This is a genomic window from Buchnera aphidicola (Kurisakia onigurumii) (assembly GCF_039394605.1).
Classification (GTDB): domain Bacteria; phylum Pseudomonadota; class Gammaproteobacteria; order Enterobacterales; family Enterobacteriaceae; genus Buchnera_I; species Buchnera_I aphidicola_B.
Genome location: NZ_CP135033.1, coordinates 57,672 through 288,357, shown reverse-complemented (window position 1 = coordinate 288,357; position 230,686 = coordinate 57,672). Strand labels below are relative to the sequence as shown.

General features: G+C 20.9%; 186 protein-coding genes, 10 tRNA genes, 1 rRNA gene, 2 other RNA genes and 4 pseudogenes (2 of these 203 only partly in view). 80 read left to right on the top strand and 123 right to left on the bottom strand.

Going from position 1 to position 230,686, the window contains the following annotated elements:
• On the top strand, positions 1–366 hold the 3' end of the coding sequence (murJ, locus tag RJU59_RS01260; protein ID WP_343155010.1) for a murein biosynthesis integral membrane protein MurJ. Its footprint begins 1,170 nt before the window's first position; the window shows 366 of its 1,536 coding nt (coding positions 1,171–1,536); the start codon falls outside the window, past its left edge; the stop codon is at positions 364–366.
• A 49-nt stretch (positions 367–415) separates the two neighbouring features.
• Here murJ and RJU59_RS01255 read toward each other — a convergent pair.
• Positions 416–501: transfer RNA gene (locus tag RJU59_RS01255), tRNA-Ser, on the bottom strand.
• Between the two features lie 132 nt (positions 502–633).
• Between RJU59_RS01255 and RJU59_RS01250 the strand changes: the two genes are divergently transcribed.
• Both RJU59_RS01250 and RJU59_RS01245 read left to right on the top strand, forming a co-directional pair.
• Positions 634–704: transfer RNA gene (locus tag RJU59_RS01250), tRNA-Cys, on the top strand.
• A gap of 21 nt (positions 705–725) precedes the next feature.
• Positions 726–809, top strand: a tRNA-Leu gene (locus RJU59_RS01245).
• An 8-nt stretch (positions 810–817) separates the two neighbouring features.
• Here the strand turns inward: RJU59_RS01245 and RJU59_RS01240 are convergent.
• Positions 818–1,813, bottom strand: coding sequence for a methyltransferase (locus RJU59_RS01240; RefSeq protein ID WP_343155009.1), 996 nt, complete (start codon positions 1,811–1,813; stop codon positions 818–820).
• A 319-nt stretch (positions 1,814–2,132) separates the two neighbouring features.
• On the opposite strand from RJU59_RS01240, the gene minC reads away from it, so the two are divergent.
• Genes minC through minE form a run of 3 tightly spaced genes read left to right on the top strand, consistent with a single transcriptional unit; the run spans position 2,133 to position 3,887 of the window.
• Positions 2,133–2,801, top strand: a complete 669-nt coding sequence (gene minC / locus RJU59_RS01235; RefSeq protein ID WP_343155008.1) for a septum site-determining protein MinC — start codon at positions 2,133–2,135, stop codon at positions 2,799–2,801.
• A gap of 17 nt (positions 2,802–2,818) precedes the next feature.
• Positions 2,819–3,631: a septum site-determining protein MinD gene (minD, locus tag RJU59_RS01230; RefSeq protein ID WP_343128404.1), complete on the top strand. Its 813-nt coding sequence runs from the start codon at positions 2,819–2,821 to the stop codon at positions 3,629–3,631.
• A 1-nt stretch (position 3,632) separates the two neighbouring features.
• Complete coding sequence (gene minE / locus RJU59_RS01225; RefSeq protein WP_343128403.1) at positions 3,633–3,887, top strand: cell division topological specificity factor MinE; 255 nt, start codon at positions 3,633–3,635, stop codon at positions 3,885–3,887.
• 51 nt (positions 3,888–3,938) lie between these two features.
• On the opposite strand, the gene tsaB is transcribed toward minE, so the two are convergent.
• The 3 genes from tsaB to zwf form a co-directional block, all read right to left on the bottom strand.
• Positions 3,939–4,610, bottom strand: a complete 672-nt coding sequence (tsaB, locus tag RJU59_RS01220; RefSeq protein WP_343155007.1) for a tRNA (adenosine(37)-N6)-threonylcarbamoyltransferase complex dimerization subunit type 1 TsaB — start codon at positions 4,608–4,610, stop codon at positions 3,939–3,941.
• Between the two features lie 56 nt (positions 4,611–4,666).
• Positions 4,667–6,226: a TerC family protein gene (locus tag RJU59_RS01215; protein WP_343128401.1), complete on the bottom strand. Its 1,560-nt coding sequence runs from the start codon at positions 6,224–6,226 to the stop codon at positions 4,667–4,669.
• Positions 6,227–7,194: 968 nt separating this feature from the next.
• Positions 7,195–8,655 (bottom strand): glucose-6-phosphate dehydrogenase, encoded by a 1,461-nt coding sequence (gene zwf, locus RJU59_RS01210; protein WP_343155006.1) that lies wholly within the window; start codon positions 8,653–8,655, stop codon positions 7,195–7,197.
• A 281-nt stretch (positions 8,656–8,936) separates the two neighbouring features.
• Between zwf and pyk the strand changes: the two genes are divergently transcribed.
• Positions 8,937–10,379 (top strand): pyruvate kinase, encoded by a 1,443-nt coding sequence (gene pyk / locus RJU59_RS01205; protein ID WP_343155005.1) that lies wholly within the window; start codon positions 8,937–8,939, stop codon positions 10,377–10,379.
• Between the two features lie 173 nt (positions 10,380–10,552).
• Here the strand turns inward: pyk and aspS are convergent, their stop codons facing one another.
• The 3 genes from aspS to trxB form a co-directional block, all read right to left on the bottom strand.
• On the bottom strand, positions 10,553–12,268 hold the full coding sequence (gene aspS, locus RJU59_RS01200) for an aspartate--tRNA ligase (RefSeq protein WP_343155004.1): 1,716 nt from the start codon (positions 12,266–12,268) through the stop codon (positions 10,553–10,555).
• A 173-nt stretch (positions 12,269–12,441) separates the two neighbouring features.
• A complete protein-coding gene (infA, locus tag RJU59_RS01195; RefSeq protein ID WP_343128397.1) occupies positions 12,442–12,660 on the bottom strand; it encodes a translation initiation factor IF-1 in 219 nt (72 codons plus the stop codon).
• A gap of 47 nt (positions 12,661–12,707) precedes the next feature.
• Positions 12,708–13,667 (bottom strand): thioredoxin-disulfide reductase, encoded by a 960-nt coding sequence (gene trxB, locus RJU59_RS01190; RefSeq protein WP_343155003.1) that lies wholly within the window; start codon positions 13,665–13,667, stop codon positions 12,708–12,710.
• Between the two features lie 237 nt (positions 13,668–13,904).
• Between trxB and serS the strand changes: the two genes are divergently transcribed.
• The 5 genes from serS (at position 13,905) to tpiA (ending at position 21,384) form a co-directional block, all read left to right on the top strand.
• Positions 13,905–15,203: a serine--tRNA ligase gene (serS, locus tag RJU59_RS01185; protein ID WP_343128395.1), complete on the top strand. Its 1,299-nt coding sequence runs from the start codon at positions 13,905–13,907 to the stop codon at positions 15,201–15,203.
• Between the two features lie 121 nt (positions 15,204–15,324).
• Entirely contained in the window at positions 15,325–16,413 is a 1,089-nt protein-coding gene (gene serC, locus RJU59_RS01180) for a 3-phosphoserine/phosphohydroxythreonine transaminase (RefSeq protein WP_343155002.1), read from the top strand.
• A 69-nt stretch (positions 16,414–16,482) separates the two neighbouring features.
• Positions 16,483–17,763, top strand: a complete 1,281-nt coding sequence (gene aroA, locus RJU59_RS01175) for a 3-phosphoshikimate 1-carboxyvinyltransferase (RefSeq protein WP_343155001.1) — start codon at positions 16,483–16,485, stop codon at positions 17,761–17,763.
• Positions 17,764–18,594: 831 nt separating this feature from the next.
• Positions 18,595–20,298 (top strand): 30S ribosomal protein S1, encoded by a 1,704-nt coding sequence (gene rpsA / locus RJU59_RS01170; protein WP_343155000.1) that lies wholly within the window; start codon positions 18,595–18,597, stop codon positions 20,296–20,298.
• Positions 20,299–20,613: 315 nt separating this feature from the next.
• Positions 20,614–21,384, top strand: coding sequence for a triose-phosphate isomerase (tpiA, locus tag RJU59_RS01165; RefSeq protein ID WP_343154999.1), 771 nt, complete (start codon positions 20,614–20,616; stop codon positions 21,382–21,384).
• Positions 21,385–21,548: 164 nt separating this feature from the next.
• Here tpiA and pfkA read toward each other — a convergent pair whose 3' ends face one another.
• Together pfkA and gpmA are read right to left on the bottom strand one after the other, a co-directional pair.
• Positions 21,549–22,511 carry a 6-phosphofructokinase gene (gene pfkA, locus RJU59_RS01160; protein WP_343154998.1) on the bottom strand — a complete coding sequence of 321 codons (963 nt, stop codon included), beginning with the start codon at positions 22,509–22,511 and terminating at the stop codon, positions 21,549–21,551.
• Positions 22,512–22,548: 37 nt separating this feature from the next.
• Positions 22,549–23,244, bottom strand: coding sequence for a 2,3-diphosphoglycerate-dependent phosphoglycerate mutase (gene gpmA / locus RJU59_RS01155; protein WP_343128389.1), 696 nt, complete (start codon positions 23,242–23,244; stop codon positions 22,549–22,551).
• A 348-nt stretch (positions 23,245–23,592) separates the two neighbouring features.
• On the opposite strand from gpmA, the gene RJU59_RS01150 reads away from it, so the two are divergent.
• A complete protein-coding gene (locus RJU59_RS01150) occupies positions 23,593–24,096 on the top strand; it encodes a hypothetical protein (RefSeq protein WP_343154997.1) in 504 nt (167 codons plus the stop codon).
• Between the two features lie 170 nt (positions 24,097–24,266).
• Here RJU59_RS01150 and sucB read toward each other — a convergent pair whose 3' ends face one another.
• From sucB to RJU59_RS01130, 4 genes are all read right to left on the bottom strand, one after another.
• On the bottom strand, positions 24,267–25,463 hold the full coding sequence (gene sucB, locus RJU59_RS01145) for a dihydrolipoyllysine-residue succinyltransferase (RefSeq protein WP_343154996.1): 1,197 nt from the start codon (positions 25,461–25,463) through the stop codon (positions 24,267–24,269).
• Positions 25,464–25,486: 23 nt separating this feature from the next.
• Complete coding sequence (locus RJU59_RS01140; RefSeq protein ID WP_343154995.1) at positions 25,487–28,273, bottom strand: 2-oxoglutarate dehydrogenase E1 component; 2,787 nt, start codon at positions 28,271–28,273, stop codon at positions 25,487–25,489.
• A gap of 61 nt (positions 28,274–28,334) precedes the next feature.
• Complete coding sequence (locus RJU59_RS01135) at positions 28,335–29,075, bottom strand: Nif3-like dinuclear metal center hexameric protein (RefSeq protein WP_343128385.1); 741 nt, start codon at positions 29,073–29,075, stop codon at positions 28,335–28,337.
• A 4-nt stretch (positions 29,076–29,079) separates the two neighbouring features.
• A complete protein-coding gene (locus RJU59_RS01130; RefSeq protein ID WP_343154994.1) occupies positions 29,080–30,504 on the bottom strand; it encodes a cryptochrome/photolyase family protein in 1,425 nt (474 codons plus the stop codon).
• 162 nt (positions 30,505–30,666) lie between these two features.
• Here RJU59_RS01130 and fldA point away from each other — a divergent pair, with 162 nt between their 5' ends.
• Entirely contained in the window at positions 30,667–31,188 is a 522-nt protein-coding gene (fldA, locus tag RJU59_RS01125) for a flavodoxin FldA (RefSeq protein WP_343154993.1), read from the top strand.
• 105 nt (positions 31,189–31,293) lie between these two features.
• Here fldA and gap read toward each other — a convergent pair whose 3' ends face one another.
• The 4 genes from gap to RJU59_RS01105 are packed head-to-tail and all read right to left on the bottom strand — an operon-like array spanning position 31,294 to position 35,485.
• The gene (gap, locus tag RJU59_RS01120; RefSeq protein WP_343128382.1) at positions 31,294–32,295 is read right to left on the bottom strand and encodes a type I glyceraldehyde-3-phosphate dehydrogenase; all 1,002 of its coding nucleotides are present in this window, start codon (positions 32,293–32,295) and stop codon (positions 31,294–31,296) included.
• Between the two features lie 60 nt (positions 32,296–32,355).
• The gene (locus RJU59_RS01115; protein WP_343154992.1) at positions 32,356–33,585 is read right to left on the bottom strand and encodes an ABC transporter permease; all 1,230 of its coding nucleotides are present in this window, start codon (positions 33,583–33,585) and stop codon (positions 32,356–32,358) included.
• An 18-nt stretch (positions 33,586–33,603) separates the two neighbouring features.
• A complete protein-coding gene (locus tag RJU59_RS01110; RefSeq protein ID WP_343155310.1) occupies positions 33,604–34,290 on the bottom strand; it encodes an ABC transporter ATP-binding protein in 687 nt (228 codons plus the stop codon).
• Positions 34,283–35,485: an FtsX-like permease family protein gene (locus tag RJU59_RS01105; RefSeq protein WP_343155308.1), complete on the bottom strand. Its 1,203-nt coding sequence runs from the start codon at positions 35,483–35,485 to the stop codon at positions 34,283–34,285. The genes RJU59_RS01110 and RJU59_RS01105 overlap by 8 nt, the downstream gene beginning before the upstream one ends.
• 254 nt (positions 35,486–35,739) lie before the next feature.
• Here RJU59_RS01105 and RJU59_RS01100 point away from each other — a divergent pair, with 254 nt between their 5' ends.
• A complete protein-coding gene (locus tag RJU59_RS01100; RefSeq protein ID WP_343155323.1) occupies positions 35,740–37,785 on the top strand; it encodes a DEAD/DEAH box helicase in 2,046 nt (681 codons plus the stop codon).
• An 84-nt stretch (positions 37,786–37,869) separates the two neighbouring features.
• Positions 37,870–38,853 (top strand): beta-propeller fold lactonase family protein, encoded by a 984-nt coding sequence (locus tag RJU59_RS01095; protein WP_343155306.1) that lies wholly within the window; start codon positions 37,870–37,872, stop codon positions 38,851–38,853.
• Between the two features lie 205 nt (positions 38,854–39,058).
• On the opposite strand, the gene glyA is transcribed toward RJU59_RS01095, so the two are convergent.
• From glyA to rlmN, 3 genes are all read right to left on the bottom strand, one after another.
• Complete coding sequence (glyA, locus tag RJU59_RS01090) at positions 39,059–40,312, bottom strand: serine hydroxymethyltransferase (RefSeq protein WP_428994331.1); 1,254 nt, start codon at positions 40,310–40,312, stop codon at positions 39,059–39,061.
• Positions 40,313–40,361: 49 nt separating this feature from the next.
• A complete protein-coding gene (hisS, locus tag RJU59_RS01085) occupies positions 40,362–41,651 on the bottom strand; it encodes a histidine--tRNA ligase (RefSeq protein WP_343155304.1) in 1,290 nt (429 codons plus the stop codon).
• A gap of 103 nt (positions 41,652–41,754) precedes the next feature.
• Entirely contained in the window at positions 41,755–42,858 is a 1,104-nt protein-coding gene (gene rlmN, locus RJU59_RS01080; protein ID WP_343128795.1) for a 23S rRNA (adenine(2503)-C(2))-methyltransferase RlmN, read from the bottom strand.
• A 126-nt stretch (positions 42,859–42,984) separates the two neighbouring features.
• Between rlmN and RJU59_RS01075 the strand changes: the two genes are divergently transcribed.
• On the top strand, positions 42,985–43,800 hold the full coding sequence (locus tag RJU59_RS01075; RefSeq protein ID WP_343128794.1) for an inositol monophosphatase family protein: 816 nt from the start codon (positions 42,985–42,987) through the stop codon (positions 43,798–43,800).
• A 461-nt stretch (positions 43,801–44,261) separates the two neighbouring features.
• Here RJU59_RS01075 and sohB read toward each other — a convergent pair whose 3' ends face one another.
• Both sohB and RJU59_RS01065 read right to left on the bottom strand, forming a co-directional pair.
• Complete coding sequence (sohB, locus tag RJU59_RS01070; protein ID WP_343155303.1) at positions 44,262–45,299, bottom strand: protease SohB; 1,038 nt, start codon at positions 45,297–45,299, stop codon at positions 44,262–44,264.
• Between the two features lie 183 nt (positions 45,300–45,482).
• On the bottom strand, positions 45,483–46,229 hold the full coding sequence (locus tag RJU59_RS01065) for a pseudouridine synthase (protein ID WP_343155301.1): 747 nt from the start codon (positions 46,227–46,229) through the stop codon (positions 45,483–45,485).
• Between the two features lie 337 nt (positions 46,230–46,566).
• Here RJU59_RS01065 and trpD point away from each other — a divergent pair, with 337 nt between their 5' ends.
• From trpD to RJU59_RS02460, 8 genes and pseudogenes are all read left to right on the top strand, one after another.
• Positions 46,567–47,574: an anthranilate phosphoribosyltransferase gene (gene trpD / locus RJU59_RS01060; RefSeq protein WP_343155299.1), complete on the top strand. Its 1,008-nt coding sequence runs from the start codon at positions 46,567–46,569 to the stop codon at positions 47,572–47,574.
• Positions 47,562–48,922, top strand: a pseudogene (gene trpCF, locus RJU59_RS01055) (bifunctional indole-3-glycerol-phosphate synthase TrpC/phosphoribosylanthranilate isomerase TrpF). Before trpD ends, trpCF begins: the two are co-directional and overlap by 13 nt.
• A gap of 43 nt (positions 48,923–48,965) precedes the next feature.
• A complete protein-coding gene (gene trpB / locus RJU59_RS01050; protein ID WP_343155298.1) occupies positions 48,966–50,159 on the top strand; it encodes a tryptophan synthase subunit beta in 1,194 nt (397 codons plus the stop codon).
• Complete coding sequence (gene trpA / locus RJU59_RS01045) at positions 50,156–50,971, top strand: tryptophan synthase subunit alpha (RefSeq protein ID WP_343155296.1); 816 nt, start codon at positions 50,156–50,158, stop codon at positions 50,969–50,971. The genes trpB and trpA overlap by 4 nt, the downstream gene beginning before the upstream one ends.
• 279 nt (positions 50,972–51,250) lie before the next feature.
• A complete protein-coding gene (locus RJU59_RS02465; RefSeq protein ID WP_428994330.1) occupies positions 51,251–51,757 on the top strand; it encodes a YciC family protein in 507 nt (168 codons plus the stop codon).
• Positions 51,758–51,821: 64 nt separating this feature from the next.
• Positions 51,822–52,235 (top strand): hotdog domain-containing protein, encoded by a 414-nt coding sequence (locus RJU59_RS01035; protein ID WP_343128788.1) that lies wholly within the window; start codon positions 51,822–51,824, stop codon positions 52,233–52,235.
• A gap of 287 nt (positions 52,236–52,522) precedes the next feature.
• On the top strand, positions 52,523–54,406 hold the full coding sequence (gene sppA, locus RJU59_RS01030; protein WP_343155293.1) for a signal peptide peptidase SppA: 1,884 nt from the start codon (positions 52,523–52,525) through the stop codon (positions 54,404–54,406).
• Positions 54,407–54,710: 304 nt separating this feature from the next.
• Entirely contained in the window at positions 54,711–54,974 is a 264-nt protein-coding gene (locus tag RJU59_RS02460) for a lipopolysaccharide assembly protein LapA domain-containing protein (protein WP_428994329.1), read from the top strand.
• A 176-nt stretch (positions 54,975–55,150) separates the two neighbouring features.
• On the opposite strand, the gene lipA is transcribed toward RJU59_RS02460, so the two are convergent.
• The 8 genes from lipA to mnmA all read right to left on the bottom strand — a co-directional run bounded on the left by lipA (position 55,151) and on the right by mnmA (position 64,351).
• A complete protein-coding gene (gene lipA / locus RJU59_RS01025) occupies positions 55,151–56,062 on the bottom strand; it encodes a lipoyl synthase (protein ID WP_343155292.1) in 912 nt (303 codons plus the stop codon).
• A 57-nt stretch (positions 56,063–56,119) separates the two neighbouring features.
• Positions 56,120–56,770, bottom strand: a complete 651-nt coding sequence (gene lipB / locus RJU59_RS01020) for a lipoyl(octanoyl) transferase LipB (RefSeq protein WP_343155290.1) — start codon at positions 56,768–56,770, stop codon at positions 56,120–56,122.
• An 87-nt stretch (positions 56,771–56,857) separates the two neighbouring features.
• Positions 56,858–57,508 carry a YchE family NAAT transporter gene (locus tag RJU59_RS01015; RefSeq protein WP_343155289.1) on the bottom strand — a complete coding sequence of 217 codons (651 nt, stop codon included), beginning with the start codon at positions 57,506–57,508 and terminating at the stop codon, positions 56,858–56,860.
• Between the two features lie 385 nt (positions 57,509–57,893).
• Positions 57,894–59,852, bottom strand: a complete 1,959-nt coding sequence (locus tag RJU59_RS01010) for an exoribonuclease II (protein WP_343155287.1) — start codon at positions 59,850–59,852, stop codon at positions 57,894–57,896.
• 239 nt (positions 59,853–60,091) lie between these two features.
• On the bottom strand, positions 60,092–60,850 hold the full coding sequence (locus tag RJU59_RS01005) for an enoyl-ACP reductase FabI (RefSeq protein WP_343155286.1): 759 nt from the start codon (positions 60,848–60,850) through the stop codon (positions 60,092–60,094).
• 118 nt (positions 60,851–60,968) lie between these two features.
• On the bottom strand, positions 60,969–61,598 hold the full coding sequence (locus RJU59_RS01000) for a transglycosylase SLT domain-containing protein (RefSeq protein ID WP_343155285.1): 630 nt from the start codon (positions 61,596–61,598) through the stop codon (positions 60,969–60,971).
• Positions 61,599–61,640: 42 nt separating this feature from the next.
• Positions 61,641–63,020 (bottom strand): adenylosuccinate lyase, encoded by a 1,380-nt coding sequence (gene purB, locus RJU59_RS00995; protein WP_343155284.1) that lies wholly within the window; start codon positions 63,018–63,020, stop codon positions 61,641–61,643.
• A 230-nt stretch (positions 63,021–63,250) separates the two neighbouring features.
• Positions 63,251–64,351: a tRNA 2-thiouridine(34) synthase MnmA gene (gene mnmA / locus RJU59_RS00990; protein ID WP_343155283.1), complete on the bottom strand. Its 1,101-nt coding sequence runs from the start codon at positions 64,349–64,351 to the stop codon at positions 63,251–63,253.
• A 297-nt stretch (positions 64,352–64,648) separates the two neighbouring features.
• Here mnmA and lepA point away from each other — a divergent pair, with 297 nt between their 5' ends.
• The 5 genes from lepA to acpS all read left to right on the top strand — a co-directional run bounded on the left by lepA (position 64,649) and on the right by acpS (position 69,476).
• Positions 64,649–66,439, top strand: coding sequence for a translation elongation factor 4 (gene lepA / locus RJU59_RS00985; RefSeq protein ID WP_343155281.1), 1,791 nt, complete (start codon positions 64,649–64,651; stop codon positions 66,437–66,439).
• 60 nt (positions 66,440–66,499) lie between these two features.
• Positions 66,500–67,405: a signal peptidase I gene (gene lepB, locus RJU59_RS00980; RefSeq protein WP_343155279.1), complete on the top strand. Its 906-nt coding sequence runs from the start codon at positions 66,500–66,502 to the stop codon at positions 67,403–67,405.
• Between the two features lie 102 nt (positions 67,406–67,507).
• A complete protein-coding gene (gene rnc / locus RJU59_RS00975) occupies positions 67,508–68,188 on the top strand; it encodes a ribonuclease III (RefSeq protein ID WP_343155277.1) in 681 nt (226 codons plus the stop codon).
• A gap of 7 nt (positions 68,189–68,195) precedes the next feature.
• Positions 68,196–69,020, top strand: a complete 825-nt coding sequence (era, locus tag RJU59_RS00970) for a GTPase Era (RefSeq protein ID WP_343155276.1) — start codon at positions 68,196–68,198, stop codon at positions 69,018–69,020.
• A 75-nt stretch (positions 69,021–69,095) separates the two neighbouring features.
• Positions 69,096–69,476, top strand: coding sequence for a holo-ACP synthase (acpS, locus tag RJU59_RS00965; protein WP_343128774.1), 381 nt, complete (start codon positions 69,096–69,098; stop codon positions 69,474–69,476).
• A 412-nt stretch (positions 69,477–69,888) separates the two neighbouring features.
• Here acpS and smpB read toward each other — a convergent pair whose 3' ends face one another.
• The 5 genes from smpB to dnaQ all read right to left on the bottom strand — a co-directional run bounded on the left by smpB (position 69,889) and on the right by dnaQ (position 72,551).
• The gene (smpB, locus tag RJU59_RS00960) at positions 69,889–70,377 is read right to left on the bottom strand and encodes an SsrA-binding protein SmpB (protein WP_343155275.1); all 489 of its coding nucleotides are present in this window, start codon (positions 70,375–70,377) and stop codon (positions 69,889–69,891) included.
• A 31-nt stretch (positions 70,378–70,408) separates the two neighbouring features.
• Positions 70,409–70,933 (bottom strand): nucleotide exchange factor GrpE, encoded by a 525-nt coding sequence (gene grpE, locus RJU59_RS00955; RefSeq protein WP_343155274.1) that lies wholly within the window; start codon positions 70,931–70,933, stop codon positions 70,409–70,411.
• Between the two features lie 83 nt (positions 70,934–71,016).
• Positions 71,017–71,478 (bottom strand): xanthine phosphoribosyltransferase, encoded by a 462-nt coding sequence (gpt, locus tag RJU59_RS00950; protein ID WP_343128771.1) that lies wholly within the window; start codon positions 71,476–71,478, stop codon positions 71,017–71,019.
• Positions 71,479–71,690: 212 nt separating this feature from the next.
• Positions 71,691–71,764, bottom strand: a tRNA-Asp gene (locus RJU59_RS00945).
• Positions 71,765–71,816: 52 nt separating this feature from the next.
• Positions 71,817–72,551, bottom strand: a complete 735-nt coding sequence (gene dnaQ, locus RJU59_RS00940; protein WP_343155273.1) for a DNA polymerase III subunit epsilon — start codon at positions 72,549–72,551, stop codon at positions 71,817–71,819.
• Positions 72,552–72,609: 58 nt separating this feature from the next.
• Here dnaQ and rnhA point away from each other — a divergent pair, with 58 nt between their 5' ends.
• Both rnhA and RJU59_RS00930 read left to right on the top strand, forming a co-directional pair.
• On the top strand, positions 72,610–73,101 hold the full coding sequence (gene rnhA, locus RJU59_RS00935) for a ribonuclease HI (protein WP_343128769.1): 492 nt from the start codon (positions 72,610–72,612) through the stop codon (positions 73,099–73,101).
• An 85-nt stretch (positions 73,102–73,186) separates the two neighbouring features.
• Positions 73,187–73,873 (top strand): MBL fold metallo-hydrolase, encoded by a 687-nt coding sequence (locus tag RJU59_RS00930; RefSeq protein WP_343155319.1) that lies wholly within the window; start codon positions 73,187–73,189, stop codon positions 73,871–73,873.
• 5 nt (positions 73,874–73,878) lie between these two features.
• Here RJU59_RS00930 and RJU59_RS00925 read toward each other — a convergent pair.
• The 3 genes from RJU59_RS00925 to RJU59_RS00915 form a co-directional block, all read right to left on the bottom strand.
• Positions 73,879–73,951, bottom strand: a tRNA-Ala gene (locus RJU59_RS00925).
• Positions 73,952–73,984: 33 nt separating this feature from the next.
• Positions 73,985–74,059 (bottom strand) — tRNA-Ile (locus tag RJU59_RS00920).
• 77 nt (positions 74,060–74,136) lie between these two features.
• Positions 74,137–75,728, bottom strand: a 16S ribosomal RNA gene (locus RJU59_RS00915).
• 402 nt (positions 75,729–76,130) lie between these two features.
• Here RJU59_RS00915 and argS point away from each other — a divergent pair.
• On the top strand, positions 76,131–77,864 hold the full coding sequence (argS, locus tag RJU59_RS00910) for an arginine--tRNA ligase (protein WP_343155272.1): 1,734 nt from the start codon (positions 76,131–76,133) through the stop codon (positions 77,862–77,864).
• Positions 77,865–77,920: 56 nt separating this feature from the next.
• Here the strand turns inward: argS and flhA are convergent, their stop codons facing one another.
• Both flhA and RJU59_RS00900 read right to left on the bottom strand, forming a co-directional pair.
• Entirely contained in the window at positions 77,921–80,026 is a 2,106-nt protein-coding gene (gene flhA, locus RJU59_RS00905) for a flagellar biosynthesis protein FlhA (RefSeq protein WP_343155271.1), read from the bottom strand.
• Positions 80,023–81,174, bottom strand: coding sequence for an EscU/YscU/HrcU family type III secretion system export apparatus switch protein (locus tag RJU59_RS00900; protein WP_343155270.1), 1,152 nt, complete (start codon positions 81,172–81,174; stop codon positions 80,023–80,025). Before RJU59_RS00900 ends, flhA begins: the two co-directional genes overlap by 4 nt.
• Before the next feature lie 299 nt (positions 81,175–81,473).
• Here RJU59_RS00900 and proS point away from each other — a divergent pair, with 299 nt between their 5' ends.
• Positions 81,474–82,682, top strand: coding sequence for a proline--tRNA ligase (proS, locus tag RJU59_RS00895; protein ID WP_343155269.1), 1,209 nt, complete (start codon positions 81,474–81,476; stop codon positions 82,680–82,682).
• Between the two features lie 3 nt (positions 82,683–82,685).
• On the opposite strand, the gene dnaE is transcribed toward proS, so the two are convergent.
• The 5 genes from dnaE to rpsB all read right to left on the bottom strand — a co-directional run bounded on the left by dnaE (position 82,686) and on the right by rpsB (position 90,081).
• Complete coding sequence (dnaE, locus tag RJU59_RS00890; protein ID WP_343155268.1) at positions 82,686–86,198, bottom strand: DNA polymerase III subunit alpha; 3,513 nt, start codon at positions 86,196–86,198, stop codon at positions 82,686–82,688.
• 132 nt (positions 86,199–86,330) lie between these two features.
• Complete coding sequence (gene fabZ, locus RJU59_RS00885; RefSeq protein WP_343128763.1) at positions 86,331–86,786, bottom strand: 3-hydroxyacyl-ACP dehydratase FabZ; 456 nt, start codon at positions 86,784–86,786, stop codon at positions 86,331–86,333.
• A gap of 321 nt (positions 86,787–87,107) precedes the next feature.
• Positions 87,108–87,662, bottom strand: coding sequence for a ribosome recycling factor (frr, locus tag RJU59_RS00880; RefSeq protein WP_343155267.1), 555 nt, complete (start codon positions 87,660–87,662; stop codon positions 87,108–87,110).
• Positions 87,663–88,478: 816 nt separating this feature from the next.
• Positions 88,479–89,288 (bottom strand): translation elongation factor Ts, encoded by an 810-nt coding sequence (gene tsf, locus RJU59_RS00875; RefSeq protein WP_343155266.1) that lies wholly within the window; start codon positions 89,286–89,288, stop codon positions 88,479–88,481.
• Between the two features lie 76 nt (positions 89,289–89,364).
• A complete protein-coding gene (gene rpsB, locus RJU59_RS00870) occupies positions 89,365–90,081 on the bottom strand; it encodes a 30S ribosomal protein S2 (RefSeq protein WP_343155264.1) in 717 nt (238 codons plus the stop codon).
• A gap of 310 nt (positions 90,082–90,391) precedes the next feature.
• On the opposite strand from rpsB, the gene map reads away from it, so the two are divergent.
• From map to RJU59_RS00825, 9 genes and pseudogenes are all read left to right on the top strand, one after another.
• A complete protein-coding gene (map, locus tag RJU59_RS00865; RefSeq protein ID WP_343155263.1) occupies positions 90,392–91,189 on the top strand; it encodes a type I methionyl aminopeptidase in 798 nt (265 codons plus the stop codon).
• 92 nt (positions 91,190–91,281) lie between these two features.
• The gene (gene dapD, locus RJU59_RS00860; RefSeq protein WP_343155262.1) at positions 91,282–92,115 is read left to right on the top strand and encodes a 2,3,4,5-tetrahydropyridine-2,6-dicarboxylate N-succinyltransferase; all 834 of its coding nucleotides are present in this window, start codon (positions 91,282–91,284) and stop codon (positions 92,113–92,115) included.
• A 323-nt stretch (positions 92,116–92,438) separates the two neighbouring features.
• Positions 92,439–94,178, top strand: a complete 1,740-nt coding sequence (ilvB, locus tag RJU59_RS00855; protein ID WP_343155261.1) for a biosynthetic-type acetolactate synthase large subunit — start codon at positions 92,439–92,441, stop codon at positions 94,176–94,178.
• Between the two features lie 2 nt (positions 94,179–94,180).
• Complete coding sequence (gene ilvN / locus RJU59_RS00850) at positions 94,181–94,663, top strand: acetolactate synthase small subunit (protein WP_343128756.1); 483 nt, start codon at positions 94,181–94,183, stop codon at positions 94,661–94,663.
• A gap of 47 nt (positions 94,664–94,710) precedes the next feature.
• The gene (gene rsmH / locus RJU59_RS00845) at positions 94,711–95,631 is read left to right on the top strand and encodes a 16S rRNA (cytosine(1402)-N(4))-methyltransferase RsmH (RefSeq protein ID WP_343155260.1); all 921 of its coding nucleotides are present in this window, start codon (positions 94,711–94,713) and stop codon (positions 95,629–95,631) included.
• A gap of 677 nt (positions 95,632–96,308) precedes the next feature.
• Positions 96,309–97,562 carry a cell division protein FtsA gene (gene ftsA, locus RJU59_RS00840; RefSeq protein ID WP_343155259.1) on the top strand — a complete coding sequence of 418 codons (1,254 nt, stop codon included), beginning with the start codon at positions 96,309–96,311 and terminating at the stop codon, positions 97,560–97,562.
• 55 nt (positions 97,563–97,617) lie between these two features.
• A pseudogene (ftsZ, locus tag RJU59_RS00835) lies at positions 97,618–98,575 on the top strand (cell division protein FtsZ); the annotation flags it as partial.
• A 244-nt stretch (positions 98,576–98,819) separates the two neighbouring features.
• On the top strand, positions 98,820–99,167 hold the full coding sequence (gene erpA, locus RJU59_RS00830) for an iron-sulfur cluster insertion protein ErpA (protein ID WP_343128752.1): 348 nt from the start codon (positions 98,820–98,822) through the stop codon (positions 99,165–99,167).
• A gap of 50 nt (positions 99,168–99,217) precedes the next feature.
• Positions 99,218–99,910, top strand: coding sequence for a 5'-methylthioadenosine/adenosylhomocysteine nucleosidase (locus tag RJU59_RS00825; protein WP_343155258.1), 693 nt, complete (start codon positions 99,218–99,220; stop codon positions 99,908–99,910).
• A 5-nt stretch (positions 99,911–99,915) separates the two neighbouring features.
• Here RJU59_RS00825 and lpdA read toward each other — a convergent pair whose 3' ends face one another.
• The 5 genes from lpdA to truA all read right to left on the bottom strand — a co-directional run bounded on the left by lpdA (position 99,916) and on the right by truA (position 109,241).
• Positions 99,916–101,325: a dihydrolipoyl dehydrogenase gene (gene lpdA / locus RJU59_RS00820; RefSeq protein ID WP_343155257.1), complete on the bottom strand. Its 1,410-nt coding sequence runs from the start codon at positions 101,323–101,325 to the stop codon at positions 99,916–99,918.
• A 93-nt stretch (positions 101,326–101,418) separates the two neighbouring features.
• On the bottom strand, positions 101,419–102,636 hold the full coding sequence (locus RJU59_RS00815) for a 2-oxo acid dehydrogenase subunit E2 (RefSeq protein ID WP_343155256.1): 1,218 nt from the start codon (positions 102,634–102,636) through the stop codon (positions 101,419–101,421).
• A 12-nt stretch (positions 102,637–102,648) separates the two neighbouring features.
• Positions 102,649–105,315: a pyruvate dehydrogenase (acetyl-transferring), homodimeric type gene (aceE, locus tag RJU59_RS00810; protein ID WP_343155255.1), complete on the bottom strand. Its 2,667-nt coding sequence runs from the start codon at positions 105,313–105,315 to the stop codon at positions 102,649–102,651.
• A gap of 375 nt (positions 105,316–105,690) precedes the next feature.
• Complete coding sequence (gene secA, locus RJU59_RS00805; protein ID WP_343155254.1) at positions 105,691–108,195, bottom strand: preprotein translocase subunit SecA; 2,505 nt, start codon at positions 108,193–108,195, stop codon at positions 105,691–105,693.
• 254 nt (positions 108,196–108,449) lie between these two features.
• Entirely contained in the window at positions 108,450–109,241 is a 792-nt protein-coding gene (truA, locus tag RJU59_RS00800; RefSeq protein WP_343155253.1) for a tRNA pseudouridine(38-40) synthase TruA, read from the bottom strand.
• A 1,207-nt stretch (positions 109,242–110,448) separates the two neighbouring features.
• Here truA and thrA point away from each other — a divergent pair.
• Genes thrA through thrC form a run of 3 tightly spaced genes read left to right on the top strand, consistent with a single transcriptional unit; the run spans position 110,449 to position 115,155 of the window.
• Positions 110,449–112,905, top strand: a complete 2,457-nt coding sequence (gene thrA, locus RJU59_RS00795; protein ID WP_343155252.1) for a bifunctional aspartate kinase/homoserine dehydrogenase I — start codon at positions 110,449–110,451, stop codon at positions 112,903–112,905.
• A 21-nt stretch (positions 112,906–112,926) separates the two neighbouring features.
• The gene (gene thrB / locus RJU59_RS00790; protein WP_343155251.1) at positions 112,927–113,859 is read left to right on the top strand and encodes a homoserine kinase; all 933 of its coding nucleotides are present in this window, start codon (positions 112,927–112,929) and stop codon (positions 113,857–113,859) included.
• Positions 113,860–113,862: 3 nt separating this feature from the next.
• On the top strand, positions 113,863–115,155 hold the full coding sequence (gene thrC, locus RJU59_RS00785; RefSeq protein WP_343155250.1) for a threonine synthase: 1,293 nt from the start codon (positions 113,863–113,865) through the stop codon (positions 115,153–115,155).
• 132 nt (positions 115,156–115,287) lie between these two features.
• On the opposite strand, the gene ychF is transcribed toward thrC, so the two are convergent.
• From ychF to RJU59_RS00765, 4 genes are all read right to left on the bottom strand, one after another.
• Positions 115,288–116,382: a redox-regulated ATPase YchF gene (gene ychF, locus RJU59_RS00780; RefSeq protein ID WP_343155249.1), complete on the bottom strand. Its 1,095-nt coding sequence runs from the start codon at positions 116,380–116,382 to the stop codon at positions 115,288–115,290.
• A gap of 53 nt (positions 116,383–116,435) precedes the next feature.
• A complete protein-coding gene (pth, locus tag RJU59_RS00775; RefSeq protein ID WP_343128805.1) occupies positions 116,436–116,798 on the bottom strand; it encodes an aminoacyl-tRNA hydrolase in 363 nt (120 codons plus the stop codon).
• A gap of 44 nt (positions 116,799–116,842) precedes the next feature.
• The gene (locus tag RJU59_RS00770; protein ID WP_343128741.1) at positions 116,843–116,983 is read right to left on the bottom strand and encodes a hypothetical protein; all 141 of its coding nucleotides are present in this window, start codon (positions 116,981–116,983) and stop codon (positions 116,843–116,845) included.
• Positions 116,984–117,066: 83 nt separating this feature from the next.
• Positions 117,067–117,702 carry a Fe-Mn family superoxide dismutase gene (locus RJU59_RS00765; RefSeq protein WP_343155248.1) on the bottom strand — a complete coding sequence of 212 codons (636 nt, stop codon included), beginning with the start codon at positions 117,700–117,702 and terminating at the stop codon, positions 117,067–117,069.
• Between the two features lie 221 nt (positions 117,703–117,923).
• Between RJU59_RS00765 and rnt the strand changes: the two genes are divergently transcribed.
• A complete protein-coding gene (rnt, locus tag RJU59_RS00760) occupies positions 117,924–118,553 on the top strand; it encodes a ribonuclease T (protein WP_343128739.1) in 630 nt (209 codons plus the stop codon).
• Positions 118,554–118,616: 63 nt separating this feature from the next.
• On the opposite strand, the gene grxD is transcribed toward rnt, so the two are convergent.
• Complete coding sequence (grxD, locus tag RJU59_RS00755; RefSeq protein ID WP_343155247.1) at positions 118,617–118,940, bottom strand: Grx4 family monothiol glutaredoxin; 324 nt, start codon at positions 118,938–118,940, stop codon at positions 118,617–118,619.
• Between the two features lie 107 nt (positions 118,941–119,047).
• On the opposite strand from grxD, the gene ssrA reads away from it, so the two are divergent.
• Positions 119,048–119,432, top strand: a transfer-messenger RNA (tmRNA) gene (ssrA, locus tag RJU59_RS00750).
• Between the two features lie 69 nt (positions 119,433–119,501).
• Here ssrA and nadK read toward each other — a convergent pair.
• Entirely contained in the window at positions 119,502–120,383 is an 882-nt protein-coding gene (nadK, locus tag RJU59_RS00745; RefSeq protein ID WP_343155246.1) for an NAD(+) kinase, read from the bottom strand.
• Between the two features lie 127 nt (positions 120,384–120,510).
• On the opposite strand from nadK, the gene RJU59_RS00740 reads away from it, so the two are divergent.
• Positions 120,511–121,104, top strand: a complete 594-nt coding sequence (locus RJU59_RS00740) for a nucleotide exchange factor GrpE (protein WP_343155245.1) — start codon at positions 120,511–120,513, stop codon at positions 121,102–121,104.
• Here the strand turns inward: RJU59_RS00740 and ung are convergent.
• Positions 121,091–121,750, bottom strand: a complete 660-nt coding sequence (gene ung, locus RJU59_RS00735; RefSeq protein ID WP_343155244.1) for a uracil-DNA glycosylase — start codon at positions 121,748–121,750, stop codon at positions 121,091–121,093. The genes RJU59_RS00740 and ung overlap by 14 nt on opposite strands.
• Before the next feature lie 120 nt (positions 121,751–121,870).
• Here ung and RJU59_RS00730 point away from each other — a divergent pair, with 120 nt between their 5' ends.
• Entirely contained in the window at positions 121,871–122,461 is a 591-nt protein-coding gene (locus RJU59_RS00730; RefSeq protein ID WP_343128734.1) for a redoxin domain-containing protein, read from the top strand.
• A 196-nt stretch (positions 122,462–122,657) separates the two neighbouring features.
• Here RJU59_RS00730 and RJU59_RS00725 read toward each other — a convergent pair whose 3' ends face one another.
• Complete coding sequence (locus tag RJU59_RS00725; protein WP_343155243.1) at positions 122,658–123,398, bottom strand: DUF2076 domain-containing protein; 741 nt, start codon at positions 123,396–123,398, stop codon at positions 122,658–122,660.
• Between the two features lie 347 nt (positions 123,399–123,745).
• Here RJU59_RS00725 and gyrA point away from each other — a divergent pair, with 347 nt between their 5' ends.
• From gyrA to nrdB, 3 genes are all read left to right on the top strand, one after another.
• On the top strand, positions 123,746–126,280 hold the full coding sequence (gene gyrA, locus RJU59_RS00720; protein ID WP_343155242.1) for a DNA topoisomerase (ATP-hydrolyzing) subunit A: 2,535 nt from the start codon (positions 123,746–123,748) through the stop codon (positions 126,278–126,280).
• Positions 126,281–126,508: 228 nt separating this feature from the next.
• On the top strand, positions 126,509–128,812 hold the full coding sequence (gene nrdA / locus RJU59_RS00715; protein ID WP_343155241.1) for a class 1a ribonucleoside-diphosphate reductase subunit alpha: 2,304 nt from the start codon (positions 126,509–126,511) through the stop codon (positions 128,810–128,812).
• 58 nt (positions 128,813–128,870) lie between these two features.
• Complete coding sequence (gene nrdB / locus RJU59_RS00710) at positions 128,871–129,998, top strand: class Ia ribonucleoside-diphosphate reductase subunit beta (RefSeq protein ID WP_343155240.1); 1,128 nt, start codon at positions 128,871–128,873, stop codon at positions 129,996–129,998.
• Positions 129,999–130,045: 47 nt separating this feature from the next.
• On the opposite strand, the gene pta is transcribed toward nrdB, so the two are convergent.
• The 5 genes from pta to prfA all read right to left on the bottom strand — a co-directional run bounded on the left by pta (position 130,046) and on the right by prfA (position 136,444).
• Positions 130,046–132,172: a phosphate acetyltransferase gene (gene pta / locus RJU59_RS00705; RefSeq protein WP_343155239.1), complete on the bottom strand. Its 2,127-nt coding sequence runs from the start codon at positions 132,170–132,172 to the stop codon at positions 130,046–130,048.
• Between the two features lie 44 nt (positions 132,173–132,216).
• Complete coding sequence (locus RJU59_RS00700) at positions 132,217–133,437, bottom strand: acetate/propionate family kinase (RefSeq protein WP_428994328.1); 1,221 nt, start codon at positions 133,435–133,437, stop codon at positions 132,217–132,219.
• Positions 133,438–133,599: 162 nt separating this feature from the next.
• A complete protein-coding gene (locus RJU59_RS00695) occupies positions 133,600–134,415 on the bottom strand; it encodes a tetratricopeptide repeat protein (RefSeq protein ID WP_343128728.1) in 816 nt (271 codons plus the stop codon).
• Between the two features lie 104 nt (positions 134,416–134,519).
• The gene (gene prmC, locus RJU59_RS00690; protein ID WP_343155238.1) at positions 134,520–135,359 is read right to left on the bottom strand and encodes a peptide chain release factor N(5)-glutamine methyltransferase; all 840 of its coding nucleotides are present in this window, start codon (positions 135,357–135,359) and stop codon (positions 134,520–134,522) included.
• Entirely contained in the window at positions 135,356–136,444 is a 1,089-nt protein-coding gene (prfA, locus tag RJU59_RS00685) for a peptide chain release factor 1 (protein ID WP_343128726.1), read from the bottom strand. Before prfA ends, prmC begins: the two co-directional genes overlap by 4 nt.
• A 437-nt stretch (positions 136,445–136,881) precedes the next feature.
• On the opposite strand from prfA, the gene RJU59_RS00680 reads away from it, so the two are divergent.
• Complete coding sequence (locus RJU59_RS00680; RefSeq protein WP_343155237.1) at positions 136,882–137,829, top strand: ribose-phosphate pyrophosphokinase; 948 nt, start codon at positions 136,882–136,884, stop codon at positions 137,827–137,829.
• Positions 137,830–137,990: 161 nt separating this feature from the next.
• On the opposite strand, the gene RJU59_RS00675 is transcribed toward RJU59_RS00680, so the two are convergent.
• From RJU59_RS00675 to ndhC, 13 genes are all read right to left on the bottom strand, one after another.
• Entirely contained in the window at positions 137,991–139,445 is a 1,455-nt protein-coding gene (locus RJU59_RS00675; RefSeq protein WP_343155236.1) for an NADH-quinone oxidoreductase subunit N, read from the bottom strand.
• Positions 139,446–139,500: 55 nt separating this feature from the next.
• A complete protein-coding gene (locus RJU59_RS00670; RefSeq protein WP_343155235.1) occupies positions 139,501–140,973 on the bottom strand; it encodes a complex I subunit 4 family protein in 1,473 nt (490 codons plus the stop codon).
• Between the two features lie 111 nt (positions 140,974–141,084).
• Positions 141,085–142,956: an NADH-quinone oxidoreductase subunit L gene (nuoL, locus tag RJU59_RS00665; RefSeq protein ID WP_343155234.1), complete on the bottom strand. Its 1,872-nt coding sequence runs from the start codon at positions 142,954–142,956 to the stop codon at positions 141,085–141,087.
• Complete coding sequence (gene nuoK, locus RJU59_RS00660) at positions 142,953–143,255, bottom strand: NADH-quinone oxidoreductase subunit NuoK (protein WP_343128721.1); 303 nt, start codon at positions 143,253–143,255, stop codon at positions 142,953–142,955. Before nuoK ends, nuoL begins: the two co-directional genes overlap by 4 nt.
• A 49-nt stretch (positions 143,256–143,304) precedes the next feature.
• Positions 143,305–143,811: an NADH-quinone oxidoreductase subunit J family protein gene (locus RJU59_RS00655; RefSeq protein ID WP_343128720.1), complete on the bottom strand. Its 507-nt coding sequence runs from the start codon at positions 143,809–143,811 to the stop codon at positions 143,305–143,307.
• Positions 143,812–143,829: 18 nt separating this feature from the next.
• Complete coding sequence (gene nuoI, locus RJU59_RS00650; RefSeq protein ID WP_343155316.1) at positions 143,830–144,372, bottom strand: NADH-quinone oxidoreductase subunit NuoI; 543 nt, start codon at positions 144,370–144,372, stop codon at positions 143,830–143,832.
• A gap of 27 nt (positions 144,373–144,399) precedes the next feature.
• The gene (nuoH, locus tag RJU59_RS00645; protein ID WP_343128719.1) at positions 144,400–145,386 is read right to left on the bottom strand and encodes an NADH-quinone oxidoreductase subunit NuoH; all 987 of its coding nucleotides are present in this window, start codon (positions 145,384–145,386) and stop codon (positions 144,400–144,402) included.
• Positions 145,361–148,105 carry an NADH-quinone oxidoreductase subunit NuoG gene (gene nuoG / locus RJU59_RS00640; protein WP_343155233.1) on the bottom strand — a complete coding sequence of 915 codons (2,745 nt, stop codon included), beginning with the start codon at positions 148,103–148,105 and terminating at the stop codon, positions 145,361–145,363. Before nuoG ends, nuoH begins: the two co-directional genes overlap by 26 nt.
• A 109-nt stretch (positions 148,106–148,214) precedes the next feature.
• Complete coding sequence (gene nuoF / locus RJU59_RS00635) at positions 148,215–149,501, bottom strand: NADH-quinone oxidoreductase subunit NuoF (protein WP_343155232.1); 1,287 nt, start codon at positions 149,499–149,501, stop codon at positions 148,215–148,217.
• Entirely contained in the window at positions 149,498–149,971 is a 474-nt protein-coding gene (gene nuoE, locus RJU59_RS00630; protein WP_343155231.1) for an NADH-quinone oxidoreductase subunit NuoE, read from the bottom strand. The genes nuoF and nuoE overlap by 4 nt, the downstream gene beginning before the upstream one ends.
• Before the next feature lie 48 nt (positions 149,972–150,019).
• Positions 150,020–151,822, bottom strand: coding sequence for an NADH-quinone oxidoreductase subunit C/D (nuoC, locus tag RJU59_RS00625; RefSeq protein ID WP_343155229.1), 1,803 nt, complete (start codon positions 151,820–151,822; stop codon positions 150,020–150,022).
• A 167-nt stretch (positions 151,823–151,989) separates the two neighbouring features.
• Positions 151,990–152,664 carry a NuoB/complex I 20 kDa subunit family protein gene (locus RJU59_RS00620; protein ID WP_343155228.1) on the bottom strand — a complete coding sequence of 225 codons (675 nt, stop codon included), beginning with the start codon at positions 152,662–152,664 and terminating at the stop codon, positions 151,990–151,992.
• Positions 152,665–152,727: 63 nt separating this feature from the next.
• Complete coding sequence (ndhC, locus tag RJU59_RS00615) at positions 152,728–153,105, bottom strand: NADH-quinone oxidoreductase subunit A (protein WP_343128713.1); 378 nt, start codon at positions 153,103–153,105, stop codon at positions 152,728–152,730.
• 436 nt (positions 153,106–153,541) lie between these two features.
• On the opposite strand from ndhC, the gene dnaK reads away from it, so the two are divergent.
• Positions 153,542–155,458: a molecular chaperone DnaK gene (gene dnaK / locus RJU59_RS00610; protein ID WP_343155227.1), complete on the top strand. Its 1,917-nt coding sequence runs from the start codon at positions 153,542–153,544 to the stop codon at positions 155,456–155,458.
• A gap of 143 nt (positions 155,459–155,601) precedes the next feature.
• Positions 155,602–156,744, top strand: coding sequence for a molecular chaperone DnaJ (gene dnaJ / locus RJU59_RS00605; protein ID WP_343128711.1), 1,143 nt, complete (start codon positions 155,602–155,604; stop codon positions 156,742–156,744).
• Positions 156,745–156,908: 164 nt separating this feature from the next.
• Here the strand turns inward: dnaJ and rpsT are convergent, their stop codons facing one another.
• On the bottom strand, positions 156,909–157,169 hold the full coding sequence (gene rpsT, locus RJU59_RS00600) for a 30S ribosomal protein S20 (protein ID WP_343128710.1): 261 nt from the start codon (positions 157,167–157,169) through the stop codon (positions 156,909–156,911).
• 530 nt (positions 157,170–157,699) lie between these two features.
• Between rpsT and ileS the strand changes: the two genes are divergently transcribed.
• From ileS to carB, 5 genes are all read left to right on the top strand, one after another.
• Entirely contained in the window at positions 157,700–160,531 is a 2,832-nt protein-coding gene (gene ileS, locus RJU59_RS00595) for an isoleucine--tRNA ligase (RefSeq protein WP_343155226.1), read from the top strand.
• Positions 160,524–161,024, top strand: a complete 501-nt coding sequence (gene lspA / locus RJU59_RS00590) for a signal peptidase II (RefSeq protein ID WP_343155225.1) — start codon at positions 160,524–160,526, stop codon at positions 161,022–161,024. Before ileS ends, lspA begins: the two co-directional genes overlap by 8 nt.
• Before the next feature lie 186 nt (positions 161,025–161,210).
• Positions 161,211–162,020, top strand: coding sequence for a 4-hydroxy-tetrahydrodipicolinate reductase (gene dapB / locus RJU59_RS00585; RefSeq protein WP_343155224.1), 810 nt, complete (start codon positions 161,211–161,213; stop codon positions 162,018–162,020).
• Between the two features lie 63 nt (positions 162,021–162,083).
• Positions 162,084–163,217, top strand: a complete 1,134-nt coding sequence (gene carA, locus RJU59_RS00580) for a glutamine-hydrolyzing carbamoyl-phosphate synthase small subunit (protein ID WP_343155223.1) — start codon at positions 162,084–162,086, stop codon at positions 163,215–163,217.
• A gap of 35 nt (positions 163,218–163,252) precedes the next feature.
• Positions 163,253–166,489: a carbamoyl-phosphate synthase large subunit gene (gene carB, locus RJU59_RS00575; protein WP_343155222.1), complete on the top strand. Its 3,237-nt coding sequence runs from the start codon at positions 163,253–163,255 to the stop codon at positions 166,487–166,489.
• A 156-nt stretch (positions 166,490–166,645) separates the two neighbouring features.
• Here the strand turns inward: carB and RJU59_RS00570 are convergent, their stop codons facing one another.
• Both RJU59_RS00570 and rsmA read right to left on the bottom strand, forming a co-directional pair.
• Positions 166,646–167,470 carry a symmetrical bis(5'-nucleosyl)-tetraphosphatase gene (locus tag RJU59_RS00570; RefSeq protein ID WP_343155221.1) on the bottom strand — a complete coding sequence of 275 codons (825 nt, stop codon included), beginning with the start codon at positions 167,468–167,470 and terminating at the stop codon, positions 166,646–166,648.
• Positions 167,471–167,527: 57 nt separating this feature from the next.
• Positions 167,528–168,310 carry a 16S rRNA (adenine(1518)-N(6)/adenine(1519)-N(6))-dimethyltransferase RsmA gene (gene rsmA / locus RJU59_RS00565; RefSeq protein WP_343155220.1) on the bottom strand — a complete coding sequence of 261 codons (783 nt, stop codon included), beginning with the start codon at positions 168,308–168,310 and terminating at the stop codon, positions 167,528–167,530.
• Between the two features lie 341 nt (positions 168,311–168,651).
• On the opposite strand from rsmA, the gene RJU59_RS00560 reads away from it, so the two are divergent.
• Positions 168,652–169,419: a DedA family protein gene (locus RJU59_RS00560; RefSeq protein ID WP_343128702.1), complete on the top strand. Its 768-nt coding sequence runs from the start codon at positions 168,652–168,654 to the stop codon at positions 169,417–169,419.
• Between the two features lie 66 nt (positions 169,420–169,485).
• Here the strand turns inward: RJU59_RS00560 and RJU59_RS00555 are convergent.
• From RJU59_RS00555 to nfo, 3 genes are all read right to left on the bottom strand, one after another.
• Positions 169,486–169,559, bottom strand: a tRNA-Pro gene (locus RJU59_RS00555).
• A gap of 46 nt (positions 169,560–169,605) precedes the next feature.
• Entirely contained in the window at positions 169,606–169,896 is a 291-nt protein-coding gene (gene rplY / locus RJU59_RS00550; RefSeq protein WP_343155219.1) for a 50S ribosomal protein L25, read from the bottom strand.
• Positions 169,897–170,023: 127 nt separating this feature from the next.
• A complete protein-coding gene (nfo, locus tag RJU59_RS00545) occupies positions 170,024–170,869 on the bottom strand; it encodes a deoxyribonuclease IV (RefSeq protein WP_343155218.1) in 846 nt (281 codons plus the stop codon).
• Positions 170,870–171,077: 208 nt separating this feature from the next.
• Here nfo and glyQ point away from each other — a divergent pair, with 208 nt between their 5' ends.
• Both glyQ and glyS read left to right on the top strand, forming a co-directional pair.
• Positions 171,078–171,959: a glycine--tRNA ligase subunit alpha gene (gene glyQ / locus RJU59_RS00540; RefSeq protein WP_343155217.1), complete on the top strand. Its 882-nt coding sequence runs from the start codon at positions 171,078–171,080 to the stop codon at positions 171,957–171,959.
• Between the two features lie 19 nt (positions 171,960–171,978).
• Positions 171,979–173,883: a glycine--tRNA ligase subunit beta gene (gene glyS / locus RJU59_RS00535; RefSeq protein ID WP_343155216.1), complete on the top strand. Its 1,905-nt coding sequence runs from the start codon at positions 171,979–171,981 to the stop codon at positions 173,881–173,883.
• Positions 173,884–174,041: 158 nt separating this feature from the next.
• Here glyS and pheT read toward each other — a convergent pair whose 3' ends face one another.
• From pheT to ydiK, 8 genes and pseudogenes are all read right to left on the bottom strand, one after another.
• On the bottom strand, positions 174,042–176,477 hold the full coding sequence (pheT, locus tag RJU59_RS00530; protein ID WP_343155215.1) for a phenylalanine--tRNA ligase subunit beta: 2,436 nt from the start codon (positions 176,475–176,477) through the stop codon (positions 174,042–174,044).
• Between the two features lie 18 nt (positions 176,478–176,495).
• Entirely contained in the window at positions 176,496–177,494 is a 999-nt protein-coding gene (gene pheS, locus RJU59_RS00525) for a phenylalanine--tRNA ligase subunit alpha (RefSeq protein ID WP_428994332.1), read from the bottom strand.
• Positions 177,495–177,628: 134 nt separating this feature from the next.
• Positions 177,629–177,994: a 50S ribosomal protein L20 gene (gene rplT / locus RJU59_RS00520; RefSeq protein ID WP_343128696.1), complete on the bottom strand. Its 366-nt coding sequence runs from the start codon at positions 177,992–177,994 to the stop codon at positions 177,629–177,631.
• A 42-nt stretch (positions 177,995–178,036) separates the two neighbouring features.
• Positions 178,037–178,234 carry a 50S ribosomal protein L35 gene (gene rpmI / locus RJU59_RS00515; protein WP_343128695.1) on the bottom strand — a complete coding sequence of 66 codons (198 nt, stop codon included), beginning with the start codon at positions 178,232–178,234 and terminating at the stop codon, positions 178,037–178,039.
• Between the two features lie 74 nt (positions 178,235–178,308).
• Positions 178,309–178,848, bottom strand: a complete 540-nt coding sequence (gene infC / locus RJU59_RS00510; protein ID WP_343128801.1) for a translation initiation factor IF-3 — start codon at positions 178,846–178,848, stop codon at positions 178,309–178,311.
• Positions 178,849–178,851: 3 nt separating this feature from the next.
• Positions 178,852–180,784, bottom strand: a pseudogene (gene thrS / locus RJU59_RS00505) (threonine--tRNA ligase).
• Positions 180,785–181,012: 228 nt separating this feature from the next.
• A complete protein-coding gene (locus RJU59_RS00500; RefSeq protein WP_343128693.1) occupies positions 181,013–182,059 on the bottom strand; it encodes a 3-deoxy-7-phosphoheptulonate synthase in 1,047 nt (348 codons plus the stop codon).
• A gap of 190 nt (positions 182,060–182,249) precedes the next feature.
• Positions 182,250–183,302 (bottom strand): AI-2E family transporter YdiK, encoded by a 1,053-nt coding sequence (gene ydiK, locus RJU59_RS00495; RefSeq protein ID WP_343155312.1) that lies wholly within the window; start codon positions 183,300–183,302, stop codon positions 182,250–182,252.
• A 250-nt stretch (positions 183,303–183,552) separates the two neighbouring features.
• Here ydiK and RJU59_RS00490 point away from each other — a divergent pair, with 250 nt between their 5' ends.
• Positions 183,553–183,909, top strand: coding sequence for a HesB/IscA family protein (locus RJU59_RS00490; protein ID WP_343155214.1), 357 nt, complete (start codon positions 183,553–183,555; stop codon positions 183,907–183,909).
• 14 nt (positions 183,910–183,923) lie between these two features.
• Here the strand turns inward: RJU59_RS00490 and tyrS are convergent, their stop codons facing one another.
• The 4 genes from tyrS to nth all read right to left on the bottom strand — a co-directional run bounded on the left by tyrS (position 183,924) and on the right by nth (position 188,181).
• The gene (gene tyrS, locus RJU59_RS00485) at positions 183,924–185,201 is read right to left on the bottom strand and encodes a tyrosine--tRNA ligase (protein WP_343155213.1); all 1,278 of its coding nucleotides are present in this window, start codon (positions 185,199–185,201) and stop codon (positions 183,924–183,926) included.
• 34 nt (positions 185,202–185,235) lie between these two features.
• Positions 185,236–186,966, bottom strand: a complete 1,731-nt coding sequence (locus RJU59_RS00480) for a hypothetical protein (RefSeq protein WP_343155212.1) — start codon at positions 186,964–186,966, stop codon at positions 185,236–185,238.
• A gap of 37 nt (positions 186,967–187,003) precedes the next feature.
• Positions 187,004–187,468, bottom strand: a complete 465-nt coding sequence (locus RJU59_RS00475; protein WP_343155211.1) for a hypothetical protein — start codon at positions 187,466–187,468, stop codon at positions 187,004–187,006.
• Between the two features lie 80 nt (positions 187,469–187,548).
• The gene (gene nth / locus RJU59_RS00470; protein WP_343155210.1) at positions 187,549–188,181 is read right to left on the bottom strand and encodes an endonuclease III; all 633 of its coding nucleotides are present in this window, start codon (positions 188,179–188,181) and stop codon (positions 187,549–187,551) included.
• 175 nt (positions 188,182–188,356) lie between these two features.
• Here nth and RJU59_RS00465 point away from each other — a divergent pair.
• Both RJU59_RS00465 and tilS read left to right on the top strand, forming a co-directional pair.
• Positions 188,357–188,429, top strand: a tRNA-Val gene (locus tag RJU59_RS00465).
• Positions 188,430–188,478: 49 nt separating this feature from the next.
• Entirely contained in the window at positions 188,479–189,804 is a 1,326-nt protein-coding gene (tilS, locus tag RJU59_RS00460; RefSeq protein ID WP_343155209.1) for a tRNA lysidine(34) synthetase TilS, read from the top strand.
• Here tilS and metG read toward each other — a convergent pair.
• The 11 genes from metG to smrB all read right to left on the bottom strand — a co-directional run bounded on the left by metG (position 189,801) and on the right by smrB (position 201,093).
• Positions 189,801–191,456, bottom strand: coding sequence for a methionine--tRNA ligase (metG, locus tag RJU59_RS00455; protein ID WP_343155208.1), 1,656 nt, complete (start codon positions 191,454–191,456; stop codon positions 189,801–189,803). The two genes, tilS and metG, sit on opposite strands and share 4 nt — an antisense overlap.
• Positions 191,457–191,762: 306 nt before the next feature.
• Positions 191,763–193,166, bottom strand: coding sequence for a decarboxylating NADP(+)-dependent phosphogluconate dehydrogenase (gene gnd / locus RJU59_RS00450; protein WP_343155207.1), 1,404 nt, complete (start codon positions 193,164–193,166; stop codon positions 191,763–191,765).
• A gap of 140 nt (positions 193,167–193,306) precedes the next feature.
• Complete coding sequence (gene hisIE / locus RJU59_RS00445; RefSeq protein ID WP_343155206.1) at positions 193,307–193,945, bottom strand: bifunctional phosphoribosyl-AMP cyclohydrolase/phosphoribosyl-ATP diphosphatase HisIE; 639 nt, start codon at positions 193,943–193,945, stop codon at positions 193,307–193,309.
• Entirely contained in the window at positions 193,942–194,715 is a 774-nt protein-coding gene (hisF, locus tag RJU59_RS00440; protein ID WP_343155205.1) for an imidazole glycerol phosphate synthase subunit HisF, read from the bottom strand. Before hisF ends, hisIE begins: the two co-directional genes overlap by 4 nt.
• Complete coding sequence (hisA, locus tag RJU59_RS00435) at positions 194,697–195,434, bottom strand: 1-(5-phosphoribosyl)-5-[(5-phosphoribosylamino)methylideneamino]imidazole-4-carboxamide isomerase (protein WP_343155204.1); 738 nt, start codon at positions 195,432–195,434, stop codon at positions 194,697–194,699. Before hisA ends, hisF begins: the two co-directional genes overlap by 19 nt.
• Positions 195,435–195,436: 2 nt before the next feature.
• Positions 195,437–196,030 (bottom strand): imidazole glycerol phosphate synthase subunit HisH, encoded by a 594-nt coding sequence (gene hisH, locus RJU59_RS00430; protein ID WP_343155203.1) that lies wholly within the window; start codon positions 196,028–196,030, stop codon positions 195,437–195,439.
• Complete coding sequence (hisB, locus tag RJU59_RS00425; protein WP_343155202.1) at positions 196,031–197,113, bottom strand: bifunctional histidinol-phosphatase/imidazoleglycerol-phosphate dehydratase HisB; 1,083 nt, start codon at positions 197,111–197,113, stop codon at positions 196,031–196,033. It lies immediately after the preceding gene.
• Between the two features lie 15 nt (positions 197,114–197,128).
• Positions 197,129–198,202, bottom strand: a complete 1,074-nt coding sequence (gene hisC, locus RJU59_RS00420; protein ID WP_343155201.1) for a histidinol-phosphate transaminase — start codon at positions 198,200–198,202, stop codon at positions 197,129–197,131.
• Positions 198,202–199,512, bottom strand: a complete 1,311-nt coding sequence (hisD, locus tag RJU59_RS00415) for a histidinol dehydrogenase (RefSeq protein WP_343155200.1) — start codon at positions 199,510–199,512, stop codon at positions 198,202–198,204. The genes hisC and hisD overlap by 1 nt, the downstream gene beginning before the upstream one ends.
• Positions 199,513–199,516: 4 nt before the next feature.
• Complete coding sequence (gene hisG, locus RJU59_RS00410) at positions 199,517–200,416, bottom strand: ATP phosphoribosyltransferase (RefSeq protein ID WP_343128678.1); 900 nt, start codon at positions 200,414–200,416, stop codon at positions 199,517–199,519.
• A gap of 137 nt (positions 200,417–200,553) precedes the next feature.
• A complete protein-coding gene (gene smrB / locus RJU59_RS00405) occupies positions 200,554–201,093 on the bottom strand; it encodes an endonuclease SmrB (protein WP_343128677.1) in 540 nt (179 codons plus the stop codon).
• 185 nt (positions 201,094–201,278) lie between these two features.
• On the opposite strand from smrB, the gene aroC reads away from it, so the two are divergent.
• Together aroC and dapA are read left to right on the top strand one after the other, a co-directional pair.
• The gene (aroC, locus tag RJU59_RS00400) at positions 201,279–202,364 is read left to right on the top strand and encodes a chorismate synthase (RefSeq protein WP_343155199.1); all 1,086 of its coding nucleotides are present in this window, start codon (positions 201,279–201,281) and stop codon (positions 202,362–202,364) included.
• 266 nt (positions 202,365–202,630) lie between these two features.
• A complete protein-coding gene (gene dapA, locus RJU59_RS00395; protein WP_343155198.1) occupies positions 202,631–203,521 on the top strand; it encodes a 4-hydroxy-tetrahydrodipicolinate synthase in 891 nt (296 codons plus the stop codon).
• A gap of 268 nt (positions 203,522–203,789) precedes the next feature.
• On the opposite strand, the gene dapE is transcribed toward dapA, so the two are convergent.
• The 4 genes and pseudogenes from dapE to RJU59_RS00375 form a co-directional block, all read right to left on the bottom strand.
• Positions 203,790–204,920 carry a succinyl-diaminopimelate desuccinylase gene (dapE, locus tag RJU59_RS00390; RefSeq protein ID WP_343155197.1) on the bottom strand — a complete coding sequence of 377 codons (1,131 nt, stop codon included), beginning with the start codon at positions 204,918–204,920 and terminating at the stop codon, positions 203,790–203,792.
• A 111-nt stretch (positions 204,921–205,031) separates the two neighbouring features.
• Positions 205,032–207,053, bottom strand: coding sequence for a transketolase (gene tkt, locus RJU59_RS00385; RefSeq protein ID WP_343155196.1), 2,022 nt, complete (start codon positions 207,051–207,053; stop codon positions 205,032–205,034).
• 88 nt (positions 207,054–207,141) lie between these two features.
• A complete protein-coding gene (tal, locus tag RJU59_RS00380) occupies positions 207,142–208,095 on the bottom strand; it encodes a transaldolase (protein WP_343155195.1) in 954 nt (317 codons plus the stop codon).
• A gap of 185 nt (positions 208,096–208,280) precedes the next feature.
• A pseudogene (locus RJU59_RS00375) lies at positions 208,281–209,497 on the bottom strand (beta-ketoacyl synthase N-terminal-like domain-containing protein).
• 63 nt (positions 209,498–209,560) lie between these two features.
• Here RJU59_RS00375 and rsmI point away from each other — a divergent pair.
• Together rsmI and rnpB are read left to right on the top strand one after the other, a co-directional pair.
• Positions 209,561–210,436 carry a 16S rRNA (cytidine(1402)-2'-O)-methyltransferase gene (gene rsmI, locus RJU59_RS00370; RefSeq protein ID WP_343155194.1) on the top strand — a complete coding sequence of 292 codons (876 nt, stop codon included), beginning with the start codon at positions 209,561–209,563 and terminating at the stop codon, positions 210,434–210,436.
• Positions 210,437–210,615: 179 nt separating this feature from the next.
• Positions 210,616–211,049, top strand: an RNA gene (gene rnpB, locus RJU59_RS00365) — RNase P RNA component class A.
• Between the two features lie 19 nt (positions 211,050–211,068).
• Here the strand turns inward: rnpB and RJU59_RS00360 are convergent.
• Complete coding sequence (locus tag RJU59_RS00360; RefSeq protein WP_343155193.1) at positions 211,069–212,415, bottom strand: metallopeptidase TldD-related protein; 1,347 nt, start codon at positions 212,413–212,415, stop codon at positions 211,069–211,071.
• Between the two features lie 136 nt (positions 212,416–212,551).
• Between RJU59_RS00360 and ppa the strand changes: the two genes are divergently transcribed.
• The 3 genes from ppa to rpmG all read left to right on the top strand — a co-directional run bounded on the left by ppa (position 212,552) and on the right by rpmG (position 213,644).
• Positions 212,552–213,079, top strand: a complete 528-nt coding sequence (gene ppa / locus RJU59_RS00355) for an inorganic diphosphatase (RefSeq protein ID WP_343155192.1) — start codon at positions 212,552–212,554, stop codon at positions 213,077–213,079.
• A 143-nt stretch (positions 213,080–213,222) separates the two neighbouring features.
• Entirely contained in the window at positions 213,223–213,477 is a 255-nt protein-coding gene (gene rpmB / locus RJU59_RS00350) for a 50S ribosomal protein L28 (protein ID WP_343128668.1), read from the top strand.
• On the top strand, positions 213,477–213,644 hold the full coding sequence (gene rpmG / locus RJU59_RS00345; RefSeq protein WP_343128667.1) for a 50S ribosomal protein L33: 168 nt from the start codon (positions 213,477–213,479) through the stop codon (positions 213,642–213,644). The genes rpmB and rpmG overlap by 1 nt, the downstream gene beginning before the upstream one ends.
• 26 nt (positions 213,645–213,670) lie before the next feature.
• Here rpmG and fliR read toward each other — a convergent pair whose 3' ends face one another.
• From fliR to fliF, 10 genes are all read right to left on the bottom strand, one after another.
• The gene (gene fliR, locus RJU59_RS00340) at positions 213,671–214,441 is read right to left on the bottom strand and encodes a flagellar biosynthetic protein FliR (RefSeq protein WP_343155191.1); all 771 of its coding nucleotides are present in this window, start codon (positions 214,439–214,441) and stop codon (positions 213,671–213,673) included.
• 2 nt (positions 214,442–214,443) lie between these two features.
• Positions 214,444–214,713 carry a flagellar biosynthesis protein FliQ gene (gene fliQ, locus RJU59_RS00335; RefSeq protein ID WP_343155190.1) on the bottom strand — a complete coding sequence of 90 codons (270 nt, stop codon included), beginning with the start codon at positions 214,711–214,713 and terminating at the stop codon, positions 214,444–214,446.
• Positions 214,714–214,754: 41 nt separating this feature from the next.
• The gene (fliP, locus tag RJU59_RS00330; protein ID WP_343128664.1) at positions 214,755–215,495 is read right to left on the bottom strand and encodes a flagellar type III secretion system pore protein FliP; all 741 of its coding nucleotides are present in this window, start codon (positions 215,493–215,495) and stop codon (positions 214,755–214,757) included.
• Between the two features lie 116 nt (positions 215,496–215,611).
• Entirely contained in the window at positions 215,612–216,076 is a 465-nt protein-coding gene (fliN, locus tag RJU59_RS00325; protein ID WP_343155189.1) for a flagellar motor switch protein FliN, read from the bottom strand.
• Between the two features lie 25 nt (positions 216,077–216,101).
• A complete protein-coding gene (locus tag RJU59_RS00320; RefSeq protein WP_343155188.1) occupies positions 216,102–217,061 on the bottom strand; it encodes a FliM/FliN family flagellar motor switch protein in 960 nt (319 codons plus the stop codon).
• Positions 217,062–217,139: 78 nt separating this feature from the next.
• Complete coding sequence (locus RJU59_RS00315) at positions 217,140–218,084, bottom strand: hypothetical protein (protein ID WP_343155187.1); 945 nt, start codon at positions 218,082–218,084, stop codon at positions 217,140–217,142.
• Positions 218,085–218,634: 550 nt separating this feature from the next.
• On the bottom strand, positions 218,635–220,002 hold the full coding sequence (locus RJU59_RS00310) for a FliI/YscN family ATPase (RefSeq protein WP_343155186.1): 1,368 nt from the start codon (positions 220,000–220,002) through the stop codon (positions 218,635–218,637).
• Positions 219,999–220,667, bottom strand: coding sequence for a FliH/SctL family protein (locus RJU59_RS00305; protein ID WP_343128659.1), 669 nt, complete (start codon positions 220,665–220,667; stop codon positions 219,999–220,001). Before RJU59_RS00305 ends, RJU59_RS00310 begins: the two co-directional genes overlap by 4 nt.
• Before the next feature lies 1 nt (position 220,668).
• The gene (locus RJU59_RS00300; protein WP_343155185.1) at positions 220,669–221,652 is read right to left on the bottom strand and encodes a FliG C-terminal domain-containing protein; all 984 of its coding nucleotides are present in this window, start codon (positions 221,650–221,652) and stop codon (positions 220,669–220,671) included.
• Positions 221,642–223,306 (bottom strand): flagellar basal-body MS-ring/collar protein FliF, encoded by a 1,665-nt coding sequence (gene fliF, locus RJU59_RS00295; protein WP_343155184.1) that lies wholly within the window; start codon positions 223,304–223,306, stop codon positions 221,642–221,644. The genes RJU59_RS00300 and fliF overlap by 11 nt, the downstream gene beginning before the upstream one ends.
• Before the next feature lie 224 nt (positions 223,307–223,530).
• Here fliF and RJU59_RS00290 point away from each other — a divergent pair, with 224 nt between their 5' ends.
• Positions 223,531–223,911, top strand: coding sequence for a flagellar hook-basal body complex protein FliE (locus RJU59_RS00290; RefSeq protein WP_343155183.1), 381 nt, complete (start codon positions 223,531–223,533; stop codon positions 223,909–223,911).
• Positions 223,912–224,026: 115 nt separating this feature from the next.
• On the opposite strand, the gene gltX is transcribed toward RJU59_RS00290, so the two are convergent.
• Positions 224,027–225,427, bottom strand: coding sequence for a glutamate--tRNA ligase (gene gltX, locus RJU59_RS00285; RefSeq protein ID WP_343155182.1), 1,401 nt, complete (start codon positions 225,425–225,427; stop codon positions 224,027–224,029).
• 119 nt (positions 225,428–225,546) lie between these two features.
• Between gltX and RJU59_RS00280 the strand changes: the two genes are divergently transcribed.
• Both RJU59_RS00280 and RJU59_RS00275 read left to right on the top strand, forming a co-directional pair.
• Positions 225,547–225,619, top strand: a tRNA-Val gene (locus RJU59_RS00280).
• Between the two features lie 27 nt (positions 225,620–225,646).
• Positions 225,647–225,719: transfer RNA gene (locus RJU59_RS00275), tRNA-Lys, on the top strand.
• Between the two features lie 10 nt (positions 225,720–225,729).
• On the opposite strand, the gene ligA is transcribed toward RJU59_RS00275, so the two are convergent.
• Positions 225,730–227,760, bottom strand: a complete 2,031-nt coding sequence (gene ligA / locus RJU59_RS00270) for an NAD-dependent DNA ligase LigA (RefSeq protein WP_343155181.1) — start codon at positions 227,758–227,760, stop codon at positions 225,730–225,732.
• Between the two features lie 287 nt (positions 227,761–228,047).
• On the opposite strand from ligA, the gene cysK reads away from it, so the two are divergent.
• The 3 genes from cysK to ptsI form a co-directional block, all read left to right on the top strand.
• Positions 228,048–229,007 (top strand): cysteine synthase A, encoded by a 960-nt coding sequence (gene cysK, locus RJU59_RS00265; RefSeq protein ID WP_343128653.1) that lies wholly within the window; start codon positions 228,048–228,050, stop codon positions 229,005–229,007.
• A gap of 65 nt (positions 229,008–229,072) precedes the next feature.
• Positions 229,073–229,330 (top strand): HPr family phosphocarrier protein, encoded by a 258-nt coding sequence (locus tag RJU59_RS00260; protein WP_343155180.1) that lies wholly within the window; start codon positions 229,073–229,075, stop codon positions 229,328–229,330.
• A gap of 146 nt (positions 229,331–229,476) precedes the next feature.
• Positions 229,477–230,686, top strand: partial view of a phosphoenolpyruvate-protein phosphotransferase PtsI gene (gene ptsI / locus RJU59_RS00255; protein WP_343155179.1) — the 5' portion only. 500 nt of this gene lie beyond the right edge of the window; only the first 1,210 of its 1,710 coding nucleotides appear in the window; it begins with the start codon at positions 229,477–229,479; its stop codon lies off the right edge, out of view.

The following is a 230,686-nucleotide window of genomic DNA, read 5'->3' as shown; positions in this document are numbered from 1 at the left end:
TCTATAATTTTAACACAATGCATGAATTTTTTACTGGTAGTAAAATACCGTCATGTTGGTTTAATTTTTTCTTCTGTTATCGGATCATGGATTCATTTTGTAATATTAATATATTATTTATTTAAAAAAAAATTTTTTATACCTTGTAATAAATGGAAAAAATTTTTTTATAGAATATTAATTTCATCTATATCTATGATATTTTTTTTAATATTATTTTTGAAATTAATAAATGTTTGGAATGAAGGTTCAAATATTTTTAGAATAACAAGATTATTTATTATTTTATTTATTTCTATATTTATTTATACAATGACATTATTTTTTTTAGGTTATAATATAAAATATAATAAAAAATTATATTAATGTAAATTTTCTAAAATAAAAAATTATTTTCTTTAAATTTTATTTTTTATGGAGGAGGAGGGATTCGAACTCTCGGATGATATTATCATCGGCGGTTTTCAAGACCGCTGCCTTAAACCACTCGGCCACTCCTCCTAAAGATTTTTTTATAATATTATAAAAAATAAAAAAAAACAAGATAATTATTTTTAATATTTAATATTAAAATTATTAAAGTATTGATAAAAATTAAAAATTAAGTTACAATTTATTTTTAAAATAATTATTGGCGCGTTGGCAGATCGGTTATGCAGCGGATTGCAAATCCGTTTAGCTCGGTTCAATTCCGGGATGCGCCTGATAAAATTTTTTAATAAAAAGCCCGGATGGTGAAATCGGTAAACACAAGGGACTTAAAATCCCTCGGCTTAACAGCTTTGCGGGTTCAAGTCCCGCTCTGGGTAATAAAACTTTAATTTTTTATTTCATAAACTGTAAATTTATTATTTTTTTTTATTATTTTAAAAAAAGGAATTATATTTTTTATAGATAAAAAATTATTTAATACGATTCTTAATATTCCTTTTTTGAATAAATATTTTTTAGAATTAAAAATAATTTTTTTAATATAAATAGTACTAATAGATAAATTTTCATGATAAGGAGGATTAGAAAATATTAAATTAAATTTTTCATGAATATCTTCATATAAATTACTAGGAATAATTTTAACTTGTGTATTATTATACATACATGTTTTTTTACTAGAATTTAATGCATATTTACTATTATCTGATAAAGTTACAGAACATGTAGAAAAATTTTTTTTTATATAAATACCTATAATTCCTACACCACAACATAAATCTAAAACTTTTTTATTTTTAATATTTTTTATAGTAGAAATTAATAATTTTGTTCCTGCATCTATTTTTTTATATCCAAATACACCAGGTAAAACATAAATCTTAATATCATTCCATATATATCTATGATAGAAATTTTTAATTGAAAAATATGTATTTTTTAAAATTATTCCATGGAATAAAGAACATTTTTTTTTATATTTTTTTTTTTTTAAAAAAATCCATTTTTGAAACAATTTCATACAACTATTTATTCCGCTTTTATTTCTTCCTACTATAAAAATTTCAGTTTTTTTAGAACATACAGATAAAATGTTTAATATCTGAAATATTGCTTCTTTTTTATCTTTAGGCCAAAAATAAATTACTACATTAATTTTTTTAACAATTTTTTTATTAATTACTGTATTGAAATATGTATTTTTATAATTTTTATATATTAATTTCCATTGGTCATATTTTTCAATGTAAAATATAGAATTTTTTTTAAAAAAAAAATAAAAATCATTTATTTTAATTGATCCACATAATAAAAAATTTTTTTTTAAAAAAAATTTTTTATATTCAATAAAAATTGAATTTAATTCATTAAAATTTAACATTTTTAAAAAATCCTATTTTTATTATTATAAATTTAATATATTATTTCTTATAAAAATAAATAGTATACTATGAATATATTTATTTATATTAAATATTTTTATTGAATAATCTATATAAAGTATATTTTAAAAATATTTTTTGTTTAAAAAAATAAATATTTTTATTATTTAAAAAATTTTTATTAAATTTATGTTTAAAAAATTTCTATTTTTAAAATTTATTTTATTATTAAACATAATATTTTTTAAAAAAAATATATAATATTTAAATAAATTTAAAAAAATATATATATAATTTTTTTTTGAGTGAATAGTAAGTATGAAAAAAATATTTGAATTAAAAGAAAAAAATTTTAACTGTATAGTAATTTATTTAAAAAGTGATAATTCAGAAATAATCAAAAAATATTTAGAAAATAAAATAAAAATTTTCCCAAAATTTTTTAATAATTCTCCAGTTGTTATCAATATATCTTCATTATCTCCTAATATAAATTGGATAAAAATAAAAAAAATTATTACTTCAATGAATTTATCTATTATGGGATTTACGGGATGTAATAATGAAATTTTAAAAAAAAAAATTATAAAATCCGGAACACCTTTTCTTACAACAAAAAATAAAAAATTTTTAAAATATCAAAACAATAAAATAATAAAAAAAAATTATATCATCAATACTCCTGTTCGTTCCGGTCAAAAAATTTATTCTCGTAACGCAGATTTAATTATTATTAATAATGTAAGTTCTGGTGCAGAAGTTATTTCTAACGGAAATATACATATTTACGGTTCATTATATGGAAGAGCATTAGCTGGAGCTGATGGAAATCAGGAAAGTCAAATATTTTGTACTAAAAATTTTTCTGAATTAATATCTATATCTGGAGAATATTGGCTCATTGATCAAATACCAAAAAAATTAATTGGAAAAAGTGTAAATTTTTATTTAAAAAATGGTTTTCTAGATGCTTTAAAATTAAATTAAAAAAATAAGGAAAATATATGTCCGCAAAAATTATTGTAGTAACTTCTGGAAAAGGAGGGGTAGGAAAAACAACTTCTAGTGCATCTATATCTGCTGGATTAGCTTTACAAGGTAAAAAAACTGTTGTAATAGACTTTGATATAGGTTTAAGAAATTTGGATTTAATAATGGGTTGTGAGCGTAGAGTAGTATATGATTTTATCAATGTAATTCAAAAAGAAGCTAATTTAAATCAAGCTTTGATAAAAGATAAAAGAATAGAAAACTTATTTATTTTACCTGCGTCACAAACAAAAAATAAAGAATATTTAAGTAAATCCGGAGTTCATGCTGTTATACAAGAATTATCTGAAATGGGGTTTCAATTTATTATTTGTGATTCTCCTGCAGGAATTGAAAATGGAGCTATTTCTGCATTATATTTTGCTGATGAAGCTATAATTACTACTAATCCAGAAATTTCTTCTGTTAGAGATTCAGATAGAATTTTAGGAATATTATCTTCTAAATCTCAAAGATCTGAAAAAAACAAAGACCCTATTAAAGAACATATTTTATTAACTAGATATAATCCAACAAGAGTTGAACAAGGAGATATGTTGAGTATAGAAGATGTATTAGAAATTTTACAAATACCTATTTTAGGTGTTATACCTGAAGATTATTCAGTTTTAAATGCATCTAATAAAGGAATTCCAATTATTTTAAATAAAAATTCTAATGCAGGAAAAGCTTATAATGACACTGTAAAAAGAATTTTAGGAGAAAAATTACCTTTTCGTTTTATTAAAAGAAAAAAAAGTTTTTTAAGAAGATTATTCGGGAGATAAAATGTCTTTAATAAATTTTTTTGTATCAAAAAAAAAAAATGATACTGCTAATATTGCAAAAAAAAGATTAAAAATTATCATTGAAAAAAAAAATAAATACTATAAAAAACCTAATTATTTTCCTAACTTAAAAAAAGAAATTATACAAGTAATATGTAAATATACAAATATTAATGCAAATATGATTACCATACAATATAATAAAAAAGAAAAAGATTATTTCATATTAGAATTAAATATTATTTTACCTGAATAGATTTATAATTAAAAAATGTACTATTAATAATTTAAAATTATTAATTAATTCTTAAAAAGAATTTATATAATTCGGAAAAGAATTTTCTGGATGTAATGTATTTTTTTTTATAAAATTAGATAATGCAAAAGGTATAATATCTCTTGCATTAGGACTTTCTATATATATAATTTTATTATGTATAAATATATCTTTATCTAAAATGAATTTCTTACTCCATATATCTCCGATTAATACAATTTTTTTATCTATATTTTTTAATTTTTGATATAAATCTAAATTTGTAATATTTTTTTCTTTTTCACAAACTTCCCATTTTTGTTTTTTATTATAATGAAATAATCCCCAATAAACTGATTTTGTATCTGCTTTCATACAAACACATATTTTCTCTTTTATAAAATAAAATTTTCTAACAAATTCAGAAATTACAATTAATGTTGAAACATGTATTAAAGGAATTTTGTGTACTAAAGATAATCCTTGTGCAATATTATTTGACATTCTAATACCGGAAAATCGACCAGGACCATTTGTAAATGCAATAGCATCTATTTCTTGTAATTTAGTTTTTTTTATTTCCAGTATTTTTTTTATTAATGGTAATATTTCTTCAGAATTACTGCTTTGATTTTTCAAAACTATGTCAGTAATAATACTATTTTTTAGCAATGCTACAGAAATATTTTTAAAAGAAGTATCTAAAGATAGTATAGTAGTCATGATATTTACCTAATTTTAATTAATAAAAAATTTTTATTTTTAAAAAAAATAAAATGTTACAATGAACATTTAGTAATTCTTACTAAATCAATATGATAATCTGTAGAAGAAACAATATAAAAACAAAAAGGAAAAATTTTAATTATTTCTCCAGATTGAGGTAATTTTCCTTGTTGAGATATTAATAAACCTGATAAAGAAGCATAATTTTTTTTATTATTTATTAAAGAATGTGTATCCAACACTCTTTCTAGAGAATGTAAATCTGTACCTCCTTTTACTAACCAACTACCATTTTTTTCCATAATTATATCTGGAGTTTCATCAGAATCAGGAAATTCTCCAGCAATTGCTTCCAATACATCTAAAGGAGTAATTAACCCTTGAACAACTCCAAATTCATTATTTACAATTACAAAATTTCCTTTTGATTTTCTTAAAACGTTTAACAAATTTATTGGATCTAAAGTTTCTGGTATAACAATAGGAATATTTTTTTTTGCAAAAACTAATAAATTTTCTTTATTATCAATTGATACTAATAATTCTTTAGCTCTTACAATTCCAATAATTTCATCTAATTCTCCTTTACAAACAGGAAATAAACTATGTGGACTAGATAAAAGCTTTTTTCTTATTCTATTATTTGTATCTTCTACATTGATCCAAGAAATCTCTCTTCTTGGAGTCATAATACTTCTAATAGATCTACCAGATAAAGTTAATACACCTTGTAACATAAATCTTTCTTCATCTTTAAAAAAATCAAATTCATTATTTTTTTGAGGTAATAAATATGGATTGTTACTTTTTTTGATTTCTAATTGATATTTTTGTTGATTTCCTTTAATTATTCTAGAAATAACTTTTGCTGCCCTTTGTCTGATAGGTATTTTAGATTGATGTTTAATAAAATTCATTCGAGATATTTGATTAAAAAATTCAATAAAAACAGAAAATATTAACGCTCCGTATAAATAACCTTTTGGAATACAAAATCCTAATGATTCTGATACTAAGCTTAAACCGACTATTAATAAAAAACTTAAACATAATACGACTACAGTTTTATGTAATGTAATAAATTTAGTTAAGGCTTTAGATGAAAAAAACATAATTATCATAGATATAAAAATAGCTATTATCATCATGAATAATTGATTTACTATTCCTATAGCAGTTACGATAGAATCCAAGGAAAATATCGCATCTAAGAAAATTATTTGTAAAACTATTACCCATACTTTTGAATAAGTTTTGTTTTTTAAAACAACTTTTCGACTATTTTCTAATCGATCATGTAATTCTATTGTAGCTTTGAATAATAAAAATAAACCTCCTATTAATAATATAAGATTTCGACCTGATAAAGAAAAATACTGATTATTTATAATTGGATAAGTTAAAGTTGTAATCCAAGACATTATCGAAAGTAATCCAATTCGCATAAAAAATGCTAAAATTAATCCTAGTATACGTGCTTTATCTCTTTTTATAGGATGTAGTTTTGAAACTAAAATAGTAATAAATAATAAATTATCCAATCCTAAAATTATTTCTAAAACAACTAATGCAAAAAGACCAGCCCAAACCGACGGTTCTAAAAGAACTATCATTAATACTCCGTTAAAAAAAATAGGAAATAATAGTATTATTATGATATATAATTTAAAAAAAATTATATTTTAATGCATAATTTATTTTTATTAATATTAAAAATTATTTTTTTATTTACCAAAATAAAATAAATATTTTACTTAATTTTTTACTGAAAATAAATTATTTTGTTTTTTATAAAATATAACACTAAAATAATATAAAAAAATAAAAAATTTTTGAATAAATATAAACAAATATTCTAAAATTTTATTTTTTCATATTATTATTTTTTAAATTTTTTAAAATAAGAAAATTATTTTTATTACATTAACAGATTCTATATATAATATATAATCTTTTTTTTTAAAAATATATTCGTATATTATTTTTTTTTATTAATATTTCAAAAATTAATTATTAAAAATTCAAAAAATAAAAAATTTATTAAAATTAATATTTTTATTTTATTATTTATTCATATTTAAAACAAAATATTAATAATAAAAATATTATATATACTAAATTTTTTATCTTATATTTGTAATAAATAACATTTGTTATTTATTAAAATAAATGAAGTAATTGATATTTTTTTTAAATTCAATAAAATATATTTTAAAAAATATAAATTGATACTATCTGAACAAAATAATAAAAAATTATTTATTCGTTATTATTTTTTATAAATTAATATTATTTCAATTTGATAAATTAATTTATTGAATAAATCATTATCAACATTATTTTTTATTTTTTTTAAAATATCGATTAAAAATAAATATTTAAGTATAAAACAATATGCATAAATTATAATTTATTGATATTTTTTAAAAATAATATTAATAATTAAAATTTTATTTTAATATTTCAAAAAAAAATGTTTTCATATTAAAATTTTTATACTAAAAAATTACTTTTTATAATATATAATTTTAATAAAAATTAATTTTTTTAATATATTTATTTATAAAAAAATAAAAAATTTTTAATACCACTCACGATTATCTTTATTAATTAATTGTATTGACTCAATCGGTCCGTATGTACCAGATTTATAAATTTTAGGTATATTATACTCTGATTTACATGATTTTATTAATACATCAATCCATTTCCATGATGCTTCTACTTCATTTTTATGAACAAACAAAGTTTGTTCTCCTCTAATACTTTCTAAAATTAAACGTTCATACGCTTCAATTAAATTAAAATTTTTAAAAGATTTCTTATAATAAAAATTCATATTTGTATTTTTTAAAATATATTCAGTTTCTAATCCTGGATTTTTATTTAAAAAATCTATTTTTATTCCTTCATTAGGTTCTAATCTAATAATAATTTTATTATTTTTTTTAAAATTATCATACCGTGTAAAAATATTTTTTTTAATAGGTTTAAAAAAAATTACAATTTCAGAAAATTTTTTATGTAATCTTTTTCCTGTTCTTAAATAAAAAGGTACTCCTTTCCAATTCTTATTATCAATATGTACTTTTATTGCAGCATAAGTTTCTGTCAAACTATTTTTATCATTTCCTTCTGTTAAATAAGAAGGAACTTTTATTCCATCTATTATACCAGATGAATATTGTCCTAATACTACATTATCCATTACATCCTTATTTGTAATCATTCTAAGAGATTGTAAAATTTTTACTTTTTCACACCGAATACTTTCTGATTTAAGATTTATCGGTTTTTTCATTGATATAAGTGTTAAAATTTGTAATAAATGATTTTGTATCATATCTCGAATCTGACCAGAATTATTAAAATAATTCCACCTGCCTTCAATTCCTATTTTTTCTGATACAGTAATCTGTATATGATCAATAAATTGATTATTCCAAATATTCATAAAAATAGGATTAGCAAATCTGAATGATAATAAATTCAATATTGATTCTTTACCTAAATAATGATCTATTCTAAATATTTGAGATTCTAAAAAATATTTACTTACTTGTTTATTAATATCTAAAGATGTTTTTAGTGATGATCCAATTGGTTTTTCTAAAATAATTCGTGAATTTTTTAAATTTAATTGTATAGAGGCTAAACCTTTACAAATAATTGAAAAAGTATTAGGAGGCATAGCTAAATAATTTATTAATAATTTATTTTTACTTGTTAACATTTTTTTTAAATAAACAAAATGTTCAATATAATTAACATCTAAATTACAAAAATTAATTCTTTTTCTTAATTTGATCCAAACTGTATTATTTATTTTTTCTTTCGAAAATTTTTCTAAAGATGTTTTTATAATATTTAAATATTCATTAATATTCCATGTAGCTCTACCTACTCCAATAATACGAGTATTAGTGTGTAACTTACAATATTTTTCTAATTTATAAATTGCAGGAAATAATTTTCGTTGAGCTAAATCACCTTTTGTTCCAAAAATGATAATGTCGCAATCTATATTTTTTGATTTATTCATTTTATTATTCTTCCATTAAATAAGATAAAAATAAAAACTATAAAAATAATTTTTTTAATAAAAATAAAAAATTTTTAAAAAAAAATTAAACAAATTTGAATAAAAAATATACTATACGTATAGTTAAAAAAATAATATGGATATTTTAAATAAAAAAAAATATATTTTTTATATATAATATCTATTATAAATAAATATTTTTAATAAAATATATGGATAGATATTTTATAATATATATATACAAATTTATATACTTTATTTTTTAAGGAATAATAATTAAAATGAATCAAAGAATGAGAAGAACAAAAATTGTTGCTACATTAGGACCATCGACAGATAAAGATGATATTTTAAAAAAAATAATTCAATACGGAGTAAATGTATTACGATTAAATTTTTCCCATGGAATGGTTAAAGATCATTTTAAAAGAGTTAAAAAAATTCAAGAAATAAGAAAAAATACAGGATGTCATGTTGCTCTTTTAGGTGATTTACAAGGCCCAAAAATTAGAATTTCGAAATTTCAAAATTCTAAAATATATTTAAAAGTTAACAATATTTTTATATTGGATGTAAATTACAAAAATAAGTTAGGAAATGAAAAAATTGTAGGTGTAGACTATGAAAAATTGCCTTTAGATCTTATTATAGGAGATAATCTATTATTAGATGATGGAAAAATTCAATTAGAAGTAATAAAAATAGATAGTTTAAAAATTTTTACCAAAGTAATATTAGGAGGATTTTTATCTAATAATAAAGGAATAAACAAAATTGGAGGAGGTTTATCTGCTAATTCCATTACAGAAAAAGATAAACAAGATATTGTTACTGCTGCTAAAATGAATATAGATTATTTAGCTATCTCATTTCCTCGATCATCTAAAGATTTAGCATTAGCTCGAAAATTACTTATTCAAGAAGGTAGTCAGGCAAAAATAATTGCAAAAATAGAACGAGCAGAAGTAGTTTCTAACGATGCAATTATGAAAGAAATGATTTTATCTTCAGATGGAATAATGGTAGCAAGAGGAGATTTAGGAGTAGAAATAGGATATCCAGAATTAGTAGGCATACAAAAAAAACTAATCAGAATGGCTAGAAAACTGAATAAGTTTGTAATTACAGCTACACAAATGATGGAAACAATGATAGATAATCCTTATCCTACAAGAGCAGAGGTTATGGATGTTGCGAATGCAGTTTTAGATGGTACAGATGCAGTAATGTTATCTTCTGAAACAGCAACAGGAAAATTTCCAATAGAAACAATACAATGTATGGATAAAGTTTGTAAAGGTGCAGAAAAAATGCCTAGTATTAATGTTTCTAGACATAGAATAGATCTACAATTTCGAACTATTGAAGAAGCAATATCTATGTCTGCAATGTATTCTGCTAATCATTTAAAAGGAGTAGTAGCAATTATTACTATGACAGAATCAGGTAAAACAGCATTGCTAACTTCACGTATTACTTCAGGATTACCAATTTTTGCATTATCTAAGAATATAAAAACTTTATATTTTTCATCTTTATACAGAGGTGTTACTCCTGTATATTTTGATACCAAAAAAAAAGGATTGAAGGCGACTCAAGAAGCAATAACTAAATTAGTAGAAAAAAAATTTTTATTCATTGGTAATTTAGTTATCGTTACTCAAGGAGATATTATGGGTTCTAAAGGAAAAACTAATTCTAGCAGAATACTACAAGTACAATAAAAAAATATATATAAAGTTATAAAATTTGATAAAAATATCATTAATATTTTATTATTTTTAATTTTTTTATAAAATATTTATAACTTTAACAATTTAAAAAAAATAAGTTAATTTATTTTTTAATATAATTTTTTATATAATACTATTATCTAAAAAATTATATATACAACCAGTTATATCATATCAATGTTACTAGGTGCATTAGTTAATAAACACATTGCTTGGTTAGTTTTTGGAAAAGCAATTACATCTCTAATATTTTTACTATTTGTTAATAACATAATAATGCGATCTAAACCAAAAGCTAATCCAGCATGAGGAGGAGGAGAATAATCCAAAGCTTCTAAAAAAAATCCAAACTTATTTTTTTGTATTTTTTTACTCATATTAATTAAATTAAAAACAGTTTGTTGCAATTTTTTACTATGAATTCTAACAGATCCACCTCCAATTTCATATCCATTAATAACTAAATCATATGCTTGACTAATCGATTTTTCTGGTTTAGATAATAATTTATGTATACTATTATTTTTTGGAGCGGTAAATGGATGATGCATACTGGATAATGTATTGTCTTCTATATTTTTAATAAACATAGGAAATTCTTTTATCCATAAAGGTTTAAAATCTGAATAATTAATTAATTCAAAATCTTTTCCTAGTTGTATTCTTAATTTTCCCATTTTTTCATAAATTATTTTTTTTTCATCATAGGAAAAAAATACTATATCTGTTTTTAACGATTTATTTTTTAAAAAAATTTTTTCAATATCTTTTCTACTTATTTTATTTATAAAATTACTTATTATTTTTGTTTTATTTTCTAAATTTTTTTTAATTTTTATGAAAAAAAAATTTTTTAAAAAAAATTTTTTGGTATATTTTTTAATATATTCTGAATTTTTTTCTATAAAAATATTTTTTTTATCAGGAACTGTTATAGATATAAATACATTTTTTGATTTATTTTTTTTTATATCAATATAATTATATAAAATATTCGTTATATTTGCTAATTTTAGAGGATTACGCAAATCTGGTTTATCAGTACCATATAAGTTTTGTGATTTTTTAAAAGTTAATATAGGAAATTTTTTTAATTTTATTTTCTTTATATTTTTCCATATATTCTTAATCATTTTTTCTGCTATTTTACGAACTTGGAAAGCATGCATAAAAGATACTTCTATATCAATTTGTGTAAATTCAGGTTGTCTATCTGATCTTAAATCTTCATCTCTAAAACATTTTACTATTTGGTAATATCGATCAAACCCTGAAATCATTAACAATTGTTTAAACAATTGAGGTGATTGAGGTAAAGCATAAAATTTTTTTTTATGTAATCTACTAGGAACAATATAATTTCTTGCTCCTTCTGGTGTTGATTGAGTTAAAATAGGAGTTTCAATTTGAATGAAACCATTCTTATCCATAAATTGATTTATATATGCAACTACTTTACTTCTTATTTTAAAATTATGCATTAAAGATAATCTTCTTAAATCCAAATATCTATATTTTAAATAAATGTTTTCTTTATTTATAACATTAAAATTGATCGGTAAAGGTTTCGATTTACTTAATATATTGACTGAATTTGCTATAACTTCTATCTCCCCTGTTATTAAATTAATGTTTTTTTTTCCTTTACGCAAAACAACTTTTCCTGTCACTTGAATACAAAAATTACTTCTTAAAATACTAGCTGTTTCAAAACATTTTTTATTTTTAGATTGAAAAACTATTTGTATAATACCTTCTCTATCTTTCATATCTATGAAAATAAAATTACCGCAATTTCTATATTTATCAACCCAGCCACATAAAATAACAGTTTGATTAATATGTTTAAATCGAAGATTTCCACAATATTCTGTACGCATTATCTATTAAATACCTTTTTATAATTTTCATATTTTTTTATATATATACTATTATTAATTATTTAAATATTAATTTTTTATCATATTTTATTTAAAATACATAACATATATTTGTATAAAATTATTTTATATAAAAATATTTTATTATTATGTATTTTTTTCTAATATATAATTTATCTACTTCTAAAAATTATTCTTCCTTTACTCAAATCATAAGGTGTCAATTCAATTGTTACTTTATCTCCTGTTAATATTCTAATATAATTTTTTCTCATTTTACCAGAAATATGTGCTATGATCGTATGATCATTCTCAAGCTTTACTCTAAACATAGTATTAGGTAAAGTATCTATTACTGTTCCTTGCATTTCAATATTATCTTCTTTTGACATAAAATTAACCTTATAATAGTAAATTTAAATTTTTTAGTTTAAAAAAATTATTGATTTAAATATCTATCTACATCTAAAGCTGCCATACAACCACTTGCTGCAGCAGTAATTGCTTGTTTATATACATGATCTATTACATCACCTGCAGCAAATATGCCTGGTGTACTAGTTTGTGTAAAAAATTCATGTTTTCCTCTTTTTATTTCTATATACTGATTATTCATATTTATTTGATCTTTAAACATACTGGTGTTCGGAGTATGTCCAATGGCAACAAAAACACCTTTTACTTTTAAATTAATTATTTTTGCAATAAATATATTATTTTTTGATAACAATTTTTTTATTATAATTCCTTTTACTCCTAATTTATTTCCTAATATTTCTTGAACAACACAATTTTTATACAAAATAATTTTTTTTTCATATACTTTTTTTAACATTCTTTCTACTAAAATTTTTTCTGCTGTAAAATAATTTCTTCTATGAATTAGATATACTTTTTGTGCAATTTTTGATAAATATAATGCTTCTTCAATCGCTGTATTTCCTCCTCCTATAACAGCAACAATTTCGTTTTTAAAAAAAAATCCGTCACAAGTAGCACAAGAAGATACACCTTTTCCAAAAAATTTTTTTTCAGATTCTAATCCTAAATACTTTGGAGAAGCTCCAGTAGCAATTATTATTGTTTTACTAGAATATTTATTTTTATAACCTAATAAAGAAAATACTGGAGGTGTAAAATTAACTGATTTAATTTCATCTACAATAATTTTAGTTTTAAATTTTTCAGAATGATTTTTCATTCTCAACATTAAATCTAAACCTGTTATTTTTTTTTCTTCTCCTGGCCAATTTTCTATTTCATTAGTATTAACTAATTGACCTCCTATCATATTCCCTGTTATCAAAATAGGTTTTAAATTTGCTCTAGCTGCATATATACTAGCAGTATATCCGGCAGGTCCTGCTCCAATAATGATTACTTTGTTAATTTTTTCCATTAATTATATCCTTTTTTATAAATAGTATTCAAAAAAATTTATTTTTTTATTTATTTAAACATGTATTAACAGTATTATATATTACAATATATATAAAAAATTATACTGTATAAAATAAATTTATAAATTTTAAAAAAAACAAATATATAAATTTTTTAATTTTACAAAAATATCTATATTTCATTTATACTTTTATAATATACAATTTATTTTAATCACAAAATTGAAAAATTAATTATGTTAGATCCAAAATTATTACGAAAAAATTTACAAAATATTTCACAAAAACTCCATACAAGAGGTTTTGTATTAAATGTAAAAAAAATTTCTCAATTAGAAAAAAAAAGAAAATATCTACAAATTACAACAGAAAAAAAACAATTTGATAGAAATAATATAATTAAATTAATAACTGAAAAAATACATTTAAAACAAGATATAAAAAAATTAAAAAAACAAGTTAAAAAAATATCGTTAGAATTAATATTTTTAAAAAAAAAATTAAAAGATTTAAAAAAAATAATTTTAGATGAATATTGTAATATTCCTAATATTCCTGCAAAAGATGTACCAATAGGAAAATCTTATTTAGATAATAAAGAAATATATACTTGGGGAATAATTAAAAAATTTAATTTTTTAGTACAAGATCATGTTTCTTTAGGAAACAAAATGAATGGTTTAGATTGGGAATCTGGATCTAAAATTACAGGAAGTAGATTTGTTATTATGAAAGGAAAAATAGCTTTGCTGCATCGAGCTTTAGGACAATTCATGTTGGATATACACACTCAAAAACATAAATATTTAGAAGTAAACGTACCTTATATAATTAATGAACAATGTTTATATGGAACTGGACAATTACCTAGATTTAAAAATGATTTATTTCATATTTTTTGCAATGATCATAAAAACAAAAAAGAAAATTTTTTTCTAATACCAACAGGAGAAGTTCCTTTAACTAATTTAATTGGAAAAAAAATATTAAAAAAGAATCAATTACCAATTAAATTAACAACATTATCTACTTGTTTTAGATCAGAAAGTACATCACATGGTTTAGATACAAGAGGTCTAATTCGTATGCGTCAATTCGATAAAGTTGAACTTATCCAAATAGTACAACCACAATATTCTATGTTTGCATTAGAAGAAATTACTTCACATGCAGAAAAAATTCTACAAATGTTACAACTTCCTTATAGAAAAGTAATTTTATGTTCTGGGGATTTAAGTTTTTCTTCTCTCAAAACATATGACTTAGAAGTATGGTTTCCTTTTCAAAAAAAATATAGAGAAGTATCTTCTTGTTCTAATACAGGAGATTTTCAGTCTAGAAGAATAAAATCAAAATATATTAAAAAAAACAATACTAAAGAAAAAGAATTTGTACATACTTTAAATGGATCCGGTTTAGCGGTAGGAAGAGTATTAGCATCTATTTTAGAAAATAATCAAACAGAAGATGGAAAAGTTTTAATACCCAAAATACTACGTGAAAAATACATGTTCAATTTAAAATTTATAGATTGAAAATATTTTTTATATATAACGTTTATCGTTATTCACTTACATTTTTAAAAAAATAATAATTGATAGTAATAAATTTTTATTTTAAAAATGTTTATTAAATTTTTTAATTATTTATAATTTTATGAAAAAAATATATAACTTTAGTGCTGGTCCGGCTATGCTTCCTATACCGGTAATGAAGAAAGCTAAAAAATATTTTAGAAATTGGAAAAACACAGGTTCTTCAGTAATAGAAATTAGTCATAGAAGTGATTATTTCGTAAATTTTTTAGAAAAAATGAAAAAAAATCTGAGATTAATTTTAAATATACCAAAGGACTATAAAATTTTATTTTGTCAAGGAGGAGCAAGAGGTCAGTTTTCTGCTATTCCTATGAATCTATTAAAAAAAAATAAAACAGCTGATTATATATGTAGCGGTTATTGGTCTCAATGTGCAGCAGAAGAAGCAAAAAAATACTGTGTTCCTAACATTATTAATATAAGAAATGATTCTGATAAAAAAAAAAAAATTATTCCATTAAATGAATGGTTTTCTAATGAAAAAATATCTTATGTACATTATTGTCCTAATGAAACAATTGAAGGAATTGCAATTGAAGAAGAACCAGAAATAAATAATTATAATGATTTAATAGGAGACTTTTCTTCAACGATATTATCAAAAAAAATAGAAATACAAAAATATAGCGTCATTTACGCTAGTGCACAAAAAAATATTGGACCTGCAGGTATTACACTAATTATTATTAAAAAATCTTTATTGAAAAAAAAAAAAAATAATATACCTTCTATTTTAGATTATAATATTATTTCACATAACAAATCTATGTTTAATACTCCAACTACTTTTTCTTTATATATTGCAGGTTTAGTTTTTCAATGGATAATTAATATCGGCGGTATTAAAAATATAGAAAAAAAAAATTTAATAAAATCTAAATTATTATACAATATTATTGATAAAACAGGTTTTTATATTAACAACGTAGAAATTAACAATCGATCAAAATTAAATATACCATTTCAGATAATTAATCCAAAACTAACAGAAATATTTTTACAAGAATCATTTTCTCAAGGTCTTTTGTATTTAAAAGGACATAGTTTAATAGGAGGTTTACGAGCATCAATTTATAATGCTATGCCTATACAAGGAGTCAAAAAATTAGTTAAATTTATGAAATATTTTGAAAATAAATATGGATAAAAAAATTAATAAATTTCTTTTAAAAAAAAATAAATTCATATATCTAATTTCTGAAGGAAAAATTAAAAAATGGAAAAAAATTTATTATTAAACCCAGTAAATAATATTTATGGAAATATTTTATTACCAGGATCTAAAAGTATTTCTAATAGAGTTTTATTAATATCAGCTTTATCGACAGGTATTACTAAAATAGAAAATTTACTAGATAGTGATGATACTAAATATATGTTACATGCATTAAAAATTCTTGGTGTAAAATGTATTTTAACTTCTAATAATACTAAATGCAATATTATTGGATTAGCAAAACCTTTTCAAAAAAAAAATTATTTATCATTATTTTTAGGTAATGCTGGAACTGCTTTAAGGCCTTTACTATCTATTTTATCGTTATCATCTAATAATGTACTTTTGACTGGTGAAAAACGAATGAAAGAAAGACCAGTGGGAGATCTTGTAGAATCTTTAAGACAAGGAGGTGCTATTATTAAATATAATGAAAAAAAATATCACCCTCCTTTGTTAGTACAAGGTGGTTTTAAAGGTGGTATGATACAAATTGATGGAAGTAAATCCAGTCAGTTTTTAACTTCACTTTTAATTGCTACTCCGTTAGCAAAATTAAACAGTACAATTATAGTAAAAAATAAAATGGTTTCTAAACCTTATATTGATATTACATTAGATATTTTAAAAAAATTTGGAATTTCTGTAACTAATAATAAATATAAAGAATTCTATATTAATGGAAATCAAAATTATCAATCTCCTGGAAAATTTGTAATTGAAGGAGACGCTTCTTCAGCTTCATATTTTTTAGCTGCAGCAGCAATAAAAGGAGGTACGGTTACTGTATCTGGTATTGGATCTAATAGTATTCAAGGAGATATTTATTTTGCTGAAGTATTAAAACAAATGGGAGCAAAAATAAAAATTAAAAAAAATTCTATATCTTGTACAAGAAAAGAATTATATGGAATTGATCTCGATTTAAATCACATACCAGACGCAGCTATGACTGTAGCAATATTAGCTTTATTTGCAAAAGGAAAAACTACTATTAGAAATATAGAAAACTGGAAAATTAAAGAATCAAATAGAATTGAAGCAATGGCTAATGAATTAAGAAAAATAGGATCAGAAGTAATAGAAGGTAAAGATTTTATTAGTATAAATCCTCCTAAACATTTTTATTCTAGTACAATTAATACATATAATGATCACAGAATAGCAATGTGTTTTTCTTTAATTTGTTTATCTGGAAAAGCTGTAACTATTTTAAATCCTGATTGTGTTTCTAAAACATTTCCAGAATACTTTAAAAAATTTTCTTCTATATGTCATTAATATTTAATTTTTATTAAATAAATTATTATTTATTATAATAAAATAAAAAATTTCGTAGAGTATATTTTTATTACAAAAATATATATATATCAATGTTGAAAATATATTTCTATATATTATTTTTCATAAAAAATATAATTTGAAAAATTATTATGATAGTAAATATAAAAACTTTTTGTCGATATCCATTAAAAATAATTAATATAATGTGCAATTTTTAAAAAATATAGATCTTGAAATAAAATAAAAAAAATAGATTACAATATCATAAAATATTATTTTTTTTATCAAACAATGTTTATATTATATAAGCACATAAAATTCTTATTCCAGATCAATAATAAATATTATTGTCAAATAAATTATTTAATCAATACTTAATATTGATATGAATATTAAATATAAAAAATTTTATTTATTAATACACTATAAAAATTAAATATAAAAATTTATAAAAAATATATTTAGTATCAATAAAAAAATATATTTTTTCATAAAATTATAATGTAAAAATATTTAAAAAAATTCGAATTTTATTTTAAAAAAATATAAATTTTAATAAATTTAAAATTAATATAGATGAAATTATAATATATAAGATATAACAAAATAATATTTTTTATTTAAATATTAATAAAAATTTAATTATAATAAATTCTAAATATATATTTGCTTTATCAATAAAATATATTTGTAAATTAATTACAATAACAGTCATTAAAAATATTTATTTTATTTATAATTATGGAACAATTATAAAAATTTTTTAAATTTTATTTAACAAGAAGATAAATAAAATTTACAAACATAGAATTTATTAAGATTACTAATATGAATACATCTTTTTCTGAATTATTCGAAGAATCTCTGAAAAAAATTAACATTAGACCAGGTTCTATTATAAAAAGTAAAGTTATAAAAATAAATAAAGATTTTATATTAGTAGATTCAGGATTGAAATCAGAATCTAATATTCCTGCTGAACAATTTAAAAATTCAAAAGGAGAATTAGAAGTTAAATTAGGGGATATTATAGATGTTTCTTTAGATGCTGTAGAAGATGGTTTTGGAGAAACATTATTATCACGAGAAAAGGCAAAAAGACATGCAGCATGGTTAAAATTAGAACAAGCTTACGAAGAAAAAATTACAATTAGAGGTATTATTAATGGAAAAGTAAAAGGTGGATTTACTGTAGAATTAAATGAAATAAGAGCTTTTTTACCTGGATCTTTAGTAGATATACGACCTATTAGAGATACTTCTCATCTTGAAGGACAAGAATCAGATTTTAAAGTAATAAAATTAGATCAAAAAAGAAATAATGTTGTAGTATCACGAAGAGCAGTTATAGAATTTGAAAATATTGAAGAACGAAATCAATTATTAGAAAATTTACAAGAAGGATTAAATTTTAAAGGAATAGTCAAAAACTTAACTGATTATGGAGCATTTGTTGATTTAGGAGGAGTAGATGGATTACTTCATATTACAGATATGGCATGGAAAAGAGTTAAACATCCAAATGAAATTGTAAGTATTGGAGATGAAATTACTGTAAAAATATTAAAATTTGATAAAGATCGTACAAGAGTATCTTTAGGATTAAAACAATTAGGATCTGATCCATGGATGAATATTTCCGAAAGATATCCAGAAAAGAAAAAAATACAAGGTAAAATTACTAATCTTACTGATTATGGATGTTTTGTTGAAATAGAAGAAGGTGTAGAAGGTTTAGTACATGTATCTGAAATGGATTGGACAAATAAAAATATACACCCTTCTAAAGTTGTTAATGTTAATGATATTGTTGAAGTTATGGTATTAGATATAGATGAAGAAAGAAGAAGAATATCATTAGGTTTAAAACAATGTAAACAAAATCCATGGAAAAAATTTTCAAAAAATCATGCTAAAGGTACTCAAGTAGAAGGAAAAATTAAATCAATTACTGATTTTGGTATTTTTGTAGGTTTAAAAGGAGGAATAGACGGTTTAGTACATTTATCCGATATTTCTTGGTCTTCTACAGGAGAAGATAAAATAAAAAAATATAATAAAGGAGAAGACATTCTAACTGTTGTACTACAAGTAGATGCAGAAAGAGAAAGAATTTCTTTAGGAATAAAACAATTAAAAGAAGATCCTTTTAATAAATTTATTAGTAAAAATAAAAAAAATAAAATAATTAATGGAAAAATAACTGTATTAAAAAATAAAAATAAAAAACATATATATGTACAATTAGAAAAAAATGTTTTTGGAATATTAGTTTATTTAAATAAATTAGAAAATTCCATCAATCCTGAAATAATTAAAATAGGAAATGATCCAAAATATATAATAGGTGAAGAATTAAAAGTACAAATTCATACAATAGATAAAAAAAATAGAATAATATACGTAACTCAAATACATCAAGAAAAAAAAAAAGAAAATAATAAAAATAAACAAGAAAAAAAAAATAATATAAAAAATAATGTTAATAATGTAATGACTGAGGCATTTAAAGCTGCTAAATCTAATGAATAAATTTTTATAAAATTATTAAAAATATTTTCATACATATATTTTAAATATATATAATAATAGATATTAAAAAATATATCTGTATTATTGAAATTTAATATAATGAGTAACTTGAGAATTTGTAGTATGTAAAATAAATTTTTAATATATTTTGATTAAAATAAAAATATCTATTTTAAAAAAAATTTTGTATTTATATTAAAAATTAATTATTAATATTTTACATTAAAAAATAATTTATTTACACTAAACGAAGTTACTAAAAAGTATTGTAACTTCGTATTATAAAAAAACCACTTACAAATTATTATTATAAATATGAAAAAAAAAAATATTATCGCAAACTGGAAATTAAACGGAAATAAACATTCAATTATATCTTTCTTATCACAATTAAATAGGCATTTAACAGTAAAAGAATCTAATATATTAGATATTAGTATTGCTTTTCCTATAGTATATTTAGATATGGCACATCAAATAATATCAGATTTTGATTTTAAAATTTCTTTATGTGCACAAAATGTAAACTACAATACTGTAGGAGCTTTTACTGGTGAAATTTCTGTATATATGCTTAAAGATATTGGAGTTAAACATGTAATTATTGGTCATTCAGAAACTAGAAAAAATCATAAAGAAACAGAAAAAAATATTTTAAAAAAATTTATTGAAATAAAAAAATCAAATTTAATTCCTATACTATGTATAGGAGAAACATTAAAACAAAAAGAATCCGGAAAAACAGAATTAATAATAAAAAAACAATTATCTACAATATTAAATTCTCTTGGAAATGAATCTTTTGATAATACTATAATCGCATATGAACCAATTTGGTCTATTGGAACAGGAAAAAATGCATCTACATCTGAAATAAAAAAAATAAATAATTTTATTCGTAATCATATTACTTCATTTAATGAATCCAATATTATTGATTTTTTAATTTTTTATGGAGGTTCAGTAAACGAAAAAAATGTTGAATATTTATCGAAAAAAAAATATATAGATGGTTTGTTGATTGGATCTTCTTCTCTTAATAGCGATGAATTTATTAACATTATTAAAATTATTACAAATAATTAAAAAAATAATTTTTAATTTACACTCAATTTTATCATATAAAAATTATTTATTTAAAATAAATAAAATACAAAAACATAAAAAGAATATTAAATATTTTTTTATGTTTTTTTTTAAAAAAAATATTTATTTTTTTTAAATATAAATATACAAATATATATATATTTTTAATATAATTCTTTTGCAAGTTTTAACCAGTTATACTTAAAATTTTTTTTAGGTTTATTTAACACTGACTTAATATCATAATGTACTAATTTATCATTTTTAATACCTATACATTCTTTTGTATATCCTTTTGATAATAATCTAATTGCATATTCTCCCATTCTAGAAGCAAGTATCCTATCATATGCAACAGGTTTTCCTCCTCTTTGTAAATGACCAAGAACAGTTGCTCTTGTTTCTCTTCCTGTTTTTTTTTCAATATATTTTGCTAGATTAAATATATTACACATATTTTCTGTTATAACTATAATTGCATGCTTCTTTCCCTTTTGAATACTTAATTGTATTGCATTCAATAATTCTTCCTGATTATATTCTACTTCTGGTAAAATTAAAAATTCACAACCACCTGCAATAGCTGCTGATAAAGTTAAATCTCCACAATTTCTACCCATAACTTCTACAATAGAAATTCTTTGATGAGAAGATGATGTATCTCTTAATTTATCAATTGATTCTATTATTGTTTCTAATGCTGTAAAATACCCTATAGTATAATCTGTACCAGAAACATCATTATCAATAGTACTCGGAATTCCTATACAAGGAAAATTCATTTCAATTAAAGATAATGCTCCTGCATAAGAACCATCTCCACCAATTACAATTAAAGATTCTATTCCTCTATTTTTCATATTTAAAATTGATTTTTTTCTTATTTTTTTTTCTAAAAATCCTTGAAATCGAGATGAACCTAAAAAAGTACCCCCTTTATTAATTTTATCAGATACACTATATCCATCTAATTTTTTCATTCTATTTTCATATAATCCTAAATATCCATCATATATTCCAAATATCTCTATATTTTTTCTTATACCTGTTCTTACAATTCCTCTTATTGCTGCATTCATTCCGGGAGCATCCCCACCACTTGTCAAGACTCCTATTTTTTTTATCATTTTTTTTCCTAAAAAATAAAATTTATTTTTTATAAAATTATAAATTATAATATTTCACAGGTTGAAAAAAATTATTAAACTCATATATTATTGGTTTTCCTGTTTCAATATTTAAATCAATCACATCATTATCACTAATATTTCCTAAATATTTTACTAATGCTCGAATTGAATTTCCATGTGCAACAATTATTATTTTTTTATTTTTTTTAATTTGTGGAAGAATATTTTTTTTCCAATAATAAATAACTCGAATTAACGTTAATTCTAAACTTTCTGATCGTGGAATTAATGAAATAGGAATATTACAATATTGTACTTTATTACCCAACTCTAATCTTTTCTGATCTGAAATTAAAGGAGGTACACTACTATAACTTCTACGCCACCCTTGCACTATTTTGCTACCATATTTTATTTCTATCTCTTCTTTATTTAATCCTTCTAAAGAACCATAATGTCTTTCATTTAATCTCCATGTTTTTTCTACAGGAATCCAAGCACAATCTAAATTTTTAATTATAATCCATAGACTATGAATAGCTCTAGTAAGTAATGAAGTATATGCTATATCAAAATAATTAAAACCATTTCGTTTTAATATACGAGATGCCTGTAAAGCTTCTTTTTTTCCTTTTTCAGTAATATTAACATCAGTCCATCCAGTGAATTGGTTTAATTTATTCCATTCACTTTCTCCATGTCTAATCAAAATTAATTTATAATTTTTCATAAATAAAATTTTCCAATTAAAATTTTTATAAATTTAAAAAAAAAAAAATAGTTTATATATATATTATATAGTATATTTAAATATTGATTAAAATGATAAATATTAAAATTTTAAATTTTTAATATATATTAAAAATATAAAAATATTTTATTTTACTACTTTTAAAAATTTACTATATAAATGTAACAAAAAATTAAAAATAATTTAAAATAAAATAAGTCAAGATAATAACATATAAAAATGATTATTTCATGTAATTTATTTATAACACATTTTTATTTTATAATTTAAAAATAAAATTTTAATTTTATTATTTTTTTTAAAATATTTGGAGTTAATAAAAATAAAATGAATAAATTTAAAAAAATTGTACCAATAATATTTTTTATGAGTATATTATCATCATGTCATTTATATCCAAAAAAAACTGTTAATACTAAAATTTCTTTATTTACTAAACCATTTCCTAATCAATATTCTTCTCTACTAGAAAAAAATTATTTATACAGTCAAAAAAAAATAAAAAAAAATTTTTCTATTTATTTTCCATTAAATCAATATTATATTCCAATTAAATTTATACATGAATTACATGAGTCCGTATCTTTTTTAAAAAAAAATCCTAATTTTATTATTTTTATTACAGTTAATCATAATCATTATAAAAATGAATCAAATAATGCTTTATTAAATTTAAAAAGAATTTATTCTATAACTAATTATTTAGAAAACCATGGAATAAAAAATAAACAAATACATATTTCTTTATGTCAAAAAAATAAATATTTATATAAATTTTATAATTATAAAAATTCTGTGAAAAATAGAAGAGTAGATATTAAATTTTTATAAAAAATAATAATTATGTGTAATAATATTAAAAATATTTTTATATATCAAAAATATAAAATATTATTTTTTTTAAAAAAAATAAATAATGTGCTAAAAATATTTTTATATAGCACATTATTTATTTACAAAATATTTCGTATTTTATAAAAATTATATATAAAATATATATTTTAAATTTGAAAAATTATTCTTGAATAATCTTCTAATATATTTTTTAATTCAATTAAAAAACTAGCGGCTTCTTTTCCATCTATAATTCTATGATCATAAGAAAGAGCTAAATATACCATAGGTAATATTTTTATTTTTCCATTTACAGCAATAGGTCGATCTTTAATCACATGAATTCCTAATATAGCAGATTGAGGAGGATTAATAATAGGAGTAGATATTAAAGAACCAAATATTCCACCATTGCTAATAGTAAAATTTCCTCCTATTAAATTTTTAATATCTAATTTTCCATTTTCTCCTTGTTCTGCAAAATATTTTATTTTTTTTTCAATTTCATGTATTTTCATTGTATCAACATCTTTTAAAACAGGTGTAATTAAACCCCTGGATGTAGAAATAGCTATACTAATATCAAAATAATCATAATAAATAATATCGTTTCCATCAATAGCAGCATTAATTTGTGGAATTTTTTGTAAACATGCTACTACTGATTTTATATAAAAAGACATAAACCCTAATTTAATATTATATTTATTTTGAAATTTTTCATTATACTTTTTTCGTATATTTATAATATTACTCATATCTACTTCCTGAAAAGTAGTCAATGTAGCTGTATTTCTAACACTTTCCAATAATCTTTCAGAAATTTTTCTTCTAATTGGAGTCATAGATATACGATTAATATTTCTTTTTGATTTTTTTTCATTAATATTATTAATAATATTTTTGTTATTTTTATATTTCAAAATAATATTTCTTATATAATTTTCTATATCTATATGAGTAATTTTAGATTTTGAACATTTTTTTTTTACATCTTGAATATCAATATTATATAATTTTAATAATCTTCTTACATTAGGAGTTTCTGAAAAATTATTTTCCATATTATTATTTTGTATTTTATTTTCAAAAAAATTTTTATTTATAAGACTCCGTTGTATAGATTTAGAATTAGAAATAATTCCTAGTACATCTTTTGAAATAACTAAATCTCCTTCTTTTTTTATTATTTCTTGTAATATTCCATCTGAAGGACAAGGAACTTCTAAAACTATTTTATCTGTTTCTAAATCAAGTAAATTATCATTATATTTTACTTGATCTCCAATATTTTTGTGCCATTTAGATATTTTAGCATTAACAACAGATTCTGGTAATAAAGGTACTTGTATTTCTTTTTTCATAATACTCATACATTTTCCTTTTATTAAACTAAATTTAAAGCTTCCTGAATTATTCTCTTTTGTTGCATTACATGCATATTAATATTTCCAACAGCAGTACAAGATGATATAGGCCTACCTACATATTTTAATTGATCATTTCTAATTTTATTTATATTATAAGAATATAAAATTATATTAATTTTATCTTTTATATAAGTCCAAGAACCTTGATTTAAAGGTTCTTCTTGACACCAAATATATTCTTTTACATGAGAATATTCTTCAATTATTTTTTTAATATCTTTAATAGGAAATGGATACATTTTTTCGATTCTAATAATAGAAATATTATTTATCTGATATTTTATTTTTTTTTCAAATAACTCATAATAAATTTTACCTGAACAAAAAATAATTTTTGTAATGTTTTTACTGTTTATATTATTAGTATCAATAATGACATTTAAAAATTTTTCTTTTTCAAAATCATTAATTTTAGAATAACTAAGAGAATTTCTTAGCATAGATTTAGGAGAAATAATAATTAAAGGATTTATATTTTTTTTAAAAATTTGATTACAAATTAAATTATACATTTGTGAAGAAGTGGTAGGTATACATACTTCTATATTTTTTTCTGCAGATAATTGCAAATATCGTTCTATTCTTGCTGAAGAATGTTCTGGTCCTTGACCTTCATAACCATGGGGTAATAATAAAATTAAATTACTCCTATCGCCCCATTTTTTTTCTCCACTAACAATAAATTGATCTATAATATTTTGAGCACCATTTGCAAAATCTCCAAACTGTGCTTCCCATATTGTTAATGTATGTAATTGATTCACAGAATATCCATATTCAAAAGCTATAGATGATTCTTCTGATAATACAGAATCCCAAGAATCAAAATTTCCTTTAACATAATTTATATTTTTTAAAGGAGTATAAACTAATCCATTATTTTGATCATATACATTAATATGTCTATGAAAAAAAGTACCTCTATTTACATCTTGTCCTGTTAATCTACATGAAATACCTGCATACAATAATCTAGAATAAGCTAGTATTTCTGCACTACCCCAATCTAACATTTTTTTTTCTTTAAATAATTTTATTTTATTAAAATATATTTTTTTTACCAAAGGATGTAATGAAATTTTATTAGGAATATGTGTAACTGTATTAAACAATTTTTTTAATATATTTTTATCAACATAATTTTTTTTATTTTGTAACAAATATTTATTTTTTTTATAATTTTTATTTTTTAATATTGGTTTATCTAAAATTTTTTCATATAATTTTTGATAAAAATTTTTTTTTATTTTAGATAAAAAATTTTTTTTTATAACTTGTTGTGAAATTAAATACGAATTGAAAATTTGACATATTGTTGGATGATTATGAATCTTTTGATACATCAAAGGTTGTGTAACACTAGGATCATCAACTTCATTATGACCATTTCTTCTGTAAGATAATAAATCTATAAAAACATCTTTTTTAAATTTGTTTCTAAAATCTAATGCTAATTTTCCTATAAATAAAACAGATTCAGGATCATCTGCATTTACATGAAAAACTGGAGAATTAATCATTTTTGCAATATCAGTACAATACTGTGTAGATCTTAAATCTTTTTGTTCAGATGTAGTAAATCCTATCTGATTATTAATTACAATATGAATTGATCCATTAATTCCATATGCTCTTGTTTGAGACATATTCAGAGATTCTTGAACAACTCCTTGTCCACTAATAGCAGCATCCCCATGTATGATTATAGGAATTACTTTCTTATATCTATTTTTTCTTTTATTTAAATCTAATTGTAGTCTTACTGCACCCATTAAAACAGGGTATACAATTTCTAAATGAGACGGATTACATCTTATATTTAAATATAATTTTTTATTATTTTTATTTTTTATAACACGATCATATCCTAAATGATACTTAACATCACCATTATAATTTTTTTTTATTATTTCCGTTCCTTGAAATTCATTAACAATTTTTTTTATATTTTTTTTAAAAATATTCGAAAGAACATTTAAACGACCTCTATGAGCCATAGCTAAAAATATATTTTTTGTATCATCATCTTGTGTACAAATATTAATTATATAATTTAGCAATGGAATTAAAACCTCACAACCCTCTAACGAAAATCTTTTTGATCCTGGAAAATTTGTATGTAAATATTTTTCAAATTCTTCTGATTTAATTATTTTTTTTAATATATTTATTTTTTCATCATTAGTAAAAAAAAATTTAGGATGTTGATTTTCTATATAGCGTTGAATCCATTTTTTTTCGCACATATTATCAAGATGCATATATTCTGATCCTACAGATCTACAATATATTTTTTCTAATATATAAACTAAATTGTTTAATAAAGGATAAAATTTTTTTATTTCAGGAAAAAAAATATTTATTATTTCACATTCATGTTCTTTAATATTTTTAAAATATTTTTTACACTTAGAATATAATTTTTTTTTGTCTATTTTTTTTAAAGGATTAGTATTAGCATATTTATATCCTTGAGTTCTAAAAAAATTAATTAAATTTGAAACTTGTGTACTATTATTTTTTGTGTCTATTTTATTTCTTGTGACAGAATAGTTTTTATATAAAAAATTATTTTTTTTTATTGATATATCTATTTTATTATTAATTTTGGAAAAACTTTGTTTTAATAAAGAAAAATCTGTGAATGAATTATCTTTATAACTATCTATACTTTCTATATAAGATTGATTAGCTATATATAACCATGAAGAACTGTTCCAAAAATTAAAATTTTTATTATTCATTAATATCTCTTGTTATGATTTTAATTAATAAGTATTTTTTAAAATTAATAATATATAAATTTTAAACAGGATTATTTAAATTAATAAATTGTACATTAAGGTCAAAATTTTTTGACAACCATAAACCTAATTTTTTTATTCCATCACATTCAGTAGCATGATGACCAGAAGAAAAAAAATGTACCTTATTTTCTTTTGCAATATGCATAGTTTCTTCAGAAACTTCTCCTGTAATATATGCATCTATTTTAAAATTAATAGCATCATGAAAAAAACTTTGTCCTTTTCCTGAACACCAAGCTATTTTTTTAATTTTTTTAAATTTTTGATCAAAATGTAAGGGAGTTCGACAATATTTTGATTTAATGCGATGAAATAATTCTGTTCCGGTAATATAAGAATCAAATTCTCCCCATAATACATAAGGTAAAATATTTCCCTTAATATTTATATTTAATTTTTTAGCTATTTGCACATTATTTCCTAATTTTTCATGAATATCTAATGGTAAATGCCAACTATATAAATTTATATTATTATCTAAAATAGATTTAATCCTATTTTTCATAATTCCACGAATGATTTTTTTTTCATTTTTCCAAAAGTATCCGTGATGTACAATGATCGCATCGACATTATTTTTGATACCTATATCTATTAATTCTTGAGATGCAGTGACTCCACAAATAATATTATTTATTTCCGAAGTACCTTCAATTTGTAAACCATTAGGACAATAATCTTTTATTTTTTCAGAATTTAATTTTTTATTTATAATTTTTTCAAGTGAAATATTATTCATAATTTTATTTTTTATTATCTTTATTTATTTTTTTGAAAATTTCTAAAAATTTTTGTTTACTTATATGTAAATCTACTATTGGATGTGGATAATTAATATTTATTTTATTTTTATTAATCCATTCATGTGGATTATGTATATACAAATTTGGAACCGATCGTAATTCTGGGATATATCTTTTTATAAATAAACCATATTTATCAAATTTTTTAGATTGTAATATAGGATTAAAAAATCGAAAATACGGCATATGATCTACTCCAAAAGAAGAAACCCATTGCCAACCTCCATTATTTGATGCATAATCTCCATCCATTAATTTAGAAATAAAATATAATTCTCCTTTTCTCCAATCTACTAATAAATTTTTTACTAAAAAGCTAGCAGTAATCATTCTTAATCTATTATGCATCCATCCAGTATTATTTAATTGTCTCATTCCAGCATCAATTATTGGATATCCAGTTAATCCATTTTTCCAAGATTGAAAATAATAAGAATTATTTTCCCAAGTTATTTTTTTTTCTAGAATAGAAAATGTATATCCTTTACTTAATATAGGATTATGAAATACTAAATATTTATAAAATTCTCTCCATAACAATTCATTTATCCATGGAAAAAATTTATTTTTTACATCAATATTATTTTTATTTTTTTTTAAAACATAAAATAAACACTGTTTAACAGTTATAATTCCTAAAGATAAATATACTGATAAAAAGCTTGTTCCATATACAGATGGAAAATTACGATTTATACCATATTTCTTAATTTTTTTTTTACAAAATAATTTTAATTTACGTAAAGCGTATTCTTCTCCTACTATAAAATTATTTTTATTTTTTTTATAAATCAAATTTTCTATATATATTAATTTTTTTTTTTTATATCTTTTTGGTAAAAATGAAATATATTTAATTTTATATTTTTTTATTTTTTTTAGAATTAATTTCTTAAAAAAATAAAATTTTTTATAAGATTTTCCTTTTTGACTATGAATTAAAGAAGGATCATACAAAGAATTTCCATGAAAATTTTTTACTGAAATATTATTTTTTAACAATTGATGATCTGCATAATTATCTCTATTTATTTCATCAAGTTCATATTCTTTATTATAATAAACACAAGATATATTTTCTTGAATACTCAATTTTACGAGATAATTTACTGAAGAAATATAATCCATATTATTTATAATTAATAATGGAATATTTATTACATATAATTTTTTTCTTAAATATAGAACATTTCTATGTATGAATTTTATTTTTATAGAAGGTATAAAATATTTTTTCCATTGATTGATTACCATGAAAAAAATTCCTATACATCCCCTATTTATAGAGTTTTTATAAGCATGATACAATGCTGGATTGTCATTTATTCTTAAATCATTTCTAAACCATATTATATTTTTTTTCATAAAAATTTTTCATATTTATATATATAAAATATATCGATAAAATATTAAATGTATTTATAAGATATAAATCTTTACATGTAAATAAATTTTTAGTTAAAATGAAATTTTATAAATATATATAATAATTATTTATTTATCTTTAAATTAACAATTGAGAAAAAAATGGAAAAAATAGGTATTTTTTTTGGTAGTGATACCGGTAATACAGAAAGCATTGCAAAAATGATACAAAAAAATTTAGGAAAAAAAAATTCTAAAATTTTTGATATATCAGAATCAACAAAAAACGATATTGAAAAATATAATTTTTTGATATTTGGAATTCCAACATGGTATTATGGAGAAATTCAATGTGATTGGAATAATTTTATACCTATATTAAAAAAAATAGATTTTAAAAATAAAATTGTTGCATTTTTTGGTTGTGGAGACCAAGAAGATTATTCAGAATATTTTTGTGACGCATTAAAACCTATATTTGATATAGTAAAAAAAAATAATGGAAATATAATTGGAAAATGGCCTATAACTGGTTATAAATTTAAATCATCTAAATCACTAATTGATTCCAAAAATTTTTTAGGATTAATTATAGATGAAGATAGACAATCAGAAAAAACAGAAGAAAGAATAAAAGAATGGGTTTTAAATATTTCTTCTGAATTTAATAAAAAAAAAATTTAATTATTTAAATTAGTTATACCTTTAAAAGGTATAACTTTATAAATTTAATAAAATTAATATTATAATATTAATTAAAAAATTATAAAAAAAAATTTTTTTTATATTTTAATAAAAATTTGCAACTAAAGAAACTAAATCTAAAACCTTACTAGAATATCCTATTTCGTTATCATACCAAGAAACTAATTTAAAAAAATTATTATTTAATGATAAACCTGCTTTTTCATCAAAAATGGAAGTGAATGTCGTTCCATTAAAATCACTGGAAACAACCTCTTCGTTTGTATATCCTATAATTCCTTTCATATCATTTTTTGAATAATGTTTTACTAGTTCACATACTTCAAAATAAGAAGCAGATTTTTTTTGACGAATAGTTAAATCTATTACAGATACATTACTTGTAGGAACTCTAAATGCAATACCTGTTAATTTACCTAATAAATCAGGAATAACTTTTCCAACTGCATTTGCAGCTCCAGTAGAAGATGGTATAATATTTTGCATAGCACTTCTACCACCTCTCCAATCTTTATATGAAGGACTATCAACTGCTTTTTGAGTTGCTGTAGTAGCATGTACAGTAGTCATTAAACCTTCTATAATTCCAAAATTATCATTTATTATTTTTGCTAAAGGAGCTAAACAATTTGTAGTACAAGATGCATTAGAAACAATTCTTTCTCCTTTATATTGATCAAAATTAACTCCATTTACAAACATAGGTGTATCGTCTTTAGACGGTCCAGTTAAAATAACTTTTTTTGCACCGGATTCCAAATGAAGATTAGCTTGTTTTTTTGTTAAAAATATTCCAGTAGATTCTACTACTACATCAATATCTAATTTTTTCCAATTTAATTTTGCAATATTAGATTCAGAAAATATATAAATTTTTTTATTTTTAATTACTAAAGTATTATTTTTTATTTTTATTTTTTCATTAAACATTCCATGCGTAGAATCATATTTCAACATGTAAGCTATATATTCTATTGATATAAGATCATTAATTGCTACTATTTCTATATCAGAACGAGTCTGTGCTAACCTAAAAACCATTCTTCCAATTCGACCGAATCCATTAATTGCAACTTTTATTTTCATATTCTTAACCTTAAATTAAATACTATTTTGTTTTATTATCAATTGAATTATCAAAAATTTTTATGAAATTACTAATATTTTTTTAGGATAAAAATTTTTTACTTTATATAGTGGATAAATAATTGATAGTAAAAATACTGATATTAATAAAATAAAAGTGAATATAACATTGTTCCAGCTAAATTTAACTAATAAATAATAATTATTTAATTCTATATTATTATTATAATAATTTATTTGAAAAAAATTTTTTATATAATATTTTAATATTACAACAAAAAATACTCCTATAACTAAACCTATTACACCTGGAAAAATAATGTTATTAATAGAAAATAAAAAAAAAGTTTTTTGAATTAAATTATTCTCTACACCTAAAGTTTTTAATATAGCAATTTCACGATATTTTTCTGTTATTTTTATAAAAGTAGATCCTGTGATTAATAAAAAAGTTAAAAGTAAAATTAAACATATCGAAAATTGTATCATGATTTCTATTATTCTAATATCATAAAATAATTCTGAAAAAATATCTTTCCAATTAAAAATGTGTGTAAAAGGGAAAATCTTTTTTTTGATTATATTTATTTTCGCATCTGCTTTTAAAGGTTTATTTAATTGTAATTCTAACCCATCATAATTATTTAAAATATTTAATATTAATTGCATATTTTTTATAGGAGTAATTATATAATTTTGATCCATACTAGTATCAGTATGTAAAATTCCTATAATATTAATTTTTATAAAATCAATATTATGATCAGAATAAAAATTTTTTTTATTTAAAAAAATCAAATCAAGATCGTTACCTTGTTTCCAATTTAATGATTTAACAATATTAGATCCTAATACAACATTAAGTTGATTTTTTTTAAATTCTATTTTATTATTTTTTTTTATAAATTTAATATGATCAATTATTGGATTATTTATAAAAGAAATACCTTTTAAATATATATATTGAAATTTATTATTTTTATTTTTTAAAATACATTTTTTTAAAATATAAGGTTTAATATTTTTTATTTCTGATACTGTTTCTAATCTTTTTTTGATAAAAGTAATATTTTCATTATTTAATCGTTCTTGAATATTAATATGAGGGATACAAGAAAATATTTTTTTGTATAAATTATCATTATAACCCGTTCTAATACTTAACGTAATGAAAATTATAAAAATACTAATTAATATTCCTATTTTGGAAAAATTTATTACAAAAATTGTCAAAGAATTTCTGTTATTTTTGTTGTCTAATCGCTTAGATAAAAAAAAAGGTAAATACATAATTTTTTATGTAATTCTTTATAATATAATATTTTTTAATAATAGATTTCCTTGATTCATTTCTGCTTGAATAGGAAATACTTTAAAAATTTGAATATGATGTGTGACAACTATAACAGTAGTATTATATTTTTTGTTAAATTTTAAAAATAAATCTAATACTAACCGAGAATTAATTTCATCTAAATTTCCTGTCGGTTCATCTGCAATTATTAATTTAGGTTTACTCACTAAAGCTCTAGCAATAGCTATTCTTTGTCTTTCTCCTCCAGATAAAGAAGAAGGATTTTTATGAAAAATGTTATCTTTTAAACCTACTTGATGTAACATTTTTATAGATTTTTCATAAGCAATTGATTTTTTTTCTTTTTTAATTAATAAAGGTAAAGCAACATTTTCTAAACAACTAAAATCAAAAAGCAAATAATGAAATTGATATATAAATCCTATATTATTTTTTCTTAAACAAGATAATTGATCTTGATTCATATTTTTTATACTAATTCCATTAAAAAATATATCTCCTGAAGATATTGAATCTAATCCTGCTATAATATGTAATAAGGTACTTTTTCCTGATCCAGAAGATCCGATTATAACCATCATATTTCCCTGTTTAAGAGAAAAATTAATATTTTTGAGTATATTATTATTTTTTGTATTTTTACATAAATTCATACAAGAAATAAAAAGATTTTTATTCATGTATCAAAACCTTAATGGGACATATTTTACTAATATAATAAATAGGATATATAGTAAATAAAATAATTAGTAATAAAAAACAAGAATTTATCAAAAAAATTTGAAATATATTTAATTCCATGGGTATACATAAACCTGTATCACTTATATTTAAAAATATATTTATTATATTTATTTTAAATAACAAAAAAAACATTATTATGTTACTACATAATACTCCCGAAAAACCTATTATCATGATATAACAGATAAACAGAAAAAAAATATTTTTATTAGTTAATCCTAATGTTTTAAATATTGCAATACTATTTTTTTTTTCTTGGATACAAATACAAGTAGAAATAGCGATATTGATAAATGATAGTATCATAATAATAAAAACAAATATTCTCATAATAGAATTTTCTATTTTCATTACAGTAAATAAAGTACCATCAGTATCTCTCCAATCTTGGAAAATAAAATTTGAAGAAAATTTAAATTTATCAATTACATCTGAAACATGTAATGGATTATTAATCCAAATATTCCATCCTGTAATATTTTTATTAGAAAAATGTAATATATTTCTCATATCATGTTGATGTAAAAAAATTTTTTCATTACTTTCATTTCCTTTTAGCTTAAATATTCCAGAAACTTTACATTTAATTTTTTGTTCTTTTTTTATAAAATTATCTGATTTATCATAAAAAGGAACTATTATTTCTACTATATCTCCTAAATATAATTTAAAAATTTTAGCTGTATCAAAACTAATAGAAATATTAATATATTTTTTTTTAAAAAAAAATAATCTATGTAAATCAATTAATTTATTTTTTTTTATATTGTATTTTTTTTTTATTCCTATTAAATTTTTCATAAAAATATAATTATTTTTTTTTAAAAATACTAATTTTGAAATAAAAGGAATTATTTTATATATTTTTTTGCTTAAAAGAATTTCTTTAGGAAAATTATTTATTTGAACTTTATTATTTTTTGTAGTAATTATTATATGAGGATATTTAGATAACAAATTTTTTTTAAAATAATGAGACATACCATTCATCATAGAAACAACAATAAATAATGAAATTATTCCTAATAGTATCCCTAACATTGAAAAAAAAATCATGATCTTAAGAAAAAAACTATTGTAAGAACTCCATAAGCATCTGAATAAAATATGTAAATATATTCGTATAATCATATATAATCTAACTCAAAATAAAAAAATAAAATAAATTTTAAAAAATTTTTATTCGTAAGTAAATAAAAATAATTATTAAATATATTTTTTAATATTAATATTAAAAAATATATTTAATAATTATTTTTAATATATATTTTAACATTTTTATTATAAACATTAAATATTATCTATAATATAAATTTTTTTTATAAATATATTTATATTTATAAAAAAGTTTTATATAAAAAATACATTAAAAACTTTACTTAGGGATTACAAAAATAAAAATTAATAACTTATTCATACATATAGAACATGGAATCGGTCGATATAAAGGATTAAAAAATATAAAAATAAATAATATAAAAAATGAATATTTAATTTTAGAATATGCTAATAAAGCAAAATTATATGTTCCAATATATTATCTATATTTAATAAAAAAATATTCTCATCCAAATAGTTCAAATATTACATTAAGTGATTTAGGAAGTAAAAAATGGAATATAGAAAAAAATAAAATTGTAAAAAAAATATTTGATTCAGCTGCAAAGTTATTACAAATTTATGCACATAGAAAATCAAGTAAAGGATTTTCCTTTATCAACAATATAGAAAAATATCAAAAATTTATACTAAAATGTCCCTTTGAAACTACAAAAGATCAAAAAAAAGCTATTAATTCTGTATTTCATGACATGTATAAACCAATTCCTATGGATCGAGTAATATGTGGAGATGTAGGATTAGGAAAAACAGAAGTAGCAATTCATGCATCTTTTTTATCAATAATAAATAAAAAACAAGTTTCTATTCTTGTACCTACGACATTGCTAGCACAACAACACTTTCATAATTTTAAAGAACGATTTAATCAATTTAATGTAAATATTCAATGTTTAACTCGATTAGAAAAAAAAGAAAATATAATTTTAAAAAATCTTCGAAACGGAAAAATAAATATTTTAATAGGAACTCATAAAATTTTACTTAAAAAAATAATATGGAAAAATATAGGATTATTAATCATTGATGAAGAACATAGATTTGGAGTTTTTCAAAAAGAATATATAAAAAAAATATACCCACAAATAGATATTCTTACATTAACTGCAACTCCTCTTCCTAGAACTTTAAATATGGTAATTCATGGAATACGTAATATAACTATGATTAATACACCTCCAAAAAAAAGACTACCTGTTAAAACATTTGTACAAGAATATGATTTATTATTAATTAAAAAAATTATTAAAAAAGAATTACGCAGAGGAGGACAAGTTTACTATGTTTTTAATGACATTTTAAAAATTAAAAATGTAATGACAAAACTATTAAAAATAATACCAAATTTAAATATTCGAATAGGTCATAGTAAGTTATCTCCAAGAAAACTAAAAATTATAATGCAAGATTTTTATAATAAAAAATTTGACGTTTTATTATGTACTACTATTATTGAAACAGGAATAGATATACCAAATGTAAATTCTATTATAGTGGAAAATTCTCATATGTTCGGATTATCCCAATTACACCAATTAAGAGGAAGGGTTGGAAGATCTAATTTACAAGGATATGCTTGGTTTTTAGTTCATAATTTAAAAAATATTAACGAAAAATCAAAAATAAGATTATCTATTCTTGCTTCTATCAAAAATACATCAGGGATAGGTATATTATTATCCCAATATGATTTAGAAATGAGAGGTGTTGGAGAAATTTTAGGAAAAGAACAAAGTGGATTTATAAATAATATTGGAATACATTTTTATTCTGAATTATTAAAAAAATCGATTCAAATATTAAAAAATAAAAATAATTTGAATAAAAAAGATATTTTTAAAAAAATACCTGAAATAGAACTAAATATTTCTTCTATATTCCCTTCTACATATATAGAAAATCCTTGTACTAGAATTAAATTCTATAGAAAATTATCTTTAGTCACAAAATTAAAAAAATTACAAAAAATTGAAAAAAAAATTATTAAAAAATTTGGAATATTTCCAGAAGAAACAAAAAATTTAATATTAATTACAAAAATAAGAATTATGTCCTATTATATAGGTATTAAAAAAATACATTCTAATGATAAAAAATTAACACTATTTTTTTTAAAAAAAAATAATTTAAATTTTACAAATTTATTAAATTTTATAAAAAAAAATGTAAAAATATGGAAAATCAATAAAGATAATATTATTGAATTAAATTATAGTTCAAAAAATCAATACGATAAAAAAAAATTTATTTTAAATTTAGTTACAAATTCTTTTCATAATCGATTAAATCAAGAGAAATTAATTAATAATTAATAATGATTAATAATATTTTATTAAAGATAAACATATTAATTAAAAATATTATTTAATACATAAATTGTAAAAGGATATCAATATATGCATTTTTATATTTCTAATGCTAATAGTAGTAATATTCAAGTATTAAATTTTAAAAAAAATAATGAAATAAATATTATACAAGAAGAAAAAGTAAAAGGAGAACCTCAACCAATTACAATATCAAACACAAAAAAAATACTATATATTGGAATTAAATTTAAAAATAGAATTAATACTTATAAAATATTACAAGATAAAAAAATTAAAAAAATACATTCTTTTGATGTTATTGGAACTCCTAATCACATTTCCCTTGATATAGAAGAAAAATTTTTGTTTTGTAGTTCATTTCATGGAAATTTAATTAATATAATTTTATTAGATAATCTAGGAATACCAAAAAAAATAATACATACAATTAATAATGTTCCAGGATGTCATTTTTCTTGCACAAATATTGATAATACACATCTTATTTCTACATCTTTAAAATCAGATAAATTTTATATTTATAAATTCAAAGAAAAAACTTTTTTTCCAGAAACTAAAAAAAAAATTAAATTAAATAAAAAATCTGGACCTAGACATTTAGTATTTCATCCAAATAAAACAATTATATATAATATCAATGAACTAAATGGAACAATAGATGTTTGGAAGTTTCAAAAAAATGAATTTTTTAATATAAAAAATATACAAAATATATCAATTATACCTCATGAATATAAAAATCCTCCTTGGAGTAGTGATATACATATTACAAAAAACGGAAATTTTTTATATGCTTCTGATCGAAATGCAAGTATTATTACTCTTTTTAAAATAAATATATATAATGGAAAATTAATACTTATTGATTATTATGTTACAGAAGAACAACCAAGATCTTTTTGTATCAGTAAAAATGAAAAATACTTAATAGTATTAGGAGAAAAATCTAACTCTATTTCAATTTACAAAATAAATAATAAAAATGGATCATTATTATTTTTACATAATATGATCGTTGGATCAAGACCAATTTGGGTTGCATCTAATTAAAAATTTTTTAAAAAAATATTTTATTTTTCATGAATAGAATAATAATACTATTATTATCATTAATATCATTAATTAAAAAATTTTTAAAAATTAATAATACGTTCTGCATATTAATAGTATTGATTATCGAAAATTTTAAAATATATATTCTATTATTTTCATAATTTTATTAAAATTATTAATGATAATAACTTATCAATAGAAATTAAATTCGATACACAGGATGCTTAAAACACATATCTAAAACTTTATTTTTAATTTCTTGTATTGTTGTATTACAATCAATATTGTTTAATATTTCAATTATCCAAAGAGATAATATTGATGTTTCTTTATCTTGAAAACCTCTACGAGTTATTGCTGGTGTTCCTATACGTATTCCTGAAGTAACAAAAGGACTTCTAGAATCGTTAGGAATACTATTTTTATTAACAGTAATATTTGCTTTATGTAAAACTTCTTCTGCTTTTTTACCTGTAATGTTTCTATCTGTTAAATCAATTAAAAATAAATGATTTTTTGTTCCTCCAGATACTATCTTAAAATTATTTTTTAAAAAAATTTCTACCATAATTTGAGCATTTCTAATTACTTGTTTTTGATAATTTTTAAATTTAGAGCTCATTGCTTCTTTAAATGATACAGCTTTTGCTGCAATAACATGCATTAAAGGTCCTCCTTGAGTTCCTGGAAAAATTGATGAATTAATTTTTTTGTATAATTCTTCATTTTTTTCGTTCGATAATATCAAACCTCCTCTAGGTCCTGCTAAAGTTTTATGTGTTGTCGAAGTTACAACATGTGCGTAAGGTAATGGATTTGAATATAGTTTAGATGCTACTAAACCTGCTATATGTGACATATCAACTAATAAATAAGATCCAATACTATCTGATATTTCTCTTAATAATTTCCAATCACATAATCCAGAATAAGCTGAAAAACCTCCTATAATCATTTTGGGTTTATATTTATTTGCTAACTTCTCTATTTGTATATAATCAATTTTTCCTTTGTTATTAATTCCATAAGATATTGATTGGTATATTTTTCCTGAAAAATTAACTTTAGATCCATGAGTTAAATGACCTCCATGATTTAAATCCATTCCTAATATAATATCATAAGGATTCAGTAAAGCAGAATAAACAGCATTATTAGCTTGTGAACCAGAATGTGGTTGTACATTTGCATAATCTGCTTGAAATAATTCTTTAGCTCTATTAATTGCTAAAAGTTCTATTTCATCAACATACTCACATCCTGCATAATATCGTTTTTTAGGATATCCTTCTGCATATTTATTAGTCAATTGAGATCCTTGTAATTCAAGTACTAATGCACTTGCGTAATTTTCAGAAGCAATTAATTCAATATTTTCTTCTTGTCTTTGATTTTCCTTATCTACCATATTCCATAATTTTAAATCATATTTCTGTAATTTATTTGTATGTATCAATTTACATTCCTTTTTTAAGTATTAAAATATATTTTTATTATATTTATTATTATTTAAAATTTAGTACATTTTTTAAAAAAATATTAATTTTTTTAATAGGTATAATTTTTTGTGAAACAGTAATTAAATTTTTTACCATAACACATTTTTTTTCAAATTCTCTTCTTCCTATTATTATCATAATATGTACTTGAGAAGATAATGCCATTTTTATTTTTTTAGATAAATTAGATGAAAAAAAATCTACTTTTAATTTAATATTAGGAAACATAATTCTAATATTATTCGATAACTTTATTGCTTCTAACTTAAAAATTTCTTCTAAAAAAACAATTTTTACATCAATCAATGTAAAATTATTTAATAACTTAGATTTATTAAGTAGTTTTACTGTTAGCAATAATCGATCCATTCCTACAGCTAATCCTATAGATGGTATATCACAATTATTTAATTTTTTTGACAAATAATCATATCTTCCTCCAGCACAAATTGTATTTTGTGTGTCCAATGTATTGTTCTTCCATTCAAATACTATACCATTATAGTAAGATAAACCTCGTACTAAATTTTTATTAATAATAAATGGAATATTAAAAATTTTTAATAATCTGCATAATTTTTTAAATTGAAGAATATATTTTGAATCTAAAAAATCAATTATTTTAGGTGCTCTAATTAATATTTTCTTTATAAAATAATTTTTACTATCCAATAAACCTAATGGATTCAAATCAAGCTTCTTTTTAGAATTCGGATCTAAATATTTTTCATATTTCTTTAAAAAATTTACCAATTTTTTCTGATATTGAATTCTATTTTTTACTGATCCAATGGAATTAATTTCTAATTGAACAAAATCAATAATTCCTAATTTTTTCCACCATTTGTAAGTAATCATTAATAATTCTAATTCAATATCTTCTCTAGATAATCCAAAAACTTCTAAACCTAATTGATAAAATTGTCTATATCTTCCTTTTTGGGGTCTTTCATAACGAAACATAGGTCCTAAATACCATAATCTGGTATCTAAATATTTTTTTATTAATTTATTTTGTATAACTGATCGTACGCATCCTACTGTACCTTCTGGTCTTAAAGTTAAAAAATTTTTACTTTTATCTATAAAAGAATACATTTCTTTTTCTACAATATCTGTCCCTTGTCCAATAGTAGAAGTAAATAATGAAGAAAATTCTAGAATAGGAATTCTAATTTCTTGAAAACAATGCTGTTCTATTACTTTAATAAGTATTTTTTCTATTTTTTTTAAAATTATAACTTCATTAGGAATATAGTCATGGACACCTCTAATAGATCGAAAAAATTTATTCATATTAATTTCTTTTTTTATAAATGTATGTATACAAATATTTTATATAAAAAAAATTTATTACACAATTTAATAAATAAAATTTTACAATTTTTTATACAAAAATTTATTTTATTTTTTTTCTATTATTAATTAATCCTTTTAATTGTCCACAAGCAGCTCCTATATCTTTTCCTCTATTTTTTCGTATTGTTACTATAAAATTTTTTGAAGACAAATAATCAGCAAATTTTTTAATTTTTTCTGGAGAGCTAGAAGAATATTCTGATCCATAAAAATAATTCCATGGAATTAAATTGATTTTATTTTTACTACTCGATAAAATTTGAACTAATTCTTGTGCATTTTTTATAGAATCGTTTACGTTATTTAACATAACATATTCTATAGTAATACCATTTTTATTTGTATGAGATTTTTTCAAATATTTACTAGAAGATGATAATATTTCTTGTATATTATATTTTTTATTTATTGGCATTATTTTACTTCTAACTTTATTATTAGAAGCATGTAAAGAAATTGCTAAATTTATATCTACTTCTTGAATCAATTTATCAATTGCAATCGGTATTCCTGAAGTAGATAAAGTAATTTTATTTTTAGAAAAACCAAATCCCATAGGATGTATCATTATTTTTATAGCAGAAACAACATTTTTAAAATTCAATAATGGTTCACCCATACCCATCAAAACTATGTTAGTAATGGGTTTTAAACAAAGTATAGGATTCTTTATAATAAAATAACAAGCTTTCCACACTTGTCCGATAATTTCAGATACAAATAAATTTCTATTGAATCCTTGCTTTCCTGTAAAACAAAACTTACAATTTAATGCACAACCAATTTGAGATGAAATACACAATGTTGATCTATTTTTTTCAGGTATATATATTGTCTCTACTAACTGATTACCTATAGACACACTCCATTTTATAGTTCCATCTAAAGATTTCTGTTCTTTTATAAATTTCGGTGGTATAATACATGCTATTAAACTTAATTTTTTCTGTAAACTTTTTTTAAAATTAGTCATATTTTCAAATTTAATACAATAACGATGATAAATCCATTTCATTATTTGATCAGCTCTAAATGATTGTTCTCCAATAGAAGAAAAAAAATCTTTCATTTTTACATAATCAAATTCAAATAAATTAATTTTATTTTTTAAAAAATTATCGTTATTAGTAATAGTATTTTGCATAAATTTTCACCAATGAAATTTTATTTAGATATGATAAAAAAATAAAATAGTAAATTTTAAATATAATTTAAAATTATTATTAATTTTTTACATGAAAAATATAAAAATTAAAAAAGGAATTATAAAATGCATCCTATGTTAAATATTGCTATTCGAATTGTTCGGAAAGTAGGTGCTTTTATTGTTCAAGCTTATGATTCTCAACCTACGATCTATAACCAAAAAATACACTTATGTGATATTATTAATAAAATTATTAATAAATCTGAATCTATGATGATGGATATGATTTGTAAATCATATTCTAATCATATAATTATTACTAACAAAAAAAAATTTTTTAATTTTAAAAATAATACAATTTATTGGATAATTAATTCATTAAATGGAAAAAATAATTTTAATAATAAAATACCTTTTTTTTGTATATCTATTTCTGTAATAAATAATAAACAAAATGAAATATCTGTAATTTATGATCCATTACAAAATGAATTGTTTACAGCTGTAAAAGGACAAGGGTCTAAACTAAATGGATATCGAATCAGATGTGATAATTCTCTACCTATCTCACATTCTATAGTTTCAGTAAATAACAACTTTTTTAATTTAAAAAAAATAAATGAAAACAATTTATATTCTCAATTAATTAGTAAATTATATTCTGATGGAATACGATTTAGATGTATTAGTTCTTTTTTATTAAATTTAGCATATATATCAGCAGGAAGATTACAAGGTTTAATACATATTGATATCAAAAAAATTGATTTTATATCTGGAAAACTTCATCTACAAGAATCAGGAATATCAATTAGTGATATCCCAGAGTTAATTATTTCTAATCGAGAAAATTATTCTAATATACTTATAGGAAATGCAAAAATAATAAAATATTTTCATGATACATTTACATACATTTTTAATAAACAAAATAATTAAATCAATAATTAAAAATTGTTGATTTTAAATAACATTATTTAAAATACATTAATAATTAAATTTTCAGCACCAAAACTGAAAACCATACAAATGAAAATAAAAAAATAGATATTTATATTTTTATCTATTAATGTGTTACTTAAATATATAAAAATTATATAATAAAAAATATATTTTTTTTATATTTATAAAATTATTGTTAATTAAAATTTATAAAAAATAATTTATTAACTAATTTAATTAAATAATTAAAAATATTTAAAATATAACACGAAATAAATTATCACATATAAAATATCTATAATTCAATTTAAATTAAATTAACTTTTATACAAAATAATTTTAAATATATTACGTAAAATACATATAATAATTAGTAAAAAAATTATTTATATTTTTGTTAAAAATTTTTTATTAAAAAAAAAATTATTTTTAATTATAAATGTTAATTTTTTAAAATATTATTGATGTATTTTTGAAAAAAATAATGAATTTAATATTTTTGTAATTGAAAAAGTAAACTTATCTACTAAATTTTCAGAAAAAATATATTGAACTTTAACAATATTATATTTATTAATTCTAGAAATAATAAAATTATCACTAGTATCAATTGAATCAATTAATTTTTTTTCTAAAGCTAATGTACCAAACCAATATTCTCCATTACTAACATCTTTAATATTCATATTAGGTCGCATAATAGATACAAAATTTTTAAATAAACTATGAGTTACTTTTAATTCTATACAAAATTTTTCTCTATCATCTTCTGTATTTTTTCCAAATAATGTTAAATTTCTTTTATTAGATCCAGCAGTATGCAATTCTATATCAATGTTATTTTTTTTTAATAACTTATTAAAATTAGGAATTTGTGCAACTACTCCTATAGAACCTATAATTGCAAAAGGAGCGGCAATAATCTTATTTGCTACACAAGCCATTAAATACCCTCCGCTTGCTGCTATTTTATCTACAGATACAATTAGACTAATACCTGCATCACGAATTCTTTGCAATTGAGAGGCTGCTAATCCATATCCAGATACAGTACCACCTCCACTTTCTAAACACACTAATACTTTATCTTTTTTGGTGGCAACAGAAAGAACAGATGTAATTTCTTGACGTAAAGATCGTACTTCATTTGCATTTATTCCACCGTTAAAATCTAAAACATATAAAACTGGTTTTTTAAACTGTAATTCTGGAATTTTTTTTAAAACAAAATATTCAAAAATTTTTTTTAATTTTATTAAGAAATTGCAATTATTGTCATATTTACAAATATCAGTTTCTCTATTATTTATACTAAATAACATCATTTTATTTTTTGTATTAAAATAATGTTTGTTTACAGAAAATATTTTTAAATAACCTGAATTTAAATTTATTTTTTTTTTTATTTTTACAATAAAATTTGTAAAAATCATCAAAAATACTAATAAAGTTATAAACTCTATTACAAATAAACTATATTTTTCTATAATATTCATAATTATTTTCCTCAAAATATCGTAAAAAAAAAAATAAAAATTTATGATAAAAATTAAACATTATATAAATAATTATTTGTTTATATTATTATATAAATAATCAATAAAAATTTCATTATATATATTTTAAAATTAAAATTTTTAATTTTTTTATCTATTTTAATTTTAAAAAAATATTAAAAATTATAAATTTACTTTTTTTAATAATTTTACTACTTCGTTTTTATTTAATTCTATCCAACAACCAGGAAGTAATTTATTAGGAATTGAAAAACCTGCATATTGTAAACGAATTAATTTACTGACAGAAATTCCTACAGAGTTCCATAAACGTTTTACTTCTCTATTTCTACCTTCAGATAAAGTGACTATAAACCATTTATTAAAATTTTTATTTTCATAAAAATATTCAATTTTTTGAAATAATGCAATTTTATTATTTAATAAAACTCCTTTTTTTAATTTATTTATCTTATTGATATTAATATTTCCATATACTTTTACCAAATATTTTCTACTAATTTTATATTTTGGATGCATTAAACGATTAGCCAATTCTCCATTATTCGTAAAAAAAATAATGCCTTCTGTATTAAAATCTAAACGACCAACAGAAATCCATCTTGAATTATACATTTTAGGTAAATTGCTAAAAATTGTTTTTCTCATATCTGATTCTATAGATGTAGAAATTTCTTTTTGAGGTTTATTATATAATAAAACACGTGTAATAAAATTTCTATTTAATGTACAATTTATTAAAACATTATTTAATTTAATAATATTTTTTTTATTTGTATCAATTTTATCTCCTAAAAATATTTTTTTATTATTTATATATATTTTTTCTGACAAAATCATTTTCTCTATTTTTCTACGTGAACCAAAACCTTGACTAGATAAAAATTTTTGCACTCTTTCAATATTCATATTTACATCACTTTATTTTAAATGTATTGAATACATGTTTGATAAAATTATTTATACAAAATATATATACAGTATTTTTTTTTAAACATAAAAAATTATGTAATATTAATTATTACTATAAAAATACAAAAATAATAAAATTTTAACAAAATTAATTTTAATTAAAATTTTTTAAAATATATATTTAAATATGTAACATTTGAACTAAATTAAAAATTCGTATAGGGTATAAATATCTAATTCAAATAATTTTGATAAATTATTAAAATATTAATCAAAAATGAATTAATATTTTTAATTTTATAAAAAAATTATTTTTAAATAATTTTAATAAAAAATGAAAAAAATAATACAAAAAATATATTCATCTAAAAAATTAAATTTATTAGACAGTTATAATTTATTTAATTCAATTTTTTCTAATCCTATTAACAACTGTGAATTATCTTCTATATTAATTGCAATGAAAATTAGAGGAGAAGGACAAAAAGAAATTTTAAGTCTTATTAAACTATTTTCAAAAAATGCAAAATTATTTCCTTCTCCTAAATATAAATTTGCTGACATTGTAGGAACTGGAGGAGATAAATCTAATAGTATTAATATATCAACATTGAGTGCATTTGTTGCTGCAAGTTACGGAATAAAAATTGCTAAACATTGTAATACAGCAATTACAAGCAAAATAGGATCTGCAAATATTTTAAAAAAATTAAAAATCAATCTTAATATTACTCCACAAGAATCTCTATTATCATTAGATAAATTGAATATTTGTTTTTTATTGGCTCCAATATATTATCCTATTTTTCAATCTGTATCGCATATTAGAAAAAAATTAAATACTAGAACAATTTTTAATATTATAGGTCCTATGTTAAATCCTGCTAAACCTAAATTTATTTTAATAGGTGTATACCATATTAAATGGTTATTACCAGTAGCTAAAATGTTAAAAAAATTAAATTATAAGCATGCTATAGTTGTTCACAGCGCAAATACCGATGAAATTACCTTATTTGAAAAAACTTATGTTGCAGAATTAAAAGAAAAATTAATTTCATCTTATGAAATTTATCCTTCTGATTTTGGTTTTAAAAAATTCTTAAAAAAAGATAATAAAAAAAATCAAAATAATTATGATATTGCTATAAAAACATTACAAGGAAAAGGACAAAAAATTCATGAATATACTATAGCCGCTAATGTTGCTATGTTATTAAAATTATTTGGAAAAGAAAACTTAAAATATAATGCTCAAGAAGCATTAGAAATAATTCGAAATGGAACAGCATATAAAAAAATACTTTTACTTTCTAAATTAGGAAAATCATGCAAAAGATAACACTACAAAAAATTATTCAAAATAAATTAAATTGGATTAATAAAAGAAAAAAAGTACAACCTTTAAGTCAAATAAAAAATAAAATTAATACTTCTACTAGAAAATTCAAAAAAAGTATAAAAAATAAAAAAACTTCTTTAATTTTAGAATTAAAAAAATCATCTCCTTCAGAAGGTATTATTAGAAAAGATTTCGATATAAACAAGATATCTAAAATATATAAGAAATATGCTTCAGCGGTTTCTGTACTAACTGACGAAAATTTTTTTCAAGGAAATTTTGAATATATACCTCAAGTCAAATCAATAATCACACAACCTGTTTTATGTAAAGATTTTTTTATAGATATATATCAAGTTTATTTAGCAAGATATTATCAATCAGATGCAATTTTACTAATATTATCTATTCTGAATGATATGCAATATACTTTTTTATATAATACAGCAAAAAATATGAAAATGAATATTATTACTGAAGTAAATAATGAAATAGAATTAAAAAGAGCTTTATATTTACCTTCAGAAATTATTGGAATTAATAATAGAAATCTAAATGATTTCAGTATTGATATTAGTAAAACAGAAAAAATAGCTCCTTTAATACCAAAAAAAAAAATTATTATTAGTGAATCCGGTATTATTAATTATAATATTATTCAAAGATTAAAAAAATATGTTAATGGTTTTCTAATTGGTACAGCAATAATGAAAAAAAAAGATATTGAATCTTCCATAAATTCTTTAATTTTTGGAAAAAATAAAATATGTGGAATAAAAAAAAAAACTATGCTGTTATAGCTAAAAAAGTAGGAGCAATATATTGCGGATTAATTTTTATAAAAAATTCAAAAAGAAATATTAATATTTCTACTGCATTAAATATTGTGCAAAATGTACATATGAAATATGTAGCAGTATTTCAAAATGAATTAATTTCAATTATTGTTAATATCACGAAAATAATTCCTGTATATGCAATTCAATTACATGGAACAGAAAATCAAAAATATATTAATAAATTAAAAAAAAAAATAAATTCTGATATTCAAATTTGGAAAGCTATAGGAATTATTAATGAAATTCCAATAATAAACTTTAATAATATACAAAAATATATATTCGATAACCATAAAGGTGGTAGCGGAAATACATTTAATTGGTCATTAATAAAAAAAAACCAAAATAAAAATATATTATTAGCAGGAGGAATTAATATAAAAAATTGTATACAAGCTAGCAATATGGGTTTTATGGGTTTAGATTTAAATTCAGGAGTTGAAATTTATCCAGGATGTAAATCGGAAAAAAAAATAAAAAAAATATTTGAATTAATTGGTATTAATTAAATATTAAAAACAATAAACACACTTAATATTAGAATAAATAAAAATGACTTTATTAAATTCCTATTTCGGAAATTTTGGAGGAATGTATGTTCCTCAAATATTAATTCCTGCATTATACCAATTAGAAGATGCATTTGTTTCTTCTCAAAAAGATAAAAATTTTTTAATGAAAATAAAATACTTATTAAAAAATTACGCAGGAAGACCAACACCTCTAACCTTATGTAAAAATATTACCAAAGGTACTAATACAAAAATATATTTAAAACGAGAAGATTTATTACATGGAGGAGCACATAAAACAAATCAAGTAATAGGGCAAGCATTATTAGCAGTTAGAATGAAAAAAAAAGAAATAATCGCAGAAACAGGAGCTGGTCAACATGGAGTAGCTACTGCTATGATTTGTTCTTTATTAAATTTAAAATGTCGTATTTATATGGGTAAAAAAGATATTCAAAGACAAAATTTAAATGTATTAAGAATGAAACTCATGGGAGCAAAAATAATACCAGTTTCAACAGGCACACAAACATTAAAAGACGCATGCAATGAAGCATTACGAGATTGGTCAGGAAGTTATGAAAAATCACATTACATGATAGGAACAGTAGCTGGACCTCACCCATATCCTACTATCGTTAAAGAATATCAAAAAATAATAGGCAAAGAAACTAAACAACAAATTTTAGATCAAGAAGGAATATTTCCTAACTTAATAATTGCATGCGTAGGAGGAGGATCTAATGCTATTGGTATTTTTTCAAATTTTATTAAAAATGAACAAGTGAATTTAATAGGAGTAGAACCAGCTGGTAAAGGAATAGATACAGGAAAACACGGAGCCCCTTTACAAAATGAAAAAATAGGAATTTATTTCGGAATGAAATCTGCCATTATGCAAAACCAAGAAGGACAAATACAAGAATCTTGGTCTATTTCTTCTGGTTTAGATTTTCCATCAATTGGTCCTGAACATGTATTTTTAAAAAAAAATAATAGAGTAAAATATGTATCTATTACAGATGATGAAGCAATAAATGCATTTGTTACATTATGTAAAAAAGAAGGAATTATACCAGCATTAGAATCATCTCATGCAATTGCTTATGCTATTAAAATTATGAATAAAAATACTAAAAAAAAACAAATTATTATTGTTAACTTATCTGGAAGAGGAGATAAAGATTTAATTACTGTTGAAAATTTCTTAAAAAATAAGAGAAAATTAAAATGAATCGATATAAAAATTTATTTAATCATTTAAAAAAAAAAAATGAAGCATGTTTTACTCCTTTTATCATAATAGGAGATCCTAATTTTGAAGATTCATTATCAATTATTGATATACTAATTAAAAATGGAGCAGATGCATTAGAATTAGGAATTCCTTTTTCTGATCCTATAGCAGATGGAATCACTATTCAAAAATCTAATTTACGATCTTTTTCATCAGGAATAAATGTTCAAAAATGTTTTAAATTTATACAAAAAATACGAATAAAATATCCAAATATACCTATTGGAATATTAGTATATGCAAATATTATTTTTAATAAAGGAATAAAAAATTTTTATTCTGAATGTTCATTCACTGGTATTGATTCTGTTTTAATACCTGACGTTCCATTACAAGAATACAAAATATTTTTAAAATATGCTAATATTTTTAATATTAATTCTATATTTATATGCCCTCCTAATGCTGATAAAAATATTATTGAAAAAATATCTTTATATGGAACAGGATATATATATTTATTGTCTCGATCAGGAGTAACAGGAACAAAAAATGAAGCTATTTTGCCTGATAAAAAAATAATTAGTATGCTAAAACAAAAAAGTAATACACCTTTATTACAAGGTTTTGGAATTTCTGATACCATGTATATTAAAAATTTATTAAAAATAGGTATATCAGGTGTAATATGTGGTTCAGTAATTATTGAAAAAATTGAAAAATATTATAAAAAAAATATTGTAATGTACAATTCTATTGGAAAATTAGTTAAAAAATTAAAGAAATCTACTATTTTAAAAAAAAATTAATTTAATAATAGTTAAAATACAACATACTTTTTTTTAAAAATAAAATATTAAAAATATAATTAATTATACTAAAAAAATATTTTTATTATATTTATTAATTGTATTTAAATATATTTATTATATTTATTAATTGTATTTAAATATATTTATTTTATTATTTTTTAAAATGTACAATATTTACTATATTACATAAAAATAATATATTTGATTCTAACAATATAAATATAAAAAAATATATCAACAGAATTTTAAAAATCAATATAAAAAACTTTTATTATTATGTTATTGTTAAAAACATTAATTTATTTAATAGGAAATACATTATTAATAGGAAGTATAATTTTAATAATTAGATATTTTCATGAAAAAAAAAAAAAAAACATTTTATTTTATATAAAAAAAATTATTTATAATTTTCCAAAACTCTTTATTTTAAATTTAATTATCAATGTAAGTATTCAGATTATTTGTTTTATATTTTTTTTCTTAGGAATATTTTTTTTTATATTATGTTTATTAACTCTTATAATATTCCTATCAAAAAGAAAAAATTTTTTTGATTCTTTTTTATATAGTACTCAAGTTGTATTAAAAAACTTTAAAATAATTTCTATTCTTATTTTAATCGTATTATTCTTTAAATTATTAATATTAATATTATTACATTCGTATGCATTTTTATCTATATGCTCTATTGTTACAGTATCAAGCATGTTTATTAATTTAATTTCTTCTATTTTAATTATATATTTATTTCGAAAATACATGATAAAATGTCAAAAATAATGTTTCTACATCTTTTTATATAAGATATAAAAAATTAGTAAAAAAATAAAAAATGAATATTAAAATGAATATAAAAAAATATAAAAATATTCCTAATGGAATTCTTACATTACAAACTATTGCAATGCCATCAAAAATAAATTCTAACGGAAATATTTTTGGTGGTTGGATAATGTCTCAAATAGATTTATCTGGAGGAATTTTAGCAAAAGAAATATCAGGAGGTAAAGTATCTACTCTAAAAATAAAAAAATTAATTTTTTATAAACCAATTAATTCGGGTGATTTAATTAGTTGTTACTCTCAGATAAAAAAAATTGGAAATACCTCTATAACAATTGATATTGAAATTTGGATAAAAAAAATTAATTCAGATTACTTTGGAAAATTTTATCAATCAACTAAAGCTACTTTAATATATGTTGCAATAGATAATAAAGGAATTCCGAGAAAAATTTTTCCTATAAGTATTATTTAAATAATCAATAAACTTAATTTTATAAAAATATATAATAAATAAAAATTAATTTTTATATATAAATATTACATTTTCAATACGTATATATATTTATATTCTATATAGAATAGATATTCAAATTAAAAAATTAATATAAAGATAAAAAAAAATAAAATGTTTTATAAAAATTTAATATATATTTAAAAATATTTTAAATTTATAAATAATAAAAAATTTTTTATAATTAAAAAAAAATAATTCTTATTCTTATTTTTTTATTTTTAATTTAAAAAAAAAAGAGATATCATATGCAAATATTATGGAGATCTATTAAATATGTTTTAAAAACATTTTTTAATTCATTAACTTTTATCAGAGAATTAACACTGAATTTAATATTAATTATAGCATTAATAATTTTATTATTACCTTTTTTTAAAATTATTCACTTTAATAAAAAAATAAATAATGTTCCTAGAGCTTTAAAAATCGATTTAGAAGGTTTTTTATCAGATGATTTTTCTAAATATCAATCAGAAGGTATTTCAAATAATTTTATTTCAAAAAAACAAATAATAAAAGAAAATAATTCATTTTATACTATTGTATCAAAAATTAGACAAGCTGCAAATGATAAAAACATTACTGGAATTGTATTAGATCTAAAAAATTTTGAAGGTGGTTCTCGTAATAATATTGATTATATTGGAAAAGCATTATGTGAATTTAAAAAAACTGGAAAAAAAATATATGGGATAGGTAAAAATTTTACACAATCTCAATATTATTTAAATAGTTTTGCAAATAAAATTTTTTTATGTAATAACGGAAGTGTAAACTTAACAGGATTTCATTATTCAGAATTTTATTACAAAAAATTATTAAATAATTTATATATTCATAGCGATATATTTAGAATTGGAAAATATAAATCCGCAGTCGAACCTATGATTAGAAATCATATATCTGATCACATAAAAAAAATAAAACAAAATTGGATGAATTATTTATGGAAATCATACGTTCTAACTATAGCAAAAAATAGAAACACTTCATATCGAACCATATTTCCAACAGAAAAACAATATATTAAAGAATTTAAAGAATTAAATTGTAATATGACTATTTATGCTAAAAAACATAAGTTAGTAGATGAAATACTCTCTCCGTTAGATATAGAAATAAAATTAATAAGATTATTCGGTTTTAATAAAAAAGAAATTGATTATAATTCAATTAGTATTTACGATTATTTATTAAAAAAAAATCATAAAAATAAAACAAACAAAATAGCTGTGATATCAGCACAAGGAGCAATTACAAGCTCTACAAAAAATAATAAAAATAATATAGATACATTTTCTTTAATAAAAGAAATATATAAAGCAAAAAAAGATGATAATGTTAAAGCATTAATATTAAGAATAAATAGTCCTGGAGGAGGAGTATATTTCTCTGAATTAATTCGTAAAAGCTTAATAAGTTTTAAAAAATCAGGTAAACCGCTAATAATTTCTATGGGAAGTATAACTGCTTCAGGAGGATATTGGATTTCAACAGCGGGTGATTATTTAATTGCACATCCTACTACTTTAACAGGTTCAATTGGAATTTTTAGTATTATTACAAATATTGAAACATCTCTAAAAAAAATTGGTATTTTTAACAATAGTGTTCAAACATCTTCTTTATATAATAAAAATTATACTCATCATTTAAGCCCAAATATCAAAAAATTACACCAAATAAATTTAATTCATCATTATAATCAATTTCTTAAAATAGTAGCATTATCAAGACACAAAACAACAGAAGAAGTAAATAAAATAGGTGAAGGTCGTATATGGGGTGGTATTTTAGCAAAAAAAATTGGATTAGTAGATGAAATAGGAGATTTTGATTCTGCTATTAAAAAAGCAGCTGAATTGTCTCATCTTAAAAATTATAGTCTTGATATCAAAACAACAAAAATTCATATATGGAAAAATTTATCTAAATCTTTTAATCAATATACCAGTAAAATGTTCTTAAATTCGTTAAATTCATATTTACCTGAATTAATAATAGAAAAGAAATTTTTCGATTTATATAATAAAATAAAAGCAATATTTCCTTTACTATATATTAACGGTATGCAAGATCCAGACGATTGTTATGCAATTTGTCTATATTTTAATAATATAGATATATAAATCTATACTTTATTACTAATAATAATTGTAAAAAAATAAATTTTTGCAATTATTATTTTTTTTATTTTTGTAAAAAAATTAAAATAAATAATTAAATAATTTCTGCAAGAATATAAATTTTATTTTTTTTATTATATTATATTTACAATAAGTATTTTTATTATTAATATGAAATATAGATATTAAAAAAATATAAATTTTAAAATTTTTAAAAATGTATTGTTTTATAGTAGAAATAAAAATATTTTTACACTATTTATAATTTTTTACTTAATTAAACATAAAATCATATTTAAGGTTTGTTATGAAATATATTTTTGTATTTATAATATCATTATTTTTATTTATTATTTTTAATATTATTAAAAATAATAATTCAAGTATTATTACTGTTAATTATATTATCCATGAAATTAAATGTCCTATTTATATATTAATTTCAATTTCAATTATATTAGGATTTACCATTAGTTTTTTAATATTTTCTTTTAAATATATATATTTATTAATAAAATATAATCGAATTAAAAAAAATAATTTAAAAAATAAAAATAAAACAATTAAATAATTAAAAAATTATTAAAATAATAGTATAAATATACAATTTTTTTATTAAATAATATTTGTTATTAACAACCTTTCTTTCTTGATTTTAAATAAAAATATTATTTTATTGAAGGGTTGTAAATAAAAATTAATTTATATATTTAAAAAATATAAATTATTTAAATAATAAAAAATATATTAAAAAAATTTATATTGATCTTTCGCATGATAAGAAGATCGAACTAAAGGACCAGAAAATACATTATTAAAACCTATTGAAATAGCTTCTTCTTTTATATTTTTAAATTCTAAAGGAGTTATATATCTTTTTACTGGAAGATGTGATGATGTAGGTTGTAAATATTGACCAATAGTAATCATGGAAACTCCTACATTATATAAATCTTTCATAACTTTTACTATTTCTGATAATTTTTCTCCTAACCCTAACATAATTCCTGATTTAGTTGGTACATTCGGATTATAAAATTTAAATAATTCTAATAACTTTAAAGAATTTAAATAATTTGCTCCAGGTCTAATTTTTTTATATAATCTTGGAACATTTTCTAAATTATGATTGAAAATATCAGGAGAACTCTGAGATATCGTTTTTACGGCTAAATTTAAACAAGACCTAAAATCTGGAACTAATATTTCAATAGTAATTTGTTTTTTTATTTTTCGAATTTCTTGAATAGACTTTAAGAAATGACCGGAACCACCATCTTTTAAATCATCTCTATTTACTGAAGTTAATACAACATGTTGAATATTAATTTTTGAAATTACTTTCTTTAATTTTTTAGGTTCTTTAACATCTGGATGATTTGGACGTCCTTTAGAAACTGCACAAAAAGGACATTTTCTTGTACATATAGATCCTAAAATCATAAAAGTAACTGTACCATTGTTAAAACACTCTGATAAATTAGGACATTGTGCTTCTTCACATACAGAATTTAAATTTAATTTTCTTAACATATTTTTCATTTGAATAATTTTAGAAAAACTAGAAGGTAATTTTATTTTTATCCAACTCGGTTTTTTAAAATTTTTATTAATTTCACATTTTCGAAATTGAATAGGAATAAAATTATTTTTGTTCATATTAAAATATTGTATCCTTTATAAATTAAAATATAAAATATTAAAAAATATATATTTTTAAACACTTAATACTTTATATATGTTACACATATTGTGAAATTGTTTAATTATTTCTATCTGTACTTGTTGAAACGTTATATTTTTATTTATATCTATCATTTGAGTCATTTGAATTTTTTTATTCCCACAAGGAAAAATATACTTAAAAGGATATAAACTCATATTTACATTTAAGCTAAAACCATGTAATGAACATCCTTTTTCAATTCTCAAGCCAACAGAAGCAATTTTTTTTAAATTATAATAAATACCTGGATGAATATAATCTATATAAGCATCAATAAAAAATTTTTTTAAAATATTTATAATGAATTCTTGTATGAAAAATAAAAATTCTTTGAAATTAATTTTTTGATTTCGTAAATTAATTAAAAAATATATTAACTGCTGACCTGGACCATGATATGTAATTTTTCCACCTCGATTACTTGGAAAAACAGGTATATTATTTATATAATCAATACTCAAACTATTATTAAAATTTTTTGTTTGTCCCAACGTAAATACTGGATAATGTTCTACCATCCAAATTTCATCTAATGTATTTTTTTTTCTTTCTTTGGTAAATTTATTCATTAATTCATAAACATATTTCCAATTTCTTATTCCTAATTTTTTAATAATAATAGCTTGAGAAAATTTTTTCATTTTTTTATATTATAAAAAATTATTACTATATTAAATTATTTTTATTTTATTATATTTTTATATATAAAATATATATTAATAATTAAGTTATTTTGCTAAAACTTTTTTTATTAATAAACTAGATTTTATACCTGTGATAATTAATTCTATTCCTAATGACATTAATAATAAACCCATTATTCTTGTAACAATGTTAATTCCAGTCGTTTTTAAAATTTTAACAACCCATGGAGATGTTTTGAATATCATCCAACAAAAAAAAGTAAAAATCGCAATAATTACAATTCCAATTAAAATATTTATATAATTAGAATGTTGAGCACTCCACATAATAACAGAACTAATAGCTCCTGGTCCTGCAAGTAAAGGAGTAGCTAAAGGTATTATTCCTATATTACTTTTAATATTTTTTTTACTATTTTTAATATTATTTTTTTTAATTAATGTACCATTAATCATAGACATAGCAATAATAGAAACTAAAATACCTCCTGCTATTCGAAATGAATTCATAGATATATCAAATAATTTTAATATTTTTTCTCCTGAAAAAATAGAGATAGATAATATAATAAAAGCACCAAAATTAGCTATTCGATTAATTTTTTTTCTTTCTTGTTCGGTGTATTGACTAGTCATACTAGTAAAAATAGGTATCATTCCAATTGGATTGATTACAGCGAATAAATGAATAAAAAATTTTACATAAATAGAAATATCAGATAAAATTAAATGCATCTTTTCTCCAACAAAATTAATTAAATAAATGAATTCAAAAAAAATGTTTCTTAACAAATTATTTAATTTTTATAAACATATAATTTTAATTTTAAAAATTTTTATAAAAAATAAAAATTAAAATTAATGCTGTATAATCCCTATTATTGAATATAAATAATAAAAATTAATTATTTTTTTTAATAAATATTCTTAAAATAAAAATACTTATTAAAAATCTTCATAAAATATTATTTAATTATAACATAACTAAATATTTTATATTATATGAAATATAAAAACAAAAATAATTCTATTATTAAAAAATATTAAATATATAAAACAAATTAATTAAAATTTAAATATTAATTTGATTTTTTATATTAAAAAAATAAAATACATTTTATTAATTTAAAATTTCTGCTACTACTATTTTAGTGTTTTCATTAATATCACGAATAAAAATTTTTACAATATCTGAAACACGATATTTAACTTTTCCATTTATTAAAACTATTCCTAAAATTTGATTAAAATAAATTTCTTCTTTATTATAATGTATTAAATAAAAAGGTACTAATACATAACATCCTATTTTTTTTAATTGTACTTGAATTCCATTCTTATATATATCAGTAATTTCTCCTAAAAATATTTTATTCACAAAATTATTATTTTTTATAAAAATAAAATATAACCATTTTTTTAATTCTTTTTCAATTAATCTATTTTTATTTTTTACTTCTAAAATATGTGAAATAGTAATTTTTTTTAAAACATCATTACATAAATGAGATTTTTTTTTTATTATTAATTTTATTAATCTATGGTTAATCATATCAGTATATTTTCTAATAGGAGAAGTCCAAGTTGAATATAATTGTACTCCTAAAGCAAAATGTGGTTCTGGTATCAAACTAATATTTCCAAAAGATTGCAATTTTTTCATACGAAAATGAATATAACTATCTGAATATATATTTAAAAATCTTCTAGCTTCAGAAAAATTATCTATAGAACCGATATTTTTAATACTTAATTTAACACCATAATTTTCTAAAAAACGTGAAATTTTTTTAAAAGAATAAGAATTAAATCCACTATGTACATTATATATACCTTTTTTAATATTTTTTGATAAAAATATTGCTGATGCAATATTTGCTACAATCATAGCTTCTTCCACCATACGATGAGCTATTCTTCTTATTTCTTTGTCAATACCAATTATATTTTTTTCTTTATCAAATATAAATTTATATTCGTATCTATCTTGAAAAATTAATGAATGATATTTTCTCCATAAAAATCTTTTTTTAAAAAATTCAAATAATAAATTTAATTGACGTTCTGTTTCTATATTTTTAGGATTCCAATTACTATTATTATTTTCTATCCAATTAGAAACTTTTTCATATGATAATTTATATTTTGATTGAATAGTTGCTAAAAAAAAATTAATACTTTTTTTTATTAAAAAACCATTTTTGTCAATTTTTACTTTACAAACTAATGTAGATTTATTTTTATTAGGATGAATAGAATATATTTTTTCAGATAATTCTCTTGGAATCATAGGTATATCTAAACCAGGTAAATAATTTGTAAAAGATTTTTTATAAGCTAAAATATCCAATTCACTATTTTGTTTAATATATGCAGTAGGATCAGATATCGCAATATATATTATAAATTCTTTTAATATATTTTTTTTTATAAATATTGCATCATCAATATCCTTTGTATTGCTGTTGTCAATAGTAATAAAATTTAAATTAGTTAAATCTTTTCTATCTTTTTCTTCTTGATCAGTAATATATTTACTAATATTAATTTTAGGTTCTTGGCATTCAATTTGATATCTATATAAAGTAACTATCCAAGGTATATTATTGTTTGTTTTTTTTGATATAAATTTTAATATTTTCGCATAAAAAAAATTACTTCCCGACAACTTATGTCCAACTAATTCAGATTCAATCCAATCCCCAGTATTAACTCTATTAAATATTTCAGAATCAAAATTACAAATTATCATTTCTTGAATATAAGGATATACTGGAATAACATATTTTTTATTTCCTATTTTTTTTATAGTACCAATAAATTTTTTTAAAAATGATTTAATTAATTTAATGGGAATTGCAATTTCTCTACCTTTTTCGATTTTTAATTCAGCTAATATTAAATCTCCATTAATAACTCGATTCATATAAATGGAAGGAATAAATAATTTTCTATATATTTTTTTTTTTTTTAAAAAACCAAAACCATAATTTGTTTTTTTTACAATACCTTGAACTGTTTTTTTATTTTTCTGAAAATTTTTTTTTAACTTTTTAAGTAATTGATTATTTTGAAACATATTTTATCAACCTAATTAAAAATTTAGAAATACTTATATATTAATACAAATAAAATTTGTATTATATAAAAAAATATTATTTTTTTATTAACAAATATTTTTTTAAAAAATAATTTAATTTTATTTAAAATATTTCATAGTATAATCATACAATTTTTTTATTTCAGTATAAATTAATATATTTATATAATTTATATTTTTCGTTATGAAAAATAAAAATAAAATATTTTTTTATTTATTTATACAATATTATCACCTCCATTAGAATAAATTACTTGACCAGAAATACTTTTGGATAAATCTGAACATAAAAATGAAGCAACATTACCAATATCATATGTTGTAATAGAAGATTTAAATAAAGAATTTTTATTTCTTTGTTTTATATATTGTTTAAAATTATATATAGATACGGAAGAAACTGTTTTGATAGCAGGAGCAGAAATAGCATTTACACGAATATTTTTATCAGATAAAGCATATGCCATATATCTAACATTAGATTCTAAAGAAGCTTTAGCTAATCCCATAACATTATAGTTAGGTATTACTTTTGAAGAACCTAAAAATGATATTGTAATTAAAGAAGATCCTGGATTTAACATTTTAATACTTTCTTTAGCTAAAGCAGAAAAACTGTATGAAGTAATTTCATGAGATATAGAAAATTGATTTTTATTCAAATTTTTTATAAAATTTCCATTTAATGATTTTTTATCAGCATACGCAATAGAATGTATAAAACCATCAAATTTTTTCCATTTTTTTTTTAAATCAAAAAATAATTTTTTTATATTGATATCTTCCGAAACATCACATGGAATAACTATATTAGAATTAAAATCATTTGCTAATAATTTAATTCTGTTTTTTATTTTTTTATTTTTATAACTGAACGCTAAAATAGCATTTTTATCATACATCGATTTTGCTATTCCATAAGCAATAGATTGTTTGTTAGTTATTCCAGTTATTAAAAATTTTTTTCCTGTTAACATATTGTGTATTTTTACCTTATTTTTATAAATAATTATTTTTATACATTATTAATAATATAAAAATTTAAAATTTTTTGAAAATATATATTATTATAATCATGTAATGATAAAAATATTTTTATTTAAATAAACGATATACAGTATTCACTTTTTTCAAATACTTTAATGAATGAACAGATAAATTAATTTTCTTAACATTTAATAAAAATTGAATAGGAGTTAATGAATTTATTTTTTTAATTGATTCTGATCTATTACTAGAAAAAATTTTTAGAAATGTATTAGGTCCTATATAATAGGAAATTATCGTTGCATATCGTAAATTTTCTTTATTTTTTATACCTAATAGATATTTATTTTGTATCAAATGAAGATAAGTAGTACCAATATTAATATTATTATGTGGATTTAATAACGTTGTAAAAGAAGGAATTATATTTTTTCCTAAATATCTATAAACCAACATTCCTGCACGTTTAGGTTGTATTTTCATTAAACCAATAGAATTATTTTTTCCAATAGATAACGGATTTCCTTGAGATTCAGAATAAATAATTGCACGTATTAAGTTTGCATCAATATTATATTTTTTAGATTGTGTCTCAATATAATCATCCCATACATAAACTAAATTTTTAGAAAACAAATTATGTTCTTTTATATTAGAATAATATGCATCTGATTCATGTTTCATATCGCAACAACCTGTTAAGAAACATAAAAATAATAAGATATATTTTTTTTTCATTGTACATACTTCTCTTGTTTATAATTTTTGATATGAAATAAGTTATAAATTAAAAAATTTATGAACTATAATATCTGATATACCTATATATTCCATAGGAGTCAAATTTTGTAATTTTTGTTTTTCTTCCATTGGTATATCTAAATTTAAAATAAAACTATTTATAATTTTTTTATTGAAATTACTACTATGAGATAAATATTTTAATTTTTCATATGAATTAAATATTTTATACTTTCTCATAACAGTTTGTATTGCTTCACATAACAATATCCATTTATTATTTAAATCTTTCAATACTACTTTTTTATTTAAATATAGTTTTTTTATTCCCTTTAAACAAGATTCATACGAAACTACTGAATACCCTAATGCTACACCTATATTTCTCATTGTAGTTGAATCAGTCAAATCTCTTTGCATTCTAGAAACCGGTAATTTTAATGATATATAATTCATTAATGCATTAGAAATACCTAAATTACCTTCTGAATTTTCAAAATCTATAGGATTTATTTTATGAGGCATTACAGAAGAACCAATTTCTTTATTTTTTAATTTTTGTTTAAAATAATCTAAAGATATATAACTCCATATATCTTTATTAAAATCTATTAAAATTGTATTAAATAGAGATATGCAAAAAAAATACTCTGAAATATAATCATGAGGTTCTATTTGTGTAGTTATAGGATTAAAACATATTCCAAATTTTTTTATAAATTCTTTACTAATTTCATACCAATTAATTTGAGGATATGCAATATAAAAAGAATTATAATTACCTACAGTTCCATTTAATTTTGCAAAAATTTTAATTTCTTTTAATTTTTCAATTTGTCGTTGTAAACGAAAAAAAAAATTTAAAAATTCTTTTCCAATAGTGCTAGGAGTTGCTGGTTGTCCATGTGTTCGAGACAACATTGGAATAGATTTATATCTAATCGATATTTTTTTTATCTTTAAAGAAATTTTTTCCCAATAAGGTATGATGATCTCATTTCTAGATTTTTTTAACATTAGCGCATATGCTATATTATTTATATCATCTGAAGTACATCCAAAATGTATAAATTCTATATAAGGTTTTAAAAACTTATTTTTTACAAATTTAGATTTTAAATAATATTCAACAGCTTTAATATCATGATTTGTTTTTTTCTCTAAACATTTAATTTTTTTAGCTTCATGTAAATCAAAATTTTTGTATATATTATCAATAAATATATATTCAGAATTAGAAAAAGTTGGTAATTCAGTAATTGAAGATAAAAAAGATAATTTTTTAAACCATTCTAATTCTATTTTAATTCTATTTTTTATAAGATTGTATTCGCTAAATATTTTTCTTAATTTTATAGTTTCTCTATTATAACGACCATCTAAAGGAGATATTGTTGTCAATGGGGAAAATTGTTGCATTATTTAACCTTAATTGGATAAAAATTTAATTAAAATATTTTAAATAAATTTTGTTTTTAATTTTTTAAAATTAAAAATTAATAAAAAAAAATAGATATTATTACAGTAATTTATATATTTTATAATAAATAAAAATTTTTATAACATTATATTGTGTTTTATTTTAACATAAGTATAAATAAAATTAAAAATTTTACATATAAAAAAATATTTTTGAAAAATTTATAACATTATACAAAAGGTAATTTTTTTTCAATAATACCACCTCCTAAACAAATTTTTTTTGAGTAAAATACAGCAGATTGACCCGGTGTAATTGAAGATACCAATCCTATAAATAATACTTTTGTATATAATAATTTTTTATGAAATACTATACATGGAATATCTTTTTGTAAATATCTAGTTTTAACAGTACAATAAAAATATTTTTTTAAAGATGTTTTTTCATTAATCCAATTTACTGATTGTAATAACATACCAATTGATAATAAATATATATTATTATTATCTTGTTCTACAATTAATTCATTTGTATGAATATTTTTATCAACAACATACCAAGGAGAATTTTTTAAATATTTCATTCCTCCGATATTTAATCCTTTTCTTTGTCCTAAAGTATAATTTTCTAAACCAATATGTTTTCCTAATATCTTTCCCGAAACTGAAACAATATCTCCAGGATTAGAATTGATAAATTTTCTTATAAATAAACTAAATTTTTTAGGTTCAATAAAACAAATTCCTGTTGAATCTTTTTTATCAAATACAGAAATATGATTATTTTTAGCAATTTTTCTAACCTGTAATTTTTGTAAATTTCCTATAGGAAAAATAGTTTTACTAATTTGATATTGATTTAAAGTATATAAGAAATAACTTTGATCTTTTTTTGTATCTTTTGATCTACATAAAAAAAAGTTATTTTTATATTTTTTTTTTTGAACATAATGACCTGTTGCAATAAAATCTGCATTTAAATTTTCTATAGCAAATTTTAAAAAAAGTTTAAATTTTATTTCCTTATTACACAATATATCAGGATTAGGAGTTTTTCCTTGTTTTAAATCTTTTAAAAATTTTTTAAATACCAAATCCCAATATTCTATTGAAAAGTTTACAATATGTAATGGTATATTAATAGAATTACATACAGATGTAACATCTTTTAAATCTTTTTTTGAATGGCAAAAAGAAGTTGTATCATCTTCTTCCCAATTTTTCATAAATAAACCTTCTACTTGATATTTTTTTTTTTTTAAAATCAAAGCAGATACGGAAGAATCTACTCCTCCTGACATTGCAACAATAATTTTTTTATTTACCATAATTTTTCCATTTTATATAATTTTAAAAAAATCAAAAATAATGAATATATAAAAATTATTGATTATTTATATTAAATATATATATTTTAAAAAATATTACTATAAAAACTACAGTAGCTAATTTTTTTTGTTTTTGATAAAATTTATGTAAATAAAAAACAAAAATTTAAAAAAAATATTTTAATATTATTTAAAAATATAAAAAATTTAAATATATTATACATACATACAATTTAATTTAAATAGTAATATTTATAATTATTAACAATATAAACCAATAAAAGTGTGTAAGAATAAATGATAAATTATATACGAAACTTTTCTATAATTGCACATATTGATCATGGAAAATCAACTATCTCTGATAGATTAATTCAAATATGCGGAGGATTAACAAAAAGAGAAATGTCTGATCAAGTATTAGACACTATGGATTTGGAAAAAGAGCGCGGTATTACAATTAAAGCTCAAAGCGTATCTATAATTTATAAATCTAAAAATAAAAAAAAATTTAAACTAAATTTTATTGATACTCCAGGACATGTAAATTTTTCATATGAAGTATCTAGATCCTTAAGTGCTTGCGAAGGAGCTATTTTAGTTATTGATACATCACAAGGAGTGGAAGCTCAAACTTTAGCAAATTGCTATACAGCAATTGATATGGGATTAAAAGTAATACCAGTATTAAATAAAATTGATTTACCTACTTCTAATCCTAATCAAGTAAAAAATGAAATAGAAGATATGATAGGTATTTCTGCAAAAAATGCAATTCAATGTTCCGGAAAAACTGGATTTGGTATTAATGACCTATTAGAAAGAATAATATCTGACATACCGCATCCTAAAGGAAGTATAAATAAACCTTTACAAGCACTGATAATTGATTCTTGGTTTGATAACTATCTCGGTGTTATATCTTTAGTTTGTATAAAAAACGGAACTTTAAAAAAAGGATTGAGAATAAAAATTATGAGTACTCAAAATGAGTATACTGTTGAATCAATAGGTATATTTACACCCAAAAAAATCAAAAAATCCAAATTACAATGTGGAGAAGTAGGATGGATAATCTGTGGTATTAAAAACGTTAATGCAATATTAGTAGGAGATACAATAACATCATTAAAAAATCCAGCCAAAAATTCTCTACCAGGATTTAAAAAAATAAAACCTCAAATATATGCTGGAATATTTCCTGTATCTTCTAATCAATATCACGTTTTTCAAGATGCTCTTAAGAAACTTAGCTTAAATGATTCTTCTTTATTTTATGAAGTAGAACATTCTTCAGCACTAGGATTTGGTTTTAGATGCGGATTTTTAGGTTTATTGCATATGGAAATAATTCAATCTCGATTAGAACGAGAATACAATTTAAATATAATTTCTACTACACCTTCGGTCACTTATAAAATAATCACAAATAAAAATAATATTTTATACTTAGATAATCCTTCTAAATTTCCAGAAAATAACATAATCAAAGAATTACAAGAACCTATAGCAAAATGCAATATATTATCTCCTATTAAATATGTTGGTAACATAATTATATTATGTAATAAAAAAAGAGGTATTCAAACTAATTTAGTTTATCATAATAGACAAGTTTCTATTACGTATGAAATACCTATGTCTGAAATTGTACTAAATTTTTTTGATAACCTTAAATCTGTTACCAGTGGATATGCTTCTTTAGAGTATGATTTTTATAAATTTAAAAAAACAGATTCGGTTAAACTAGATATTTTAATAAATCATGAAAGAATAGATTCTTTATCTCTTATAATACATAGATCTAATGTTAAAAATTATTCTGATAATATCATACAAAAAATGAAAAAAACAATTCCAAGACATCAATTTGATATTATTTTGCAAGCTGCAATTGGAAATAAAATTATTACTCGAGGTACTATTAAACAATTGAGAAAAAATGTTCTTGCTAAATGTTATGGAGGGGATATTTCTAGGAAAAAAAAGTTGTTACAAAAGCAAAAAAAAGGAAAAAAAAGAATGAAACAAATTGGAAATATTAATATACCTCAAGAAACATTTTTTTCTATTTTAAATATAAAATAAGTATTAAGATAAATTTTTAATTATAAATTAAAAAACATATGTTAAAATAAGGATAATATATTGGATACTAATTCAACTATTTTTTTTTTAATAATTACATGTTTTTCTTTTTTTTGTTTTATTTTCAATAAATTTTTTCTTTTTTATTTAAAAGAAAAAAATATTTCATCAGTATCATATAATTTTTTTTTTTTATGTATTTTAGATTTTATAAATTTTATTGGATCATTTTATTTTATATTACTATCCGTATTTATAATAAGATCTTTTATCTGCGAGCCTTTTCAAATTCCTTCTGAATCTATGGTTCCAACATTATGTAATGGTGATTATATATTGGTAAAAAAATATTCGTATGGTATAAAAAATCCAATTAATCAAAAAAAATGGATAAATATATCTACACCAAAAAGAGGTGATATAGTAGTTTTTAAATTTCCTAAAAATAAAAATATTTATTTTGTAAAACGTATTATTGGATTACCTGGAGATGTTATTTATTACGATAATAATAGGAAAAAAATTAGTATATTTAATAAAAAAAAAAATATTATTAATAAAATATATATAAAAAATAAAAATATTACGAATTCTAAAATTCAATATTTTCATAAAATGATGAAAAATGATATAAATGATAAAAAAATAAAAAAAAATAAAATAAGTATAATTGAAGAAACTATTAAAAATAAAAAATATAATATTATATTAAATAATAAATATATCGATCAAAAAAATTTATATTTTCATCAAAAAAACAAAAAAATAGGACTATGGATTATTCCAAAAAATAATTATTTTATGTTAGGAGATAATAGAGATAATAGTTTTGACAGTAGATATTGGGGATTTGTACCTGATAAATATTTAATAGGAAAAGTTTTTTTCATATGGATGAGTATAGATAAAACAGAAAATAATTTTTTTAAAAAAATACGATTTAATCGAATCAAAATAATTTATTAAATAATTACAATTTTTAAAAAAATATAACAAAATCATATACAAATATAATTTGTATTATAATTAAATAGCATGATAATTGCATTTTCAATGTATTAACAAAATATGGATTATGAAGATAAAAATAAATTACAAAAAATTATAGGTTATACTTTTATTAATGTCGAACTCTTATCATTAGCATTAACTCATAGAAGTGCTAGTAGTCATCATAATGAAAGACTAGAGTTTTTAGGAGATTCAATATTAAGTTTTATTATTGCTGACGCATTATATAAATATTTTCCAAAAGTTAATGAAGGAGATATGAGTAGAATGCGTGCTACTTTGGTTCGTGGAAATACTTTAGCAAATATAGCTCATGAATTTAAATTAGGAGAATATCTATATTTAGGACAAGGAGAATTAAAAAGTGGAGGAGTTCAACGAGAATCTATTCTCGCAAATACTATTGAAGCACTAATAGGAGGAATATTTTTAGATAGTAACATATATACTGTACAAAAATTAGTTTTGAAATGGTATAAAAGTAGATTAAAAAAAATTAATCCCGGAATAACACAAAAAGATCCTAAAACAAGATTACAAGAATATCTACAATCAAAACATTTATCTTTGCCATCATATTTAATTGTACAAATTTATGGAGAAGCACATAATCAAATATTTACAATTCATTGTCAAATCAATGGAATAAATGAATATTCTATTGGTATTGGAACAAGTCGTAGAAAAGCTGAACAAGATGCTGCTCAACGCGCTTTAATAAAATTAGGTTTAGAATAACAAAATTATGAAAATAAAAAAATATGCAGGAAAAATATCCATAGTAGGTAGACCAAATGTAGGTAAATCTACTCTAATGAATAAATTAATAAAAAAAAAAATATCTATTGTGACAAATAAAAAAAATACTACAACAGATCTTTTACTAGGAATTCATACGACTGTTTCACATCAATTTATATATATAGACACACCAGGAATAGAAATAAATCAAAAAAAATATTTTAAAAAAATTCAACATGCAATATTACAATCAAAATTGATAATCTTTGTAACTGATAATATATTTTGGAACAAAGATGATCAATGGATATTTCAATTAATTTATAATACAAAAATACCTTTTATTTTTGTATTAAATAAAATTGATAAATTAAAAAATAAAGAAATAATTTTATCTTATATAAAAAAAATAAAATATATAAAAAATATTATACCTATATCTACAAAAAAAAAAAAAGATATAAAAATAATTTTTAATTTTATTAAAAACATGATTCCATCATCTCAACATATTTTCGAAAAAAATATATTTACTGATAAAGATATAAAATTTTCTATATCTGAAATTATTCGAGAAAAATTCATGATACATTTAAACAAAGAGTTACCTTATACTTTTCAAGTAAAAATTGAATCATTTAATTTACACAGTAATAACGAATACTATATTAAATCTTACATTTTAGTAAAAAATGAAAGATATAAAAAAATAATGATTGGAATAAATGGTAAAAAAATAAAAAAATGCAGTATTCAATCCAGAATAGATATAAAAAAAATTTTAAAAAAAAAAATTCATTTATTTTTATGGATAAAAATAAATAAATAAATTACAAATTTATAATTATATAATTAACAATTATATTATTAAATTTAAATGATAAAATAAATAAAAAAAATAAAAATGACTATTTTCGGTATTGGATTAGATTTATTACAAATAAAAAGAATTAGAAAATTGAAAAAAAAAAATCAAATAAAATTAGCAAAAAGAATTTTATCTGTATATGAATGGAAAAAATACTTAATGAGTTCTTTTTCTATTCGTTATATATCTACAAGATTTTCAGCAAAAGAAGCTGCTTCTAAAGCTTTGGGTACAGGAATACAAAAAGGAATATATTGGAACCAATTAGAAATACGAAATAATAAAGAAGGAAAACCAAAAATTATATTTTTAAAAAATGCAAAAAAATTGTTCAATAATATGAAAATAAAAAAATCTTATTTAACTATAACTGATGAAATTAAATATATTGTTACCTTAGTTATATTAGAAAAATAAAAATACTTTTTAAAAAAAATTTTATATATAAAAAAATAATAAAATGTTTTTAAGTTTTTAATTCCAAAAAATATATATAAAAATTAATTTTATTATTTTAAATTTATTAAAAATAATATTTTATATTCTAGCACGTATAGAATTATTTTTTTTATTTAATTTTATTATTGATAAAGTATTGTAATAAAAAATTATATTATTTTTATCAATAAAATATTATTTTTATATTTAATAAAAAATTAAATTGTTTAAAAACTAAAATAGCCCTTTAGATAATTATTTATTTTTTTTTGAGCTATTTTAGATCATTTTAAAAAAAATATTGTTATATACTATATATTATATATATATAAATTATTTTTTTACCAATATATCTATATTTCAAAAAAAAAAAAAAAAAAAAAAATATTTTTTAATTTTTGAATGAATTTTTAAAAATTCTATTTTTTGTTATTATCCATTCTTTATTTTTTTCACAAATTCTTTTATCTATATTCTTTTTTCCTTTAGCAAGACCTATAATTATTTTACACCATGATTTTTTTAAAATCAAAGATAATGCAATTAAACTATATCCTTCTCTACTAATTTTACCAAGTAAATAATTTATTTCTTTTTTATGTAAAAGTAATTGTATATTTCTTTTATCTTTATACGATTCTGATGATAATGATGTATTATATAAAGGTCTAATAGAAACTCCTACAATATATGCATTTCCTTCCCGAATAAATATATAACTATTGTGAATATTTGTTCTTCGAGAACGAATAGATTTTATTTCCCAACCTTTTAAAGACAATCCACATTCATATTTTTCTTTAATAAAATAATTAAAATAAGAATTTTTATTTTTACAAATTGTTAAATAATATTTTTTTTTTTTACTATTTTTTTTCATTATTTTTTTTAAAAAATTATATTTTTAAAAATCAATTTTTATTTTTTCCAGATGAAACTGTTACTAAAGCAGCTCTTAATAATCTATTATGTAAAATATATCCTTTTTGCATAACAGAAATAATATTATTTTTTTCAATTGTTTCAGATGGAATCATAACTACAGCCTGATGAATATCAGGATTAAATAATTTTTTTTCATCAAAAATTACACGAATATGAAATTCTTTGAATAAATTTAATAATAAATTTAAAATTAATTTTAAACTAATAGGAATTTCTTGAATCAAAGAATCCATATTTTTTACAGTATCAATAGCTCTTTCCAAACTATCTATAATTGGTAAAAAATTAGAAATTTCGGTTTCTAAAGAAAATTTATGTGCATTTTGAATATCTTTTTCAGATCTAAAAAATAATTTTTCTATTTTTTTTTCTTCTATTTTTTTTAATTCTACAATATTTTTTTTTAAAATTTTTATTTTTTTTTCAATTTTATAAAATTTACTATTTTTTTTTGTTTCATGTAATTCATTATTTTTTTTTTCATATTTCATAATAAAATTCCAAAAATTTGAATAATATTTTTTAAAAATTTTAAAAAATACTGATAATAAAATTATTCAACACTATATAAAATTTAAGAAAGTTTAAATACAGGAGTACTATAAGAAATTTTCATATCCCAAGGTTGCTCAATCCATATATCTTGTGACACATCTATAATATATTTATCAACCAATAATTTTCCTTTTGGTTTCGCAAAAATAGTTACAAAAAAAGATTTAGGATATAAACTTTTAATTATTTTTGCTGTATGACCTGTATCTATTAAATCATCTACGATAAGAGTATTATTACCATAATCTTTAGATTTTTTTAATATTTTCATTTTTTTTCTACAATCATGATCATAACTAGAAATACAAATAGTATCTACAAATCGAATTTCTAATTCTCTAGCTAATATTGCAGCTGGTACTAACCCTCCTCTACTAATTGCAATTATAAATTTCCATTTTTTAACATGAATTAGTTGTTTAGCTAGCTTTACCGAATAAATTTGTAGCATATCCCAAGTAATAATGTATTTCTTAATCATAAAAATTCACAATATAAAAATTAATTAAAAAAAATTTATTTCATATATTTTATTAAAAATATACTTTTTTGATAAAAAACTTTTTTAAAGTCTATAAAATTATTTATATAATATAAAATAAGAAAATTTTTATATTAAATTTATAATTATTTTTTTGGTTTAATATTAAAGAAGTGTTTTATTTATTTTATCATATTTTACTATTTTAATTACGGTGCGGACGGGACTTGAACCCGTGACCTCCGGCGTGACAGGCCGATATTCTAACCAACTGAACTACCGCACCAAATATAAACTATTATTAATAGTATATTTTTTTTAACAAGCAGTCAATAAATTTATATTTTTTTTTCTAAATACATTTTTTTATTATTCTTTTTTATTATTTTTAAATATTCTTGATGTTGCAAAACATCTTTTTTATTTGCTTTTTTAACAATTGTATTGTATATATAATTTGATTTTTTATGTAAATTATTTTTTTTGTTAATATTTTTCTGATCTTTAACATTAAAATTAATTGATTTTTGTTTACCAGTCATTCTTAAATATATTTTTTTTAAAATTTCAGCATCTAAAATAGCACTGTGTAAAATTCTTTCTTTAATAGATATATTTAATCTAGAGCATAAAGCATTTAAATTATTTTTTTTTCCAGGAAAAAGTTTTCGTGCTATACTAAGAGTATCAGTAATTTTACAAATATCTTTTATGGGTGGAAAATTATTTCTAAGCATACTAAATTCATAATCTAAAAACGATATATCAAAAGATGCATTATGAATTATCAAATTAGCATCTTTTATATAATTAAAAAAATAAATTGCAATATCTTTAAATCTTTTTTTATCTTTTAAAAAATTATCAGAAATACCGTGTACGTGAAAAGCTTGCTTATCAATTTTTCTATCAGGATTAAGATATTTATGAAAAAATTTACCAGTTGATTTTCTATTAATTAATTCTATAGCTCCTATTTCAATAATTTTATGATTTTTATATATTATTCCTGAAGAATTCATTCCTGTAGTTTCAGTATCAAGAACTATAGATCTATTTATTGCATTATTCATTTTTATCCTAAAAATTTTTTAAATAATTTTACTATTCAAAATAACAATAATATAAAATATGTCAATTAAAAAAGTAAAAATTTTCACAGATGGTTCATGCCTAGGAAATCCAGGTCCGGGAGGGTATTGTGCTTTAATACAATATAAAAAAATTGAAAAAAAAATTTGTTCCGGTTTTTATTTAACAACTAATAATAGAATGGAATTATTAGCTGCAATTATAGGATTGGAAACTTTAACAGAATTCTGTGATGTTACATTGGTAACAGACAGTAAATATGTAAAGTTAGGAATTACTATTTGGATAAAAAAATGGAAGTTAAATTCATGGAATAATTCTAAAAATAAAAAAATAAAAAATATTGATTTATGGAAAAGATTAGAAAAAATTTTACAACTACATAAAATAAAATGGAAGTGGATAAAAGGACATTCTAATATTAAAGAAAATGAATATTGCGATAAATTAGCAAAAAAACATGCAATGAATCCTAAATCTATTGATATTGGATACTTTAAAAACAATAAAATAATTATACAAAATTTTTAATAAGGCGGAAAATGATTCTAAAACAAATATTAATTTTAAAAGATAATTATTGTTGGATACTATACAATAAAAAAAAAATTGCTTTATTGTAGATCCTGGTTCATATAAAGAAGTTATTAAAGAAATAAAAAAAAATTTTTTAATACCTAAAGCTATTTTATTAACTCATTCTCATATAGATCATATTAATGGAGCTAGTAAAATAAAAAATATTTATCCTAATATAAAAATATTTAGTTCAGAAAAAATCAATTCATTAAAAATACATCAAATAAAAGAAAAAACAAATAAAATATTTGTTATAAATAAAAAAATTAAAATTTTGCATACACCTGGACATACTTTAAAACACATTTCGTATTATATAAAACCTTATTTGTTTTGTGGAGATACAGTATTTTCTGGAGGATGTGGAAAATTATATAATGAAGAATATTTTTTAATGTATAATTCTATACAAAAAATATGTTTGTTGCCTAATAATACTTTAATTTGTTCAGGTCATGAATATACTATTTCAAATTTAAATTTTTCGAAAAAATTTTTAAAAAATATTTTTTTTAAAAATTATTTTATTTTTGTAAAAAAATACTTAACAAAAAAAAAAATTCTTCCTCCGACAAGACTAAAAATAGAAAAAAAAATAAATATTTTTTTATTGTGTAATAACGTTAAATTTCAAAAAAAAATATTTTTTAAAAATGAATTTTTTTATCCGTGGGATTTATTTTATTATATAAGGAATTTAAAAAATAATACAAAATTAATATAAATTTTTGGAGCTAAGCGGGATCGAACCGCTGACCTCCTGCGTGCAAAGCAGGCGCTCTCCCGACTGAGCTATAGCCCCTTATACTTTTTTGATCAGAGTAAATTTTATTATTAGGCCTGAGTGGACTTGAACCACCGACCTCACCCTTATCAGGGGTGTGCTCTAACCAAACTGAGCTACAAGCCTATTGAAAGGTATTCAATCAGAAAATTTATGTGGGCACACTTTACTTATTTTATTTTTTAAATAAAGTGCTTAAAATTTAAGGAGGTGATCCAACCGCAGGTTCCCCTACGGTTACCTTGTTACGACTTCACCCCAGTCATGAATCACAAAGTGATAAACGCTCTCTTGTAAATTAATACAAGTTAAGCAATCTGCTTCTTTTGCAACCCACTCCCATGGTGTGACGGGCGGTGTGTACAAGGCCCGGGAACGTATTCACCGTGGCATTCTGATCCACGATTACTAGCGATTCCGACTTCGTGGAGTCGAGTTGCAGACTCCAGTCCGGACTACGATACACTTTATGAGGTTAGCATGTCTTTGCAGATTAGCATCTCTTTGTATATACCATTGTAGCACGTGTGTAGCCCTGGTCGTAAGGGCCATGATGACTTGACGTCGTCCCCACCTTCCTCCGGTTTATAACCGGCGGTCTCCCCTGAGTTCCCGGCCGAACCGTTGGCAACAGAGGATAGGGGTTGCGCTCGTTGCGGGACTTAACCCAACATTTCACAACACGAGCTGACGACAGCCATGCAGCACCTGTCTCATAATTCCCGAAGGCACTACTATATTTCTAAAGTATTTTATGGATGTCAAGACCAGGTAAGGTTTTTCGCGTTGCATCGAATTAAACCACATGCTCCACCGCTTGTGCGGGCCCCCGTCAATTCATTTGAGTTTTAACCTTGCGGTCGTACTCCCCAGGCGGTCGACTTAATGCGTTAGCTTCGGAAGCCACTTCTCTTGGAAACAACCTCCAAGTCGACATCGTTTACAGCATGGACTACCAGGGTATCTAATCCTGTTTGCTCCCCATGCTTTCGCACCTCAGTGTCAGTATTTGTTTAGGAGGTCGCTTTCGCCACAGGTATTCCTCCAGATATCTACGCATTTCACCGCTACACCTAGAATTCTACCTCCCTCTACAATACTCTAGTTTATTAGTTTCAAATGCCATTCCTAAGTTAAGCTTAGGGATTTCACATCTGACTTAATAAGCCACCTACGCGCTCTTTACGCCCAGTAATTCTGATTAACGCTAGCACCCTCCGTATTACCGCGGCTGCTGGCACGGAGTTAGCCGGTGCTTCTTTTTCAGGTAACGTCATAGAAGTAAATGTATTACTTTTACTTCCTTTCTTTCCTGCTGAAAGTACTTTACAACCCTAAGGCCTTCTTCATACACGCGGCATAGCTGCATCAGGCTTTCGCCCATTGTGCAATATTCCCCACTGCTGCCTCCCGTAGGAGTCTGGACCGTGTCTCAGTTCCAGTGTGGCTGTTTGTCCTCTCAGACCAGCTAAAGATCGTTGCCATGGTAAGCCTTTACCTTACCATCAAGCTAATCTTGTCTGGGTTCATCCAAAAACGTAAGGTTACTTTTACATAATCCCCTACTTTGGTTAATATTTATAATATTTAAAAAATATTATAAAAAAAACATTATGCGGTATTAGCTATCGTTTCCAATAGTTATCCCCCTTTTTTGGGCAGATCCCCAGATTATACTCACCCGTTTGCCGCTCGCCGACAAAGAAAGCAAGCTTTCTTTTCGCTGCCGCTCGACTTGCATGTGTTAGGCTTGCCGCCAGCGTTCAATCTGAGCCATGATCAAACTCTTCAGTTGAAAACTTTTTTAAATATAAAAATAAATTTTATATTAAACTCGTATTTTTAACTTTAATTAAAAATTTAAGTTAAAGTGTACCCACAAAAATTTTCTAATTTTTTTTTAAAGAACAATATTACTTAACTAAATACACATTACATTGATTTTTTATGTTTGTCAATCTTTTTATTTATTTTGAAAAATATTTTTTAAAATAAAAACAATATGAAATTTATTTATATTAAAATTATTTATTTTATATATATTAACAGTATAATATAATTGTTATTAACAATTAATCATATTTTAAAAAAAAAATCAATTAATTTTATTCAACAAAAATTTTTAATTTAAAATATTACTTTTAAAAAAATAAATTTCATAAATAACAGGAAAATTTTTTAAAAATTAAACATTATTATGAATATAAAAAAAATATTATATAAAACTATAATACAATCATTTGAAAAAATAGGAATTAATAAAAAATATGATCCTATCATATCCAGAACTAATACAGAATACAGAGGACAATATCAAGCTAATGGAATAATAAAAATTTCTAAAATAGAAAAAAAAGATCCAAAAAAATTATCTAATAAAATAATTAATTTAATTAAATCAAAAAAAATATTCAAAAAAGTATTTTATACCAAACCTGGTTTTATAAACTTTATTATTAATCCAGAATGGATATCTGAAAAACTGAATATAATTTTAAAAAAAAATAATTTACACATAAAAAAAAAAAAAAAAGAAACTATAGTAATCGATTACTCTTCTCCTAATATCGCAAAAGAAATGCATATAGGACATTTAAGATCAACAGTACTAGGAGATTCTTTTGCTAAACTTGCTTCATTTTTAGGTCATAAAGTTATTAAAGTTAATCACATAGGAGATTGGGGTACTAATTTTGGTATAATTCTTGCATTTTATAAAGAAAAAAAAATCAATTTAAGTAATCTTACAAAAAATTTAAAAAATATAGAAAAACATTATATAATTGCTAAAAAAAAATTTGATAATGATAAAAAATTTGCTAATTTATCTCAAAAATACAATTTAAAATTAAATAAAAATAATATTAATTGTAAAAAAATTTGGAAAAAAATAGTTAGTTATTCAATCAAAAAAAATAATGTTATATATAAAAAATTAAATATTTCTTTGAAAAACAAACATATTAAAGGAGAAAGTGCATATCATCATATGTTACCAGAAATTATTGAAGATTTATTAAAAAAAAAAATAGCTAAAAAAATAGATGGTTCTGTAGTAGTTATTTTAAAAAAATTTAAAAATAGAATAGGCAAACCTATGGGTATAATTATTCAAAAAAAAGATTCTAGTTTTTTATACTCAACTATAGATATTGCATGTTTAAAATATCGATGTAGTATATTAAATGCAAATAGAATAATATATTATACAGATAGCAGACAATCACAATATTTACAACAAATAATATTAATAGCAAAAATGGCTGGTTATATACCTAATAATACTATTATAGAACATCATACATTTGGAATGGTTTTATCAAAAAATAATAAACCATTTAAAACTAGAGACGGTAACAATATTAAATTAATACATTTAATCAAAGAAGCAGAAAAAAGAGCTTATTCTATTACAAAAACAAAAAATTCAAATTTAAAACCAAAAGAAATTATCTCTATATCTAAAAAAATAGGAATTGGATCTATAAAATATTCCGATTTATCAAAAAATAGAATTACAAATTATATTTTTGATTGGAAAACTATGCTTACATTTGAAGGAAATACAGCTCCATACATGCAATATACTTTTACAAGAATTACATCTATATTTAATAAAATATCTTACGATATAAAAAAAATAAAATATCCTATTATTCTTTTAGAAAAATATGAAACTGAATTATCTCTCAAAATTTTACAATTTGAAGAAATTATTGATGAATCTTTTAAAAAAGGTTATATGCATTTACTGTGCTTATATTTATATAATCTTTCAGTACATTTTTCTATATTTTATGAACAGTGTCCTATTTTAAAAAATTCAAATAAAAAAATTAAATATAGTAGAATTAAATTATGTTTTTTAACATCAACAATATTAAAAATAGGATTAAAAATATTAGGAATTCCTACTATAAATTTTATGTAAATATCACTATAAAATATTAAAATATAAATGTCTTATGTGATATTTAAAATACGTTGTTATTCCATATTCCCTATAATATTTTTTATAAAAATTTTTCTAGAATCACGAATTTCAACATCAGATAATACAATTATATTAGAAAATTTTGGTTTCAATATTCTAACTAAAAATTCTCTTAAAACATGAGGCACAAGTAAAACAATTGGATCTCCTAATTTATCTTGAGCAATAATTGCTTTTTTTACCTGATTAAAAAAATTGTGTAAAAATTCTGGTTCCAGAGAATCTGTTTGATTAATAGATTTTTCTTTATTTTTAATAGAATTCGATAATATATTTTCTATATCAGAATTAATTCCAATCACATTAATGGATTTTTTTCCTTGAAATATATTTTGTACTATCGATTTTCCTAATGTAATTCGAATCATACTAGTTAATTCATTTATATCTTTTATTCCAGGAGCATATTCAATTAGTGTTTCTATAATAGTACGTATATCTTTTATAGATACATTTTCTAATAATAAATTTTTTAATATTTTATGAAAAGTAGTTAATGTCATAATACTTGGTATTAAATCGTCAGAAAAATTAGGTAATTCTTGATTTACACGATCCAATAATTTATTTACTTCATAACGACCAAATAATTCATGTAAATAATTTTGAATTACAAAATTTAAATGAGTTGCTATTACTACAGAAGGAGTAATAATAATATATCTTAATTCTTCTGCACGTTTTTGAAAATTTTTATTTATCCAAATTGCTTGCATACCAAATGTTGGTTCTTTTACTCTTTTACCTTCTAATGTATCAGTAACATGTCCAGAATCAAGAGCCATAACTTTATCTAAAAATATTTCCCCTTCAGATATTGAGATTCCTTTAATGCAAATACGATATACATTTTTTGATAATTTAAAATTGTTTGAAAGAACAATAGCAGGAGGTAAGAAACCAAAATCATCAGCACATTTTTTTCTTACATTTTTTATTCTATTTAATAAATCAAGAGAATCAATTTTTTTTTCAAGAATGGGAGTTAAATTTTTTCCAAATTCAATTCTAATTGTATCTTCTATCTGTACATCTTTCCATGATAAATCTAAATATTCTTTATTTTTTTTATATTCATCATATACTTTATCATCATGTAAAAAAATATTTTTATTATATATAAACCATGATAAAAAAAATAAACTCAACGAAAACAATAAAAATATTAAATTTGGCATTCCAGGAACAATTCCTAATATAAATAAAAGACAACCGCTTAAAACAATTACAACAGGTTTAAAAAATAGTTGTTTAATCATTTGATCTCCAACATTTTCATCACCTTTAACTCTAGTCACAATAACTCCTACAGCTGTTGATATAATTAATGCTGGAATTTGAGCTACTAAACCATCTCCTATAGTTAAAATAGTATAAGATTCTAATGCTTTATTTATTATTAAATTATGTTGCAATATTCCAATAAATAAACCACCAATAACATTAACAAACATAATTAAAATTCCAGCAATTGCATCTCCTCTTACAAACTTGCTTGCTCCATCCATTGAACCATAAAATTCAGCTTCTCTTGTAATTTCCATACGTCTTTTTTTTGCTTCTGTTTCTCCAATTAATCCAGCATTAAGATCCGCATCGATAGCCATTTGTTTTCCTGGCATTCCATCTAAAGCAAATCTAGCTCCTACTTCTGCAATTCTACCCGCTCCCTTTGTAATTACTATAAAATTAATAATTATTAATATAATAAATACTACTATTCCAATAAAAAAATTACCTCCGACTAAAAAATTACCGAACGATTCTATTACATGCCCTGCAGATGCTATACCAGTATGACCATGTAAAAGAATAATACGTGTAGAAGCAATATTTAATGATAATCTCAACAGTGTAGAAAAAAGTAATATTGTCGGAAATGAAGAAAAATCTAAAGTATATTTATTAAATAATGATACAAGTAGAATTAATAATGAAAGAGATATATTAAATGTAAAAAATAAATCTAATAAAAAGGTAGGAAGAGGTAAAATCATCATTGATAAAATAATAATTAATAACAATGGAACAACTAATACTTGTGATCTAAAATTTTTTAATAAATTAATTTTTTTAAAAAAATAAAAAAAATTATTCATAATTTTCTTTTTCCTTTTTCTATATTTGATTTTAATACTTCTGATAAATCTTTTGGTATAATAGGTTTTTTACCTCCTTCTTTTTTCCATTTATTAAAGTTCCAAGACCAAGTAATTATTTCAGCTATTATTGAATAAAAATCAGGTGATATAAATTGATTTAATGCAAAATTATAATATAATGAACGCGCTAAAATTGGAGCATATAATATAGGAATATTATTTTTCTTAGCAATTTTAATAATATATAGTGCAGAAACACCTATTCCTTTTGCTGTAATTTTTGGAGATTTCATTTTTTTTGCAATGTATTGTATAGAAATTGCATAATGAGTAGGATTAGTAACTACTACATCTGATTTATTTATTATATCTATTGTATTTCTTTTTCTAGATAATAATTTCATATTATGTAATATTCTACTTTTTGTATTAGGATTTCCTTCTATTTCTTTTAATTCTTCTTTAATTTCTTGTTGTGTCATTTTTAGTTTTTTGAAAAAAGAAATTTTTTTCCATATAAAATCTAACATTACTACGGGGATATAAGATAATATTGCAATATAAATAAAATTCACTAATATATTAAAACCATGAAAAAAAACATTATTTTCTCGTTCGATTGATAAAAAAAATAATTCATGTTTTTTAGAAACAAAATAATATATAAAAATCCCTAAAATTAAATATGATTTAAGAATAATCTTTAGTAGTTCAAAAATAGATTCAAAAGAAAACATTTTTTTTATACCATTTATAAAATTTAATTTTTTTAAACTAAAATTAAAAAAACGAAAATGTATTTTTCCCCCTCCAAATAATAATGGAAAAGTATAAGAAATGAACAATATTTCTAAAAATAAAATAATAAAAATTAAACAAATTTTTTTAATATCAAATATTATTTTTTTCAAAAAAAACGTATTACTAAATATAATCGAATAATTTATTTGTAAACTATTTTTTAATAATTCTAATAAAGAAAAAAACATTGTTTTTCGAAAAATAAAAAATGTAAAACATGAAAAAAATAATAAAAAAAAATAATTTACTTCTGGAGAATAATAATTATTTCCTTTTTTTTTAAACTTTTTAATGCGATGGGAAGTAGGTTCTTCTGTTTTATCTTCATCAGATCCAATAGGCATAAAACACCTCATAAAAATATTTGTTATTATAAAAAAAATAATTTGTTATTATAAAAAAAATATTTGTTATTATAAAAAAAATAATTTGTTATTATAAAAAAAATAATTTGTTATTATAAAAAAAATAATTTGTTATTATAAAAAAAATAATTTGTTTTTTATATAAAAATTAATTTTTAAGTAATAAAAAAATTGTCAATACAATTTTTCTTAATTAATATACATGAATATTTCATTTTCTGATATTTATAAAATAATACAAATATCTTACATTTATAATCTATTTTTTTAAGGAAAATATGCGTACTAGTAAATATTTACTATCTACATTGAAAAATGTATCTAACAAGCCTGAATTAATAAGTCATTATTTAATGCTAAAATCAGGTTTAATCAGGCAAGTATCTTCAGGAATATACACATGGTTACCTACAGGTGTAATTATTTTAAAAAAAATTAAAAAAATAATTAGAGAAGAAATGGATCGAATATCAGCAATAGAAGTAATTTTACCTATTTTACAAACAGGTCATTTATGGAAAAAAAGCAAAAGAATTAATGATTATGGAAAAGAACTATTTACTTTATATGATCGAAATAAAAACTTGTTCATATTAGGCCCTACTCATGAAGAAATAATAACAGATTTAATAAAAAACGAAATAAAATCCTATAAAGAATTACCTTTAATATTTTATCAAATTCAAACAAAATTTAGAGATGAAATTAGACCACAATTTGGAACTATAAGAACTAGAGAATTTATTATGAAAGATGCCTATTCTTTTCATATGGATAAAAAATCTTTAGTATTAACATATGAAAAAATAAAAAAAGCATATAAAAAAATTTTTTTTAGAATGTCTTTAAAATTTAAAATTGAACAAGCAAATTCTGGAATTATTGGTGGAAATATTTCTCATGAATTTATTGTTACTACAAAAAATAAAAATTATAATATAAATTTACAAAAAAAAATATATAAGAATAACATTCATAACATTGAAATTGCTCATATTTTTCAAATCGGAAAAAAATATTCTAAATCTATGAATGCTAATATTTATACAAATGATAAAATGAAAAAATTTTTGAATATGGGATGTTACGGAATAGGTGTAACTAGAATTATTTCTGCTATAATAGAACAAAATCATGATGAAAAAGGTATTATATGGCCTATTGAATTAGCTCCTTTTATTGTTTCGATCATACCAATACAATTATATAATTCCATTATAGTACAAAAAATTTCAAAAAAAATATATTTATCATTAAAAAAAGAAAAAATACCTACATTATTTAATGATAGAAATGAAAGAATTGGAGTAATTTTTTCTAATATGGATCTAATCGGTATACCTTATAATATAATTATTAGTGAAAAAAACACTAAAAATGAAATATTAGAAATACAAAATCGATATACACAACAAAAACATGAAATACATATTAAAGATGTAGTAAGTTACTTTAAAAAAATAATTCAAAAAAGTAATGTTATATAACAACTAATGATAAAAAAATATTTTAGATACAGTATTTTTTATTCTTTTTAATTTTACTGATCCTATTCCGAATAAATATTTTAAATTATTTATTAATTTATTATTTGGAAAAATTTTCCATTTTTTAACATATTTTAATTGCACAAATTCATTGTTTTTATAAAAATAAATATTTAAAGGAATTGTTCTATTATTTTTTGTTAATGTAATTTTTTTAATTTTTACAAACAATTTATCAATATTTTTTGTTATTTTTGTAAAAACAATAATTTCACTTAAACTATTCAGTCTTGCATAATCTATATCAATAATATCTATCGCTATTATTTTTTTTTTTTTAATAAAATTATCAAAAATAACTTTACCTTGAATAATGACAATATTATTTTTTTTGATAAAATATTTTTTTCTTTCTAATAAATTTTCAAAAATTAAGACATCTAATTTACAATAACTATCATCAATAGATATCAAAACCATTTGAGTATTTTTTTTAGTTAATATTCTTTTTATATAAGAAATAACTCCAAAAACACAAACAACACTGTTATTTTTTTGTAATTTTATATTTTTTAATTTTATTGCATTAACATATTTATTCAATTCAAATAAATATTCACGAATAGGATATCCTGTAATACATAAACCTAAAACTGAATACTCATAATCTAATTTCATACTTTTAGTCCAAACTAAAACATTTAAATTTTTATTTTTAACAATGTTTTTAAAATCCTGAATAGAAGGGTTAAATATATCTTTTTGTTTATATAAAATAATTTTTTTATATTGTTTGGCAGAATTAAAAGTATGTAATAATGAATTAATTAAAAAAGATCTCTTCAACTTAAAACAATCTAATGAACCGGATTTAATTAATTTTTTTATAATAATAACAGTAATTTTTTTACTGTTCGTTTTTACACAAAAATCAAATAAATCTAAATATCCTATTTTTATTGTTCTATGTTTAACTATACTATTAATAGAATTTATTCCAATTCCTTTTATTGCTCCCATTCCGTATATTATTTCTTTTTTTTCATTTACATAAAAATGATTAAATCCATGATTAATACAAGGAGGTAATATTTTTATATTTAATTTTTTACATTCTAAAATTAAATTTGATAATTTATCAGAATTATCTATTTCAGAAGTCATTACAGAAGCCATAAATTCAGCAGGATAATGAGATTTTAACCATAGTGTTTGATATGATATTAACGCATATGCTGCAGAATGAGATTTATTAAATCCATATCCAGAAAATTTTTCTAATAAACTAAATATTTTTTTTGATAAAACTACATCAATACCATTTTTTTTAGCTCCTGATTGAAAAATTGAATATTGATTTCTCATTTCTAAAGGATCTTTTTTTCCCATAACACGTCTTAATATATCAGCATCACTTAATGAATATCCTGATAAAACTTGTGCAATTTGCATGACTTGTTCTTGATACAATATAATACCATAGGTAGATTTTAATATAGGTTTTAATAGAATATGTTGCCATTTCTTATCTGGATAAAAAATAGATTCTTTTCCATGCTTTCGAGCAATAAAATTATCTACCATTCCTGATTGTAACGGACCAGGTCGAAATAATGCTACTAACGAAATTATATCTTCGAAACAATCTGGTTTAAGTCTTTTTATCAATTTTTTCATTCCTAAAGACTCTAATTGAAATATTGCAGTAGTATTTGCATTATTTAGCATATCAAAAACTTTTTTATCTTCTAAGGAAATTTTCTTTATATCAACTTTTTTGTTATGTAATTTAGAATTTATTATTCGAACACATGATTCAATTATTGTTAAAGTTTTTAATCCTAAAAAATCAAATTTTACTAAACCAATTTTTTCAATATCATCTTTATCAAATTGTGTTAATACATTTTCTCCATTTTCATCAAAATATAAAGGTACAAAATTAATAATTTTTGAAGGTGCAATAATCACGCCTCCAGCATGTTTTCCAATATTTCTAGTAACACCTTCTAATTTTTTTGCAATGTTTACTATACTTTTGACATCAGTATTATTCGAATATAATTCAATTAATTCTTGATTAGTAGAAAACGCTTTATTTAATGTTATTCCAGGATCTAATGGTATTAATTTAGATAATTTATTAATAAATCCATACGGATACCCTAAAACACGACCTACATCTCGAATAACAGATTTTGCAGTCATTGTCCCAAAAGTAATTATTTGTGCAACTGAATCTGAACCATATTTTTTAGACACATGTTCAATTACTAAATCTCTTTTTTCCATGCAAAAATCAATATCAAAATCAGGCATAGAAACACGGTCTAAATTTAAAAATCTTTCAAATAATAAATCAAATTTTAAAGGATCCAGTTCAGTTATTTTTAATGCATAAGCAACTAAAGATCCCGCTCCAGATCCTCTTCCCGGACCTACAGGAATATTATTTTTTTTTGCCCATTGTATAAATTCCATAACAATTAAAAAATAACTAGGAAAACCCATTTTATTAATTATATCCAATTCTAAATTCAATCTTGCAATATATTTTTTTTTAGTTTTAAAAACATTTTTTTGATTTTTAAAAATATAATTTTTAAATCTATATTCCAAACCTTGAAATGATTCTTCTATTAATTTTTTTTTAACATCAAATTTTTTATCAAAAAAAGTTGGTAAAAAATATTTATTTAAATTAAAAATAAAATTACAACGCATAGAAATTTCAACAGTATTTACAATAGATTCAGGTATATCATAAAATAAATTAATCATTTCTTCTTGTGATTTTAAAAATTGTTCTTTACTATAATTTTTTTTTTTATTTATATCTGAAATCATAATACCTTGATTAATTCCCATACGAATATTATGTACTGAAAAATCTTCTTTATTTAAAAAACAAACAGAATTTGTAGCAACAACAGGTACTTGTTTTTTATTTGCGCAATATAAAACTTTAGAAATATATTCTTCTTCATTAACTCTATTAGTACGAGTTAATTCTAAATAATGTGATTCTGGAAAATAATTAGAATAAAAATTAAACATAGAATTTAAAAATTTATTATTATTTTTTAATAAACATATTCCAATATCTCCAAAACAACCTCCTGATAAAATTATTAATCCTTGATTATATTTTTTTAATAATTCTTGTTTTAATATTGCTTGAGAATAATTTTTTTTTTCTTTATGTGAATATGTAGTTAATATAGAAAGATTTCTATATCCTATTTTATTATAAGCTAACAATGTAATTCTACTTATCATATTAGGAATAAAAATAGATCTCATATTAAAATCAATTCCTATAATTGGTTTAATACCGTATTCATGTGCTTTTAAGTAAAACTTTAATGCACCAAACAAATTAGAAAAATCTGTAATACCTATTGAAGACATTCCTAAACTATTTGCTTTATGTACTATTTTTTCAGGACTAGCTATTCCATCAATAATAGAATAATCACTATGCGTATTTAAATGAACAAAATTAGAAGAATTCATACTAATGAACCTACATTGAAAAAAAAAAAAATAGAAAAAAATATTTTTTCATAAAAAATGATTGATTTAATTCCTATTTTTTATAATTTTATATAACTATATATGCTTATATGAATAATATTTTTAAAAAAATTATATTTTTGTTTGAATACAAGAAATGGTGGCAATAACAACAGTTTTACTTAATACTCTTGCAATACAATTAAATTGAGTTAGTTTTTTAAACGTTTTTTGTAAAAAAATATCAATAATTATTTGATCACCTGGATATACAGGAAATTTAAAAGATGCATTGTTTATTTTTATTAAAGGAAAAAATTTTTTTTTTACCCAATATGGATTATTTTTATACAATAGTAAAGTTGATGATTGAGCCATAGATTCAATTATTAAAACACCAGGAAAAATAGGATAAGAGGGAAAATGACCTTCAAAAAAAAAATCATTTAAAGTAATATTTTTTATAGTTTTAATAAAATTATTATTTTTATACTCTATAATTTTATCTACTAATAAAAATGGATATTTATGAGGAAGTAAATTTAATACTTCATTTTTTTTTAATATTTTTTTTTCATTTATTAACATTTTTATTTATTATTTTAGTTAAATACAGTAAAAATATAATTTTAAATAATAATTTGAATTTTTTATTAAAGAAATTTAATTTTTATAATTTTTTTAAATTATTTATATTCAAAATATTAATTAATATAATTCATATATTTATTGTAATGTAAAAAATTAAAAATTAATATGAATAATAATAAAATATTTTTACAAAATATTTATAAAATTAATATATTTTATTTTAAATAAGTTATAAAACGCCGTTTTTTTATAAAAAATAATATAAATTTAAAAAAATAAAATTATGAAAAATTTTTAAAACGGCGTTATAAACAAAAATTAAATTTTCATGATATCAGATTCTTTTTTTAAAAAAATTTTTTCAATTTTTTTTATGTATTTATCAGTTAAATCTTGTATTTTTTTTTGAATTACTCTATCTTGATCTTTAGAAATTATTTTTTTTTTTATATCTAATTTAATTCTATCTTTTTTTTCTTTTCTAATAATTCGTATACATATTCGTGCCTGTTCAGATTCTTTTTTAATTTTTTTAACTAATTCTTGTCTTCTTTCTTCATTAAGATGTGGTACTGTAACATAAACACAATTACCTTGAGTACTTATACCATACCCTAAATTAGCATTGATAATACTTTTTTGAATAATGTTTTGTAATCCATTTTCAAATATATTTATTTTTAAAGTACGAGAATTTTCTACAACAATATTTGTAACCTGAAACAATGGAGTTTTTTTACCATAGTAATCAATAAAAATATTATTTAATAATTCAGGTGTTGCATGACTAGTTCTAATTGCATTAATTCGTGTTTTAAAAGAATTAATACATTTTTGCATTTTTAAATCTGCAAATGTAATAATTTCATTCATAAAATTTATAACCTTAATACATAAATAAAAATTAATATAAAATATTAATAATTATTTTTTAAATCTAAAAAAATAAATTTTTCTTATTTATAAAAAATAATTATCCTTTAAAAAAAAATGGTTAAAATAAAAAATATCGATAAAATTATATTATATATTTTATTCAAAATAAAATGTTAATTTTATAAAAAAATGCAAATATATATTAAATTAATGATTTAATTCTTATAAAAAATAATATGAAAATATTTTAACACTGAAAAAATTATATAATTTAATTTATTAAATAAAAAATATATAAAATAATTAAAATATTCATTAAAAATGAAAAATATTTTTCACCATAATTAAAATTTTTATTATAAAATAAAATATTTTTTAATAAAATAATTCAATCATAAATTAAATAGATTAATAAAACTATAATAAATATCCATAGCATAGATATTCTTTATCGATTAAATCTAATAATATATATCAAATAAATAAAATTTAAATAATTTTAAAATATTAAAATTCATGTTGTTATAAAAAATAAAATTTTGTTAATCGCAATAAATATTTTTATTTAATAATAAAATCCATTATAAATCCTAAATTATAAAAATAAATTATCTTATTCATTGTTATACATAAAAATTTTAATCATATTAAAGATATGTATTTTAATTAATATATTATTATTTTTTATTATTCAAAAATACCATTTCATACTATTTTTTTTAAATTTTATTTATAAAAATATTAATACAAATATTTTATTGATAAAAAATTTTTAATACAAAAATTAAACATTAATAAAAAATAAATTTTATTTTATATTTTTTCTCCCAATTCAAAACGAATAAAAGATAATACCTTTAAATTATTTTCTTTTAAAATTTCCTTAACAGTTTTTTTTGTATTCATAATAAAAATTTGATTTAATAATGTTATTTCATTGATAAACTTATTCATTTTACCTTTTATAATATTTTCTTCTTGTAACTTATTTTTATTTAATTTTTTGGTTAATTCTAATTGAATATTATATTCTCTTTGAATAACTTCTTGAGGAATATTAGAAGCATCAATATATTTTGGTTTACTAGCAGCAATATGCATGGAAATATTCTTCATAATTTCTTTATTAATTGAAGAATTCATATTATCAAAAGAAACTATTACTCCTATTCTAAATCGATGTAGATAATAACTAGAACATTTTTTTTGAACTAATTTTATTCTACGAATATTAATATTTTCATTAAATTTAGATATTAAGTCTACTCGATGTTTTTCAAAAAATATATTAATGTCTGAAATATCTGTTATATTTTTACATACTATTCGATCTAAAATTTTTTTTCCAAAATTAATAAAATCGATATTTTTAGATACAAAGTCTGTTTCACAATTTAACTCTAATATAGCTATATTATTATTTTTTTGATAAATTAATATCAATCCCTCTAAAGTAGAATTAATATTTTTTTTTTCAGCTTTAATCACTCCAGCACTACGTAAATAATCTATTGCTTGCTCTAAATTATTTTTTGTATAAAATAAAGCTTTTTTACATTCTATTATTCCTATTCCTGTTCGATTTCTTAATTCTTTAATAAGACATAAATTATTTTTTTGCATATTATGTTCCTGAAACATTATTTTTTTATATTTTTTTTATTACATTAAAAAATTTTAAATTATTAAAAAATATTTTTTATTGAAACTTTTTTATAATTTCATTTTTATCTGTTATTTTATTAATATTTTTAATAGAATTTTCAATAACTGATAAATATAATTCAATAGATCTTACTGCATCATCATTACCAGGAATAACATAATCTATTCCATCTGGATTAGAATTAGTATCTACAATAGAAAAAACTGGAATATCTAAATTATTCGCTTCTTTAATTGCAATTTGTTCATGATCTGCATCTATAACAAATAAAGCATCAGGTAAACCTCCCATATTTTTAATACCTCCCAAACTATTTTCTAATTTAGATAAAGTACGAAATCTAATTAAAGCTTCTTTTTTTGTTAACTTTTCAAAAGTTCCATCTTTTGATTGTATTTCTAAATCTTTTAATCTATTTATAGATTGTCTAACTGTTTTCCAATTCGTTAACATACCTCCTAACCATCTATAATGAACATAGTACTGTTTACATAATATTGCAGTATTTTTTATAGAAATACTTGCTGCTTTCTTTGTTCCTACAAAAAGTATTTTTCCTTTTCTAAAAGCTATTCTTTTTAATTCATTGATAGCAATACGAAATAAAGGTAAAGTTTTTTCTAAATTAATAATATGAATTTTATTTCTTGAACCAAAAATAAATGGTTTCATTTTTGGGTTCCAATAACGAGTTTTGTGTCCAAAATGAACACCAGCTTTAATCATATCTTGCATAGATAATTTTTGCATATTCTTGCCTTATATAATTTTATAAAAATAAATTTGTAACTATTGTATAAAAAATTTATTAAAATATTCTAAATAACAGATAATATTCAAAAAAAATTTTTAAAAATATTTTTTTTAATAAATATATAAATTTTATAATAATTATTTTATTTTAAAATTAATATTGATTTTATATACAATAAGATATATTCGTTTAAAATAAAAACAAAAAAAATTAAATAATAAATAATAATTTCAATTATTATGTCATTATTACTATAAAACAATAACATACTTTTTAAAAAAAATTCTTATAAAAAATGTGAAACATATGTCTTCAATAATAATTAAAAACGAATATGAAATAAATAAAATACGAAAAGCATGTATTCTAGCATCAGAAAACTTAAAAATGATTCAAAAATATTTAAAACCTGGAATAGATACAAATAAAATTAACAATATTTGTCATAAATATATAACTCATGAACAAAAAGCTATACCTGCATGTTTAGGATATAAAGGATTTCCAAAATCTATTTGTACTTCAATCAATGATACAATATGTCATGGAATACCTAATAAATTAGAAATTTTAAATGAAGGAGATATTATTAACATAGATATAGCTGTAATAAAAGATGGTTTTTATGGAGATGTATCTAAAATGTTTTTTATTGGAAAAGTAAATAAAATAGCAAAAAATTTATGTTTTTCAACCAGAAAAAGTTTATATAAATCATTGAAAATCATTAAACCTGGAGCATATTTTTCTGAAATAGGTAAAGTTATACAAAAATATATTAAAAAAAAAAATTTTTCAATTGTAAAAGAATATTGTGGTCATGGAGTTGGTAAAAAATTTCATGAAGAACCTTATATATTACATTATGATAGTCAATATAATAAGAATATACAAATGAAAGAAGGAATGATTTTTACTATTGAACCCATGATTAATATAGGAAAACCATTTATAAAAATTTTAAATGATGGTTGGACTGTAAAAACTATAGACCATTCCTTATCTGCTCAATACGAACATACTGTATTAGTGACAAAAAATGGTTGTGAAATACTTACAATACAAGAAGACGAAAAAATAAATCCTATAATCAAAAATATATAAAAATATATATCAATATTAATATTTATTATAGTTGTTCTTTAAATATAAAAATTCATATTATCGAAAAAAAATAAATCAAAGGATACTTAAACATGAAAAAAATTGAAAAAATAATTAATGAAACATACGAAAATAAAGAATTAATTAAATCTAAAGAAAATAGCATTAGTATAGAATCTTCTGAAGCTATAAAAGAAACTATAGAAATGTTAAATACAGGAAAATTGAGAATATCTGAAAAAATAAATAATGAATGGATTACAAAACATTGGGTTAAAAAAGCTATTTTATTATTTTTAATCACACAAAAAAATAAAATTATTCACGGATTAGAAACAACATATTACGATAAAGTAGAATTAAAATATAGTGACTATAATGAAGAGCAATTCATACAAGATGATGTAAGAATTGTACCTCAAGCTACTGTAAGATATGGATCTTTTATAGATAAAAAAAGTATACTAATGCCTTGTTATGTAAATATAGGATCTTATATAGGAAAAAATACCATGATAGATACATGGTCTACTATTGGATCTTGCGCTCAAATAGGAAATAATGTGCACATATCAGGAGGTGTAGGAATTGGAGGTGTTTTAGAACCTATGCAATCTAATCCAACTATAATTGAAGATAATTGTTTTATTGGAGCAAGATCAGAAATAGTAGAAGGTGTAATTGTAGAACAAGGTTCTGTAATATCTATGGGTGTATATATTGGACAAAGTACAAAAATTTATGAAAGAAGTACTGGAAAAATATTTTATGGAAAAATTCCTGCATATTCTGTAGTAGTTCCAGGAACAATACCTTCTGATAAAGATCAGAAATCCAGTCTGTATTGTGCAATAATTGTAAAAAAAGTTGATAAAAAAACTTTAAATAAAGTAGAAATAAATGAACTATTAAGAAATACACAGTAATTAAAAATTATAAAAATATATATTCAATAAAGAATTTTTTATTTTATTTTTTTTAAAATTAAAATTATTTATTATTCTTCCGGTATAATAATATTTAATATTAATTTTCCGGAAGATATAAAAAATATAATATATTATATTTTATAAAATAATAAATACGAATTTTCATAATTATAATATTTCATATATATATTATAAAATATTTTATCTGTAAATATAGAATATTTGTATAAAAAAAAATAATTTCATTATACTAAATTCTAAAAATTTCAAAACTTGATCTTTTTTTATAAAAATTATAGAAATGGGAAAATATTACAATTATGAAAACATTAAAAATGTTGTCTGGTGCTGAAATGGTCATTTATTCTTTAATGAAATTAAAAATAAATTATATTTTTGGATATCCAGGTGGTGCTATACTAGATATTTATGATGCTTTAAAGACAGTTAAAAACTCAATCAACCATATATTGGTAAGACATGAACAAGGAGCTACACATATGGCTGATGGATATGCTCGATCTACTGGAAAAACAGGAGTTGTATTAGTAACATCTGGTCCAGGAGCAACGAATGCAATTACAGGAATAGCTACAGCTTATATGGATTCTATTCCTATGGTAGTAATTTCTGGACAAGTATCATCTCATTTAATCGGATTGGATGCATTTCAAGAATGTGATATGATTGGAATATCTAGACCAATTGTAAAACATAATTTTTTAGTTAAAAAAACTGAAGATATTCCTAATTGTTTTAAAAAAGCATTTTTTATTGCATCAAATGGACGACCTGGACCTGTTGTAATTGATTTACCTAAGGATTTATTAGATCCAAATATAAAAAAAGAATTCTATTGGCCTAAAAAAATTAACATTCGATCTTATAAAAAAATAAAAAATAATAACGATAAAGAAATTAATAAAATATTTAAAATATTAAAAAAATCATTACATCCAATTATTTATTCTGGAGGTGGTTCAATAATATCTGAATGTAGCAAAGAAATACATATTTTAGCTGAAAAATTAAATATACCTGTAGTCACCTCCCTTATGGGTTTAGGGTCATTTTCTGGTATTCATCCACAAAATTTAAATATGTTAGGTATGCATGGAACATATGAAGCAAATATGGCAATACATCATTCTGATGTAATATTAGCTTTAGGAGTAAGATTTGATGATCGTACAACGAATAATGTCAATAAATATTGTTTAAAATCAAAAATTATTCATATTGATATTGATCCTACATCTATTTCGAAAACTATACAATCTAATATATCTATAATAGGAAATCTAAAAAATATTTTAGAAAAAATTATTCTTTTAATAAATAAAAAAAAAATTAAAAAAAGAAAACTTTTTTTAATCAATTGGTGGAAAAAAATAAATAATTGGAAAGAAAAAAAAAGTTTAAAATATAAAAAAGATAAATATTCAATAAAACCTCAATATATAATCGAATCATTATGGAAATTAACTAATGGAAATGCTTTTATTACTACTGATGTAGGACAACATCAAATGTTTGCAGCTTTATATTATCCATTCAAAAAACCCAGAAGATGGATAAATTCAGGAGGTTTAGGAACAATGGGTTTTGGATTACCAGCAGCTTTAGGAGTAAAATTAGCTCATCCTAAAGAAACTGTAATATGTATCACAGGGGATGGAAGTATTCAAATGAATATTCAAGAATTATCTACAGCCAAACAATATAATTTACCTATATTAATAATTAATTTAAATAATAGTGCTTTGGGTATGGTAAAACAATGGCAAGACATTCTCTATAACGGAAGATATTCTCATTCATATATGAAATCTCTTCCTGATTTCGTAAAATTAGCAAATTCATATGGTCATGTAGGAATCAGAATTCAAAATGCATGTCATGTAGAAAAAAAATTAAAATATGCACTTCAAGAATTAAAAAATAATAATTTAGTTTTTGTAGATATAATTATTGATCCTAAAGAGCATGTATATCCTATGCAAATAAAAGGTGGTGGAATGAACGAAATGTTATTAAAAAAAAATAAGAGTGTTGTATAAATATGAAAAAAATTTTATCTATACTATTAGAAAATGAATTCGGTTCCTTATCCCGTGTTATTGGTTTATTTTCACAAAGAGGATATAACATAGATAGCATATCAGTTTCTCCAACTGAAGATACAACTGTGTCTCAAGTTACCATACAAACTACAGTATATAATTTATCTATAATTGAACAAATAAAAAAACAACTAAAAAAATTAATTAACGTATTAAAAGTTACTGAAATTAATAAAAGTTCTTACATAGAAACAGAAATAATTTTAATCAAAATTGAATTTAATAAAAATAATATGAACAGTATATCTGAAATTAATAATAAGTTTTTTCATAATATATTATACCAAGAAAAAAATATTTCTATTATTCAAATAACCGGATCTTCAAATATAATAAATAAATATCTTATACAAATTAAAAAAGTAACAAAAATATTAGAAATATCTAGATCTGGAATAATTGGACTAAATTTAAAAAAATAAAATATATATTATATACAAATAAAATAAATAATGAAAAAAAAAAAAAAATGCATATTTCTGTACTTTCTACTGAATCAATAAAACAATTAAAAATTAAAAAAAACGGAATATATATTGATGCAACATTCGGATACGGAGGACATTCAAATCTTATTTTAAAAAAATTAAACCAATACGGAAAATTATTTTCGATAGATAAAGATCCAGAATCTATTAAATTTTCAAAAAAAATTAAAGATCCTAAATTTAATATTATTCATGATAATTTTTCTAATATATATAAATTATCAATAAAATATAATATTGAAAAAAAAATAGATGGTATTTTATTGGATTTAGGAATATCTACTCCACAAATAAATACACCTAAAAGAGGATTTTCTTTTAAAATTGATGGTCCTTTAGATATGAGAATGAATCCTAATCATGGAATTTCTGCTGCTGACTGGATTGCCAATGCCACAGAAAATGAATTATCTTCAGTAATAAAAAATTTTGGAGAAGAACGTTTTCATAAAAAAATTGCACATCATATTTTTCAAAGAAAAAAAATTAAACCTATACGTAGAACAATGGAATTATCAGAAATAATAACCAAAATAATAAGTCATAAAAAAAGAAAAAAACATCCTGCAACAAAAACATTTCAAGCGATTCGTATATATATTAACAAAGAACTAGAAGAAATTAAAAAAGTATTAAAAAATTCTCTAAAAATACTAAAAAAAGGAGGAAGATTAGTTATCATTAGTTTTCATTCTTTAGAAGATCGAATTGTTAAAAAATTTATGAATAAATACGGGAAAAAACCCAGCATTCCACGAGGATTACCAATAACTGAACATCAAATTGATAAATTTAAAAAAATAAAATTAAAAATTATTAAAAAAATAAAACCAACAACTATAGAAATTTTAAAAAATCCAAAATCAAGAAGTGCTATATTACGTGTAGCAGAAAAAATATAAATTAAAAAAAATAAAAACACTATATTATACAAAATTTTATTTATAAAATTAATTTAATTTTTGTTCTATATAAATATTTTTAAGTTGAATATATTATTTTTTATAAAAAATAATACATTATTTTACATACCTAAAATAAAGAAATATATATTTTATATAAATTAAATATTTTTATTCTTTTATAAAAAATTTAAAATTTTTAATTTTCAATATATAAAAAATTATTATATATTTTCATTAACTATATTAATGTAACTATAATTTAACCATTATTAATTTAATAAAAATATTTTAGAAAATAAAATATACAAAAAATAATAATTATTAAATATAATAATATATTCAAAAATAATAAAAAAATATTAAAAAATTTATATATTTCTATACAATAGAAATGTAAAAAATTATAAAAATAAAAATTTTGATATGTATTTTTAAAAAATCTGATATCATTATTAAAAATAAATTTTTAAATTTTAATGACAATGTTTCTTATAAAATATTGAAATTTAAAATTTTTAATATTTTAATAATTAAAAAATAAATTTTTTATATATAACCTATTATTAATAGTTTAAAAAATAAAAAAATATATTTTGTATACTTTACAAAAATTTTTTAAAAATAATAAAAGTATTAATATTAAACATATTTAAAAAAAATAGGTTAAATTTAAAATGGTACAAACCATCGAAAAAGAATTAATAGTTAGTTTAGAAGTTGGAAATACCAAAATTGTAGTACTAATTGGAGAAATATTAAAAAAAGAAATTAAAATTATCGGAATTGGTGCTTGTAAATCTAAAGGAATTGATAAAAATGGAATTAATGATTTAACTAATTTAATAAAATGTATAAAATTTTGTTTACAACAAGCTGAAAATTCATCAAATTGTTTTATTGATTCAGTTTTATTATCTATATCTAATAAATATATATTTAGTCAAAACGAAATTGGAATTATTCCGATATTAGGAAAAGAAATTACATATCAAGATGTTAATAATGTAATTAATATCGCTAAATATGTAAAAATAAAAAATAATCATACAATATTACACATTATTCCACAAGAATACATAATAGATAATAATAGAGGTATCAAAAATCCAATAGGATTAACTGGTATTAGAATGCAAGCAAAAGTACATTTAATTACTTGTAATAAAATAATACTTAAAAATTTAATTCAAGCAGTAGAAAAAACAGGAGTAAAAGTAAATCAAGCAATTTTTTCAGGATTAGCATCTAGTCAATCTGTACTAACTAAAGAAGAAAAAGAAAATGGAGTATGTATGATTGATATAGGAAGTGATACAATGGATATTACATTATATCATTCTGGTTTCTTAGAATATAGTAAAGTAATTCCATATTCTGGAAATTCTATTACAAACGATATTTCTTATGCTTTTTCTATTTCTAAAAAACATGCTGAAATAATTAAATTGAACTATGATGTTATCATTCAACAAGATAAAAATAGTGAAATAGATATTCCAGAAATAAATAAAAAAATTTATAAAAAAATAAATAAAAAAATACTTATCGATGTAATTGAATCAAGATATACTGAATTATTATCGTTAGTAAAAAATGAAATTAAAAAAATACAAAATCAATCCGATAAAACAATTAATATAGAAAAAAAAAAAGAATATAATATAGTATTAACAGGAGGAGCTGCTAACATTAATTCAATTATACATTATGCAAAAAAAATTTTTAAAAATCAATCTATTCGAATAGGTTACCCTAATTTTATAAAAGAATCAATTATTAATCTTTCTAACCCTGAATACTCTACATCAATAGGATTATTAAAATATGGAAAAAATAAAATTTTAAATATTAAAAATAATAAAAAAAAATTGAATAATATTAAAAATTTTTTCCAAAAAATTAACTATTGGATAAAAAAAAGTTTTTGAATACATTTATAATTTAAATTAAATAATATTATATATAAAATATTGGAAGGAAAATATGTTTGAATCTATAGAATCTATGCATGAAGCAGTAATTAAAGTAGTTGGTGTTGGTGGAGGTGGAAATAATGCTATTGAACACATGATTAGAGAAAAAATAGAAGGAGTAGAATTCTTTGCTGTCAATACTGATTCACAAGCATTGAATAAAATTGAAGTAGAAAAAAGAATACAAATTGGAACAAATGTAACTAAAGGTTTAGGTGCTGGTTCCAATCCAGAAATAGGAAAAATTGCAGCAGAAGAAGATAAAGAATCTTTAAAAAATGCTTTACAAGGAGCTGATATGGTATTCATAGCAGCTGGTATGGGAGGAGGTACTGGTACAGGAGCTGCTCCTATAATAGCAGAGGTCGCAAAAAATTTAGATATTTTGACAGTAGCTGTAGTAACTAAACCTTTTAGTTTTGAAGGTAAAAAAAGAATGTTATTTGCAGAAGAAGGTATTGTAGAACTATCCAAATATGTTGATTCATTAATTACTATTCCAAATGATAAATTATTAAAAGTATTAGCGCGAGGAATTTCTTTATTAGATGCTTTCGGTGCTGCAAATGACGTATTAAAAGGAGCGGTACAAGGAATTGCTGAATTAATTACAAAACCAGGATTAATTAATGTAGATTTTGCAGATGTTCGAACAGTTATGTCAGAAATGGGATACGCTATTATGGGAACAGGAATCGCTTCCGGTGAAAATAGATCTGAAGAAGCAGCGGAAAGAGCAATTTCTAGTCCTTTATTAGATGATGTTGATTTATCAGGTGCAAAAGGAGTATTAGTGAATATTACATCAGGTAATAATCTTAGATTAGATGAATTTGAAACTGTCGGTAACACTATTCGTACTTTTGCTTCAGATAATGCAACTGTAGTAATAGGAACATCATTAGATAATGAAATGAATGATACTTTACGTGTAACAATAGTAGCTACAGGAATTGGGATAGAAAAGCTATCTGAGAAATTAATAGAAAAAAATAAAATAAATAATAAAGAAAATATATCATTAAAAAAATTTAGATATCAACAATATTCTAACAGAATAGTTATGGAAAATAAAAAAATACAAAATAATAATTTTAAAAAAAACATACATCAACATAATATCAAAGAAAATATAGATACAGAATGTTTAGATATACCAGCATATCTTAGAAAAAAATAAAATATAAAATAAGAATTACAGAAAACACAAAAATGATAAAAAAAACACATAAAAAAAAAATAATTAAATTAAGTAATACTTCTTTGTTAAAAATAACAAAAGAAATTAAAAAAAAAAATGTAAAACATTATTTTAGAATATATATAATTGGTGGTGGATGTAACGGATTTCAATATGAATTTATGTTAGATAAAAAATATAAAAAAAACGACATTATTATTCAATATCCAGAAATTGAAATAATAACAGACCCGATCAGTCTACAATACTTAATAGGATCAAGAATCGAATACATAAAAAAGTTAACAGGATCTAAATTCATAGTCAATAATCCAAATGCAAAAAATACTTGCGGATGTGGAATATCTTTTAGTATTTAAAAAATTATTTTTATAAAAAATAAACATTATCTTTTTGAGAATTAAAAAAAATGTCTATAGCTATTATAGGGGCCATGGAAGAAGAAATTAATATTTTAAAAAAAAATATTATATTTTTAAAAAATAGAAAAATAAAAAATTTTTCAATTTATACAGGATATTTATATGAAAAAAAAATTATATTAATAAAATCAGGAATCGGAAAAGTTTCTGCTTGTATAGCAACAACATATTTAATAATCAAATTTAAACCTAAATTTATTATCAATATTGGATTTTCTGGATCCATAAATAAAAATATAAAAATAAATGATATTGTGCTACCAAAAAAAATTTCGTATCATGATGTTGATGTTACTGCATTTAATTACAAAATAGGTCAAGTTCCTAAGTATCCAAAAATTTTTCATGTAAATAAAAAATTATTCAATATCATGAAAAAATCTACAAAGGAACTTAATTATAAATATTTCTCTGGATTAAATATTACCGGAGATACTTTTATATATACAAAAAAACAAAAAAATTATTTACAAAAAATATTTCCTAATGCAATTTCTGTAGATATGGAAAGTGCATCAATACAACAAGTATGTTTGTATTTTAATGTAAAATGTATATTTTTACGAATTATTTCAGATTTATCAAATAAAAAATCTAAAATTGATCTAAAAAATAATTATTTACAAAAATCAAAAAAAATATTTTTAATAATAAAAAAATTTTTCTTAATATACAAATAATTTTGTTATTTGTTTAATATATCAATAACCGTTCCTTGAAAAACTTCCGAAGCTAATCCAATTGATTCCGATAATGTAGGATGTGGATGTATAGTTAAAGATAAATCTTCAGCAGTACATCCCATTTCAATCGCTAAATTAATTTCTCCAATTAATTCTCCTGCATTTACACCTATAATACAAGCTCCTACAATACAATTTGTTTTCTTATCAAAAAACAATTTTGTCATTCCTGATTCACAAGAAGAAGCCAGAGCTCTTCCTAAATAATTCCATGAAAATATAGAAGATTTATAACTATTCATTTTATCTTTTACATTATCCGAGATAATTCCCACCCATGCAATTTCTGGATCTGTATAAGCTACACAAGGTATAGATATAGGATTATAATAATGTTTATGTCCAAATATTATTTCAGACACTAATTTTCCTTGATATAATCCTTTATGAGCTAACATGGGAGAACCGATAACATCTCCTATAGCATAAATATTTGATACATTAGTTCGTAATTGATTATCTACTTCTATATATCCAAAATCATTTATTTGAACATTAACATTTGATAAATTTAAATTATCTATTTCTGGTTTTCTTCCTACAGCAATTAATATCGCATCATATTGAGATAATTTTTCTTTATTATTACAAATTGAATAAACAGAGAAAATATTTTTTTCTTTTTTTATTTTAATGACATTAGTATTCAAATAAAAATTAAAATAATCTTTGTTAGAATTTGTAAAAATATTTATTATATCTTTATCTAAATATGGAAAAATTTCTTTTTGATGTTCAAAAATATCTACTTTTGATCCTAATGAACTATATACAGTAGCCATTTCAATTCCAATTATTCCAGAACCTATTATTAATAATTTTTTAGGAATATATTTTAATTGTAATGCATCTGTAGAATTCCATATTCTTTCATCTTGAAATGATATATTATCCATATTAATAGATTTTGAACCTGTAGCTATAATAACATTTTCAAAATTAATTTCCATACGTTCTTTATTTTTATTGATAACTTCTACTGTATTAGAATCTTTAAATGATCCAGTTCCAATAATATGTTTAATATTTCTATAATTAGATATATTTTTTAAACCTATATTTAAATTATTAATAATATTATTTTTCCATTTTCTAATATTAGAAATATCAAAATTAACTCTTTTTGAAAAAATACCTATACTATTTAAATAGTTATTTTCTCTAATTATTTTAGAAATATGTAATAAAGATTTAGAAGGAATACAACCAACATTTAAACAAACTCCTCCTAATTGATTATACCTTTCTAATAATATCGTATTCATTCCTAAATCAGATGAACGAAATGCTGCAGAATATCCAGAAGGACCTCCGCCAATAACTAAAACTTGAGTGCTAATTTTTTTTATCATGTAATAAAAATTCCTTAAAATACTAAATTTTTTAATAAATAAAATTTTTAAAATTTATATAAAAATGTAAATAAAATTAAAATAAATTTTTAATTAAAAAATTAAAAATTTCATAGTAGATAATATTTTTCCTATATAATCCATAAATTTAGCAGATTCCAATCCGTTTATAATTCTATGATCATATGTTAAAGAAATTGGTAAAAAAGTACGGGGGATAAAGTTGTTATTTTTCCAAAAAGGTTGCACTCTAGAATTAGAAATACCCAGAATAGAGACTTCTGATCCATTAATAATTGGAGTAAAACCATCTCCTCCCAACCTACCTAAATTTGAAATCGTAAACGATCCATTTTGAAGATCTAAAATAGTTAATTTATTTTGTTTAGCTTTTTCAGAAAAAGAAAAAATTTCTTTTGCAATTTCTAAAATACTTTTTTTATCACTATTTTTAATTACAGGAACCAATAAACCGCAAGAAGTATCTATTGCTATTCCTATGTTAACATATTTATTGAAAACTATTCTATTTTTTTCCTCGTCTAAACGACTATTAAATTTAGGAAATTTTTTCAATGCTAAAGATACAGATTTTGTTATAAACGATAATAAAGTTATTTTGCAGTGTAAAGATAAATCTTTATTAATAGATATTCGAAAATTTTCTATTTCTGTAATATCTATTTTGTTAAATTGTGTAACATGAGGTATATTATTCCAATTTTTACATAAATTTTTCGATGTATTTATTTGTATCTTGTTCAGATCAATAAAATTTAAATTTTCTTCATATAAATTTATTTTTTTGTTATTTTCTGTCAATTGAAAATTATTTTTTTTTGATTCATTACTATTATTATTATGTAAATTATGAAAATTTTTAATATCTTCTGTTAATATTCTACCTCTTCGACCACTTCCTATAATATTTTTTAATGAAATTCCTAATTCACGTGATATTCTTCGTACTGACGGAGAAGCATGAACATAATTATTTTTTTTTACGTTGTTATTTTGAATTCCAATATTGTTGAATTTATTCATTACAATGTTATCTTTATTTTGTTTTATAACATTAGAAATTTTTTTTATAGTAACAATATTAGTACCTGTTTTTACCGTATCTCCTATATTTACAAATATTTTTTTTACAATTCCATCTAATTCTGAAGGTATTTCCATAGAAGCTTTTTTTCCTTCTACAGTAATTATACCTTCATTTTTTTTTATTTTTGTGCCCTCTTGAACTAAAATTTCCATTACTTCTACTTCTTCTATACCTATATCGGGTATTTTTACTATTACATCCATTTTTTATACCTTTTAAGATGTTCTGGGACTAATTTTTTCTGAGTTAATATTAAATTTTTTTATTGCATTATGAATTATTTCCTTATTTATATTTCCATATTGATATAATACTCTTAAAGCAGTAATAATAATATAATCAGTATGTATTTCAAAATGTTTTCTTAAATTTTCTCGACTATCTGAACGTCCAAATCCATCGGTTCCTAATACTTCATAAAAATGTATTGGAATATATTTCCGTATTTGTTCTGCATACAATTTCATATAATCTGTAACAGCAACAGTAGGAAAAGAATTAATTATTTGAGTAATATAAGGAATCCTATTTTTTTCGTATGGATGTAATAAATTCCATCGATCGCAATCCTGTCCTTCTCTTGCTAATTCTGTAAATGAAGTAACACTATAAATATCAGAACCAATACCATATGTATTGTCTAAGTATCGTGCAGCTTTCAATATACTTTGTAATGTTGATCCAGATCCCAATAACTGAACAGTTATTTTTTTTCTTCCTGTTATCTTTTTTAGCAAATATATTCCTTTTATTATTCCTTTTTCTATTCCAAAAGGCATTTTTTTCATATAATAATTTTCATTAATCGTAGTTATATAATAATAAATATTTTCCTGATATTTACCATACATACGTTTTAAACCATTTTGAATGATTACTGCTACTTCATAAGAAAATGCAGGATCATATGAAATACAATTAGGAACAGTTAAAGAAAGTATATGACTATGTCCATCTTCATGTTGTAAACCTTCTCCATTCAAATTAGTACGTCCTGACGTTGCTCCTATTAAAAATCCTCTTGCCTGTTGATCCCCAGCAGCCCATAACATATCTCCAATTCTCTGAAAACCAAACATAGAATAAAATATATAAAATGGAATCATTGGAAAATTGTTACTGCTGTATGATGTAGCGGCAGCGATCCATGAAGAAATAGCTCCTAATTCACTAATTCCTTCTTGTAAAATTTGTCCTTTGCAATCTTCTTTATATTGAATGATTTCGTCTGCATCATGAGAAACATACTGTTGACCTTGAGGATTATAAATTCCTATTTTTCTAAATAAACCTTCCATTCCAAAAGTACGAGCTTCATCTGCAATAATTGGAACAATTCTGTTTTTAATATCATCATTACGTAATAAAATATTTAAAATACGAACAAAAGCAATAGTTGTAGAAATTTCTTTTTTTTGTTCTGAAAATAATGATGAAAAATCTTGTAATGATGGTATTTTTAATGGTTCTGTAAATTTAGTTATTCTAGTAGGAACGTAACCTCCTAATTTTTTTCTCTGCTGAATAATATATTTATATTCTCTACTTTCTTTAGAAAACTGAAAATAAGGAAGAGATTCAATCTCTTTATCTTGTATTGGAATTTTTAATCTATTTTTAATATAATACAAATCATCAATACTAATATTCTTAATTTGATGAGCAATATTTTTTCCTTCTGCAACTTTTCCCATCCCATAACCTTTAGTAGTATGTGCTAAAATTACTACAGGTTTATGTAATATATTAATTGCTTGATGTACAGCCGAAAAAACTTTTTTAAAATCATGACCACCTTTATTTAAATTCCATATTTCTTGATCTGTTAAATCTTCTACTAATTTTAATGTTTCCGGATATTTTCCGAAAAAATTTTTCCTTATATAAGCACCATCTTTAGTAGTAAAATTTTGATAATCTCCATCTAATGTTTCGTTCATTAACTTAATTAATTTTCCACTAGAATCTTTTTTTAATAAATTATCCCATTTACCGCCCCAAATAACTTTTATTACATGCCAGCCAGAACCTGAAAAAATATTTTCTAAATTATGAATAATTTTACTGTTTCCATTTACAGGGCCATCTAAACTTTGTAAATTACAATTAATGATAAAAATCAAGTTATCCAATTTATGTCTTGCGGCAATTGATATTGCACCTTTAGATTCTGGTTCATCCATTTCACCATCTCCTAAAAATGCATAAACTATTCTATTTTTTGTATTTTGTAATCCTCTATTATGTAGATATTTTAAAAATTTTGCTTGATAAATCGCACATAAAGAACTTAATCCCATAGAAACAGTAGGAAATTGCCAAAAGTGAGGCATTAGTTTTGGGTGAGGATATGAAGATAAACCTAAATTATTCACTTCTTGTCTAAAATTATTTAAATGACTTTCATTAAAACGTCTTTCTATAAAAGCACGAGAATAAATCCCTGGAGAAATATGTCCTTGAAAATATATTAAATCACCTTTATTTTTTTTATTAAAAGCTACGAAAAAATGATTAAAAAAAACTTCATATAATATTGCAGAAGATTGAAAAGAAGATAAATGACCTCCTAATTCTAAATTCTTTTTAGAAGCTCTTAATACCATTATTAAAGCATTCCAACGAACTGCTGAACAAATTTTTTTTTCAATACTAATATTTCCTGGATATTCTATTTCTTGGTCCCAAGAAATAGTATTTATATAATTTTGTTTTTTTTTATTACATAAAACATTTATTCCTTGATTATTAGTATATTCAATTATTTTTTTTAAAATAAATTTTGTTCTATTATGACCTTCTTTTTCAATGATATATTGAATAGAATCTATCCATTCTTGTGTTTCTATACTATCTATGTCTACATTTAATTCATTTAACATCAAAAAAATACCTTATATAATTTGTTTATTATCTAAAATTTTATTTAAAATAAAAATTTTTTCATATAGGTTAAATAACCATGTAATATTTTAAATATTTATATTAATTTTATTTTTCTAGAATAATTGATTTAATTAATACCTGTATTTTTAACAATATTAAAAAATTTTTAGTTTTTATAATAAAAAATTTTTTTAAAAAAAACTTAATAAAATATATATATATTAAAAATTAATTTGCATTAAAAAATATTTAAATAAAAATTCATATATATATTTTAATAAAAATTATTTTTTAATAAAAATTATTTAAAAAATATTTAAATAAATTATGTCATTTATATACAAAAATTTTTAGATATTACAAATATGTATTTAATATTCATTTTTAAAAATAAAAAAACATAATTTTTTTATAAATTCATTTTTTAAACACGTAATCATAGATATAAACATTTTAAAAGATTCATTTTGATATTCTTGTTTCGGATTTTTTTGAGCATAACATCTTAAATGTATACCTTGTCGCAAATAATCCATAGAATCTAAATGATCTCTCCAAAAAAAATCTAATTTATTTATCATTATTGACTTTTCAATCTTTTCCATAAATTTTTTTCCTATTTTTCTTCTTTTTATACAATATGACTTAATAAATATATTGTATATTAAATCAATAATTTTTTTTTCAAAATTTTTTTTATTTGCACTATTTACATATACAATATTAATTTTTATATTGAAATCAATTTCAAATCGTCTTTGTATGTATCTTATAATATTATAGTTTTTATTATATTTTTTATTTGTATATTTTTGAATATTATATTCAAAAACATCTTTAGCAATATTTTTTATTACATAACTAATATTTTTATTATACAATAAAAATTTTCTTTGTTGATATATGACAAATCTCTGCTTATCAATTACATCATCATATTCGAGTAACTGTTTTCTGATTTCAAAATTACGATTTTCTACTGAACGTTGAGCATTTTCTATAACATTATTAACCCAAGGATGTTCAATAGAATCTTTATTTTTCATTCCAAACTTTTTTAAAATACTTTTTATTCCATTAGGTGCAAAAATACGCATTAATGAATCATCTAAAGATAAATAAAATCTTGAAGATCCTGGATCTCCTTGTCTTCCCGATCTACCTCTTAACTGATTATCTATCCTTCTAGATTCATGTCTTTCCGTCCCGATAATATGTAATCCTCCAGAAGATATAACTAAATTATTATTTTTTTCCCATTTTTTTTTTAAATACAAACTATTTACATCCGTATTACAATTATTTTGTATACTTTTATATTTTGAAAAACTACCTCCTAAAACAATATCTGTTCCTCTTCCTGCCATATTAGTTGCAATAGTTACTGAACCTGGTTTTCCAGCATCCGAAATAATTTTTGCTTCTTGCGAATGAAATTTAGCATTTAAAACATTATGTTTAATACCGATAGAAGATAATTTTTGAGAAATAATTTCCGAATTTGCAATAGATATTGTACCAACTAATACAGGTTGTTTTTTTTTTATACGATATTGAATATCTTGAATTATAGCTGCAATTTTATCCTTTTCTGTTAAATATACTAAATCAGTTAAATCTTTACGAATCATTGGTTTATTAGTTGGTATTTTTACAGTATCTAAATTATAAATAGATTTAAATTCAAATGATTCAGTTACAGCAGTACCTGTCATACCTGATAATTTAGAATATAATCTAAAATAATTTTGAAATGTAGTAGTAGCTAAAGTTTGACTTTCATTATGAATTTTTACTCTTTCCTTAGCTTCTATAGCTTGATGTAATCCATCAGACCACTTTCTGCCAACCATGGAACGACCAGTATGTTCATCAATAATCAAAATTTCTTTCTTTTCATTAATAATGTAATCTATATTTTTAAAAAATAAAATATGTGCACGTAAAGATAATATACTATGATATAGTAGAATTATATTATTTAAAGAATATAAAGATTCATTTTTTTTCAATAATTTTTTATCGAGCAATAATTTTTCAATTATATTTAATCCTTTTTCGGTTAAATATATTTGTTTTTGTTTTTCATCTATAACAAAATAATATTTTTTTTTACATTTTTTTTTAATTTTTTGTACTAAATCAAAAATTATATTATTAATTTTTAAATATAAATCTGATTTATTTTCAATATCTCCAGAAATAACTAATGGTGTACGTGCTTCATCAATTAATATTGAATCAACCTCATCAATTAATGCATAATTTAATTTTCTCTGTACAAAATTTTTTTTGGACAAAACCATATTATCCCGAAGATAATCAAAACCAAATTCATTATTAGTTCCATACGTAATATCTGAAAAATATGCTTTTCGCTTTGAATTAGAAGATATATTTGATAAATTTAACCCTACTGTTAAACCCAAAAACTCAAATAATGGTTTATTTGTTTTAACATCTCTTGCAGATAAATAATCATTCATAGTAACTACATGAACTCCTTTACCACTTAAAGAATTTAAATATACTGGTAATGTAGAAGTTAATGTTTTTCCTTCTCCTGTTTTCATTTCTGCTATACAATTATAATGTAAAATAATTCCACCTAATAACTGTACATCAAAATGTCTCATTCCAAAAACTCTTTTACTAGCTTCTCGTACAGTTGCAAAAGCTTCAGGCAATATTGATTCTAAAGAATTACCGTTTTTAATTAACAATTTAAATTTTTCTGTTTGTTTTATTAATTGTATATCACTTAATTTTTCCAATACAGATTCCATTGAATTAATTTTTTTAACTTGTTTTTTAGCTTTTTCTAATATGTATTTATTTGAAGAAATAATTTTTTTTTTGCACCAATGTATTAACATATAGTATTCTCAAAAATTGAATTAAAAATTATTAATTTATTTTAAAATAAATATTTTAAACAATTAATTATATAATATAATTATTAAAAATTTTATTTTATAAATATTTAACAATTTTTCTTACAATGACAGTAATTATAATTTAATAATTAAAAATATATGAATAATTTTATTATAAAATAATATTAAAAAAATATTTTGTGAAATTAATTTCTATAATATGTAAAAAAATTATTTATATTTTATATAAAAATTTAAATATGTTTTCTTGAAAAAATAAACTTTTTATTTAAATTTAATCCTAATTCTTTTGGATATCGAACTGCAGTTAAACATAAACCTGATGATTGTAATGTAGGTCCTGCAAATGATCGATTTTTTTTTTCTAGTAAAAATGAAATCCAGTTTTCTTGTTGATTATTAATACCAATTTCAACAAGAGAACCAATAATATTCCTAACCATATGGTATAAAAACGAATTTGCTTCAATATCTAGTATTACCCAATCATGAATTCGAAATACATTTATATAAAATATATTCCGAATAGGGGTATTAGATTGACAATTTTTAGCTCGAAAAGAACTGAAATCATGTTCTCCTAATAGGAGGATAGCAGATTTATGCATTTTTTTAACATCAATATTTTTTTTATAAAAATGACATACTTCTGAAAAACCAATAGCAGGTCTAATATGATTGTTATAAATAACATACCTATAGGACCTAGATAAAGCACTGAATCTAGCATGAAAATAATCTGGAACCTGTTTCGCCCAAATAACTGATATATCTTTTGGTAAATATGAATTTACCCCTAATGTCCATGCTGTAAGTTTTCTTTTAGCAGTAGTATTAAAATGTACTACTTGTCCAATACTATGTACTCCAGAATCTGTTCTTCCTGCACAAATTACATGAATTTGATGTGAAGCAATTTTTGATAAAGCAGATTCTAATTTTTCTTGTACTGTAGGAATATTATTTTGAGTTTGCCATCCATGATAATATGATCCGTTATATTCTATACCTAATGCAAATTTCATATTTTTATAAAAATTGATAAAAATTTAAAATTAATAATATATACAACATAAAATTCTTTATAATGAATTATCATTCAAATTAATTAATAAAATTTTTTGTTTTGTATAATTTATAAAATTAAACAATTGAACATAAGAAAGTTATATCAAAAATAATTTATAAAATTATTCTATAACTGATTTAAAATAATTTATAAAATTATTCTATAACTGATTTAAATAATTTTAATTCTTGTTAAAATAAACATTTTTTAAATAAAATAAATTTATTATTAATAAAACTAAAAACTAAATTATTAATATAAAAAATATTTTATAAATTAAATTTTTATACTTTATTATTATATTTTTATAAAAAAATATATTATTTAAGTAATATTTACATATTTTCATACTTTATATTTTTTTCAATAAATAATTTATAAAAAGTTTTTATTATGAAAAATTTTTTATTTTTTTTATTATACTCGTTAACTCTAATTAATTAAAAATTATATAAAATCAAAATTTTTAAAATAAAAATATAATTTTTTAAATACATTCTATATTTAAATATTACTTTTTTGTAAAATAAATAAAATTCACATTAAAAATGTAAAAAATATATTTCAAAATTAATATCTTTATAAATTATAAGTAATTAATTTATCTGAAAAATATGATTAAAATTAAATTATTAAAAAAATAATATAACAGAAAAATAATAATTTTTATTATTAACGAATAAAATATAAATAATTTATGTTTTTATTATTTAAAAAAAAAAGAGTTGATATTAATAATTAGACCGAATAAATTACATATAAATAAAATATATTTTAATAAAATTTTTATAAAAAATAATTTATAAAAAAAAATAAATTTCAAACTCTATTAAATATAAATCAAATATAATGTCATTATAATAATCCTTTACTCTTTTTATAGGGTAATATATCTTAAAAATATAAAAAAATAGTATTATATAAAAATATTTTTAATTATTTTTTATTTATTTTTAATAATTATTAACTTATTTTTTTATATTTAAATAAATATATATTTATAAAAATAATTTATATTATTAAATATTTTTTATAAAATTTTCAATTTATGAACTAATAATAAAACATATAAAAAAAATTAACAATATTTTATAAAAATCATAAAAATTTTTAATTGAATTTATACCAATTTTTTTAAACTAAGATTAGGAAATGATTTTATTATGAGAGTACTAAAATTTGGCGGATCATCTCTATCTAATGCAGATTTATTTTTTAAAGTATCAAATATAATCATTCAAAAAAATAAAATAGAACAAGTAGCTATCGTTCTTTCAGCTCCAGCAAAAATTACTAATTATTTTATTAAAACAATTGAATATGCTGTACGTGATAAAAACTATCTAATTTATTTTAATAAAATAATAAAAATTTTTAATAATTTATTAAATGATATCAATAATAAATATCCTAACTCTGATTGTGAAGATATTAAATATTTAATCAATCATGAAATACGAAAAACAAAAGAAATATTATATGCAGTAAAAATATTAAAAAAATGTCCAGATGAAATTCAATCAATTATAATTTCTAGAGGAGAAAAATTATCCGTAATTATTATGGAAAAAATATTAAAAATAAAAAAAATAAAAACAATAGTTATAAATCCCGAAAAAAAAATAATTGCTAACAATAATTTTTTAAATGCTACTGTTAATATTTCAGAATCAAAAAAAAATATACAAGAAATGCATATACCTGTTGATAATATTATATTAATGTCTGGTTTCGTTGCAAGAAATAAAAAAAAAGAAATAGTTGTATTAGGAAGAGACGGATCAGATTATTCTGCTGCAATATTATCTGTATGTTTAGAAGCATCTATTTGCGAAATTTGGACTGATGTAAACGGAATTTATAGTTTTGATCCAAAAAAAATTAATTCAGCAAAACTAATAAAAAATATTTCTTATGAAGAAGCAAAAGAATTTTCACAATTAGGATCAAAAGTACTACATTCTAAAACTATTCTTCCTTTAGAAAAATTCAATATTTCATGCATCATTAAAAATACATTACAACCTAATGCAGAAGGAACTTTTATATCAAAAAAATGTAAAAAAAATACTATTATTAAAGGAATTTCTTGTTTAAACAATTTTAGTATAATTAAAATATATATAAAAGAAAAAGAAAATAAAATAGATATTTTCTCTCATATAAAAAAAATAATTTCAAATTATAACATTCAAACATATTTTATTTCTTGTTTGCAAGAAAACCACTCTATCAATATTTATTTTTCAAAAGAAAAAAACAAAGAATGTTATAATATTTTTAAAAAAAATTTTAAAAATAAAAAAAGTAATACAATTAAAAAAATAGAAATAATAGATTCTATTTCAATAATTTCTATAATAGGAAAAAATATTGTATTTAATAAAAAAATTAATAAAATTTTTTTAAAAAATATACTACAAAGTAACTGTGATATAATATCAGTAATAAAAAATTCTTCCAATAATTCCATATCAATTATAGTTCAAAAAGATAAAGATATTCAATCTGATATTAATCATTTACATAAAAATTTATTTTTTGAAAATATAAAAAAAAGAAAAATTGAAATATTTTTAATTGGTATTGGAAAAATAGGAAAAACTTTATTAAATCAATTAAGTAATCAAAAAAATATTTTGAAAAAAAATAATATTTTTATCAAACTATGTAGTATTTCAAATACTAAATATATGATTTTTAATTCCAAAGGAATTAATATTAAACAATGGGAATTAAAAATAAAAAAAAATCAAGAAAATTTTCAAATAGAAAAATTAAAAAAATACATCAGTAAAAATAAATTCAATAATCCAGTTTTAATTGATTGTACAGCTAGTCAAGAAATATCTGATCAATATCTAAATTTTATTTCTTTAGGATGTCACATTATTACTCCTAATAAAAAAGCAAATACTTCTAGTTATGTTTATTATGAAAAATTACGTAATATATGTTTACAAAAAAACAGAAAATTTTTATATGAAACTAATGTAGGAGCAGGTCTACCTATCATAGATAATCTACAAAAATTGATTCAATCAGGAGATAAAATAATTCGATTTGTAGGTATACTATCAGGTTCTTTATCTTTTATATTTGGAAAGTTAAATGAAGGATTTTCTTTATATGAATCTACAAAACAAGCTATGGAAATAGGATTAACCGAACCAAATCCAAAAGAAGATTTATCTGGAATAGATGTCGCAAGGAAATTACTAATTATTGCACGAGAAATTGGTTATAAGTTAGAACTCAAAGATATAAAAATAGATTCTCTTTTTCCAAAAAAATTTGATTATTCTAAATTAAATACAAAAGAATTTTTGTCTGAAATAAATAATATTGATTCAATAATTTTAGAAAAAATAAAAAAATCAAATTCTGAAAATAAAGTTTTAAAACATGTAGGTATAATTAATCAATACGGAAAATGTTCAGTAGAAATTATATCAGTAAATAAAAATGATCCTTTATATACAGTAAAAAATGGAGAAAATATACTATCTTTTTACACTAAATACTATCAACCTATTCCTTTGATACTTCGAGGTTATGGAGCAGGAAACAATGTAACTGCTTCTGGTATATTTTCCGATTTACTACGTTTAATCTCATAAAGATCTTAGGAGTTTAATATTATGATAAAAATTTATGCTCCCGCATCAATAGGAAACTTAAATGTTGGATTCGATGTTTTAGGAGCAGCTATATCTCCTATTGATGGATCTTTATTAGGAGACTGTATTACAATTCAATCCTCAAAAAAATTTGAATTAAAAGTGTTAGGTTCTTTTAAGAATGATCTTCCAAAAAATGAATTAGATAATATTGTTTGGAAATGCTGGAATTACTTTTGCAAAAAAATAAATAAAAAAATAAATATTAAAATTACACTCGAAAAAAATATGCCTATAGGTTCTGGTTTAGGATCAAGCGCATGTTCTATTGTAGCAGCATTAATTGCTATAAATAATTTTCTGAAAAAACCACTTCAAAATTCAGAATTATTAATACTAATGGGAAAATTAGAAGGTGTTATTTCAGGAGAAATACATTATGATAATGTTGCTCCTTGTTATTTAGGAGGTTTGCAATTAATTATTAATCAAAAAAAATATTTAAGTGAAAAAATACCTAATTTTACAAATTGGTTATGGATTGTTGGTTGGCCAGGAATTAAAATTTCTACTTCACAAGCAAGAAATATATTACCTAAAAAATATTCTAAAGAAACTTGTATTCAGCATAGTAAAAATTTAGCTGGATTTATTCATGCTTCATATACTAAAAATTCTAAATTAGCTTCTACTCTCATGCAAGATTTAATTGCTGAACCTTACCGCACATGTTTATTACCTAATTTTATTAAAACAAAAAAAAAAATAATTGAAGTAGGAGCATTAAGTTGTGGAATATCTGGATCTGGTCCTAGTATATTTGCAATTACTAAAAATACAGAAATGGCTGTAAAAATATCTGAAATCATAAAAAACAATTATTTTAAAAATAAAATAGATGGATTCGTAAAAATTTGTAAAATAGATACTATCGGAGCAAGAGAAATAGGATAAAAAATGAAATTATATAATTTAAAAAACCAAAAAGAAATAGTTAATTTTTCTGAAGCTGTACAATTAGGATTAGGAACCAATCAGGGATTATTTTTTCCTGTTAATCTCCCGATAATAAAAAAAAAATTATTAACAGAAATGCTAGAAATGGATTTCATTACTCGTAGTAGCAAAATTTTAAATATGTTCATAGAAAACGAAATTGAATCTGAGACTCTTTATAATTCTGTAAAAACAGCATTTTCATTTACAGGACCTATTATTAAACAAGTAGAAGAAAATATATCTTGTTTAGAAATATTTCATGGACCTACGTTAGCATTTAAAGATTTTGGAGCTCGTTTTATGGCTCAAATATTATCATTTCTCAATAAAAAAGAAAAAAAAACAATTACTATATTAACTGCTACATCAGGAGATACAGGAGCCGCAGTAGCACATGCTTTTTATAAAATGAAAAATATTAGAGTCGTAATTCTATATCCAAAAGGAAAAATAAGCCAATATCAAGAAAAATTATTCTGTACTTTAGGTCATAATATTACTACTATTGCTATAGATGGAAGTTTTGATGATTGTCAAACATTGGTAAAACAATCTTTTCAAGATATAGAAATTCGAGAATCTACTTGCTTAAATTCAGCTAATTCTATTAATATTAGTCGTTTATTAGCACAAATATGTTACTATTTTGAAGCTTTTTCTATAACACCAATTAAAAAAAGAGAAAAATTAATTATATCAGTTCCTTGCGGAAATTTTGGAAACTTAACTGCAGGATTATTAGCTAAATCATTAGGTTTACCTGTTAAATCATTTATAGCTGCTACTAATTCTAATGATACTGTTCCACGATTTTTAGAAAATAAAATATGGGATCCTAAAAAAACTATTTCGACTATATCAAATGCTATGGATATTAGTCAACCAAATAACTGGCCTCGTGTAGAACAACTATTTAAAAGAAAAAAATGGGATTTAAAAACATTAGGATACGGTAGTGTTTCTGATAAAATTACTAAAAAAACTTTACAAGAATTATATGAGTTAAATTATATATCAGAACCACATGCAGCAGTTGCCTATAGATTACTGAAAAATCAAATTAAAAAAAACGAGTATGGTCTATTCTTAGGAACAGCTCATCCTTCCAAATTCAAAAATACTATTGAAAAAATTTTAAATATTAAAATACCTTTACCTAATAAAATTCAAAATAGAATTAATTTACCCTCTTTATCATACCATATGGATCCTAATTTTTTAAAATTAAGAAATTTTTTATTAAAAAAATAAAACATTAATCATTTAAAAACTAGCAAAAAATTTTTATACTTATTATATTTGCTAGTTTTATATAATTTTGATGAAAAATGATAAATATATTCTAGTACAAAAATAAATATTTTTATATTATATAAATAAAATTTAAATATTAAATAATATATTGATAATATCTCCTTCTTGTATATAATAATTTTTTCCTTCTATTCGATTTTTTCCCATTTTTTTAGAATTTTTTTCTCCATTACAAATAATAAAATCTGAAAATGAAATTACATTAGCTCTAATAAATCCTTTTTCCATATCACTATGTATTTTTCTTGCTGCAATTGTTATCTTAGAATTTTTTGGAATATTCCATGCTCTAATTTCTTTTTTTCCTACTGTAAAAAAAGTACATAAATTTAATAATTTATACCCTGATAGAATAATTTTATCTAATACTGATTGATATCTTTTTTTATTAGTTGTATTTAATAAATATTTTTTTTTATTATCATTAAAAAATTTTTTTTCTAATAAAATACATACAGGAATTAATTGAGAAAATTCTTTTTTACAAAATTCTATTAAATTTTTAATTTTTAAATTTTTTTTACTATCTTTTCCAATATTAGCAAGATAAAGAATAGGCTTTAAAGTAATAAATTTAAATTCGATTGATATTTTTTTTTCATTTTCATTTATCGATAAAGTTCGTAAAGCACCTTTTGTTTCTAAATGAGATAAAAATTTATTTAACAAATTTAACTTTTTCTGAAAAATATCAATATTTTTATTATTTTTTTTTTGAGTAACTATTTTATTAATATTTTTTTTACAAAGACTAATATCGGAAAAAATTAATTCCATATTAATTAGTTCTATATCACGTATTGGATCAATTTCTTGATATACATGAATAATTTTATCATCTTGAAAACACCTTACTACATGAATAATAGCATCTGTATTTCTAATATTGTCTAAAAATGCATTTCCTAAACCTTCACCTTTATAAGATCCTTTGATTAAACCAGCTATATCTACAAATTCCATTATAGTAGGTACTACTTTATCTGATTTAACAATATCATTTAATTGTTTTAAACGAATATCTTGTACAGAAACAATAGCTGTATTAGGTTTTATTGTACAAAATGGAAAATTTTCAGCAGAAACGTCTGAATTAGTTAATATATTAAATAAAGTCGATTTTCCTACATTAGGAAGTCCAACTAAACCACATTTAAAACCCATTTTTTTCCCTATAATAAAAATTATTACCTATACAAGATAAAAAATTTTTTAATTTAATTGATAAATACAAAAAAATCATTTATTTTTTTTTTTATTAAAAAAAAATCTTTTCTATTAGGTTTTGACAAAACAAAATTACATACTTGAGATACATGATCTGGTCTTCCAATACCGATTCGCAATCTGTTAAAAAAAATATTTTTATTTTTTTTTTTATAAAATTGTTTAAAAACTGTAATAATGCTTCTCAATCCATTATGTCCTCCACTACCCATAGAATATTTAAATTTTATTTCTCCTATTTTTAAATCTAAATCATCATGTACTATTAAAATATTTTTTAATGAAATATTAAAAATTTTTGAAACTAAAAAAACTGATTTTCCATTTTCATTCATATATATATTTGGAGTAATTATTTTAATATTTCTATTTTTTAAAAATACTTCTCCTATATATCCTAAAATCTTTTTTTTTCTATTAATTTAACTTCATTTAATTCTGCTAATTGTTGAACAAAAAAAGATCCTAAATTATGTCTGGAAAAAAAGTATTTTTTTCCTGGATTACCTAATCCAAAAATAACTTTTATATTTTTCATTAATATATTCCTTATTTAATTACTAGAAATATTATATAAATAAAATTTTTTTTATTTTTATTACAAATAAATATTTTTTTATATTATAATTTGTCACTATAATAAAATTTTTCAAATTGAATCATTGCTTCTTCCCAATTTAAAATATTCCAAAAAGATTGAATATAATCCAATTTTCGATTTCTATATTTTAAATAATAAGCATGTTCCCATAAATCCAAACATAAAATAGGATAACCAGAAAAACCAGTAATACTACTACTCATTAACGGATTATCTTGATTTTTATATGAATTTATTGATAATTTTCCTTTTTTAAACACTAAAAAAATCCAACCAGATCCAAAATGTTGCATAGATTTTTTTTCAAATTCTAATTTAAAATTATCAATAGATTGAAAATTTTTTTTTATTTGTTGTTTTAAATTTCCTGAAACAGTTGTTCCTATTTTTAATAATTTCCAAAAAAAACTATGATTAAAATGCCCTCCAGCATTATTTTGTAATAATACTGTATTATTTGATTTTATTTTATGTAATGATTTTAATAATTTTTCAATAGAAATATTAGAATAAATTTTTTCTTCTTTTAAAATTCTATTAGTATTATCTATATACGCTTGATGATGTTTTGTATGATGAATGAACATTGTTTCTGCATCAATGAAAGGTTCCAAAGCATTATACGCATAATTGATTTTTGGTAAATAATATTGCATGTAAAAATTCCTATATCAAATAAATATAAATTTTAAAAAATTTAATTTTTAATAAATAATGTTCTCTTTTTATTATATAATATAAAATACAAATTGCATAAAAATATTTATTTTATAAAAAAAATAATTAATAAAAAAAAAATGAAAATATATATTATTTTAAATATTCTATTATATTTATTTTTCATTATCTCTAAAAAAATTTTACTTACGAGAATAAAATGAATAAAAATAAAATTAAAAATTTACTAAATCAAAGATTCAGAAGTTTTTATCCAGTAGTTATTGATATTGAAACTAGTGGTTTTGATGCAAAAAATAATGCATTATTAGAAATCGCAGTTATTACTTTAAAAATGGATTCATTAGGTTGGCTACGTACAGAAAAAACAATTCATTTTCATATTCATCCTTTTTCAGGATCATGTATTGATCCTAACTCTCTAATATTTAATAAAATAGATCCATTTAATCCATTGAGAAAGGCAATTAGTGAAAAAAAAGCATTAAAAAAAATATTTGATCTGGTAAACAAAGGAATCAAAGAAGAAAAATGTAGTAAAGGAATAATTGTAGCTCATAACGCGATGTTTGATTATAATTTTTTAATGGCTGCAATCGAAAGAACTGGAATAAAAAAAAATCCTTTTCATCCTTTTGTCACTTTTGATACTGCAGCATTAAGCGGTTTAATATTAGGACAAACTGTTTTAGCTAAAGCATGTAAAAAAGCAGGTTTATGTTTTGATAATAGTCAAGCTCATTCTGCTTTATATGATACTATTAAAACAGCTAATCTTTTTTGCGAATTAGTTAATCGATTAAAAAAATTAGGAGGATGGCCTCTTTAAAATAATAAAAAATAAATATTTTTAAATACATTGAAAATGTATTATAATAATTTTTATTATATTTTATCTATTTTTTTTAAAAGCGTTATCTATAATTTTTTTTAATTCATTTTTTTCAACCATTTCTAATATAATATTACATCCTCCAATTAATTTTCCTGAAACCCATAATTGAGGAAAAGTTGGCCAATCAGAATATTTTGGTAGTTCTTTTCTAATATCAGGATGTTGTAAAATATCAACATAAGAAAAATTATCCGAACATGTTTTTAACGCTGTAACTGCTTGAGATGAAAATCCACAACTCGGATTATCAGGTGTTCCTTTTATATATATTAAAACAGGATTTTCTTGAATTTGTTTTTCAATTTTTTTTATAGTATTCATATTTTATCTTTTTTAATAAATTAATATTTAGTATAGAAAATTTTATAAAAATATTATATAATATTTTTTAAAAATAAAAAATAAATATTTTTATTTGCATAATAAAAGGGGTTGATATTTGGATTCGACAAAAATATCAAAAAATTTTAGGTGCATGCCGAGGATCGGTGGCCTCGATAAAAACCGTATAAATTAAATGCAAAAAAAAATCAGCAATACGCTTTAGCAGCTTAAAAAACTGTAAAAGGTCTTTATATCTATAAATAGTTTTCTCTTTTCTATGTAGAAAATAAAGATTTAATAATATAAATAAAGAGTTTCTTAAGAAAATTTCTTGATTTTCTTAATGAAAAAACTTTCAAGAAAAACATCTAAACATTTTACGTCTTATAATTTAATTAGAATGTTTTAAAAAAAATTATAGACTAAGCATGTAGTACCTAAATTATATAGAATTTTTGGACGCGGGTTCGAATCCCGCCAACTCCAAAAAAAAAAAAAAAAAAACTAACAATATTTTTATAATATAAAACTTGTATATAGTAAAAAAAATAATTCATATTAATTAAAAAATTTTTTTGACCAATTTAACTTAGATTTAAGAACATGAAAATAATTATATTCTTTAGGATGTATTAAATTAAAAGTATCTATACTTTTTCTGACAAATACTTTTTCTCCAGGTCGAACCTTTAAAACATTTTTTCCATCACAAGTGAGATGTATAAAATAATTAATTCCCGTTAATACAAAACAAATAAAACTATTTCCACTTACTACTAAAGGTCTAGCAGACAAACTATGAGGTAATATTGGAACTAAAACTATGGATTCTACCGAAGGTGTAATTATAGGACCACCTGCAGATAATGCATATCCCGTAGAACCTGTTGGAGTAGAAATAATTAATCCATCAGAATACTGAGAAAACGCAAAATGATCATCTATATAAACTTTAAAATTAATCATATTATCCATTTTCTTAGAATATAAAACTACTTCATTAACCGCTTTAAAAATCTTTGATTTTCTTTTTCCCCCTGTAACTCTTATTTCTAATAAAATTCTTTTTTCTAATTTATATTCTCCAGTTAAAATATTTTCTAATTGAAAAAAAAGTGTATCAGGTGTTATATCAGTTAAAAATCCAAATTTTCCCTTATTTATACCAATTATTTTTACATCATAAGAAGATAATATTCGAGAAGCACATAACATATTTCCGTCTCCTCCAATTACAATAACTAAATCACATATTTTTCCAATTTCTTCTATTTTTTTTATTTTTGCATTCAATAAATTTATTTTTTTAAAAATTGAACATTCTATATATACATCATATTTTCTTTTTGTTAACCATTGATATAATAACTTGTGTGTTTCAAACGAATTAATATTCCTAGGATGTCCAATAATTCCAATTTTTTTAAAATTATTTTTCATATATTATTTATTTCCTATTTTACAATGTATATTTAATTAAATATTTCTTAAACTTGAAAAAAAATTTTTATAACACCATAATGAATTAAAAATTTATAAAAACAATAAAATTTATAGGAAATTATTTATGAAACAACATGAAAATAAAAAAAATGAAGAAAAAATATTACAAAAACAAGAAAAATCAAAAGAAAAAAATAAAAAAAATGAAATTAAAACATTACAAAATCTAAATGAATATTTTTTAAAATTAGAAAAAAAAATAATAAATATTAAAATGAGAACACAAGCAAAAATAGAAAATATAGAAAAAGAAAAAAATAAAAAAATAGAAAAAATTAAATATGAAAATAAAAAAAAATTTTTTAAAAAAATATTGCCAATTATAGATATTCTAGAAAAAATATGTAACAAAAAATATAAATTACAAAAAAAAAACTTTTCATGTATTGAAGGTATTAAATTAATATATAAATCATTTTTAAACAACTTAAATAAATGTGATATATTTTTTTATGGAGAAAAAAATACTCAATATAATCCTAATATTCATAAAATTATTTCTTATAAAAAAACAGATCAAGTGAAAAAAAATCATATAACTTCTATAATTAAAAAAGGATATTTATTTAATAAAGAAATTTTACGAATATCTGAAGTTGAAGTTGCTCATCCAAATAAAAGTTCAAACAATGAAAAAAATAATTCTACCAAACAATAGGTTTTTTTCCTTCAGACAATAAAATACTATTTGATTTTGAGAAATGGCGACATCCAAAAAATCCTTTATAAGCAGATAATGGTGATGGATGTGACGCCTGTAAAATATAATGTTTCTGTGTATTAATATTTTTTACAACTTCATTAGCAAAATTTCCCCATAATAAAAAAATAACTCCTGTTAAATGTATGTTAATTATATCTATAATTTTATTTGTAAAATTTTTCCATCCGATATTGGCATGTGATCCTGGTTTATTTTCTTCTACTGTTAATATTCTATTTAATAAAAAAACACCTTGTTTAGCCCATTGATGTAAACATCCATGATTAGGTATATCAAAATCTCCTAAATCATTTTTTATTTCAATAAATATATTTCTTAATGAAAGAGGTATAAAAATATTTTTTTTAACTGAAAAAGCTAAACCATGAGCTTTATTATTAGAATAATAAGGATCTTGTCCAATAATAACTATTTTTATAGATGCTATAGGTGTCAAAGAAAAAACTTTAAAAATATTTTTATTAGAAGGATAAATTATTTTATTTTTACGCTCTTTATTAATATAAGAAATAATATTTAAAAAATATTTTTTTCTTTTTTCAGAGTACAATAAATCTTTCCAAGATATTAAATAATTCATTTATTATGATTTCCATAATTTAAAAAATTTTTATTTTCATCAATACAATCTTAATATATATTGTTTATGTCATTTTAATAAAAATTAAAAATAAAAAAATAATATCAAGGAATTAATATTATGGCATTAGTCACATTACCAGCTCCAAATTTTACCGCATCTGCTATTACAGGAGATGGAAAAATAATAAATAATTTTAATTTTAAAAAATATTCAATGGGATTTAATACAATTCTATTTTTTTGGCCTATGGATTTTACTTTTGTCTGCCCAACAGAATTAATAGAATTTAATAAATTATATTCTGAATTTGAAAAACGAAAAATAAAAATTATAGGTATTTCTTGTGATTCTGTTTTTGTACACCAAGCTTGGAGAAATACACCTATAAATCAAGGAGGAATAGGAAAAGTAAATTATACTATGGTTTCTGATATTAAAAGAAAAATACAAAAATTATATGAAATTGAACATCCAGAAATAGGAGTAGCTCTAAGAGCTTCATTTTTAATCGATAAAACTGGAATAGTTAGACATGAAACAATAAATGATTTACCTTTTGGTAGAAATATTCATGAAATAATTCGAATGACAGATGCTATAAATTTTTTTGAATCCAACAAGGAAGTATGTCCTGCTAATTGGAATAAAGGTGATGAAGGAATAGATCCTTCCTTAAAAGGTATAAAAAAATATTTTAAAAATAAATAATATTAATGTTTTCTTATATATAAATTCATAATAATATTATAAAAAAACAAAATAGAACCAGCGCAAATTTTTGTGCTGGTTTATATTTAAATAAATTATCTGAAAAATCAAATTTTTTTAAAAATATACTAATTGTTAAAAAATTTTGTTACTTACTTGTATATAACAAAAAATTTTTATTTGAAATAAAAATTTTTTATATAAACTCATCATCTTGCATATCATCATCTGAAAAATTTTCAAAAGAATTTTCATCATTCATATTATAGTTATCATTATCTTCAGTTTCAAATATTTCTTCTTCTGTATATCTTGTATTTTCTTCTGATTCGAAATCACTATTATCAGGATGAAATTCAGTAGAACTATTCACAGTATCATCATAATGATTAAAATCAGTATGCTTATCACTTTGAAATGCATTAGATATAATATTTCCTAAAACAACACCTCCCGCTACTCCTGCAGCAGTTTGTGCTACATTTCCTAAAAAACTACTTACCCCTCCACCTGAAACAGAATTATTAGGATTAGAATAATTATAATTAGGATTAGTATTATTCATATTATAATTAGGATTACTTTTTCTAGAATCATTTAAATCAGAACTACCTCTAATAAAACTTTTAGGGGTTGAATTATCTTTATCACCACCAGAACATTTTTTAAAAAAATTAGATAAAAAACCTGGTTTTTTAATATTTTTATTCATGTTTTTAATATCTTTTTCTAACTTAATAACTTTATCATTTAAATTATTAATAACACTTTCTTGAACTAATATAGTTTGAATAATATAATATGGAGAATTAGGATATTGTTTTAAAAAATTATTAATTAAATCTTCCGCTTCTTTATTTCTATCTGGAAATTGTTTTTCAGTATCTTTCAATCTATCAAATAGATTTTCCAACAATGTTTTTTCGTTTAATTTCATAACAAATTAACCTTATTTTTTAGAACAAAAAATTTATTTTTTAAAAAATCTCTAATTATTAATTTTAATATTTCAAATTAGTAAAATTTTTATTTAAAAAATTTTAAAAAAATAATTATAAGAATTTTAAAATTATTTTTATAATTTATTTTAATATGAAATAAAAATTTTTACTATAACAAAATTTTTTATTGTATTGATACAATACAAAATAATTTTATAAAAAAAATATAAAATAAAAATGAATAGAATTAATAATTTCTTTGAATACATTGAATAATTGAAATATGTTATAATTTTAAACTCAAAATTACTATCAGGTAAAAAAAAAAAGAGATTATTATCTTATGAAAAAAATAGCTAAAGAAATAATAAAAGTTGATATTGAAAAAGAATTAAAAACTTCTTATTTAGATTATGCAATGTCAGTAATTATTAGTCGAGCACTACCAGACGTTAGAGACGGATTAAAACCTGTTCATAGAAGAATATTATTTGCAATGTATGTTTTAGGAAATTTATGGAATAAACCATATAAAAAATCAGCTAGAATAGTAGGAGATGTAATTGGAAAATACCATCCTCATGGTGATTCAGCTGTATACGACACTATTGTACGAATGGCTCAACCTTTTTCGTTAAGATATGTATTAATAGATGGTCAAGGTAATTTTGGTTCAGTTGATGGTGATTCTGCAGCAGCCATGCGTTATACTGAAATTAGAATGTCAAAAATTTCTCAAGAATTATTAAAAGATCTTGATAAAAAAACAGTAAATTTTGTTTCTAATTATGATAGTACTGAATATATTCCAGAAATACTACCTACTACTATTCCAAATTTATTAATCAATGGATCTTCTGGAATTGCTGTAGGAATGGCTACAAATATTCCACCTCATAATTTAAATGAAGTAATTGATGCATGTTTAGCTGTTATAAAAAATAAAAAAATTTCTCTATCAGAAATCATGCAATATCTTCCTGGTCCTGATTTCCCTACATATGGAATTATACATGGAACATCTGGTATTCGAAAAGCTTATGAAACTGGAAAAGGGAAAATATGTATAAGAGCTCGTAGCAAAATACAAATTAGTAAAAAATCAAAAAAAGAAAAAATTATTATACATGAAATACCTTACCAAGTTAATAAAGCGCGTTTAATTGAAAAAATTGCAGAATTAGTTAAAGAAAAAAAAATAGAAGGAATTACAGCTTTAAGAGATGAATCAGATAAAGATGGAATGAGAATAGTCATTGAAATAAAAAGAGAATCAAGAGCAAAAATAGTTCTTAATCAACTATATTTATTAACTCAACTACAAATTTCTTTTGGAATTAATATGGTTGCTTTATATAAAAAACAACCAAAAACATTATCATTGCTAGATATATTAAATGCATTTATTAATCATAGAAAAGAAGTAGTATATAGAAAAAATTTATTTAAGTTAAAAAAATATTTTAAAAAATCAAATATATTAGAAGGAATTAGCATAGCTTTACATAATATTGATGAAATAATACTTTTAATTCAAAGTTCTTCTAATCCTAAATCTGCAAAAAAAATTCTTTTATCAAAAAAATGGGAAATAAAAAATTTATTAATTAAAAAAATAATTGAAGAAAAGAAACAATTACTATATAAATGGAAAAATAAAAATAAAAATATAAATATAAAATTTTTTTCTTTTTCTGAAGAACAAACAAAATCTATATTAGATCTAAAATTACAAAAAATAACTTCACTAGAACAAAAAAAAATTCTTGAAGATCACTCATTATTATTAAAAAAAATTAAAAATATCATTAAAATTTTAAAAAATACAAACTATATAACTGAAATTATAAAAGAAGATCTATACAATATAAAAAAAAAATTTGGTGATACCAGAAAAACTGAAATATGCAAAAACCCATCTGATATTAATATAGAAGATGTTATTACTAAAACAGATGTAGTAGTTACACTTTCTCATTCTGGATATGTAAAATATCAACCATTAAGTGATTATGAAGCACAAAAAAGAGGAGGAAAAGGAAAATCAGCAGTAAAAACAAAAGAAGAAGATTTCATAGAAAGTCTATTAGTTGCTAATACCCATGATACTATATTATGTTTTTCTAGTAGAGGTGTAATTTATTGGCTAAAAGTATATCAATTACCAGAAGCTAGTAGAAATGCAAGAGGAAGACCTATAATTAATTTGCTACCTTTAAATTCAAAAGAAAGAATTACTACAATATTATCTCTAAACGAATATAAAGATAATATAAATATTTTTATGGCTACACTAAAAGGAATGGTAAAAAAAACATCTTCATCTCTTTTTAAAAGACCTCGTAGTACAGGAATCATTGCTATTAACTTAAAAGATAATGATGAATTAATTGGAGTATCTCTTACTAATGGAAATGATACTGTTATGTTATTTACATCATTAGGAAAAGTAGTTCATTTTTCAGAAAAATCAGTTAGGAAAATGGGTAGAAATGCTTCAGGAGTAAGAGGAATAAAAATTAAACAAAAAGATAAAGTAGTATCTTTAATTATACCAGAAAATAATAAGGGAAACATTTTAACAGTAACGGAAAATGGATTTGGAAAACAAACTCAAACATCAGATTTTCCAATAAAATCAAGACCCACACAAGGAGTAATTGCTATCAAAACTACTAAAAAAAATGGAGTACTTATTGGAGCAATCCAAGTATTTAAAAATAATCAAATTATGATGATTACAAATGCTGGAACTTTAGTTAGAACTAGGATTTCTGAAATTGGAATTTTAAAAAGAAACACACAAGGGGTTATTCTAATTAGAACGATAAAAAATGAAAAAGTTGTAGCAGTACAAAAACTAAATTCTTTATATTAATATTTTAAAAATATTAATTATAACTTATCAAATAAAAAATTTTCTATATAAAATTAATTAATTATGTAAAAAAACAATATTTTTTTTAAATTAAAATAAAAATATTTTTTTTTTTTTTTTTGATTTTATATATAAAAATATTTAAATACAACTCTATAAAATACCTAATTTTGAAAATATTTTTTTTTTAAAATACTATTAATAAAAATAAATAATCGGATATATTGTATGAAACCAATTTTATTGGTCACGAAACGTGATGGTAAAAAAGAAAATTTTAAATTAGAAAAAATAAAAAAAATTCTAATCAAAGCTTCAAAAGGATTAAAAAATATCTCTATTTCTCAAGTATTTTTACGATCAAAAATGCAATTCTATAATGAAATCACAACAATTCATATTCATAAAACTATCATTAAATCTTCTGCAGACTTAATATCAGAAAAATGTTCAGAATACCAATATTTTTCTGCTAGATTAGCAATATTTTATTTAAGAAAAGAAGCATTCGGAAAATTTACACCACCTACATTATATGATCATGTTAAAAAATTAGTAAAAATAAAAAAATATGATTCTAATTTATTAAATTTTTATTCCAAACAAGAATTTAATGAAATGAACTCTTTTATCGATCATATGAGAGATATGAATTTTTCTTATTCTGCAGTAAAACAATTAGAAAATAAATATTTATTACAAAATAAGATAACTGGAAAAATATATGAAAGTGCACAATTTCTATATATTTTAATTTCAGCATGCTTGTTTTCTCAGTATCCTTCTACTACTCGTATGATTTATATTAAAAAATTTTATCATGCAATATCACAATTTAAGATATCTCTTCCTACACCTATTATGTCTGGATTACGAACACCTACAAAACAATTTAGTTCATGTGTACTAATAGAATGTGCCGATACATTACATTCAATTAACGCTACTGCTAGTTCAATTGTAAAATATGTTTCACAAAGAGCAGGTATTGGAATTAATGTTGGACAAATTAGAGCAATTGGTAGTTCAATACGAAATGGAGAAGCTTTTCATACAGGATGTATTCCTTTTTATAAATATTTTCAAAGCGCAGTAAAATCTTGTTCTCAAGGTGGAGTGAGAGGAGGAGCTGCTACTTTTTTTTATCCTATATGGCATTTAGAAGTAGAATCACTTTTAGTATTAAAAAATAACAGAGGAATAGAAGAAAACCGTGTTAGAAATGTAGATTATGGGGTACAAATCAACAAATTTATTTATCGAAGAATGATTTTAGGAAAAAAAATTACTTTGTTTAGTCCTAATGATGTACAAGATTTATATCAATCTTTTTTTTCAGATCAAAAAAGATTTGAATATCTGTACTTAAAATATGAAAAAAATTCTAAAATCAGAAAAAAAAAAATAAATTCTATTGATTTGTTTTCTTTAATGATGCAAGAAAGAACATCTACAGGCAGAATATATATTCAACATGTCGATCATTGTAACTCTCATAGTCCTTTTGATTGTAAAATCGCACCTATCAAACAATCTAATTTATGTTTAGAAATTTTATTACCAACTAAACCTTTAGATAGTACAAATGAAAAAATAGGAGAAATAGCATTATGTACTTTATCTGCATTAAATTTAGGTGCCATTAAAAATATTCAAGAAATACCTGAAATAACCAATTTGATAGTAAGAGCTCTTGATGCAGTATTAGATTATCAAAAATATCCTGTTGCAGCAGCAAAAAAAGGAGCTTTACAAAGAAGATCTTTAGGAATAGGTGTAATAAATTTTGCTTATTATCTTGCAAAAAATAATGTTCGTTATTCCGATGGAAGTGCTAATAATATTACACATAAAACATTTGAATATATACAATATTATCTATTAAAATCTTCATGCAAAATATCTCAAGAAAAAGGATCTTGTCCTCTTTTTCATGAAACAAATTACTATAAAGGAATTTTACCTATTGATACTTATAAAAAAAGTGTAGATGAAATTTGTACAGAACCTTTACATTTAGATTGGGAGTATCTTCGAAAAAAAATTAAAAAATATGGATTAAGAAATTCTACTTTATCTGCATTAATGCCATCAGAAACATCTTCTCAAATATCTAATGCAACAAATGGAATTGAACCTCCAAGAGGGTTTATTAGTATTAAAGCTTCAAAAGATGGAATGTTAAAACAAGTAGTTCCTGAATATGAAAAACTAAAAAATAATTATGAATTATTATGGGATTTACCAAATAATACAGGATATTTGCAACTTGCTGCGATTATGCAAAAATTTATTGATCAATCTATTTCAGTAAATACAAATTATGATCCACAAAAGTTTCCTAACAATAGGATACCTATGCAACAATTAATACAAGACCTTTTAACTGCATATAAATTGGGAATTAAAACCTTATATTATCAAAATACAAGAGATGGAGCAGGAGAATTTCAAAAAGAACTATATAAACAAGATAACCAATATCAAAATAAAAATTACAATTCCTGTGATGGAGATTCTTGTAATATATAAAAATAAAAAATTTAATCAAAGTATTTAATTTTACTATTTTAATTTTAGGTATAAATTTATGAAATATACTATATTTTCAAAAAAAAATAATAATCAATTACAAGAACCTATGTTTTTTGGTAACTCTATTAATATTTCTCGTTTTGATCAACAAAAATATATTATTTTTGAAAAACTAATAGAAAAACAACTATCATTTTTTTGGAGACCTGAAGAAATAGATTTATCCCAAGATAGAATTGATTTTAATAAATTATTAGAACATGAAAAACATATTTTTTTAAGTAATTTACAATATCAAACTTTATTAGATTCTATTCAAGGAAGAAGTCCTAATATTGCATTTTTACCTATTGTATCCATACCAGAATTAGAAACTTGGATTGAAACATGGTCTTTTTCAGAAACAATACATTCTAGATCTTATACACATATAATACGAAATATATTTCATTCTCCTAATATTATATTCAATAATATTATCGACAATGCATTTATTTGTAATAGATCAAAAGATATTGCGTATTATTATGATAGTTTAATTTATTCAATATATTCTTGGAATACATTAGGACAAGGAACATACTATATTAATAATAAAAAAATTTTTAATAATATAAATATTTTAAAAAAAAAATTATATCTATGTTTAATTAGTGTAAATGTATTAGAAGCAATAAGATTTTATGTTAGTTTTGCATGCTCCTTTGCATTTGCAGAACAAGAGATTATGGAAGGAAATGCTAAAATAATTCGATTAATAGCAAGAGATGAATCACTGCATTTAACAGGTACACAATACATAATCAATTTATTAAAAAACGAAAAAAAAGAAGAAATGCAAGAAATAGCGGATGAATGTAAAGAAGAATCCATTAAAATTTTTAAAAATGCAGTAGAACAAGAAAAAAAATGGGCAAAATATTTATTTAAAGATGGATCTATTTTAGGATTGAATAAAAAAATATTATATCAATATATAGAATACATTACTAACATAAGAATGAAAGCGATTGGATTAGATCCAATATTTTCTATTTTTACTAATCCTATTCCTTGGATTAATTTTTGGTTAAAATCAGATAAAGTACAATCAGCGCCTCAAGAAGTAGAAATCAATTCTTATTTAGTGAGTCAAATAGACTCTAATATAAATTTTAAAAAATTTAATACATTTAAATTATAATTTAACAATTCATTTATTAAAAAACTATTCATTTTTATTTTCAATTATTATTGAATACAAGTTACTGCAATAGTATAAACTATATCTTCTATAGAAGCTCCTCTAGATAAATCATTAACAGGTTTATTAATTCCTTGTAAAATTGGTCCTATACACACAATTTCAGAAGATCTTTGTACAGCTTTATAAGTAGTATTTGCTGTATCTAAATCAGGAAATATAAATATATTTGCTTTTCCTTTCAATACTGAATTTACTAATTTAATTTTACAGACTTTAGAAGATATTGCAGCATCATACTGAATAGGACCTTCGATTAATAAATCTGGTCTTATTTTTTTAACTATTTTTACAGCATTATAAACTTTTATCACATCAAAATGACTATTTTTTAAACATCCAGTAGAATATGAAATCATAGCAATTCTAGGTTTTACATTAAAAGAACAAGCTGTTTCAGCAGTTTGAATAGCAATTTCAGCTAATTGTGAAGACGTAGGATTAGGATTAATCGCACAATCTGAATATAATAAAATTTTATTTTTAAATAACATAAAAAAACAAGAGGATATTAATGAATATATCGGTTTACATTTTATTAATTGAAAAGAAGGTCGAATAATATCGGCTGTAGTATTTTCTATTCCTCCTACTAAACCGTCTGCTTCGTTATTTTTTAACATTAAATTAGCTAGTATAATATTATTTTTTAATAAAATTTTTGCTTGTATTTTATTTATTCCTTTAGATTTTCTTAATTTAATTAAAGTATTTATATATTTTTTTCTAATTTCCTTAGGATTAATTACTCGAATTCTATTTCCTAAATGAATTTTTTCTTTTTTTGCTATATTCATAATTATTTTAGGATCACCTAATAATATAGAATTAGAAATTTTTAATTTACTACAAATAGAAACTGCTTTAATAATATTAGGATTATTTCCTTCAGGAAAAATAATTTTCTTATTTTTTTTAGAAGATAAAATACGTAATTGAAATCTAAATGATAAAGAAGATATTTGATCTATAAATTTATTTTTATGTAAAAATATTTTTTTTGAATTAATATACTTAGAATAAGTATGTATTTGTTTTAAAATATTATTTTGTGTTTGATCTAAAAAATTAAAATTAAATTTTTGCAAAACATTACATACTTCTAATATAAAAAATTTAGTATATAAAATATCAGTATAAGAATTTTTTATATAATCAATATTATTTATAATATTCATCTTGAGATATTTACTATTAGTAAATAAAATTATTGCATTAATTTTTTTTTTTTTTATCCATAAAACAACTGTTTTTATATCATTAATACAAGTCAGATCAATAATTAATAAAGTATTATCTTCGATTGAAATATTTTGAATTTTTTCGCTCTGTATAACATATATATTTGTAATATATTGCATTTTAATACAATTTTGAAAAATAAATTTTGCACATAATAATTTTATAAGAAAATATACTGGTATATATTTTTTTTGTAAATTAAAATTATGCATTCCTAAAATAGGAATAGAACTTGTATTAATTAAAAATTTATTCTTCTGAATAAATGATTCAATATTTTTTTTTTCTAAATTACTATTCATACATAAAATATTTTTTTGTAAATATTTTTTTTTATTTTTAAAAATATTAAAAATAATTCCTATTATATTCAATTTATGGATTAAAAAATATTTTTTATATATTTTAGATATATACTTTTCTAAAACTATTTTTTTTGACACATGTACAGAATTTAAAAAAATTATTTCTGCATTAATATTTTTTGCTATTTCTAAATTAATAGAATAGTTAATATCTTCAATACTTTTTATAGGAATTCCTGTAATTATTGTAACTATATTTTTTTTTTTTATACAAGAATAATACCTTTCCAAAATTAAAAAAACATATTTTTCAAATTTTTCTATAGAAATATTGTTTTGTAATATTTTATTTATTTGTATAGGATCAATTAAATTAATTTTACATTTTAAAAATTTTAAAATAGATAAAAATTTTTTATTATATAAAGAAAAATTTTTATTTAAAACAATAGGATTAAAAAAATATATTTCTTTAAATTTTTTACAAATAATATTTAATACTACAAGATTAATTAATGTAAAGTCACAATCACTACTTAATGGTATTAACATAATAGTTTTAATCATTTTTTTCCTATATTGATTTATTGAAAAAAATATTTTAAATAATATTATTTTTTTCTATTTGCATATATTAAACTCCATGCTTCCCTAGCTATTTCTAATTCTTCTTCTGTTTTAATAACTAATATAGGAATACTATTTTTTGCATTAATAAAATAATTTATTTTTTTTTTTAAATTTTTATTTTTTTTATCATCTAATTTAAACCCTAAATTCAATAATCTAAAAATAGTGTTAGATCGAATTAAACAAGAATTTTCTCCAATACCACCTGTAAATATTAATCCATCTAATTTTTCTTTCATTAAACACATATAACTAGATATATACTTTGCTAATCTTCTACAAAAAATATTAATAGATAATTCAAATTTTTTATCTTCTGAATATGCATTAATAATTTTTCTACAATCACTTTCTTTTTCATTAATTCCTAATAAACCAGATTTATTTATTAAAGTATTTTCAATTTCCTTAATATTCATTTTTAATTTATTAAACATAAAAAAAATAATAGAAGGATCAATATCACCGCTTCTAGTACCCATAACTAAACCTTCTAAAGGAGTTAATCCCATTGATGTATCTATTGAAATTCCATTTGCAATAGCAGTTACAGAAGCTCCATTACCTAAATGACAACTAATAATATTTAATTTTTTTATTGATTTATTTAAAATTTCTGAAGATTTAGAAACAATATATTTATGACTAATTCCATGAGCACCATAACGTCTAATATTATATAAAGAATACATTTTATAAGGAATCGCATAAAGGTATGATTCTTTTTGTATCGTTTGATGAAAACTAGTATCAAATACACCTATATTAAAATTTGATAAATTCGGTAATTCTTGTATAGAAATATTTATTCCTAATAAATTTATAGGATTATGTAGTGGAGCAAAATGGGATATTTTATTAATATAATGAATATTTTTTTTATTTAAAAAAATTGCTTTTTTAATCTTGGTACCACCATGTACAATTCTATGTCCTATACCGATTAAGGATTTACTAATTTTTATTTCCTTAAAAATTATTTTTCTAAATAAAAATTTTAAAAGACTTTTATATGAATTATTTTTTTTAAAATATTTACAATATTTTTTTTTATTATTTGTTATCCATTTTGCATTCGATTCATTCGATCCAATAGATTCTATTATACCAGATAAAAATTTTTTATTGGTATAACATTGAAAAATACTAAATTTTATAGAAGAACTACCACAGTTTAAAACTAAAATTGAATCTTTTAACATTGTTATTATCCAAAATAAAAAAATTTTTAAATTTATAAGAAACGATAATAATTAAATAAATAGTAATAAAAATTATTTTTGTAATTTATTAATATATATATTATATATTTTTATTAAAAATAAATTTTATATAAAATTAAAAATTAATATTAATATTATTTTCTAATGAAAAATATTTTTTTTTTTCTGAATCATATGTACTTGCATTTTAATAATTTCACTAAGAGGATCTTCTGGACAATGTTCAATAAAATAAATTAAATCAGATACAGCAATATGATTGCAATCTAAATGAGAATATATTAATCCTCTATCTCTTATTTCATAAGGATCTTGAGGATTAATTTCTACTAATACATTACTAATTTTCAAAGCTAAAGTTAATTTTTTTTCTTCTATTAATGCTAATTTTAATGAATTAAGAATTTTACAAATTAGTACAAATGAATTCACTTCTTTTAAATCTTTTTTATCTAAAAAAGTAGTTGAACTAATATGACCCTTCAACCATAAATCTAATAAATTTTTACTTATAATTTCTCCATTAAAAGGATTTATAAATATATTTTTTTTACTATCTTTATTTTTAAACTGAAGTATCAATTGAGTAGGAAAAATTATAGGAATTAATTTTATTTGTAATTTATTTGCAATATGCATTAATATTATCCCTAATGAAAGAGCTGTTCCTTTTTTATTTTGTAAAACTTTATCAATCCATAAAACATCAGAAATCTTATATAATCCAGTAGCACTTCCATATTTCCAATCAATATAAAAAATATGTAATAATTTTTTTAATTTATAAAAACAATTCAATTGATTTGATATATTTAATTTTATTTTTTCAATTTTTTCATTTAAATCTAACTGAACACTATCTTTTTTAAAATTTTTATTAATATATTCAAACACATCAATAATAGAATCACAAATAGATGAATCAGAAGATTTTATTTTTTTTACTAAAGATTGCATAATTCTCCTTGTAAGAATTAAAATTAAGTTTATTAAATATATATTTTTAATAAAAAATAAACTTATTGAATACATATAATAAATATATTTTTTTTATATCAAAACTAATTTTTTATATATTGACCTATTGTCACTCTGTCAATTCCATTGTTATCACAGACTGTTAATAAATTTACAAAATTATTTAATAATAATTGATTTTGTACTAATATTTTTTGTTTCCAACCATGTTCTATAATTATCCATCCGTTAGGATATAAATAATTAGGAGAATATTGAATAATATGTTCTATATCTTGCATTCCTTTATTATTAGAAAATAAAGCACGCGCTGGTTCAAAAAATACACCTTGTGGTAACATTTTTTTTTCATGTATTCCAATATAAGGTGGATTACTAACAATAATATCAAATTTTTTTTTTCCAATGTTAGAAAACCAATTACTTAAAAAAAATCGTACATTTTTTATATTTAAATTGACAGCATTTTTTTTTGCTACTTTAATTGCAAATTTACAAATATCAATTCCAATAACACTACATTTAGAACGATTTTTAGCTATAGCTAATGCAATAGCTCCAGATCCTGTTCCCAAATCTAATATTTTTTTTTTCTCTGAATGTTTAACATATGAAAATAATATATTAATTAAAATTTCTGTATCCATTCTAGGAATAAAAACATATTTATTAATATACAATTTTAAAGACCAAAAATATTTAAAATTTGTAATATAAGGAATCGGTTCTTGATTGATTCTTCTTTCTAACGCATAATTTAATTTAATTATTTGTTTTTTTTTTAAAATTTTATTTGGAAAAATAAATATCCAATATTGAGGTTTATTTAATATACAACTTAATAAATATATTATATCATTTTTATTAATATTATTTTTTTTTAACTTACTAAAACTTTTATATAACCAATCACATAATTTCATTTATTTTTTTTAGATAATTCGTATAATTTATCAGCTTGATATTCTTGAATAATTGGATTAATTAAAATATCTAATTTTCCATTTAATACTTCATTTAAACAATGAACAGTAAGATTAATTCTATGATCCGTAATTCTATTATTAGGATAATTATAAGTTCTATTTCTATCTGATCTAGAACCTGTTCCTAATAAATTTCGACGAATTTCTGCATTCTCTTCATGCATTTTAGATTTTTCAAATGCTTGAATACGAGCTAATAAAACTGATAATGCTTTAGATTTATTTTTATGCTGCGATCTTTCATCTTGACATTCAACTACTTGACCGGTAGGAATGTGAGTAATACGAATTGCAGAATCAGTAGTATTTACATGTTGCCCTCCTGCACCAGAAGATCTGAAAGTATCAATTTTTAAATCATTTAAATTAATATCAATATTTTTTTCACAATCATCTTTTACTGGCATTACTGCAACTGTACATGTAGAAGTATGTATCCTACCTTGTGTTTCTGTCTTAGGTATTCTTTGTACTCTATGACCACCTGATTCAAATTTTAATTTTCTCATAACTTTTTTTCCAGAAATTTTAATGATAATTTCTTTAAATCCTCCTTTATCTCCTTTATGTATGTTAATTATGTCTACATTCCATAATTTTGTTTCAGAATATTTCATATACATTTTAAATAAATCACCTGCAAAAATCGCTGATTCATCTCCTCCTGTACCCGCTCTGATTTCAAGATAACAGTTATATTTATCATCAGGATCAGTAGGAACCATTAAATATTCTATTTTTTTTTCTAATTTTTTATTTTCTAAATTTAATATTTTATATTCCTTTTCTGCTTCTTTACACATTTCAATGTCTTGCATTAACAATTTAACTTCCTTTATTTCTTTTTTATTTTTTTTCCATTTTTTGAAACAAGCGATTAAATCAGATAAATTATCATATTCTTTCGAACATTCTCGATATTTTTTTTTATTAAAAATAACATTTTTTGCAGATAAAATTTTTTCTAATTCTTGAAAACGAAAATACAAATTCTCTAACTTTAAAAAAATTGTTTTTTTCATTTTTGTACACTATTTTAAGTTTAAAAATAAAATTATTTACTAATAATATATTAAATTTTCTTATAAAAATTATATTTAAAAATATTTTAACATTAAAAAATCGATTAATCATAATAATTATTATTTTTTTTTAATAAAATTTAAAAAAAATTCTATTACAAATAGTAATATAATTATTTAATTATTTATAATATAAATGTAAAAATAATTTTTTTCATAATTTTTTTATTATTCAGTAAATCATTAAAAAATTTAATTTTTTTAATAAAAAATTATTTATTTTACATAATTATCATTAAGTAATTTAAAAATATAAAAGTTGTAAAATACTATTTATAAATATAAAATAAAAATTTGTACTAAAATATATACACAATAAAAATTACAGATTTTTCTATAATCTATTTTAATTTTTATGACAGAAAAGGATTTAAATAATGTATAATATGAAATTATTCGCTGGTAATGCTGTTTTAGATTTAGCTAAATCTATTGCAATACAATTGTATACAAATTTAGGAAGCGCTTCTGTAGGAAGATTTAGTGATGGTGAAATTACTGTGCAAATTCATGAAAATGTTAGAGGTAAAGATGTATTTATTATACAATCAACTTGTGCTCCTACAAATGATAATCTAATGGAATTAATAGTCATGGTAGATTCATTAAGAAGAGCATCTGCAGGAAGAATAACTGCAGTTATTCCATATTTTGGTTATTCTAGACAAGATAGAAGAGTTCGATCAGCTAGAGTTCCTATAACAGCTAAAGTAGTCGCAGAATTTTTATCTAGTGTAGGAGTAGATCGAGTTCTGACTGTAGATTTACACGCAGAACAAATACAAGGATTTTTTGACATACCTGTAGATAATGTATTTGGTAGCTTAATTTTATTAGAAGATATGTTAAAAATAAAACTAAAAAATCCAATAGTTGTATCTCCTGATATTGGAGGAGTAGTACGAGCAAGAGCTATAGCAAAATTATTAAATGATACAGATATGGCTATAATAGATAAAAGACGTCCGCAATTAAACTCATCAGAAGTAATGAATATCATAGGAGATGTTTCAAATAGAGATTGTGTTTTAGTAGATGATATAATAGATACAGCTGGAACTCTTTGTAATGCTGCAAAAGCATTAAAAAAAAATGGAGCGCGTAAAGTATTTGCTTATGCTACTCATCCTATTTTTTCTGGTATTGCAGAAAAAAATATAAAAAATTCTGTTATTGATGAAGTAGTTGTATGCGATACAATTCCATTATCAAAAAAAATTCAATCTATTGCCAAAGTAAGAAAACTAACTCTGTCTGGAATGTTAGCAGAAGCCATAAGACGAATTAGTAATGAAGAATCCATTTCTGAAATGTTCGAACATTAAAATTTTTTCCAAAAATAAAATATAAAAATAAAAAATATATAAATTTTTATTTATGTAATTTATTTTTATATTTTTATTAATGAAAAAATTTTTTACATAAAACAAATAACTTTAATTTACAACTATATTTTTTATTAAATAAAATATTATCGATATTTTTTTTAAAATTTAAAAAAAATAAATAAATATTTAGGAAATATTCCTAAAAAAATAACTAAAACAAAAAATAAAAATATTATACTATGTAAAAAATAAATTAAATTAGTATTTATCATATTAATTTTATAAGATGCATATTCTAAAGAACTATACAATAAAGTAATTATTCTAAAACAATTTAATATGCCTAAAACACTACCAAACACAAAACCTAATCCTAAAATCCATAAATTATGATTTATAATACCTGTTAACAAATATAATTTTCCTATAAATCCTATTGTTAAAGGAAATCCTGCAACAGATAGTAAAAAAATAGTCATCATAATAGTTAAAAATGGATCTTTCCAAAATAATCCTTTATATTTTGATAATTTATTAATTTTTGAAATATTCCATTTTATATCAATTAAGGTTAATACAGAAAAAATTCCTATATTACTTATCAAGTATGTAATAAGATATATATTAATTATTTGTAAATTAATTACGTTAAAACATAAATTTATAATTAATATTGATAACAAATAACCAGATTGAATAATAGATAAATATCCTAAAATTTTTTTTATATTTTTTTCAAAAATAATTCTGATACTACCCAAAAATATCGAAAAGAAAATAATAGTTTGTAGAAAAAAATAAAATTTTTTATTATTAAAAAAATATAAATGAGAAAAAATTTGAATTAAAAAATACATTAATGCTATTTTAGATATATTAGATAAATATAAAAAAATAGACATAGGAGATCCATTATAAACTGATGCTGTCCATAAATGAAATGGAAAAATAGATAACTTAAATAATATTGAAGAAAGAAAGAATACATTTCCACATAAAAAAATTAAATTATTTTTTAAATAATGTAATTCAAGAGCATTAATTAAATTATTTATTTTTAAACTACCTATAGAAAGATATAAAAATACAATTGATAATAAAAAAAATATAGAACTTAAACTAGAAAGAATAGCAAATTTAAAAGTAGAATTTAAAGATTTTTTACATTGTAAATCATACCCAATTAATCCTAATAAAGGTAAAGATAAAAGTTCTATCCCTAAAAAAAATGAAAAAATATGATTTGATATCGCAACAACTATAGATCCTAATGTTGATAATAATAACAATAAATAAAATTCTTCTTTATTTACATAAGAAGAACTTTGCAACCACGAATACGAAAAAATACATGTAATTAAACTGATCAACAAAATCATACAAATATAATTAATTGAAATTATATCAATATGAAATAAAACAGAAATATTTTGAGGTAATTTAAAATAAATAAAAGGAATAGATAATAAAGATATAAATAAACTAAATATACTTGTTATAAAAACAAATAGAATATTTCTATTTAAAGAAATAAACAATGTTAAAAACAATATACTAAATATTAAAATAAAAAATGGTAGCATTGCAGTTACTTCTAACGCATTTATTATCATCAGAAATAATAACCTCTTTATAGTATAAAAACATAATTGATTTTAAAATACACAATTATAAGTAAAAATTTAAAAAATATTTAGGAAATAAACCAATATAAATAGTTAAAACAGATAAAAAAGATAAAATAATAACTTCTATAAATCCATTATTTTCAAATAAACTCATTCTATTAATATTTCCATAAAATATTTTTTGAAATAACCTTAATGAATATATTGAAGAAAATAAAAAACAAAAAGATATTAAAAAAGATATAATAGGATAGCTATTAAAAAAATGAGATATTATTATAAATTCACTTAAAAAATTTGCAGTACCAGGTATTCCTAAATTAGAAAATAAAAAAAACAAAAAGAAAAAAGGAATAAAATTGATATTTCCCCATAATCCTCCCATTCTATCAATATTATGTGTTTTTAAATTTCGATATAATTGTGAAGAAAGAATCAACAAAGATCCTATTGAGATAGTATTAGCAATAACATTTAAAATAATTCCTTGATAGGACCAAATATTAATATTACATAATCCTATTAACACCATACTAGCATGAGAAATAGCAGAATAAGCTAAAATTTGTCTTATATCTTTTTTTGACATAGCCATATAAGAAGAATAAGCAATATTACTTAAACTAATTATAATTAAAAATATTGAAAACTTTTCCACTATTTTAGGATAAAAAATAAAATGAAATCTAATTAAAGAATAAACCGCAACTTTAATTAATAAACCCGTAACATCTAAAGAACCAGAAATAGGAGAAATTTTTTGAACTTTAATAAACCATCCATGAAAAGGAATTAAAGGAATTTTAATAAAAAAAGAAAAACAAAATAACAATAAAATAAAAATTTGATTTTTTTCTGAACTTATTAACATATTAGATAACAAATTATAATTGAAAGTCCAGTAATGATGTAAATTATAATATAATAAAGATAAAAATAATGACCCACATAAAAATAATATTCCAGAAATTTGTGAATACATTAAAAATTGATTTGCTATTGAAATTCGATCTTGCTTGTATACTGTTTTTTTTCCATTAAATATTAAAATAAAATAAATAGGAATGGATAATAATTCCCAAAAACAAAAAAATAAAAATAAATCCAACGAAATCAATATAGCAATAATACTTCCTATCATAGACATAAAATAAAAATAAAAAATTTTGTATGATTTATTTTTTTTTTCTGTTTGAATCAACAAAGATATAATCCCAAAAAAACAAGTTAATATTACCATAATAAAAGAAAAACTATCTAAACCTAAATGAAATTCTATTCCAAATTTTGAAATCCAAGGATAAGATAACTCACTTTTCCATATAAAATTATCATGTATATTAGTAGCTAATTGACTTTTTTTTTTCAACCATTCTATTATACATAGTACTAATGTAATATTTAATCCAATTAAAGAAATATATTTAGCTATTTTTATTCGTTTTATTATCTCCATACTTAATGATAATAAACTAAATACAAAAGGAATAATAATCAACCATAAAAGTAACATTTTTATTGTCCAATTTTAAAAATTTGTTAAAATCAAATAGAATTAAATTTTTATTATTTTTTAATATTATTTTTAAAAAAATAAATAAATTTATTTATTAAATAAAAATATTTATATTATTATTGTAATAATACAAACAGATAAAAAAATAATAATACTTAAAATAAAAATTAAAAAATATTTTCGTAAATAACTAAATTCAATTTTTATCATGAATTTATTTAAATACTGAAAATTATATTTTAATAAATTTAATTTTTTATCTATTGGATCTTTATTTATCAATCGTAAAATAAAATTATGAGGAAAAATAAATATTAAATTATATAATTTATCAAAATACCATCCTTTTAATAAAAAATTTACAATAAAATGAAAAAAGTTTTTAATATATTGTTTTTTAATAAAATTATTTTTATCAATATTCCATATATAATATGAACACAAACATCCAGAAGATGATATTAAAAAAGAAATCAGTTCAAAAATAATTTTTTTATGATTTAAATAAAAATAATTTATAGGAAATACATTATTTTTGTTGAAAATTAAAATTAAAATAAAAGTAGATAACATATTTAAAATAATTAAAGGAAAATAATACGCAAATTCTATTTTATAATTTATAAAATTTTTATTTTTAAAAAAATTTTTTCCATAAAATACAAACAGAAATAATCTACTCGTATACATAGAAGTCAAAAAAACACCTAATAAAGAAAAAACAAAAAAAATGATAGTAAAATTATTTCCTAAAACAGATATAAGAATAGATTCTTTACTATAAAAACCTGCAGTAATAATTGGTAAAGATAATAAAGAAGATATACCAAATATAAAAGATATATATACCAATGGTATTTTTTTTCTTAACCCACCCATTTTAAAAATATTTTGTTCCAAATTTGATTTTAATATTACTGCACTAGTAGATAAAAATAATAAAGATTTAAATATTGCGTGTACAACTACATGAAAAATAGCAGCATTCCAAGATTGAGATCCTAAAGCTAAAAACATATATCCAACTTGACTTATAGTAGAATAAGCCAAAATTTTTTTAATATCGTGTTGTACCAAAGCAGATAAACCCGAAATTAGTATAGTAAAACAACTAATACAAGAAATTAAAAATAAAATATCGGGTGTCAAAGAAAAAATAAAATTTGTTCTAGAAATTAAATACACTCCAGATATCACCATAGTAGCAGCATGTATTAAAGCTGATGCAGGAGTTGGTCCGACCATAGCATCAGATAACCATGTTTGAAAAGGAAATTGTGCAGACTTTGCTATTGATCCTATTAACAAAAAAAATGTTATAACCTCTAAAATTTTAGAATTAAAAAAACTATCAGATCCATTTAAAATAGTAAATAAAGAATGAATACTTAATGTGTGAAATACATTATATATAATAATTATCGAAAAAAATAAAAATATATCTCCAATTTTAGTCATTAAAAATGCTTTTTTTGCTGCTGTGCAATTTATATTTATTTTATAATAAAAGCTAATAAGAAGATAAGAACATAATCCCACTAATTCCCAACCTAAATATATTAAAATTAAATTATCTGCAAGTACCAATAACATCATACTTACTATAAATAAACTCATTAAAGAAAAAAAACGAGATTGACATTTTTCCTTTTTCATATACCAGCAAGAAAATAATTGAATTAAAAAACCTATTCCTGTTACCATAACTAACATAATCAAAGATAATTTATCGATAAAAAAATTAAATTGAATTGGTGAATTATTTATACCAATCCAATTCCATAAATTATAAATAAAAAAATGTGATGGATAATAAAAAAATTTTATCGATATATAAATACTATTTAAGAAAGCAAAAAATATAAAAATTACACTTAAATACGAACATAATTTTTTTATAAATAATTTTTGACTATTATTAAAAAAAGTTATAAAAAAACTGATACATGGCATCAAAATAGTTAAATAAATATAGTTCATTTATTTTTCTCACTTAATAAATCTATGTTTAATGTTTGATATGTACGATATATCCGCATTAAAATTGCTAAACCTACACTTACTTCTGCTGCTGCAACTGTTATAGATAAAATATACATAATTTGACCTTCAACAGATTCATAATAACTACTGACTATTATTAATGCTAATACTATAGAGTTAATCATAATTTCTAAACTAATTAACATAAATAAAAAATTTTTTCTAATAATAAGAGAAAATAAACCTAATATAAATAATATAATTGAAAGAATTAAGCTACAAAAAAAAGAAATCATACCGGTTTCCTTTTTATTTTTTTTTTAATAAAATATATTTTTTAAAAATTTATTTTTTTATTTTTATACTACGATAAGAAGAAAAATGAAAAACAACAATAATAGCAGACAATAACAACATAGAAGATATCTCAACTATATATATATAAGGACCAAATAAAAAAACTCCAATACTTTTTATATCTGGTATATATAAAATGTTTTTTTTATTTCCTAATGAATGTAAAAATGACAAAAAAAATAAAAAAAATAAAATTAAAGATAAAAATGATGGAAAGATCCATTTTTTCTTTTGAAGATAATTATCTTTATTTTGAATATCTGTATCTAAATTTAATGTCATGATAACAAATATAAATAAAACCATTATTGCACCAGCATATATAATAATTTCTAATGCCGCTATAAAAGAAAATCCTATAGTATAATAAATCCCAGATATAGAAATTAAAAAAATTATAAAATATAAAAGTGAATAAACTGGATTTTTTTGTATAATAGTAAGAAAAACTGAAAAAATTGCTATTAAACCAAAAAAATAAAAAATATAACACATATTTATTGCACTCCAAAGTTAAGGTAATATCTTTTTTACATCAATAAAATTCGTATTTTTATCCTTATTTACCGAATTATTCCTATTAAGAGATACACCCGATCTTTTATAAAAATTATATTTAGAATATTTTCCTGTTCCTGATATTAATAAATCTTTTTTTTCATATACTAAATCTTTTCTTTGAAAATCAGATAATTCTATATCTGGTATTAACTGTATTGCACAAGTAGGACATGCCTCTTCACATAAACCACAAAAAATACAGCGAGATAAATTTATTCGAAAAAACTTTGCATACCATCTTCCATTTTTTCTAGTAGATTTTTGTAAAGCAATACAACCTACAGGACAAACAACAGAACATAAGTTACATCCAACACAACGTTCTTCTCCATCTGGATCTAAAGTTAAAATTAATCTACCTCTATAACGAGAAGGTAAATTTATAGGTTCTTCAGGATACATTTTTGTTTCTCTTTTAGAAAAAATATTTAATCCAACCATAGCAATGCTACGAATTTGAGTAAAAAATATATTTAATATTTTTATTATTATGATTTTCAAATACAATAACCTCTCATATTATTATTTTTTTATAACTATATACAAACCTGTAAAAAATAAATTTATCAATGTCAAAGGAAGACAAAACACCCATCCAAAAAAAATTACTTGATCATATTTAGGTCTAGGAAGAGATGCTCTAATAAGAATGAATAAAAAAATAAAAAATAAAACTTTTATACTAAACCAAATAAAAGGAGAAAAAAAAGGACCTTGAAAACCTCCAAAAAATATTGAAACAATTAAAGATGACGCTGTTATAATAGAAACATATTCTCCAATAAAAAATAAACCAAATTTCATTCCTGAATATTCAATATGATATCCATCAGCAAGTTCTTGTTCTGATTCAGGTTGATCAAAAGGATGTCGATGACATAATGCTAAAGAAGCAATAAAAAAAGTTAAAAAACCAAAAAATTGTGGTATAATATTCCATAATTCTTTTTGATCATATATAATATCCAAAATATTAAAAGATCCAGATTTTGCAACTACACCCATTAATGATAAACCTAAAAATACTTCATAACTTAAAGTTTGTGCAGAAGCTCTAATGGCACCAAGAAGAGAATATTTGTTCCTACTAGACCATCCTGCTAATAATATTGAATAAATAGATAAACTTGCCATCATTAAAAAAAACAATATTCCAATACTAAAATTAGAAATTAATAAATGAGCAGTAATTGGAATAATAGAAAATACTAAAAGTAAAGATGAAAATGAAATTATAGGAGCTAAAAAAAATAAATATTTTCGACTAAATAAAGGTATCCAATCCTCTTTAAAAAATATTTTTATCATGTCAGCAAAAACTTGTAATAATCCAAAAATACCTACACGATTAGGTCCATATCTATTTTGAAATAATCCTAATAATCTTCTTTCTAAAAAACTCATAAAAGATGCAGAAATAACAATACAAATAAAAAAAATTAATGATTTTAAAAAATATTGTAAAAAATGTACAACAGATATTTTATTTAATAAAAGATCCACATTCATTCTCCTTGAAAAGAATAATTTCTTTACCAGATAAACAAAAAGGATATTCAGAACTACCTAAAGGTAATGATATATATCTATTTTGCATAAAATGAGAAATTTTTATTTTAATCGTAAAAATATTATTAAAAATAAAAAAATATATTATAGAATTATTTTTTATTTTTAAATTTTCTGCATCTAAATGATTCATTATTCCGTATTTTTTTTTACAAATATCAATTTTTTTACAGTATTGAAATATTTCTTTACTATCAAATAAAAAATAATGTGGAATTATTTTAAAACTATTTTTTTTTAAAAAAACATCTGGTAAAAATTTTAAATCTAATTTTATATTTATATCATTTTTTTTTATAAAAAAATTTTTTTTGTTTAAAGAAACGTTTAAATTATTTTCTAATTGATATCTATTTCCAGATTGTAAAGAATTCCAACCAGGAGACCAATAAAAAGGAACTTGATCAGAATATTTATTATGTAATTGTGTTCCTTCCATAGAAAAAGAAAACATAGAGTCAATATCTTCAGGTTGTTTTGGTTCATGTATATCTATATTAGATAAAAAAGAAGTACGTCCACTAAATCTATGAGGAGATCGAGGAACTTTTTGTCCGAAAATACGGTAAGAAGATTTTGGAGCAACTGAAATAATATTTTTAAAATCAAGAATTTTATTTGAACAATCCGATATAATATCATCTAACTTTAACCAATATAATTCTTTTCTATGAAATTTACATTTCAAAGCATGTAACCATCTCCAACTTTCTATCCTATTAATATTTTTATTATAAAAACTCGGTTCATATACTTGAAAAAAACGTTGTAATCTTCCTTCATAGTTTATTAATGTTCCTGATGATTCAAAAAAATTTTTTACAGGTACTTTTAAATTCGCATTGCGAAAACTTTTTGTAAATTGATGATCTAAAACTATATTATTGGTTTTATTATTAAAAATATATTTTAATTTTTTCTTTGGTAAATGCCTATATAAATCATTTTCCATGATAATCAATGCAACATTTTTATTATTTTTTAATATATCTATTGCTTTTTCCAAAGGAAATCCTGGAATACAAGAAATTCCCATACTATTTGCATCTGGAGTAACAAATAACAATTTTGTATTTTTATTATTTTTTTTTAAATTTTTTGAAATATTGATTGCAAGTTTAATAATAGACAAACTTCTAGAATGAGATCCTGAAATAATTAAAGGATTTTTGGATAATTTTAAAGAATTTACAACAAAATTAATATATTTATTTATGTCATCATTAATTTTTTTATCATATAATTCATTATTTTCTATTAAATGATTTATATTAATAATCAAATCCATTACTGAAATGTCTTTCTTAGAATAATTTAAAGTACATAATCCATTTAAACTTGAATCATTATAATTTATTATAAATAAAGAATTTTTAAATTTTTTTGAAAAAATTTTTACCGTATCACTTTGCCATTTATAAAAAATTTTTTTTTCATAAAATTTATTTAAATGTTTTGATTTTTTTTTCATAGCTCTTCTAACTGATAAAGCTAATCTTGGAGCTGTATTAATAATGTCTTCTCCTAATATTAGGATTGCATCTGATTCTTCTACTTCACGTAAACTTGGAACTAATAAATTATTTTGTTTTATAAACTGATTTATTAAAGTAATGATATTATGTTCTTCTTGTAACAATCCAGTAGAAAAATTTTCTATTCCTACTAATTCTAATAATGCGAAATTATTTTCTATGCTTGAACGAGAAGATCCTATACCTAAAATTTTTGTAGATTTTTTTAAATATGAAACTGCAATATCTATCGATTGAGTAAAATTTAAAAATTTGCAAATTTCTTTTTTGTTATAAGAAAAATAATTCGGTCTATTTTTTACATTATTAAAATCATAAACAAATCTACCAACATCACATAAAAAATAATTATTTATTTCAATATTATATCTATTTTCAATTTTTCTAATTTCTCCATATCGTTCTCCTACTGATATATTACAACCTATACTACACATATTACATATACTAGGAGAATATTGCATATCCCATTTTCTATTATAATTTTCTTCATATAATTTATCTGTAAATACACCTGTTGGACATATTTCAATCAAATTTCCAGAATGTTCATTTTCTAAAATTCCCTCTTCAAATCTTCCAAAATATAAATTATCAGCAGATCCATATACATTAAAATCTTTTCCACCTGCATAATTTTTATAAAATCGAACACATCGATAACAAGATATACATCGATTCATTTCATGATTAATAAAAGGACCTAAATATTGATTTTTATATTTTTTTTTACTAAAAACATATCTTCTTTTATAATGTTTAGTCATTACCGTCATATCTTGTAAATGACAATTCCCACCTTCAGAACATACAGGACAATCATGAGGATGATTATTCATCATTAATTCAATTATATCTTTTCTAAAATTTATTATTTCATGACTCTTTGTTGAAATAATATTTCCATCTTGAGATGGTGTCATACATGACATAACAATTATTCCGATCTTATCATTTATATCTGAATATTTTTTAACCGAACATTGACGACAAACACCTACACTACCTAATTCAGGATGCCAACAAAAATAAGGAATATTTATTCCTTTAGATAAACATGTATGTAATAAATTATTTGATTCATTAACAATATATAATTTATTATCTATATATAGTTTGGCCATATTTTATATATTTTCCAAAAAAAAAAACATTTTAAATAATTAATTTAAAATATTATTTTAACTTATTTTAAATATATTTTTAATAAATTAAAATAAAAAGATAATTTAATTATTTATTTTGAATTAATTGTTCAAATTCATGTCTAAAATATTTTAAAGCACTTTGTAACGGTTCAATAGCTCCAGGAGCAAGAGCACAAACAGTTTTTCCTGGACCTAACGTGATACATAAATCTTCTAAATATTGAATATCTTTTAATTTTCCATTTTTTTTGTATATATTTTTTAGTATATTAACTATCCAAGGTAAACCAGATCTACATGGTGTACATAAACCGCAAGATTCACGAGAAAAAAATTCCTCTATATTTAAAACTAAAGCAACCATATTAATATTTGAATCAACTGCCATACATAAAGCAGTTCCTAATCTGCTTCCTATTTTTTTTATACTATCAAAATCCATTTTTACATCTAAATGTTTTTCTAATAAAAAATCAGTACTTGCCCCTCCTGGTTGCCAAGATTTTAATATAAAACCTTTTCGCATTCCTTGAGCATAATCTTCTAATAACTCACGAGCAGTAATACCAAAAGGTAATTCCCATATACCTGGGTTATTTACTTGACCAGAAAAACCCATAAGTTTAGTTCCTGCACTATTTTCACCATTAGATAAATTATTATACCAATCATTTCCATATAAAATAATTGCTGGAATATTACATAAAGTTTCTACATTATTCACACAAGTAGGTTGACCCCATAAACCAATACTAGCAGGAAAAGGTGGTTTTAATCTTGGATTTGGACGATTACCTTCTAATGAATTAATTAATGCTGTTTCTTCACCACAAATATACCGACCTGCTCCACTATGAACATATAAATTTAATGTAAAATTACTATTTAATATGTTTTTTCCTAAATAATTATTTTCATATGCTTCTGTAATAGATCTATTTAAAAAATTTTCTGATTTAAAATATTCTCCTCGTAAAAATATATATGCTATAGAAACCTGTAAAGCAAAAGCACTAATAATAATTCCTTCGATTAATAAATGAGGTATTCTTTCCATTAAAAATCTATCTTTATATGTTCCAGGCTCCATTTCATCCGCATTACATATTAAATAACGTTGTTTATCATCATTAACATCATTTAATAAACTCCATTTTAAACCAGTTAAAAATCCAGCCCCACCTCTACCTTTTAAACCTGAATTTTTAATTAAATTAATAATATATTCAGGAGAAAAATTCTCATAAAATATTTTCTCTAAAGAAACATAACCATTTTTATTTCTATATTCATCAATCCATACTGGTTTTTTATCTTTTCTATTTCTCCATGTTAAAGGATGAGTATCTGGTAATAAAATATTACGTTTCATATATACAAACCTAGTATTTTTTTAATTGATGTTGTTTTAACATTAGAATATAATTCTTTATTAACCATGAAAGTAGGTGCTTTATCACAATTTCCTATACAACAAACTGGTAATAAAGTAAATTTTTTATCAATTGTAGTACATCCAGTTTTAATTTTTAAAATATCTTCTAACTTTTTTTCTATCTTTTTATAACCTTTGATATAACAAACAACACTATCACAATACCTAATAATATTATTTCCTATTTCTTTTCGAAATATTTGACTATAAAACGTAGCAATACTTTCTACTTCCGAATATGATAAATTCAAAATTTTGGAAACTTCATGAATACCCCAATCAGGAACCCATCCAATACGATTTTGTACTATTTTTAGTGCATCAATTACAGCTGCTCTTGATGTATGATAATGATTGATTTTATTTTTAATTTCAATAATTTCTATTTTTTTTAATTTTAAATTCATAATTATGGTATCTTACTATTTTTTTATTAGTGTTTTCAACATTACCTGTTATCTATCTACATCTGACATAACAAAATCAATACTTCCTAAATAAACTATTAAGTCTGATATTAAACTACCTCTGATAACAGATGGTATTTGTTGCAAGTGAGGAAAACTAGGAGTTCTAATTCTTGTTCTATAACTCATAGTACCTCCGTCACTAATTAAATAGTAACTATTAATTCCTTTAGTTGCTTCAATCATTTGAAAAGATTCATTAGGAGGTATAACAGGACCCCAAGAAACATTTAAAAAATGTGTAATTAAAGTTTCTATATTTTTTAAAACATATTTTTTTAAAGGAGGTGTAGTTAATGGATGATCCATCTTAAATGGACCTTCAGGCATATTTTTTAAACATTGGTACAATATAGAAATACTTTCAAATATTTCTTCAACTTTTAACATAACTCGAGAATAACAATCACTAATTCCAGATCCAATAGGAATATTGAAATTAAAAAAATCATATCCTGAGTAAGGTCTGTTTTTTCTTACATCAAAATTTACTCCTGTAGCTCGTAAACCAGATCCAGTAACACCCCAATCTAATGCTTCTTTTTTATTGTAACATGCAATGTTTTTAGATCTAGAAATTAAAATACTATTTTTCAAAAAAGATTTTATATAAAAATTTAATCTTTTTGGTAACCATGAAAGCATATTTTTTAATATTTTTTCCCATCCTTTTGGTAAATCTTGTGCTAAACCTCCAATTCTAAACCATGCAGGGTGCATTCTAGATCCAGTTATAAATTCAATTACATCGTATACTTTTTGACGATCTGTAAAAGCTAAAAAAACAGGAGTCATTCCTCCTATATCTTGAATAAAAGTAGATATATATAATAAATGACTGTTTATACGAAATAATTCTGAAAGCATAACTCGTATAACTTTAATTCTATCAGAAACTATAATTTTAGCTAATTTTTCTACAGCAAGTATATACGGCATTTCATTAACACAACCTCCTAGATATTCAATACGATCCGTATAAGGAATATAACTATGCCAAGATTGTCTTTCTGCCATTTTTTCTGCACCTCGATGGTGATATCCTATATCTGGAACACAATCTATTATTTTTTCTCCTTTTAATTGTAGTATAATTCTAAAAGCTCCATGTGAAGAAGGATGATTAGGTCCTAAATTCAAAAACATAAAATCTGAATTTTTTTCTTTATTTTTCATACCCCATAATTTAGGATCAAATTTTAAATCTTCCATTTCCTGTTTTAATTTCATAGCATTTAACGAAAAAGGGGTATATTCAGTTGCCCTAGCAGGAAAATCTTTTCTTAAAGGATATCCTTTCCATGTTTTCGGCATAATAATTCTAGTTAAATTAGGATGATTGTTAAAAATAATTCCAAACATTTCCCAAGTTTCTCGTTCATACCAATCAGAATTCAAAAAAATATGATGTATAGAACTTATATTTAATTTTTTTTCAAATAAAGGAACTTTTAAAATAATATCTTTATTTTTATCTATAGAACACAAATGATAAAAAACCGAAAAATCACAATTAATAATTTCTTTTTTGTAATTTCTAGAACGTTCATCTATTCCATGTAAATCAAATAACATATTGTATAGTACAGAAGATTTATTTTTCAAGAATAATATTACTTCAATAAATATTTTTTTATTCACCCATATAACAGGACATTCTATATGTGTAGATTGAACATAGAAAAATTTTTTTTCAAAATAAAGATATAATTCTCTTATAATAGCAATATCAGAATTATTATCATATTTTAATCCTAGGGTATTAATTTTTTGTTCTATTATATCAACCATCAAATTCTCACTATTTTCTTTTAGTATTAATTATATGTACATATAATGAAAATTATAAAAATTTTTATTTTTAATAAATTTTTTTCAACTAACAAAATTAAGTGTTTTAATACAAAAATTATATTTTTTATACAATTAATTTCGTTAAAATATTTATTACCAAAAAATTAAAAATTTATATCATCAGGATTTTTAAAATCTTTTTCTAAAGATCTATTATTTCGTTTTCTATCTTTTTCTGATAACATTTTTTTTTTATATATTCCTTGATCAGTAACAATCCAAGATAAAGGACGACGCTCTTCAGATATAGATTTTTGTAATAAACGTAGTGCTTGCATATAAGCTTCAGGTCTAGGAGGACATCCTGGAACATAAATATCAACTGGTAAAAATTTATCTACACCTTGAACAACAGAATATATATCATACATACCTCCTGAATTAGCACAAGATCCCATTGATATTACCCACTTTGGATCTAACATTTGATCATATAATCGTTGGATAATAGGTACCATTTTTATAAATGGAGTTCCTGCAATAACCATAAAATCTGCTTGTCTAGGAGATGACCGTATTACTTCTGATCCAAATCTAGATACATCATGTATAGAAGTAAAAGATGAAACCATTTCTACATAACAACAAGATAAACCAAAGTTATAAGGCCATAGCGAATTTTTTCTACCCCAATTTACTAATTTATGTAGAATTTTAGATAATGTTCCTAAAAAAACATTTTTTTTAGTATATGTTATTAATGGATCTTCTACCTCTTTAATTTCTTCTAAAGGATATTTTTGAGATTTTAAATTAATTTTCTTTAATATATATTTCATTTTTTTCCTAATTTAAAATTAATACTTAAAAAAATACAAATTTTGAAAATTTTAATAAAAATTTTAATTAAAAATTTTATTTTTTACTAAATAAAATAAAGTAATTAATAATGTATTAATAAAAAAGAATACTTCTATTAATCCTGTAATTCCAACTTTTTTTACACAAATAGACCAAGTATACAAATACAAAGCTTCTACATCAAATATTACAAAACAAATTGCAATTAAATAAAATTTAATTGCGAAACGCAAGTTCGTATCTCCTGTACCATCAATTCCTGATTCAAAAGGAATATTTTTATCTCTTGAAATAGATTTACTTCCTAAAAAAAAACTAATTAATAGTATTATACTACAAACTCCAATAACAATTAAAAAATATAGAATAAATGATAAATCTTGAGTTGTGAAATCTGAATACAAAAAATTTTTTTTCATATTTTTATAATTTTAAAATAAATAAATGTTTTATTGTATAAAGATAATAAATACAATATTGTTATTATTAACAATCAGATTGTTAATAGTGTTTTAAAAAAATTTTGTAATATTTAAAAAATAAAAAAATTAAAAAAATAATAATTTTTAATTCAATAATATTGTTTAAGACAATATCTATTTTAAAACAAATATATATATAAAACTAACATTTTTTAATATTAACCCTTGAGGAGTAGTAAACCTATCCCCATTTAAATTATATCTAGTATTAAAGATACTATTTAATAACAAACTAATTTTAATTGATTATTGAAATCATTAAAATATTTTCATGCTAATTAATAAATTACTTTTCATTAGCTTATCTGGTAAAAATAATTTAATACATATAATTACCTCAAATTTATTAAAACTTAGTTAGGAAAAAATTACTATGAGTAAAATTATTGGTATTGATTTAGGTACAACTAATTCTTGTATAGCTATTATGGATGGAAAAACAACCAGAGTACTTGAAAATGCAGAAGGTGAACGTACAACTCCTTCAGTAATTGCATATACTTCTGAGTCAGAAGTTTTAGTTGGTCAACCGGCAAAAAGACAAGCTATTACTAATCCAAAAAATACTCTTTTTGCTATAAAAAGATTAATTGGAAGAAGATTTGAAGATGAGGCAGTACAACGAGATATAAAAATTATGCCTTACGAGATTGTAAAATCTGATAATGGAGATGCTTGGATAAAAATAAAAAATAAAAAAATAGCACCTCCTCAAATTTCTGCAGAAGTTTTAAAAAAAATGAAAAAAACTGCAGAAGAATATTTAGGAGAAAAAATTACAGCTGCAGTTATCACAGTTCCAGCTTATTTTAATGATACTCAAAGACAAGCAACAAAAGATGCAGGTAAAATAGCAGGATTAGAAGTAAAAAGAATTATTAATGAACCTACTGCTGCAGCGTTAGCATATGGATTAGATAAAGGAAAAGGAAATAGAACTATTGCTGTTTATGATCTTGGTGGTGGTACATTCGATATTTCTATTATTGAAATTGATGAAGTCGATCAAGAAAAAACTTTCGAAGTATTAGCTACTAACGGAGATACTCACCTAGGTGGAGAAGACTTTGATAGTCGATTAATTAATTATTTAGTATCAGAATTCCAAAAATCACAAGGTATTGATTTAAGAAACGATCCTTTATCTATGCAAAGATTAAAAGAAGCATCAGAAAAAGCAAAAATTGAACTTTCTTCTACTCAACAAACTGATGTAAATTTACCTTATATTACAGCTGATGCAACAGGACCAAAACACTTAAATGTAAAAGTAACTCGTTCAAAATTAGAATCATTAGTCGAAGATTTAATTATACGATCTATTGAACCACTTAAAGTTGCTTTAAAAGATTCTAATCTATCTGTATCTGATATTCATGATGTAATTTTAGTTGGTGGTCAAACTAGAATGCCTTTAGTACAAAAAAAGGTTGCAGAATTTTTCGGTAAAGAACCAAGAAAAGATGTTAATCCTGATGAAGCAGTAGCTGTAGGTGCAGCAGTACAAGGTGGAGTACTATCAGGAGACGTAAAAGATGTTCTTCTTTTAGATGTAACTCCTTTATCTTTAGGTATCGAAACTATGGGAGGTATAATGACTCCTTTAATTAGTAAAAATACCACTGTTCCTACAAAACACAGCCAGGTATTCTCCACTGCAGAAGATAATCAATCAGCTGTGACTATACATATATTACAAGGAGAAAGAAAAAGAGCAACAGATAATAAATCTTTAGGACAATTCAATCTAGATGGAATACAACCAGCTCCTCGAGGAATGGCTCAAATTGAAGTAACTTTTGATATTGATGCTGATGGAATATTGCATGTTTCAGCAAAAGATAAAAATACAGGAAAAGAACAAAAAATAACTATAAAATCTTCTTCTGGTTTACAAGAAGATGAAATAAAAAAAATGATTAATGATGCAGAAGAAAATTCTGAATTAGATCGTAAATTTGAACAATTAATCCAAATAAGAAATCAAGGAGATCAGATTTCTCATCAAACTAAAAAACAATTAATAGATTTAGGAAAAAACATTAATCCAAAAGAAAAATCCGAAATCGAATCTGCATTAGAAAAATTAGATAATTCTCTAAAACAAGAAGATAAAAATGAAATTGAAAAAAATATTCAATATGTTGTAAATTTATCTTCTAAAATTATAAAAACTGATACAAAAAAAAATACTACTTCTGCAGATACTTCTAATAAAAATTCTACAAATAAAAAAGAAAATGACGTAGTCGATGCTGAATTTGAAGAAGTCAATGATACAAAAAAATAAATTATTGTATTATAAATAATCATAAATAAATAAACTTCTTGTTATATAAAACATTTATTTGAATTAATTATATAATTTTTCAAACGGGTGTTAGATTAAATTCTATACCCGTTAAAAACATTACAATTGGGAATAATAAATAAATGGAGAAAAAAGATTATTATCAAACATTAGGAATATCTAAATCTGCTAATGAAACAGATATAAAAAAATCCTATAAAAGATTAGCTATGAAATATCATCCAGACCGAAATCAAGGAAATAAACAAGCTGAAAAAAAATTTAAAGAGATAAAAGAAGCATATGAAATTTTAAATGATAAAAAAAAACGTGCTGCATATGATCAACATGGACATGCTGCTTTTGAACAAGGAGGAGATGGTTATAGTTCTTTCACTAGCAGTTTTAGTACTAATACCGATTTCGGAGATATATTTGGAGAAGTATTTGGAGACATTTTTGGAAATAACAGTAATCAACAAGGAAGCGCGCGAGGATCTGACTTACAATATAATATGGAATTAACACTGGAAGAAGCGGTAAAAGGAGTAACTAAAAAAATTCAAATTCCAACCTTTCAGACATGTAATTTTTGTTTTGGTTATGGAACAAATAAAAATACACAACCCAATCAATGTTCTTTTTGTAATGGAAGCGGTAAAATTCAAACAAGAAAAGGATTTTTTAGTATTCAACAAACTTGTAACAAATGCCAAGGAAAAGGAATTTTAATTAAAAATCCTTGTAAAAAATGCCAAGGGAAGGGAAGGGTTAAAAAAAATAAAATTTTATCTGTAAAAATACCTTCTGGTATAAATACTAATGATAGAATTCGATTACAAAATGAAGGAGAAGCAGGTGAACACAATAATCCTTCCGGCGATTTATATATACAATTTGAAGTAAAAAAACATACTATTTTTGAAAGAGATGAAAACGACTTATATTGTGAAGTACCTATTAGCTTTACCATGGCAGCTCTTGGTGGAGAAATTGAAGTTCCTACAATAGATGGAAAACTAAAAATAAAAATTCCCTCTGAAACACAATCTGGAAAATTATTTCGAATTCGAGGAAAAGGAGTTAAATCCATTAGAAACAAAAAAAAAGGAGATTTACTATGCCGTGTCATAGTAGAAACACCGGTTCATTTAAATCATGATCAAAAAAAATTATTATTGCAACTAGATAATAGTTTAGATGGAACTCAAAGAAAAAAAAATAGCCCTCAATCAAAAAGATTTTTTGATGGTGTAAAAAGATTTTTCGATGAATTAACAAGATAAAAATAATATTAATATTATTTAAAAGTATTGCATATCTATTAAATTATAGAAGCAATACTTTTATTCAAAGAAAAATAAAAATAAAAAAAATAAAAAAATAAAAAAATAAAGATTATTTTTTATCAATGATTTTTTTTAATTCAAAATTATTAAATATATTGAATTTACATTTTTTTAATATGTTTAGATAAGTTTGATTTATGTCTTGCTGCTTTATTCTTATGTATTAAACCCTTACAAACACATTTATCAAGAATTGGTTGCATTTTTTTAAAATTAATTTCAGCCATTTTTTTATCCTTAGAATAAATTGCAGAATATACTTTTTTGATAAAAGTTCGCATCATGGATTTTTTACTTCCATTGTGTATTCTTTTAATTTTCGATTTTATAGAATCTTTTTTTGATGATTTGATATTTGCCATTTTTAAAATCCTGATTTATAAATTAATATTTCATAAAAATAATTTTTATTAATAATTTTATATAATGATATTATTAATATAAAATATTCATATTAAAAATTAATTATGAAAAAATTTTTTATTTTTAAATAAATATTTTTAGCATAATAAAATTATTAAATTTAAAACATATACACATAAAAATTATAAAAATATAAAAATTACTAAAAATAAATTTATTAAAAAACTTATAATAAAACAAATATTAGTTATAAAGATATTAAATAAAAAAAATAATGTATAATAAAAAATAAAAATTTTAGTTATTTATATAAAATATAATATAAAAAAATAAAAAATATTATAATAAGTATATTTATTCATTGTAATATTAAAAATACTAAAATAGTATACAAAAAAATACATTTGTAATAAAAATTTTAGTAAAAATTATTTCAACATAAATTATTAAAAACATTCAATAATAAAAATTATAAAAATAAAAAATTTTTAAAATAAATATATTATAAAAAAATAAATTGGAAAATAATATGTCTAATTATAAAAATTCATTAAATTTACCTAAAACCAATTTTTCTATGAAAGGATCTCTAACACAAAAAGAACCTGTAATTTTAGAAAAATGGAAAAAAAACAATTTATATGAAAAAATTCAAAAAAAAAATAAAGATAAACCTTATTTTATTCTTCTAGATGGACCACCTTATGCCAATGGAAATATACATTTAGGTCATGCATTAAATAAAATTTTAAAAGATATTATTATTAAATCAAAAAATTTATCTGGTTTAAATACTCCTTTTATTCCTACTTGGGATTGTCATGGACTACCAATAGAACAAAAAGTAGAAGAAAAAATTAAAAAAAATAAAAAAATAGTTTCAAAAAAAATATTTCGATTACTTTGTAAAAAGTATGTAGATGATCAAATTAAAAACCAAAAAAAAGATTTTATTTCATTAGGAATTTTAGCAGATTGGGAAAATTCTTATATTACAATGAATAAAAAAAGTGAAGCAAACACAATTACATCATTATATGCAATGATAAAAAAAAAATATTTATATAAAGGACTTAGACCTATTTTTTGGTGTATAAAATGTAATTCAGCATTAGCTGATACAGAAGTAGAATACTTTGATAAACAATCTGATTCAATTACAATATTATTTAAAATAATAAATCACAAAAAATTATTAGAAAAATTTACTAAAAAAAATGTTTTAATTGAAAAAATATATCTATCTGTATGGACAACTACACCTTGGACACTTCCTTCTAACCAAGCTCTTGCTGTAAATCCTAAATTTGAATATCAATTAATTAAAAACAAAAAATATGGATTAATATTAGAAAAAAATAGTGTTATTAACTTTTTAAATAATAATAAAAATATAAAATATAAAATTGTAGGAACAATACAAGGAATAGAACTAAAAAAAAATATTTGTAAACATCCATTTTTAAATTTCTCTGTACCAATTTTATTGAGTGATCATGTAACATTAGAAACAGGAACAGGAATAGTACATATTGCTCCCGATCATGGATATGAAGATTATTTAATATGTAAAAAAAATAATATAAAAATAAAAAATTTGGTAAACGGTTTAGGTTTTTTTAAAACAAAAATACATCCTTTATTGGATGAAATACATATATTTAAATCTAATAAAATTATTATAGATATTTTAAAAAAAGAAAAAAAAATAATTTCATACGAAAAAATTAAACATAGTTACCCTTGTTGCTGGAGACACAAAACTGAAATTATATTTAGAACTACTCCTCAATGGTTTATTAATATAAATAATAATAAATTACAAAAAATAGTAAAAAAATTCATACAAAAAACAGAATGGAATCCTAATTGGGGAAAAAATAGAATGTTATCACTATCCTCTGTTCGTCCGGATTGGTGTATTTCTAGACAAAGAAATTGGGGTGTACCAATATGTATTTTTATTGATAAAAAAACAGGAAATATGCATCCTAAAACACTTTATTTTATGAAAAAAATACATTCTTTAATAAAAAAAAATGGAATAGAATCTTGGTGGAAACTAAAAAAAGAAGATATTTTAAATGCGCAAGAAATAAATCAATATTCTAAAGTATATGATGTATTAGATGTATGGTTTGAATCAGGTTCGGTAAACATTCATTCTGTATACAAAAAATATAATCTTAGCAAAAATCAACAAGCAGATTTATACTTAGAAGGATCGGATCAATATCGTGGTTGGTTTATGTCATCATTAATTATCGCATCAGTTCGAAACAACAAAAGCACTCCTTTTAAAAAAATTATTTCACATGGATTTATTGTAGATAAACAAGGAAATAAAATGTCTAAATCTGTAGGTAATATAATTAGTCCTAATTTTATCATAAAAAAATTTGGATCAGACATTTTACGATTATGGGTTGCATCTACAAATTATTCAAAAAATGTTAATATATCATCTAACATTTTAAAACAAATTTCTGAAAAATATAGAAAAATACGTAATACTGTACGATTTTTAATTTCAAATTTATACGATTTTAAATCTGATATAAATTTTATAAAAATAGATAATATGATCGAATTAGATCAATGGATTATTGATGAAACTTATAAAAAACAAAAAAAAATAATTAATTTATATGATAAATATAATTTTCATAAAGTAGTATATTTAATTACTAAATTTTGTACAATTACACTAAGTGCATTTTATTTAGATATTGTAAAAGATAGATTGTATACATTAAAAAAAAATAGTATTGAAAGAAGAAGTTGTCAAACTGCAATTTATATTGTATTACAATCATTTGTTAGATGGATTGCTCCTATATTATCTTTTACAGCAGATGAAATTTGGGATTTCATTCCAAATAAAAATAATAAAAAATATATTTTTATGGAAGAATGGTTTATGAATCTTTCTACACTTTCTAAAAAGAATATATTATCTTCAGAAGATTGGAAATTAATTATTCAAATTAAAAATGAAGTCAACAAAGTATTAGAACACAGTAGAGAAAAAAAAATAATAAAAAATTCTTTAGAAGCATTTATTACTATTTATGTAGATAAAAATATTCAAACAAAAATTAATAAATTAAAATCAGAAAAAAAATTTATTTTCCTAACTTCTAAATTTTCAGTAAAAGAATATTTATTAGCTCCTTCTAAAATATTCAAAAGTACTGCTATTAAAAATTTAAAAATTAAAATAAAAAAAATAGAAGGAATAAAATGCACAAGATGTTGGCATTATTTTATTCATACAAATAACAATACAAAAAATCATACAATATGTGATCGATGTATTAATAATACACAAAATATAGGCGAAAAAAGAAAATTTGTATAAAATAAATATTTTTCATAAAAATAAAATAAATTATATTGTATTATCATTATATATTGTATTATCATTATGTATTATTTTAATTGATTTCATAACTAAAAAATGGATTATTTTATATACAAAACCATACGTATCATATACTTTATTACCTTATTTTAATATTTTTCATGTAAATAATTATGGATCTGCATTCGGTTTATTTTCACAAGATAAAGAAATTACTCGATTTTTTTTATCCTTAATTAGTATTATTGTTATAATACAAATGACAAGAAAAATATTTTTTAATTTTATAGATAAAAAAAATCAATTTTTAACATATTTATTTATTATTTCCGGATCTTGTGGAAATTTAATTGATAGAATTCATTATGGATTTGTTATAGATTTTATAGACATTCATTTTTATAAATTTCATTTTCCAACTTTTAATATTGCAGATATAAGTATTTTTATAGGATTTTTTTTATTTTTATTTCAAAAAAAAAAAAATTAAACAATAATTTTATTTTAAAAATCTATAAAATACTTCAAAATAATTACATCATGAATAAAAGATAAAAAAATCAATTTTCATAAATATTTTAATATATTAAAAATATAGTAACTAATATTTAAAAATTAATAAAATTAAAATTTGATTAAAAATTTTAAATACAATATATAATAAAATGAGAATAAAATGATTACATATCCTATAAAAATAGCAATTATCGGTGCATTAGGAAAAATAGGAAAAATTTTAATCAAAGAAATAAAAAAAAATACATCCTTACTACTAACTGCTGCTATTGTAAAAAAAATACCCCATGATTTTCAAAACAAAATAATAAATAAAAAAAATTTTTTTCAAATAAAAGATATTTTTTTAACATCTTTAAAAAATGCAGATTTTGATGTTGCTATTGATTTCAGTAATCCTATTTCTACTATAAAAAACTTAAAAATTTGTGTTAAAAAAAATAAAAAAATAATTATAGGTACTACTGGTTTTAACCAATTACAACAAGAAAAAATTAATGATAGTGCTAAAAAAATTGGAATTGTACAATCTTCTAATTTTAGTACAGGTATTAATTTAATATATAAATTACTAGAAATAACTACTTCTATTCTTGGAAATAATAGTGATATTGAAATAATAGATTCTCATCATAGAAATAAAATTGATTCTCCTTCAGGAACAGCATTATCTTTAGGTTCAGTAATATCCCAAACAATGAATATAAATTTAAATAAAAATTCAATATACAGAAAAAAAGAAATAACAAAAAAAAGAGAAAAAAACAAAATTGGATTTTCAATTATACGTGCAGGAAATATTATTGGAGAACATACAATTATGTTTGCTAATTCTAATGAATCAATAGAAATTACTCATAAAGCTATGAATCGAACTCCTTTTGTACTTGGAGCAATAGAATCCGCTAAATGGATACATCAAAAAAATAAAACTGGGTTATATAATATGCGTGATATTTTAAAAATATAACTATTTTCATTTTTAAAAATTTTTTTAATTACTAATCAATATTAATTCTATTAGGAGATTTTATTGAATAAAAAAGCGATATTAGTATTAGAAAATGGTTTAATATTTCATGGTAATTCAATTGGAAAAAATGGATTAACTACAGGGGAAGTTGTTTTTAATACTTCAATTACAGGTTATCAAGAAATTCTTAGTGATCCTTCTTATTTTAATCAAATCATAGTTTTTACACAACCTTACATTGGAAATACAGGAATTAATACAAAGGATTCAGAATCTGATAAAATTTATGCTAAAGGAATAATTTGTAATTCTATTTGCAATAATAAAAATCATTATGATGATAAAATGAGTTTACAAAAATATATTTTAAAAAACAATATAATAGCTATATCAAATATCGATACTCGTAAAATAACACGAATAATACGTAAATATGGAATACAAAAAGGTTGTATTTTTACTGAAAAAAATTCTAATTACTATAACGCTCATCAAAAATTAAAAAAAAAAACTAATAACAATACACAAAAAAATACATTTACTATTTATTCTATTGATAAAAATAATTTAAACACAAATTACCGTAAACAAAAAAAAAATTATTTTAATGTAATTGTATATGATTTTGGAATTAAAAAAAATATATTAAATATATTATATAAAAAAAAATGTAATTTATACATAGCTCATCCTCATACTAATTTTAAAAAAATTGTTTACTTATTTAAAAAAAAATATAAAAAAAAAATTCACGGAGTTTTTCTTTCCAACGGACCTGGAAATCCAAAAAACAACAAAAACATTATTAAAGATATTATAAAATTTGAAAAAAATAATATTCCTATTTTTGGAATATGTTTAGGTCATCAATTAATTGGAATGGCTTATGGATCGCAAATCAAAAAAATGAAACATGGACATCATGGATCCAATCATCCTGTACAAGATATACTACAAAAAAAAATTATTATTACTGCACAAAATCATAATTTCAATATTAAAAAAAAAAATTTACCTGAAAATATAATTATTACACATAAATCTCTTTTTGATGATTCCATACAAGGAATATCTATTAAAAATAAACCAGTTTTTGGATTCCAAGGACATCCAGAATCCAGTCCTGGACCACATGATACCTTATACTTATTTGATACATTTATATCTAATATGAAAAAATATAACAATAATTAATTTTCAAAATATTTTTTTTTAAAGAAAGAGGAAAAATGCCTAAAAGAAATGACATTAATCGTATTTTAATAATAGGATCAGGACCTATAGTTATAGGACAAGCATGTGAATTTGATTATTCCGGAGTACAAGCTTGTACAGCTTTAAAAGAAGAAGGTTATAAAATAATTTTAATTAATTCTAATCCAGCAACAATTATGACCGATCCGGAAATATCAGATGTAACATACATAGAACCTATTAATTGGAAAATAATCGAAAAAATCATTATTAAAGAAAAACCTGATGCATTACTTCCAACTATGGGAGGACAAACTGCGTTAAATTGCACTTTGGATCTCGAAAAAAATAAAATATTAAAAAAGTATAATATAGAAATATTAGGTTCAAGTATTAAATCTATACAAAAAGCAGAAAATAGAAGAATGTTTGAAAATTCTATGAAAAAAATTCAATTAGAAACAGCAAAATCAGGAATTGCTAACAATATTAAAGAAGCTATTAATATTTTAAAAAAAGTGAAATTACCATGTATTATTAGACCATCTTTTACTATGGGTGGTAGTGGAGGAGGAATTGCTAACAATTATAAAGAATTCATAGAAATATGCGAACAAGGATTACAATTATCCCCTAATAAAGAATTATTAATTGATGAATCTTTAATCGGATGGAAAGAATTTGAAGTAGAAGTACTTAGAGATAAAAATAAAAATTTTATAGTAATATGTTCTATTGAAAATTTAGATCCTATGGGAATCCATACAGGAGATTCTATTACTGTTGCTCCTGCTCAAACACTAACTGATAAAGAATATCAGTGTATGAGAAATGCATCAAAATCTATTCTAGAAGAAATAGGAATTATATCTGGTGGAGCTAATGTACAATTTGCTATTAATCCTAAAAATGGAAGAATGATTGTTGTAGAAATGAATCCTAGAGTATCTAGATCTTCAGCATTAGCATCTAAAGCAACTGGATATCCTATTGCTAAAATTGCAACAAAATTATCTATTGGATACACTTTAGATGAACTAAAAAATGAAATTACTAATAAAAAAACACCTGCTTCTTTTGAACCTTCAATTGATTATATAGTTACTAAAATACCCCGATTTAATTTTGAAAAATTTCCAAACTGCAACGATAGATTAACTACTCAAATGAAATCTATAGGTGAAGTAATGGGTATTGGAAGAAATTTTCAAGAATCAATACAAAAATCTATTTGTAGCCTCGAAAATGGATATACTGGATTTAATTCCAAAATAAAAAAAAAAAATAAAAATATAAAAAATGTTATAAAAAAAATTACATATGAATTAAAAATAGCTGGAGCTAATAGAATTTGGTATATTGCTGATGCTTTCAGAAAAAAAATAAATATCCAAATAATACATAAACTTACCCATATTAGTATATGGTTTTTAGAACAAATAAAAGAATTAGTTGAAATAGAAAAAAAAATTAAAAAAAAAAAATTACAAGAAATATCATTATCATTTTTTAAAAAAATCAAAAAAAAAGGTTTTTCTGATTTAAGAATTTCTGAACTATTACATGTTTCTGAAAAAAAAATAAGAGAAAGAAGATACGAATTAAATTTATATCCAACTTATAAAAGAATTGATACATGTTCTGCCGAATTTTCTACTAAAACAGCCTATATGTATTCTACATGGAGCACAGAATGTGAATCTTATCCTACAAAAAATAATAAAAAAATTATAATAATTGGAAGTGGTCCGAATAGAATAGGACAAGGAATTGAATTTGATTATTGTTGTGTGCATGCTTCATTAGAATTACAAAAAAATAATTTTGAAACTATAATAATTAATTCTAATCCTGAAACAGTATCTACCGATTATAACATTTCAGACCGTTTATATTTTGAACCTATCACTTTAGAAACTATTATAGAAATAGTTAGAATAGAAAAACCAATAGGAGTAATAATACAATTTGGAGGACAAACTCCATTAAAATTAGCAAAAAAAATAGAATCAGAAGGTATTCAAATTATGGGTACTAATGCTAATAAAATTGATCAAACTGAAAATAGAGATAAATTTCAAAAAATTATTTCATTATTAAAACTTAAACAACCTAAAAATGATACAGTCAGAACATTAGAAGATGCAAAAAATGTAATAAAATCAATTGGATATCCAGTTATTATACGTCCTTCTTATGTATTAGGAGGTAGAAATATGGAAATAATATATTCAGAAAAAATGCTTACAAATTATTTTAATAAAAAAATTATTAACAATACATGTAATAAAATTTTTATTGATGAATATTTAGAAAATGCAACTGAAATCGATGTAGATGCAATATGTGATAATAAAAATGTTTTTATTGGTGGAGTAATGGAACATATAGAACAAGCAGGAATTCATTCAGGAGATTCGTCCTGTTCATTACCAGTTCATTCTATATCATCAAATATTGTCAAAAAAATAAAAAAACAGGTAAAAAAAATATCTTTAAAAATAGGAATTATAGGACTAATTAATATACAATTCGCTATAAAAGAAAAAAAAATATATGTACTAGAAGTTAATCCTCGCGCTTCTAGAACAATACCATTTGTTTCTAAATCCATTGGAATTTCTTTATCAAAAATTTCTGCTTTGGTAATGTGTGGCAAAAAAATTAATAAAAAACTGATAAACAAAAAAATTATTTATAAATATTTTTATGTAAAAGAAGCTGTACTTCCATTTAACAAATTTATGAATGTTATCCCAATTTTAGGTCCTGAAATGCGTTCTACAGGAGAAACTATGGGAATTGGAAAAAACTTTTCTGAAGCCTTTGCGAAATCTATTTTATCCTTACAAGTAAGCATAAATAAAAAAAAAAGAATATTAATATCAGTTCATAATAAAGATAAAATTAATATAATCAAATTAGCTAAAAAAATTGAAAATTTAGGATTTAAAATTGATGCTACTATAGGAACTTCTGCTATTTTAAAAAAAAATAACATTTTACATAATTTAGTTTTCAAGAACAACTTTCAAAAACCTAATATAGAAAATAACATGAAAAATAAAAAATACGGATATATTATTAATACTTCTTATTTTTCACATAAAAAAAACAAAAATAATCCTTCAATATCTCAAAATGCTATCAAATATAATATATTTTTAAATACTACTTTGAATGGTGCTCATGCAACAATACAATCATTAAACAGCAATCCAATATATACAATTAGATCATTACAAGAAATACACAAAAAAAATAATTATTAAAAATATTCTAATAAATTAAATTAAAAATATTTATAAAAAATAATATTTTTATTATATAAAATTAATTTAAATTAACTTAATACAAAAAAATAATACATTTAAATAATGTTTTTATATTTTCATATATATTTAAAAAAAATATACAACAGAAATAAATTATATTATTTTATAAGATTGAAAAAATTTTTTTTTATCAATCCATCTAACAATCGTTAATTTTTTTCCCCAACAACAACCAGTATCTAAAGGAAAAAACCCTTCAGGGGTTCCTTTTCCTTCTAATGCTGACCAATGTCCAAAAAAAATAGAATAATTATTCGGTATTTTTCTTTTCATAAAAAACCAAGGTGTTAAATTTTTATTTAAATTTTTATGAGGAGGAATTTTTTCTATTAAATTCAAACTATTAGTTTTATCTAAATTAATATATCTCATTCTTGTTAAAGCATTGATAATAAAAGAAAATTCTTCTATATTATTTAATTTAGAATTCCATGTATTATGATTAGATAAAATGTTATTTAAATATTTACGACATTGAGTACTTTTTAAAATTTTTTCAGATTTTTTAGCATATTTTAATGCAGTATCTATATCCCAACAAGGAGGTATTCCAGCATGCGATAAAAAAAATTTTCTTTCTTTATCAAATCGTAATAAGGGTTGATTCCGTAACCATTCTATCAATATTGCACCTTTTTTATTTTCAAAAAAAGGAAGTAAATAACTTTCTGTTTTTAATTCATCAAATCCATTCAAATATGATTTTATTAAATATATATCATGATTACCCAATACTATCTTGGCTCTATTTCCTAAAGAAAATAAATATTCTACTACTTCAAAAGATTTATCTCCTCTAGAAACTAAATCACCAGTCACCCATAATTCATCTTTTTCAGAATTAAACGATACTTTTTTTAAAAGTAACTGTAACTGAGTATAACAACCATGAATATCTCCAACAAAATATGTATTCATTTTTTTTCCTATGATATTTTATTTATATAAAAATATGAAAATTTTTTATTTTAAATTTTAAAAAAAATAAGTTAAACGACAGTAATCTAAAACTGTTAAATTTTGAGCTCGTAAATTAGAATCAATTCCTAATTTGACAAAAATTTTATTTGTAAAAATTTTAGATAAGCTATTTTTAATTATTTTTCTTCTTTGAGAAAAAGCTATTTTAGTAATTTCTTTTAATTTAAACACGTCAACATCAGGATACTTATTTTTATGTGGAATAAATCTAATAAAATAAGAATTTACTTTAGGTTTAGGAAAAAAATTATCTGATTTTACAATCATTAAAGGAATAATTTTATAATAATATTGTAATATTACTGATAATCTACCATAAAATTTACTACCAGGAATAGCAAAAATTCTACATCCTACTTCATATTGCACCATAAAATGCATATCTAAAATATATTTATTATATTTCGTTAAATTTAATATTATTTTTGTACAAATATTATATGGTAGATTACCAAAAATTCTATTTTCTATATTAATACTATTTTTATTTAATATTTCTAAATAATTAAAATACAATATATTAGAATTAATAATTTTAATTTTTTTACTATTTTTAAATATTTTTTTTAAAAAGATACATAATTTATTATCTATTTCAATAACAAATACAGTACTTTTAAATTTTGTAATAGGTATAGTCAAAGAACCTAAACCAGGACCTATTTCTATTAAAAAATTATTTTTTTTTGGTTGTATAAAAAATATAATTTTTTTAATTATTTCTTTATTTTTTAAAAAATTTTGTCCAAATTTCTTTTTTGGAATAAATTTGTTCATATTTTTTTTATATTCATATTTTAATTTAGTATGATTTAATAATATTATTAATATTAACATAAAAATATTTATTTTTTTTTTACTATTAGAAAATAATTTTTCATTAAAAATGAAATTAATAAAAAAATAAATTATACATATATATGAAAATAATATAATTATGATAATTTATTTTTATATAAAAAATATTTTATTATAAAAATAATATAAATAATAAAATTATTTATACTTTTTTAATAAAAAATAAACTATTATTAGTCATTTTATAAAGAAATTAAAATTTAAAATTTATTTTTATAAAAATATAAATCATTTCTTTTAATAAGTAGAATAAAAAATTTATGGAATATTTCTTAGCATATATACATAAACAACCATTAGCATATTCTTTGATAATAATAGGTTTTGTATCATTTTTAGAATCATTAGCTTTTGTAGGTTTAGTTCTTCCTGGTATTATTTTAATGTCAGCGCTAGGAACATTAATTGGTACTGGAAAATTAACTTTATATTCTGCATGTATTGCAGGATCAATAGGATGTTTACTAGGAGATTGGATTTCTTATTATTTTGGATGGAAATGTAAAAAATGGTTGCATAATTTATATTTTTTTAAAAAATATCAAAAAATATTTATTATGACAAAAAAAGCATTATATAATTATAGTTTTTTAACAGTATTAATAGGTAGATTTTTTGGACCAACAAGACCAATTATACCTATGTTGTCTGGTATGTTGAAATTACCTTTTAAAAAATTTATTTTACCTAACTTTATTGGATGTATATTTTGGCCTTTTCTGTATTTTTTGCCTGGAATAATTACAGGTATTGCAATAAATAATCCTGTTTTTAAAGAAAAAAATGATTATTTTAAATATATTTTTAGTATTATTTTATTAATAAATTGGATTAGTATTTGGTTATTTTGGAAATGGTGGCAAGTTAAAAAATATAAAAAGAAATATTTTTCGCTATCTTCTAAAAAATTGTTTCGAATATCTTTAATTACTTTTTTAATAGGAATTACAGGAATTATATTAATTCAATTTCATCCAAAAATGTTTATTTTTAGAAAACTTTTTTGGAAAATTTTTTATATTTCTTAAAAATATTTTTATTTTTATAAAAAATATTTTTTTAAAATCATATTTTTAAATAATTAAATATAATTATCGGCACGAGAGGAATTGAACCTCTGACCTTTGCCACCCCATGACAATGATCTACCAAGCTGCGCTACGTGCCGAATATTTATAAATTTCATGAATTATATTTTTAAATAATAAAAATATTTACTTTTGTACAAAAAAATCTATGTGTAAAATTTTTCTTTTAAAAGCATGATTTTGTAAATCTTTTATTTTTACATGATATTGCACATTATTATCTAACTGTATAATAATTTTTTTTTTATTAAAATCTGGAATGGACATCATGTTAATAAATGCATCTTGATTAATTTCTATATAAACTGGTACAATATCTAAACCATAAATAATAGATGGAAATTTATTATTTTTACGCAATAAACGACTTGCACTTTTTCCTAATTTTGTACGTTTCTCTGCAAAAATAGTTAACATGGAATTTCCAATTCTGATAAATTAAAATTTATTTTTAAAAAATATAAAAAAATTACATTAATTTTTTATTATATATATTTTTTTATTAAAAAACAACTTTTTCATTTTATACCAATATTATTTAAAATTATTTTTTTTTCAACGAACGTAACCATTCAATTTCTTGATTCCATAAATCTGAATTAATACTTTCTATTATTATCGGTATATTCTCAAAATAAGAATTGTTCATAACCCATTTAAATAATTCAATTCCTATATTTCCATATCCTAAACTATGATGTCTATCTACTTTACTAAAAAAATTACTTTTAGCGTCATTTAAATGTAAACCTTTTAAATATTTTATACCTACTATTTCATTAAAATAATCTAATACATTATTACAAGAATTTCGTGAAATTACACTATATCCAGAAGAAAATAAATGACAAGTATCCAAACATACTCCTATTCTTGATTTATCTTCTATTCTAGAAATAATTTTTGATAAATGTTGAAAGTTATATCCTACACTACTTCCCTGCCCTGCTGTATTTTCTATTACTACGCATACATTTTTAGTAAATTTTAATGCTGTATTAATTGAATGAGATATTTTTTGTAAACATTTTTCTTCAGATATTTTATATAGATGATTTCCTGGATGAACATTCAATAATGATAAACCTAATTGATTACATCTATTAATTTCATCTATAAAAGAATTAATAGATTTATTTAAAAAAAAAGGATTATAATGTCCTAAATTAATCAAATAACTACTATGAGGTAAAATTTTAGAAAGATCAAAATGATATTTTTTACATAGTTGTTTAAATAAAAGTATATTTTTTTGATTTAAATCAGGTGAAATCCATCTTCTTTGATTTTTAGTAAAAAAAGAAAAAGATGTTGATTTAAGGTTATTTGCACGAATAACAGCTTGATTTACACCTCCTAAAGCACTAACATGAAAACCAATATAATTCATAAATACTATCCTTAGAAAAATTATAACGATAAAATAATATATTTTTATGCAAAATTATACTTAATTAAAATATATTATTTTAATTGTATTAATTAAAAAAATTATTTTTGAATAAAAGTGTTTTTATATATTAACTTTTTTATATTTTAATATAAAAATTTATTATAATATTAAATATTAATTATAAAAAAAAAGAGAGGTAAGAATTATGAGTTGTAAAATAGATAATAGTTTTTATACTATAACTAAAAAAATAAAAAATTTTTGGTATAAAAAAGGTCTTTTATATACCATTCCTATAGATATATCAGTTGGAGCAGGAACATTTCATCCAGAAACTTTTTTTAAATCACTAGGATCCAAATCTTTTTCTAGTATTTATATTCAACCTTGCCGTAGACCTACGGATGGAAGATATGGATGTAATCCAAATAGATTACAACATTATTATCAACTTCAAGTTGTAATTAAACCACCCCCTAAAAATATACAAAAAATTTATTTAGAATCTCTAAAAATAATAAATATTTTTCCTGATACTTCTGATATACGTTTTATAGAAGATAATTGGGAAAATCCAACATTAGGTGCATCAGGTATTGGATGGGAAGTTTGGATAGATGGAATGGAAATGACACAATTCACTTATTTTCAAAATATGGGTAGTATTGAATGTAATCCTATAACTGTAGAAATAACTTATGGAATAGAAAGAATTTGTATGTATATACAAAATAAAAAAAGTATATACGATATCATTTGGATGCAAACAAAAAAAAAATTAATTACATATGGACAATTATTTCATAATAATGAAATCGAAAATTCAAAATATAATTTTATTAATTCTGATACAAAATTATTATTTTTTTTATTTCATAAATATATTAATGAATCTAAAAGATTATTAAAACTAGAAAAACCTTTAATAAATCCTGCATACGAATATATTCTACACGCAACACATAATTTTAATTTATTAGATTCAAAAAAAACATTATCAGTAACAGAAAGACAAGATTATATTTTTCAACTTAGAAAATTATCCAAACTAGTAGCCCAAAAATATTTACAAAATCAAGAAAAATAAAAATTTTTGAGATAAATATATGAAAAAAACATTATTAGTTGAACTATACACAGAAGCACTACCTTTTAAACAATTACATAATATGTCTTTATCATTTGTTAAAAATATAAAAAATGAACTGCAAAAAAATATTATTAAATATGAAATAATAAAATGGTATGCTACTCCACAAAGAATAGCAATAAAAATAAAAAATGTACAACTTGAAAAAAAAAAAAATAAAGAAAAAAAAAATAAATATACATTTCAGAAAATAATAATTTCATCAATAAAAAAAATACACATCACTAAACCCATGTTATGGGATAAAAATTCTTTAAAATTTTCTAGACCAGTTAGAAATATATTAGCAATTTTAGGAAAATCTATTTTACCAATAAAAATATTTAATTTATTATCTAATAATATTACATATGGACATTTCTTTTTAAAAAACAAAAAAATAAAAATAAAAAATGCTGATGAATATTCAAATATTCTTTTAAAAAAAGGAATGGTTATTGCTAACTATAATATTAGAAAAGAATTTATAAAAAATAAAATTAACCAAAAAGTTAAAGAAATTAATGGTTTTGTTCAATATGAAAATAATTTATTAGATGAAGTAACATGTTTAACAGAATATCCTAATATATTAGTTGGAAAATTTTCAAAAAAATTTTTAAAATTACCTCATGAATTAATTTTTTATATTGTTCAAGTATTTCAAAAAAGTTTTTTAATATACAATAATTTTACTAATTTTTTAACATCTGAATTTATAATTGTTTCTAATATAAATCCAATAGATAAAAAAAAAATTATTGAAGGAAATAAACAAGCTATTCAATCTCGTTTATACGATGCATATTTCTTTTTTAAAGAAGATCAAAAAATAAAATTAATAGAATATTTAAAACTACTAAAAAATATTTTATTTTATAAAAAACTAGGAAATTTATACGATAAAACAATTAGAATACAAAAATTAATCATTTTCATGAAAAAAGAATTAAAAAATGATTTAAAAAATGCAATCCGAGCAGCAATTTTATCTAAATGTGATTTGATTACTAACTTAGTTTTCGAATTTCCAAATATGCAAGGAATAGTAGGAAAATACTATGCTATTCAAAATAAAGAAAAAAAAGAAGTTTCAGAAGCAATTCAAGAACAATATTATCCTAAATCCTATAATTCTACATTACCAAAAAGCAAAATTGGTTGTATATTATCAATATGTGACAAAATAGATACAATAGTTGGTTTATTTATATTAAATAAACAACCTTCATCTAATCAAGATCCTTTTCAATTAAAAAGATTTGCTATCGGAATAGTAAGAATTATTATAGAAAAAAAAATTACTATTGATTTAAAATATTTAATTCAAAAATGTGTATTTCTATATAATTATAGACAAACAAATGAATTAGAAGAAAAAATTTTAAAATTTTTTTTTAATAGAATTGTTTATTTATGCAAAAAAAAAAAAATAAACATTAATATAATAAAATCAATATTGTTATTAAAATTAAATAACATATTAGAAATATATTTACGTATTAAAGTATTAGAAAATTATGCAAAAAAAGTAGAATTTAAACATTTATTAATTTCATATAAAAGAATTGGAAAAATACTAAAAAAAGAAAAAAAAAATTCTAATCAATTTGTTGAAATCAATCTATTTAATAATAAATATGAAAAAAATTTTTATATAAATTTAAAAATTTTTAAAATAAACATATTACAATTAATAAAAAAAAAAAAATATCAAAAAGCATTTCTGCAAGAAATTATTTTTTCTAAACAAATTGAAATATTTTTTAAAAATGTACTAATAAAAGACAAAAATAAAAATGTTTTTTATAATAGAATATTAATTCTTCAAAAAACCAAAAAATATTTAAACTATTTCTGTAAACTATCCGTTTTTATATAAATAATAAAAATATATTTAATATAAAAAAATAAAAATATAAGAATAGTATTCAGTTTATAATTTTTATATATTCTATTTACTATTCTTGTACATTACAATTATAATTTTAAATTAATTAAATATAATTAAAAATAAAAAATATTTTTTCTTAAATATATTTATTTTATAATTTTATCTTCAATACGTAAATTTGCTTGTAAATTATTTTTTAAACACTCTATTACTTGATTGGTGATAAAATTAATTTTTTTTTCTGTTAATACTCCATTTGTATTTAAAAAATTTATACTAATTGAAATACTTTTTTTTCCTTTTAAAAATTTATCTCCTTGATATATATCGAATAGATTAAAGAATATTTCTTCTTTACAGTTTATTTTTCTACATTCATTTAAAATATCTTGATACATTACTTTTTCAGATACAGTAATTGAAATATCCCTTCTACTTCTGGGAAAATATTTTATTTCTTTAATTTTATTTGTATTGTTATTAATTTTATTTAGAAATAATTCAAATAAAACGACTTCATGTCGAAAATTAAATTTATTTTGTATTTTTGTATCTAATATACCTAAATGTCCAATTTTTATTTTATTAAAAAAAATGACAGAAGATTTTTTAGGATTTAATCCATCTATAAAACTAGAACAAAAAGTGATTCGATCTAAAATTCCAAAAAAATCAAATAATGATTCAACATCTCCTTTTAAATCATAAAAATCAAAAAAACTTTTTTTTGAGTTCCATATTGAAAAATTTTTAGATCCAGTAGATAAAATTGATAAACATACATTTTCTTGTATTTCAAAAGATTTATTTTCTATAGGAAAAAAACAAGAACCTATTTCAAATAATTTTAATGTATCTTGTTGTCTATTATTATTATAGAAAGCAGAACTTATTAATCCAGGCCATAAAGTCAATCTCATAGAAGACATATCATTTGAAATAGGATTTTTAATCATTAATGGATTAGTATTTGGAAAAAAATACGTTTGTATTTTTTGACTAATAAAAGAATAGGTAATGATTTCAGAATAACCTTTATCTATTAAAAAAAATTTTATTCTTATATGAGAAAAAAATAGTGATTGAATATCATTAATTACTTTATTAGAAATCGTATTATGCATTAAAAAAGGTTTTTTTGGAATATTTTCATATTTATATAATTTACAAAAATCAGAAATTACTTCTTCTTTCGTAGTAATAAAATTTTTCCAATATGGCGGAAACACTTTCCATCCATTCTTATAAAAAATAATTTTATATCCTAATTTTATAAAAATATTATGTATTTTTTTACTACTAATAAAACATCCTAAAAAAGTATTTAAATAATTATGATTTAAATTAATATATTGTTTTTTTAAATCATATTTTTTTCTATTATACGATATAGTTAAAGAACCAGCACACCCTCCACATATTTTTAAAATTAAATGAGAAACATATAAAACAGTTTTTTTTTGTTGATACCAATTAACAGAAATATTATCCATATTTAATATATTTTCTGAATTTAAATTCTTACTAAATAAATAATTAATATTTAATTGTTTTTTTAATAAACATGCAGATCCTATAAATATTTTATTAGTATTTTTATTAGTTTGAAAATTATTAAAAACTAAATTATTAGAAAGAGATAAAACACAATTTTTGTCTCGTATTACAGAAATAGAATTTTTTAAATTTTTTATTTTTTGAGATAGAATGTAAATCTCTTTTTTATTTGAATTTAATTCAACAAATATTTCATTTTCAATTTTATCAAAATCAAATATATGAACTGGTTCACCATATTCTAAACAGACATAATTAATAATATCAGTAATAATATCTTGGGAACTTATTGAAGAACGTCTTAATTTTTCTTTCATCCATAATGGAGTATTAATATTTAATTTAACTTTTTCTATTACCATACCTATGTATCTAATACATCCACTATTTTTTTTAATTTTAACATTAACAACATGATTAGAATTAACTAAAATATCTTTACATTTAATTTTAGGAATTTTTAAATCATTAATTATAGATATTTCTCTTGCTAAACCAAAAATACTATTTGCATCTGGACGATCATGCGGTATATTTATTTTAATTATATTGTCATTATATGAAATATAATTTTTAATACTTTTTCCTATTATAGAATTGCTTGGAAAAATAATGTATTTTTCATTTGAAAAATACATTCCTAAATCTGCATAAGAACATATTTTTCCATTACATTTTATTTTTTGAAAAAAATAATTATTTATTTTTGTTTTTTTATCATTAATATAAGAATTATTAGTAGCAATAGCTATTTTTTTATTTTTTATATAAAATTTATTTTTCGTAATACAATAAATAATTTTATTTTTATCAATTTTTACAAAATAAATAAAAAAATAATTTTTTTTTATTATAACCTGTTTTATTTTTAAAATTTTTCCTATAATAATTTTTTTAAAAGAATATGATATTTTTTCAATTTTTTCTACTTCTAAACCCACTTCTGTCATTTGTTTACATAATAAATTAGTTGAAATAGATGGATTATCTATCCATTTTCGTAACCATAATTCACTAAATTTCATTTTTTTTAACCAAAATTTTTATTTAAACTGTTTTATTAAATTTAAATCATTATCAAAAAAAGAACGAAGATCTTTAATTCCATATTTTAACATTGTAATTCTTTCAACTCCAATACCAAAAGCTAAACCAGAATATTTTTTAGGATTAATATTAACTGTTTCCAAAACGTTAACATGTACTAAACCACAACCTAATATTTCTATCCATTTATTATTCTGTTTTATATCAATTTCAGCGGAAGGCAAAGTAAATGGAAAATATGAATTACGAAATCTTATTGAAACATTAAAGTCAAAAAAATATTCTATAAAACTATACATTAACCATTTTAAATTAGAAAAACTAATATTTTTATCTATTACTAATCCTTCAACTTGATGAAACATAGGAGTATGTGTAGAATCAAAATCATTTCTATATACCTTACCAGGAGCAATAATTTTAATAGGAGGTTTATTTTGTTCCATAAATCGAATTTGTACACTAGAAGTTTGTGTTCGCAATAAATTATTTTTATCAAACCAAAAAGTATCTTGTTCATTTCTAGAAGGATGATCAAATGGTATATTTAAAGAATCAAAATTATAATATTTATTTTCTATTTCTGGTCCAGAGGTAATTTGAAAACCAAGTTTTGTAAAAAAAGATTCTATAATATATATTGTATTAGTTATAGGATGAATAGATCCAGAATTAGTAACACGACCAGGAAGAGAAACATCTATATATTTCTCTTGTTGTATATTATACACATCTAAAGATATTTTTTTTTGCAAAATAATTAATTCTCTTTTAATTATTTTTTTAATATAATTAATTAAAATAAAAAACTTTTTTTTATCTTTTACGGAAAAAATTTTTAATTTTTTTAAATAATTTGATAATTTATTTTTTTTTCCTATATATTTTATCTTTAATAATACTAATTTTTTTAATGTATCAATATTTTTTTTTTCTTGATTAAATTTTATAAAATTTCTTTTAATTTCTTGTAATAAATTATTTTTTTTTAAAATTTTCAAAATTATACACTTTTATTATATTTTATTTTATATGTTAAATATTTTTAAATTTTTTTTTAAAACATCAATAAAAAATTAAAAATATATGGGGAGATTGGTTACTCCCTCAAAAATTTTTATATTGAAAATTAATTACAAACTTTTAATGCCATTAAAGAATTTTTCACTAAAATAGAAAAAGCATTTTTATCCATAATAGCTATCTCAGATAAAATTTTTCTATTAATAGAAATAGAAGAAACCTTTAATCCTAACATGAAACTACTATAGGAAATTTTATTTAATCTAGCAGCAGCATTAATTCGTGTAATCCATAAACTTCTAAACGAACGTTTTTTTTGGCGTCGATCTCGATAAGCATATTGACCTGCTTTAATAACAGCTTGTTTTGCTACTCGATATACACGAGATCGAGCTCCATAATAACCTTTTGCTTGCTTTAAAACCTTTTTATGACGAGCACGAGCAGTCACACCACGTTTAACACGAGCCATGAATCACTTTTCTCCTATTATAAAAAATATGTAATCCATTATTTATACGTATGGCAAAAAAAGTGCTAATTTTTTTTTATCACTTTTTGAAATTACAACTTTAGATCGCAAACTTCTTTTATATTTTGTATTTTTTTTAGTTAAAATATGACGTAAGTTAGCTTTTTTTCTTTTAAATAAACCAGATGCAGTTTTTTTAAATCGTTTAGTTGCACTCCGTAATGTCTTAATTTTAGGCATATTTACATTCCTTTTTTTATATTTTAAAAAAAATAAATCATAAAATTCTAAAATATATTTTATAAAATAAAAAACTATTTTTTCTTAGGAATTAAAATCATAATCATTTGTCGACCTTCTATTTTAGAAGGAAAAGATTCAATAGAAGAAAAATTATTTATATCCTTTTGTAATCTATATAATATTTTTATTCCTATTTTTTGATGAGCCATTTCTCTTCCTCTAAATCTTAGTGTAATTTTTACTTTATTACCAGCAGATAAAAACCTAATAATATTTCTTAATTTCACTTGATAATCTCCTTCTTCAGTACATGGCCGAAACTTTACTTCTTTTACATGTATAACTTTTTGTTTTTTCTTTTGTTCTTTAAAAGATTTACTTTTTTCATATAAAAATTTTCCATAATCCATAATACGACATACCGGAGGGTTAGCATTTGGACTAATTTCAACCAAATCAAGACCCATTTCTCGCGATTTTTTTAATGCTTCTTGTAAATCACAAATTCCAATTTGATTTCCTTCTACACCCGTTAAACGAACTTTAGAAGAATTGATGTCGTTATTAATTCGATTTGGTCGTATTGGTTGAACTCTCTTTACACCTTTAATACTTTACTCCTCCCAACTGTTATAACTTTTTTTATATATTTCTTGTTTTATTTTTTTAACAAAAAAATTAAAATCTATATTATTAAAATTTTTTCCAGATCTAGTTCGAACACTTACTGTATTAGTATTAATTTCTTTATCACCACAAATTAACATATAAGGAATACGTAACATCATAAATTCTCGAATTTTTAATCCAATAGAAACATTTCGTATATCTATATTAGCTCTAATATCATTATTAAATAAATTTATCTTGAGATTATTTACATAAGAAATTTGATTATCAGTAATATTAACTACCAGCACCTGAATAGGTGATAACCAAGTCGGAAAAGAACCGATATATTCTTCTGTAATCATACCAATAAATCTTTCTACTGAACCTAATATAGCTCTATGTATTATAACTGAATTTTTTTTTTCATTATTCTTATTTACATATTTTGCATTCAATAAAGATGATAAATAAAAATCCAATTGTATTGTTCCACATTGCCATGTTCGATCCAAAGAATCTTCTAATAAAAGTTCAATTTTAGGACCATAAAAAGCTCCTTCTCCTTTTTGATAATTGAAATCTAATTTTTTTTCATTCAAAGAACTAATTAAATCATTTTCTGCCTGATTCCAAGTATTTTCATCTCCGATACGATTTTCTGGACGTGTAGACAAATTTATTTTTATCTTTTTAAAATGAAAAATATTATATACATTCAGAATCATATTTAAACAAGAATTAATCTCATTACGAATTTGATTTTTAGTACAAAAAATATGACCATCATCTTGTGTAAAACTACGTGCTCTCATTAAACCATGTAAAGACCCTGAAGATTCTTTTCGATGACATATTCCAAATTCAGAAATACGTATAGGAAGATCACGATATGATCGTAATTTTTGATTAAAAATTTGTATATGAGCCGGACAATTCATTGGTTTTATACAATAATTTCTATTTTCAGAAGAAGTAGTAAAAATAAATTTTTTATAATTTTCCCAATGCCCACTTTTTTCCCAAATTTTTTTATCAATAATTAAAGGAGTTTTCACTTCTTGATAATTATATTTTTTTAATTCACTACGAATAAAATTTTCTAATTCTTTAAATATAACCCATCCGTTAGAATGCCAAAATATCATTCCAGGGGCATCATCTTGAACATGATATAAATCCAATTTTTTAGATATTTTTCTATGATCACGTTTATTTAATTCCTGTAATTTATGTACATGTTGATCTAATTGCACTTTATTAGCCCAACATATTACATAAATTCTATTTAAACTTGTATTTTTTCTATTATTATCCCAATATACACTAGATACTTTTTGAATTTTAAAATTTGAACATAAACCAATAAATGGAACTTGAATTCCAGTAAAAATATCTATATTTTTTTGATGCGAAAAAATTTTAATAAATTTTTTTTTTTTTTTTTGAATATCGATCTAATAATATTACTTTATACTTTTCATTATTTTCTAAAAATAATTTTTTAGCTTCTACTAAAGTTTTATTATTAAATTTTATTGCATAATTTAATGCAACTAAACTTTTCATTTCTGATTCTATTAAATATAAATCTTGTTTATTAATATTCCTAGATATTTCAAAATCATAATAAAAACCTGAATTATTAATATATATATTAGATCTGTAAGAATTAGGCCATAATTTTTTAATTGTATATCCTAATAAATGAGCACATGAACTTCGAATAATATCCAAAGATAAATTATCTTTACTAGTTATTATCATAATATTAGAACTATTTTCTATAATAGAATATATACTTACAATTTTTTTATTAATAATACCAGCTACACAAACTTTTAACAAACTAGGTTGAATATCTTCAATTACTTTTATCAAAGAAATAGGTTTACTATAAATTTTACTTATTCCATTTAAACAAATCTTTATAGACATATTTTGTGTATCTCTTATATTAAAATTTTATTTTATTAATTTAAAAATTATTTTTTTATTTTATTACAAAATATAAGATTATTTATAAAACTGTAATACACAATTTTCATATATTTTTATTTTAAATCAATTTATTGAATTCAAAATAAAAATACAAAAATAAATATATTATTTAATTCTTAAAAATGCCAGCTTGTTCTTAATCTGGCATAATTTTTAATAAAAAATTTAAAAACGAATATTTACAGCTTCTGCTAATCTATCTATAATTTCAACACTATCTTTCCAATTTAAACAAGGATCAGTAATAGATTTTCCATATATTAAAGAATCTTTTTTATTAATATCTTGTGATCCTTCTACTAAAAAGCTTTCTATCATAACACCAAAAATATTTTTAGAACCATTATAAATTTGTTTAGAAACTGATTTTGCTACATTAATTTGACGTTTATGTTCTTTTAAACAATTTGCATGACTAAAATCAATCATCAAATATTCTGGAAGATTAAATTCTTTTAGTAAATTTATAGCATTATTTATATCTTGATGAGAATAATTAGGCTTTTTTCCACCTCTCATAATAATATGACTAAATGGATTTCCACTAGTATGATTAATAGTCATTTGTCCATTTTTATTTGGTGCCAAAAACAAATGTCTAGCTTGTGTAGCTCGAATTGCATCTATAGCAATTTTAATATTTCCATCTGTTCCATTTTTAAATCCTACAGGACAAGAAAGAGCTGAAGCCATTTCACGATGAATTTGACTTTCAGTAGTTCGAGCTCCAATAGCACCCCAGCTAATTAAATCAGCAATGAATTGTCCTATAACCATATCTAAAAATTCAGTTGCAGAAGGCATTCCAATATCATTGATATCCAATAATAATTTCCGAGCAATACCTAAACCTTTATTAACTTGAAAACTACCATCTAAATATGGATCAGCAATTAATCCTTTCCATCCTACCACTGTTCTAGGTTTTTCAAAATAAGTACGCATAATAATTTCTAATCTAGAAGAATATTTTTTTCGCAATTCAAACAATCGATTTGCATATTCTACAGCAGCTATAGGATCATGTACCGAACAAGGACCGATAACAACAAGTAATCTTGCATCTTTTCCTGTAATAATATTAGCAATATTAGTTCTTGTTTTAATAACATTATCCATTATTTTAGAATTAATATAATATTTTTTAGCTAATTCTACCGGTTGAACTAAAGGATCAGTTCGTACTGTACGTAATTCATCTGTTTTTTTCATTTTTTTCTCTAAAAAAATTATGTTAAAAATTTTTATAATGTATTAATTATTAAAAATTTAAAAATACATATTTTTATAATATTAAAAAATTAAATTATTAAAATGATATAAAAACATTTTTAATAAATAAAAATAAATTTTTATATTTATAATTCTTATTCAATATATATTTAAAATTATATTAATAAAATTAAACATTTTTATTAAATTTGATTCTTTTAACTTTTTGGTAAGGTAAACTATGCGACAAAAAATAAAAAATAGATGTTTTATATATCCAAAAAGAAAATAAACGACAAGATATAAATAATATCACAGGACCAACAAAAATTCCTATAAATCCAAATGCTATTAAACCTCCAATAACTCCAGAAAAAATTATCCAAGAAGGTAAATTAGCGTGCATTTTAATTAATTTTGTTCTTAATATACTATCTAAAAAAAATATTAATCCACTCCAAAGTAATAAAACACTTCCTTTGTAAACATCTCCACACCAATACAACCATATAATAATAGGTATTAGAACTAATAATGCACCAACTTGAATTAAACAAAAAAAAATAATTAAGATAATGAAAAAAATAGGATAAACAATATTATATGTAATTAATACAACACCTGATAAAAAACCTTGTATAAATGCAGTCGCAACAACTCCTAAAGCAATCGCTCTTATCGATTTCGTTGCTAATAAAACTATTATATACCCTATACGAGATCCTAGTCTAAAAGAAAAATATCTTATAATGTTAGAAATTTTTTCACCATTCCAATACAAAATAATACTACAAATTAACATAAAAAAAACATGTATTAATAATTTCCCAAAAAAACTAACTTGAATAAAAAAAAACGAAGTTGTACTTTTAATATATGGTTGTACATTACTAAAAAAACATCCACTTCCTTCTTGCAATAATCTTTGATATTGTAAAAATATTTTTGTTCCTAAAAAAGGAAAATCTTGTAGCCATATTAAATTTGGTAAAAACATGCGACTAAAATGTATAAAATACATGATAGGTATAGTATTACCAATTACTGCATGTAATAAAAATAATACAGGCATTACAAACAATAAGATTAACAAAATAATAATAGAAAAAATAGCTAAAGATCTTTTTCCACCTATAAAATTTTGTAATTTTAACAAAATAGGCCATGTAGCAATAACAATTATTCCTGACCATATAAATCCTAAAAAAAAAGGATACATAACTAATACACTAAAACCAATCATTAAAAAAATAAATAAAAAAATAAAAAATGTCTTTAAAAAATCTATGTTTATTCGTGCAATTTTTATACTAAACGACACTACAATATATCCTTAATAATTTTTTTATAATTTAAATTATACGAAAAAATATACTTTTTTATATAAAATTTTTATAAAAAAATATATTATGATATAATTAATTGAAATATAAATAAAAAATTTTTTTTAAAAATTTATATAATATTAATAATTATTAAAGTTGCAAAAATATATGAAAAAAGAAATGAAAAAAAAATTGAAAGGAATTACAATTAGTAAAAAAGCATATAATCAAATTTGTTATTTAAATACAAAAATTAAAAATCACGAAAAAATTTTATTAAATATAAAAAAATCAGGATGTGCTGGATTTAAATATTCAATTGAATTTTTTGAAAATAAAAAAAATTTAAAAACAATAAAATTTAATATAAATAAAATACAAATATATATTTTAAAAAAAAATATAAATTTTTTAGATGGAATAGAAATAGACTTCAAAAATACAAATTTAAGTAAAAATTTTACATTTAATAATCCTAATGTAAAAAATGTATGTGGTTGTGGAGAAAGTTTTTCTGTAAAGTAATAAAATTATTTATTTTACCATTTTAAAATTGAAAATGTTTTTTTTCCTTTTTTTATTATAGTAAACTTATTAAACAATTTATCATAATCATTAAAAATATAATTAGGATCAATAATACATTTACCATTAATTTGAATTGATTTGGAATAAATTAAATTTCTAGATTGTTTTAAAGAATGAGAATAGTTTATAAAAACTAAACATTTTTGTAAATTTTCGTTTTTTTTTAATACAAAAACAGGTATTCCTGTATTATTTCCTGAAGAAATTATTTGATTAAAATCAGATTCACTTAAATTTTCTATTCTGCTATAAAATAAATTTTTAACAATATTTTTAACTTTTTTTAAAACATTAGTACCATGTATTAATATAGTCAGTTTTTCTGCTAATATTTTTTTAGATCTAATTAATCCCAATACACCTTCTTTTTGAATTTTTTTTATTTCTTTTTTTGATAAAATATAAAAAATTTTTAAAAAATAAAAAACATCTTTATCAGATACATTAACCCAAAACTGATAAAAATGATAAGGTGTTGTTTTTTTAGGATCTAACCAAATATTTTTGTTTTCTGATTTTCCAAATTTTTTTCCATCAGATTTTATTAATAAAGGTAATGTCATTCCAAATACTTCTTTTTTTTTAGTTTTTTGAACTAAATGAATTCCTGAAGAAATATTACCCCACTGATCTGATCCACCTATTTGAAGAGTAACATTATAATTTAAATACAATTTTAAAAAATCATAAGCTTGAAATAAACTATAAGAAAATTCTGTAAAAGATATTCCTTGATCTATTCTTTGTATTCTTTTTTTTACAGAATCTTTATTAATCATGCTATTAATTGAAAAATACTTACCTACTGTATCTAAAAAATTTAATAAATTGATATTTTTAAACCAGCTATTGTTATTGACAATAATTTCTTTATTTTTTTTATTTTTAGAATCTAAAAATTTTTTTATTTGAAAAATAATTTTTTTTTCCCAAATTTTAATATCTTTTTTTTTATTATTTTTTCTTTTAACATTCTTAAAACTAGGATCCCCAATTAAACTAGTTGCTCCTCCTATTAATATAACTGGAATATGACCATATTTTTGAAATTTTTTTAATATTAATAAAGGTAAAATATGTCCTATATGTAGACTATCTGCTGTTGGATCAAAACCACAATATACAGATATATTTTTCTTTGAAATATGTTTTTTCAATTTTTTTTCATTAGAAATATAAGAAATTAAATTTCTGTCATAAAGTTTTTTGATTAAATCTATTTCACACATAAAACACCTATTAAAAAAGAGTAAAAAGATATATTTAATTATCGATCGGATCAGAATCAACTTTAATTAATATACTTCTAAAAATTTTATTATTTTTAATTAATAAAATAATTTTATTTACAAAATAATGTATTTTTTTTAAATTATTATAAGACAATAAAATTTTAAAATAATAATATTTTTTATATTTATTAAATTGTATATTGTCTGATTCCAAAATAATTAAATCCATAATAAAAAAATTATTATTTTGATTTATAAAATTTTTTAAAAAAAAAATAAGAAATTTTATTTTTTTTATTTTTTTATCATTAAAAAACATAACTATATGATACGAAAAAGGTGGTAAGCTATTTATTTTTCGAAATCGAAAAGTTTGTTCTAAAAAATAATTATACCCTTTAGAAAAAAAATTTATTAAAAATATATTTTTTTCAAATATTTGTATAAGTATTTCAGATATATATGAATGATAATTTATTTTTGAATGTAAAACTTCATATTTTTGTACAAAATATTCTAACTGTCTAAATTTATTAGAATATTTTAAATAATCTAAAGATAAAAAAGCAATAAAAGAAATGTCTTGTATCCAAAAATTACAAACAAAATCATCACATAAAAAAATTATTGAAGGCGTTTGTAATCGTAAAATTGATTTACTATTTAATTTTTTTTTTACTTCCAATAAATTTTTTTTATTATATATATATATAATATTTTTTTTATAGAAAAATTTATTTAAATTTTTTTTAATGAAACTAATACCAATTCTTTCTGAAAATAAAGAATGTGTATTACACTTTGTACAAAGAAAATAAATATTTTTTCTAACAAAACAAAAATGACAAAATAATTCTTGATAATGATCATAAAATCGATAGTATTGGTTACAAACAGTACATTTTTCTATATATTTACATTTTTTACATTTTAATATATTAAAAATAGAAAAAAAGCTCTTATTTACTATAAATAATACATTTTTATTTTTTTTTAAGTAATATTCTGTTTTTTGAATTAATTTTAATGAAAAAATTCCTTTGTATTGTTCTCGATTAGAATATATAAAAATAATTTTTTTTTGTCTTTTTACATTTTTTTTATATAAATTATACAAATTTATAAAATAATATTTTTTATCTAATACATTTTTTTTTGAACTAATATTCCACCGATAAGATTCCAATAATATTGGAATATTTTCTTTTTTAGCTCTAACAATGGCAATATTCCTTGCATTACAAAACCATCGATTTTTAATTTTATATTCTATAGAACTTTCATTATTAACAATAATAATACCTAAATTCTCCATAGGAAGAAAAATACCTTCTTTTGTTGAAATAATAATTACTGGAATTTTTTTTCTAATAATTTTCCATATATTATTATATTTTTTTATACTGATATTAGAATGATATTCTTCTACATGAATTTTAAATCTTATTTTTAAATTTTTTTTTAATTGTAATACAAAACTAGAATGCATACTTTCTACTAAAATTAAACCTTGTAAACCTTTTTTAATAATAGAAAAAGATAGAAAAAGATAAGTTTCCAATTTTTTAAAATCACAAATTTCAGTTAATAACCAAGGTTTAAATAATTTTTTTTTAACAAAAATATTATTTATTTCTAAAATATAATTTTTATTTAAATAAAAAATTTTGTTTTTTTTTAAAATGTCTATTGAGAAAAAAAAATTTTTAAAATAATATTTTTTTAAAAAAATAAATATTTTTTTTTGATATTTATTACACAAAAAATTCTTTTTATTTCTAATTTTTTTTATTTTTTCATTAATAATTTTTTTTTTTTTTTATAATTTTTGTAACAATTAATTTATATTTAGTACGATCTATGTTTTTTATATAAAAATCAATTTTTTTATTTATCATTTTCCAAAAAAATATGTAATCATATAATATATTATTACCTTTTTTTAAAAAATTAGGAACAATAAAATACATTAATATAGGAATTTCTATATGATAAAATTTTTCACACCAATATAAAAGTAAAAAAAATTTTTTCGAATATACAGGAAAATTATCAATTACTAAAAATATTTTTTTTAAATTACATCTATTTTTATTATTTAATTCATTTTTTTTTACATAATTAATAATTATTCCAACTTCTATACGATTTTTAAAAGGAATTAAAACTCGATATCCAATTAAAGAAACAGTATGTAAAGGAATTAAATAATTAAAACAAGAATATAATGGTAAAAAAATTACTACTTTGATAATTAAAAACATTAATTATTCCATTTTGATTAATTATTATTACATATAATTTTATAATAAATAAAATATAAATTTATAAAATAAATAAAAATTTATACTACTTTATCTTTAAATTCACATAAATGATTGATAAAACAAATAAAACATTTCGGATTTTTAGATCTACAAATTTTTTTTCCATGAAATACGAACCAATTATGAAGAAATGATTTAAACTTTAATGGAACTAATTTTAATAATTTATTTTCTACATCTAATACATTTTTTCCTACAGCAAAAGAAGTTCTATTTGAAACTCGAAATACATGTGTATCTACAGCTATAGTTGGTTTCAAAAATATATTATTCAAAACAACATTAGCAGTTTTTCTTCCTACTCCAGGAAGATTTTCAAGATCAAATCTATTATTGGGTATTTTCCCTTTATATTTTGTATTTAAAATTTTTGATATTTTAATAATATTTTTTGCTTTATTGTTATATAATCCAATATTTTTAATATATTTCTTAAGATTATATATACCCATTTTAAGAATTTTAGAAGGTGTATTAGCAAATTTATATAAAACTGCAGTAGATTTATTAACAACTTTATCTCTAGATTGTGCTGATAGAACAACAGAAATTAATAATTCAAACGGAGAATTAAATGCTAACTCGGTTTTGAGGTTAGGATATTTAGAATTAAATAAGTATAAAATTAAATTTCTTTTTTTTTTATTCATAATTTCTTAAAAATTTAATATCTGAAAATATGTTCTTATATATATTTTTTTTAAAATTAAAAAATTTATATTTAATAAAATAATTAATTTATTATTTTCAATAAAAATATTTTTTTAAAAAACATTTTATTTAAAATTAAAATTATTATATCATAAAATAATTATAAAAAAAAATACGTCCGTAGCTCAATTGGTAGAGCATCATCATGACATGGTGAATGTCAGAGGTTCAATTCCTCTCGGACGTAAAATTTATAATAAAACAATATTTTATACAAAAATACAATAGTTTTATTTATGAAAATAGAAGATAAAATATCAAAAATATTATTTAAATATATAAAAAAACAAGAATCAATTTTAATAGCATATAGTGGAGGATTAGATTCAAGTGTTTTATTACATGAACTTTTTATATTAAAAAAAAAACAATTAATTAAGAATATTAGAGCAATTCACATTAATCACTTATTTAGTTCCCATTCTATATCATGGGAAAATCATTGTAAAAAAGTATGTAATACATATAAAATTCCTCTAATAATAAAACACATTGATAAAAAAATTAAAAAAAAATCTAATACAGAAGAAAAATTAAGAATTCAAAGATTTAAAATAATAAAAAAAGAAATATTAAAAAAAGAAATATTAATTACAGCTCATCATCTTAATGATCAATGCGAAAATTTTATATTATCTGTAAAAAGAGGTTCCGGAATAACAGGAATATCTGGAATGTATGAATATAAAAAATTCTTTTCAAATAAAATTATCAGACCTTTAATATATACAAAAAAAAAAAATATATATCAGTTTGCCATTAAAAATAATATATCGTGGATAGAAGACAAATCTAATAAAAATAATTATTATGACCGAAATTTTATTAGAAACGTGATATTCCCCAAACTAGAAAAAAAGTGGCCTAATTTTATTAAAACTTGTTCACGTACAATAAAAATATGCCAAGAAAATGAAAAAATAATAAATTTATTATCTAATAAAATATTCAAAAAATGTTTAAATATCGATAACTCTTTAAACATAGATGTTTTAAAAAAACAAACTCGAGAACTATGTAGCATAATTTTACGAAAATGGATTAAAATTAAAAAAGAAAAATTTCCATCATATATATCCATTAATAGAATTTATAAAGAAATTATATATAACAATAAAAATTATAAAAACATAGTTTTTATCAATAAAAAAAAAATTATGCGCTATAAGAATAAAATTGATATATTTCCTGTTTTTCCTAATATAAAGAAAAAAATTATTATATGGAATACACCTTTTAATTCATTAAAGCTTCCATATCATTTAGGTTATATAGAAAAAAATATTTCAGGAAATAGAATACTTAAACCTAAAAAAAATGAAATAGTTAGTATTCGATTTCAATGCAGTAAAAAAATATGGATATTAGGAGAAAAAAAAGAAAAAAAAATAAAAAAAATATTTCAAAAACTAAATATTCCTGCATGGCAAAGAAATTGTATTCCTTTTCTATTTTATAATGAAAAATTTATTTCAGCTTTAGGAGTATTTACTGTAAAAAATAAAATAAAATTAAACAATAAAAAATTCTGGACGATATCTTGGATAAAAAAAATTGTTTAAAAATAACTTTTTTTAATATCATGTAAAAAAACATCAATTTCTTTCAAAGAAATTCTTTTATACAAAATTGTAAATTTAGAAATCTTATGATTTAATAATGGATTTTGTAATGTATTAAAATTTAAAACAATATTTAAAAATTTTTCTACTTTAATAGATAAATTTGGCATGATTGGTTTTAACCAAGTCATAATACATCTAAAAAAATTAATTGCTAAAGAACATACCTGCTGTAATTTATATAAACTTTTTGATTTATTTTTATCAATAGACCAAGGTTTTGTATCGTTAATATATTGATTAGCATAATCAGCCATTTTTAATATTTTTTGAATAGCCATTTTAAATTCTTTTTTTTCTAAAAAGCATTCTATTTCAATAGATGAAGAAACAAAATATTTATATAAATTAAATTCTTCTATTTTGGAAGATAAAATTCCATCAAAATATTTATGAATAAAACTTGAACTGCGAGAAGCAATATTAACTATTTTATTCACAATATCTGAATTAATTTTTTCTCTAAAAGAATACAAATTAATTTCTATGTCTTCTACTTTAGATGAAAGATTACTAGCATAATAGTATCGAATACTATCCGAATCTAAATAATTAATCCAATCTTTTGCTAAAATTAATAAACCTTTAGATTTAGACAACTTACTACCATTAAATGTAACATGTCCGTGAACAATTATTTTACTTGGTTTTCGAAAATTAATAGAATGCAAAATAGATGGCCAAAACAAAGTATGAAAATAAATTATATCTTTTCCTATAAATTGATGTAACTCACATTGTGTATTTTCATTCCAAAAATCATTAAAACATTTTATTTTATTTTTTGTACAAAAATTTTTAAAATTACTAATATATCCAATAGATGCATCTAACCAAACATAAAAATATTTATCTATTAAACCAGGTATTTTAAATCCAAAATAAGGTTTATCACGGGATATATCCCAAGGTCTTAAACCTTTATTAAACCATTCTTTTGTTTTATTTAAAACTGTATTTTGCAATGATCCAGAATAAATCCATTTTTTTAAAACAAGTTCTAACTTAGGTAAATCAAAAAATATATGTTCAGATTTTTTAATTTTTGGAATACTATTTGATAAAACAGATTTTGGATTTATTAATTGAATAGCAGAATAAGTAGATCCACAATTATCGCAATGATCTCCATATTGATTTTTGAAATTACAATCTGGACATGTTCCTTGTACTAATCGATCAGAAAGAAAAATATTTTTTTTTGTATCGTAAAATTGATATATGTATTTTTTTTTTATCAATTTTTTTTTTTGTAAAATAAAATATATTTTTCTGACAAAAGATAAATTTTCTATAGAATGTGTAGAAGAATAATTATCATGTAAAATATTAAAATTTTTAAAATCTTTTTTATGTTCTAAAATAATTTTTTTTACTAATTGAACAGGAGTAATTTTTTCTTTTTTAGATTTTAATGTTATCGCTGTTCCATGCGAATCATCTGAACAAATAAAAAAAACAGTATTACCTTGCATTTTTTGATATCTAACCCATATATCTGCTTGAATATGTTCTAACAAATGACCTAAATGAATAGAACCATTTGAATATGGAAAAGCACATGTTACTAAAATTTTTTTTTTAATTTGCATTAATATATCTCTTGTAAAAATATTAATTAATAAAATTAAAATTTATATTTATATATATATATTATAAAAAATATATAAATAAAATTATAATATTTATATATTAATCATATTTAATTTATTTATACTAATTATTATATATAAAAACATATTTTATTAATTTCGCAAAAATAAACATTTTTTTCATAATTTTAACCAGAATGTTAAAAACATTCTGGGTATTAAAATTATTAATAATTTACATAATATATCGAATCTCTACTGCATAGTAAAAAACTAGTAACTAAAAAAAAGTATAAAAACATTGAACTATACCCATTGTGTATGAAATGATCCTATTTGATCAATTCTTTTATATGTATGAGATCCAAAATAATCACGCTGCGCTTGAATTAAATTAGCATTAGAATTAATAGATCGATATCCATCATAATATGAAATAGCGGAACAAAAAGCAGGTACAGATATACCGTGAATAACAGACAATGAAACAATATCACGTAAAGATATATGATATAAATTAGATATTTTCGAAAAATAAGGAGTAATTAAAAGATTTAACAAATTTTTATTATTTTCATATTCTTCTGAAATTTTATCTAATAAACTAGCGCGTATAATACAACCTGATCTAAATATACTAGCAATAGATTTAAAATTTAATTTCCAATTATATTTTTCGGATGCTTTACGTAATAAAGAAAAACCTTGTGCATAAGAAATAATTTTTCCTAAATATAAAGCTTGTCTAATTTTTTCAATTAATTCTTTTTTTACAAAATTATTTTTTTTAATATATGGTCCATTTAGTTTTTTGTTGGCTATAATTCTTTGATTTTTCATATTAGATATATATCTAGCAAAAACAGATTCTGTAATTAAAGATAAAGGTTCTTCTAATTCGAGAGAATTTTGGCTTACCCATTTTCCAGTTCCTTTACTAGAAGCCTCATCTAAAATAGAATCTATAATATAATTTCCTTTATTATCTTTTTTATTAAAAATATTTTTAGTTATTTCAATTAAATAACTATTCAACTCTCCTTTATTCCAATCAGAAAATATATTTGATATTTCAATATTGTTACAATTTAATATATTTTTTAAAAAAGAATAAGATTCAGATATAAGCTGCATATCTCCATACTCAATTCCATTGTGTATCATTTTTACATAATGTCCAGAACCATTTTCTCCAATATAATCTACACAAGATTGATTATTTATTTTAGCAGAAATATTTTTGAATAAAGATTCAATAATAAAATATCCTTTTCTAGAACCTCCAGGCATAATACAAGGTCCTTTTAGCGCCCCTTCTTCTCCTCCTGAAATACCTGCTCCTATAAAATATATACCTTTTTTTTCTAAATAACGATTACGAATAATTGTATCTTGATAAAAACTATTCCCCCCATCTATTACTACATCTCCTTTTTCTAAATAAGGAAGAATAGAATTAATAACATTATCTATTGCACAACCAGCTTGTATCATTAATAATACTTTTCTTGGTTTTTCTAAAGAAAAGATGAATTCTTTTAAATTAAAATAAGGAAAAATTTTTTTTTCTTGATTTTTAGAAATTATTTCTTTTGTTTTTTCATGAGATCTATTAAATATTGATACTAAATAACCTTTACTTTCAATATTTAAGGCTAAATTATATCCCATTACTGCCATACCTATAACACCCACTTGTTTTTTTAGCATCAAATTTTACCTTAAATATTATTAATATATATTATGTAAAATTAAAATATTTATATTTTAAAATAAAATGATAAAAATTTTTTTTATAAAAAATAAAAATTTTTATAAATAAAAAATAATAATTTTTTTAAAAAAAATTTTTATTTGTTTTTAATAAAATATCGACTTTTTAAATTTTCTATTATAACCTTTAAATCTAAATTATGACTATGTAATAATACTAAAAAATGGTATATCAAATCTGAACTTTCTTCAATAAGATCTTTATTTTTTTTTTCTATAGCAGCAATAACTACCTCTATTGCTTCTTCTCCTACTTTCTGTGCAATTCTTTTTTTTCCTTCTTGAAATAAATTATTTGTATAAGAAAAATTATTAAAATCATTTTTTTTATGTTCAATTAAATTATCTAAATAATATAAGAATGTAAATTCTGGAATATGTTTATTATTTTTAGAAGAAAAACAACTGTTTTTATCCAAATGACAAGTTTTTCCTATAGGTTTAACTAAAATTAATAAACAGTCATTATCACAATCCAAAAATATTTTTTTAATTTTTAAAAAATTTCCAGAAGTTTCTCCTTTCTTCCATAATCTTTTTTTAGTACGTGAATAAAATGTAACAAAACTAGTCTCTATACTTTGTTCTATAGCTTGTCTATTCATAAATGCATGCATTAAAACTTCACCAGAACAATTGTTTTGAACAATTACTGGAATATTTCCATGTATTTTTTTCCAATCTATTAATGAAATTATTTTATTTTTATTTATCATATTCTTATTGGTATTCCTTTTTTATGCAAAAACTTTTTTAAATCAAAAATATTTATATTTTTATTATGAAAAACAGAAGCAGCTAAAGCACCTTCAACAGAAACTTTTTTAAAAAGATCAAAAAAATCATTTTTAGATCCTGCTCCACCTGATGCTATCAAAGGTATTTTACAAATTTTACGAATTTTTTTTAATTGACATAAATCATATCCATTTTTTTTTCCATCTTGATTAATCACATTTAATACTATCTCTCCAGCTCCTAATTCTTGCACACGTTTTACCCAATCTATAGTTTGTATATTTGTTTTTATAGTTTTATTTATATCTCCAGAATATTGAAAAACACTATATACATTTGCTTGTTTGTCATACCAAGAATCTATTCCAACTACCACACATTGAGTTCCAAAACGATCAGCTATCCGACTAATAAAATAAGGATCTTTAATTGCTGGAGAATTTATTGATATTTTATCTGCACCAAGTGCTAGTATCATTTCTACTTCTTTTAAATTTGAAATTCCACCTGCTACACAAAATGGAATATCTGTTATTTCTGCTATTTTTATTATCCATTTTTTTTTTACTAATTTATTTCTTGCAGAAGCTGCAATATCATAAAAAACCAATTCATCAGCTCCAGAATTAACATATAATTTTGTTAAATCAAGAATTTTTCCTACGTTCTTATGATGACAAAATTCAATTCCTTTGACAACTACACCATCTTTTACATCTAAACAAGGAATTATTCGTTTTGCAAGCATGATATTGCCTCTTGAACTGTAAATCTATTTTCCAAAAATGATCTTCCAATTATAATACTTTTTGCATTATTTTGTTTTAATTTTACTATATCTAACAATTTACCAACTCCTCCAGAAGCCTGAATGTGTAATCTTTTAAATTTATTTGATAATTCTTTATATAAATTAAAATTTGGACCATGTAAAGTTCCATCTTTAGAAATATCAGTGCATAATATATGTTTTAAACCAATATCATAAAAATCACTTATCAAATCTTCTAATAATACAAAAGTATTTTTTTTCCATCCATTAATCTGAACTAATTTCATACCTTTTTGATTTATTTCTATATCTAAAGATAAAACTATTTTTTCAGGAGAAAATAGCTTAAAAAAACTTTTTAACTTTTCCTTATTTTCTACTGCTAAAGATCCTATCACAACTCGAGTATTAGGAAAAAATAATATTTCTCGTATGTCATCTACATTTCTAATACCTCCTCCGATCTGTACAGGAACTTTTATTTTTTGTAATATTTTTTTTATCAATGTAATTTGTCTATTATTCGGATTTTTTGCAGCTTCTAAATCAACAATATGAATTCTTTCAATACCAGGAATAGAATATTTTAGCAATAAATCATTTATGTTATAAGAATAGTTTATTATTTTATTATATTTCCCTTGATATAATCGTACAACTTTGTTTTTATACAAATCCATTGCTGGAATAATCATATTTATATCTCTAAAAAATTTTTTATTAATATTGAACCATATTTACCTGATTTTTCAGGATGAAATTGCACTCCGTAAAAATTTTTTTTACACATAATAGCACTAAATGATTCCCCATAAATACTTTTAGCTATAGTAAAAATATTTATTGGAAAAATATATTGATGTATAAAATAAAAATATTCCTTTTTTTTAATATTTTTTAATAAAACATTATTTTTTACAGGTAAAACATAATTCCATCCTATGTGAGGTAATGATAATTTATTTTTTTTCATAGAAACAACTATAGAATCAAAAATACCTAATGTTTTTGTTTTTACATTATTTTCCATACTATAAGAGCCTAAAATTTGCATACCTAAACAAATCCCCAAAACAGGAACTTTTGCTTCTTGAATTTCTTGAACAATATTATATTTATTTAAATTATACATTGCTGTTTTTGCAGTTCCTACACCAGGTATAAATATTTTTTTTGCAATACGAATATCTTTATAATTACTAGTAATTATAGGTTTATATCCTAATCTATGAATTGCAAATGATAAAGAAGAAAGATTAGAACAACCAGTATCAATTATTATTATACTCATTTATAATATTCCTTTAGAACTTAATATCATAGGAGTTCCAGAATATTCAAGAGATTTCTTTAATGCTTGTCCAAATGATTTAAATAAACTTTCCGCAATATGATGATCATTTTTTCCTCTAGCTTTTAAATGTATTGTAATATTCATATTTTCTGATAAAGTTTTAAAAAAATGATAAATCATTTCTGTATGTAAATTTCCTATTTTTTCATATTTAAATTTTGCATGAAACTGTAAATTTGAACGACCTGAAACATCTATAACGCAATAACATAAACTTTCATCCATCGGTAATACAAAACCATATCTTTTAATACCTGTTTTATTATTTTTTAATAATTTACATAATGATTGACCTAAAACAATTGCTACATCTTCTACTGTATGATGATCATCAATATATAAATCTTGTTTGTGCACTATAATATCAAAATTAATACCACTATGAACAGAAACTTGTTCAAGCATATGATCAAAAAATCCAATTCCAGTTTTAATATTATTTTTTTTAAAATATTTATTACATAAAAACAACTTAATACAAATCACTGTTTCTCTAGTATTTCGTACAAAATTAAAATATTTTTTTTTTAATAAAATTTTTTCTTTTATTTTTTTCCAAGAACAATTTTTTCTATGATAAAGTATTCCTTTAATTCCCATATTATGAGATAGTTCAATATCTGTATATCTATCTCCAATAACATAACTATTATTTTTATCTAATGAATTATTTATTAACCAAGATTGTACTAATTTTGTATTAGGTTTACGGCATTCACATAAATCAGTTTCTAAATGAGGGCAAATCAATATATCATCAAATATAATACCTTGTGATCGAAACAAATTAATAATAAAATTATGTGAACGATAAAAATTACAAAAAGAAAAATTATCGCTACCTAAACCATCTTGATTAGTAATCATAACAAAAATATATCCTAATGATTTTAATTCTAATAATACAGAAATTACATCTTTTTCAAAACATATTTTTTTAATATCATCTATTTGAAAATTATCCTTAGGTTCTTGTACTAAAGTTCCATCTCTATCTAAAAATAAGACTTTTTCAAGCATTTTTAATTCCTATCTTTATAAGATTAAAGATCTAATTACATGTAATTCTTGTAATAATTTTAAACAATCATTTTTACTTCCTATAGAAATTCTAATACAATTTTCTAATCTAATTTTATCATTTTGTGCACGAATAATAATTCCTTTTTTGGATAAAAAATTAAAAACTTTTTTTATAAAAAGAAATTCTACTAACAAATAGTTTCCTTTTGTAGGAAAAACATATTTAACAAGAGTATTTTTTTTTAATTCATTAGATAACCATATACATCTTTGATTTAATTCTTGAACCAAAAAATTCATTTTTTGAATTTGAGGAATAGTTAAAAAAAAATTTACTATGTCTATAACAGGAGTTGGAATGGGATAAGGAGTAATAGACTTCTGTAAAAACGTAATAATATCAATATTTGCTAGTATAAATCCACATCTAATACCAGCTAATCCAAATGCTTTAGATAAAGTTCGTAATATCACTAAATTAGGATAACTATCTATTAAATAGGCTAAACTTTCTTCGATACAAAATTCAATATAAGCTTCATCTATTACTATTATTCCTGTATGTATAAATTTCTTTAATAAATAAATTATATCTTTTTTATTAATTAAATGACCAGTAGGATTATTGGGTCTACATAAGTAAATTATTTTTGTATTTTTTACATTTAACATTATTTTGTTTATATCCAATTTCCAATTTTTTAAAAATGGAATTATTACATTTTTTATTCCTAATATATCAGCATTAATTCCATACATTGGATACGTTGGAGGAAATGTCATAATTTGATCTGCATAAGGATTACAAAAAATTTTAATTAATAATTCTATGCCTTCATCCGCTCCTCTAGTAACTAAAATTGAACTAGTATTAATATTTGAATATTCAGAATATTTTTTTATAATATCATTGGGTTGAGGATTTGGATATCGATTTAAATTTTTATGATATATATCAATTGATTTATTAATTGGAATTTCATTAGCATTTAAAAAAATTTTACCAGAATTATTTATTTTTCTAGCAGATTGATAAGGAATTAAATTTTTTATATTTTTCCGTATTATATTTTTAATATTTGACATTAATATATAGTTTCCTTTTCAGATTGCATACGAACTGAAATAGAATTTTTATGTTCTTGTAGATCTTCAAAAAAAGATAAAGTTTGTACAGTATCCGATATACTTTGCAGACCTTGGCGTGTCAGTTCTTGAACAGAAATACTTTTTTTAAAATCATTAACTCCTAAACCAGATATAGATCGAGAATATCCTCCAGTAGGAAGAACATGATTGGTCCCAGAAGCATAATCTCCAGCAGATTCTGGAGACCAAGGTCCTAGAAACACTGAACCTGCATTTTTTATTTTTTCTAATAAAGTTCTTGGATTTTTGGTATTAATAATCAAATGTTCTGGAGAATATATATTTGATATTTCAACACATTCTAGTATATTTTTAGCTAAAATAAATCTACTTTTTTTCAAAGATGCATAAATTATATCTTTTCTCTTTGATTTTTGTATATTTATTTCTATATTTTTAATTACATTTTCTAATAAACTGATACTTGAAGTCAATAATAATACTTGAGAATCTGGACCATGTTCTGCTTGTGATAACAAATCAAAAGAAATAAAGTTTGCATTTGCATTATTATCCGCAATAACAACTAATTCAGAAGGTCCTGCCAACATATCAATACTTGTTCCATTATAAACATTATTAACTTGTCTTTTTGCTTCTGTAACATATGCATTACCTGGGCCAAAAATTTTATGAACCTTAGGTATTATATTGGTTCCATATGCCATAGCAGCTATCGCTTGCGCTCCTCCTACTGAATATATTTTTTTTATTCCACAAATATGTGCTGCATATAAAATTTCATTACTTATGGAAGGAGGAGAACATAAAATAATATTTTTACATTTTGCGATACGAGCTGGAATAGCTAACATTAACACTGTGGATATCAATGGAGCAGATCCTCCTGGGATATACAAACCAATTTTTTCTATGGGTAAAAAAATTTTTTGACATCTAATTCCTTTTTGAATTTCAACATCTATATTTTCATAAACCTGTAATTTATGAAATTTTTCTATATTTTTTTTAGCTAAAAATATTGATTTTTTTATTTCAGAAGAAACCAAAAAATTTGAATTTTGTATTTTTTTTTTCGAAATTCTAAAATCTTTTATCTTTTTTTTATCAAAAATTTTAGTATAGTAATATAAAGAATCATCTTTAAATTTTTTTACTGAATTAATAATTGAATAAACTGAATCAGATACTACTTTTTTTTTTTTATAAACAGGTCTAACTAATACTTTATATTTTTCTTCTTTATTCAAAGAAGACCAAAAAAATATATTTTTTTTTAAATTCATATCTTTATTCCATCATTTTTTCAATAGGTAAAACTAAAATCGAGCTTGCTCCTAAAGATTTTAATTTTTCCATAGTTTCCCAAAATAAATTTTCACTACTTACCATATGTAATGCAACAGTATTTTTGTCTCCAGCTAACTTTAAAATAGTGGGTTTCTTTACACCTTTTAATAAATTTACTACTTCTGTAAGTTTTTTAACAGGAGCGTGTAACATAATATATTTCGATTCTCGAGCTTTAATAATACCATTAATTCTAGTTATTAATTTATCAATCAATTTTTTTTTTACAGAAGAAAAATTTTTAGATTTTGATATTAAACAAGCACGAGATGAATATACTACTGATACTTCTCGCAAACCATTTGCTTCTAAAGTTGCTCCTGTAGAAATTAAATCACATATTGCATCAGATAAACCAATACGAGGTGCAACTTCTACTGATCCATTTAATACAAAAGACTTAAAAAAAATATTTTTTTTTAAAAAAAAATTTTTTAAAATATATGGATACGAAGTTGCAATTTTTGTATTTTTAAAAAAATTGATTCCTGTATAATGAGAACTAATAGGAATGCCTAAAGATAATCGACAAATTCCAAAATCTAAATTGATCAAAATGAAAAAAATACATTCTTTTTTTTCTGATTTTCTTTTTAATAATTCTTCTTCAACCACATTTTTTCCTACAATTCCTAAATCTACTATTCCATCCATTACTAAACCAGGTATATCATCATCTCTGACACACATAACATCTATTGGCATATTTTCTGCAAATGCAATTAATTGATTTTTCTTTAAATTAATCTTTATACCACATTGCAACAATAATTTTTTTGAATCTTTACTTAATCTACCGGACTTTTGCATAGCTATACGCAATCTTTCATTACACAACACAAGAAGTTCCTTTTTAATATTTAAAAAATATAATTATAATAAAATATATTCAGAATATATTTTTAATTAAATAGAACATTTTATGTAAAAATAAAATTTTTTAAAAATATAAAAATATTATACTAAAATACAAAAAATTATTTTATATTTACTTCAATTAATACTAAAATTGATACATAATCTCCATAAAATTGAGGAGATTGATGAAAAGCAATAATATCTGGATGTTGAGATAACCATATTGGAACTTGATTTTTAAGAATATTTTTACCATGTCCATGTATAATACTTGCACAAAATAATTTTTCTTTTATACATTTGAAAATTAATTTTCCTAAAGCTTTAATTGCTTGATTTTTATTTAAACCATGTAAATCCATGAATATATCTGGATAATATTTTCCATTTTTTAATTTTTTTAATTCATTTTTACAAGTATTTGATCGTAAATAACAAACTGGATTTTTATCAAAATTAATTGAAGAAAAATTGTTTCGAGATAAAAAATGAGTTTGTATTTCTTCTTCTATTAAATCTTTTTTAGAAATAAAATCTTTAGTATATTTTTTTTTATTTTTTATATGCAAAAAAGTATCTTGTACTAATTCTTGTGTTCCTTGGCAAGAAGATCGAAATATAATAGAATCTTTAGAAGAACATGAAATAATTTTACTCATAAATTAATTATTACCTAAATACAATTTTAAATAAAATTAAAAATTTATAAAAATTTAACTAATAAAAACAAATAACTTTATATAATATAACATTTTAAAAAAATCTAATATCTATTTTTTTAAAAATATTTTTTTAAAAAAAAATTAAAACATTTTTATATAAATAACTATTACAGGATACAATTATGTCTGGTAATACAATTGGAAAAATTTTTAAAGTTACTACATTCGGTGAATCACATGGAATTTCTTTAGGTTGTATAGTAGATGGTGTACCTCCTGGATTAGAATTGTCTTCTTTAGATTTACAAAAAGATTTAAATCGCAGGAAACCAGGAAGTTCTAGATATACTACTCCAAGAAGAGAACCAGATAAAATAAAGATATTATCAGGAGTGTTTCAAGGAAAAACTACTGGAACTAGTATAGGACTTATCGTAAAAAATAAAGATTGTCGAACTAAAGATTATACAGATATAAAAAACAAATTTAGACCTGGTCATGCTGATTTAACATATGAATTTAAATATGGAAATCGAGATTATAGAGGAGGAGGTCGTTCTTCAGCACGAGAAACAGTAATGAGAGTAGCAGCAGGAGCAATTGCAAAAAAATATTTGTCCGTACATCATAAAATATCAATTCAAGCATGTTTAAAAAAAATAGGAAATATACACTGTGATTTAAAATCTTGGGATATAGTGGAACAAAATCCATTTTTTTGTCCAGACATTGATAAAATTAAAAATATTGAAAAATTAATTAAACAATTAAAAAAAGAAGGAAATTCTATTGGTGCAAAAATACTTATTCAAGTAAATAATATGCCTATTGGATTAGGAGAACCTGTATTTGACAGATTAGATGCTGATCTTGCTCATGCTTTAATGAGCATAAACGCAGTAAAAGCAGTAGAAATAGGAGATGGAGTAAAAGTAGTAGAACAAAAAGGTAGTGAAAATCGAGATGAAATGACATATAAAAAATTCGTCAGTAATCACGCAGGAGGAATTCTGGGTGGTATTAGTAATGGAGAAAATTTAATATTAAAAATTTCTTTAAAACCTACTTCTAGTATTTCTATTCCAGCAAATACTATTGATACAGATAAAAAAGATACCATAATTATTACAAAAGGAAGACACGATCCTTGCGTAGGAATAAGAGCAGTTCCGATAGCAGAATCTATGGTAGCAATTATTTTAATGGATCATTTATTAAGATATACCGCTCAATGTTCAAATGTAAAAACATTTTTAAAAAAAATTTAAAAAATTTTTTTTAAAATTTATACAAATAATTCAAATACAAATATTTTGTTTATAAATCAATTTTATTTAAATTAAAAATTTATTATTTAATATAAAATTATTTTATTATTATTTTTTATAAAAAATTAATATTATTTTTAATGCATTATTTTGATTATTTTAAATAAAAAATTTTTATTATTACAATTGAATATATTTTTACAATATAAAATCTATATATAAATTAATTTTTAAAAATATTTTTTAAAAAAAAGAGATAAAATAATATGTTTAAAGGAAGCATTGTTGCACTTATTACACCAATGGATGAAAAAGGCAAAATTTGTAAACAAAGTTTAAAAAAATTAATTTTATATCATATAAAAAATAAAACAAATGCAATTGTATCAGTAGGTACTACAGGCGAATCTTCTACATTAAGCAAAAAAGAACATATAAATTTGGTAATGAGAACAATTGATTTATCAGAAGGAAAAATACCTATAATTGCAGGTACAGGATCTAACTCTACATCAGAAAGTATTTCTATGACTCAAAAATTTGAAAATTCTGGAATATCAGCTTGTTTAAGCGTAACTCCTTATTATAATCGACCGACACAAAAAGGACTATATCTTCACTTTAAAGAAATTTCAAAAAATACCAATTTACCTCAAATACTATACAATGTTCCAATCAGAACAGGATGTAATTTACATATAGATACTATTGCAAAACTATCAAAATACAAAAATATTATTGGAATAAAAGAAGCTTCGGGTGATCTATCAAAAGTTCAAAAAATAATTAATTCGGTACAAAATAAATATTTTTTAGTAATTAGTGGAGATGATGAAACAGCATTAGATTTCATAAAACTAGGAGGTCATGGGGTTATTTCCGTAACAGCAAATATTGCAGCAAAAGAAATGTATGAAATGTGTACATTAGCCTTAAAAAAAGATTTTATTCGTGCTGAAATAATCAATTCATATTTGAATCCACTACACAAAAATCTTTTTTTAGAACCTAATCCTATTCCCATAAAATGGGCTTCTAAAATTTTAGGTTTGATTAATTATTCTACAATACGTTTACCATTAACTAATTTATCAAAAAAAAATAAAATATTATTAAAAAAAATAATTAATAATTTTTTATGCATAAAAAATAATTAAAAAAATTGTTCAATTTAAAAATTAACAATACTTATATTTATATTATTTTATTTAAAAAAAAAATAAATAATTTAAATATACATGACATAATTAAAATTATTATTTTAGAAAAATATTTTTTAAATCAAAAAAAATATATTTTAAGTAAAAAAATATTTGTATTTCTAGTAAAATAAACGTACTAATAAATAGATAATAATAATTATTTTTAGTACGTTAAATATTAAATAAATTATATATTTATTATTTTTAATATTACTTTATGTATTTATGTTAACATTTCAATTAATATTGTTTCATAAATTTTAGATAAACATTGTAAATCAGATATTTTAATATTTTCATTTATTTTATGAATATTTATATTTTTTAAACCTAATTCTACTACTTGTGAACCCATATATTGCGATACAAACCGACCATCAGAAGTACCTCCTGAAGTAGATAATTTTGGATATTTTTTTTTAATTTTATAAATTGAATTTATTGTTTTATCTAATAATTCTCCAGATTTAGTTAAAAAAGGTTTGCCCGAACAATTCCATTCTACAAAATATCTTAATTTATGAAAATTTAATAAAGAAAATATTCTATTTTTTATTCCTTCTATCGTAATTTCATTATTAAATCGTAAATTAAAAAAAACTTCTAATTTCCCTGAAGTAACATTTGTAGATTCATTATCTACCTTTAAACTGGATATTTGTAAACTAGTAGGATCAAAAAAATCATTACCTTTATCCCATTGTATAGAAATTAAATCATGTAAAAAAGGCAATGAACTATGAATAGGGTTATCTAATAAATCAGGGTATGCAATATGCCCTTGAATACCATATAAAATAATTTTTACATTTAAAGAACCTCTTCTTCCATTTTTTATAATATCACCTATTCTATTACAACTAGTCGGTTCTCCAACTAAACAATATTTAATTTTTTCATTATTTAATAATAACTTTTTTACTACTTTTTCTATTCCATTAGTACCTTTAGACTCTTCATCTGAAGTAACGAGAAAGGATAAAACTCCTTTATGATCAGGAAATAATAAAAGAAATCTTTCAATAGCTATTACCATTGCAGATAAAGCTCCTTTCATATCTGCTGATCCTCTACCATAAATTATATTATCCTTAATAAATCCTTGAAAAGGAGGATATTTCCATAAATTTATATTTCCAGCAGGAACAACATCAGTATGTCCTAAAAATGTAAATATATCTCCAAAACCTTTATAAGCCCAAAAATTTTTTGTATCTTTAATGTTAATTTTTCGTATTGTAAAACCTAACTTTAACAATTTATGCATTAAAATTTTTTGACATCCAAAATCATCGGGACTAACTGAAGGACACGAAATCAGTTTCTGAGTTAATTTAACAATAGGACAAATCATATTTTACCTTTTAAATATTTTTTAAAATTTATATTTTAATAATAATTTTTATTATTAATTTAAATATAAGAAAATATAAAAAAGGGGGACCCCTTTTTTATATTTGGATTATTAAATATCATTTTTATTTTTTTTTGTAAATAATAATTTTTTAGATTCTAAAATAATATTTTCTATTGTAAACCCAAACTTTTTAAACAATACTTCAGCAGAAGCAGATTCTCCAAACTGATCAATACCTATCACTTTTCCTTCTAATCCTACATATTTATACCAAAAATCAGAAGCACCTGCTTCTATAGCAATACGTAAAGTAACTTTTTCAGGTAAAACTAAATTTCTATACGAAATATTTTGTTTATCAAAAATATTTGTACATGGAAAAGAAACTACTCTGACAGAATATCCTTCTTTACTCAATTGTTCAGCTGCATGTAAAGAAATTGATAATTCAGAACCTGTAGAAATCAATATTAATTCTGGATATGCATTAAAATCTTTTAAAATATATCCACCTTTATAAATATTTTTAATTTGTGTTTTACTTCTTGAAATTACATCTAAATTCTGACGCGATAATATAAGAGCAGAAGGACCTGAATTTCTATCAAGAGCTGATTTCCATGCAATAGCTGTTTCTAATTGATCACTAGGTCTCCATACATGTAAATTAGGAGTTATTCTCAAACTAGATAATTGTTCTATAGGTTGATGTGTAGGACCATCTTCTCCTAAACCTATAGAATCATGAGTATATATAAATATATGTTTTGTATTCATAAGAGATGCCATTCGAACCGCATTTTTTGCATACTCTACGAACATTAAAAATGTAGAAGTAAAAGGTATAAAACCTCCATAATGAGATATACCATTTCCTATTGCTGTCATTCCAAATTCTCTTACACCATAATGAATATAATTTCCAGATAAATTATCTTTAATAGACTTAGATCCAGACCACATTGTTAAATTACTAGGTGCAAGATCAGCAGAACCTCCGATCAATTCTGGAAAAATAGTACTCCATTGTTCTAAAATATTTTGTGATGATTGACGAGTAGATACTATCTTTTCATTTTTAAATAAATTTTCTATAAAAATATTACTTTTTAATTCCCATTCATTTGGAAGAATTTTATTAATACGTCTATTATATTCTGAATATAATTTAGGATATTTTTTTTTGTATCCTTCTAAAATGTTATTCCAATTATCTTCTAATAATTTCCCTTGTTCTTTAAAATCCCATTTTTTATATATACTTTCTGGTACAAAAAATATTGGATATTTCCAATTTAAATTTTTACGAGTCAAATTAATTTCTTCTATCCCTAAAGGAGATCCATGACAATCTTTTGTACCTTGTTTATTAGGAGATCCATAACCTATAATTGTATTACAAATAATTAAAGAAGGTTTTTGTGTTTCTAATTTCGCTTGATTAAATGCTTTAATAATAGAATCTGCATCATGTCCATCAACTTCATTAATTACTTGCCAATTATAAGCTTGAAATCTTTTATACACGTTTTCATCAAACCAACCTGATATATTTCCATCAATAGATATTTTATTATTATCATAAATAACTATTAATTTTCCTAATTTTAAAGTACCAGCTAAAGAAGCTGCTTCATGAGATATTCCTTCCATTAAACAACCATCTCCAACAAACACCCAAGTATAATTATCTACAATAGAATAATTTGGTCTATTAAAATATTCTCCTAAAGTACGTTCTGCTATAGCCATACCAACAGCATTAGCCAAACCTTGTCCTAAAGGTCCTGTAGTAATCTCTACTCCTGGAGTATATCCAACTTCAGGATGTCCTGGAGTTTTTGAACCAAGAAATCTAAATTTTTTTAAATCTTCAATCGACAAATCATAACCTGTAAGATGTAAAACACTATATAATAACATCGATGCATGTCCATTAGACAATATAAATCGATCTCTATTATTCCAATTAGGATTTTTTGGATTATATTTTAAAAAATTTCTCCATAATACTTCCGCAATATCTGCCATACCCATAGGAGCTCCAGGATGACCTGATTCTGCATTTTGAATAGCATCCAGACTTAAAAAACGAATAGCATTAGCTAAATTTTTTCGATTTATAGGCATAAATTATATTACCGTATTAAATTATTTATTAAAGTGAATGAAAATTAATATTTTTATATTTCATATAAGACACTAATTTTAATAAAAATTAAATATATTTTTGTATAATTAATTCTAATTGATTTTGATCAAAAATGAATTTTCTTATTCCATCAGATAATTTTTCTACTGCCATAGCATCTTCATTGTGTTCTAATAAAAAATCTGATTCAGAATAAATATTAGAAACAATTTTATTTTCACATCCTAAATTAATTAAATTTTTTGGAAAAAAATCAGTACTTTCTTGTAAACTATTTAAAATAACAGGCGAAACAGTTAAATAATCGCATCCTGATAAAGCTAAAACTTGATCTTTATTTCGAAAACTAGCTGCCATAATAATAGTTTTATATCCATAATTCTTATAATAATCAAAAATTTTTTTTACTGATAAAACACCAGGATCTTCACTAACAGAATAAAAATCTATCAAACCCTTATCCATATACCAATCTAAAATTCTACCTACAAAAGGAGATATCAAATATACTTTCGCTTGTGCACAAGCTTTTGCTTGAGCAAAAGAAAATAATAATGTCAAATTAGAATTAATTTTATATTTTTTTAATTCTTTTGCTACTTGAATACATTGCCAAGTAGCAGCTAATTTAATCAAAATTCTAGATCTATCTATTCCTTCTTCTTCATACATATTAATTATTTTTTTTGCTTCTAGTAAAGAAAAATCGTAATGAAATGAAAAAGAAGCATTAACTTCCGTAGATATTTTACCCGGTATTTTTTTTAATATTTCCACACCTATACATACAGACAACTTATTAACTGCATTTCTAACTATTTGAACTTTAGAACCTCCTAATTTTTTTGCATATACAACTGATTTTTCTATCAAAAAATTATATAATCCAGAATTAACTGATTGTAAAATTAAAGAAGGATTAGTAGTAGCATCTTGTGGATTATATTTATTAATAGATTCCATATTTCCGGTATCTACAACTACAGTACTATAAGTTTTTAAAAAATCTAATTGGTTCATTTTTTTTCCTGATAATTAAAAAAATTAAAATAAAATAATAAATTGTTTATTGATTCAAAAAAAATCAAAAAAAAAAAAAAAAAAAAAAAAAAAAAAAAAAAAAAAAAAAAAAAAAATTAAAAATTAAAAATTATTATTTTGATAATAAATAGTATAATTCAAATTTTTATAAAAATTATATATAATCAATAAAATCTAGATACAATTAAACTAACATTACTACCTCCAAAACCAAAATTATTAGACATAATAGTATTAATTTTTTTAAAAACAGTATTAAAAACAATATTTAAATTTTCAAAAAAAGGATCTAAATTTTTTATATTTATACTAGGAGCAATAAAATTATACTTAAACATCAATAAACAATATATTAATTCTTGTACACCTGAAGATCCTAAAGCATGACCTGTAATAGATTTAGTAGAAGATATATAAGGAAGTTCATTTATAGAAAAAACCTCTAAAATCGATTTAACTTCATTTTTATCTCCTAAAATTGTAGATGTACCGTGTGTATTTAAATAATCTATTTTTCTATTCGATTGTTTTAAACAATCTTTCATACAATAAACAGAACCTAATACTGATGAATTTGTAATGCTAAAACCATCTGAACAAGATGAATATGCTATTATTTCTCCGTATATATAACAAGAACGAGACAAAGCATGATTTAATTCTTCTAATACTATTATTCCTGAACCACCTGAAATTACAAAACCATCTCTATTAACATCATAAGGACAAGAAGATTTATGAGGAAAAAAATTATTTCTTTTAGATAAAACATTCATTGAATCAAAACATAATGCTATATCTGCACTCAATTCTTCTGAAGCGCCTGAAAATATAATATCTTGTTTTCCTATGCGTATTAATTCAAAACTATGTCCAATACAATTAGAAGAAGTAGTACAAGCAGAACTGATAGAATAACTAATTCCCTGTATATTAAAAATAGTAGAAAGAACTGCTGATAAATTAGAAGGCATATTTTTTATAATTGTAAAAGGATTAATTTTCACAGTTCCATTAATATTTTTTTTTTTTTTACATCATTATTATATGATTTTAAAAAACCACTTCCTGATCCAATAATAATTCCAACTCTTGAATTATTTTTATATTCATGATCAAAAAGATTAGCATTTAAAATTGCTTCATTCATAGAATAATATGCATATGCAGTTGCTTCATTCATATATTTAAAATATTTTTTATTAATTGCATTACAATCAATTGATACCTTACCCCATATATTACTCTGCAATCTATTTTTTTTCATTTCTTTAGAAAAAATTATTCCAGATTTACCTTTAATTAAAGAATTCAAAACATTTTTTTCATCATTTCCAATGCTTGATACAATTCCAAAACCTGTTATTACTACACGTTTCATATTTATTGCCTTATACTTACAAAAATAATAAATAAAAATAATTATTGATGAAAAAAAATTAAAATGAAAATATACAAACATGAAAATAAAATAGAAAAATTAGGAACATTATATTTAGTTCCCACTCCAATTGGAAATTTATTAGATATTACACAAAGAGCTTTAATTGTATTAAAAACAGTAGATATAATTGCAGCAGAAGATACAAGACATACAAAAATACTACTAAAAAAATTTAAAATAAAAAATAATTTAATATCATTTCATAAATTTAATGAAAAGTTAAGAACTAAGAAAATTATCGAATATTTAAAAAATAAAAAAAATGTAGCTTTGGTATCAAATGCAGGAACTCCAATAATTAATGATCCTGGATTTTATTTAATATCTCAATGTATAGATTTATATAAAAAAATAAATATTGTTCCTCTACCAGGCCCTTGCGCTGCTATAACAGCATTAATTGCATCAGGATGTTCCACAAAAAAATTTTGTTATGAAGGTTTTATTCCTTCAAAAAAAAATACAAGAATAAAATTATTTAATTCTTTGAAAAAAGAAAGAAGAACAATTATATTTTATGAATCCTCTATTCGATTAATTAACAGTCTAATAGATATTAAAAATATATTAGGAAAAGATAGATATATAGTAATTTCTAAAGAACTAACTAAAAAATGGGAGTATATTCATAGAGGATTTATAGAAGATGTAATTTTTTGGATACAAGAAGATCACATGCGCAGTAAAGGAGAAATTGTATTAATCATAAAAGAAAAAAATAAAAAATATATAAAAAAAGAAAAAAATAAAAAAATATTTAAAACTTTTAAAATATTAAAAAAAATTTTAACTGAAAAAGAAGCATCAAAAATTGCTGTTAAAATACACAAAACAAAAAAAAATTATTTTTATAAATATTTATTTAAAAAAAAATAATATGTGACAAATTAAAATAATTAGTATAAAATAATCTCAGAGTTAGCCGGCAATAACCCTCCCTGCTTCTCTTTCTTTTCTTTTTGGTCTTCTCTTTATTCTGATTTATTTGTTTTGTTTGTTTCAAATTCTTAATTGTATTATTCTTTATTTTTGTTTATTTTTAATTTTAAAATAATGAAGTTGACTGAGATAATCGCTATTTTTGATAAATTTTTAAAAAATTAATTATTTTTTAATTTTATTCAAATATAGAGGAAAGTCCGGGCTCTATAGGGCAAAAGTGCCAGGTAACACCTGGGAGATGTAAATCTACGAATAGTGCCACAGAAAATATACCGCTATTTTTTTAAAAAAATATTATTTAAATTTAAATAATATGAATATACTATAAAAAAATAGTAAGGGTGAAAAGGAGTGGTAAGAGCACACCGCATTTTTGGTAACAAAAAATGGCAAGGTAAACTCCACTTAGAGCAAGGCCAAATATGAATTTTATAGCGTATGCCCTTGCTAAAGAAAATTCGGGTAGGCTGCTTGAATTAACAAGTGATTGTTAATCTAGATGAATGATTATCTAATACAGAACCCGGCTTATTAGTCAACTTCTAATTTTTTATTTTTTTTAATAATTAATTTAAACCAGATATTTTCATTTCTGAAAATAATATTGAACCGGATTTAATTTTACTATTTTTGTTAATATCATTACTTATTTTTACTATTTTTAAAAATATATTTATTAAATTTCCAGAAATAGTATTTTCGCTAATCGGATGTAAAATTTTTCCATTTTCAATAAGAAAACCTGATATTCCATAGGAAAAATCTCCATTTATTATATTTACTCCATCTCCCATTAATTCTGTTATCAATATTCCTTTGTTCATTATTTTCATCATTTTTTTTAAATTATATTTTTCATCATAAGAAAAAATCCAATTGGATATTGTACCTGCGTGTCCTGTAGTTAAATAATTTAATTTTTTTCCTGAATAACTATCCAATAACCATGTTTTTAAAATTCCGTTTTTTACTATGAATTGTATTTTTGTATTAATTCCTTCATCATCGAATGATTTTGATCCTAATCCTTTTTTTATAAATGGATTTTCTTGAATATTCATCCAATTTGGAAAAATTTTTTTTTCTAAATAGTTTAAAAGAAAAGTTTTTTTATTATAAACATTATATCCATTAATAGCTTTTATAAAGTTACTAAAAAAAATAGGTATAATTTCAGATTTTAATATAACAGGTAGTGTTGTTGTTTGTATTTTTTGAGGAGATAATTTCATTAAAGATTTTTTAGATGCTTGTATTCCTACTAATTCACTTTTTTCTAAATCATGTACATCTTTTGTAATTGAATAAAAATTATCTTGTTGCATTCCTTTATTATTTTTTGCAATTACACTGATAAAAATTGAAGAAAATGTAGAGCTATAGGATTTTAATAATCCTGTGCTATTTCCTATATGAAAAATTGAATAATTGCTGTTAAAAGATGCATTTTCTATATGTGATATCGATTTATGAAAATTTAAAGCAGATTTTTCCATGATAATAGTTTTTTTAAAACCTTCTGATATATTAAAATTCACATTATAAAAGTTTTTTATTTTTTTTTCTTTCCAAGTTATTTTTTTTATATCAGCTAATCCTGAAAAATTATCATGTTCAGTATAAGAAGCAATTAAAATTGCTTTTTTAATTAAAATTTTTATTGAATTAATACTTAAATCGGAAGAACAGACAGTACCTTTTTTGAAATTAATATAAACTGTTATGTAAATATAATTATTTTTTTCAAATTCTACTTTTTCTAATTTTAAGTTTTTTGATTGTATATTTATTCCTTTATTCATTTTGATAGAAATTTCTATTTCGTCTGTTTTATTTTTTGCGTATTTTATAGCAAATAAAATAATTTCTTGAAAATTAGTTTGTTTTTTTTTTATGTAGTTTAAATTATTCATGATAAGATCCTATTACAAATTTTTATTTAATAAAATTTAGAAAAAAATAATAATAATATATTTTATACACTAATTTTATTCATTATTAAATTACTAAAAAAAAATGTATAAATTAATTGTAATAAAGGAAATTATCATGAAGAATAATTGTATAAATTTTTTTAAAATAATTGCAAATATTGAAATTCCGTTTAATTCTGATCCAATCAAATATGAATTTGATAAAAAAAATAAAATAATTAATGTAGATAGAATCATGCCTTCTACAATGTTTTATCCTGCTAATTATGGTTTTATAGATAATACTCTTGCGTTGGATGGAGATACATTAGATATTTTAGTTATTACTCCTTATCCTTTACATATTATGTGTAGAATTGAATGTAGACCTATTGGAATGTTGAGAACATCAGATGAAAAAGGAGAAGATTGCAAAATTATTTCGGTTCCAACTAATAATATTACGAATGAATATGATTGTATTAAAGATATTACAGATATATCTTCATATTTAAAAAATCAAATTAGTTTTTTTTTCGAACATTATAAGAAATTGGAAAATAATAAATGGGTTAAAATTATTGGATGGGAGAACTGTGAATCTTCTATTAAAGAAATAGAAATTTGTAAAAATAGATACAAAAATAAAAAAAAAATATATTAGTTTTTATTTAAAAAATATTAAATAATTTTAAATTTATTATTTTATTTTTTTTTAAAATTATAATATAATGATTAAAAAAAAATAATTTTTTATGTATTAATTTACTTATATATAATATTTATGTATATTTAAAAGGATAAAATATGTCTCGAATTTGTAAGGTAACTGGCAGAAGAGCAATGTTTGGAAATAATCGTTCACATGCTATGAATAAAACAAAACGAAAATTTTTATTAAACATTCAAGTACATCGTTTTTGGATACCAGAAATAAAAAAATTTATTAAATTAAAAATTAGTAATAAAGGTTTAAGATATATTAATAAAAAAGGAATTTATTCATTCTTGGTAGAAAATAAAATTTTAAAAATAAAAAAAAATAGTAAAGAGGTTTTATAATGGCTAAAAGCTCTAGAGAAAAAATCAAATTAGTTTCTACTTCTGGAAGTAAACATTTCTATACAACTACAAAAAATAAAAGAAACAAATCTGAAAAATTATCTTTAAAGAAATATGATCCTATATTGAAAAAGCATGTAATGTATATAGAAAATAAAATTAAATAATTTTTAATTAAATATTTTTTAAATATTTAAAATTCTATATTTAAAAATAAATATTTTATAAAAATTTTTGTAAAAGAATTATTAAAATAAGGAAGAAAAATGTAAAAAGAATATAATCCAATTAAAACAGTTATTGGAAAAAAAACTGAAAAAATAGATATTTGAGGAGATATTCTATTTAATATAGCTAAAATAAAGTTAATAGATAGCATAATTATTACTATAGGAAAAATTAATAATAAACTTTTTAAAAAAATAATATTAAAAAATAAAATCATGTTTAAATATATATCATTTTTATTTAAAAATGTACCTATAGGAAATTTATTAAAACTGTAACAAATAATATATACTAACCATAGATCTCCATTTAATAGTAAGAAAATATACATATTAAATAAATTTAATATTCGAGAAATAATAGATATATTAATATTTGTCTTTAAATCAAAAAAATTAGCAAAAGACAATCCTATTTGAGAGCTTATAATTTCTCCAGATAAAATAGGAATTGAGAATATAATTCTTATTATAAATCCAAAAAATAATCCTATTATGATTTGTTGTATTGATAAAAAGAAAAATTCATAAAAAGATACTTCATTATTAAATTCTGGTAAAATAGGAGAAATACTAATTCCGATTAATATAGATAAAATTATTTTAATTTTTTTACTTAATATATTATCTCCAAATATAGGAACAATTAAAAAAAAAGAAATTATTCTAATAATAGGTAATATTATTTTTTTTATTATATTAGTAAAATTAATAAATTGATTAAAATCGAATTCCATATTTAATATACAACTATCGGTAAATTTAAAAATATATTTCTTGTATAGTTAATCATAATATTCAGCATCCAAGGTCCTAAAAAAATAAAAATTATTATTATTGAGATAATTTTTGGAATAAAAGATAAACTTTGTTCGTTAATTTGAGTAGCAGCTTGAAAAAAACTAATTATTAATCCTACCAATAAAGAAGATATTAATAATGGAAATGATATTAATAAAGCTGCTTTTGTTGCTTCTTTGAATATATCGACTACAGATTCTGTATTCATCATTTTTTTATTTTATTTCATTAAAATTAATATATAAAATATTATATAAAACTTTTATACAATGATTTTATTAAAAGTGACCACCCGTCTGCTAATACAAATAACATTATTTTTAAAGGTAGTGATATTGTAGAAGGAGGAACCATCATCATGCCTAAGGACATTAAAGTGCTAGAGACAACTAAGTCAATAATTAAAAATGGTATAAATATTATAAAACCTATTTGAAAACCAGATTTAATTTCGCTCATCATAAAAGATGGTAATATTATTTGAAATGGTATTTCTTCTTTATTTTTAAAATTTTTTATTTTGTATAAATTAGTAAATAACTTTAAATCAGATTCTTTCGTTTGTTTTAACATAAATTTACGAAAAGGAACAGATCCTTTTTGTATAGCTTGTATGATATTTATTTTTTCTTCTTTATAAGGAATATATGCTTCATTATATACTTGGTTGCATACAGGTTGCATGATAAAAAATGTTAAAAAAAGAGCCATTCCTATTAAAATTTGGTTAGGAGGAGCATAAGATGTACCCAATGCATTTCTCAATAAACCGAACACAATAACAATTCTTGTAAAACTTGTCATCATTAATATAAAAGCAGGTATAAAACTTAGTAAAGTTACAAAAACTAATATTTCAAAAGGAAATCTTGAATTAGTATTAAGAATGTCTTTATTTAAAAATTGATTAAAAAAATTCATTGGTTCGGAGTATGCATTAGAGCATAATAATAAAGATGTAAAAAATATAATAAATTTTTTATAATTCATTGTGTTATCCAAAAAAAAAAATATATATGCATATATATAATTTTTTATTACATTAATTGATTCTATGTAGTCTTTTAAAGATATAAAATATAAAATAATATAAATTTTTATAATAATTATTCTTGAATATGTGTAATTCTTATTCCATATTGTTCTTCAGTGACTACAATTTCTCCTTTTGCTATTACATGGTTGTTAATTAGAATATTTAATTCTTCTCCTACTACTTTATTTAAAGTTAATATAGAACCTGTTTTTAATTTTAATAAATCTTTTATTTTTATTTTTTTTTTTCCTAATTCTACTACTATGTTTACTGGTACTTCTTCAAGAATTTTAAAATTTTTAAAATTATTTTTATATTTTTTTTTATCTTTTAATTTTATTTTATCTGTTTTAGATTCGTTTTCAATAAAATTTTTACTGATATTTTCGAATTCATTTTTTATTTTTAAAATATCTTTATCTTGATTTTTTGATGTATTATTTTCTTCAGTTTCGTGAATTATTTCGTTTTCATTTAAATTTTCTTTGTTTTGTATAGATTTTTCTTTTTCTACATTAAGATTTTTATCTTGCATTTTTTTTCCTATCTTGATTTAAATATTATTTATTTTTAATAAAATTTTTTATATAACAAGAATAAAACATATTATAATTTATTAAATTTCCATTTAAAATAGGTTTATTTTCTAAGAAAAAAATTATTTTTTTAGGTTTTTTAATAGGAATTATATCTCCTATTGATAAATTTGATATCTTGGAAAATGATGTTCTAATATTTGTTAACTTGGCAATAATTTCTATTTTTACATTGTTTATATTTTTTACAGATATAGATTTATTTTTTTTATCAAATATATTATTTATAGGAATATTTTTTTTTTTATTTTTTAAAAATTTAATAAATATGAATGGTATTTCGCAGTATAGAATTTCTTTCCAATCATCAATTATTAATTCAAAACTAATTTTAACAATATTTTTATTTATTATGTCATTATGTATTTCTTTTTTATTTGTAAAAAATTTAAAATAAAGAATATTCATATTTAATAAAATTTTTTTTTGTAAAAAATAAATTATTTTTTTTGTAATCAATATTATTATTTTTTTATTAAAATGTTTTGTAGTTATAGAATTAATATAATTTTCATTTGTATTTTTTATATTTTCTTTATTTTTTTTAAAACCAAATAATTTATTAATAATGTAATGAGTAAAATTAACAGGAAGATATATTAAAATATAATTTTTTTGATTTTCAAAATATGTAAATGATAAATTATAAATTGTTTTTTTTTTAATTGAATTATATAAATGATTATTTATTTCTATATTTTTATAATTTGTTAATATCTCAATTTCAAAAAATTTAATTAATTTTTTTTGTATATGTGTAGATATTTCAATTCCTATTTTTTTTAAAAAATTTGATAAATTTTTAATTTTGTTAAAATCTATTTCTGGGTTATAACATAAAAAATTTTTTAATAAAATATTTTTTTTTGTGTCAAAACATTTTTTTTTATTTAAATGATTGAATAAATAAAAATTTTTTTTCAAAATTCAAGATCCTAATTAACAGTTATTGTATTTAGAATAATTTAAAAATTTTTTATTATTTTTTTTAAATATTAAAAATTAATATTTTTGTTTTATTTTAAATCCTTTTTTTTTTAAATTACCAATTAATTTAAAAATTTTTTTTTTTATCATTTCCATTTTTTCTTTTTGTTTTGAAAAAATAGAAATGATTATTTTTTTTTGTAAAAAATTAAAAAGAATTCGAATTTTATTTAATGAATTTAAATAAATTATTAAAAAAATGTTTTTATTTTTAATAGTAATAGGAATTATTTTATTTTCACAAAATATTTTTGTATTTTTGAAATATTTTTCTATTTTTGATAAAAAAAAATTATTTAACTTTTTTTTTTTTTTTAACAAAATAATAGAAGTAATATTTTTTAAATTTTGTTTAATTCTGTATAACATAATTTTTGTATAAATACTCAATATAATTTTATTTCGATAATAATGATAGGGTGAAAAAATATTTTTTATTTCTTCAAAATAAATTTTTTTTTTATTATTTAAAAAATAATTTATATTTTTAAAAAATGTACAACTCGAGTTAATTTTATTAGAAATAGTTTTAATTATTTTTAAAAAATTTGTATTAAAAATTATTGAAAAAAATTTTTTATATATAGGTATTTTTTTTAATGGTGTAATCTTTTTTTCATTATATTCATGATGAAAAATATTTTTATTAATCGCATTTGTTTGATTATTTATATTTTTATATTCTGATGAATGATAAAATTTTGTATATTTTGTATAATTTTCAGAATATGATTTTTTTTTATTTTTTAAATCATGAAAAAAAACATTTTTATTGTATTGAAATTCTTTTATTATTAAATCATTATTTTTTGTGTTATCTATATTATTAGAATTAATTTTTTTAAATAATTTAGTAAAATTTGCACTATTATGTACATGTTGTTTATTTTCTTTTTTAAATACATTATTAATAATTGTATTTTGTTTTTCGTTTGGATTAATTAAAGTTTTTCTTTTCATTTTTTTATTTTATTTTAAAAAAAAATTTTACTATTTTTTATATTTTGAATTAATAAAATATTTTCTTCAAATATTTTTTCGTTTTTTTGATTATTTATTATTTTTTGTTTTTCTATTAATTTAATAGATAAATTATTCCATATTTGTATTTTTTTCTGTAAATATTGAATATTTTGATAATAATTTTCAATTTTTTTATTATATTTTTTATTTTTTTTTTCTTTATTAATTATTTTTCTTTTTAAGAAATATAAAAAATTTTTATATTTTAATAGTTCTTCAGGTAAAATTCCATTTTTTATATTTTTTGATAATATTTTTTCATATTTTTTTTTTAATATATTTATTTTAAATATTTTTTTTTTTACTGTATGTTTTTTAATTTTTAGTATTTTTATATTGTATGATATTTTTAATATTTTTTTTTTTTTTATTTTTTTTAAAATAGAAATTACTGTATTTTTTATACTATCACCTATATATTTTTTTTAAAAATAAAATTTGATTTAAAAAAAAATATATATATATTTTTTATTAAAAATATATATAATTATTTTTTTAATAATTTTATAAACTCTTCGTAAGAACTTTCAAAAGAACATTTATTAAACATATCTTGTTGTAAAAATTTTTCTAAATACGGCCATATTTTTATTGCTTCATCTAAATTAGGATTGGATCCATGAATATATGCCCCTACATTAATAAGGTCTTTATTTTCATTATAAATCGAAATTATTTTTTTTAAATAACAAGATTGATAATAATGTTCTTTTTCAACTAAATTTGGCATTGCTCTACTAATAGATTTTTCCATATCAATAGCCGGATAATGACCTGATTCAGCATATTTTTTAGATAGTATGATATGTCCATCTAAAATTGATTTAGCGGTTTCTGATACAGGATCGCTTTCTCCTTCACCTTCTGTCAGTATAGTATAAAAAGAACTAATCGATCCTTCTTTATTTTTTCCATTTCCACATCTTTCTATAAATAATAATAATTTAGAAAAAACTGAGGTAGGATATCCTTTCGTAGAAGGAATTTCTCCTAAAGATAAAGATATTTCTCGATGAGCCATAGCAAATCTAGTTAAAGAATCAATAATTAGTAACACATTTTTTTTTTTCTCTCTAAAATATTCTGCAATTCGTACGGAATATAGTGAAGCTTGAACTCTTACTAAAGCAGGATTACTGGCAGTAGATACTACAACAATAATGTTTTTTATATTAATATTATTTTGGATAGATTTAATAAATTCAGTAACTTCTCTACTTCTTTCTCCAATTAAACCTACTACTATTATATCAGCTTTAGTAAATTTTGTGATCATAGTTAATAACATACTTTTACCAACTCCAGCTGTGGAAAAAATTCCCATCCTTTGCCCTCTACCAATAGTTAAAAAAGTATTAATTGATCGTATTCCTACATCTAAAATAGAATTAATAGGAGATTTTTCTAAAGGATTAATTGTTTTATTTGTAATAGAAACAAATTCGTCAAATTTAATTTTTTTTTTTCCATCTAACGCGTTTCCAAAACAATCTACTACTCTTCCTAGCAAATTAAAACCAACAGGTATTTTTTTTTCTATTGTATTATTTTTATTAAAATTTTTAGGGTATACTCGAGATCCAGGTGATAAACCTTCTGGGTCTTGAAATGGCATTAAAATAATTTTTTTATTTTTAAAACCAACTACTTCTGATTCTATATATAGAATATTTCCATTAGATAAAATTTTTTCAATTACGCATTGAGAACCAATTGGAAGTTGTAAATTTTTTACTTCTAGCAATAATCCTATAGAACTAGTTAAACATCCATATTTAACTAATTCTGGAAAATATTCTATTTTTTTTCTAAAATTATTGATTTTTTCTAACCACCGATCCATTCTTTTTATCATATGATATTATCCTCAGATTTATATACTCGATATAAATCTTTCCATAAACCATTTAATGTTGCATCTACATTTCCTATTTCTGAAATAATTTTACATCCTTCTACAGGGATATCATTTTTATATATAATTTTCCAATTATACATTTTTATTATTTTTTTTAATTTTTTATCTACAAATAATTTATTTTTTGGATGTATTATTATTTTTTTTTCTATAGCATCAGAAAAATCTGTTTGAATAATTTTTTTTATTTTATGTTCTAAAAAATCTTGAGTATTTATTTCTTTTATTCCAATAATATCTTTTAAAATTTTTAATGATAATTTCAATATATATGAAGAAAATACTTTATCTAATTTTTTTAATGATTTTTGAAAATCAAAAAAAAGATTTTCTAATTTTATATATACTGTATTATTTAATTTTTTTAAAGCATAATTTTTTCCTTCTTTAAATCCTTGTTGATATATATTATTTTTTTCTTTCATTAAAATTAATTCATTTTTTTTATTTAAATTATTTTGATAATTTATTTTTTTTTTTTTTGATTTTTTTTTTATATTTAAATCAGATTCATTATTATGATTTTCAGATTCATTTTTTAAAAAATTAATTTTTTCAGGATACCAACGAATCCAATTTTTTTTCGAAAAATTTTTAGACATTTTAATTCTCAATATCGAGTATAGATAATTCAAATTTATTTAACATTAGTTTTATTTTTTTTAATACTATTTCTTGTTTTTCATATATTAAATTAGGAGAATAAAAATTTTTTTTATTTATTTCGCAGTTAAATAAATTTAATTGATTTTCGGACATATTTTTTATTATTTTATTTTTAAAAATTTTATTTTTGTCAAATATAGATATGTATATTGTTTTTATATCTATATTAAGTAATATTTTTTTAATTCCTGAATCACTTATTTTTAAAATATTTTGAAATGTAAAATTTTTTAACAAAATATTATTAGTTAAATCTTTATTTTTTTTGTAAATATTTTTCAATATTATATTATTTTTTTCTACATATTTTGAATTTAACATATTTTTAATAATTTTTAAATTTTCGTTTTTTTTTGTTTTCAATTTATGTAAATAAATAATTTTATCAAGAATATTGCTTAGTTCTATTTTTGCAGAATCATTTAAAAATTGAAATTCTGATATTTTAATAATTATATTCGATTGTATTTCTAAATTAAAAAATGAAAATATTTTTTTATATTTTTTTGTTTTTATATGCATGAGAATTATAGATATAAATTCTATATTTTCGTTTTTAATTAAATCGAAAATATCTTTTGAAGGAATTGAATTTAAATATTTTATATTTAATAAAAAATTTTTTTTTTGATTTATTTTTTCAAATAATTTTATTCCTTTTTGTTGTCCTAATCCCATTTTTAATATTTTTAATAAATTATTTTTTTGAATTTTTTTTTTATCATTTATTTTATTATATAAACTTCTGTATTCATGAATAACTTCTTTTATTATATTTTCAGGAATTTTTTCTAATTCTGAATTTAATAAAAATATTTTTTGTATTTCTTTTTGTGTTAAGTATGTTAATACTTTAGAACTTAGTTCTATATTCATTATCATTAATAATAATGCACTTTTTTGTATTCCACTAAGATTCATATTTTTCATTTATCCATTTACGAATAATTTTTGCTATTATTTTTGGTTTATTTTTTGATATTTCTGTAAATTCTATTTCAGAATCTTTTGATTTTATATTTTTAGATTTATTAATATTGAAATTAGAATTAATTTCTTTTTTATTTTTTTCTTTTATTGTTTTTATTATAGTATCATTTTTTATTGTATTTTTTTTCTTATTATAAAGAGATAAAATTTTTCTAAAATAAAAAATACTAAAAATAAAAAAAATAAAAATTATACTTTCTAATAAAATATTTTTATTATAACTATTTTTATTTTTTTGTATGATTATATTTTTTTTTGGTTTAATAGAGTTAAAAAATTTTGAATTAACAACTTTAATTGAATCTCCTCTTTTTTTTGAATATCCTATTGATTCTTGTACTAATTGAGTAATATTTTCAATTTTTTGTTTTTTTAAAGGAACATATTTTCCATTTTTATTCTTATCGTAATTTATAATAACTGCAGCAGATATGTGTTTAATGTCTCCAAGATTAATTTTAGTATGAATAGTGCTATGGTTTAATTCATAATGTACTGTATTTTCATTATGAAAACTGGAACCTGGATAAATTTTATTATTTATATTTTTTTCTGTTTCAGAATCTTGTAATTTATAATCTTTTTTTACTTCTAATAAATTTATTTTTTCTTTATTAGGTTTTTGTATATTAACATTATTAAAATCATTAGTATCTGTTGGTTCTACTTCTGCATTATTATTTTTTTGAATTAATCTAATTGATTGTTTATTTTTATTATAGTTTGGTTGATATTTTTCTTCTATTTTATTTTGATTATTAAAATTAATTTCTGCTGTTACTTTTGCATATATATTATTTGGTCCTAATAATGGTATAAGAATACTTTCTATTTTTTTTTTATAATATTCTTCGATTTCATTTAAATATTTTAAACGTACATTATTAAATTCTAATATTTCATTTCCTGGTCGATTCAATAATTTTCCATTTTGATCAATAATAGTAATATTTTCTGGTTTTAAATTAACAATACTGCTTGATACTAGATGTACAATTGATGCAATTTGTTCAGATGTGATTTGTATTCCTTTTTTTAGAGTTAATGAAATAGCAGCTGAAGAATTTTGTTTTTCATCTAAAAAAATTGTATTTTTTGGAATAGCTAAATGTATTCTTGCATGTTTAATACCATTAATAGATTGAATAGTACGAGATAATTCACCTTCTAATGCACGCTGATAGTTAATTTTTTCGTTTAGCTGACTAATTCCAAATTTTTCTTGATCTAATAACTCAAATCCAATATTTTTATTTTCTATTGGATCCATATTTGATAATATTGATTTTGCTAGTTTAATTTTATTTTTAGGAATATATAAATAATTATTTTTTTTATCAATTTGATATGGAATATTTAAATTTTTTAGTTGATGAATGAAATCATTATTTTTTTCTTGTGATAGTTCAGTATATAATAATTCATATTTTGGATGTTGATTCCATAATATAAAAGAAATTATTATAGAAATAATAAAAGATATGGTTATTAATGTAAATTTTTGTTTCTTATTATATAAAATTAATATTTGTTGTAAAAAATTTTTTTTATGTTTTTTTGATTCTGTTTCTTTTCTAGTATTCATATACATTTCCTAGATAAATAGATATCTTAAATAAAATGATAATTTATAATAATAAAAAATAATAATTAATTTTTTAATTGTATAAAAATTTTAAATTTAATAAAAATATTGTTTTCATTTTTTATATATAATATATTAATATTTTTATTTGATATATTGAATATATACAAAAATAAAATAAAAAAAATAAATATATTTAAATATTATATTTGAGGAAAAAAAATATGTTTTTTGATATTATTTTAAGTAATTATGAAATTATTAAAAATAATATAATAGATTCTATTGTAGGAAAAAAAAATAAAAATAATGATTTTATATCAGAATTAAAAAATATAAAAAAAACATTTTTATCAAATAATGATGAAATAAATAAAAATAATTTAGATATAAAAACTGATTCTATAAAAAATACAATTATAAATAATAAAAATAGTGATCATAAAATTTTTTCATCAAAATTCCTTTCGGATGATCCAAATGTAATTCCTTTAAATGATTTTATTTTGGAAATGCAAAAAAAATCTATTACTTTACAAATATTAACATGTGTAAAAAACAAAGTATTGAGGGCTTATCATGACATTATGCATTCTAATATATAAATTTTGTTTTGAATAAAAAATAATTTAATTTCTATTAAACTACATATTCATATGTATTTAATACAGCGCGTAAATTAAAATTTACGCTCTGTATTTATGAAATATTAAAAAATTTTTATACTTTTTTTATATATGCATTGATAATAAAATTTATTCTATGTAGTACTTTTTTCCGACCTAATAATATAATTATGCTAGTAATATTTGGTGAATTAATTGAATTTGTTAATATAACTCTTAATAGCATACTAATATCTTTCATTGTTAATTGATTATTTAAAGAATATTTTTTCAAAAATGATACAATGTTTTTTTGTTCCCAATTATTTAATTCTAAAAATTTTTTTATTAGAGATAAAAAAATTTCTTTTTTATATATTAAAACATATTTTTTTAATAAATTTGTGTCATAATTTGATATATTTTTATATAAATACCAACAAGATTTTACTAATTCTTTAATATTAGAACATCTTTTTTTAAATAAAATAATTATTTCTTTTAAATCAATATTTTTATAAAGAATAATTTTATTTTTAATACAATATTCATTAAACAATACCACTAAATTATTTATAGAAATTTTATTTAAATAATAATGATTAATCCATAATAATTTTTTTAAATTAAAACTACTAGAAGATTTTTTTACAGAATGTAAAGAAAATAATTCAATCATCTCTTCTCTACTAAAAATTTCTTGATTTTTATATGACCATCCTAATCTTATTAAATAATTCAAAATTGATTCTGGAAAAAACCCATCTTTTTGATATTTTAATATATTAGTTAAACAATCTCTTTTAGATAAATTTGTTTTTTGTTCATTGGTAATCATTGATAAATGAGCATATTGAGGTACAGTAAATTTTAATGCATTTAATATATTAATTTGTCTTGGAGTATTATTAATATGATCTTCACCTCTAATTACATGTGTGATTTTTGTGTCATAATCATCTACTATTACACATAAATTATAAGTAGGTAAACCATTACTTCTTTGAATTACTACATCATCTAATTCTGAATTATTAAAAATTATTTCTCCTCTTACTTTATCCTGAAATATAACTGTTCCATTTTGTGGATTTTTAAAACGAATCACATGTGTAGAATTTTTTTGTATTTTTAAATTTTTACAAAATCCGTCGTATCTCGGTTTTTCTTTTTTTAATAATTGTTGTTCTCTTAATTTTATTATTCTATTTTTTGAACAATAACATCTATAAGCATGATTTTTTTCTAGTAAAAAATTAATTATATCTTTGTATCGTTCTATTTTTTTACTTTGAAAATAAGGACCTTCATCCCATTTTAAACCTAACCAATTTAACGTATCTATAATATGTGTACTATATTTTGAACAAGAACGGTTAGAATCAGTGTCTTCGATACGTAAAATAAATGAACCTTGAAATTTTTTGGCAAATAACCAAGAATATAAAGCTGTACGAATATTTCCAATATGTAAAAATCCAGTAGGGCTAGGAGCAAATCTTGTTTTTATTATCATAGTCGTGAACCTTATTATTTTATTTTCTAATATAAAAATATTATATTTATAAAAAATATTATGCATTTTATAAAAAAAAGATTGACTCGAATTATATAATCCATATATTATATTATTATGGGTGATTAGCTCAGTCGGTAGAGCTCCTCTTTTACACGGAGGAGGTCGGCGGTTCGATTCCGTCATCACCCAAATATAATTATATATAAAAATTACAATGGGTCGTTAGCTCAGTCGGTAGAGCAGTTGACTTTTAATCAATTGGTCGCAGGTTCGAATCCCGCACGACCCACAATACATCATTAAATAATATTTTTTATTAGAATCAAAAATTCGTTTTCATTTAAAATTTTAACTTTTAGTTTTTTAGATTTTATTAATTTTTTACTTTTATGCGTATATTTTCCGCACAATAAAAAATCAGTATTTTTGGAAACTATATTTTGTATAATAAATCCATTTTTTTTTAATATTTCATTAATTTCATTTCTAGTAAATTTTATTAACTTTCCTGTAATAACAATTTTTTTGTTTAAAAAAAAATTTTTTTTATTTTTTAATATAAACAAATTTTTCTTTTCAAATTTAACATGTTTTATTAATTTTAAAATTATTAACATAGAATCTTTATTTTTTAAAAATGAAATTATATTATTTGCTATATTTTTACCTATTTTATTAATTTTTAATAAATCTTTTAAATTAGCATTGATAAAATTTTGTACGTTTATATAATTTTTTGATAAATATTTGGAAACTGAAATTCCAACACCGTGAATTCCTAATGAATATATAAATTTTTCTAAAGATATTTTTTTTGCAATATTTAAAGATTGGATTATATTATTAGCTTTTTTTTCTTTAATTCCTTCTATATTTTTTAAATTTTGTACCGTTAATTTGAAAAAATCAGAAGGTATTAATACAATTTTATTTGAAAATAATTTATGAATAATATGCGGACCTAATCCTATTATATTAAAAGCATTTCTAGATACAAAGTGTTCTAATTTTTTTTTAAGTTGTTCAATACAATTAAAATAATTATTACATCTGGAAATCTTCATATTATTTTCTTCAATAATTTTAGTATTACAAGATGGACAATTTTGAGGAAATATAATTTTTTTCATTTTCAAAAAATTTTTATCAGTAGTATTAACAACTTTCACTACATATGGAATAACATCTCCAGCTCTGCGTATTAGAACTGTAGAACCAATTAATATTTTTAATCTTTTTATCTCATATCGGTTATGTAACGAAGCATTTTTTATTATGACTCCTGATATTTTTATTGGTTTTAATCTAGCTACTGGTGTAATTATTCCTGTCCTACCCACTTGAAAATCTACATTTAATATTTTGGTTTGTTTTTCATAGGGAGAAAATTTGATTGCTATAGCCCATTTTGGATATTTATTTGTATTCCCTATTTTTTTTTGATCATTTAAATCATTAATTTTAACTACGATACCGTCAATTTCAAAATTTAGTAGATCTCTTTTTTTTTGAAAATAGAAATAATATTTTTGTATTTCATTAATTTTATTAGTTAAAAAAATATTTTTATTTACAGGTATTCCCCAAGATTTTATTTTTTTAATCATATCATAGTGATTATTAGGTATATTTTTCATTTTACATATTCCATATCCATGGCAAAAAAACATTAATTTTCTTTCTTTTGTTATTTTAGGATCATTTTGACGGAGAGATCCAGCAGCTGCATTTCTACTATTCGAAAAAATAGTATTACATAATATATTTTTTTTTTGATTTAATTTTTTGAAATCTGAGGAAAGCATATATATTTCTCCTCTTATCTCAATAATTTCTGGAATTTGATATTTTGAATTTAAAAATTTAGGTATATTTTTAATATTAAAGGAATTTAATGTAACATCCTCTCCTTTTATTCCATTTCCTCTAGTTAAAGATCTAATTAAAATTCCTTTTTTATATAAAAGACTAATTGCTAAACCATCTATTTTTAATTCGCACGATAAAGAAAAAACTTTTTTTTTTATTTTTTTTTGAATTTTTTTTTTAAAAACTTCTATTTCTTCAACGTTATAGATATTTTGTAAAGATAACATAGGTGTAAAATGTTTTTTTATTTTAAAAAAGTTTAACATTTTAAGACCAATTTTTTTTGTTATCGAGTCATTTTTTTGAAAATTTTTACTTTTTTTTTCTAATTTTTGTAATTTTTGAATTAATAAATCATATTCTATGTCTGAAATAATAGGATTATCTAATGTATAATATCTATAGGCATGATAGCTAATTTTTTTTTTTAATTTTTTTAATTTTTTATTATTACATTGCATATTTTTATAATTTAATTTAATTAATTGGATTTAAAAAAAAACAAAAAATTTTTAAAATTTTTTGTTTTTCGTGAAATAAAATATATATATATATTATTATTAAAATTAATATAAATATAAAAATATTTTAATAATTAAGATACATTTTTCTAATTCAAAAAATGTATACTATTTATAATACTATACTTATAGTAAGTTATTTTTTTTAATAAAAATATGTTATAAATAAAATAAATTACTTCTTATATTATTTTTAACATAGTATCTACTAACTAAATAGGGATTTTATGCATACATGCTACAAAGATAACTCTATGACTATAGGAAATACTCCTTTAGTTAAATTAAATAGAATAGGTAATGGAAATATTTTTGTAAAAATTGAATCTCGTAATCCTGGTTTTAGCGTAAAATGTCGTATTGGGGCAAATATGATCTGGAATGCAGAAAAATTAGGATTATTAACAAAAAAAACAACTTTAATTGAAGCAACAAGTGGTAATACAGGAATTTCATTAGCTCATGTTGCAGCATCTAGAAATTATAAGATAATTATTACTATGCCAGATTCAATGTCTATAGAACGAAAAAAATTATTACTTGCTTTAGGGGTTGAATTAAAGTTAACAGCAGGAAGTGAAGGTATGACTGGAGCAATAAATCTTGCTCATTCAATCGTTGCTTCTAATCCAAATAAATATCTTATGTTACAACAATTTGATAATCCTGCAAATCCAGAAATACACAGAAAAACTACCGGACCTGAAATATGGAAAGACACTAATGGAGAAATAGATGTATTAGTAGCAGGAATTGGTACAGGTGGTACAATTACAGGAATCAGTCAGTATTTTAAAAAAGATAAAAAAATTAATTCTTTTATTAGTGTAGGAGTTGAACCAAAATCTTCTCCAGTAATCAGTCAATTTTTATCTGGGAAAAAAATCAAATCAGGAAGACATCAAATTCAAGGAATTGGAGCTGGATTTATACCTAAAAATTTAGATTTAAATTTAGTTGATCAAATAGTAAAAATTTCTGATCAAGAAGCTATTGATATGGCAAAAAGAATAATGTTACAGGAAGGAATTTTATCTGGAATATCATCGGGAGCAGCAGTAGCAGCAGCATTAAAAATTCAAAAAAATAAAAAATTTTATAATAAGAAAATTGTTGTTATCTTACCTTCTTCTGGGGAGCGTTATTTAAGTACTGCATTATTTCTTGAAAACAATAAAATATCATAATTAATTTTAAAATATAAGTATATCAATACTTTTATATTAATATCAATAAGGACAATATTACATCGATGATTTCTAAAAAAATTGTTATTACAGCAGAAAATGGTTTACATATTCGACCAGCAGCAGTTTTTGTTAAAGAAGCTAAAAAGTTTAAATCAGATATTACTATAACGTTAGAAAAAAATACAGTAAATGCAAAAAGTTTATTTAAATTACAAACTTTAGGTTTAACAAAAGGTACTACAGTTATTTTATCTATTCATGGAAATGATGAAAAAAAAGCTATGGAAAGTATTTCTAAAATAATTAAAAATATTTTTTAATCTATTAATAGAATTTTATATATAAATTATTTTAATATAAAAAAATTTTCATGTAAAAGTAAAGTATTTTTAAAAAGTGATTAATTCCCTTCATGTTTAATTATCAATTTATAAAAAATTTTAAAAATAATTAAAAAGGAACTGTTATGATTTCAGGTATTTCAGTATCTCCAGGAGTTGTATTTGGAAAAACATTATTATTAAATGAAAAAAAAATATCTATTAATGATAAATTAATATCAAAAAAAGATGTTATTCAAGAAATAAAAAAATTCATACAATCTAGAAAAAAATCTATTCAGCAAATCAAAGTAATTAAAGAAAACTCTTCTTATAATTTAAAAAAAGAACAAAAAGAAATATTTGAAGGACATATTATGTTGCTTGAAGATGAAGATTTTGAAGAAGAGATTATTTCTTTGATTAAAAATAATTTATATTCATCTGATAAATCAGTTTCTATTTTTATAGAAAATCAGATTAAATCGATTAGTAAAATAGAAAATGAATATTTAAAAAATAGAATAATAGATATACAAGATATAGGAAATAGATTAATAAAAAATATTTTAAATATTAATATTGTTGATTTAAATAATATACAAGAACCAGTTATTTTAATTGCAAAAGATTTAACTCCTTCTGAAACAGCTCAAATGAATTTAAAAAAAATATTAGGATTTATTACTGAACAAGGTGGTAAAACATCACATACTTCTATTATTGCTCGTTCACTTGAATTACCAGCAATTGTGGGAGTATCAAAAATAACTAAAAATATTAAAAATAATGATTTTATCATTTTAGATAGTATTAACAATGAAATTTTTATTAATCCTTCTATAAATATTATTAAAGAAAAAAAGATAATAAAAAAAAATTTTTTACAAAATAAACAGAAATTAAAAAAAATTAAAAATATTTCCGCAGTTACTTTAGACGGACATAAAATAGAACTTGGATCAAATATTGGTAGTCCTAATGATGTTCAAAATGCTAAAAAATATGGAGCAAAATGCATAGGTTTGTATCGAACAGAATTTTTGTTTATGGAAAGAAATAATTTTCCTTCTGAAGATGAACAATTTGAAGCTTATAAAAAAGTAGCTATTGAAATGCAAAATAAACCTGTAATTATTCGTACAATGGATGTAGGAGGAGATAAAAATTTATCCTATATAGATTTACCAAAAGAAGAAAATCCTTTTTTAGGATGTAGGGCAATTCGTGTATCAATGTTAAAAAAAGAAATATTAAACACACAAATTCGAGCAATTTTAAGAGCTTCATATTTTGGAAAATTGCGTATAATGTTTCCTATGATTATATCAGTAGAAGAAGTAAGAAAATTAAAAA

What these genes read in the sequence shown, in the direction of transcription:
- RJU59_RS01240 (WP_343155009.1), bottom strand. Translation starts at nt 1,813, where the DNA reads ATGTTAAATTTTAATGAATTAAATTCAATTTTTATTGAATATAAAAAA.
- minC (WP_343155008.1), top strand. Translation starts at nt 2,133, where the DNA reads ATGAAAAAAATATTTGAATTAAAAGAAAAAAATTTTAACTGTATAGTA.
- minD (WP_343128404.1), top strand. Translation starts at nt 2,819, where the DNA reads ATGTCCGCAAAAATTATTGTAGTAACTTCTGGAAAAGGAGGGGTAGGA.
- minE (WP_343128403.1), top strand. Translation starts at nt 3,633, where the DNA reads ATGTCTTTAATAAATTTTTTTGTATCAAAAAAAAAAAATGATACTGCT.
- tsaB (WP_343155007.1), bottom strand. Translation starts at nt 4,610, where the DNA reads ATGACTACTATACTATCTTTAGATACTTCTTTTAAAAATATTTCTGTA.
- RJU59_RS01215 (WP_343128401.1), bottom strand. Translation starts at nt 6,226, where the DNA reads ATGATAGTTCTTTTAGAACCGTCGGTTTGGGCTGGTCTTTTTGCATTA.
- zwf (WP_343155006.1), bottom strand. Translation starts at nt 8,655, where the DNA reads ATGAATAAATCAAAAAATATAGATTGCGACATTATCATTTTTGGAACA.
- pyk (WP_343155005.1), top strand. Translation starts at nt 8,937, where the DNA reads ATGAATCAAAGAATGAGAAGAACAAAAATTGTTGCTACATTAGGACCA.
- aspS (WP_343155004.1), bottom strand. Translation starts at nt 12,268, where the DNA reads ATGCGTACAGAATATTGTGGAAATCTTCGATTTAAACATATTAATCAA.
- infA (WP_343128397.1), bottom strand. Translation starts at nt 12,660, where the DNA reads ATGTCAAAAGAAGATAATATTGAAATGCAAGGAACAGTAATAGATACT.
- trxB (WP_343155003.1), bottom strand. Translation starts at nt 13,667, where the DNA reads ATGGAAAAAATTAACAAAGTAATCATTATTGGAGCAGGACCTGCCGGA.
- serS (WP_343128395.1), top strand. Translation starts at nt 13,905, where the DNA reads ATGTTAGATCCAAAATTATTACGAAAAAATTTACAAAATATTTCACAA.
- serC (WP_343155002.1), top strand. Translation starts at nt 15,325, where the DNA reads ATGAAAAAAATATATAACTTTAGTGCTGGTCCGGCTATGCTTCCTATA.
- aroA (WP_343155001.1), top strand. Translation starts at nt 16,483, where the DNA reads ATGGAAAAAAATTTATTATTAAACCCAGTAAATAATATTTATGGAAAT.
- rpsA (WP_343155000.1), top strand. Translation starts at nt 18,595, where the DNA reads ATGAATACATCTTTTTCTGAATTATTCGAAGAATCTCTGAAAAAAATT.
- tpiA (WP_343154999.1), top strand. Translation starts at nt 20,614, where the DNA reads ATGAAAAAAAAAAATATTATCGCAAACTGGAAATTAAACGGAAATAAA.
- pfkA (WP_343154998.1), bottom strand. Translation starts at nt 22,511, where the DNA reads ATGATAAAAAAAATAGGAGTCTTGACAAGTGGTGGGGATGCTCCCGGA.
- gpmA (WP_343128389.1), bottom strand. Translation starts at nt 23,244, where the DNA reads ATGAAAAATTATAAATTAATTTTGATTAGACATGGAGAAAGTGAATGG.
- RJU59_RS01150 (WP_343154997.1), top strand. Translation starts at nt 23,593, where the DNA reads ATGAATAAATTTAAAAAAATTGTACCAATAATATTTTTTATGAGTATA.
- sucB (WP_343154996.1), bottom strand. Translation starts at nt 25,463, where the DNA reads ATGAAAAAAGAAATACAAGTACCTTTATTACCAGAATCTGTTGTTAAT.
- RJU59_RS01140 (WP_343154995.1), bottom strand. Translation starts at nt 28,273, where the DNA reads ATGAATAATAAAAATTTTAATTTTTGGAACAGTTCTTCATGGTTATAT.
- RJU59_RS01135 (WP_343128385.1), bottom strand. Translation starts at nt 29,075, where the DNA reads ATGAATAATATTTCACTTGAAAAAATTATAAATAAAAAATTAAATTCT.
- RJU59_RS01130 (WP_343154994.1), bottom strand. Translation starts at nt 30,504, where the DNA reads ATGAAAAAAAATATAATATGGTTTAGAAATGATTTAAGAATAAATGAC.
- fldA (WP_343154993.1), top strand. Translation starts at nt 30,667, where the DNA reads ATGGAAAAAATAGGTATTTTTTTTGGTAGTGATACCGGTAATACAGAA.
- gap (WP_343128382.1), bottom strand. Translation starts at nt 32,295, where the DNA reads ATGAAAATAAAAGTTGCAATTAATGGATTCGGTCGAATTGGAAGAATG.
- RJU59_RS01115 (WP_343154992.1), bottom strand. Translation starts at nt 33,585, where the DNA reads ATGTATTTACCTTTTTTTTTATCTAAGCGATTAGACAACAAAAATAAC.
- RJU59_RS01110 (WP_343155310.1), bottom strand. Translation starts at nt 34,290, where the DNA reads ATGAATAAAAATCTTTTTATTTCTTGTATGAATTTATGTAAAAATACA.
- RJU59_RS01105 (WP_343155308.1), bottom strand. Translation starts at nt 35,485, where the DNA reads ATGATTATACGAATATATTTACATATTTTATTCAGATGCTTATGGAGT.
- RJU59_RS01095 (WP_343155306.1), top strand. Translation starts at nt 37,870, where the DNA reads ATGCATTTTTATATTTCTAATGCTAATAGTAGTAATATTCAAGTATTA.
- hisS (WP_343155304.1), bottom strand. Translation starts at nt 41,651, where the DNA reads ATGAATAAATTTTTTCGATCTATTAGAGGTGTCCATGACTATATTCCT.
- rlmN (WP_343128795.1), bottom strand. Translation starts at nt 42,858, where the DNA reads ATGCAAAATACTATTACTAATAACGATAATTTTTTAAAAAATAAAATT.
- RJU59_RS01075 (WP_343128794.1), top strand. Translation starts at nt 42,985, where the DNA reads ATGCATCCTATGTTAAATATTGCTATTCGAATTGTTCGGAAAGTAGGT.
- sohB (WP_343155303.1), bottom strand. Translation starts at nt 45,299, where the DNA reads ATGAATATTATAGAAAAATATAGTTTATTTGTAATAGAGTTTATAACT.
- RJU59_RS01065 (WP_343155301.1), bottom strand. Translation starts at nt 46,229, where the DNA reads ATGAATATTGAAAGAGTGCAAAAATTTTTATCTAGTCAAGGTTTTGGT.
- trpD (WP_343155299.1), top strand. Translation starts at nt 46,567, where the DNA reads ATGAAAAAAATAATACAAAAAATATATTCATCTAAAAAATTAAATTTA.
- trpB (WP_343155298.1), top strand. Translation starts at nt 48,966, where the DNA reads ATGACTTTATTAAATTCCTATTTCGGAAATTTTGGAGGAATGTATGTT.
- trpA (WP_343155296.1), top strand. Translation starts at nt 50,156, where the DNA reads ATGAATCGATATAAAAATTTATTTAATCATTTAAAAAAAAAAAATGAA.
- RJU59_RS02465 (WP_428994330.1), top strand. Translation starts at nt 51,251, where the DNA reads ATGTTATTGTTAAAAACATTAATTTATTTAATAGGAAATACATTATTA.
- RJU59_RS01035 (WP_343128788.1), top strand. Translation starts at nt 51,822, where the DNA reads ATGAATATAAAAAAATATAAAAATATTCCTAATGGAATTCTTACATTA.
- sppA (WP_343155293.1), top strand. Translation starts at nt 52,523, where the DNA reads ATGCAAATATTATGGAGATCTATTAAATATGTTTTAAAAACATTTTTT.
- RJU59_RS02460 (WP_428994329.1), top strand. Translation starts at nt 54,711, where the DNA reads ATGAAATATATTTTTGTATTTATAATATCATTATTTTTATTTATTATT.
- lipA (WP_343155292.1), bottom strand. Translation starts at nt 56,062, where the DNA reads ATGAACAAAAATAATTTTATTCCTATTCAATTTCGAAAATGTGAAATT.
- lipB (WP_343155290.1), bottom strand. Translation starts at nt 56,770, where the DNA reads ATGAAAAAATTTTCTCAAGCTATTATTATTAAAAAATTAGGAATAAGA.
- RJU59_RS01015 (WP_343155289.1), bottom strand. Translation starts at nt 57,508, where the DNA reads ATGCATTTAATTTTATCTGATATTTCTATTTATGTAAAATTTTTTATT.
- RJU59_RS01010 (WP_343155287.1), bottom strand. Translation starts at nt 59,852, where the DNA reads ATGTTTCAAAATAATCAATTACTTAAAAAGTTAAAAAAAAATTTTCAG.
- RJU59_RS01005 (WP_343155286.1), bottom strand. Translation starts at nt 60,850, where the DNA reads ATGTTAACAGGAAAAAAATTTTTAATAACTGGAATAACTAACAAACAA.
- RJU59_RS01000 (WP_343155285.1), bottom strand. Translation starts at nt 61,598, where the DNA reads ATGAAAAAAAAATATATCTTATTATTTTTATGTTTCTTAACAGGTTGT.
- purB (WP_343155284.1), bottom strand. Translation starts at nt 63,020, where the DNA reads ATGCAACAATTTTCCCCATTGACAACAATATCTCCTTTAGATGGTCGT.
- mnmA (WP_343155283.1), bottom strand. Translation starts at nt 64,351, where the DNA reads ATGGTAAATAAAAAAATTATTGTTGCAATGTCAGGAGGAGTAGATTCT.
- lepA (WP_343155281.1), top strand. Translation starts at nt 64,649, where the DNA reads ATGATAAATTATATACGAAACTTTTCTATAATTGCACATATTGATCAT.
- rnc (WP_343155277.1), top strand. Translation starts at nt 67,508, where the DNA reads ATGGATTATGAAGATAAAAATAAATTACAAAAAATTATAGGTTATACT.
- era (WP_343155276.1), top strand. Translation starts at nt 68,196, where the DNA reads ATGAAAATAAAAAAATATGCAGGAAAAATATCCATAGTAGGTAGACCA.
- acpS (WP_343128774.1), top strand. Translation starts at nt 69,096, where the DNA reads ATGACTATTTTCGGTATTGGATTAGATTTATTACAAATAAAAAGAATT.
- smpB (WP_343155275.1), bottom strand. Translation starts at nt 70,377, where the DNA reads ATGAAAAAAAATAGTAAAAAAAAAAAATATTATTTAACAATTTGTAAA.
- grpE (WP_343155274.1), bottom strand. Translation starts at nt 70,933, where the DNA reads ATGAAATATGAAAAAAAAAATAATGAATTACATGAAACAAAAAAAAAT.
- gpt (WP_343128771.1), bottom strand. Translation starts at nt 71,478, where the DNA reads ATGATTAAGAAATACATTATTACTTGGGATATGCTACAAATTTATTCG.
- dnaQ (WP_343155273.1), bottom strand. Translation starts at nt 72,551, where the DNA reads ATGAATAATGCAATAAATAGATCTATAGTTCTTGATACTGAAACTACA.
- rnhA (WP_343128769.1), top strand. Translation starts at nt 72,610, where the DNA reads ATGTCAATTAAAAAAGTAAAAATTTTCACAGATGGTTCATGCCTAGGA.
- argS (WP_343155272.1), top strand. Translation starts at nt 76,131, where the DNA reads ATGAATATAAAAAAAATATTATATAAAACTATAATACAATCATTTGAA.
- flhA (WP_343155271.1), bottom strand. Translation starts at nt 80,026, where the DNA reads ATGAATAATTTTTTTTATTTTTTTAAAAAAATTAATTTATTAAAAAAT.
- RJU59_RS00900 (WP_343155270.1), bottom strand. Translation starts at nt 81,174, where the DNA reads ATGCCTATTGGATCTGATGAAGATAAAACAGAAGAACCTACTTCCCAT.
- proS (WP_343155269.1), top strand. Translation starts at nt 81,474, where the DNA reads ATGCGTACTAGTAAATATTTACTATCTACATTGAAAAATGTATCTAAC.
- dnaE (WP_343155268.1), bottom strand. Translation starts at nt 86,198, where the DNA reads ATGAATTCTTCTAATTTTGTTCATTTAAATACGCATAGTGATTATTCT.
- fabZ (WP_343128763.1), bottom strand. Translation starts at nt 86,786, where the DNA reads ATGTTAATAAATGAAAAAAAAATATTAAAAAAAAATGAAGTATTAAAT.
- frr (WP_343155267.1), bottom strand. Translation starts at nt 87,662, where the DNA reads ATGAATGAAATTATTACATTTGCAGATTTAAAAATGCAAAAATGTATT.
- tsf (WP_343155266.1), bottom strand. Translation starts at nt 89,288, where the DNA reads ATGCAAAAAAATAATTTATGTCTTATTAAAGAATTAAGAAATCGAACA.
- rpsB (WP_343155264.1), bottom strand. Translation starts at nt 90,081, where the DNA reads ATGCAAAAATTATCTATGCAAGATATGATTAAAGCTGGTGTTCATTTT.
- map (WP_343155263.1), top strand. Translation starts at nt 90,392, where the DNA reads ATGTCTTCAATAATAATTAAAAACGAATATGAAATAAATAAAATACGA.
- dapD (WP_343155262.1), top strand. Translation starts at nt 91,282, where the DNA reads ATGAAAAAAATTGAAAAAATAATTAATGAAACATACGAAAATAAAGAA.
- ilvB (WP_343155261.1), top strand. Translation starts at nt 92,439, where the DNA reads ATGAAAACATTAAAAATGTTGTCTGGTGCTGAAATGGTCATTTATTCT.
- ilvN (WP_343128756.1), top strand. Translation starts at nt 94,181, where the DNA reads ATGAAAAAAATTTTATCTATACTATTAGAAAATGAATTCGGTTCCTTA.
- rsmH (WP_343155260.1), top strand. Translation starts at nt 94,711, where the DNA reads ATGCATATTTCTGTACTTTCTACTGAATCAATAAAACAATTAAAAATT.
- ftsA (WP_343155259.1), top strand. Translation starts at nt 96,309, where the DNA reads ATGGTACAAACCATCGAAAAAGAATTAATAGTTAGTTTAGAAGTTGGA.
- erpA (WP_343128752.1), top strand. Translation starts at nt 98,820, where the DNA reads ATGATAAAAAAAACACATAAAAAAAAAATAATTAAATTAAGTAATACT.
- RJU59_RS00825 (WP_343155258.1), top strand. Translation starts at nt 99,218, where the DNA reads ATGTCTATAGCTATTATAGGGGCCATGGAAGAAGAAATTAATATTTTA.
- lpdA (WP_343155257.1), bottom strand. Translation starts at nt 101,325, where the DNA reads ATGATAAAAAAAATTAGCACTCAAGTTTTAGTTATTGGCGGAGGTCCT.
- RJU59_RS00815 (WP_343155256.1), bottom strand. Translation starts at nt 102,636, where the DNA reads ATGGATGTAATAGTAAAAATACCCGATATAGGTATAGAAGAAGTAGAA.
- aceE (WP_343155255.1), bottom strand. Translation starts at nt 105,315, where the DNA reads ATGTTAAATGAATTAAATGTAGACATAGATAGTATAGAAACACAAGAA.
- secA (WP_343155254.1), bottom strand. Translation starts at nt 108,195, where the DNA reads ATGTTAATACATTGGTGCAAAAAAAAAATTATTTCTTCAAATAAATAC.
- truA (WP_343155253.1), bottom strand. Translation starts at nt 109,241, where the DNA reads ATGAAATTTGCATTAGGTATAGAATATAACGGATCATATTATCATGGA.
- thrA (WP_343155252.1), top strand. Translation starts at nt 110,449, where the DNA reads ATGAGAGTACTAAAATTTGGCGGATCATCTCTATCTAATGCAGATTTA.
- thrB (WP_343155251.1), top strand. Translation starts at nt 112,927, where the DNA reads ATGATAAAAATTTATGCTCCCGCATCAATAGGAAACTTAAATGTTGGA.
- thrC (WP_343155250.1), top strand. Translation starts at nt 113,863, where the DNA reads ATGAAATTATATAATTTAAAAAACCAAAAAGAAATAGTTAATTTTTCT.
- ychF (WP_343155249.1), bottom strand. Translation starts at nt 116,382, where the DNA reads ATGGGTTTTAAATGTGGTTTAGTTGGACTTCCTAATGTAGGAAAATCG.
- RJU59_RS00770 (WP_343128741.1), bottom strand. Translation starts at nt 116,983, where the DNA reads ATGAAAAATATAAAAGTTATTTTTGGATTAGGTAATCCAGGAAAAAAA.
- RJU59_RS00765 (WP_343155248.1), bottom strand. Translation starts at nt 117,702, where the DNA reads ATGCAATATTATTTACCAAAAATCAATTATGCGTATAATGCTTTGGAA.
- rnt (WP_343128739.1), top strand. Translation starts at nt 117,924, where the DNA reads ATGAATAAAAATAAAATTAAAAATTTACTAAATCAAAGATTCAGAAGT.
- grxD (WP_343155247.1), bottom strand. Translation starts at nt 118,940, where the DNA reads ATGAATACTATAAAAAAAATTGAAAAACAAATTCAAGAAAATCCTGTT.
- nadK (WP_343155246.1), bottom strand. Translation starts at nt 120,383, where the DNA reads ATGAAAAATAATTTTAAAAAAATTGGAATTATTGGACATCCTAGGAAT.
- RJU59_RS00740 (WP_343155245.1), top strand. Translation starts at nt 120,511, where the DNA reads ATGAAACAACATGAAAATAAAAAAAATGAAGAAAAAATATTACAAAAA.
- ung (WP_343155244.1), bottom strand. Translation starts at nt 121,750, where the DNA reads ATGAATTATTTAATATCTTGGAAAGATTTATTGTACTCTGAAAAAAGA.
- RJU59_RS00730 (WP_343128734.1), top strand. Translation starts at nt 121,871, where the DNA reads ATGGCATTAGTCACATTACCAGCTCCAAATTTTACCGCATCTGCTATT.
- RJU59_RS00725 (WP_343155243.1), bottom strand. Translation starts at nt 123,398, where the DNA reads ATGAAATTAAACGAAAAAACATTGTTGGAAAATCTATTTGATAGATTG.
- gyrA (WP_343155242.1), top strand. Translation starts at nt 123,746, where the DNA reads ATGAAAAAAATAGCTAAAGAAATAATAAAAGTTGATATTGAAAAAGAA.
- nrdA (WP_343155241.1), top strand. Translation starts at nt 126,509, where the DNA reads ATGAAACCAATTTTATTGGTCACGAAACGTGATGGTAAAAAAGAAAAT.
- nrdB (WP_343155240.1), top strand. Translation starts at nt 128,871, where the DNA reads ATGAAATATACTATATTTTCAAAAAAAAATAATAATCAATTACAAGAA.
- pta (WP_343155239.1), bottom strand. Translation starts at nt 132,172, where the DNA reads ATGATTAAAACTATTATGTTAATACCATTAAGTAGTGATTGTGACTTT.
- RJU59_RS00700 (WP_428994328.1), bottom strand. Translation starts at nt 133,437, where the DNA reads ATGTTAAAAGATTCAATTTTAGTTTTAAACTGTGGTAGTTCTTCTATA.
- RJU59_RS00695 (WP_343128728.1), bottom strand. Translation starts at nt 134,415, where the DNA reads ATGCAATCTTTAGTAAAAAAAATAAAATCTTCTGATTCATCTATTTGT.
- prmC (WP_343155238.1), bottom strand. Translation starts at nt 135,359, where the DNA reads ATGAAATTATGTGATTGGTTATATAAAAGTTTTAGTAAGTTAAAAAAA.
- prfA (WP_343128726.1), bottom strand. Translation starts at nt 136,444, where the DNA reads ATGAAAAAAACAATTTTTTTAAAGTTAGAGAATTTGTATTTTCGTTTT.
- RJU59_RS00680 (WP_343155237.1), top strand. Translation starts at nt 136,882, where the DNA reads ATGTATAATATGAAATTATTCGCTGGTAATGCTGTTTTAGATTTAGCT.
- RJU59_RS00675 (WP_343155236.1), bottom strand. Translation starts at nt 139,445, where the DNA reads ATGATAATAAATGCGTTAGAAGTAACTGCAATGCTACCATTTTTTATT.
- RJU59_RS00670 (WP_343155235.1), bottom strand. Translation starts at nt 140,973, where the DNA reads ATGTTACTTTTATGGTTGATTATTATTCCTTTTGTATTTAGTTTATTA.
- nuoL (WP_343155234.1), bottom strand. Translation starts at nt 142,956, where the DNA reads ATGAACTATATTTATTTAACTATTTTGATGCCATGTATCAGTTTTTTT.
- nuoK (WP_343128721.1), bottom strand. Translation starts at nt 143,255, where the DNA reads ATGATTTCTTTTTTTTGTAGCTTAATTCTTTCAATTATATTATTTATA.
- RJU59_RS00655 (WP_343128720.1), bottom strand. Translation starts at nt 143,811, where the DNA reads ATGTGTTATATTTTTTATTTTTTTGGTTTAATAGCAATTTTTTCAGTT.
- nuoH (WP_343128719.1), bottom strand. Translation starts at nt 145,386, where the DNA reads ATGAATGTGGATCTTTTATTAAATAAAATATCTGTTGTACATTTTTTA.
- nuoG (WP_343155233.1), bottom strand. Translation starts at nt 148,105, where the DNA reads ATGGCCAAACTATATATAGATAATAAATTATATATTGTTAATGAATCA.
- nuoF (WP_343155232.1), bottom strand. Translation starts at nt 149,501, where the DNA reads ATGAAACGTAATATTTTATTACCAGATACTCATCCTTTAACATGGAGA.
- nuoE (WP_343155231.1), bottom strand. Translation starts at nt 149,971, where the DNA reads ATGAATTTAAAATTAAAAAAAATAGAAATTATTGAAATTAAAAATAAA.
- nuoC (WP_343155229.1), bottom strand. Translation starts at nt 151,822, where the DNA reads ATGGTTGATATAATAGAACAAAAAATTAATACCCTAGGATTAAAATAT.
- RJU59_RS00620 (WP_343155228.1), bottom strand. Translation starts at nt 152,664, where the DNA reads ATGAAATATATATTAAAGAAAATTAATTTAAAATCTCAAAAATATCCT.
- ndhC (WP_343128713.1), bottom strand. Translation starts at nt 153,105, where the DNA reads ATGAAAAAAAATTTTTTGTATTCAGATTTCACAACTCAAGATTTATCA.
- dnaK (WP_343155227.1), top strand. Translation starts at nt 153,542, where the DNA reads ATGAGTAAAATTATTGGTATTGATTTAGGTACAACTAATTCTTGTATA.
- dnaJ (WP_343128711.1), top strand. Translation starts at nt 155,602, where the DNA reads ATGGAGAAAAAAGATTATTATCAAACATTAGGAATATCTAAATCTGCT.
- rpsT (WP_343128710.1), bottom strand. Translation starts at nt 157,169, where the DNA reads ATGGCAAATATCAAATCATCAAAAAAAGATTCTATAAAATCGAAAATT.
- ileS (WP_343155226.1), top strand. Translation starts at nt 157,700, where the DNA reads ATGTCTAATTATAAAAATTCATTAAATTTACCTAAAACCAATTTTTCT.
- dapB (WP_343155224.1), top strand. Translation starts at nt 161,211, where the DNA reads ATGATTACATATCCTATAAAAATAGCAATTATCGGTGCATTAGGAAAA.
- carB (WP_343155222.1), top strand. Translation starts at nt 163,253, where the DNA reads ATGCCTAAAAGAAATGACATTAATCGTATTTTAATAATAGGATCAGGA.
- RJU59_RS00570 (WP_343155221.1), bottom strand. Translation starts at nt 167,470, where the DNA reads ATGAATACATATTTTGTTGGAGATATTCATGGTTGTTATACTCAGTTA.
- rsmA (WP_343155220.1), bottom strand. Translation starts at nt 168,310, where the DNA reads ATGAACAAATTTATTCCAAAAAAGAAATTTGGACAAAATTTTTTAAAA.
- RJU59_RS00560 (WP_343128702.1), top strand. Translation starts at nt 168,652, where the DNA reads ATGGAATATTTCTTAGCATATATACATAAACAACCATTAGCATATTCT.
- rplY (WP_343155219.1), bottom strand. Translation starts at nt 169,896, where the DNA reads ATGTTAACTATTTTTGCAGAGAAACGTACAAAATTAGGAAAAAGTGCA.
- nfo (WP_343155218.1), bottom strand. Translation starts at nt 170,869, where the DNA reads ATGAATTATATTGGTTTTCATGTTAGTGCTTTAGGAGGTGTAAATCAA.
- glyQ (WP_343155217.1), top strand. Translation starts at nt 171,078, where the DNA reads ATGAGTTGTAAAATAGATAATAGTTTTTATACTATAACTAAAAAAATA.
- glyS (WP_343155216.1), top strand. Translation starts at nt 171,979, where the DNA reads ATGAAAAAAACATTATTAGTTGAACTATACACAGAAGCACTACCTTTT.
- pheT (WP_343155215.1), bottom strand. Translation starts at nt 176,477, where the DNA reads ATGAAATTTAGTGAATTATGGTTACGAAAATGGATAGATAATCCATCT.
- rplT (WP_343128696.1), bottom strand. Translation starts at nt 177,994, where the DNA reads ATGGCTCGTGTTAAACGTGGTGTGACTGCTCGTGCTCGTCATAAAAAG.
- rpmI (WP_343128695.1), bottom strand. Translation starts at nt 178,234, where the DNA reads ATGCCTAAAATTAAGACATTACGGAGTGCAACTAAACGATTTAAAAAA.
- RJU59_RS00500 (WP_343128693.1), bottom strand. Translation starts at nt 182,059, where the DNA reads ATGAAAAAAACAGATGAATTACGTACAGTACGAACTGATCCTTTAGTT.
- ydiK (WP_343155312.1), bottom strand. Translation starts at nt 183,302, where the DNA reads ATGATTGGTTTTAGTGTATTAGTTATGTATCCTTTTTTTTTAGGATTT.
- RJU59_RS00490 (WP_343155214.1), top strand. Translation starts at nt 183,553, where the DNA reads ATGAAAAAAGAAATGAAAAAAAAATTGAAAGGAATTACAATTAGTAAA.
- tyrS (WP_343155213.1), bottom strand. Translation starts at nt 185,201, where the DNA reads ATGTGTGAAATAGATTTAATCAAAAAACTTTATGACAGAAATTTAATT.
- RJU59_RS00475 (WP_343155211.1), bottom strand. Translation starts at nt 187,468, where the DNA reads ATGTTTTTAATTATCAAAGTAGTAATTTTTTTACCATTATATTCTTGT.
- nth (WP_343155210.1), bottom strand. Translation starts at nt 188,181, where the DNA reads ATGAATAAAAAAAAAAGAAATTTAATTTTATACTTATTTAATTCTAAA.
- tilS (WP_343155209.1), top strand. Translation starts at nt 188,479, where the DNA reads ATGAAAATAGAAGATAAAATATCAAAAATATTATTTAAATATATAAAA.
- metG (WP_343155208.1), bottom strand. Translation starts at nt 191,456, where the DNA reads ATGCAAATTAAAAAAAAAATTTTAGTAACATGTGCTTTTCCATATTCA.
- gnd (WP_343155207.1), bottom strand. Translation starts at nt 193,166, where the DNA reads ATGCTAAAAAAACAAGTGGGTGTTATAGGTATGGCAGTAATGGGATAT.
- hisIE (WP_343155206.1), bottom strand. Translation starts at nt 193,945, where the DNA reads ATGATAAATAAAAATAAAATAATTTCATTAATAGATTGGAAAAAAATA.
- hisF (WP_343155205.1), bottom strand. Translation starts at nt 194,715, where the DNA reads ATGCTTGCAAAACGAATAATTCCTTGTTTAGATGTAAAAGATGGTGTA.
- hisA (WP_343155204.1), bottom strand. Translation starts at nt 195,434, where the DNA reads ATGATTATTCCAGCAATGGATTTGTATAAAAACAAAGTTGTACGATTA.
- hisH (WP_343155203.1), bottom strand. Translation starts at nt 196,030, where the DNA reads ATGAGTATAATAATAATTGATACTGGTTGTTCTAATCTTTCTTCTTTA.
- hisB (WP_343155202.1), bottom strand. Translation starts at nt 197,113, where the DNA reads ATGCTTGAAAAAGTCTTATTTTTAGATAGAGATGGAACTTTAGTACAA.
- hisC (WP_343155201.1), bottom strand. Translation starts at nt 198,202, where the DNA reads ATGTCAAATATTAAAAATATAATACGGAAAAATATAAAAAATTTAATT.
- hisD (WP_343155200.1), bottom strand. Translation starts at nt 199,512, where the DNA reads ATGAATTTAAAAAAAAATATATTTTTTTGGTCTTCTTTGAATAAAGAA.
- smrB (WP_343128677.1), bottom strand. Translation starts at nt 201,093, where the DNA reads ATGAGTAAAATTATTTCATGTTCTTCTAAAGATTCTATTATATTTCGA.
- aroC (WP_343155199.1), top strand. Translation starts at nt 201,279, where the DNA reads ATGTCTGGTAATACAATTGGAAAAATTTTTAAAGTTACTACATTCGGT.
- dapA (WP_343155198.1), top strand. Translation starts at nt 202,631, where the DNA reads ATGTTTAAAGGAAGCATTGTTGCACTTATTACACCAATGGATGAAAAA.
- dapE (WP_343155197.1), bottom strand. Translation starts at nt 204,920, where the DNA reads ATGATTTGTCCTATTGTTAAATTAACTCAGAAACTGATTTCGTGTCCT.
- tkt (WP_343155196.1), bottom strand. Translation starts at nt 207,053, where the DNA reads ATGCCTATAAATCGAAAAAATTTAGCTAATGCTATTCGTTTTTTAAGT.
- tal (WP_343155195.1), bottom strand. Translation starts at nt 208,095, where the DNA reads ATGAACCAATTAGATTTTTTAAAAACTTATAGTACTGTAGTTGTAGAT.
- rsmI (WP_343155194.1), top strand. Translation starts at nt 209,561, where the DNA reads ATGAAAATATACAAACATGAAAATAAAATAGAAAAATTAGGAACATTA.
- RJU59_RS00360 (WP_343155193.1), bottom strand. Translation starts at nt 212,415, where the DNA reads ATGAATAATTTAAACTACATAAAAAAAAAACAAACTAATTTTCAAGAA.
- ppa (WP_343155192.1), top strand. Translation starts at nt 212,552, where the DNA reads ATGAAGAATAATTGTATAAATTTTTTTAAAATAATTGCAAATATTGAA.
- rpmB (WP_343128668.1), top strand. Translation starts at nt 213,223, where the DNA reads ATGTCTCGAATTTGTAAGGTAACTGGCAGAAGAGCAATGTTTGGAAAT.
- rpmG (WP_343128667.1), top strand. Translation starts at nt 213,477, where the DNA reads ATGGCTAAAAGCTCTAGAGAAAAAATCAAATTAGTTTCTACTTCTGGA.
- fliR (WP_343155191.1), bottom strand. Translation starts at nt 214,441, where the DNA reads ATGGAATTCGATTTTAATCAATTTATTAATTTTACTAATATAATAAAA.
- fliQ (WP_343155190.1), bottom strand. Translation starts at nt 214,713, where the DNA reads ATGAATACAGAATCTGTAGTCGATATATTCAAAGAAGCAACAAAAGCA.
- fliP (WP_343128664.1), bottom strand. Translation starts at nt 215,495, where the DNA reads ATGAATTATAAAAAATTTATTATATTTTTTACATCTTTATTATTATGC.
- fliN (WP_343155189.1), bottom strand. Translation starts at nt 216,076, where the DNA reads ATGCAAGATAAAAATCTTAATGTAGAAAAAGAAAAATCTATACAAAAC.
- RJU59_RS00315 (WP_343155187.1), bottom strand. Translation starts at nt 218,084, where the DNA reads ATGAAAAGAAAAACTTTAATTAATCCAAACGAAAAACAAAATACAATT.
- RJU59_RS00310 (WP_343155186.1), bottom strand. Translation starts at nt 220,002, where the DNA reads ATGATAAAAAGAATGGATCGGTGGTTAGAAAAAATCAATAATTTTAGA.
- RJU59_RS00305 (WP_343128659.1), bottom strand. Translation starts at nt 220,667, where the DNA reads ATGTCTAAAAATTTTTCGAAAAAAAATTGGATTCGTTGGTATCCTGAA.
- RJU59_RS00300 (WP_343155185.1), bottom strand. Translation starts at nt 221,652, where the DNA reads ATGAATCTTAGTGGAATACAAAAAAGTGCATTATTATTAATGATAATG.
- fliF (WP_343155184.1), bottom strand. Translation starts at nt 223,306, where the DNA reads ATGAATACTAGAAAAGAAACAGAATCAAAAAAACATAAAAAAAATTTT.
- RJU59_RS00290 (WP_343155183.1), top strand. Translation starts at nt 223,531, where the DNA reads ATGTTTTTTGATATTATTTTAAGTAATTATGAAATTATTAAAAATAAT.
- gltX (WP_343155182.1), bottom strand. Translation starts at nt 225,427, where the DNA reads ATGATAATAAAAACAAGATTTGCTCCTAGCCCTACTGGATTTTTACAT.
- ligA (WP_343155181.1), bottom strand. Translation starts at nt 227,760, where the DNA reads ATGCAATGTAATAATAAAAAATTAAAAAAATTAAAAAAAAAAATTAGC.
- cysK (WP_343128653.1), top strand. Translation starts at nt 228,048, where the DNA reads ATGCATACATGCTACAAAGATAACTCTATGACTATAGGAAATACTCCT.
- RJU59_RS00260 (WP_343155180.1), top strand. Translation starts at nt 229,073, where the DNA reads ATGATTTCTAAAAAAATTGTTATTACAGCAGAAAATGGTTTACATATT.